This window comes from Streptomyces sp. NPDC052109 (genome assembly GCF_040680195.1).
Lineage (GTDB): Bacteria > Actinomycetota > Actinomycetes > Streptomycetales > Streptomycetaceae > Streptomyces.
On sequence record NZ_JBFAWF010000016.1, the window covers coordinates 1 to 203,821 of the forward strand.

General features: G+C 69.8%; 164 protein-coding genes and 29 pseudogenes. 114 read left to right on the forward strand and 79 right to left on the reverse strand.

Annotation, left to right across the window (positions count from 1 at the left end):
- Positions 1–221, reverse strand: a 221-nt coding sequence (locus tag AB0L59_RS27835; RefSeq protein ID WP_365588825.1) for a ricin-type beta-trefoil lectin domain protein, incomplete at its 3' end; no start/stop codon positions are given.
- 594 nt (positions 222–815) lie between these two features.
- Here AB0L59_RS27835 and AB0L59_RS27840 point away from each other — a divergent pair.
- Positions 816–2,426 carry a metallophosphoesterase family protein gene (locus tag AB0L59_RS27840; protein WP_365588828.1) on the forward strand — a complete coding sequence of 537 codons (1,611 nt, stop codon included), beginning with the start codon at positions 816–818 and terminating at the stop codon, positions 2,424–2,426.
- 302 nt (positions 2,427–2,728) lie between these two features.
- Here the strand turns inward: AB0L59_RS27840 and paaK are convergent, their stop codons facing one another.
- A complete protein-coding gene (gene paaK / locus AB0L59_RS27845; protein WP_365588830.1) occupies positions 2,729–4,075 on the reverse strand; it encodes a phenylacetate--CoA ligase PaaK in 1,347 nt (448 codons plus the stop codon).
- Positions 4,072–4,503 carry a hydroxyphenylacetyl-CoA thioesterase PaaI gene (gene paaI, locus AB0L59_RS27850; RefSeq protein ID WP_365588832.1) on the reverse strand — a complete coding sequence of 144 codons (432 nt, stop codon included), beginning with the start codon at positions 4,501–4,503 and terminating at the stop codon, positions 4,072–4,074. Before paaI ends, paaK begins: the two co-directional genes overlap by 4 nt.
- A gap of 311 nt (positions 4,504–4,814) precedes the next feature.
- Here paaI and paaA point away from each other — a divergent pair, with 311 nt between their 5' ends.
- The 5 genes from paaA to paaE are packed head-to-tail and all read left to right on the forward strand — an operon-like array spanning position 4,815 to position 8,555.
- Entirely contained in the window at positions 4,815–5,801 is a 987-nt protein-coding gene (paaA, locus tag AB0L59_RS27855; protein WP_365588835.1) for a 1,2-phenylacetyl-CoA epoxidase subunit PaaA, read from the forward strand.
- Positions 5,798–6,091 carry a 1,2-phenylacetyl-CoA epoxidase subunit PaaB gene (gene paaB, locus AB0L59_RS27860; protein ID WP_365588838.1) on the forward strand — a complete coding sequence of 98 codons (294 nt, stop codon included), beginning with the start codon at positions 5,798–5,800 and terminating at the stop codon, positions 6,089–6,091. The genes paaA and paaB overlap by 4 nt, the downstream gene beginning before the upstream one ends.
- A gap of 9 nt (positions 6,092–6,100) precedes the next feature.
- On the forward strand, positions 6,101–6,931 hold the full coding sequence (gene paaC / locus AB0L59_RS27865; protein WP_365588841.1) for a 1,2-phenylacetyl-CoA epoxidase subunit PaaC: 831 nt from the start codon (positions 6,101–6,103) through the stop codon (positions 6,929–6,931).
- Positions 6,925–7,440 (forward strand): 1,2-phenylacetyl-CoA epoxidase subunit PaaD, encoded by a 516-nt coding sequence (paaD, locus tag AB0L59_RS27870; RefSeq protein ID WP_365588843.1) that lies wholly within the window; start codon positions 6,925–6,927, stop codon positions 7,438–7,440. The genes paaC and paaD overlap by 7 nt, the downstream gene beginning before the upstream one ends.
- Entirely contained in the window at positions 7,440–8,555 is a 1,116-nt protein-coding gene (gene paaE / locus AB0L59_RS27875; RefSeq protein ID WP_365588846.1) for a 1,2-phenylacetyl-CoA epoxidase subunit PaaE, read from the forward strand. The genes paaD and paaE overlap by 1 nt, the downstream gene beginning before the upstream one ends.
- Positions 8,556–8,797: 242 nt before the next feature.
- Here paaE and AB0L59_RS27880 read toward each other — a convergent pair whose 3' ends face one another.
- The 3 genes from AB0L59_RS27880 to AB0L59_RS27890 all read right to left on the reverse strand — a co-directional run bounded on the left by AB0L59_RS27880 (position 8,798) and on the right by AB0L59_RS27890 (position 11,824).
- Entirely contained in the window at positions 8,798–9,250 is a 453-nt protein-coding gene (locus tag AB0L59_RS27880; RefSeq protein WP_365588849.1) for an SRPBCC family protein, read from the reverse strand.
- 129 nt (positions 9,251–9,379) lie between these two features.
- Positions 9,380–10,360, reverse strand: coding sequence for an urea transporter (locus AB0L59_RS27885; protein WP_365588852.1), 981 nt, complete (start codon positions 10,358–10,360; stop codon positions 9,380–9,382).
- Between the two features lie 246 nt (positions 10,361–10,606).
- On the reverse strand, positions 10,607–11,824 hold the full coding sequence (locus tag AB0L59_RS27890; protein ID WP_365589204.1) for a PP2C family protein-serine/threonine phosphatase: 1,218 nt from the start codon (positions 11,822–11,824) through the stop codon (positions 10,607–10,609).
- 575 nt (positions 11,825–12,399) lie between these two features.
- Between AB0L59_RS27890 and AB0L59_RS27895 the strand changes: the two genes are divergently transcribed.
- A complete protein-coding gene (locus AB0L59_RS27895) occupies positions 12,400–13,644 on the forward strand; it encodes a ThuA domain-containing protein (protein WP_365588854.1) in 1,245 nt (414 codons plus the stop codon).
- Between the two features lie 124 nt (positions 13,645–13,768).
- On the opposite strand, the gene AB0L59_RS27900 is transcribed toward AB0L59_RS27895, so the two are convergent.
- On the reverse strand, positions 13,769–14,695 hold the full coding sequence (locus tag AB0L59_RS27900) for an NAD-dependent protein deacetylase (RefSeq protein ID WP_365588856.1): 927 nt from the start codon (positions 14,693–14,695) through the stop codon (positions 13,769–13,771).
- A gap of 170 nt (positions 14,696–14,865) precedes the next feature.
- Between AB0L59_RS27900 and AB0L59_RS27905 the strand changes: the two genes are divergently transcribed.
- The 7 genes from AB0L59_RS27905 to AB0L59_RS27935 all read left to right on the forward strand — a co-directional run bounded on the left by AB0L59_RS27905 (position 14,866) and on the right by AB0L59_RS27935 (position 26,664).
- Positions 14,866–15,498 carry a glyoxalase gene (locus AB0L59_RS27905; RefSeq protein WP_365588857.1) on the forward strand — a complete coding sequence of 211 codons (633 nt, stop codon included), beginning with the start codon at positions 14,866–14,868 and terminating at the stop codon, positions 15,496–15,498.
- Positions 15,499–16,220: 722 nt separating this feature from the next.
- Positions 16,221–16,586, forward strand: coding sequence for a hypothetical protein (locus tag AB0L59_RS27910; protein WP_365588859.1), 366 nt, complete (start codon positions 16,221–16,223; stop codon positions 16,584–16,586).
- Between the two features lie 562 nt (positions 16,587–17,148).
- The gene (locus AB0L59_RS27915) at positions 17,149–17,757 is read left to right on the forward strand and encodes a carbonic anhydrase (RefSeq protein ID WP_365588860.1); all 609 of its coding nucleotides are present in this window, start codon (positions 17,149–17,151) and stop codon (positions 17,755–17,757) included.
- A gap of 677 nt (positions 17,758–18,434) precedes the next feature.
- The gene (locus tag AB0L59_RS27920; RefSeq protein WP_365588863.1) at positions 18,435–18,923 is read left to right on the forward strand and encodes a carboxymuconolactone decarboxylase family protein; all 489 of its coding nucleotides are present in this window, start codon (positions 18,435–18,437) and stop codon (positions 18,921–18,923) included.
- Between the two features lie 1,194 nt (positions 18,924–20,117).
- Positions 20,118–23,483: a lectin gene (locus AB0L59_RS27925; protein WP_365588866.1), complete on the forward strand. Its 3,366-nt coding sequence runs from the start codon at positions 20,118–20,120 to the stop codon at positions 23,481–23,483.
- A gap of 361 nt (positions 23,484–23,844) precedes the next feature.
- On the forward strand, positions 23,845–26,097 hold the full coding sequence (locus AB0L59_RS27930; protein WP_365588868.1) for a helix-turn-helix domain-containing protein: 2,253 nt from the start codon (positions 23,845–23,847) through the stop codon (positions 26,095–26,097).
- 12 nt (positions 26,098–26,109) lie between these two features.
- Positions 26,110–26,664, forward strand: a complete 555-nt coding sequence (locus AB0L59_RS27935) for an XRE family transcriptional regulator (RefSeq protein ID WP_365588871.1) — start codon at positions 26,110–26,112, stop codon at positions 26,662–26,664.
- Positions 26,665–26,691: 27 nt separating this feature from the next.
- Here the strand turns inward: AB0L59_RS27935 and AB0L59_RS27940 are convergent, their stop codons facing one another.
- Positions 26,692–26,853 (reverse strand): hypothetical protein, encoded by a 162-nt coding sequence (locus AB0L59_RS27940; protein ID WP_365588874.1) that lies wholly within the window; start codon positions 26,851–26,853, stop codon positions 26,692–26,694.
- 349 nt (positions 26,854–27,202) lie between these two features.
- On the reverse strand, positions 27,203–28,102 hold the full coding sequence (locus AB0L59_RS27945) for a TetR/AcrR family transcriptional regulator C-terminal domain-containing protein (protein WP_365588876.1): 900 nt from the start codon (positions 28,100–28,102) through the stop codon (positions 27,203–27,205).
- Positions 28,103–28,366: 264 nt separating this feature from the next.
- On the opposite strand from AB0L59_RS27945, the gene AB0L59_RS27950 reads away from it, so the two are divergent.
- From AB0L59_RS27950 to AB0L59_RS27965, 4 genes and pseudogenes are all read left to right on the forward strand, one after another.
- The gene (locus AB0L59_RS27950) at positions 28,367–30,079 is read left to right on the forward strand and encodes an MFS transporter (RefSeq protein WP_365588878.1); all 1,713 of its coding nucleotides are present in this window, start codon (positions 28,367–28,369) and stop codon (positions 30,077–30,079) included.
- 712 nt (positions 30,080–30,791) lie between these two features.
- The gene (locus AB0L59_RS27955) at positions 30,792–30,992 is read left to right on the forward strand and encodes a DUF6229 family protein (RefSeq protein ID WP_365588881.1); all 201 of its coding nucleotides are present in this window, start codon (positions 30,792–30,794) and stop codon (positions 30,990–30,992) included.
- A gap of 141 nt (positions 30,993–31,133) precedes the next feature.
- Positions 31,134–33,968, forward strand: coding sequence for a type 2 lanthipeptide synthetase LanM family protein (locus AB0L59_RS27960; RefSeq protein ID WP_365588884.1), 2,835 nt, complete (start codon positions 31,134–31,136; stop codon positions 33,966–33,968).
- A 110-nt stretch (positions 33,969–34,078) separates the two neighbouring features.
- Positions 34,079–34,207 (forward strand): annotated as a pseudogene (locus AB0L59_RS27965) (IS5/IS1182 family transposase); the annotation flags it as partial.
- Positions 34,208–34,354: 147 nt separating this feature from the next.
- On the opposite strand, the pseudogene AB0L59_RS27970 reads toward AB0L59_RS27965, so the two are convergent.
- Positions 34,355–34,537: pseudogene (locus tag AB0L59_RS27970) on the reverse strand (DUF1772 domain-containing protein); the annotation flags it as partial.
- Between the two features lie 69 nt (positions 34,538–34,606).
- Positions 34,607–35,032: a DUF4267 domain-containing protein gene (locus AB0L59_RS27975; protein WP_365588886.1), complete on the reverse strand. Its 426-nt coding sequence runs from the start codon at positions 35,030–35,032 to the stop codon at positions 34,607–34,609.
- Between the two features lie 411 nt (positions 35,033–35,443).
- Between AB0L59_RS27975 and AB0L59_RS27980 the strand changes: the two genes are divergently transcribed.
- Complete coding sequence (locus tag AB0L59_RS27980; RefSeq protein WP_365588889.1) at positions 35,444–36,004, forward strand: transposase; 561 nt, start codon at positions 35,444–35,446, stop codon at positions 36,002–36,004.
- Here the strand turns inward: AB0L59_RS27980 and AB0L59_RS27985 are convergent.
- Both AB0L59_RS27985 and AB0L59_RS27990 read right to left on the reverse strand, forming a co-directional pair.
- The gene (locus AB0L59_RS27985; RefSeq protein WP_365588891.1) at positions 35,941–36,228 is read right to left on the reverse strand and encodes a VOC family protein; all 288 of its coding nucleotides are present in this window, start codon (positions 36,226–36,228) and stop codon (positions 35,941–35,943) included. The two genes, AB0L59_RS27980 and AB0L59_RS27985, sit on opposite strands and share 64 nt — an antisense overlap.
- 14 nt (positions 36,229–36,242) lie before the next feature.
- Entirely contained in the window at positions 36,243–36,371 is a 129-nt protein-coding gene (locus tag AB0L59_RS27990) for a hypothetical protein (RefSeq protein ID WP_365588894.1), read from the reverse strand.
- Positions 36,372–36,813: 442 nt separating this feature from the next.
- Between AB0L59_RS27990 and AB0L59_RS27995 the strand changes: the two are divergent.
- Positions 36,814–36,939: pseudogene (locus tag AB0L59_RS27995) on the forward strand (TetR family transcriptional regulator); the annotation flags it as partial.
- Positions 36,940–37,026: 87 nt separating this feature from the next.
- Positions 37,027–37,984, forward strand: a pseudogene (locus AB0L59_RS28000) (IS982 family transposase).
- On the opposite strand, the gene AB0L59_RS28005 reads toward AB0L59_RS28000, so the two are convergent.
- Entirely contained in the window at positions 37,953–38,351 is a 399-nt protein-coding gene (locus tag AB0L59_RS28005) for a VOC family protein (protein ID WP_365588897.1), read from the reverse strand. The pseudogene AB0L59_RS28000 and the gene AB0L59_RS28005 overlap by 32 nt on opposite strands.
- Positions 38,352–38,580: 229 nt before the next feature.
- On the opposite strand from AB0L59_RS28005, the gene AB0L59_RS28010 reads away from it, so the two are divergent.
- Both AB0L59_RS28010 and AB0L59_RS28015 read left to right on the forward strand, forming a co-directional pair.
- The gene (locus tag AB0L59_RS28010) at positions 38,581–39,078 is read left to right on the forward strand and encodes a hypothetical protein (protein WP_365588900.1); all 498 of its coding nucleotides are present in this window, start codon (positions 38,581–38,583) and stop codon (positions 39,076–39,078) included.
- 992 nt (positions 39,079–40,070) lie between these two features.
- Positions 40,071–41,150, forward strand: coding sequence for a MerR family transcriptional regulator (locus tag AB0L59_RS28015; protein ID WP_365588903.1), 1,080 nt, complete (start codon positions 40,071–40,073; stop codon positions 41,148–41,150).
- On the opposite strand, the gene AB0L59_RS28020 is transcribed toward AB0L59_RS28015, so the two are convergent.
- Positions 41,131–41,844, reverse strand: coding sequence for a DUF2127 domain-containing protein (locus AB0L59_RS28020; RefSeq protein WP_365589206.1), 714 nt, complete (start codon positions 41,842–41,844; stop codon positions 41,131–41,133). The genes AB0L59_RS28015 and AB0L59_RS28020 overlap by 20 nt on opposite strands.
- A gap of 485 nt (positions 41,845–42,329) precedes the next feature.
- On the opposite strand from AB0L59_RS28020, the gene AB0L59_RS28025 reads away from it, so the two are divergent.
- The 4 genes from AB0L59_RS28025 (at position 42,330) to AB0L59_RS28040 (ending at position 45,350) form a co-directional block, all read left to right on the forward strand.
- A complete protein-coding gene (locus AB0L59_RS28025; protein WP_365588906.1) occupies positions 42,330–43,229 on the forward strand; it encodes a YihY/virulence factor BrkB family protein in 900 nt (299 codons plus the stop codon).
- A 664-nt stretch (positions 43,230–43,893) separates the two neighbouring features.
- Positions 43,894–44,307, forward strand: coding sequence for a hypothetical protein (locus AB0L59_RS28030; protein WP_365588907.1), 414 nt, complete (start codon positions 43,894–43,896; stop codon positions 44,305–44,307).
- 251 nt (positions 44,308–44,558) lie between these two features.
- Positions 44,559–44,981, forward strand: coding sequence for an SsgA family sporulation/cell division regulator (locus AB0L59_RS28035; protein ID WP_365588909.1), 423 nt, complete (start codon positions 44,559–44,561; stop codon positions 44,979–44,981).
- 39 nt (positions 44,982–45,020) lie between these two features.
- Positions 45,021–45,350 carry an NIPSNAP family protein gene (locus AB0L59_RS28040; protein WP_365588912.1) on the forward strand — a complete coding sequence of 110 codons (330 nt, stop codon included), beginning with the start codon at positions 45,021–45,023 and terminating at the stop codon, positions 45,348–45,350.
- 785 nt (positions 45,351–46,135) lie between these two features.
- On the opposite strand, the gene AB0L59_RS28045 is transcribed toward AB0L59_RS28040, so the two are convergent.
- The 3 genes from AB0L59_RS28045 to AB0L59_RS28055 all read right to left on the reverse strand — a co-directional run bounded on the left by AB0L59_RS28045 (position 46,136) and on the right by AB0L59_RS28055 (position 48,239).
- On the reverse strand, positions 46,136–46,810 hold the full coding sequence (locus tag AB0L59_RS28045; protein ID WP_365588914.1) for a TetR/AcrR family transcriptional regulator: 675 nt from the start codon (positions 46,808–46,810) through the stop codon (positions 46,136–46,138).
- A gap of 81 nt (positions 46,811–46,891) precedes the next feature.
- A complete protein-coding gene (locus AB0L59_RS28050) occupies positions 46,892–47,479 on the reverse strand; it encodes a TetR/AcrR family transcriptional regulator (protein ID WP_365588917.1) in 588 nt (195 codons plus the stop codon).
- A gap of 100 nt (positions 47,480–47,579) precedes the next feature.
- Positions 47,580–48,239: a TetR/AcrR family transcriptional regulator gene (locus tag AB0L59_RS28055; protein ID WP_365588919.1), complete on the reverse strand. Its 660-nt coding sequence runs from the start codon at positions 48,237–48,239 to the stop codon at positions 47,580–47,582.
- Between the two features lie 100 nt (positions 48,240–48,339).
- On the opposite strand from AB0L59_RS28055, the gene AB0L59_RS28060 reads away from it, so the two are divergent.
- The 6 genes and pseudogenes from AB0L59_RS28060 to AB0L59_RS28085 all read left to right on the forward strand — a co-directional run bounded on the left by AB0L59_RS28060 (position 48,340) and on the right by AB0L59_RS28085 (position 54,964).
- Positions 48,340–51,561, forward strand: a complete 3,222-nt coding sequence (locus AB0L59_RS28060; protein WP_365588921.1) for a cytochrome P450 — start codon at positions 48,340–48,342, stop codon at positions 51,559–51,561.
- A 163-nt stretch (positions 51,562–51,724) separates the two neighbouring features.
- Positions 51,725–52,771: a zinc-binding dehydrogenase gene (locus tag AB0L59_RS28065; protein ID WP_365588923.1), complete on the forward strand. Its 1,047-nt coding sequence runs from the start codon at positions 51,725–51,727 to the stop codon at positions 52,769–52,771.
- 108 nt (positions 52,772–52,879) lie between these two features.
- Entirely contained in the window at positions 52,880–53,530 is a 651-nt protein-coding gene (locus AB0L59_RS28070; protein ID WP_365588925.1) for a TetR/AcrR family transcriptional regulator, read from the forward strand.
- Between the two features lie 69 nt (positions 53,531–53,599).
- Positions 53,600–53,843 (forward strand): annotated as a pseudogene (locus AB0L59_RS28075) (2,3-dihydroxybiphenyl 1,2-dioxygenase); the annotation flags it as partial.
- 10 nt (positions 53,844–53,853) lie between these two features.
- Positions 53,854–54,155, forward strand: a pseudogene (locus AB0L59_RS28080) (hypothetical protein); the annotation flags it as partial.
- A 110-nt stretch (positions 54,156–54,265) separates the two neighbouring features.
- A complete protein-coding gene (locus AB0L59_RS28085) occupies positions 54,266–54,964 on the forward strand; it encodes a hypothetical protein (protein WP_365588928.1) in 699 nt (232 codons plus the stop codon).
- 181 nt (positions 54,965–55,145) lie between these two features.
- On the opposite strand, the gene AB0L59_RS28090 is transcribed toward AB0L59_RS28085, so the two are convergent.
- Both AB0L59_RS28090 and AB0L59_RS28095 read right to left on the reverse strand, forming a co-directional pair.
- Positions 55,146–56,030 carry an amidohydrolase family protein gene (locus AB0L59_RS28090; protein ID WP_365588930.1) on the reverse strand — a complete coding sequence of 295 codons (885 nt, stop codon included), beginning with the start codon at positions 56,028–56,030 and terminating at the stop codon, positions 55,146–55,148.
- A gap of 9 nt (positions 56,031–56,039) precedes the next feature.
- Positions 56,040–57,044, reverse strand: coding sequence for an aldo/keto reductase (locus AB0L59_RS28095; RefSeq protein WP_365588933.1), 1,005 nt, complete (start codon positions 57,042–57,044; stop codon positions 56,040–56,042).
- 2,135 nt (positions 57,045–59,179) lie between these two features.
- Between AB0L59_RS28095 and AB0L59_RS28100 the strand changes: the two genes are divergently transcribed.
- The 5 genes from AB0L59_RS28100 to AB0L59_RS28120 all read left to right on the forward strand — a co-directional run bounded on the left by AB0L59_RS28100 (position 59,180) and on the right by AB0L59_RS28120 (position 65,118).
- Entirely contained in the window at positions 59,180–60,124 is a 945-nt protein-coding gene (locus AB0L59_RS28100) for a sugar ABC transporter permease (RefSeq protein ID WP_365588936.1), read from the forward strand.
- A 64-nt stretch (positions 60,125–60,188) separates the two neighbouring features.
- Entirely contained in the window at positions 60,189–61,082 is an 894-nt protein-coding gene (locus tag AB0L59_RS28105; protein WP_365588939.1) for a carbohydrate ABC transporter permease, read from the forward strand.
- A gap of 83 nt (positions 61,083–61,165) precedes the next feature.
- A complete protein-coding gene (locus tag AB0L59_RS28110; RefSeq protein ID WP_365588942.1) occupies positions 61,166–62,515 on the forward strand; it encodes a sugar ABC transporter substrate-binding protein in 1,350 nt (449 codons plus the stop codon).
- A gap of 41 nt (positions 62,516–62,556) precedes the next feature.
- Positions 62,557–64,728, forward strand: a complete 2,172-nt coding sequence (locus AB0L59_RS28115) for an alpha-galactosidase (protein ID WP_365588944.1) — start codon at positions 62,557–62,559, stop codon at positions 64,726–64,728.
- A gap of 189 nt (positions 64,729–64,917) precedes the next feature.
- On the forward strand, positions 64,918–65,118 hold the full coding sequence (locus tag AB0L59_RS28120; protein WP_365588947.1) for a hypothetical protein: 201 nt from the start codon (positions 64,918–64,920) through the stop codon (positions 65,116–65,118).
- 406 nt (positions 65,119–65,524) lie between these two features.
- Here the strand turns inward: AB0L59_RS28120 and AB0L59_RS28125 are convergent, their stop codons facing one another.
- Positions 65,525–67,615, reverse strand: coding sequence for a hypothetical protein (locus tag AB0L59_RS28125; protein WP_365588950.1), 2,091 nt, complete (start codon positions 67,613–67,615; stop codon positions 65,525–65,527).
- 392 nt (positions 67,616–68,007) lie between these two features.
- Between AB0L59_RS28125 and AB0L59_RS28130 the strand changes: the two genes are divergently transcribed.
- A complete protein-coding gene (locus AB0L59_RS28130) occupies positions 68,008–69,159 on the forward strand; it encodes an ROK family protein (protein WP_365588952.1) in 1,152 nt (383 codons plus the stop codon).
- An 88-nt stretch (positions 69,160–69,247) separates the two neighbouring features.
- Positions 69,248–71,578 (forward strand): glycoside hydrolase family 95 protein, encoded by a 2,331-nt coding sequence (locus AB0L59_RS28135; RefSeq protein ID WP_365588954.1) that lies wholly within the window; start codon positions 69,248–69,250, stop codon positions 71,576–71,578.
- A gap of 65 nt (positions 71,579–71,643) precedes the next feature.
- On the opposite strand, the gene AB0L59_RS28140 is transcribed toward AB0L59_RS28135, so the two are convergent.
- The gene (locus AB0L59_RS28140) at positions 71,644–72,318 is read right to left on the reverse strand and encodes an SDR family oxidoreductase (RefSeq protein ID WP_365588955.1); all 675 of its coding nucleotides are present in this window, start codon (positions 72,316–72,318) and stop codon (positions 71,644–71,646) included.
- A 99-nt stretch (positions 72,319–72,417) separates the two neighbouring features.
- Positions 72,418–73,620 (reverse strand): mandelate racemase/muconate lactonizing enzyme family protein, encoded by a 1,203-nt coding sequence (locus AB0L59_RS28145; RefSeq protein WP_365588958.1) that lies wholly within the window; start codon positions 73,618–73,620, stop codon positions 72,418–72,420.
- A 137-nt stretch (positions 73,621–73,757) separates the two neighbouring features.
- Here AB0L59_RS28145 and AB0L59_RS28150 point away from each other — a divergent pair, with 137 nt between their 5' ends.
- Positions 73,758–74,690 carry a LysR family transcriptional regulator gene (locus AB0L59_RS28150; protein WP_365588959.1) on the forward strand — a complete coding sequence of 311 codons (933 nt, stop codon included), beginning with the start codon at positions 73,758–73,760 and terminating at the stop codon, positions 74,688–74,690.
- A 187-nt stretch (positions 74,691–74,877) separates the two neighbouring features.
- On the opposite strand, the pseudogene AB0L59_RS28155 reads toward AB0L59_RS28150, so the two are convergent.
- Positions 74,878–75,091 (reverse strand): annotated as a pseudogene (locus AB0L59_RS28155) (IS1380 family transposase); the annotation flags it as partial.
- Positions 75,092–75,280: 189 nt separating this feature from the next.
- Between AB0L59_RS28155 and AB0L59_RS28160 the strand changes: the two are divergent.
- Positions 75,281–76,771: an altronate dehydratase family protein gene (locus tag AB0L59_RS28160; protein WP_365588962.1), complete on the forward strand. Its 1,491-nt coding sequence runs from the start codon at positions 75,281–75,283 to the stop codon at positions 76,769–76,771.
- Between the two features lie 214 nt (positions 76,772–76,985).
- Here AB0L59_RS28160 and AB0L59_RS28165 read toward each other — a convergent pair.
- A pseudogene (locus tag AB0L59_RS28165) lies at positions 76,986–77,150 on the reverse strand (peptide deformylase); the annotation flags it as partial.
- 90 nt (positions 77,151–77,240) lie between these two features.
- On the opposite strand from AB0L59_RS28165, the gene AB0L59_RS28170 reads away from it, so the two are divergent.
- On the forward strand, positions 77,241–79,070 hold the full coding sequence (locus AB0L59_RS28170) for an FAD-dependent oxidoreductase (RefSeq protein WP_365588965.1): 1,830 nt from the start codon (positions 77,241–77,243) through the stop codon (positions 79,068–79,070).
- A 660-nt stretch (positions 79,071–79,730) separates the two neighbouring features.
- On the opposite strand, the gene AB0L59_RS28175 is transcribed toward AB0L59_RS28170, so the two are convergent.
- Together AB0L59_RS28175 and AB0L59_RS28180 are read right to left on the reverse strand one after the other, a co-directional pair.
- Positions 79,731–80,363: a PASTA domain-containing protein gene (locus AB0L59_RS28175; protein WP_365588967.1), complete on the reverse strand. Its 633-nt coding sequence runs from the start codon at positions 80,361–80,363 to the stop codon at positions 79,731–79,733.
- Between the two features lie 784 nt (positions 80,364–81,147).
- Positions 81,148–81,828 (reverse strand): GntR family transcriptional regulator, encoded by a 681-nt coding sequence (locus AB0L59_RS28180; protein WP_365588970.1) that lies wholly within the window; start codon positions 81,826–81,828, stop codon positions 81,148–81,150.
- Between the two features lie 69 nt (positions 81,829–81,897).
- On the opposite strand from AB0L59_RS28180, the gene AB0L59_RS28185 reads away from it, so the two are divergent.
- The 3 genes and pseudogenes from AB0L59_RS28185 to AB0L59_RS28195 all read left to right on the forward strand — a co-directional run.
- Entirely contained in the window at positions 81,898–82,320 is a 423-nt protein-coding gene (locus AB0L59_RS28185; protein WP_365588972.1) for a VOC family protein, read from the forward strand.
- The gene (locus AB0L59_RS28190) at positions 82,317–83,078 is read left to right on the forward strand and encodes an SDR family oxidoreductase (protein ID WP_365588975.1); all 762 of its coding nucleotides are present in this window, start codon (positions 82,317–82,319) and stop codon (positions 83,076–83,078) included. The genes AB0L59_RS28185 and AB0L59_RS28190 overlap by 4 nt, the downstream gene beginning before the upstream one ends.
- Before the next feature lie 153 nt (positions 83,079–83,231).
- Positions 83,232–83,404 (forward strand): annotated as a pseudogene (locus tag AB0L59_RS28195) (TetR/AcrR family transcriptional regulator); the annotation flags it as partial.
- A gap of 867 nt (positions 83,405–84,271) precedes the next feature.
- Here the strand turns inward: AB0L59_RS28195 and AB0L59_RS28200 are convergent.
- Together AB0L59_RS28200 and AB0L59_RS28205 are read right to left on the reverse strand one after the other, a co-directional pair.
- Positions 84,272–85,384: a histidine kinase gene (locus AB0L59_RS28200; protein WP_365588978.1), complete on the reverse strand. Its 1,113-nt coding sequence runs from the start codon at positions 85,382–85,384 to the stop codon at positions 84,272–84,274.
- Positions 85,381–86,049 carry a response regulator transcription factor gene (locus tag AB0L59_RS28205; protein WP_365588981.1) on the reverse strand — a complete coding sequence of 223 codons (669 nt, stop codon included), beginning with the start codon at positions 86,047–86,049 and terminating at the stop codon, positions 85,381–85,383. Before AB0L59_RS28205 ends, AB0L59_RS28200 begins: the two co-directional genes overlap by 4 nt.
- A gap of 351 nt (positions 86,050–86,400) precedes the next feature.
- On the opposite strand from AB0L59_RS28205, the gene AB0L59_RS28210 reads away from it, so the two are divergent.
- A complete protein-coding gene (locus AB0L59_RS28210) occupies positions 86,401–87,561 on the forward strand; it encodes a DUF418 domain-containing protein (RefSeq protein WP_365589209.1) in 1,161 nt (386 codons plus the stop codon).
- A 25-nt stretch (positions 87,562–87,586) separates the two neighbouring features.
- Positions 87,587–87,883 (forward strand): hypothetical protein, encoded by a 297-nt coding sequence (locus tag AB0L59_RS28215; protein WP_365588983.1) that lies wholly within the window; start codon positions 87,587–87,589, stop codon positions 87,881–87,883.
- Between the two features lie 57 nt (positions 87,884–87,940).
- On the opposite strand, the gene AB0L59_RS28220 is transcribed toward AB0L59_RS28215, so the two are convergent.
- From AB0L59_RS28220 to AB0L59_RS28230, 3 genes and pseudogenes are all read right to left on the reverse strand, one after another.
- Complete coding sequence (locus tag AB0L59_RS28220) at positions 87,941–88,090, reverse strand: hypothetical protein (RefSeq protein ID WP_365588985.1); 150 nt, start codon at positions 88,088–88,090, stop codon at positions 87,941–87,943.
- A gap of 820 nt (positions 88,091–88,910) precedes the next feature.
- A pseudogene (locus AB0L59_RS28225) lies at positions 88,911–89,126 on the reverse strand (DUF1707 domain-containing protein); the annotation flags it as partial.
- Between the two features lie 129 nt (positions 89,127–89,255).
- Positions 89,256–89,432 (reverse strand): hypothetical protein, encoded by a 177-nt coding sequence (locus AB0L59_RS28230; RefSeq protein WP_365588988.1) that lies wholly within the window; start codon positions 89,430–89,432, stop codon positions 89,256–89,258.
- Between AB0L59_RS28230 and AB0L59_RS28235 the strand changes: the two are divergent.
- A pseudogene (locus tag AB0L59_RS28235) lies at positions 89,424–89,666 on the forward strand (ATP-binding protein); the annotation flags it as partial. The gene AB0L59_RS28230 and the pseudogene AB0L59_RS28235 overlap by 9 nt on opposite strands.
- A gap of 634 nt (positions 89,667–90,300) precedes the next feature.
- Here the strand turns inward: AB0L59_RS28235 and AB0L59_RS28240 are convergent.
- The 6 genes from AB0L59_RS28240 to AB0L59_RS28265 are packed head-to-tail and all read right to left on the reverse strand — an operon-like array spanning position 90,301 to position 96,915.
- Positions 90,301–90,879, reverse strand: coding sequence for a helix-turn-helix domain-containing protein (locus AB0L59_RS28240; protein ID WP_365588991.1), 579 nt, complete (start codon positions 90,877–90,879; stop codon positions 90,301–90,303).
- 56 nt (positions 90,880–90,935) lie between these two features.
- Complete coding sequence (locus AB0L59_RS28245) at positions 90,936–92,570, reverse strand: amidohydrolase (RefSeq protein ID WP_365588994.1); 1,635 nt, start codon at positions 92,568–92,570, stop codon at positions 90,936–90,938.
- A 44-nt stretch (positions 92,571–92,614) separates the two neighbouring features.
- Positions 92,615–93,970, reverse strand: coding sequence for an amidohydrolase family protein (locus tag AB0L59_RS28250; RefSeq protein WP_365588997.1), 1,356 nt, complete (start codon positions 93,968–93,970; stop codon positions 92,615–92,617).
- Positions 93,971–94,005: 35 nt separating this feature from the next.
- Entirely contained in the window at positions 94,006–94,977 is a 972-nt protein-coding gene (locus tag AB0L59_RS28255) for an MBL fold metallo-hydrolase (RefSeq protein ID WP_365589000.1), read from the reverse strand.
- A 32-nt stretch (positions 94,978–95,009) separates the two neighbouring features.
- Entirely contained in the window at positions 95,010–95,984 is a 975-nt protein-coding gene (locus AB0L59_RS28260) for a zinc-binding alcohol dehydrogenase family protein (protein ID WP_365589003.1), read from the reverse strand.
- Between the two features lie 55 nt (positions 95,985–96,039).
- A complete protein-coding gene (locus tag AB0L59_RS28265; protein WP_365589004.1) occupies positions 96,040–96,915 on the reverse strand; it encodes a dioxygenase in 876 nt (291 codons plus the stop codon).
- Between the two features lie 111 nt (positions 96,916–97,026).
- Between AB0L59_RS28265 and AB0L59_RS28270 the strand changes: the two genes are divergently transcribed.
- Entirely contained in the window at positions 97,027–97,911 is an 885-nt protein-coding gene (locus tag AB0L59_RS28270) for a LysR family transcriptional regulator (RefSeq protein ID WP_365589007.1), read from the forward strand.
- Between the two features lie 246 nt (positions 97,912–98,157).
- Here AB0L59_RS28270 and AB0L59_RS28275 read toward each other — a convergent pair whose 3' ends face one another.
- Together AB0L59_RS28275 and AB0L59_RS28280 are read right to left on the reverse strand one after the other, a co-directional pair.
- Entirely contained in the window at positions 98,158–98,517 is a 360-nt protein-coding gene (locus AB0L59_RS28275) for a hypothetical protein (protein WP_365589009.1), read from the reverse strand.
- Between the two features lie 46 nt (positions 98,518–98,563).
- The gene (locus AB0L59_RS28280) at positions 98,564–98,923 is read right to left on the reverse strand and encodes a zinc ribbon domain-containing protein (protein WP_365589012.1); all 360 of its coding nucleotides are present in this window, start codon (positions 98,921–98,923) and stop codon (positions 98,564–98,566) included.
- 25 nt (positions 98,924–98,948) lie between these two features.
- Here AB0L59_RS28280 and tnpA point away from each other — a divergent pair.
- The 7 genes and pseudogenes from tnpA to AB0L59_RS28315 all read left to right on the forward strand — a co-directional run.
- A pseudogene (gene tnpA, locus AB0L59_RS28285) lies at positions 98,949–99,167 on the forward strand (IS200/IS605 family transposase); the annotation flags it as partial.
- Positions 99,168–99,245: 78 nt separating this feature from the next.
- The gene (locus AB0L59_RS28290) at positions 99,246–99,674 is read left to right on the forward strand and encodes a beta-eliminating lyase-related protein (protein ID WP_365589212.1); all 429 of its coding nucleotides are present in this window, start codon (positions 99,246–99,248) and stop codon (positions 99,672–99,674) included.
- A gap of 216 nt (positions 99,675–99,890) precedes the next feature.
- On the forward strand, positions 99,891–100,748 hold the full coding sequence (locus AB0L59_RS28295; RefSeq protein ID WP_365589215.1) for an aldo/keto reductase: 858 nt from the start codon (positions 99,891–99,893) through the stop codon (positions 100,746–100,748).
- 285 nt (positions 100,749–101,033) lie between these two features.
- Entirely contained in the window at positions 101,034–102,137 is a 1,104-nt protein-coding gene (locus AB0L59_RS28300) for a Gfo/Idh/MocA family oxidoreductase (RefSeq protein ID WP_365589015.1), read from the forward strand.
- A gap of 460 nt (positions 102,138–102,597) precedes the next feature.
- Positions 102,598–103,860: an MFS transporter gene (locus AB0L59_RS28305; RefSeq protein WP_365589017.1), complete on the forward strand. Its 1,263-nt coding sequence runs from the start codon at positions 102,598–102,600 to the stop codon at positions 103,858–103,860.
- A 156-nt stretch (positions 103,861–104,016) separates the two neighbouring features.
- Positions 104,017–104,556, forward strand: a pseudogene (locus tag AB0L59_RS28310) (transposase); the annotation flags it as partial.
- An 89-nt stretch (positions 104,557–104,645) separates the two neighbouring features.
- The gene (locus AB0L59_RS28315; RefSeq protein ID WP_365589020.1) at positions 104,646–105,011 is read left to right on the forward strand and encodes a hypothetical protein; all 366 of its coding nucleotides are present in this window, start codon (positions 104,646–104,648) and stop codon (positions 105,009–105,011) included.
- Positions 105,012–105,049: 38 nt separating this feature from the next.
- On the opposite strand, the gene AB0L59_RS28320 is transcribed toward AB0L59_RS28315, so the two are convergent.
- Positions 105,050–106,213: an epoxide hydrolase family protein gene (locus AB0L59_RS28320; RefSeq protein ID WP_365589022.1), complete on the reverse strand. Its 1,164-nt coding sequence runs from the start codon at positions 106,211–106,213 to the stop codon at positions 105,050–105,052.
- Positions 106,214–106,315: 102 nt separating this feature from the next.
- On the opposite strand from AB0L59_RS28320, the gene AB0L59_RS28325 reads away from it, so the two are divergent.
- Positions 106,316–106,915, forward strand: coding sequence for a TetR/AcrR family transcriptional regulator (locus AB0L59_RS28325; RefSeq protein ID WP_365589024.1), 600 nt, complete (start codon positions 106,316–106,318; stop codon positions 106,913–106,915).
- Positions 106,916–106,976: 61 nt separating this feature from the next.
- Here the strand turns inward: AB0L59_RS28325 and AB0L59_RS28330 are convergent, their stop codons facing one another.
- The 6 genes and pseudogenes from AB0L59_RS28330 to AB0L59_RS28355 all read right to left on the reverse strand — a co-directional run bounded on the left by AB0L59_RS28330 (position 106,977) and on the right by AB0L59_RS28355 (position 111,015).
- Complete coding sequence (locus AB0L59_RS28330) at positions 106,977–109,025, reverse strand: spermidine synthase (RefSeq protein WP_365589027.1); 2,049 nt, start codon at positions 109,023–109,025, stop codon at positions 106,977–106,979.
- 70 nt (positions 109,026–109,095) lie between these two features.
- Complete coding sequence (locus AB0L59_RS28335) at positions 109,096–109,254, reverse strand: hypothetical protein (RefSeq protein WP_365589029.1); 159 nt, start codon at positions 109,252–109,254, stop codon at positions 109,096–109,098.
- 406 nt (positions 109,255–109,660) lie between these two features.
- A complete protein-coding gene (locus tag AB0L59_RS28340) occupies positions 109,661–109,894 on the reverse strand; it encodes a hypothetical protein (protein WP_365589238.1) in 234 nt (77 codons plus the stop codon).
- Positions 109,895–109,992: 98 nt separating this feature from the next.
- A pseudogene (locus AB0L59_RS28345) lies at positions 109,993–110,241 on the reverse strand (GNAT family N-acetyltransferase); the annotation flags it as partial.
- 120 nt (positions 110,242–110,361) lie between these two features.
- Positions 110,362–110,640, reverse strand: a pseudogene (locus AB0L59_RS28350) (transposase); the annotation flags it as partial.
- 18 nt (positions 110,641–110,658) lie between these two features.
- Entirely contained in the window at positions 110,659–111,015 is a 357-nt protein-coding gene (locus AB0L59_RS28355) for a hypothetical protein (RefSeq protein ID WP_365589031.1), read from the reverse strand.
- A 142-nt stretch (positions 111,016–111,157) separates the two neighbouring features.
- Here AB0L59_RS28355 and AB0L59_RS28360 point away from each other — a divergent pair, with 142 nt between their 5' ends.
- The 3 genes from AB0L59_RS28360 (at position 111,158) to AB0L59_RS28370 (ending at position 112,669) form a co-directional block, all read left to right on the forward strand.
- A complete protein-coding gene (locus AB0L59_RS28360; protein WP_365589034.1) occupies positions 111,158–111,721 on the forward strand; it encodes a dihydrofolate reductase family protein in 564 nt (187 codons plus the stop codon).
- A gap of 324 nt (positions 111,722–112,045) precedes the next feature.
- Positions 112,046–112,282, forward strand: coding sequence for a hypothetical protein (locus tag AB0L59_RS28365; RefSeq protein WP_365589037.1), 237 nt, complete (start codon positions 112,046–112,048; stop codon positions 112,280–112,282).
- Positions 112,283–112,309: 27 nt separating this feature from the next.
- Entirely contained in the window at positions 112,310–112,669 is a 360-nt protein-coding gene (locus tag AB0L59_RS28370; RefSeq protein WP_365589040.1) for a signal peptidase I, read from the forward strand.
- Here the strand turns inward: AB0L59_RS28370 and AB0L59_RS28375 are convergent.
- Positions 112,657–112,980, reverse strand: coding sequence for a hypothetical protein (locus tag AB0L59_RS28375; protein WP_365589042.1), 324 nt, complete (start codon positions 112,978–112,980; stop codon positions 112,657–112,659). The genes AB0L59_RS28370 and AB0L59_RS28375 overlap by 13 nt on opposite strands.
- Before the next feature lie 1,024 nt (positions 112,981–114,004).
- On the reverse strand, positions 114,005–114,676 hold the full coding sequence (locus AB0L59_RS28380; RefSeq protein ID WP_365589218.1) for a FadR/GntR family transcriptional regulator: 672 nt from the start codon (positions 114,674–114,676) through the stop codon (positions 114,005–114,007).
- A gap of 85 nt (positions 114,677–114,761) precedes the next feature.
- On the opposite strand from AB0L59_RS28380, the gene AB0L59_RS28385 reads away from it, so the two are divergent.
- The 9 genes and pseudogenes from AB0L59_RS28385 (at position 114,762) to AB0L59_RS28425 (ending at position 125,234) form a co-directional block, all read left to right on the forward strand.
- Positions 114,762–116,006 (forward strand): MFS transporter, encoded by a 1,245-nt coding sequence (locus AB0L59_RS28385; protein ID WP_365589045.1) that lies wholly within the window; start codon positions 114,762–114,764, stop codon positions 116,004–116,006.
- A gap of 312 nt (positions 116,007–116,318) precedes the next feature.
- Positions 116,319–120,458, forward strand: a complete 4,140-nt coding sequence (locus AB0L59_RS28390) for an amino acid adenylation domain-containing protein (RefSeq protein WP_365589048.1) — start codon at positions 116,319–116,321, stop codon at positions 120,456–120,458.
- Between the two features lie 31 nt (positions 120,459–120,489).
- On the forward strand, positions 120,490–121,443 hold the full coding sequence (locus AB0L59_RS28395) for a pseudouridine-5'-phosphate glycosidase (RefSeq protein WP_365589051.1): 954 nt from the start codon (positions 120,490–120,492) through the stop codon (positions 121,441–121,443).
- 35 nt (positions 121,444–121,478) lie between these two features.
- Positions 121,479–123,320 (forward strand): HAD-IA family hydrolase, encoded by a 1,842-nt coding sequence (locus AB0L59_RS28400; protein WP_365589053.1) that lies wholly within the window; start codon positions 121,479–121,481, stop codon positions 123,318–123,320.
- Between the two features lie 116 nt (positions 123,321–123,436).
- On the forward strand, positions 123,437–124,069 hold the full coding sequence (gene upp / locus AB0L59_RS28405) for a uracil phosphoribosyltransferase (RefSeq protein ID WP_365589221.1): 633 nt from the start codon (positions 123,437–123,439) through the stop codon (positions 124,067–124,069).
- 349 nt (positions 124,070–124,418) lie between these two features.
- Positions 124,419–124,463, forward strand: a pseudogene (locus tag AB0L59_RS28410) (hypothetical protein); the annotation flags it as partial.
- Positions 124,464–124,519: 56 nt separating this feature from the next.
- Complete coding sequence (locus AB0L59_RS28415) at positions 124,520–124,657, forward strand: hypothetical protein (RefSeq protein WP_365589241.1); 138 nt, start codon at positions 124,520–124,522, stop codon at positions 124,655–124,657.
- A pseudogene (locus tag AB0L59_RS28420) lies at positions 124,658–124,774 on the forward strand (4'-phosphopantetheinyl transferase); the annotation flags it as partial.
- A gap of 73 nt (positions 124,775–124,847) precedes the next feature.
- Complete coding sequence (locus AB0L59_RS28425; protein ID WP_365589224.1) at positions 124,848–125,234, forward strand: 4'-phosphopantetheinyl transferase superfamily protein; 387 nt, start codon at positions 124,848–124,850, stop codon at positions 125,232–125,234.
- Between the two features lie 21 nt (positions 125,235–125,255).
- Here the strand turns inward: AB0L59_RS28425 and AB0L59_RS28430 are convergent, their stop codons facing one another.
- Together AB0L59_RS28430 and AB0L59_RS28435 are read right to left on the reverse strand one after the other, a co-directional pair.
- Positions 125,256–126,041: a pentapeptide repeat-containing protein gene (locus AB0L59_RS28430; RefSeq protein ID WP_365589227.1), complete on the reverse strand. Its 786-nt coding sequence runs from the start codon at positions 126,039–126,041 to the stop codon at positions 125,256–125,258.
- An 807-nt stretch (positions 126,042–126,848) separates the two neighbouring features.
- On the reverse strand, positions 126,849–127,682 hold the full coding sequence (locus tag AB0L59_RS28435) for a PIG-L family deacetylase (protein ID WP_365589056.1): 834 nt from the start codon (positions 127,680–127,682) through the stop codon (positions 126,849–126,851).
- Between the two features lie 427 nt (positions 127,683–128,109).
- Between AB0L59_RS28435 and AB0L59_RS28440 the strand changes: the two are divergent.
- A pseudogene (locus AB0L59_RS28440) lies at positions 128,110–128,357 on the forward strand (transposase); the annotation flags it as partial.
- Positions 128,358–128,375: 18 nt separating this feature from the next.
- Here AB0L59_RS28440 and AB0L59_RS28445 read toward each other — a convergent pair.
- The 3 genes from AB0L59_RS28445 to AB0L59_RS28455 all read right to left on the reverse strand — a co-directional run bounded on the left by AB0L59_RS28445 (position 128,376) and on the right by AB0L59_RS28455 (position 130,930).
- A complete protein-coding gene (locus AB0L59_RS28445) occupies positions 128,376–128,867 on the reverse strand; it encodes a hypothetical protein (protein WP_365589059.1) in 492 nt (163 codons plus the stop codon).
- A 275-nt stretch (positions 128,868–129,142) separates the two neighbouring features.
- Positions 129,143–129,754, reverse strand: coding sequence for a site-specific integrase (locus AB0L59_RS28450; protein ID WP_365589062.1), 612 nt, complete (start codon positions 129,752–129,754; stop codon positions 129,143–129,145).
- A gap of 57 nt (positions 129,755–129,811) precedes the next feature.
- Positions 129,812–130,930 (reverse strand): NAD(P)/FAD-dependent oxidoreductase, encoded by a 1,119-nt coding sequence (locus AB0L59_RS28455; protein ID WP_365589065.1) that lies wholly within the window; start codon positions 130,928–130,930, stop codon positions 129,812–129,814.
- Positions 130,931–130,983: 53 nt separating this feature from the next.
- On the opposite strand from AB0L59_RS28455, the gene AB0L59_RS28460 reads away from it, so the two are divergent.
- Positions 130,984–131,676 (forward strand): TetR/AcrR family transcriptional regulator C-terminal domain-containing protein, encoded by a 693-nt coding sequence (locus AB0L59_RS28460; RefSeq protein ID WP_365589068.1) that lies wholly within the window; start codon positions 130,984–130,986, stop codon positions 131,674–131,676.
- Positions 131,677–131,814: 138 nt separating this feature from the next.
- Positions 131,815–131,940: pseudogene (locus tag AB0L59_RS28465) on the forward strand (arsenite S-adenosylmethyltransferase); the annotation flags it as partial.
- 282 nt (positions 131,941–132,222) lie between these two features.
- On the opposite strand, the gene AB0L59_RS28470 reads toward AB0L59_RS28465, so the two are convergent.
- Together AB0L59_RS28470 and AB0L59_RS28475 are read right to left on the reverse strand one after the other, a co-directional pair.
- Positions 132,223–132,600 carry a fic family toxin-antitoxin system, toxin component gene (locus AB0L59_RS28470; RefSeq protein WP_365589071.1) on the reverse strand — a complete coding sequence of 126 codons (378 nt, stop codon included), beginning with the start codon at positions 132,598–132,600 and terminating at the stop codon, positions 132,223–132,225.
- Positions 132,600–132,839: a hypothetical protein gene (locus tag AB0L59_RS28475; protein WP_365589074.1), complete on the reverse strand. Its 240-nt coding sequence runs from the start codon at positions 132,837–132,839 to the stop codon at positions 132,600–132,602. Before AB0L59_RS28475 ends, AB0L59_RS28470 begins: the two co-directional genes overlap by 1 nt.
- 145 nt (positions 132,840–132,984) lie before the next feature.
- On the opposite strand from AB0L59_RS28475, the gene AB0L59_RS28480 reads away from it, so the two are divergent.
- Both AB0L59_RS28480 and AB0L59_RS28485 read left to right on the forward strand, forming a co-directional pair.
- Positions 132,985–133,125 carry a hypothetical protein gene (locus tag AB0L59_RS28480; RefSeq protein WP_365589077.1) on the forward strand — a complete coding sequence of 47 codons (141 nt, stop codon included), beginning with the start codon at positions 132,985–132,987 and terminating at the stop codon, positions 133,123–133,125.
- A gap of 56 nt (positions 133,126–133,181) precedes the next feature.
- Complete coding sequence (locus AB0L59_RS28485) at positions 133,182–133,628, forward strand: cupin domain-containing protein (protein ID WP_365589080.1); 447 nt, start codon at positions 133,182–133,184, stop codon at positions 133,626–133,628.
- Between the two features lie 138 nt (positions 133,629–133,766).
- Here the strand turns inward: AB0L59_RS28485 and AB0L59_RS28490 are convergent, their stop codons facing one another.
- The gene (locus tag AB0L59_RS28490) at positions 133,767–134,414 is read right to left on the reverse strand and encodes an FUSC family protein (RefSeq protein WP_365589083.1); all 648 of its coding nucleotides are present in this window, start codon (positions 134,412–134,414) and stop codon (positions 133,767–133,769) included.
- A gap of 629 nt (positions 134,415–135,043) precedes the next feature.
- On the opposite strand from AB0L59_RS28490, the gene AB0L59_RS28495 reads away from it, so the two are divergent.
- Positions 135,044–136,303, forward strand: a complete 1,260-nt coding sequence (locus AB0L59_RS28495) for an MFS transporter (RefSeq protein ID WP_365589086.1) — start codon at positions 135,044–135,046, stop codon at positions 136,301–136,303.
- A 137-nt stretch (positions 136,304–136,440) separates the two neighbouring features.
- Here AB0L59_RS28495 and AB0L59_RS28500 read toward each other — a convergent pair.
- Positions 136,441–137,140, reverse strand: a pseudogene (locus tag AB0L59_RS28500) (transposase); the annotation flags it as partial.
- A gap of 646 nt (positions 137,141–137,786) precedes the next feature.
- Here AB0L59_RS28500 and AB0L59_RS28505 point away from each other — a divergent pair.
- From AB0L59_RS28505 to AB0L59_RS28540, 8 genes and pseudogenes are all read left to right on the forward strand, one after another.
- Positions 137,787–138,380: a hypothetical protein gene (locus AB0L59_RS28505; protein ID WP_365589088.1), complete on the forward strand. Its 594-nt coding sequence runs from the start codon at positions 137,787–137,789 to the stop codon at positions 138,378–138,380.
- A complete protein-coding gene (locus AB0L59_RS28510) occupies positions 138,380–139,030 on the forward strand; it encodes a hypothetical protein (protein WP_365589091.1) in 651 nt (216 codons plus the stop codon). The genes AB0L59_RS28505 and AB0L59_RS28510 overlap by 1 nt, the downstream gene beginning before the upstream one ends.
- The gene (locus AB0L59_RS28515; RefSeq protein ID WP_365589093.1) at positions 139,030–143,727 is read left to right on the forward strand and encodes a putative T7SS-secreted protein; all 4,698 of its coding nucleotides are present in this window, start codon (positions 139,030–139,032) and stop codon (positions 143,725–143,727) included. The genes AB0L59_RS28510 and AB0L59_RS28515 overlap by 1 nt, the downstream gene beginning before the upstream one ends.
- On the forward strand, positions 143,727–144,008 hold the full coding sequence (locus tag AB0L59_RS28520) for a hypothetical protein (protein ID WP_365589095.1): 282 nt from the start codon (positions 143,727–143,729) through the stop codon (positions 144,006–144,008). Before AB0L59_RS28515 ends, AB0L59_RS28520 begins: the two co-directional genes overlap by 1 nt.
- A 177-nt stretch (positions 144,009–144,185) precedes the next feature.
- Positions 144,186–144,686 (forward strand): GNAT family N-acetyltransferase, encoded by a 501-nt coding sequence (locus AB0L59_RS28525; RefSeq protein WP_365589098.1) that lies wholly within the window; start codon positions 144,186–144,188, stop codon positions 144,684–144,686.
- A gap of 322 nt (positions 144,687–145,008) precedes the next feature.
- A pseudogene (locus AB0L59_RS28530) lies at positions 145,009–145,209 on the forward strand (XRE family transcriptional regulator); the annotation flags it as partial.
- Between the two features lie 233 nt (positions 145,210–145,442).
- Positions 145,443–145,856 (forward strand): ribonuclease domain-containing protein, encoded by a 414-nt coding sequence (locus tag AB0L59_RS28535; RefSeq protein WP_365589101.1) that lies wholly within the window; start codon positions 145,443–145,445, stop codon positions 145,854–145,856.
- A gap of 333 nt (positions 145,857–146,189) precedes the next feature.
- Positions 146,190–146,726 (forward strand): tetratricopeptide repeat protein, encoded by a 537-nt coding sequence (locus AB0L59_RS28540; RefSeq protein WP_365589229.1) that lies wholly within the window; start codon positions 146,190–146,192, stop codon positions 146,724–146,726.
- 1 nt (position 146,727) lies between these two features.
- Here AB0L59_RS28540 and AB0L59_RS28545 read toward each other — a convergent pair.
- Both AB0L59_RS28545 and AB0L59_RS28550 read right to left on the reverse strand, forming a co-directional pair.
- Positions 146,728–147,296: pseudogene (locus AB0L59_RS28545) on the reverse strand (transposase); the annotation flags it as partial.
- 234 nt (positions 147,297–147,530) lie between these two features.
- Positions 147,531–147,701 carry a hypothetical protein gene (locus AB0L59_RS28550; protein ID WP_365589104.1) on the reverse strand — a complete coding sequence of 57 codons (171 nt, stop codon included), beginning with the start codon at positions 147,699–147,701 and terminating at the stop codon, positions 147,531–147,533.
- Between the two features lie 227 nt (positions 147,702–147,928).
- Between AB0L59_RS28550 and AB0L59_RS28555 the strand changes: the two genes are divergently transcribed.
- From AB0L59_RS28555 to AB0L59_RS28565, 3 genes are all read left to right on the forward strand, one after another.
- The gene (locus tag AB0L59_RS28555; protein ID WP_365589107.1) at positions 147,929–151,147 is read left to right on the forward strand and encodes a hypothetical protein; all 3,219 of its coding nucleotides are present in this window, start codon (positions 147,929–147,931) and stop codon (positions 151,145–151,147) included.
- Between the two features lie 1,083 nt (positions 151,148–152,230).
- Complete coding sequence (locus tag AB0L59_RS28560; protein WP_365589110.1) at positions 152,231–153,253, forward strand: hypothetical protein; 1,023 nt, start codon at positions 152,231–152,233, stop codon at positions 153,251–153,253.
- Positions 153,254–153,792: 539 nt separating this feature from the next.
- Positions 153,793–154,464 carry an SUMF1/EgtB/PvdO family nonheme iron enzyme gene (locus AB0L59_RS28565; RefSeq protein ID WP_365589113.1) on the forward strand — a complete coding sequence of 224 codons (672 nt, stop codon included), beginning with the start codon at positions 153,793–153,795 and terminating at the stop codon, positions 154,462–154,464.
- Between the two features lie 47 nt (positions 154,465–154,511).
- On the opposite strand, the pseudogene AB0L59_RS28570 reads toward AB0L59_RS28565, so the two are convergent.
- A pseudogene (locus AB0L59_RS28570) lies at positions 154,512–154,681 on the reverse strand (ISL3 family transposase); the annotation flags it as partial.
- A 607-nt stretch (positions 154,682–155,288) separates the two neighbouring features.
- On the opposite strand from AB0L59_RS28570, the gene AB0L59_RS28575 reads away from it, so the two are divergent.
- Entirely contained in the window at positions 155,289–155,828 is a 540-nt protein-coding gene (locus AB0L59_RS28575; RefSeq protein WP_365589115.1) for a winged helix-turn-helix domain-containing protein, read from the forward strand.
- Positions 155,825–157,120: an MFS transporter gene (locus AB0L59_RS28580; protein ID WP_365589118.1), complete on the forward strand. Its 1,296-nt coding sequence runs from the start codon at positions 155,825–155,827 to the stop codon at positions 157,118–157,120. Before AB0L59_RS28575 ends, AB0L59_RS28580 begins: the two co-directional genes overlap by 4 nt.
- Before the next feature lie 87 nt (positions 157,121–157,207).
- Here the strand turns inward: AB0L59_RS28580 and AB0L59_RS28585 are convergent.
- Positions 157,208–157,462 (reverse strand): annotated as a pseudogene (locus AB0L59_RS28585) (Tn3 family transposase); the annotation flags it as partial.
- Between the two features lie 169 nt (positions 157,463–157,631).
- Here AB0L59_RS28585 and AB0L59_RS28590 point away from each other — a divergent pair.
- Positions 157,632–158,237, forward strand: a complete 606-nt coding sequence (locus AB0L59_RS28590; RefSeq protein ID WP_365589121.1) for a hypothetical protein — start codon at positions 157,632–157,634, stop codon at positions 158,235–158,237.
- A gap of 655 nt (positions 158,238–158,892) precedes the next feature.
- Positions 158,893–159,446: pseudogene (locus AB0L59_RS28595) on the forward strand (MFS transporter); the annotation flags it as partial.
- Between the two features lie 17 nt (positions 159,447–159,463).
- Here AB0L59_RS28595 and AB0L59_RS28600 read toward each other — a convergent pair.
- The 3 genes and pseudogenes from AB0L59_RS28600 to AB0L59_RS28610 form a co-directional block, all read right to left on the reverse strand.
- Positions 159,464–160,429 carry a DUF1152 domain-containing protein gene (locus AB0L59_RS28600; RefSeq protein WP_365589124.1) on the reverse strand — a complete coding sequence of 322 codons (966 nt, stop codon included), beginning with the start codon at positions 160,427–160,429 and terminating at the stop codon, positions 159,464–159,466.
- An 810-nt stretch (positions 160,430–161,239) separates the two neighbouring features.
- Positions 161,240–161,643 (reverse strand): annotated as a pseudogene (locus AB0L59_RS28605) (transposase); the annotation flags it as partial.
- Positions 161,644–161,934: 291 nt separating this feature from the next.
- Complete coding sequence (locus AB0L59_RS28610; protein WP_365589126.1) at positions 161,935–162,108, reverse strand: CsbD family protein; 174 nt, start codon at positions 162,106–162,108, stop codon at positions 161,935–161,937.
- A gap of 243 nt (positions 162,109–162,351) precedes the next feature.
- Between AB0L59_RS28610 and AB0L59_RS28615 the strand changes: the two genes are divergently transcribed.
- Positions 162,352–162,522, forward strand: coding sequence for a hypothetical protein (locus AB0L59_RS28615; RefSeq protein WP_055705189.1), 171 nt, complete (start codon positions 162,352–162,354; stop codon positions 162,520–162,522).
- Between the two features lie 618 nt (positions 162,523–163,140).
- Positions 163,141–163,448: pseudogene (locus AB0L59_RS28620) on the forward strand (WhiB family transcriptional regulator).
- Between the two features lie 214 nt (positions 163,449–163,662).
- Here AB0L59_RS28620 and AB0L59_RS28625 read toward each other — a convergent pair.
- Positions 163,663–164,115, reverse strand: a complete 453-nt coding sequence (locus tag AB0L59_RS28625; RefSeq protein WP_365589128.1) for a hypothetical protein — start codon at positions 164,113–164,115, stop codon at positions 163,663–163,665.
- Positions 164,116–165,147: 1,032 nt separating this feature from the next.
- On the opposite strand from AB0L59_RS28625, the gene AB0L59_RS28630 reads away from it, so the two are divergent.
- From AB0L59_RS28630 to AB0L59_RS28640, 3 genes are all read left to right on the forward strand, one after another.
- Entirely contained in the window at positions 165,148–165,303 is a 156-nt protein-coding gene (locus AB0L59_RS28630) for a DUF6131 family protein (RefSeq protein WP_365589231.1), read from the forward strand.
- 712 nt (positions 165,304–166,015) lie between these two features.
- On the forward strand, positions 166,016–166,546 hold the full coding sequence (locus tag AB0L59_RS28635) for a methanogen output domain 1-containing protein (RefSeq protein ID WP_365589131.1): 531 nt from the start codon (positions 166,016–166,018) through the stop codon (positions 166,544–166,546).
- The gene (locus tag AB0L59_RS28640) at positions 166,543–168,132 is read left to right on the forward strand and encodes a SpoIIE family protein phosphatase (protein ID WP_365589134.1); all 1,590 of its coding nucleotides are present in this window, start codon (positions 166,543–166,545) and stop codon (positions 168,130–168,132) included. Before AB0L59_RS28635 ends, AB0L59_RS28640 begins: the two co-directional genes overlap by 4 nt.
- Positions 168,133–168,600: 468 nt before the next feature.
- Here the strand turns inward: AB0L59_RS28640 and AB0L59_RS28645 are convergent, their stop codons facing one another.
- A complete protein-coding gene (locus AB0L59_RS28645; RefSeq protein ID WP_365589137.1) occupies positions 168,601–168,888 on the reverse strand; it encodes a hypothetical protein in 288 nt (95 codons plus the stop codon).
- Positions 168,889–169,169: 281 nt separating this feature from the next.
- On the opposite strand from AB0L59_RS28645, the gene AB0L59_RS28650 reads away from it, so the two are divergent.
- Entirely contained in the window at positions 169,170–170,015 is an 846-nt protein-coding gene (locus tag AB0L59_RS28650; RefSeq protein ID WP_365589139.1) for an RNA polymerase sigma factor SigF, read from the forward strand.
- A gap of 151 nt (positions 170,016–170,166) precedes the next feature.
- On the opposite strand, the gene AB0L59_RS28655 is transcribed toward AB0L59_RS28650, so the two are convergent.
- Complete coding sequence (locus AB0L59_RS28655) at positions 170,167–170,544, reverse strand: STAS domain-containing protein (protein ID WP_365589141.1); 378 nt, start codon at positions 170,542–170,544, stop codon at positions 170,167–170,169.
- Between the two features lie 153 nt (positions 170,545–170,697).
- On the opposite strand from AB0L59_RS28655, the gene AB0L59_RS28660 reads away from it, so the two are divergent.
- The gene (locus AB0L59_RS28660) at positions 170,698–171,177 is read left to right on the forward strand and encodes an ATP-binding protein (RefSeq protein ID WP_365589144.1); all 480 of its coding nucleotides are present in this window, start codon (positions 170,698–170,700) and stop codon (positions 171,175–171,177) included.
- A gap of 611 nt (positions 171,178–171,788) precedes the next feature.
- Here the strand turns inward: AB0L59_RS28660 and AB0L59_RS28665 are convergent.
- Both AB0L59_RS28665 and AB0L59_RS28670 read right to left on the reverse strand, forming a co-directional pair.
- Complete coding sequence (locus AB0L59_RS28665) at positions 171,789–172,589, reverse strand: SAM-dependent methyltransferase (protein WP_365589146.1); 801 nt, start codon at positions 172,587–172,589, stop codon at positions 171,789–171,791.
- A 211-nt stretch (positions 172,590–172,800) separates the two neighbouring features.
- Positions 172,801–172,908, reverse strand: a pseudogene (locus AB0L59_RS28670) (hydroxylase); the annotation flags it as partial.
- 43 nt (positions 172,909–172,951) lie between these two features.
- Here AB0L59_RS28670 and AB0L59_RS28675 point away from each other — a divergent pair.
- Positions 172,952–173,131: a hypothetical protein gene (locus AB0L59_RS28675; RefSeq protein ID WP_365589243.1), complete on the forward strand. Its 180-nt coding sequence runs from the start codon at positions 172,952–172,954 to the stop codon at positions 173,129–173,131.
- A gap of 464 nt (positions 173,132–173,595) precedes the next feature.
- Here AB0L59_RS28675 and AB0L59_RS28680 read toward each other — a convergent pair whose 3' ends face one another.
- Positions 173,596–174,705 (reverse strand): 4Fe-4S binding protein, encoded by a 1,110-nt coding sequence (locus AB0L59_RS28680; RefSeq protein ID WP_365589149.1) that lies wholly within the window; start codon positions 174,703–174,705, stop codon positions 173,596–173,598.
- A gap of 164 nt (positions 174,706–174,869) precedes the next feature.
- On the opposite strand from AB0L59_RS28680, the gene AB0L59_RS28685 reads away from it, so the two are divergent.
- The gene (locus AB0L59_RS28685) at positions 174,870–175,574 is read left to right on the forward strand and encodes an SDR family oxidoreductase (protein WP_365589152.1); all 705 of its coding nucleotides are present in this window, start codon (positions 174,870–174,872) and stop codon (positions 175,572–175,574) included.
- 82 nt (positions 175,575–175,656) lie between these two features.
- A pseudogene (locus tag AB0L59_RS28690) lies at positions 175,657–176,640 on the forward strand (IS630 family transposase).
- 19 nt (positions 176,641–176,659) lie between these two features.
- Here AB0L59_RS28690 and AB0L59_RS28695 read toward each other — a convergent pair.
- Entirely contained in the window at positions 176,660–177,304 is a 645-nt protein-coding gene (locus tag AB0L59_RS28695) for a dihydrofolate reductase family protein (RefSeq protein ID WP_365589154.1), read from the reverse strand.
- 530 nt (positions 177,305–177,834) lie between these two features.
- On the opposite strand from AB0L59_RS28695, the gene AB0L59_RS28700 reads away from it, so the two are divergent.
- Together AB0L59_RS28700 and AB0L59_RS28705 are read left to right on the forward strand one after the other, a co-directional pair.
- A complete protein-coding gene (locus AB0L59_RS28700) occupies positions 177,835–179,715 on the forward strand; it encodes an ATP-binding cassette domain-containing protein (protein WP_365589233.1) in 1,881 nt (626 codons plus the stop codon).
- A gap of 243 nt (positions 179,716–179,958) precedes the next feature.
- Positions 179,959–180,927, forward strand: a complete 969-nt coding sequence (locus tag AB0L59_RS28705) for a threo-3-hydroxy-L-aspartate ammonia-lyase (RefSeq protein ID WP_365589157.1) — start codon at positions 179,959–179,961, stop codon at positions 180,925–180,927.
- A 242-nt stretch (positions 180,928–181,169) separates the two neighbouring features.
- Here AB0L59_RS28705 and AB0L59_RS28710 read toward each other — a convergent pair whose 3' ends face one another.
- On the reverse strand, positions 181,170–181,955 hold the full coding sequence (locus tag AB0L59_RS28710) for an SDR family NAD(P)-dependent oxidoreductase (RefSeq protein ID WP_365589160.1): 786 nt from the start codon (positions 181,953–181,955) through the stop codon (positions 181,170–181,172).
- A 160-nt stretch (positions 181,956–182,115) separates the two neighbouring features.
- Here AB0L59_RS28710 and AB0L59_RS28715 point away from each other — a divergent pair, with 160 nt between their 5' ends.
- Positions 182,116–182,751: a TetR family transcriptional regulator gene (locus tag AB0L59_RS28715; RefSeq protein WP_365589163.1), complete on the forward strand. Its 636-nt coding sequence runs from the start codon at positions 182,116–182,118 to the stop codon at positions 182,749–182,751.
- A 202-nt stretch (positions 182,752–182,953) separates the two neighbouring features.
- Positions 182,954–184,405, forward strand: coding sequence for a WGR domain-containing protein (locus tag AB0L59_RS28720; protein ID WP_365589166.1), 1,452 nt, complete (start codon positions 182,954–182,956; stop codon positions 184,403–184,405).
- An 18-nt stretch (positions 184,406–184,423) separates the two neighbouring features.
- Here AB0L59_RS28720 and AB0L59_RS28725 read toward each other — a convergent pair whose 3' ends face one another.
- Both AB0L59_RS28725 and AB0L59_RS28730 read right to left on the reverse strand, forming a co-directional pair.
- Entirely contained in the window at positions 184,424–186,019 is a 1,596-nt protein-coding gene (locus AB0L59_RS28725) for a glycerol-3-phosphate dehydrogenase/oxidase (protein WP_365589169.1), read from the reverse strand.
- Positions 186,016–186,615, reverse strand: coding sequence for a TetR/AcrR family transcriptional regulator (locus AB0L59_RS28730; protein ID WP_365589171.1), 600 nt, complete (start codon positions 186,613–186,615; stop codon positions 186,016–186,018). The genes AB0L59_RS28725 and AB0L59_RS28730 overlap by 4 nt, the downstream gene beginning before the upstream one ends.
- A gap of 121 nt (positions 186,616–186,736) precedes the next feature.
- Here AB0L59_RS28730 and AB0L59_RS28735 point away from each other — a divergent pair, with 121 nt between their 5' ends.
- The 3 genes from AB0L59_RS28735 (at position 186,737) to AB0L59_RS28745 (ending at position 189,728) form a co-directional block, all read left to right on the forward strand.
- Entirely contained in the window at positions 186,737–188,332 is a 1,596-nt protein-coding gene (locus tag AB0L59_RS28735) for an FAD-binding oxidoreductase (protein WP_365589174.1), read from the forward strand.
- A gap of 33 nt (positions 188,333–188,365) precedes the next feature.
- Positions 188,366–189,247 carry a YegS/Rv2252/BmrU family lipid kinase gene (locus AB0L59_RS28740; RefSeq protein ID WP_365589176.1) on the forward strand — a complete coding sequence of 294 codons (882 nt, stop codon included), beginning with the start codon at positions 188,366–188,368 and terminating at the stop codon, positions 189,245–189,247.
- A gap of 103 nt (positions 189,248–189,350) precedes the next feature.
- A complete protein-coding gene (locus tag AB0L59_RS28745; protein ID WP_365589178.1) occupies positions 189,351–189,728 on the forward strand; it encodes an NUDIX domain-containing protein in 378 nt (125 codons plus the stop codon).
- 556 nt (positions 189,729–190,284) lie between these two features.
- Here the strand turns inward: AB0L59_RS28745 and AB0L59_RS28750 are convergent.
- A complete protein-coding gene (locus tag AB0L59_RS28750) occupies positions 190,285–191,541 on the reverse strand; it encodes a molybdopterin molybdotransferase MoeA (RefSeq protein ID WP_365589181.1) in 1,257 nt (418 codons plus the stop codon).
- A gap of 212 nt (positions 191,542–191,753) precedes the next feature.
- On the opposite strand from AB0L59_RS28750, the gene AB0L59_RS28755 reads away from it, so the two are divergent.
- Complete coding sequence (locus AB0L59_RS28755) at positions 191,754–194,060, forward strand: FdhF/YdeP family oxidoreductase (RefSeq protein WP_365589184.1); 2,307 nt, start codon at positions 191,754–191,756, stop codon at positions 194,058–194,060.
- A gap of 43 nt (positions 194,061–194,103) precedes the next feature.
- Positions 194,104–194,940 (forward strand): formate dehydrogenase accessory sulfurtransferase FdhD, encoded by an 837-nt coding sequence (fdhD, locus tag AB0L59_RS28760; protein ID WP_365589187.1) that lies wholly within the window; start codon positions 194,104–194,106, stop codon positions 194,938–194,940.
- Between the two features lie 321 nt (positions 194,941–195,261).
- On the opposite strand, the gene AB0L59_RS28765 is transcribed toward fdhD, so the two are convergent.
- On the reverse strand, positions 195,262–196,188 hold the full coding sequence (locus AB0L59_RS28765; protein ID WP_365589189.1) for a LysR family transcriptional regulator: 927 nt from the start codon (positions 196,186–196,188) through the stop codon (positions 195,262–195,264).
- A gap of 168 nt (positions 196,189–196,356) precedes the next feature.
- On the opposite strand from AB0L59_RS28765, the gene AB0L59_RS28770 reads away from it, so the two are divergent.
- The 3 genes from AB0L59_RS28770 (at position 196,357) to AB0L59_RS28780 (ending at position 200,287) form a co-directional block, all read left to right on the forward strand.
- Complete coding sequence (locus AB0L59_RS28770; RefSeq protein ID WP_365589192.1) at positions 196,357–197,313, forward strand: Dyp-type peroxidase; 957 nt, start codon at positions 196,357–196,359, stop codon at positions 197,311–197,313.
- Between the two features lie 160 nt (positions 197,314–197,473).
- On the forward strand, positions 197,474–200,002 hold the full coding sequence (locus AB0L59_RS28775) for an ATP-dependent Clp protease ATP-binding subunit (protein WP_365589194.1): 2,529 nt from the start codon (positions 197,474–197,476) through the stop codon (positions 200,000–200,002).
- A gap of 72 nt (positions 200,003–200,074) precedes the next feature.
- The gene (locus AB0L59_RS28780) at positions 200,075–200,287 is read left to right on the forward strand and encodes a hypothetical protein (RefSeq protein WP_365589196.1); all 213 of its coding nucleotides are present in this window, start codon (positions 200,075–200,077) and stop codon (positions 200,285–200,287) included.
- A gap of 13 nt (positions 200,288–200,300) precedes the next feature.
- Here AB0L59_RS28780 and AB0L59_RS28785 read toward each other — a convergent pair whose 3' ends face one another.
- Positions 200,301–200,777 carry a GreA/GreB family elongation factor gene (locus AB0L59_RS28785; RefSeq protein ID WP_365589199.1) on the reverse strand — a complete coding sequence of 159 codons (477 nt, stop codon included), beginning with the start codon at positions 200,775–200,777 and terminating at the stop codon, positions 200,301–200,303.
- A gap of 119 nt (positions 200,778–200,896) precedes the next feature.
- Between AB0L59_RS28785 and AB0L59_RS28790 the strand changes: the two genes are divergently transcribed.
- The gene (locus AB0L59_RS28790) at positions 200,897–202,585 is read left to right on the forward strand and encodes an NAD(P)/FAD-dependent oxidoreductase (protein ID WP_365589236.1); all 1,689 of its coding nucleotides are present in this window, start codon (positions 200,897–200,899) and stop codon (positions 202,583–202,585) included.
- A gap of 401 nt (positions 202,586–202,986) precedes the next feature.
- Here the strand turns inward: AB0L59_RS28790 and AB0L59_RS28795 are convergent, their stop codons facing one another.
- The gene (locus tag AB0L59_RS28795) at positions 202,987–203,592 is read right to left on the reverse strand and encodes a YdeI/OmpD-associated family protein (RefSeq protein ID WP_365589202.1); all 606 of its coding nucleotides are present in this window, start codon (positions 203,590–203,592) and stop codon (positions 202,987–202,989) included.
- Positions 203,593–203,821 lie beyond the last annotated feature (229 nt).

A 203,821-nucleotide genomic window follows, 5' to 3' on the forward strand; every position in this document is an offset into this window, starting at 1 on the left:
GTCCACTGCTGGGCGTTCGTGCCGTTGCAGTCGTAGAGCTGGACGGGCGTGCCGTCGGCGGAGTTGGCCCCGGCGACGTCGAGGCACTTGCCGGCGAGCCCGGTGATCGCGCCGGTGTCCGCCTGGGCGGGGGAGGCGGTGAGCAGCGCCGCGGATACGGCGACGGCGGCGGCGACAGCGCCCTTGAACAGGCCCGCGCGTGTGGGGGGTTCTGCGGCCACGGGAGGATCACTGCCTTTCATGGTCGACGGATGAAGGCCGGAACCCGGAACGTAGAAGGTCTACACCAATCACGTCAAGTCGTGAACAAGCAAGGGTGCTTGGGGAGTTGAGCCGTACGTCCTTTGAAGAACGTCACGCGCGTGCGGTGACGCGAGGGAGGCGACCTCGGCCAGGGGCCGGCCGGGTCATGGCCCGGGGTGTCGGACGGCAGGGCGGCGATCGGGATCGAAGGCACGGCCGGACATGCCGCGTCAGCCGGTCGAGACCTCCACACCAGTCGGCCCGCGGAGCAGGAACCCTGACGCCGGGCGACCGGGCGGATGCCACACGGGTGTCACCTCCGTCCGGAGGCGGAGGAAGTGCCGAGCATCAGAGGGACGCTCCAGCAACCCGCTGGGCTGTCGGGCAGGCGTGACCGGGGCCGGAGGCTCGGCGGCCGCGGCCGTTCCGGCCGTATGGGACACCTCGAGGGGTCAGGACGCCACTGCCCGCCGCGCGATGGCCGTGTGGTCATGCGGTGTTCACTCGGGCGCCGTGGAGGGGCGCCAATGTGCGGTGATTGTCAGCTCAAACTTCTGGTCAGGGAGAGCACCATGACCGCACAGGCAGGCACATCGGGCGGGGCGTCGACGACTTCCGAGGGGGTCAGCCGCCGCCACGCGCTGGGCCTTCTCGGTACCGCGGGAGCCGGCGCGGCCGTCACCCCGTTGCTCGGCGCGGGCACGGCCCAGGCCGCCCCGCTCGACGCACCGGCGTTTCACCTCACCGCGGACTCGACCGGCGCGCCTCCGGTCCAGGGCCTGCACCTGACGTTCGGGGCGGACCCGCGCACCCAGATGACGGTCTCCTGGATCACCGACAGACCGGTGAACAGACCTGTGGTGCACTACGGAACGCTGGAGCACGGTTTCGGGTCCAGCGCGGCGGCACGGACGGTCAGTTACGTGGACGGCACGTCCAGCCGTACGGTCTACGTCCACCACGCCTCGCTGAACCGGCTCAGCCCCGGCACGGACTACGTCTACCTCGCCACCCACGAGGGAACGACGCCCGACAGCGGAACGTTCCGCACCGCCCCGCACGGGCGGATGCCGTTCACCTTCACCAGCTTCGGCGACCAGTCCGCTCCGCAGGTGACCTGGGCGGCCGACGGCACGGTGGCCCTCGACGCGAACTCCACGCCCGCGACGAAGGACATCGTCACCGGAATCGAGCAGGTCGCCCCGCTCTTCCATCTCCTCAACGGCGACCTGTGCTACGCCAACCTCGACGTCGACCGGGTGCGCACCTGGAACAACTTCTTCACCAACAACTCCCGTTCCGCGCGCTTCCGCCCCTGGATGCCGGCGGCCGGCAACCACGAGATCGAGAAGGCCAACGGCCCGCTCGGCCTCGGCGCCTACCAGACCTACTTCTCCCTCCCCTCCACCGAGACCGACGCCGAACTGTCCGGGCTGTGGTACGCGTTCACGGCCGGCTCGGTGCGAGTGATCGTGCTGCAGAACGACGACAACTGCCTCCAGGACGGCGGCGACGTCTACATCAGCGGCTACTCCGGCGGACGCCAGCTCGCCTTCCTGGAAAAGGAGCTGAAGGCGGCGCGTGCCTCCCGTGACATCGACTGGATCGTCGTCGCCATGCACCAGGTCATGATCAGTTCCTCCGATGCCAACGGCGCCGATCTGGGCCTGCGCCAGACGTACGGGCCCCTGTTCGACCGGTACGGCGTGGACCTGGTCGTGTGCGGTCACGAGCACAACTACGAGCGCTCGCTGGCCGTCCGCGGTGTGGTCTCGGGCAGCGAGACCCTCACGCCGCGTCCGGTCTCCCAGGCCACCGACTCCATCGACACCGGGCTGGGGACCGTGCACATGGTGCTCGGCGGCGGTGGCGTCTCGGGAACCACCAACCAGAAGTTCTTCACCGACGGCACCGCGAAGGTGATCACCGCGGTGTCCGCGACGGCCGGTTCGAACGGGAAGCGCACCTCCACCTACACCAGGGAGGAGGCGGCCTGGATGGGAGTCCGCGATGTCGAACACCCCTATGGCTTCGCCGCGTTCACCGTCGACCCCGGCCGGCACCCCGGTGACACCACGCGGATGCACGTGACGTACTACAACGTGAACAAGCCGCACGGAGAGCTGTCGGTCTTCGAGACCTTCACCCTCCACCGCAAGCGTTCCGACGGCCACGCCGGCTGATCGCACCGAGTTCCCCACCCCGCCGCACGGACGCGGGCCGGGCGGCTGCCGACCAGCCACCTGGCCCGCACCATGCGCCCCGCCGCGGGCCCGCAGCGGCGGGGTGACCTGGGCGGCTCCGGAGCCGCGGCACCTCCACGCTCCGGCGGACGACGTGCCACGGCCGCGCGGTCGCGGAGGCGTCCGGTTCCGGATCCTCGTCGAGCACGGCGACCAGCGCGTGCTCTTCGCCGGACGCGTGGTGGTGGAAGGCGGACGCGGTCAGGCCGCGGCGGTCGTGGTGCGCCGAGCGGCGTGCCGGATCACGCTTCGCGCTGGTCCTTGACCCTGCGGAGCTTGCCGAGGGAACGCTCCAATGTCTCCGGATCCACGATCACCACGTCCACGCTCACGCCGACGCCGTCCTTGACGCCCTTGGCGATGGCCCGGGCGGCCGACTCGCGCTGCTCGGGTCCCGCATCGGACTGTGCCTCCACACGGACGGTCATGTGGTCCATCCGGCCCCGGGTGCTGAGCTGGATCTGGAAGTGCGGGGCGACACCGGGGGTGCCCAGTACCACCTCCTCGATCTGGGTCGGGAAGACGTTCACCCCGCGCAGGATGATCATGTCGTCGCAGCGACCGGTGATCTTCTCGATGCGTCGGAAGCCGGGCCGGGCGGTGCCGGGCAGCAGGCGGGTCAGGTCCCGCGTCCGGTAGCGGACGACGGGCAGGGCCTCCTTGGTGAGCGAGGTGAAGACGAGCTCGCCGCTCTCACCGTCGGCGAGGACCTCGTCCGTGAGGGGGTCGACGACCTCGGGGAGGAAGTGGTCCTCCCACACGTGCAGGCCGTCCTTGGTCTCCACGCACTCCTGGGCGACGCCGGGCCCCATCACCTCGGACAGGCCGTAGATGTCGACCGCGTGGATGTCCATCCGCTCCTCGATCTCGCGGCGCATCGCCTCGGTCCACGGTTCCGCCCCGAAGATGCCCACCTTCAAAGAGGTGGAGCGCGGATCGACGCCCTGGCGCTCGAACTCGTCGAGCAGAGTGAGCATGTAGGACGGGGTGACCATGATGATGTCGGGCTCGAAGTCCTGGATGATCTGGACCTGACGCGCGGTCATGCCGCCGGAGGCGGGGATCACCGTGCAGCCGGCCCGCTCGGCGCCGTAGTGGGCCCCGAGTCCGCCGGTGAACAGGCCGTAGCCGTAGCTGATGTGGACCTTGTGGCCGGGGCGTCCGCCGGCGGCCCGGATCGAGCGGGCGATGAGGTCCGCCCAGGTCGACAGGTCCCGCTCGGTGTAGCCGACCACCGTCGGTCGTCCGGTCGTGCCGCTGGAGGCGTGGATGCGCCGTACGTCGGACATGGGGACGGCGAACATCCCGAAGGGATACGTCTCGCGCAGGTCCGCCTTGGTGGTGAAGGGGAACCGTGCCAGGTCCCGAAGCGACCGGCAGTCATCGGGCGTGACCCCTGCCGCGTCGAACTTCCTGCGATACAGCTCGACGTTGTCGTAGGCGTGCCGCAGCGTCTGCCGCAGGCGCTGGAGCTGGAGATCTCTCAGCTCCTCGCGCGGCATCCGCTCGGCGTCGTCCAGCAGGTCCGCAGGCAGGGGCTCACCGCTGCGCGCCGGGGCGTCCGCGGATGTCCTCAGGTCGCTGGTCATTGCGGCTCCTCCGATTGCGTGTCTCGAATGCTGCGGCTGCGGCCGCGGAACTCGGCGATCACCGTGGTCCCGCGTACGACCCTCACGTCGTAGATGCCGCTGCGACCGAAACGGGTGACCTCCCGGGCGGTGGCTGTCAGGACGTCGCCCTCATGGGCCGGCGTCACGAAGGTGACGTCCGCTCCTGAGGCGACGGTCACGGGTCCATGACTGTTGCAGGCGCAGGCGAAGGCGGTGTCGGCCAGCAGGAACACGTATCCGCCGTGGGCGATCCCGTGGCCGTTGACCATGGACGCCCTCACGGTCATCCGCAGTACGGCGGTCCCGTCGCCCTGTTCCAGCAATTCGATGCCGAGCCCCTGCGAGGCCTGGTCCGCGGCGAACATGCGCTCTGCGGGCGCCAGTGCCGATGGAGTGGCTTCCGTCATGGTGTGCACCACCTTGTGTACCGACCGAACATTCGGTTAGCGTGCGGCACGGTCAAGTAATCAAGCCACGCCGTCGCCTGTCAAGAGGTGCGCCCCATGCGGAACGCAGGTCCTGAGCCGCCCGACTCCTTCCAGCGTCGCCGCCCCCTGCCGGATCACGCGGTGCGCGCGCCCCGGGCCCCGTCCCTGCCGTCCTGATCGGCCCGGCATCTCCGACGCAGGGTACTGATATCGCTCCGGCACTTGCCGGACCCGGGGAATCTCGTCGTATCATAGACCGAACGAACGGTCGGTTGGGATTGGTGGTACGGATGACGGCACAGCAGGCCGGCGAGTCGGCCGCGCAGGATGCTCCGCCCGCACTGGAGGAACACTTCGGCGCGACGATCGCGCGGGACCAGCGGATCGAACCGCGCGACTGGATGCCCGACGGATACCGCAAGACGCTGATCCGGCAGGTGGCGCAGCACGCGCACTCCGAGATCATCGGCATGCAGCCGGAGGGCGAGTGGATCACCCGTGCCCCCTCGCTGCGCCGCAAGGCGATCCTGTTCGCCAAGGTCCAGGACGAGGCCGGCCACGGGCTCTACCTGTACTCGGCGGCAGAGACCCTCGGCGCCGACCGCGCGGACCTCACCGAGCGCCTGATCGAGGGCCGCCAGAAGTACTCGTCGATCTTCAACTACCCGACGCTGAGCTTCGCGGACGTCGGGGTGATCGGCTGGTTCGTCGACGGTGCCGCCATCTGCAACCAGGTGCCGCTGTGCCGCAGCTCGTACGGGCCGTACGCGCGGGCGATGGTCCGCATCTGCAAGGAGGAGTCCTTCCACCAGCGGCAGGGCTACGAACTGCTGATGACGATGATGCGTGGCACCCAGGCCCAGCGGGAGATGGTGCAGGACGCGGTGAACCGCTGGTGGTGGCCGTCCCTGATGATGTTCGGCCCGCCCGACGACGACTCGCCCAACTCCGCGCAGTCGATGGCCTGGAAGATCAAGCGGCACAGCAACGACGAACTCCGCCGGCGCTTCGTCGACATGACCGTCCCCCAGGCCGAGAAGCTCGGCGTCACCCTCCCCGACCCGGAACTGCGCTGGAACGAGGAGCGCGGGCACCACGACTTCGGCACGCCGGACTGGGACGAGCTCAAGCGCGTCATCAAGGGCGACGGGCCCTGCAACGCCGAACGGATCGAGCGGCGCCGGACCGCTCACGAAGAGGGCGCCTGGGTACGCGAAGCGGCCAGTGCCCACGCCGCCAAGCAGGCGGCACGCGCACAGAAGGGAACGGCGGCATGACCTCCGACAAGCACGGCTGGCCCCTGTACGAGGTGTTCGTGCGCGGCAAGCGCGGCCTCAACCACGTCCATGTCGGGTCGCTGCACGCCGCCGACGACGCGATGGCCCTCACCCACGCACGCGATCTGTACACCCGCCGCAACGAGGGCGTGAGCATCTGGGTGGTGCGTTCCGAGCACATCGCCGCCTCCACCCGTGACGAGAAGGACCCGTTCTTCGCCCCCAGCGCCGACAAGGTGTACCGGCACCCGACCTTCTACGACATCCCCGACGACGTCCCCCACATCTAGGAGCAGGGCATGAGCGACGATCACGTCTACATGACCCTCGCCGAGGGACACGAGGACGACACCCGGTGGGCCTACGGCACCGGTTTCGAAGACCCCCTGCACGGCGTGAGCACCGTCGTACCGGACGGCGTCGACCGGGCGCAGCTGGCCGGGCTCTGCCTGGATCTGGCCGACGACGCCCTGGTCAGCGCCCAGCGGCTGGCCGAGTGGACCACGCGGGCACCCGAACTGGAGGAGGAGGTGGCGCTGGCCAACCTCGGGCTCGACCTGCTCGGCCAGGCCCGCCTGCTCTACGCCCGCTGCGGTCAGGTCGACGGCACCGGACGCGGCGAGGACGCCTACGCCTACTTCCGGGACCCGGACGACTTCCGCAACGTCCGCCTGGTCGAACTGCCCAACGGCGACTTCGCGTTCACCATGGCGCGGCTGCTGCTGTTCGCCAGCTGGCGCCTGGCCCACTTCGAGCGGCTCGCCACCACGGCCGACCCGGTGCTCGCCGCCATCGCTGCCAAGGGCGTGAAGGAGCTGACCTACCACCGGCAGTACGCGGCGCAATGGGTCGTCCGGCTCGGCGACGGCACCGAGGAGTCCCACCGCAGGATGCGCGCCGGCCTCGAGCAGGTGGCCGCTCACCTGGGCGAGTTGTTCGAGGCGCACGACGCGCGGACCGAGGTCCTCGCCGTTCTGCGGCAGGTCACCGAGGCGGCTGGCCTGCCCCTGCCGGACATGACACGGCAGACGACCGGTTCCGGCCGCGAAGGCGACCACACCGAACACCTCGCCCCGCTGCTGGCCGAGCTGCAGGGCGTCGCCCGAGCCCACCCGGAGGCGACATGGTGACCGTGCTCACCGATGCCCGGCGGGCCCGCCGCATCGCCGAGCAGGTCCCCGACCCCGAGCTGCCCATGCTCACCCTCGCCGACCTCGGCGTGCTGCGGGACGTGACGGTGGCCCCGGACGGCACGGTCGTCGCCGACCTCACGCCGACCTACTCCGGCTGCCCGGCCATGTCCGAGATGCGGGCCGGCGTCGCGGCGCGGCTGAAGGACGCCGGCTACGAGCGCGTGGAGGTGCGTACGGTCCTCGACCCGCCGTGGACCACCGACTGGATCACCCCCGAGGGCCGCCGCAAGCTCGCCGAACACGGCATCGCACCCCCCGGCCCCGCACCGCGCCCGGCTTCAGGACCCGTACCGCTGAACCTGGCCGCCACCCGCCGAGCGGTGCCCTGCCCGCGCTGCGGTGCGACCGACACGGAGGAGACCTCCCGTTTCGGAGCCACCTCCTGCAAGGCCCTGTGGCGCTGCCGCGCCTGCCAGGAACCGTTCGAGTACGTCAAGGAGATCTGATGGAGGACCTGTTGGCCCCGGGTGCCGCCGCCTCCGCCCCGGTGCGGCGACCGCGCCGCCGCCCGGCCTTCCACGCCCTGAAGGTGGCGGCGGTCCAGCGCCTGTGCGACGACGCCGCCGCGGTGAGCTTCGACATCCCCGCCGAGTTGGCGGAGGAGTTCGCTTTCGCCCCCGGCCAGTCGCTCACCCTGCGACGCGAGGCCGACGGCCGCGACGAGCGGCGCTCGTACTCGATCTGCTCCCCGGCGGGCGCCCGCCCGCGCATCGGAGTGCGCGTCGTACCCGGTGGGCTGTTCTCCTCTTGGCTGGTGCACGAGGTGAGGCCGGGCGACACCGTCGAGGTGATGGCCCCGACCGGCGCCTTCACCCCCGACCTGGCGGTGCCCGGACACCACGTGCTCATCGCGGCCGGCTCGGGCATCACCCCGATGCTCTCCATCGCCGAGTCCGTCCTCGCCGCCGACGACCGGTCCCGCGTCACCCTCTTCTACGGCAACCGGCGCACCGACTCGGTGATGTTCGCCGACGAACTGGCCGACCTGAAGGACCTCTATCCGGCCCGGTTCCAGCTCGCGCACGTTCTGTCCCGGGAGCCGCGGGAGGCCGAACTGCTGACCGGCCGCCTCGACGCCGGCCGGCTGTCCGCGCTCATCGACGGCCTGGTGGACGTCTCCGAGGCGGATCACTGGTGGCTGTGTGGCCCCCACGGCATGGTCCTTGACGCGCAGAAGGTCCTTGCCGGTCTGGGGGTGCCGCACGACCGCGTCCATCAGGAACTCTTCTTCGCGGGCGAGGAGCCCGCCGCCGTACGCCATGAGGAACCACGCGCCGACGGTCCGGTCAGCGAGGTCACCGTCGTCCTGGACGGCCGCTCCACCACCTCCGCGCTCCCTCGCGGGGCCACCCTCCTCGACTCCGCCTCCCGGGTGCGTCCCGACCTGCCGTTCGCCTGCAAGGGCGGTGTCTGCGGCACCTGCCGGGCCCGGGTCACCGAGGGCGAGGCGGACATGCGCCGCAACTACGCGCTGGAGAGCGCCGAGGTCGACGCGGGCTATGTGCTGACCTGCCAGACCTATCCCGTCTCCGACAGCCTGACGGTCGACTTCGACAGCTGAGGAGCCGACAGCGCAGCCCCTCTCACGACGCCATCCAGGGCGTGGGCGGCGTGGGCGCCTTCCGCCAGGTCCGGCCGCCCCGTCCGGTCGGCCCGCCGCACCTCGCGCAACACGTGGTGCGCGCTCGGCCAACCCGGCGGGGCTGCTCAGGCTGCCGGCGCTCGTGCCGGCGCTCGTGTGGTGGAGGGAGCGCCGGCGGAGCAAGAGAGGAGAGTGTCCGGCTCGCCGGGCCGGCGGCGCGATCAGACTTCGCCGCGCCAGGCGCCGGTCTCGGTGCCGCCGCGGGACTCGATGAATCCCTTGAACCGCCTCAGATCGCCGGCGACCTGACGCTTGACGAAGCCCAGCTTGTCCCCGACGGTCTCGGCCAGCCCCTCGGGGGCGTAGTCGAGCTGCAGCATGACCTTGGTGGTCCGGTCGTCGATGTAGTGGAACGTGACGACGCCTGCCTGCCTGGCCTCGCCCGCGACCGTGGTCCAGGCGACCCGCTCGTCGGGGATCTGCTCGGTGATCTCCGCGTCGAACTCGCGCTCCACTCCGTCGATCTTCGTCGTCCAGTGCGTGAGGGTGTCGGTGCGCTGCTCGACGCGTTCGACGCCGTCCATGAACTGGGGGAAGTCCTCGAACTGCGTCCACTGGTTGTAGACGGCGCGGACGGGGACGCTGACCTCGATGGACTCTTCGACCTGCGACATACGCCTTCCTCGGTCTCGGTGGTGTGACGGGGACCGGGTTCCAGGCGAGGCCGTGTTCATGCCGGATGACTGCTCCGATTCGGAGAGCCGGAAGAAGTCGGCCGGGACGGAGCCGAGCCGTGCGCTCCGTCAGCGAGTTGCGGCCGTGCCGCGGTGGTGAGGGCCGGCAGCCCGGCCGGCGGGGCGGGCGTCGCTCGGGCCCGTGATGCGCGGGAAGGAGCGGGCGGCCAGCAGAAAGGCGAGTGTGGTCAGCACGAACGGCCATGTGAACGGGAGGCCGCCGGACGGTGCGAGCAGATGGCCGATGGCGGGGGTGAGGGCGGTCGCGGTCGCTGCGCCGAGCACCGCGTACAGCAGCGTCGTCCGGGTCGCGGCCAGGAACACCCCGCAGAGCGCCAGGGCGACGAGGACGGCGTTGTAGCCCATCGTGCCGTCGGCGATCCGGGCGGCCGGCGCTCCGAGGGCCCAGGCGGTGACGATGCCGGTCGCGCTGCCGCAACAGGCCACCCAGCCAGCCACCCGGCTCGCCAGGAAGAGGCCCGTGAGCAGTAGAGCTCCCGCAGACCACTGCTCCAGGAAGAAGATCTGGGAGAGGTTGCGGAAGAAGGCTCCGGCCACGTCGTCGGGCCGCAGGACGTCGACCCGGGAGGCGGCGCGAGGCAGCGCCGCCAGGCTCGCGGCATGCGGCCCCATCCGCCCGAAGGCCGGTGCGGCCAGGCTTGTCGCACCGGCCAGCAGGCAGTAGGGCAGGGTCAGCGTCGGCAGATCCCAGACGCGCAACAGCCGGGCGACGGCCGCCGTGACGACCGTCACGACGAGGCAGGCAGCGAAGGCGAACACCACCGTGGCCGGCCTGCCGGCATCGAGGAGCACGGCGCAACAGAGGGCGGTCAGACAGGAGTTGAAACCCTCGAGTCCCGCACCCACCCGGTCACGGGTCACGCCCAGCAGGCACGCGGCGGCGGTGCCCAGGGCGGCGCCGCCCAGTCCGTAGAGACCGTACCGCCACCCGGCCGTCCACAGCGCGACGCCGAAGACAGCGCCCGCCCAGGCGTTGTCGAGGAACACGACCTGCGCGAGGCCGCGCAGCACGGGGCCCCCGAACCGCACACCCCGTCTTGGAAGCCGACGGCGACGAACCGACGCTGGCTCGCCCCACACCTGCCCGGACGCGTCTCCACGACCGAACCCCCTCAGCCGCACGCGACGCCGCATAACCGCCCCCGCTCGAATTTCACGTAGCGGTATTATATTTCCACAATGCGGGAGCATGTCGAGTCAACGCAGTCCGCCCGCATACCGACCCGGCCGATGGCCGCCCGTGAGCACAGCGAGGCTCGGCGCGATACCGCGTCATCAGCACTGCGGGCGCCATTCGAACAGCAGGATGGTCGCGTCGTCCCGCAGTTCGTTTCGCTGGTGTTCGAGGATGGCGTGGATGAGCAGCCGCAGCACCTCGGCCGGGCGCTGGCCGGCGGCGGAGGACCGGATGATGAAGTCGGTGAACCGGTCCAGGCCGAACTCCGCGCCGTCCGCGTCGCGCGCCTCCACGACGCCGTCGGTGTAGAGCAGGACACAGTCTCCCGGCTCCAGTGTCGTCTCGTGGACCTGCCGGGTTGCCGGGGCCAGCGGGCCCGCCAGGCCGATCGGCGGCTGCGGAGGACTGTCCAGCACCCCGGCGAGCACCCGCTCGGCACGGATCAGCAGCGGTGGGGGATGGCCGCAATTGACCCAGCGCAGCACCCCGGTCTCGGCATCGAGCCGACACAGCACGCCGGTGCAGAACTGGTCGGGAAGCCACTGGGCGAGCGCCTGGTCGACGGAGCCGACGATGTCGGCCAGGCGACCACCGCCGCGGCGGGCGTTGCGCGCCGCCGCCATGGCGACCGACGTGGTCAGGCCGGCGGTCAGATCGTGCCCCATGGCGTCGAGGATCATGGTGTGCAGCATGTTCTTGACCACTGAGTGGTCGAAGGCGTCGCCGGCGATGTCATAGGCCGGTTCCAGGACGGCCGTGGAGACGCACCTGCTGCTGCCGATGGTGCGGGGCGGCAGGAAGGCCCGCAGCATCTCGGCGGGCAGAGCCATCATCGCGGTGCGGGTGCGGGCGGCGAGCCAGTCGCTGTAGGCGCGCTTGGAGGTGATCAGCATGGCGAACAGATGGGCCAGCATCCGGCTGCGGTGCATCCGCACCCCGTCGGCCGAGGCGGTCCGCACCGCCAGCACGCCCAGCCGCTCCGCACCGTCGACCAGAGGCATCCAGACGATCAGGCCGTCGTCGTCGGCCGCGTCCACCCGCGGGGAGACCGTGCGATACGCGCTGCCGGCCGACGAACGGTCCACTGGCAGGGGATCCAAGGCCTCGTCGAGCGGGATGAGCAGCCGTTGCTGCAGGTCGACGAGGTAGATCAGCGCGGTGTTCAGGCCCAGGGCCGAGGCGCACCGGTTCGCCAGGGCAGGCAAGTCGACCGGCAGTGCCGTCTGCGCCTCGGTGATCAGCTCGACCAGCAGACTCTCGTCGACGGCGGTGTCGGGACCGGAGGACGCGTACGGCGAATCCGGCAACGGGATCACCCCTTCCGTCGCCAGTCTCACACCGTTCTCGCCTCCTCTCACGTCAGGCCCGGCCCTCGGCGAGGGCGAAAGCGGCGGCCACGGCGGTCGTCCGGCCTTCCTGCGATGGCGTGCCTGCGGCGGTGTCCGCCCGGCTGCCGAGCACGGGCCTGGCCGGTCGGGCCTGGCCGGTCGGGCCTGGCCGGTCGGGCCTGGCTGGGCGGCCGTCGTCAGCCCGAGGCGGCTTCCGTCCCGGCCGAGGCGCCCCCTGTCCGAGGCCTGCCCGCGCCCGCATCTCCCGGCCGCCGGGCGTGGACATCTGCACAGTGCCCGTAGCCCCGCTCGCGGCGGTCACCGTGTGCCGCGGTGAGACAGCAGAGGACCTCCGGGCCGCGGGCCGAGCGGCATCGGCCCGGCGCGGTGCAGGGGTGGCGGTCGGGTCAGCCGCATCCGACCTTGCGCATGCGGCTTTGCCGCCGGATCATTCCGCAACTTGGTACGGACCATGTTTCATTGACGTGGACATGGTCCATGCTTCTGGTCGGAGTGCACAGGTAACGCCCCACACAACGATCGTGCACGAGGAAGGTCTTCGCATGCCCCGTTCCGGTACGGCCGGCCTTCGGCTGCCCATCCTGCTGAGACTGCTCGCCCTGCTCGCCCTGGTTCTCGGCGTCCAGGCCGGGCCGACGCTCGCCGCTCACGCGGCCACCCCCTTCAAAGTGCTCGCCTTCTACGACGGCACCTACGACGCGGCGCACATCAGCTTCGATCACGAGGCCAACTCCTGGTTCCCCGGGGCCGGTGCGCAGAACGGGTTCACCTACACCGCCACCACGGACTGGAGTCAGCTCAACACCGCGAACCTCGCCCAATACCAGGTGGTGATGTTCCTCGACGACTACCCCCACAGCGCAGCGCAGCAGTCCGCCTTCCAGGCGTACATGGCGGGCGGCGGTGGCTTCATCGGTTTCCACGTCTCCGCGTACAACGCCGACTCGACCGACTGGCCCTGGTACCACAACACGTTCTTGGGCACGGGCACGTTCAAGAGCAATTCCTGGGGGCCGACCTCGGAAACGCTGAAGATCGAGGACCGCGGCCACGCGGCGACCGCCGGCCTGCCGGCCACCATCACCAGCTCGGTGAGCGAATGGTACGGCTGGCAGTACGACCTGCGGCAGAACCCGGACATCGACATCCTGGCGTCGATGGACCCGTCCACCTTCCCGGTCGGCACCGACCCCAACCAGACCTGGTACAGCGGCTACTTCCCGATCGTGTGGTCCAACCGCAACTACAGGATGGTCTACAACAACTTCGGCCACAACGCGATGGACTACTCGACCAACACCGCGTTGTCGTCCACGTTCGCCAGCGCGCAGCAGAACCAGTTGCTGCTGCAGGAGATCAAGTGGGCTGCAGGGCAGGCGGGCCCGGTCACCCCGCCGTCGGCGGCCACCGGCCCGATCCACGGCTACGGCGGCAAGTGCGTCGACGTCGCCGGCGCCGACGCCACCAACGGCACCGCCGTGCAGCTCTACGACTGCAACGGCACAAGCGCCCAGAACTGGACGGTGGGCAGCACCGGCACGCTCACAGCCCTGGGGAAATGCATGGACGTGACCGCTGCCGGAACCGCCGATGGGACCAAGGTGCAGCTCTACGACTGCAACGGCACCGGCTCGCAGGTCTGGCAGCCCGGTGCGAACGGCTCCCTTGTCAATCCGCAGTCGGGCAAGTGCCTCGACGCCACCGGCCCCAGCTCGGCCAACGGAACCCGGCTGCAGATATGGTCGTGCTCCGGAGCCCCCAACCAGAGTTGGTCCTTGCCCTCCTGACGACGCGTCACATCACTTCGCCCCCCGTCACCGCTGGTGCACGACCAGCGGTGACGTGCGTACGCTGCGGAACACTTCCACGCAACCGTGACCGAAGCCGTCCACGAGCGTGTGGAGGAGGGGGTCACACGGACGCCTCGGCACACGGTGAGGGGGGTCGCGTCTCGCCGTCGACGGGGATGCCCAGCCGGCCGGCCACGGTCGTGAGGGCCGATCCCAGGGGGAGCGTGACCCGGGTTACGGCGTGCCGGTCGCCGCGCGTCTGGTCGCGGTTGATGATCAGTACCGGCTTTTCCGCCTTGGCCGCTTGGCGGACGAACCGGAGCCCGGACATCACCGTCAGCGACGAACCCAGGACCAGCAGTGAGGCTGCTTCGCCGACCAGTTCGCGGCAGTGTTCGACCCGCTGCTGCGGAACGGTTTCGCCGAAGAACACCACGTCCGGTTTGAGGATGCCGCCGCAGACCGTGCAGGGCAGCACACGGAAGTCCCCGACCTGTTCGTCGGTGAGGTCGGCGTCACCGTCCGGGTTGATTCCGGCGGCCACCGGCGCGAATCCCGGATTGGCCTCCTCCAGCCGCCGGGCGAGTGCACGGCGCGGGCTGTAGGCGCCGCAGGAGAGGCAGACGACCCGGTCGAGGCTTCCATGGAGCTCCACGACACCCTCACTCCCCGCGGCCTGGTGCAGGCCGTCGACGTTCTGGGTGATCACACCCGAGAGCAGGCCGTGCCGCCCGAACGCGGCCACGGCCCGGTGCCCGGCGTTGGGGCGGGCGCGGCCGAAAGCGCGCCAACCAAGGTGGCTGCGCGCCCAGTACCGGCGCCGGGCCTGCGCGCTTGCGGTGAAGTCCTGGTAGGTCATCGGGGTGTGCCGGCTGAGGCTCCCGCCCTCGCCCCGGTAGTCGGGGATCCCCGACTCCGTGGAGAGGCCCGCTCCGCTGAGCACCAGCACGCCGCCGGTGCTCAGCGCCTCGGCGACCGGCTCCAGATCCGTGGTGCCCGGCGGCAGGTCATCGGCAGGTGTCCAGCTCAGAGTGGGGCGCATCCGCATGCCGCCAGGGTACGGAAGAGGCTGCCGTCCGTCGTTCGCGCGGATCGGCAGGGCGCCGCGCACCGCGCTGATGCGGCTGGACGGCCCGCCGGGGCCCCGAAGATGTGCCGGCCAGAACCGGTCAGTTTTCGAGAAGCGCCGGTCACCCGGTGGTCCCTACCGTCATAGGCATGAACTCCATCGATGCCGTCATCCTGGAGGTGGCCGACCTCACGGCTGCCACCCGTTTCTACTCGACCGTCTTCGGGCCGGACTCCTCGCACGTGCGTCTACGCGCATCCGGGGAGCCTACGACCGGCTTCCGCGGGTTCACGCTGTCGCTGGTGGCGTCCCAGCCGGGCAACGTCGACGCCCTCCTCGACAGTGCCGTCGACGCCGGCGCCACCATCCTCAAGTCCCCCTCGAAGTCGCTGTGGGGCTACGGCGGGGTCGTCCAGGCTCCGGACGGCACGATTGTGAAGATCGCGACGTCGGCGAAGAAGGACACCGGCCCGGTCAGCCGGGCCTTCGACGAGCTGGTGCTGCTGCTGGGCGTCGAGGACGTGAAGGCCAGCAAGCAGTTCTACGCCGATCGGGGCCTGAGAGTGGGTAAGAGCTTCGGCGGCAAGTACGTCGAGTTCGCCACGGACGCGGGGCACGTCAAGCTCGCTCTCTACAAGCGCCGCGCTCTCGCCAAGGACGCGGGTGTCCCCGCCGACGGCACCGGATCGCACCGGCTCGTGCTCTCCGGCACTGCCGGCCCGTGCAGCGATCCGGACGATTTCGTCTGGGAGGCCGCTGTCCCGCTGACCGCCACGGCCTGAACGGATCGGCCGGCAAAGTCGCGCGGCCGGAGTGCACGGGGGTGCGCACGCCGTCAGGACGTGAGCGGCGACGCGGTGTGGTGTTCCCGGAGCCGGTGTGGCTGCGGTGGGGCGGCGATTGGGTCACGTGTCGGACGCGGACGGCGGTCGGTCCAGGCCCGGCGCGAGGCTGACCGGAACTCGCCCACAGGAGCGTGAGGCCGTCGGCCGGGTCCGCGCCGAGGCGGAGAGCACCGGGCTGGGCGCCGGTGAGGGGCGTCAGGGCCTCGGCGTCGCCCCCGCACTCGCGCCGGCCTTACGCTCCATGATCCGGGAGTGGCAGGAAACCCCGGTCCCGTTCCGGCGGGTGAGGGCGCCGCCCTCGCGCAGGCCGTCGTAGAGGAGATGGTCGGCGGCAGGAGCCTGCGTCTGGGGCGACGAGGGCGCCGTCGCCGCGGGCCCGCAGGCCCAGCACCGGCCGTGGTGTCCGCGGTCGGCGTGGTGCCGCTTCGGCGAACAGCGCCCCCACCAGGCCTCCTCTCGGCGGAGTGCGAAGCACCTCTGATGACATGCGAGTCCACGATCCGGTCCCCCCAGACGCCAGGATGTGTGAGCAAGCGTGGTTCTTGTATGACCGAGGTGGCATGTCGGCGCCACGGTGACCGGAGCCGTGGCAGGCCGGAGCGACCACCGCCGGGATCCATCTATGCTGACACGCAGTGGTTCGGGGGAAAGGACAGCTGGTGGACGCGTTCTGGTGGGTATTCATCGTCTTCGGCACAGGGGGCTTCGGGTGGGCGGCTGACAACGTCCGCACCGCGCTGCGCAATCGGCACGAGCGCAAGCTGGAGTTGCTGGAAGCCGCGAAACAGGAACGTTTGGCCGTCGAAGCAGCGAACAAGGCTCCTGAGCCAGTGTGCGGATGCACACACCATCTCGCCAAGCACGACAAGCAGGGCCGGTGCCACGAACGCGTCGAGGTGCCGACGGCCTGGGACGAGAACAAGAAGCCGCTGCGGTACGAGCCCGGCCAGTGCAACTGTCAGCAGTACGTGGGACCACAGCCGCTGTCACACGTCTTCGCGGAGGAACTGACGGACCGCGCCTGAGGCTCCCGCGCAGGAGATGTACTTCCTGGGCGGCTGCGAGTTCCGCTTGCGCCATCCGGCTCATCGTCAGGTCGGGGAAGGCGGTGAAACAGGCAGAGGTTCCCGTCGTCGCGGTGTGCTCCTCGGGCGGTGGACCGGCCGGTTGACGTCGCCATCTGCCCGGGAACGGCCATCCCGCCACATGGCGTCGCCACCACGGCCGGAGAGACCACCGCACAAGTCGAACCGGAAGCGACGTCCGGCAGCGGAAGCCCAGCGCGTCGGGCGGCCCTCGGCAGCCGCGCAGCCGACGCCCGAGCGCGCGCCTCTGTGGGCCGTCGGGGGCAAAGCGGTCCGCGCCCGCTTGTGTCTGCCGCCGGGCCACCCCACCCCCCTTGAACAATGGCCCTGGTCTGCAGGCAGGCACAGATTCGTACGGCGCAGAGGGGACCGACCAATGGGCACAGCAGGGCGTCTCGACCGTAGAGCCGTGCTTTTCGGCTCACTCGCGGGTGCCACGGTCGCCCTTGCCGGGTGTGCGTCGACGAGCGCCGCCACGTCCGCGAACAGTGCCTCGCCCAGCGTGACCCCCACCACGCCCGCCACCGCGTTCGCCAGACTGATGGAAGGCAACGGACGCTGGGTCAGCGGGAAGCTTCAGCACCCGGACCGGGATCCGGACCGGCGTCAGCTCGTGACCCAGCATCAGGAGCCCTTCGGAGCGGTTCTGTCGTGCATCGATTCCCGAGTGCCGCCCGAACTCCTCTTCGACACCGGACTCGGTGACCTCTACGTGATGCGCACGGGCGCGCAGACGGTCGATCCGGTGGTCACCGGGTCGGTCGAGTACGGTCCCATGACGAGTGGCACCCCGCTCATCGTCGTCCTCGGCCATCAACGCTGCGGCGCCGTCAAAGCCGCGTACCAGTCCCTGCGTGACGGCAAACCCCTGCCCGGCAATCTGCAGGCGATCGTCACATCCCTGCGGCCGGCGTACGAGCAGGCGGTGAGGGAAGGCGGCGCCGACCCGGTCGAGGCGATGGCCCGAGCCCAGGCAAAGTTGACCGCCACCGCACTGCGCTCCAACGCGGACCTCGCTCCACTGGTGCGCAAGGACTCCCTGGCGGTGGTCGGCGCGTACTACTCACTCGACACCGGCAAGGTGGAAGTCCTGGTCGGCGCGCCCTTCTGATCCGGTCGGAACGACGGACGGGTGGCCTGTCGTCTCGGGCCGCAACGCTTTCCCGCGACCGCGCGGTTCGCCGGGGTGAGGACTTTCCGGCACCGCGGCCCGGGCCGGGCAGGCCGGCAGCGCCGCGGCCGTGCTCGCGCGGGAGCCGCCTCCCGCCGTCCGGGACCAGCGCACGGAAGCAGCGGTCGTCCTCGATGCTCCCCGTGGCGAACCACCCGGGCACCCGGTACACCGCCATGACCCTGGTGTCGAATACGAGTGGCGTGCCAGGGGTCACCGGTTCGAGCACCTGCAGTCCCTGCGCCGGCACGCCGTCGCCGTGACCGAACCGGGCGGTCTGAGCGTTGCGCGCGGCCCTCCGAAGGTCCGGCTCGGTCAGCTGTGCGTGCTGCCGCTGGGCGTCGAGTCGCCGTGTGCAGAAGGCGGTCATGGCCGTGATCCGCCGGTCCTGGACGCCCGCATCGCACTGAAAGACAAGATCGGTTGGGCGCGCCACCCCGGCTCCTTGTCAGCTCAGGTTCGTGTCCGAAGGGAGACCGGACGGAGACGCGGAGACCGACGGTGCCCCCCGGCCGCGACACCGAGGCAAGAAATCCCCGGATGCCTGTCACATCTCGGTCAGTCGGTCCGTCAGCGCGGTGAAGTCATCGATCAGGCTGATGCGAAGGAGTGCAGTCGTGACGAACACCTCGATCTCCCGGATGCCGAACCCGGCGGAGTTCGTACCCGAGTTGAACGATGTCAGCGCCGCTCTGTTCAGGGCCACGGGCAACCGGTCGGTGCCGCGTACGACGATGAGTCTCGTCCACCTGCGTGCCGGGCAGATCGTCGGCAACACGTACCTGACGATCCTGAACACCGGCTTTTTGCGGAAGGCCGGGGAGTCCGAGGAGCGCATCACCGCCGTCTCCTCCTGGCAGGACGCCCCCTGCTTCAGCGACGCCGAACGTGCCGCCCTCGCCCTCCTGGAGGCCGCCCTCCAGCCCGCTCCGCACGGCAAGGAACGCGTTTCCGACGAACTGTACGCAGAGGTCGCCAAGCACTACGACCAAAAGGCACTGGCCACTCTCACCATCGCGATCGGCCAGATCGGCTTCTTCGTCGCCCTGGCCGTCATCGGCAAGCCGCAGCCGGTCGGCTCCCTCGCTGAGCAGCAGTGGGACTGACCTGATTCGTCGGCGGTGCAGGTGCTGCAACACCTCACCGAGTACCGTCGGGGCACTCTGCCCGGCGCACCGCGATCAGCGGTCGACGCCGGGCATGACCGGCCGGGAAGTCCCAGTCCCGCCTGCGGATGCGGCCGGCGGCCGCGCCCGTCAGCCGAGGCGACCCGCCACATGGTCCGCCGTGCGTTCGTCGGCCGGGGGGTTGAACACCTGGTCCGTGGTGCCGAGTTCGACGATTTCGCCGGGGAGCGCGCCGCCGGGCTGGCGGAGCCGGTCGAGGACCTCCTTCCACAGGCCCGCCCGGGTCAGGGACCCCTCGACGAGTTCGTCCTTCTCGCGCCGGGTGGTGCGGATGACGGTCGGTTTCAGATGGTCGACCGGTCTGTAGCGGCAGCCGGCACTGCGACGTCGGCCTTGCCTGCCGGCTGCGGTCGCTGCGGACGAGGAACTCGCCGGGTGTCGTTGCCCGTCGCTTTCGCGATGCCTGAGGTGGTGCCGATGGGCGAGCCGTCCTCGTGCTCGTCGGGAACTCGAGAGTCCCTGGACGGTGCCGGTGTGGTGGAGCGATCGCCCGTTCGGCGCCTCACTGGTGACCGCTGGCCCACGCGTTGACCCTGTCACCGGGGAGGGCCGGAGGCCGCAGCACCGTTCGTGCGCCGGCCCGGCGGCCGCCCGCCCATGACGCCCGGTGTGACGGGGGAGCGTGGCGCTGATGTGCGTTGTTGCCGGTCCTGCCCGCTCGTGGTGGTGGTGTGGACGGGGTCGCGTGCCGCGGGGAACGTAACTCGCCCCGGCCCGCCGCGGGTTCGGCGAAGGGACCGGCTGCTTGGCCCCGGCCGCAGGGGTCCGCGTGAAGTCCGGTCCGGGTCGGCAGCGGACGCGGCAGGGGCCCGGGGAAGCGTCGGCCGACCGCGGTGGTGCCGGGGGCCGAATCGCCGACTGTGAACTTCGCGTTCAGAAAGTGCTGTTGGCCTCGTTGACATCCCGTGAGCACACGCGTTTCACTCGACACTCGTGTATGGCAACGTTGTCAGGCTGTTCGAGGCGGCTTGACAACGTTGCCTGTCACTGACGTCCGCGTCCTCGGCACGTCAGCACTGTGCGAAGCACGAACCGCTGCGGAGGCAACCGATGGTCCGACCCCGACGTTCAGCTGCGCCACGTAACCGTAGAAGACTCCGCCAACGCCTGGCCGTGATCTGTGTCCTGGGCCTCGCGGCACTCCCGCTCCCGGCGATCGGGGAGGCCTACGCTGCGAGCGCCGCGGCACCGGCGTTGGTGAATGACCCCGCGTCTGTCGTCAATCCCCTGATCGGCACGTCCGGAGAGGTGGACACCTTCCCCGGCCCCGACATGCCGGCCGGCATGGTGCAGTGGGGTCCCGACACGACGCCCGACCGCCCATCCGGTGGCGGCTACGAGTACGACGACAACAAGATCTCCGGCTTCAGCCTCACCCACGTCTCCGGACCCGGCTGCGGCGTCGCGGGCGACCTGCCCGTACTCCCGGTGACCGGCACGCTGTCGGGCGACCTCGGCAACGCGTCCGTCGGCTTCAGCCACGACGACGAGCAGACCGGCATCGGGTACTACGAAGTCACCGACGCGGGAGGGGTCAAGACCCAGCTGACCGACACCACCCGGGCGGGTCTGGGCGCCTTCACCTTCCCCGCGGGCCGGCAGGCCAACCTGCTGTTCAAGCTCAGCGGCAGCGCCACACAGGTGGACGGCACCCGCGTCCAGGTGGTGAACAAGAAGGAGATCAGCGGCTCGATCGACAGTGGTCACTTCTGCGGCGCGAACAACCGCTACACCCTGCACTTCGACATCAAGTTCGACCAGCCGTTCACCGCCAGCGGCACCTGGGTCGGCAGCAGCATCAACCCCAGTGCGACGTCGCTGAAGGCGGGCCCGGTCCGGCAGAACCCGCAGTCACACCCGTCGAAGCCGCTGAAGGAAAAGCACTTCACCGTTCCCGCGGCCCCGTCCCCGACCGTGCACGGGAGCGCCGGCACGTCCTCCGGCGCGCCGTCCCCGTCCGCGAGCACCGGCGCGGCGCCCCGGACGTCAGCCGGGGGCACGACCGCCGCGAGCACGTCCGCCGAGCCCCCCACGACGGGCGCGAACGGCATGTACCTGACGTTCGACACCTCCTCCGACCCGACGGTGAAGGCAAAGGTCGGCATCTCCTACACCAGTGACGCCAACGCGGCGGACAACCTGGCCACCGAGATCAAGAACTGGAACTTCGACGCCGTCCAGCAGGCGAACCACGACGCCTGGAACACGGTACTGAACAAGATCCAGATCGGCGGCGGCTCCTCGGACCAGCAGACGCAGTTCTACACCGCGCTCTACCACGCCCTGCTGCACCCGAACGTGTTCTCGGACGACAACGGCCAGTACATGGGCATGGACAACCAGATCCACAAGCTGGCCAAGGGCCAGCAGGCCCAGTACGCCAACTACTCGGGCTGGGACACCTACCGCTCCCAGACCCAGCTGATGGCGATGGCTGAGCCCAAGGTCACCAGCGACGTCGTCACCTCGATGCTCAACGGCTACGACCAGACGGGCCTGCTGCCCAAGTGGGCCTCCAACAACGGCGAGAGCTACGTCATGGTCGGTGATCCGGCCGCCGGCATCATCGCCGACGCGTACGCCTTCGGCGCCCGCGGCTTCGACACGGACAAGGCGCTCGCCGCCCTGCAGCACGAGGCCACCGTCGCGAACAACGACCGCCCGGGTGAGTCGGTACGGGACACCAAGGGTTACCTCCCGCTGGACGAGAACGACTACGGCTGCTGCAACTTCTACGGCCCGGTCTCCACTCAACTGGAGTACGACTCCGCCGACTACGCCCTCGCCGCCTTCGCGAAGTCGCTTGGCAAGACGGACGTCTACACGAAGTTCGCCACTCGCGCCCAGGACTGGATGAACGTCTTCAACCCGCAGACCGGCTACATGCAGGCGAAGAACAAGGACGGCCAGTTCGCGGGCGGCTTCACCCCGGGCACCTCCAACGGCTTCGTGGAGGGCACCTCCGCCCAGTACACGCCGATGGTCCCGTTCAACCTGCGGCAGCTCATCCAGGCACGCGGCGGTGACAAGGCGTACTCGTCCTACCTGGACAGCCTGCTGGACGACATCACCGATCCCGGCAACACCGACGCCAACCTGAGCAACGAGCCCAGCGTGGAGATCCCCTGGGAGTACGACTACACGGGCCAGCCGTGGAAGACCCAGGAGGCCGTCCGCGAGGCCCAGCAGAAGCTGTACTTCAACGCTCCGGTCGGCTCGTTCGGCAACGACGACCTCGGCGCGATGAGCTCCTGGTACGTCTGGTCGGAGCTGGGGATGTACCCCGAGACCCCGGGCACGGACACCCTCGCGCTGGGCAGCCCGGCGTTCCCGGTGGCCAAGGTGACCTTCGCGGGCGGCAGGACGGTGCAGATCAACGCGCCGCAGGCGGCACCCGACGCCCCGTACGTGCAGTCCCTCGACGTCAAGGGCAAGGAGTGGAAGACCTCCTGGCTGACGTACCAGCAGTTCAAGGGCGCGGGCACGGTCGACTTCACGCTCGGCACCCAGCCCGACAAGACCTGGGCGTCCGACCCGTCGGCGGTGCCGCCGTCGGACACCACGGGCGGCGAGCGCGTCCTGGCCGCGACCGGCCCGTCCAGCGACGGACTGGTGCTCCAGCCGGGCGCGTCCGGTGACGCCACGCTCGACCTCACCAACCTCGGCAGCAAGGACGCCACCGTCGACTGGAAGGCGACGGCGCCCTCCGGCGTCACGCTCGACACCTCCTCCGGCTCGGTGACCGTTCCCGCCTCGGGCAGTGCCGAGGCGAAGGTCCACGTGACAGCGGGCACCAGCGAAGGAACGTTCCCGGTCACCTTCGCGCTGTCCGACCACGGCACCGGGGCGGCACTGAGCGGTGCGGCCCTCCGCGTGGCCGTGGCCAAGGCCGGCGAGCTGTGGCCGTACGACACCAACGAGGGCATCTACCCCGACGGCACGAGCTTCTCGGGCGGCTTCGACGGCGGCGGGTGGGCGTTCTCGCAGAACGCGCTGTCGGCGGCCGGCGTCACCAGCGGCTCCGCCGTCACGGTCGACGGCATCTCCTACATCTGGCCGACGGTGAAGTCCGGTCAGCTGGACAACCTGGAGATGGCCGGCCAGACCATCCCGATGCCGGCCGGTACGTCGGGTGCGTCGCTGGGCCTGCTGGGCACGGCGACCAACGCACCGACCGACGGCAGCGGGGTCTCGGGCACCGTCACCGTCACCTACACCGACGGCACCACCTCGAAGGCGACGGTCGGCTTCTCGGACTGGACCCTGAACGCCGGTTCGAGCAAGCCGGTCGCGGGTGACACCACGGCCGTCACGACGGGCTACCGCAACACCGGCAGCGGCGGCCGGGACGGCGTGAAGACCTACGTCTTCGCCACGAAGGTTCCGCTCGACGCGTCCAAGCAGGTGGCATCGATCACCCTGCCGGTGACGGGCTCGACAGGCTCGGACCACCTGTTCGCCTACGGCTTCGGCCAGTGAGACACGGCGGACACTGACGACGGCGGGCCGGTTCCCGTGGCGTGAGCCGCGGGGGCCGGCCCGCCCGCGTGCGGCCCGGCCACGGCGCCGTCGGCCTGATCGGCCGCCTCCGGCGGGCTCCGCGGCCGTGCCAGGGCCTCCCTCGCGGCCACGGCCTCCGCCGGATGCGCGCGGTGGCGGGGTCGGGTGGGGCCGGGGGAGCTAGGGTTCCGGCTCCGGCTGCCCCACGTCACGGCGTGGCTCATGAAGGTGGGTGTGCGGGGGTGCCAGCCGTTCACGGGCAGATGAGTGACGCCGCCGGTACGCGTTCGGTACGCGAAACGTGCGCTTCACGCTAGGGTTGCGGGGCAGGAGGTGCTGGATGTCCGAGCTGTTCGACGCGGTCGACGCGCTGGTCGCGTCCCGTTCCCCGCTGCCGCCGCCTGCGGAGCGCAAGCGGCTGCGTCAGGCGCACGGGCTGACGCTGGATGAGGTGGCATCCGCGCTGGCGGTGCGGCGGGCGACGGTCAGCGGCTGGGAAGCCGGTAAGACCGAGCCGCGGCCACCGGAGCGTGAGGCGTACGCCCGCATGCTGAGGCAGCTCGCCCGGTTCTACCCCGCCGACGCCGCGGAGCCCCTTGAGGAGACGGAAATCGCGGAGACGGTAGCCGCCCCTGCCGGAGCTGATGCGTCGGTGACCGAGGAGCCGGAAGCCCGCACGGGATCCGCAGGCCGGGCCCCGCAGGCTGCTTCCGGCAGCATCGCGGCCCGCCCCACCGGCCGTGTCGCCGAGTCGCGCCCGAGGGCCACGAGCGGGCTGCCGTCGTCCGCGTCGCGCCGCCCGGATGCGGCGAAGGCGGACGCGGCGCATCCCCCCGTGGCCGGCGCCGACATGTCGGGCGACGGGCGGTTCGCGAACGGTCCGCTGCTCGTCATCGACGCCGATGCCGGCCGTCGGGTGACCGGCTATGGCATCGGCGGCCTGATCCTGGACGTGCCCGCCAAGTCCCTCCCGTCGCTGGTGGAGTGGACGCTGAACGAGGCGCGGCTCGGGGCCCCGGCGCTGCACGGCTCGGGGAAGGACGCCGACCCGCTGCTGGTGCTCACGCCGGCCGCGGTGGAGCGGTACGGACTCCCGGTGGCGCTGTCGCAGTCCGAGCGGCTCGCCGGGCGCCTCCCGGACGGCCACAAGGTCCTCAGACAGCTCGACCGGGCCGACTGGCAGCTGACCAAGCGCGGCTTCGGGCCGTGGGCGCGGATCTACCGTCCCGCCCAGGGTCGTCAGCGGCAGTGCGTGCAGCTGTGCATCCCTTCCTGGAACGCGCTCGACCCGCGCACCTGGGGCGATGCCGCGCAGCTCGAGCCGGCCGGACTAGCCCGGGTGCTGGGCACGTACGCGCGGCGGGTGCTGACGCCACGGGGCGGGGCGGCCGTCACCGGCCTGGAACTGATGACCGCCCTCAACCCGCCCACCCGGGCGAGCGAGCCGGACGGGACGGGCAAGCGGCACAAGGAGCACCGGCCCGGGTCGCTGGGGGAGCAGCCGATCGACTGTGCGCCGTGCGAGGCCCCGGACGGGCACCCGCTGCTCGCCGACCTGCCCCGCTTTCACCAGCGGGGACCCGCGGAAATGCTGTTCGAAGAGGCGTACGACTGGGCGCGTGAACTCACGGATGCCGAGTGCCTGCGGCGCTATGTGGTCGGCATCGACGTCAACCTCGCCTTCGGTGCGGCCGCCAACGGCGCGGTCGTCGGCTTGGCGGCGCCGCCCGTGCACGTCAGCAAGCCGGTCTTCGACGCGGCGCTGCCCGGAGCGTGGCTGGTCGACCTCTCCCATGTCGACCTCTCCCGTGTGGTGGTCGGCAAGCAATGGCGGCAACTGGAAGGCGAGTTGCTGCCCAGCCCGTTCACGCCCACGGGCGAGCGCCCGACGGGTCCGGCCTGGTACGCGACGCCGACGGTGGCGTACGCGGTGGAACTCGGCTACGACGTCGCCCCGTTGCGGGCCTGGGTGCGGGAGGAGAGGGGCAGGTTCCTGGACGGTTGGTACAAGCGGCTGAGGGACGCCTACGTGGAGACGATGGCGGACCTGGGCGTGGGCGAGAAGCTGACCCCGCAGGAGTTCCTGGCCGCCATGGCGGGTCACAAGCAGCGTGACCCGGAAATCGCGATCGTTCTGGATGCCATCAAGTCCACGGTGAAGGGCGGGATCGGCAAGCTCAGGGAACGGGCGCACGGCGGCGGCTGGAAGCCGGGGCAGGCTTGGCCGGCCCTCGCGCGGCCGACGTGGCGGCCGGACATCCGCGCCGCCGTCATCTCCCGGGCGCGCATCAACATGCACCGCAAGATGCTCAGCCTCGCTGCGGCCACGGGCCGGTATCCGGTGGCGGTGCTGTCGGACTGCGCCGTGTACGCCGCCGACGGCCCCACGCCGCTGGACGTCCTGCCGTACGACGCCGACGGGCGGACGGTGCCCGGCAGCTTCCGGCTCGGGGTGTCGCCGGGGATGGTCAAGCACGAGGGCACCCAGACCACGCTGTGGGCCGAGGAAGTCCGCGAGAAGCACGGCCGGTTCCTCAACCTCGCCCGGTACGTCAAGACGGGCGAGGTCACCGCCAAGGACGACGGAGAGTAGGGGAGCGAGCCGATGGACAGGGTCGGCGACGGCCTCGACGCCGCGCTGCAGAAGGCGTTCACGCGCCCGGTGCCCAAGGGCGCGGGCGCGCAGATGCGCTACCTGGTCAAGCGGCTCAAGGGCACCAGGCCGGTGGCCGAACTGCTCGGCATCACCCAGCGCACCGTCGAACGGTACGTGAAGGATCAGATCAAGAGGCCCCGGCCCGACCTTGCGCGGCGCATGGAGCGTGAGGTCGGGAAGCGGTGGCAGCCCCGGATCCGGGCCAGGGCCAAGCGGGCGGCGGCCACGACCGGCGGCATCGTCATCGACACCCGTGCCCGGTTCGGCTACACCGCCGCTCCGGGCACCACCGACGACGCCCGGTTGCGTCACCTCACCGTGGCTCTGCCCCCGCGGTACGCCGCCCGCCTCTTCGAGGTCAGGGACGCCGGCGGCAGCGAGCAGCAACTGCGGGAGATCGCCGCCGAAGGCCTGCAGGAGATCTACTTCAAGGACCGCGGCCGCCGCGCCGAGGGCCTGCTGGTGGAGTTCACCGACCTGGACCACCTCGAGTTCGATCTCTGATCCCGCTGGGCGGGCGCCGACGCCGGATCACCGGGTGCGGTGGGCGCGGTAGTCCAGCCCCGGACGGGTGCCGAGTGACGCCGTGTGCTGTTCGGCGACGGCGCCGGCGGCAGACGTGGGGAGATCGGCCTGGCGCGCGTGGTGATGACGCAGCATCTGCCTGGGCAGGGCAGATGCGGCCGTGGTCATGATTTCCCAGAACCGCGACCGACTGACGACGGCAGTGCCTCTTCCAGAGGCCTGTCGCGGCTGCGGGGGGCCGGCGCGCAGGCGACCACTCGATGTGCCGGTCCATCGGATCAGACACCGCCGAACAACGACCTCCGGTGCGTACCAGCGGGCCTGGACCGAAGTGAAGGACGCGTACGGGCCGAGCAGCACGGCCCCTGAGCAGGACACCTCGTCGAAGATGCCCGACACCTGGCACTGAACCTTGGACAGCACGGTGGCGTACGCCCGCGCTGGGGACCAGCAGACTGCATTGCGCCCCGCTTGCCGGCGATCGAGGAGGGGGACACCGCGGGGGGACAGCCGCGGTTCAGGAGGTGCCGGTGGCGCCTGTCTCGGGGGCCGCCCCGGGCCCTGTGGGCGCTTCGGACTTCGCGGCTCGGTCGGCTTCCCGGGTCACGCCGGAGTCCGGAACTCCCTCGGTTTCCGGGGCCGGGCCGGACTCCGGGCCCGGCAGATAGCTCGCCAGGCCGCGCAGGATGATCTCCAGGCCGATGTCGAACCTGTCGTCCGAGGAGTCGGTCACCATGAGCCCGGACAGGGCCCGCAGGTGGGGGAAGTCCTGCGCCGGCAGGGACGCGAAGTAGTTCTGCATCTCGTCGGCCATCTCGTGCCAGTCGGGACGGGCCGGCGAGGCGGTGCCACCGCTCTGCTGAGCGGCCCGGTCCCGCCAGATGCCCTCCTCCAGGACGAACCCGTCGATGTAGGTGGAGATGAGGTCACCGGCCTCCGCCGCGATACGGTCGGGTAGCCCGGCGGTACGGAAGATGGCGAGCAACGCCTCGACATGCGGCAGCAGTTCGGCGGTGAAGGGGACGTGCCCCATGGAGATCCTGGCCATGTCCCGGTGGGACAGCAGCCGCCGGCGCCCGGCACGGGCGAAGTCCCGCAGCTGTTCCTGCCAGTGCTCCGGGTCGGGTGCGGGTAGCGCGTAGCCGTCGAAGAGCCGCGTGTACATGAGCTCCAGGAGGTCGTCCTTGGAGCTGACGTGGGCGTAGAGGGCGGAGACCGCGACCCCCAGCTCGGCCGCCACCTGACGCATCGAAAGGCCGTCGAGCCCGTGCCGGTCCAGCACGGTGAGGGCGGCCTCGACGACCCGCTCACGCGACAGCGGCGCGCGTGGGGGCGCGGTGTGGGCGCGAGCGGGGCGCTCGCGCTCCCACGGGGACGGCGGAGGGGGTGCGGGGGTGCCGGCGGCCGCGTCGCTCATGCGGACCAGTCTAGGGACCCGGAGAACAGTGTTCTGCCCAGGGCTCGGGGTCCCGCGATTCAGACGCGATATATCTTGTCCAAGCCGAGCGAAGGCGCTATATCTTAATGAACGCCGTTCTCTTGGTGAGCACTGTTCTGCTACGGTGAACACCGTTCTCCCAAGTGTCCGGTCGCCTGTCTTTCTGGGCCGTACCAGCAAGCCGGGCAGTTTTCGTCAGCCGTCCCACCGCGCCCGCGGCTCACCCAACGCGAGGAGTTTCCGATGTCCACCACCGGTGTCGCGTCCGCCGAGACGCCCACCGACTCGCCAGCGCCCTACCGGTGGCGCTGGGCTGCACTTTTCGTGATCCTCACGGCCGAGGTGATGGATCTCCTCGACGCCGTCGTCACGAACATCGCCGGTCCCTCCATGCGGGCCGACCTCGGCGGCGGCGCCTCCACCCTCCAGTGGCTCGCCGCCGCGTACACGCTCTCGATGGCCGTCGGGCTGGTCACCGGCGGCCGGCTCGGGGACATCCATGGGCGCCGCCGGATGTTCCTGGTGGGAGCCGCCGGCTTCACCCTGGGCTCGCTGCTGTGCGCGCTCTCCGTGTCGCCCGAGATGCTGATCGCCGCACGCGTCGTCCAGGGCCTGTTCGGCGCGGTGATGCTGCCGCAGGGCCTCGGCATGATCAAGGAGATGTTCCCGCCGAAGGAGTCGCAGAAGGCCTTCGGCATGTTCGGCCCGATCATGGGGCTGTCCGCGGTGTGCGGTCCGATCCTGGCGGGCTGGCTCGTGGACGCCGACTACTTCGGCACCGGATGGCGGATGATCTTCCTGATCAACCTGCCGCTGGGTGCCGCGGCCTTCCTCGGGGCCCTGCGCTACCTGCCCAGGGGTCGGTCCGGCGAGAGGCCGCGCCTCGACATACCCGGCATGGTCCTGGTCTCGCTGGCCGCGCTGCTCATCATCTTCCCACTGGTCCAGGGCCGTGAGTACGACTGGCCCGGCTGGACGTTCGCGATGATGGCCGCGTCGGTGGCCGTCTTCGTCGCCTTCGCCATCTACGAGTCGCGCCGCAGCAAGGCCGGCCGCGACCCGCTGGTCGTCCCCAGCCTCTTCCGCAAGCGCGGGTTCAGCGGAGGCATGGCGCTCGGGCTGGTCTTCTTCTCGACCATGCAGGGCTTCATGCTGGTCTTCAACCTCTACACCCAGATCGGCCTCGGCTACTCGCCGCTGAAGGCCGGTCTGGTGATGGTGCCGTGGTCGGGCGGCATGATCGTCGGATTCGGTGTCGCTCAGGCTGTGGCCCGGTTCGGCCGGGCCGTGCTGCAGGCGGGCACAGTGGTCATGGCGCTCGGCGTCTTCGGCGTGTGGCTGACCCTCGACACGGTGGGCAGCGGTGTCGGCCCCTGGCAGCTCGTGCCGGCCCTGCTCGTCACCGGCATCGGGATGGGCCTGCTCATGGCACCCTTCTTCGACATCGTGCTCGCCAGCGTCGAGCAGCACGAGACGGGCTCGGCGTCCGGAACGATGACCGCGATGCAGCAGCTCGGCGGCGCCTTCGGTGTGGCCCTCCTCGGCACCGTGTTCTTCGGCCTCCTGGGCGGCGGTATCGCCACCGCCGTCGACCACCACTCGGCCGGTCTGCGCGGTCAGCTCAGCGCCGCGCACGTGACGCCGGCAGCCCGGGACCGTGTCGTGGCGGACCTGCGGCGGTGCGCCTCGGACCGCGCCGTCGCCAAGGATCCTGCCGCCACCCCGGCATCCTGCGCCCGCCTGGAGAAGGACACCCGGTCCGCCGTGACGTCGCCGCAGGCCGGCGCCCAGATCCCCGGCGCGCTGGAGACCACCGCGAAGTCGGCCTTCCGCAGCGGTTTCGGCTCCGTGATGAGGACGGTGCTGTGGATCGTCGACGGCATGCTCGTCCTGACGTTCCTGCTCTCCTTCCTCCTGCCGCGCCACGCCCGCCCCGAGGGCTCCGCCGGTCACTGACGCCGGCAGCCTCGGCGCAACGAGCGGCCGTGCAGCCACCGCTGGGTGGCTGCCCGGCCGACCCGCGCCCCCGGCGCCCCGGCCGAGCAAGCCGCAGGAGGTCCGCGCGTCCGCGCCCCGGACGGCACCCCGTAACGCCGCCGGGACGCCCACACCCCATACGGCCACGGGCGGAAAAGCCACCGGCCAGAGGGAGTTGTGCCGGTGTGCGGCCGGCCGCACACCCTCGGCCCGTCGGTCCAGCAGCCGCACCCGTGCCCAGCGCCTCAGCCCGACCTGGGACGTCACCGGCTGGTGGCACGCGCACGCGGACACGGGTCGCCGCAAGGGCGAAACAGGGCAGGCCAGTTGGCGTGGCCCGCAGGAAGCCGGTTCCGGACGTGACGTCACCCGCTCCTGATTCCGGTCGACCCGCACCTGAGGTGTCCACGGAAGCCGTCGGCGCCGGGTGGCGTGGGGGGCATCGGCTCCCCGGGGAGCTGTCGAGCCCTTCCGCCGGCTCCCACCCGTCGGTCGATCCGGTCGGCCCGCCGAACGGCGCTCCCCGCCTCGGCCACCGCTGAACCCTGGTGTTGTCCCGCCGGTCCCGCGCGCCCCGGGCACCCCGTGCGGAACAGACGACTGTGTCCGGATTGACCGTCTCACGCACGCCCGCCCCCCAAGATACTCAGAGCCTGCACATCCCATCCCTTGTCACCTTCGGAGGTCGACCATGCCCCAGAGCAGTGTGCAGGCCCACGCGGTGCTCGACGCCTGGCTGACGGGCGCCGAGAGCGCGTTCGGCCAGGTGAACCCCGCCGGCCCGCTCTACGTCGGCGGCTCCGCCGCCGAGGCCGCGCTCACCGATCCCAGCGACTCGCTCTACGGCTTCTGTTCCAGCCCGAGCGGGTCCCACGGCAGCTGGTGCTGCTGATCGCCCTGACGGCCTGACCCCTGCGCCCCCCTGGGCGTGAGAGGCCGGCTCAAGGACCGGGGCGCGGGGAACGGGTCTGTGTTCCCCGCCCCCTGGGGCAGCGTGCAGCACGGCCGAGTGCGACGACGAGAGGAACCGAGGGTGAGCGGAACGGCACCGCACAAGCAGCAGGACAAGGACGAGTCGCTATGGTTCACCCAACCCGTGCGCCGCATCGCCCGCCCGTGGCGGGACGAACTGGCCCTGCGGCTGGCCGCCGTGGAGGGGCTGGACCGGGCAGAGCGGGACGTGGTGGTGGAGGCCGGACACGACGCCCTGCTGACGTCCCTGCACGCCAAGCTGTCCCGGCTCTTCCTCATAGAACTGCACGCGCTGCGCCTCACCGCAGGCGGCGGCGCCGCCGAGCCCGGGGCCGACACGGAGACCTGGGCGGCGTTCATCGAGGAGTCCGACCAGGACGGTTACCTCGACCGGCTGGCACACCGGTACCCGGGCCTCGGGCCCCGGATCGCGGCTGTCGCGCGGCTGTGGGTGACGGCCACGGCCGGATTCGCGGAACGGCTCGCGGCGGACCGCGCGCTGCTGCGGCCCCTGTTGGGAGGACCCGTGGGTGCCGTGCGCGCGCTCTCGTTCGGCGCGGGCGACAGCCATCGCGGCGGACTCACGGTCACCCGGGTCGACCTCGACGGCGGCACCGTCATGTACAAACCCCGGCCGTCCGAGACGGATGTGGCGCTCGGTGCACTGCTGGAGGAGTTGTTCGCGTCCCTCCCCGACGCCCCGGCGCCGCACGAGCGCATCCGGGTGCCGCGGACGCTCGCGTGTGCCGGCTACGGATGGGCCGAATTCGTCCGCCACCGCTACTGCGCCGACGACGCCGAACTCGCCACCTTCTACCGCAATGTCGGCCATTGGCTCGCCGTGCTGCGCTTCACCGGCGGAACCGACATGCACGCCGAGAACATGATTGCTGCCGGCCCGGCGCCGGTGATCGTGGACGCCGAGACGCTCTTCGACGCCCCCGCGCCCTTCCCGCCCAGCGGCCGCGGCGACGCGGTGGACGTGGCCGCGGCCGCCATCCGCCGCACGGTGCTGCGGACCGGGCTGCTCCCCGTGCGCGGCACCGGCTTCGCCCTCGGCGGGGTGGACATCTCCGGCGTAGGTTCGCTGCCCGGCCAACAGCCGCTCGTCCCCAACCCGGTGATCGCGGACGCCGGGACCGCGGCCGCCCGCTTCCAGGTCGACCTCGTGGCGATGCCCGTCGCGGGCAACCATCCCAGCCCGACCCCGGTGCTCAGCATGTACTGGGACCGCGTCCTCGACGGATTCCGCGAGATGACCGCACACCTGCGCCGGCCGGGAACGGATCCGTACGCGCTGCTGCGCCGCTTCCGAGGAGCCTGGGCACGCCGCATCCTGCGGCCCACGCAGGCGTACGTCGACATCGGCCGGATGCTGTGGCATCCGGCGTCCCTGCACGACGAGGCGGCGGCCGTCGAGCGCGCGAGGGACATCCTGCGGCGCAACGCCGAAGTCCTGCCGGGAGCACCGGCGGACCGAGCGGCCATCGACGGTGAGACAGCCGACCTGCTGGCCGGTGATGTGCCCATGTTCGGTTTCACCGTGGACGAGGCCGCGATCCGGAACACGGTCGAGGACTGGCGCACCGCTGACCTGGCACTGGAGGAGTCGGTCATCCAGGACGCGCTGGTGGGCGCCTACCTCAACGAGCGTACGCTGCCCGCGCGGGTGCAGGCCGCGGCCCGTGATCCGCATGCCCGCGACCGGGAGCGGCGCCGCCGTGCGCTGGCGGCCGAGATGGTACGGCGGCTGGCCGAGGGGGCGGTGCGTGGGGACGACGGTACGGTCACGTGGATCAGCCCGGTGTTCACCCCCGCCGGCTGGTCCATCCGCGTACTCCCCGCCGACCTCTACACCGGTCAGGGCGGCGTCGTGCTCGCTCTCGCCGAGTACCTGAGCGAGGAGCGGGCCGGACGCGCGGACGCGGTTCCCGGTGTCGCGGACCTCTTCGAAGGGGCGTTGCGGGTGCTCGTCGGCACCGAGGACCTGACCCCGACGCCGTCTTCCGGGGCGTTCAGCGGGGCGGCGTCGCAGGTGTGGACCTGGATGGCGCTGCACCGGGTGACGGGGCGGGAGTGGATGCTGGAACGGGCCGCGGAACGCGCCGCGCTGCTCGCACCGGGCGCCCGGCTCGTCGAGGACGACATCGAGGTGGATCTGCTGAACGGCGCGGCCGGTGCGGTCGTACCCCTGCTGAACCTCGCGGGCGCGACCGGACAGGACCGTTGGCTGGATGCCGCCGCGCACATCGGGCGCCGGCTCGCCGGGCAGGCCACACTGGACGGAAGCGGTGCACGCTGGACCACCCGCCTCAACCCCGAGGGCATCGGCGGTTTCGCCCATGGGGCCACCGGCATCGGCTGGGCGCTGGCCCGGCTCGCTCTCGGCGAGGCCGGATCCGCGGCCGAGCGGCGCGGCTGGGGCGACCTGGCTCGACGGGCTTTCGCCTATCAGGAGTCGCTCTACCAGCCGGAGGCGGGCAACTGGCTCGACGCCCGCGTCGGCGCCGAGGAGGACTTCTTCACCAGCTGGTGCCACGGCAGCGCGGGAATAGGCGTCGGCATGCTCGACCTCCACCGGCGGGCCGGCGACCCCGCCCACCTCGACATGGCACAGCGGGCCGCGCACGCCTGCACCGCGGAGGGGTTCGGCTGGAGCCACACCCTCTGCCACGGCGACCTCGGCCTCTGGCAGTTCCTGACCTCCCTGGGCTTCGGAACCCCTTCCGACCTGGACGGCGAGATCCTCACCGGTCTGGAACAACGCGGCCCGGTCGGCGGTCTGGCCCGCGAAGCGTTCTCCCCGAGCCTGATGTCGGGCCTCTCCGGAGTGCTGCACACCCTGCTGCGCATGCACCACGAGGCAGACCTGCCCGATCCCCTCGTCCTCGACTAGGACGCGTGTCGGGTCGTGATCAGTGGGCGGGTTCTCCCCTCGTGGTGATCTTCGATGCGGTAGATCGTCTTGCGTGACGCGTACGCAGCTGACTGATGTGGAGTGGGAGTTCAGGGCGGCCGCGTACCAGGGCGGCCGCGGTCGCCGGGGACAAGGCGTACTCGTCCCGCGGCAACCGCGCCCACCTGCGCAGGCGCGGCATCGAGGCCGCCATCCCGGACACACGGGACCAGGCCGCCGGGATCGCGGTTGTGGGCTCTGAGCGGCGGTTGCATCCCGGATCTCGGGATTTCGGTGGCCCCCTGCCGCCCGGTAGCAGGGGTTGTGCGCCCCCGCCGCGGTGTCGGCCCGCGGGTCAGCTGAGGGCGCGGCGACACAGCAGGGCGGGCGCCGATGATGACGGCGACGCGGACGCAGTGGAGGCGGTCCCAGCGGTTCATCTGCAGCTTCCAGTCGTCGGGCCGTAGGTCAGGCGCCCACGTCTTGCCCCGGTTGTTGATCGGGACGAGCAGCAGGATCGACATGATTACGCTGCGGATCAGCAGCGCGCCGGCGGTGGCGCCGAGGCCGGGATCAACTGGTCGCTGGAGCGCCCGTGAGGGGCCCGGCCGGGGCCGGGCCGCCTTGGACCGATGGCGTCAGGCGGGCTGCGGGGCGGCCGTCGCCGGAGCGGTCGCGACCTTGCGGGTCTCGCGCATCATCAGCAGGCCGTTGACCACCATCAGCGTCGCGGTCAAGCCGTGGACGCCGAGCGCGGTGGCCGCGGAGCCGTGGTGGGCCAGCACGGTGGTCATGTCGCCGTACGCGGCGAGGGCCTCCACCAGCAGCACCCAGCCCAGCGCCCGGCGGTGGCCTGTCACCAGCAGGATGCCCAGGACCAGGGCCAAGACGACGTCGCGGATTCCCTTGATGATCAGGAAGCCGCCGCCGTCGCCGGACGGCCAGCTCGGCAGGCCGAAGCCCGGCGCCGTCCTCTCCGGGCTCAGGATGAACTCCAGCCCGAACCAGAGGATGAAGAGGATGAAGGCGGCGGCCAGGAAGGTGTTGATCTTCTTCAGCGTCATGTTTTCGTCTCCTTGCGAGTCTTCGCGAGCTTGGTGGAGCTTGATGGAGCTCGGGGAGCCGTGTAGGGCCCTGACCAGGCCGCGCGTACGCGGCTGATGTGGCGGGCGTAGCGGGTGCGGCGGATGTGGCCGGCGTAGTGGGGGCGGCGCATGATGTGCCAGATGCCGCTACCGGAGCGGGAAGGGCGAACAGGGGCGTGACGCGCTCGATCGGGACGACTTCCACATCGACTTCGACCGGCAGGCGGTCACCTGCTCCCGGCGCCGGGTCAGCCGCGAATGGCGCGGCCCCCACCCGACCTCCTCGCCCCACCGCGGCACCCCTGATGGTGGTCCGGTTCACCAAGGATCGGTGCCGGCCCTGCCCGGACCGCCCCTGGTGCACCGGCTCCCGGCGAGAGAGCCCGGAACGTGGGGTTTCCCCCGCGCGAACGCGACCTGCAAGTCCCCTTCCGCATCGAGCAACTGACGCCCGAGTGGAAGGCCGGCCACGCGGTCCGCTCCCGAGTGGAGGGCACCATCGACGAGTTCGCCCGCGGACACGGCGCGCGTCGCTGCCGCTACCGCGGGCAGCCGATGGCCCCTCCGCAACGCGTGTTCACGGCCATCGCTGCGAACATCGAACGCTCAGCAACCTGCCACCGACCGAGGACATCCCCTCGCCTCGACCGCCGACCGCTGTCCAGACGGTCCTGGACCAGCAGGGAATCCCCCGGTCGAAGTCCTGGCGCGCCCTCGGCAGCCGACCTCGCCGTACAGCGTGCCGTGCCCCCGTCGGTTGTCCGGGCAGCAGTGTCAGGTCGACCGGTGACGTCACCGGAGCGTCCGCGCACAGCACCGCGGCGGCCGCGACCACGAACGCGATCCCGCCATCAGCGAAGCCTTGATCCGCTGGGCCGCCATCGGCCTCACGACCCGGCCCCGCCCGGGGTGAGGATTTCCATGAGATGTCCGTTGGGGTCGTGGAAGTAGGTGCCCCTGCGGCCTTCGGTGCGGTTGCCGTGATAGATCTGCCCGATCTCTTGGCATGCGGGATCGCCGTAGTGGGTGATTCCAATGTGCTGGATGCGGGCGAGGGCGGCGTCGAACTCCTGCTCGCTGACCATGAAGGCGTAGTGGTGCGGCTCAAAGTCGTCCACCTGGTCGTAGTCCAGGCTGACCTGGTTGGCCAGCGTGACCGGCGTGAAGTGCGCCACCGGCGGATCGACGCTCAGGCCGAGGATTTCGGCCAGGAAGTGCGCCGGACGACGAAGGTGTTCGCCAGGACGACGGGCCCGGTCTCCTCCTCGAACTGCGCGAACATCGGCGTGTGCGGATCGAGACTCTGCAGCTTGGCCATCTTCGGTACTTCCTCTCGCGATAAGTCACATGGTGATGTCGGCCTGGAGTGCGGGGGGCCTGCTTGACGATCTCGTGCGCGATGCCGCCCGTCGCACCCAAAACCGAGAGCTTCATGGCGCCCTCTCCAGGTGTCCCCGCGGGTGGGTGAGTACTCACTCACCCACATCACCCTTAGGGTGAGTGAACACTCACCCTCGCGTCAAGAGTGATGGGAGCCCGCATGGGAATCGCGACCACCGAGCAGATCGCGAAAGCGGCGGGCGGGCTGCTGGGAAGCAGCGCTCTGCGCGTACTTCACCGACGAGGTAGAGCTCTCCGTGACGGTGCTCAACGAGCGCCTCCCGAAGCTGGGTTCGCTTCCGGATCGCCTACTGAAGGAGCGCGTGGGGAACACCGATCGTACGGTCGAGGAGAACCTCACGGACATCGCCGAAGTGGCGCTGTTCACCGAGGTGTTCCGGGCGGTCCCGCACGGGCTGGCGACCCCGCCCCGGGCAGGACGGCTGCCGCCGGAGGACACCGAGCCGAGGTCGGAGCTGCTGCTGGACCGGCTCGCCATGGTCTGACACACCATCCGGCGGGCACGCAGCCCTAGATGATCGATTCCAGGGGATCGGCTGCGCGCATGAGGCGAGGGAGCCCAAAGTGCGGTTGTGACGCCAGACTTGGACTCCCTCGCCAGCGCACTGTACGTGAAAACCGATGACGTACTGAAGGCATCGCCGCATCTCGCGCCGTGGCGACCGGCTGTCGGGATCACCCCCAAACTCACCGACGCGGAGCTGGTCACCCTTGCGGTGATGCAGGCCATGCTCGGGTTCACCGCCGAGGCGAAGTGGCTCCGCCACGCCCGCGCTCACCTGCGGCATCTGTTCCCGTACCGGCCCCAGCAGCCCGGCTGCAACAAGCGCCTGCGCAAGGCCGTCGAGTTGCTCCGCCGGATCACTCGGCTGCTGGCCACGGACACATCCGTGTGGAGCGACGACGTATGGATCGTGGACTCCACGCCCGTGGAATGCGGCCGCTCCCGCGAGACCGTTAAACGCTCCGAGCTGGCCCGATGGGCCGAGTACGGCTACTGCGCCAGCCACAGCCGCTTCTTTGGGGGCCTGCGGCTGCACCTGGTGTGCACGCTCCGGGGACTGCCGTCGCCTTCGCCCTGACCGGAGCGAAGGCCGACGAGCGCGAGACGCTGCTGGACCTGCTCGACGCCGAACCGGAACTCCTCGTCACCCGGCCCGGACAGACCTTGATCGGCGACAAGAACTACTTCGGCCGCGACTTCGAGCACCAGCTGGCCGGGCACGGCATCCGGCTGCTGCGGCCAACCCGCAAGGGCGAACCGGAGCGGCCCGGAGCCGAGCTGTTCAAACCACTGCGGCAGGTCATCGAGTCGGCAACGAGACCTTCAAGGGCCAGCTCGATCTCGAACAGCACCAAGGCCGCACACCTGCCGGGGTCGTCGCCCGCGTCATGCAGCGCATCCTCACACTGACCACCGTCATCTGGCACAACGACCGCAGCGGACAGCCCGTCCTGCGCTCACTGACCGCCTACGACCACTCACCCTTGGGACCGATCATGAGTTGGACGGTGCCAGGGTGCGCATGACATCGAACTCGTTGCCCTCGGGATCGGCCATGACCACCCAGCTCCGGCCGGGGCCCTGGCCCACGTCCACCTTGCCTGCGCCGAGGCCGAGCAGCCTGGCCACCTCGTCGTCGGTACTGCCGTCGATCGGGCTGACGTCGAGGTGGAGCCGGTTCTTCACAGTCTTGCCCTCGGGCACCCGGATGAACACCAGAGTGGGCGGCATCTGGCGGGCCCGGACCTCCTCGACGGTCGGCTCCCAGGAGCCGATCTCGACCTTGCCCTCGCTCCGGTCGATCACCTTGAAACCCAGGACAGCGCTCCAGAAAGCCGCGAGCCGCTCCGGATCATGGCAGTCGACAACCAACTCAGTGAATCTACTGGTCATTATGCCCCCAGACAGTGCGGACGGGAGCTCAGCCTATGGGGCCGCGCCGCCCTCCGGTCCGGAATCGCTACGACCACCAACCCTTGGAATCGATCACCTAGACGAGTGGTTCCGAAGTGTCGAAAGATCGAGGTGGGTTGTCGTATCCGCCCGCTACGTTGAGCGCATGTCCTACATAGAGAGCAAGATGGAGCGCATCAGGCCGCAGCAGTTCCACTAGACCGTCGGTGTGGAGGACTGGCGAGTCGTGGGCGAGGGGGCCTGTGCGTGCTTCCGCACCGGGTCGTTCGCGGTCGGCGCCCAGTTCGTGCAGGTGATCAGTGAGGTAGCGGGAATTGAGGACGGTCACCTCGGCGTCGACGTGAGGCAGGAGGCCGTGATCGTACAGCTGATCACGGTCACGGACGACTGCTACGGGCTGACCGAACGGCACGTCGATATGGCCCGGCAGATCTCGGCGGCGGCCCGCACACTGGGCATACCGGCCGATCCGTCCGCCGTGCAGACCGTCCAGGTCACCATGGACGCCCTCGCAGGTCCCGACGTGGTGGCGTTCTGGCGTGCCCTGCTCGGCTATCAGGCCCGCGCGAACAGCAGCGAGGACCTGATAGATCCGCGCCGCCGCGGCGCACCTTTCTACTTTCAGCAGATGGACGCACCGCGTCCGCAGCGCAACCGGTCCACGTTGACGTGTGGGTGCCGTACGACCGGGCCGAGGCCCGGATAGCCGCAGCTCGCGGCTGGCGGACGCCTGGTGAACGACGCCGACACGTCGTCGAACTGGGTTCTGGCCGACCCCGAGAGGAACGAGGCGTGTGTCGGCGTGGCCGGCCCGCCCATGTCGGTCATCGACCAACCGTGAATTCCTTGCCTCCAGGTCGCCAGTCGAGCACGAGGCATGGTTCCGTAACGGTCAGTGGTCGAGTGCGGTCAGCGACCGTAGATCACGCGCGGATCACGGTCCGCAGCGGGCGTGATCCGTGAACTGCGCGGTAAGGACGTCTCGTTCGACGTCGACGGCACGTTGATCGACGCGGTGAGTAACCGGCGCCGGGTCTGGGGAACCTGGGCGCAGCGGTACGGCCTCGATCAAGCCGGCCCGCACGCAGGCATACCGAGGGCAGGCGTTTGGTCAAGCGGAAGACGGTGCTGCTCTGGTCACCGCAGCAGGCGGCTTGATCTGCCGAACTGGAGAATCGCCAGGCCGAGTCCTCTTGCTGCGGATGGCTCGCTCAGGAGAATCTTTGACGTATACAGATCCCCAAGCCCGCGCCAATGCCGAGGAAAGCGGCACTCCGCACGCTGCGGAGGAAGTCGTCGCCGAGTGGCACGCGTTGGCGGGGACGCTATGCCGAGAGCTGCAAATCGCGGGTCTTCCGGCCTACGTGGAGCACCCCAAAGCCCCGACCGACAGGAAGGCCGGCGCGTGCGTTTCCGCCGACACCATGGACGGTCCAGCGGCGTCTACGAAAGATGGAGCGCCGGTGAACCGCTGACCGAGGCTGCCCTCGGATTCATGGAGGCGAACCGGGCCCGATCTCCGGGACCCGGCGATCGAGCCCGACGAACCTTTCAACGCGCCAGTTCGGGGCAGATCACGTCGTCCACGTCCATAGGAGACGCCCGGGCAGGCCCGACGACCCTTGTTGACCTTCACCTTGGGTGAGGCCACAGCATCAGTGGGGCCGGGTGAAGCGCTCGGCATGAGGAGGAGCGAGCATGGGGTTACTGACCATCGGGGCGTTCGCGAAGGCGTCCCGGCTGTCGCCGAAGGCGCTGCGTCTCTATGACGAGCTCGGCCTGCTGACTCCGGCACGTGTAGACCCGGTGACCGGCTACCGCCTCTACGCGCCGGAGCAAGTGGACCAGGCACGACTGGTCGCCTGGCTCCGACGCTTGGGAATGCCGTTGGCCCGCATCCGGCAGGTCTGCGCGCTGGATGCAGGCGCGGCGGCCCAGGAGGTCCGGGCGTTCTGGGCCCAGGTCGAGGCCGACACCGCCGCACGGCGGGACCTGGCCACCTTCCTCATCGACCACCTGTCACGGAAGGACCCCGCCATGTCGCCGACCGCCAAGTCCCTGGGAATCCGTTACGCCGCTCTGTCCGACACAGGTCTCGTCCGCGAGAGCAACCAGGACACCGCCTACGCTGGATACCGGCTGTTGGCCGTCGCCGACGGCTGCGGCAGCCAAGGAGCGCTTGCCGGCGCAGCCGCCATCGAGGCGCTCAAGCACCTTGAAACCGGCAGCATCTCGGCCGGCAATCTCCTCAACCTCCTCGAAGACGCCATCGAAGAGGCCAAGCAGGCCGTGCACGACGTCGCCGGGAGCGGCTCGTCGCCCGAAGACACCGGCACGACACTCACCGCGCTGCTCTGGACCGGATCACAGCTGGCCCTCGTCCACATCGGCGACTCCCGCGTCTACCTCCTGCGTGACGGAGAACTGTTCCAGATCACCCACGACCACACCTTGGTCCAGTCGATGATCGACGAAGGACGTCTCAGCCCGGAAGAAGCTGCCTCCCATCCTCAGCGGTCGCTGCTGGTCCGGGCGCTGGGCCAAGGGGCCGACACCACTCCCGACATGCGCCTCCACGACGCCCAGGCGGAAGACCGGTACCTGCTCTGCTCCGACGGCCTGTCGACCGTCGTGCCGGCCCAAGACATCCACCAAGTGCTCTCCCACATCAGCGAACCCGAGCAGGCCGTCCGCGACCTCGTCGCCCTCGCCAACGGCTTCGGCGGCCCCGACAACGTCAGCTGTGTGGTCGCCGACGTCATAGAGCTCCAGCAGTAGGAGCGGGCGGCATGCACTTCGGCTTGCACGAGATCCGCTCGTAGGAACGCATCCGCGAAGTTGACGAGGACCGGCTCGCCGGACAAGTCACGAGAGCCAAGCCGGCCTCCCGGCGCAGGGCAGCCAGAACATCGCGCCCGGCCCTTCGGCGCCTGGCGGCCTGGCTCCGCGGGTCAACATCACGCTGACTGTGGTTGAACGGGGCGCCGCCCTCCAACCTGTCCCGCTCAACCTCAGACAGCTCGAAGATGGCGCTGATCGCCACGTTGATGGCCGCGGTGAGAGCCTCGGCCGGCTCACCGTTCTCTGGAACGAGCAGTACGGTCGTGGCCGCGCACGTCAGGTTTTCCGCCCAGCGCTTGACCAGCCACAGTCCGATCGCCTCGATGCCTTCGAGTACCGCGTAGGTGCCGAGGACGAGCCCGACCGCCCGCAAGGACGATGAGCGGGCGGCGAAAGCCTTGTCGAGGTCGCCCAGCGGTCCTCGCCCGGATCTTCCGGTGGGCCCGGCGACGCAGTCCCGGTCCCGGTGATCTGCCCGCCGTACCAGTAGCCAGGCGTCGCAGCGCCGACACCGGTGCAGGCGAGGTCCGTCCCCGAAGTCTCTGACCAGGACTCCGTCCTCGGGACGCACCCGGGCCGCGTTCGTGCCGTCGTATCGCCCTGCCGTCATGGGCGTCCGCGCAGCCCACATGGCCGTCACTCACCCTGCCTCTTGTCGGCAGCACGGCCCGCCGCTCAGCCTCGAGTGGGCGTGGCACATCACTCCATGCAGGGCGGGTAAACGGGCTTCGCGCGCGTCAATCACGCATCTGGAAGGACCAGCCCATGAGTATGTCGGACAAAGCCGCCAACACGGGCGACCAGATCATGGGCAAGGCGAAAGGGCGGGTCGGCAAGGCAGTCGGCAACGAGCGTCTCGAAACGGAGGGCGGGGCCTGACCGGATCTGAGGGGACGTCAAACTGGTCGGCGAAGAGACCAAGGACGCCGAACGGGGCATCCTCGACGAGGATTGAGTTCCCCGAGCGGCATCCGGACGACGGCGTACGGCAGGTAGCCGGACATCCGGCCGCCGCTCTGTGGACGCCGGCCTTCGACGCACCGCATCCGGCGGTGGACGCCGGATGCGACGGGAGCGCGGGTCGGTGTCGGCGACTGCTGGAGGAGGGCGTGGACAGTGGGTAGCGAGAGGATCCGCGCCATGCACGAGGCCGGCAACCGGATGGGCCGGTGGTGGGCTGCGCTGCGCCGGACACCCGTGGCGATCTGGAACGACGACGTAACCGACTGGGCCGCCGCTTTGACCTACTACGCGGTCCTGGCCCTGTTTCCCGTGATGCTGGTGCTTCTCTCGGTGCTGGGGCTCACCATGCCCACGGCGAAACCGGAAGTGATCGACCGGCTCACCCGCGTGGTGCCCGCCGCATCCCGAGGTTTGCTGCGCGGCGCCCTGCAGCAGATGGCCGGCCAGTCCTCGGCAGCCTGGCTGCTGGTCTTCTTCGGCGCGGCAGGGGCCCTGTGGTCGGGTTCCAGCTATCTGAGTGTCTTTCGCCGGGCCCTGCACGCCATGTACCACGTCAGCTCGCACCGGCCGGTGTGGCGGACGGCCCCACGCATCATCGTCACCGCCATCGTGCTGATCACCCTGCTCCTGACCACGACGCTCGCTCTGCTGCTGAGCGGCAGCCTGTTGCGACGACTGGGCCGAGCACTGGAGATGGGCAGCCTTCCCCAGGCCGCATGGGACACCTTGCGCTGGCCTGTTCTGGCAGTGGTGGCCATCGCCCTGGTCCTGGTGCTCTACCGCTCCGGTCCCGCACCGTCGCGTCCGCTGCGCAAGATGGCGCCGGGTGGCGGCCTGGCGATCGTGCTCCTGCTGTCGACCTCCCTCGGTTTCACCGTCTATGCCTCTCATGTGAGCACCTACCACCGCCTGTACGGCTCCCTGGCCGGGGTCGTGGTCTTCCTCATCTGGCTGTGGCTGTCCAACCTGGCACTCCTGGCAGGTGCCCAGTTCAACGTCGAGCTCGCGCGGCAGGCCGTCGACGCTCGTGCGCGCGGACCTCGACAACCCTGATGGCCGGCGCCGGCCGGCCTGAGGCGCGCGTGAGCCTGGGGCGGGGCGAGCGGGAGCGAAGATCGGTGTGTGACGCGGACCGGTCGGCCCTACGGCTCGGTTCGTCGAGGCGTGGCCCCGTTGTCCCTGGTGGGCGCCGCCTTCTGACGCCGTCGGATCGACTGAGCGAAGAGTGCGCCGTCGCCGGCCCTCAGGGCTGCTGCCAGCGCTGTCCGGAGGCGGACCAACCGGTCATAGGCGAAACCGCCCTTGGGGGACCACAACCGTATCGTCGTCGGTCGGCTCTCCCCTCCTAGGTGCCGTGCTCGCCGCGCGGCCCGGCGCCGGAGCCTCACGCTCCGTCCCGTCATCGAACGGCACACATCAGACCGGCAGAACCCTCCGCCGCGGTGTTCGCGGCCGCAGTGCCGGTCGGTGCCGTCTCAGGTCCCTCGTTTCCAGCACGGGCTGGGCACCACGCGCCCACATGTCGCGGCCGCGCACCGAAACCCTGGTCTGCGGGGGCGTGGCGACGCCACTTCGACATTTCCATACGACGTATGGTAATACTGGACGAGCGGTTCCATACAGCGTATGGAAGTACTCGTTCGAACCAGGTCAGGTGCCACACATCGCCTGACAGAACCGCCGTCGGCGCAGATCGCGCCCTCGGGAAGGAAAGATCATGAAGAAGCTCACGAAGCGCATCGCCCTCACTGTTTCCTCCGTCGCGGTCGCGGGTGTCGCCGTCCTCGGCGCCGGGGGCACGGCATCGGCGACGCCCCTTGCGTCCGCGCACGTCCAGCGGCTGACGGACAGGGTTGAGGCCGCTGACTACAGCTGGGACCACGGTGTCGGCTACCTGCTCGAGCGTGGCTACTCCTGCGACGAGATCCGCGGCTGGCACCCGGACCACCACGGCACCGATTCGACCCGTCACGACTGCGATGGCCTCTTCTACCGTGATGGTCACTTCTACCGCTGGGAGGGCGAGGGACACGGCTGGAGGTCCGACAGGTCTTACCGGCACGACGGCAGCCGCTGCGAGCACGTCAGCCGGGGCGTGGGCCACCGCGACCCGAGCCGCGACGACCGGTGAGACGAGTAGAGCGCGAGGCCGTGAGCCGCGGCCCGTTCCCCACGATCCGATCCGTGCCGACGGCAGGGACGCGCCGGGCGGTCGAGGGTCGGCGTCCCCGACCGCCGGCTGAGTGGGCGCAGCGCCACTCATCGTGCGGTGGGCCGGTGCCGTCCGGCACCCGCGCAGTGTTGTACCGCCTCCGGCCGTGCTGCCTCTTCGGTGCAGACCGGGCGTGAGGCGCCGCCGAGCCACACCTAGGAGCGGAGCCGATGAAGAAGTCCCTGAAGACTGTGGAGAGGCGGGTGGCCGTGCAGTTGGTCGTCTCGCACGCCTACTCACTGCCTCTTTGCGTACGTCTGCGGTACGAGCCCGCTGATCCCTATGTCGTCCATGCCGTCTTCTTCGTCGACTGTGACGAGCCGGTCGAATGGGTCCTGGGGCGGGATCTTCTGGCTGGTGGCCTGAAGGGTTCCGGGGGCTGCGCGGATGTCCGAATCTGGTCGGGCGCGGGGCGGGGCGATCCGTCGATGTACATCGCCCTCCGGTCTTCCGCAGGCACCGCCCTGCTCGAGGTCCCCGTGCGGGACATCACGTCCTTCCTGCAGGACACGGAGGGTCTGGTGCCACGGGGTACCGAGTCCCGACACATCGACTGGGATGCCGAACTGGCGCACCTCCTCTCCCATGGCTGATCGCCGCCATCCACGTTCAGAAGCGAAGGAACCAGTGTCATGTCCCAGTACCAGCTTCGTGTCTACACCCTGCGCAGCCCCGACGCGCTCTCCGCCTACGAGAAGATCTGGGCCCGGCACATTCCCGGCATGGCCAAACACCGGATCGTCACACACGGCATCTGGACGGTGCCCGCAGCGCCCGGAAGCGAGACTCCCCGGCTGTACGCCCTCGTTTCCTACGGGGACGCCGACGACGTGCGGGAGCGGCTGGAGGCGTACCTGTCGAGTCCTGAATTCCGCGCGGACATGGAGGGCTTCGACATCAGCCAGATCGTCGGCCTCGACGAGACCCTGCTCACGCCCACCGTGGACTCACCCTTGCGCTGACGGCCGACCTGCGAACGACTGAGGCGGCCGGCAGGGCCGGCATCCGGCGGCACTCGGGCTCGGCGACGGCGATGCGCTCTTCGGGAGCGGTATGGGGCAGCGTCGTCGTCCGGAGCGCGAGCGGGCCGCACGGCGGCGCCGGTAGCCCTGCCCGCCGCCGGACGCCGCGGCTCCTGGGATCGTCCGAGCCCCGTGGGCACGCATACCGCCCGGGCGAGCACACCGGCGGCAAGGGCCAGCCGGAAATGGCCGGGGATGCCGGCGAAACGCTGCGGAGGCGCAGCCCGCAGCGGCGAACCTGAAGACGGCATAGCCCGGAGGGCCGATCCAGGTGGCCTGTCACACGCGCTTGTGTGCGGCGGCGAGGAGCGCTGCCGTGGCGACCCGGACCACCGTACTGTCCGTGGCGGCGGGGGTCGCCAGCCCCCCGCTGCTCGCGGCCGTACCGAGCACGACAGAGGCCAGGGCTCGGGCGCGGGCAGCGTAGGGCAGGCTGCGTCCGTGGAGCGCGCACGTGGATCCGCCGACGGTGCACACCATCAGGTCGGCTCGGCCGGCGACCGGCAGGATCGGACCCGGCGCGACCGCCGTCAGCAGGACACTGAGCGCTGTCCTGGGCCACAGAGCGGCCGCCCGGCCCAGCCGCAACGCATCGCGCGCCGACGGTGGCGCATCGGGACGGTCTTTCCGAAGGGGACGGGGTGCTCCCTGTGCGTCACGACGCGTCCGGCCTGGACTCGCCCGGCCATGGACGTGCCCAAGCCGCAACACCTTGGGACACGGGCTCAGCGGTCTGCGCCCGGCCTGGTACGACCCGCGGCGAGCCGGCCCTCCAGGCCCGTGATGAGCGTGTCGATCACCAGCCGGAACATATGGTCCTGATCCGGGCCTGCACGGTCTGCGTCCGTGGCCTCGTCCACCCCGGCAGCCGCACCAGGGGGCTTGAGGCTCGCCCACTGCTGGAGCGAGCCGTTGAGCTCGGCGCTGAGAATACCGACGACCACGGCGACCATGAGGGCCGCGATCTCCGGGACCTCCGAATGCGACACCCCGGCAGCGGCCACGATCGCGGTGAGCCCGGTCCAGAACGGGTCGTCGGACTGGATGAAGTCCGGCTGGCTGAACGAGTAGGCCATCAGCATGGGGTGACGGTGTGCCAGGGTCCGGAAGTCCGTGGCGAGCAGGCGGATGCGCTCCTGCCAGGGAGCATCTTCCAGCGTCACGGTACGGAACTGGGCGCCGACCGTCCTCGCCACGCCGCGCAGCACCGCGTCCTTGTTCGGCACGTGGTGGTACAGCGACATCGGGTTGGCGTCGAGCGCGGTCGCCAGTTTGCGCATGGTGAGCGCCTCGACCCCGTCCTGGTCGATGAGCCGCAGGGCGGCGGCGTAGATCCCGACCTCGGTCAGAGGGACGTCTCTCTTTCTGGTCCCGCGCGGGGGGCGGCTCACGTTTTCCATACTTAGTATGGTATCAGTTCCGTACGTCGTATGGAAAGCAGTTCCCCGGGGCTACGGCAGGACTGTGCCGTGAACGCTCTTTCAGGACAAGCCCTTCAACGCGGCGTCGACAACGGCGCTGACGGCGTCACGGCCCAGGCGGTTTCCGGCGAGGAAGCGCTCGAAGAAGAGGGGCCCGGCGGTGGCCATGGCGAACGTCGCCGGGGTGACGCCGGACCGGAGCCGGCCGCGCTCGACGGCCGCGGTGACAGCGGGACGCAGGGCTTCGGCGATCTGGTCCACCAGCGCCTCCCGGAGGCGTCGGATACCTTCGTCGTGCCGTGAGCCGCCGAGGATCGTCGCAAGGACGGCGCCTGCCTGCTCGTCGTCCCACCGTTCGGCCAGTTCGCCGAGGCGGTAGACGAGTTCCGCTCGCGGATCGTCGCCGGAGGTGATCCGAAGGTGCTCAGGCATCGGTGGCAAGGGCGGCATGCCGGCTTCCAGCGCGGCCATTCGGAGGTCGTGCAGGCTGGTCCAGTGCCGATAGACGGTGGCTCGGCCGACACCCGCGCGGGTGGCGACCGTTTGATGCGTCACGGCCTCCAGCCCGCTTTCCGTGAGCAATGCGGTGGCCGCCGCCATGATGGCCTCACGACTGCGCAACAGGCGCGGATCGGTGCGAATTTCCAACCTCTTACACCTTTCTGTCGGACGGTCTCGGCGATCGGTGGGCCCCTGCCGTCGAGTGGGGGTGTGGCCATGCGGCGACAGCGGGTTCGCGGGGTGTGCCTCAGCTTTGCCATACCATGTATGGCTTCAATTCGTTCATATGTACGGACATGATGATCGCATTTAGTGCCATGTAGAACATTCGATCGTCTCCGGAGGTGGCGTCCGCAGGCTCGCCCTCTCCTGTCGCACCGGTGGCGGGCGGCAGGGTCGACCACCGGCGAAGCGCGCCGTTGATCTCGGCGATCAGCACGCCGAACACGGCGGCGCAGATGACCGCGGCGACCCGGGACACGTCCTGTTGCGGTACTCCGGCACTGGTCAGCACGTCGGCGAGGGCGAGCCAGAAGGGGTCCTCGGGCTGGACGAAGTCCGGCTGCCCGAAGGAATAGGTCATGAGCTTGGGGTGACGGTGCGCCAGGGCGCGGAAGTCCTCGGCGAGCTGGCGGATGCGCTCCTGCCAGGGGCGGTCCTCCTGTGTCACGGTGCGGAACTGGGCGCCGACCATGGCCGCGACGCCACGCAGCAGTGCCTCCTTGTTGGGCACGTGGTGATACAGCGACATCGGGTTCGCGTCCAGCGCGGCCGCGAGCTTGCGCATGGTGAGGGTCTCCACCCCGCCGGTGTCGATGAGGCGCAGCGCGGCGGCGTAGATCCCGGCCTCAGTCAGGGGTGTGTCTCTTTTCTTGGTCCCTCGAGGGGCGCGCTTCGCGGTTTCCATACTTAGTATGGTATCACTTCCATACGACGTATGGTTCTGTCGTGCACCGCGGCATCCCCGCGCCCTTGCCCTTCCCTCTCTCCACACAAAGGAGCAAGCCATGACCACACACTCCGCGAACGACCTTCGCCCCATCCGGTCCCCGCGCGGGATCCCCCTTCTCGGCAACACGCCGCAGATCCCCGACACCAATCCGGTGGAGTACTTCGGCGAGCTGTCCAAGCAGTTCCCCGAGGGCATCTACGGCATGGACATCGCCGGCATCGAGCAGGTCTTCGTCTACGACCCGGACCTGGTGGCCGAGGTCTGCGACGAGACGCGGTTCTTCAAGCAGATCGACAAGACGCCGCTGCAGCACGTCCGGGACTTCGCGGGCGCGGGCCTGTTCACCGCCCACCAGCACGAAGAGGAATGGGGCATGGCCCACCGTGTCCTGCTGCCGGCCTTCAGCCAGCGGGCCATGAAGGCCTACTTCGGACAGATGCTGGAGATCGCCCAGAACCTGGCGGGCAAGTGGGATCGCAGGGAGGGGCAGCCGGTCAACATCACCGACGACTACACCCGGCTGACGCTGGACACGATCGCTCTGTCGGGATTCGGTTACCGGTTCCAGTCCTTCGACAAGGAAGAGCTGCACCCCTTCCTCAACGCACTGCTGGGCGCGCTGGTGGAGTCGCTGCGGCGCTCCCAGGAGCTGCCGATGATGACCAAGCTGCGCAAGGCGGACGACCGGAAGTACCGCGACAACATCCGGCTGATGCAGGACCTGGTCGAGAGCGTGATCAAGGACCGGCGCGAGGGGAAGGGCACCGGTGAGGACGATCTGCTGGGCCTGATGATGGAGGCCGTCGATCCGGAGACCGGCAAGCTGCTGGCGGACGACAACGTCCGCGACCAGGTGCTGACGTTCCTGATCGCCGGTCACGAGACCACCAGCGGTCTGCTGTCCTTCGCCACGTACTCGCTGATGCGCAATCCGCACGTCCTGGCGCAGGCGTACGCCGAGGTGGACCGCCTGATGCCAGGCGACACGGTCCCGGACTACGACACGATCATGCAGCTGGACGTCATTCCGCGGATCCTGGACGAGACCCTGCGCCTGTGGGCTCCGATCCCGGCGTTCGGCAAGGCCCCGCTGGAGGACACCGTCATCGGTGGCCGCTACATGCTCAAGAAGGGCACACGGGTCAACATCCTCGAGGGGCCCCTGCACACCCACCCCAAGGCGTGGGACCGGCCGGACGAGTTCGACATCGACCGGTGGCTGCCGGAGAACCGTGCCCAGCAGCACCCGCACGCGTACAAGCCGTTCGGCAACGGCGTGCGTGCCTGCATCGGCCGCCAGTTCGCGCTCACCGAGGCCCGCCTGGCCCTGGCACTGGTGCTGCAGAAGTTCAAGCTCTCGGACACCGGCGACTACAAGATGGACGTGCGGGAGGCACTGACGCGCAAGCCCGGCAACTTCGAGCTGATCGTCCGTCGCCGTCAGGAGCACGAGCGGACCGTCTTCGGCGCCGCGGAGCTGCAGACCGGCGACACGCAGGCGCAGACGGCGGTCAGCGGTGTCGGGGTGAACCTGACCGTCGCCTACGGCTCCAGCCTCGGCTCCTGCGAGGACCTGGCGCGCACCATCGCCGACCGCGGCGAGCGCTCGGGGTTCGGCACCACGCTGGTGAGCCTGGACGAGCTGGGCGACAACCTGCCCACCGAGGGGCTGCTCGCCGTCGTCGCCGCCAGCTACAACGGCAAGGCCCCCGACAGCGCGCAGCGCTTCGACGACCTCCTCGCCGCCGGACTGCCGGAGGGCGCGCTGTCGAATGTGCGGTTCGCGCTGCTGGGCGCCGGCAACACCCAGTGGGTGGCCACCTACCAGGCATTCCCCAAGCGGATCGAGGAGGGCCTGCTGGCCGCCGGCGCCACGCCGGTCGTCGAGCGCGGCATCGCGGACGCCGCCGGAGACTTCGACGGCATGGCCTCCCGCTGGATGGACACCCTGTGGGCCACCCTGGCCGAGGAGTACGCCGCCGACACCTCCGAGGCGACCGGCCCGCGCTACCAGGTCCAGCTGCTCACCGAGTCCGACGTGCGCCCCGCCATCGTCTCCGAGCAGGCGTACCCGCTCACGGTCGTGGCCAACGAGGAGCTCGTGGCCGACGCGACCGGCCTGTGGGACTTCAGCATCGAGCCGCCGCGCCCGTCCGCGAAGTCCATCACCTTCGAGCTGCCCGACGGTGTCACCTACGACACCGGCAACCACCTGGCCGTGTTCGCCAAGAACGACCTCGCCCTGGTGGAGCGCGCACTGAGGCGGCTCGGTGTCGAGTACGGCCAGGTGCTCCGGCTCGACCAGCCCGGCGGCGGCCGCACCCACCTGCCGGTCGGCGTGCCCGTCACCGCCGGCATCCTGCTCACCGAGTTCCTGGAACTGCAGGACGTGGCCACACGCTCCCAGATCCAGACACTGGCCGAGTACACCCAGTGCCCCTGGACCCGGCCGCAGCTCCAGGCGTACACCGCCGAGACGGAGGAGGCCGAGGAGCGCTACCAGAAGGAGATCCTCGGCAAGCGGGTCTCGGTGCTGGGCCTGCTGGAGCGCTTCGAGGCGGTCGAGCTGCCGCTGGCGGTCTTCCTGGAGATGATGGGGCCGATCCGCCCCCGCTTCTACTCCATCTCCTCCGCCCCGTCGGCCAACCCGCGCCACGTACGCCTGACCGTCGGCCTGCTGGAGGGCCCGGCCCTGTCCGGCGACGGCCAGTACCGCGGCACCTGCTCCTCCTACATCGCGGGCCTCGAGCCCGGGGACGTCGTCTACGGCTACGTCCGCGTGCCCTCCCCGACGTTCGCCCCGCCCGCCGACCCCGCCACTCCGCTGATCCTGATCGGTCCGGGCACCGGCATCGCGCCGCTGCGCGGCTTCCTGGAGGAGCGTGCCTGGCAGCACGCCGACGGCACGCAGGTCGGCCTGTCCCAGGTCTTCGTCGGCTGCCGCCACCCGGAGCACGACTACTTCTACCGTCAGCAGATGCAGGACTGGGAGCAGGCCGGGATCGCGCAAATCCACACCGCCTTCTCCGCGGTGACCGGCCACCCGGCCCGGTTCGTGCAGAACGCCATCGCAGGCGCAGCCGACACGGTGTGGCAGGCCATCCAGGACGGCGCGTACATCTACGTCTGCGGGGACGGCCGCCGCATGGCACCCGCCGTCCGCGAGGCCCTCGCCGCCATCTACCGCCAGAAGACCGGCAGCGACGACGAGACGGCCCAGCAGTGGCTCGCCCGGCTCGAGGCCGACGAGCGCTACCAGCAGGACGTCTTCGCCTGACCGCCGCACGCCGTCACGGCGTGCGACCCCCAGCCGCCGGGAGGCGTGCGGCATCCCCCGCTGCCGGCCGTACGCCTCCCGGCCACCACAAGCCATTCGGACACCACATGACACCCATCGACCCGAAACCGTCGGGGGTGCCCTTCACAGAAAGCAGATCGTCATGGACACCATGCTCGCCGGACGCTTCCACCTGGACAGCAAGAAGTTCGCCGTGGAGGAGGTCCGCATCCCCGTGCCAGGCCCGGGCGAGGTCCTCATCGAGGTGAAGGCCGCAGGCGTCTGCCTGTCGGATGTCCACCTGATCGACGGCTCCCTCGTCCCGCTGTTCGCCACCTCCGACACGGTCACCGTCGGCCACGAGGTCGCCGGTGTGGTCCACACGCTCGGCCCCGACCTCAAGCGCGGCCTGGCGGTCGGCACCCGCGTCACCCTGGAGGCCGGCAAGACCTGCGGTAAGTGCGCCGGATGCGTGCGCCGCCGCCCCTGCACCCAGATGCTCACCGCCGGCATCGACTACGACGGCGGCTGGGCCGAGTACGTGATCGCCCGCGAGGACACCCTCATCCCCATCCCCGACAGCCTTCCCTTCGACCAGGCCGCGATCATCCCCGACGCGGTCTCCACCCCCTACGCCGCCGTCGTCACCACCGCGGGCGTACGTCCCGCCCAGTCCGTCGGCGTCTGGGGCGTGGGCGGAGTCGGCGCGCACAACGTACGTGTCGCCCGCCTGGTCGGCGCCGCTCCGATCATCGCCGTAGACCCGCTGCCCAGTGCCCGAGAGCGCGCCCTGGCCTTCGGCGCGGACCACGCCCTGGACCCGGCCGCCCCCGACTTCGCCGACCAGGTCCGCGCCGTCACCGACGGACGGGGCCTGGACTTCGCCTTCGACTGCGCCGGCGTCCCCGCCGTCCGCGAGCAGGCCGCCTCCGTGCTCGGACTGGGCGGCTCCCTGATCCTTGTGGGCATCACGCCGAGGCCGCTCACCATCACCGAGGGCCTGACCTTCAACTACATGTGCAAGCAGGTCCGCGGCCACTACGGCGGCAGCCCCGAGTCGGTTTCCGAGCTGGTGCGACTGAGCGCAGCCGGCCGCCTCGACCTGGCCCCCTCCATCACCGACCACATCTCGCTCGTGGACGCGGCCGACGCGGTCAGCCGTCTGGAGAACAAGATCGGCGACCCGATCCGCCTCATTCTCGTCCCCTGACACCTGTCAGCAGGACACCAGGCCACCTCGGGCAGGGGTGAGTGGGCGCCGGTGCTTGAGGGAGCACCGGCGCCCACGGCTTTCCGGCAATCGTGGAGAGACACAACCATGCAGACGACCGACGTCCTGGGCCGCGCTCCGCAGCGCAAGGACGCTCACTCCAACCGCAGACGCATCCTCGCGACCGCCCGGCAGAAACTGCGGGAGGACTCCGACGCGAGTCTCGACAGCATCGCTCAGGCGGCCGGCGTCGCCCGGCGCACCCTCTACGGACACTTCCCCAGCCGACATGCGCTGATCGCCGACCTGACGCAGGAAGCAGGCCATGAACTCCGGCAGGCGTTCGCCGCAGCCCGCGCTCCGGATGCCGACCCGATCGCGGCGATGACACGGATGGTGCTGGCAGCATGGGCGGTGGGCGACCACTACCGCATGCTCGTCGCCCTGGGGCGGAGCCGTCTGGGAGAGGACGCGATCCCTGCCCCCCTGGCACCGGCCCGTGACGAGGCCGTCGCGACCCTACGACGTGGTCAGCGCGAAGGCGTCTTCGCGGACCACCTTCCGGCACCGGTCCTCGCCCAAGCGCTGGAGGCACTGATGCTGGCCCTCGCCGAGGAGAACGCCGCGGGCAGGTGGGCGGACCCCACGGGCGAGGCCTCGGCGACCGCATTCCTCGTCGCCGCCGGCGTGGCGCCACAGGTGGCTGCGCTCCAGGTGCGGGACGTTGTCGAGCGCTGTCGGGCAGCGGGCGCCGGGTGACCTCATGCTCCAGTCCGAGAGCCCCGAGGGACAGCAGGCCCGCCCCGCGCGTCCTGCGCGACACCCCGGAAGCCCGATCCGGACCGGGCCGAGGCGTTCGCACGTGACGTCGGCTTCGCGCTCTCCGCCCGCACCCGGAACGAACGCTGGCTACGCGGCACGTTCGCGGGCTCTCCCTCCATGGTCGTCCGGCCCGGGCGCGTCCCCCGCTTCCCCGGGCCGGCGTTCCGCGCGGCCGAGCGGGCCGATGCGGACCGGCCGGCCGCCGCCGTCGCACACCGTCCGGGACATCGACGTACCGCGCGGCGGTCGGTCGCCCTACCCTGGACGACGCCCTGCGCGAGACGATCCGCGACGCCATCCGCATCGGAGCCTCACCCGCCACGTCCCCGACGAGCTCCTCGCCGTGCCGGCCATCCCGCACACCAAGACCGGCAAGGAACTCGAGGTCCCGGTCAAGCGCCCCCTCCAGGACCCCACCGAGCAGGACCTCAATCCCTCGGCGGTCGACACCCCACACCTCGCCCCCGCGGTCGTCTGCGCCGCACTGGACGCCTGGGCATCTCGTGCTTCTCGCCGGTGTCGGCTCGTACCGTTGGCCGGGAGCTGTGTCGACCACCTGTGATGCTCAGGACCGGCGTGCTCGCCGGCCGCTGCGCGCGGGCGGCGAAGGACCCTTGAGTCCTGTTAGCGAGCCCACGCTGGCGCTGGCACACTGAATATGTGGTTCCGCTGATGGCCGCGACCGACCTGGCCGCGTCCTCATCACTCACGGGCGCCGGCGTGGTGTCGGTCTGCGCATTGCTCTTCACCGTGGCGTCGTTCTGGTGGCTCAACGCCAGACAAGGGCGTCTGAAGACGTGGGAGCCTCATGCCTTCGCAGCGATCGTCCACTCTTCCACGGCCCGCCTGCGGCTCCCGCTCGTCCTTCACAACACCGGCCCCAAGCCGATAGTCGTACAGGACCTCATCCTGACCTTTCCTGACGAGCCCGCTTCTCACCTGCCGCTGCTGTGGGTGTCCTCACCATCTCGTCTCCAGCCGGCGCCGGACGAGGATGCGAAGCTGCCGGCCGGATTCGTCGTGTCCGGCAGAGAAGCGCAACAACTCTTCATCGAGTTCGAGGCACCCTTCTCCGGGTTCATGCCGGAAGCCCGTGACTACAAGGTCCAGCTGCAAGCCAGGGTCGGCCACCGCAAGGGGTGGCGCCGCCTGCTGACGTTCACCCTGCGGGCCGCCAACATCATCCATCCGGATCGCTACACCGTCTACAAGAACGCGCCGATCGAACTGACCAAGGAGGATCGGAAGAGAGCAGACGCTGCGCTGCTGGAGCTCTTGGACGAGCATGGGGAAGCCTCCGCTACCGGAGAGAGGAACCAGCGGGACTCACCGAACGATGATGGCGACACCGGCCCGGGACCGCACACCTAGACGCCGGCCCCACGCCGTCCTCATCACCGCAAAGACGCGGGGGACCGAAACAGCGGTGGTCGGTCCGTCCCCCGCCGAGGCGATGAAGCCGCTGCGGCTCGCAAACACGCCCGGGTTCGGAGTAGCTCAGGTGCCGCCGGCAGGACATCGCCGGTCGACGATCGCGCTCGAACCCAGGTGCTCAAACGCGGGCTGAATGCCCGCCGGCGTTGTGCAGCCGGTACACGCGCTGAGCGTTGCCCCCGAAGATCTGAGCGATCTCGTGAGGGCTGGTCGGCATCAGCGTGGCGGTCAAGCCCGCGATGACCTCCTCGTAGGTGCCGGCAAGCAGGCAGACCGGCCAGTCCGAGCCGAACATGAGGCGGTCCGGTCCGAACCAGTTCACGACGCGGTCGACGAACGGACGCAGGTCGTCAGGTGTCCAGGAGGCCCAGTTCGCCTCGGTGACCATGCCGGACAGCTTGACCGACACGTTCGGCTCTGCCGCGAGTGCCGGCATGCGCTGCGTCCATGGATCGTCCTGGCCCTCGGCAATGCGCGGTTTCGCGATGTGATCGAGTACGAACTGCAGCTCGGGGAATCGTCGGACCGTTTCGGTTGCCGCCGGGAGCTCTCGGGCCCGGACCAAGAGGTCGTAGGCGAGGCCGCGTCGCTGCACCGCGGCGAGGCCGCGCCGCACGTCGTCGCGACCGAGCCAGCACGGGTCCGGTTCGTCGTGCACCTGGTGCCGTATGCCAACCAGCCAGCGACCGAACGGTCCCTCCACCAGCGCGTCGAGATCGTCGCCGACGGTCGGCGACGTCAGGTCGACCCAACCCACGACGCCGTGGACGAAATCGGTCGCCGCCGCCAGTTCCAGGAACTCGCGTGTCTCGCGGACGCTGGAGAGCGTCTGTACGAGGACCGTCCCGCCGATGCCGGCCCCGCGTACGGGCGGCAGCAGGTCATGCGGCTTGAATGCCCGGCGCACCGGATCCATGAGGTCGCCGGCCATCCACGGATACGAATACCGTGCAGGATCCCAGAAGTGCTGATGGGCATCGATACGTACCGTCGTGCTGTTCACGATGTCTCCTCACTGCGGGGTCGGGACGTCGTCGCTGAGCAGTCCGTCGCGCCGAAGATCTACCCAGAGTCGCGGCGGAATCTCGACATCGAACAGCGCCAGGTCCGTGTGGAGTTCGTCGACGGTACGGGGCCCGATCAGTACCGTGCTCACGCTCGGGTGCGCGAGCGGGAACTGTACCGCCGCCGCGGCGAGTGGCACGCCGTGCCTGCTGCAGACCGCCTGGATCGCTGACGCCTTGGCGAGGACCTCCTCGTCGGCGGGAACGTAGTTGAAGTGCGCACCGGGCGTCGGGTTGACCAGGACGCCACTGTTGAAGACACCGCCGACCACAACCGAGACGCCACGCTCCGCACAGAGCGGCATCAGGTCGCTCATCGATGTCTGGTCCAGCAGGGTGTACCGACCAGCGAGGAGCACCACGTCCAAGTCGCAGGCACGAACCAGATCGGCGAGTCGTCGGGAGCTGTTCATCCCCGCCCCGATCGCCTGCACCGTGCCCTCGGCCCGAAGATCCCGCAGCGCGCGGTAACCGGTGGTGCGGGCCTCAGCGAGGTGATTGTCCGGGTCATGCAGATGGAGGATGTCGAATCGGTCGACACCAGCGCGCTGCAGGCTCTCCTCCACCGATCGACGGACACCGTCGTAGCTGAAGTCCCAGACCGGGCCGGCAGATGGCACATCCCGGTAGAACGGAACGCCGTCGTGGAACTGGCTGTCGTCCGGCGGGGCGCCTTCGCGCAGCAGCCGCCCGACCTTCGTGGAAATGATCAGTTCGTGCCGCGGCACCTCGGGGACGGCTTGCCCGACCCGCTGTTCGGCGAGTCCGTGCCCATACAGCGGCGCGGTGTCGAGGTAGCGGATGCCGCCGGCGAGCGCCTGGCCGATCACGGCGACGGCGTCCTCGTCGCTGATCGCTTGTTGGAAGTTGCCGAGGGCGGCGGTCCCCAGTCCGAGTCGGGGAGCGAACAGGTCGGTTCGACCGATCCTGACTGGTGGGGCTGCGGTGATCATGGATGTCTACTCCGGTGGTTGCTCGCCGGCGTGACGCCCAGCTCTGGTGCTGTGGTCGCGCCGGCGCCTTCGATCTGCCATTTCCCCCGCGCTGAACGCATCCTGAGCCGACGGAATGAATTCCGCCAGTGGCTGGGTTTCGCTGGGGACCGTGCCGACGAGATGCTGATGCATCTGCGATCGTGTCGCTGGCGTGGGGACGATGCGGAGGCCGTCGGCCGCGGCCGGCGACGATGTCGAACGTGCTCGTCGCCCGCAGGTGTGGGTGCGCCTGGAGGCCGTCGGCGTGAACCGACTCCTCGAGCCAGTCCGTTTCGACTTCGGCGAGCACCGGCGGCATCCGGTTGGCGTTGCTGAAGTCCAGCGCTGGTTCGCATCGCCCATCAGCACGACGTCGGTGTCGACGCCCTGGCGCACTGCGCGTACCCGAGGGGCGTCTGCCCCACCGGCAGGACCTGCCGCCCTTGACCTTGACCCGGCGCCAACCGCGGCCGACGCGTGAACGGAGGTCGCGCACGACCTCCGCCACGCCGAAGTGGAGCCACCCGCCGTCGGTGTTTCCGTCGATCCAGTGCGTCGGCGGCGAGCAAAGTCGCTCCCACGCGCCGAGAATGTCCTCGGACGATGCCCCTCCGAGGGCCGATGCGCAGTAGCGGTCGCTCACGTGGCAGAGCGGTTCCAGCCCCGATAGGAGGCCGGACACATTGTCTGGCATCTCAAGTCCCACTCGGCGCCCCTTGTCCTGCGCGTGGATCGCACCACGGGTTCGGCAGGGATATTCAGGCACGGGGGATTCCGGTTGGCAATGCCGTATCGCGAATACCTGCGTTCCGTACTACGAATACAGCTACCGGCGGCCCCAGATGAGAGCCCGGAGCGCCATGAGTGTGTGGCACGCCAGGGCGACCCGGCGCCGGCCAGGGCGCCCTCCTCGGCTGCCGGGCAAGTCTCAAGGGCGTTCAGGTGTCAGCAGGCTGCGGTCCGCCGAGGACGATGCGGCGTATCGGGCTTGGTACGTGGAGATGGCGCGTCTGACGATGCGGGGACTGATGCGCGGGCGTCGTGAAGGCTGCTGGTGGCGTCCGCTATGGTGGTCCGCGGGAGTTGATGGACCACCAGCAGGGCGTGGATCTCCTGGTCGGTGTCCTCCGGGTGCGGGCTCATGAGGACCGGGCGCCCAGAATGCAGCCGGATCGAGCCCGGGGCGGGCATCGTCTCGCGCCAGCCGACCACGCAGGCCGCGAGGGTCCGGGGCGGACACGGTGTCGGCCTGCTGAACAGCCTGGCGGGCGCAACGGTCCGCACTGCGAGCTTGAGGCCAGGGAGCCCACCAACCGGCGCCTCTGTACCGGTGGACTGAAGTCCTCGCGTCTTCGCGACGCCTGCCGGGACGTCGGGCGGGCTGAACCGACGGGGGACCGCGCCGGGGAGGACGACGCCGGCCAGGTACGGCGGTCGAGCAGGAACGCGGTGGGCACAGCCGACCGGATCGGCACACTTCACCACCGCTGTCGCCACCGGTAGGCGACGGAATCGTCACCAGACGATGCCGCCACGCCCGCCGGACTATGCCGGTCGACGGGTGCGAGCACACCGGCCACCACGCGGAATTGGCCATCGATCGCCCTTATTCGCGGGGCGAATCAAGCACATTCGCGATGCGGCGTTGCAACGGACGGCCGAGCATGCCTGAATGTCAGCAACATTACGGCCAGATCACCACCATGGGCCACAGTATTAACAGTCGCGATCCCGTACACGTCGACGCGCGCATATCTGTGTGCGACCGGCGGCTGCTGTCGAGTGCCGGGTGACGGAAATGCGGTGAACAGGTGAAGCATGGATAGCTCAAAAGCGCAGAAAGACCCGACCGTGGGCCGGGGCGACCCTCAGTCCATTCGGCGGCCGACCGCGATACGAGGGGCACGTCGACACGGGAACACCGGGATTGACCCGGACCGCCGCGGCCCCCGACCCACGTGTGCTCACGGCCCCTGCACCGGACGGTTCGATCATCCACTTCCGGCGCCGCACGCCGCGCTCTGCTCGACGATCCCCGGAGTTCGCCACACCCCTCCGTACCGCCATATCCCGCCCCTGCGGGCGCCTGCGCCATCGAAGGAGAGCTGACTGTGGTGTCCACTTCCGCGGGAACCAGCGTCTCGCCGGTTCGTCGTGACCGCCGTACGGTGAAGGTGAACAGGAGCCCCTCGCGCCGCAACGACGGGCGCCTCGCCCTCCTCCTCATCCTCCCGGCCACCGTCGGATTCGTGGTCTTCGCCGCCTATCCGACATTGCGCGGAATCTATCTCAGCTTCACGGACTTCCGGATCCTGACGCCCCCGACGTGGAGCGGGCTCGCGAATTATCGGCAACTGCTCTCGGACAGCGTTTTCTGGGAATCGCTGCGAACGACGCTGTACTTCGTGGCACTTACCGTCGTCGTCGGACTCGCCGTGTCACTGGCCACCGCGGTCATTCTGCACCGGCTGACCAAGTCGACGGTCGTTCGCGGTCTTGTGCTCCTGCCGTTCCTGATATCCGGTGTCGTCGCCGCCTTGGTGTGGCAGTGGATGCTGGATCCCGGGCTCGGCATCGTCAACGTCGTCGTCAAGGCACTGTTCGGCCACAACATCCTCTTCCTCGGCTCGGAGGGATGGGTCATCCCGTCGCTTTCCGTGATTGCCGTCTGGAAGGCGATGGGATACAACGCGATCCTGATCTTCGCCGGCCTCCAGACCATTCCCGGCGAGATCTACGAGGCCGGACGGATGGACGGCGCCGGCGAAGTCCGAATGTTCACGAAGCTCACGCTGCCCTTGCTCCGCCCGATCATGGCAATGGTCATCATCCTGACCGTGATCAGTTCGTTCCAGGTCTTCGACCTTGTCGCCGTCACCACAAAGGGAGAGCCGGCCAACGCTTCGAACGTGCTGCCGCTCTACATCTACAAGACGGGGTTCAGCGAATTCAACTTCGGCTACGCACTCACGATGTCCATGGCCCTGTTCGTGATGCTGCTAGCGATCACATTCGTCCAGATGCGTCTGCTTCGCGCGAACGACTCGGACACGAACTGAAGGCGTAACGATGACAACGAACCTCATCGACGAAACGCGCGTAGCGACCGGAACGCCGTCAACCGTGAACCGCGCACGACGACGCCGCGTACCGGTGGGCAGGACGCTCGCCTGGACGTACCTCGTGCTGTTCCTCCTCGTCACGGTCTTTCCCTTCTACTGGATCCTCCGGACGGCTCTCTCCAACAACTACGCGCTCACCCGCGACCCCTCCTCGCTGGTGCCCGTCGATTTCACGCTCGGCCCGTTCAAGCGGGTGCTCGGGCTGGCCACGCGTGCGGAAGCGATCGCCGAGGGGGGCTCGGGCGCCTCCATCGAACTCGGGTCCTTCATCCGGAACTCCGTCATCTACGCGACCACGCTCACGGCCCTCGTGGTCCTCTGCTCGCTCCTCGCGGCGTACGCCTTCTCCCGCCTGCAGTGGCGAGGCAGGAACGTGGTCTTCTCCATCTTCCTGAGCGGTCTCATGATTCCCGGAATCATGACGCTGCTGCCCAACTTCGTCCTGATACACGACCTCGGCCTCACCAACACGTTCGCCGGCCTCATCCTGCCGGGTGCGCTGTTCTCGGCGTTCAACATCTTCTTCCTGAGGCAGTTCATGCTGGGACTGCCCAGTGACATCGAGGACGCCGCGCTCATCGACGGCGTCGGTCGGTTCAGGTTGCTCTTCCGCATCACCGTCCCCATGACGGCCGGTCCGTTGACGACCCTGTCACTGCTCACGTTCATCACGGCGTGGAACGACTACTTCTGGCCGCTGATGGTGGCGAATGACCCGAGCGTGCGGCCGCTGACGGTGGCCCTGGGCATCTTCCAGCAGGCGTCGCCCCAGAGTCAGCCCGACTACGCCGGGCTCATGGCGGCCGCGCTTGTCGCCGCCTTCCCCATGCTCGTGCTCTTCACGATCTTCGGAAAGCGCATCGTCGACTCGATCGGTTTTACCGGAATCAAGTAGAGCCCGTCCCGAGCCGCCCGGACGCCGCGGTGAGCGGCGACATCTCGACAAACGAAGTGCTCGAACCCGGAAAGAGGGATGGTATGAGAATCAAGCGGATCACCTCCGTTGCCGCGTGTGCCGCCGTGCTGGGGACGTTGGCAGGGTGTGGCGCGGGCTCCTCCGAAAGCTCGGGGGCGGTCACGGTCAACTGGTGGACCTGGTCCCCGGAGCAGGCCGCCGCCTACGAGCAGTGCCTCCCGGGGTTCGAGAAGGCCAACCCCAACATCAAGGTCAAGATCTCGCAGTACCAGGTCGACGCCTACTTCACCAAGCTGACCTCCGGATTCGTCGCCGGGGACGCGCCCGACGCCTTCATGAACAGCGTGACGTACCTGGACTCGTACGCGAGCCAGGGACAGCTCATGCCGCTGGACAAGTTCATCAAGGGCGAGAAATTCGACATGAACCAGTACTCCATCGGTGCGAGCGCCTGGAAGTACAAGGACGGCAAGCAGTACGCCCTCCCGATGGACTGGGCGACCGGAGTGCTGTACTACGACGAGAAAGTCCTCTCCAAGGCCGGGTACAGCAAGAAGGATGTCGACAACCTGACCTGGACCGCGAAGGACGGCGGCACCCTCTGGAAAATGATCAAGCATTTGACGGTCGACGAAAACGGCGTCCGGGGCGACGAACCCGGTTTCAACGCGGCCAAGGTGAAGACGTACGGGATCAACAACCTCGAGGCCACCGGAGATCCGTTCGGCCAGAACTACTGGGGATGGCTGCTCCCCAGCGACGGGATCAACATTCCGAACACCAACCAGTGGCCGACCGTCTTCAACTACGCGGACCCGAAGGTCGTCCAGTCCCTGAAACTCATACGGGGGCTGACCAATGACGGCTTCTCGCCGAAGTTCAAGCAGTTCACCACCGCCGGCACGCAGCAGCTCGGCTCCGGCAACGTGGCCCTGTACGAGGGCGGCACCTGGGACGCGGCCGCGCTCGCGGCACTGCCGGGCATGAAGGTCGGCGTGGCGCCGCTCCCCGCCGGGGCGGGCGGCAAGCGGGCGCTGATGTCGAACTCCAACGGCAACAACATCTGGGTGGGGAGCAAGCACCCGGAGGAGACCTGGAAGTGGATCTCATACCAGGAGAGCGAGGCCTGCCAGACGAAGGCCGCCGTGTACAACGGGTCGTTCCTTCCCTCCATCGCCGCGTCGATGGAGGCCCTGGGCAAGGAGCAGTCCGCCAAGGGAATCGACTTCTCGGTCTTCACGGACTACGTGAAGAACAACGAACTCTTCCCCTCCCCGGTGTACAACAACGGCAATGCGCTGACCAACGCGATGGTGCCGCAGTTCGAGGCCTACTTCACGAACAAGGCCGACGAGAGCATCTTCCGGAAGATGCAGGAGCAGAGCAAGGCGCTCCTGGCCGGCAAGCAGTAGGTTGTTGAGCCGATCCTCATCACAAGCGTGGACAGGGAGACATGCACACAGTGACGCCGCCCGCCGAGATCGTCGCGCTCCACGGCCGGAACGCATCCTTGCTGGTCGAGCTATCGCACCCGGTACCGCGGATCCTGCACTGGGGTCTGAACCCGGGCGCGCTGGACCGCGACGACCTCACGGCGCTCCACCGCACCTCGATCCCGTCGTCCACGCACAACTCAACCGACAGTCCTCGGCACTTCACGGTACTGGCCACCGAGGGCGACGCCTGGTCGGGGACACCCGCCATCGAGGGGCATCTGCGGGACGGTTCACCGTTCACCAGATTCGTGTTGAGCGGTCACTTCTTCGATCCCGCGAAGATGTCGTTGCGGCTCACACTCTCCGACCAGGCGTCCGGCCTCACCGCGGTACTGACGTACCGGCTCGACGAGTACGACATCCTCACCGTGGACATGTCCATCTCCGCGGACGCCGGCGCCGCGACCCCGTACCACCTGGACGCGCTCACCGCGCTCCTGCCGCTTCCCGAGCGCGCCGTCGAATGCGTCGACTTCACCGGGAAGTGGGCGAGGGAGCGGAGCCCGCAGCGCAGCCCCATCGTGCCTGGCACACGGCTGCGGGAAAGTCGACGGGGGAGGCCGTCGCTCGACTCCCCGTACCTGTTGATGGCCGGCACCGCGTCCTTCGGCTTCGCGCACGGCGAGATCTGGGCGGTGCACCTGGGGTGGAGTGGCAACCAGCGTTACCTGCTCGAACAGTTGCCGGAAGGGGCCGGGGTACACCGCTCGGTCGTCGGTGCGGGCGAACTCCTCCTGCCCGGTGAGGTCGTCCTGAACCCGGGCGAGACCTACCGCAGCCCGACGGTGTACTTCGCATGGTCGAACGCGGGCATGGACGGCATCTCCGACGCCTTCCACGCGAGGCTGCGAAGCCGGGTCCGCCGCACGACGCCACGACCGCTGACTCTGAACACCTGGGAAGCCGTCTACTTCGACCACGACATCGACACGCTGCGCGAGCTGGTCGACCGGGCCGCGCGCGTCGGCGCCGAACGCATCGTGCTGGACGACGGCTGGTTCGCCGGACGCCGCGACGACACGGCGGGCCTGGGTGACTGGTACGTCGACAAGGACGTGTGGCCGGACGGGCTCTGGCCGCTGGTCGACGCGGTCCGCGGCAAGGGAATGCAGTTCGGTCTCTGGTTCGAGCCGGAGATGGTGAATCTCCGCTCCCGCCTCGCGGCCGAACACCCCGAGTGGCTTCTGGCTCCCGTCGGAGGCGAGGGGCCGGCCGTACGGCACCAGTACGTGCTGAACCTCGCCGACGACGATGCCTGGCATCACGTACTGGAGCGCATCGACTCGATCGTGACCGAGTACCAGCTCGACTACATCAAATGGGATCACAACCGAGAGCTCCACGAGGCGGCGCTCAGACGCGCCCATGGACGTGCCGGCGTCCGGGCACAAACACTCGCGCTCTACCGCATGATCGACACCCTCAGGAGCCGGCACCCGGGACTGGAGATCGAGTCGTGCGCGAGCGGCGGGGGGCGCATCGACCTCGGCATCCTCCAGCGCACCGACCGAGTATGGGCCTCGGACTGCAATGACCCGGTCGAACGGCAGAACATCCAGCGCTGGACCGCCCAACTCATCCCGCTGGAGTTCATCGGTTCACATGTCGGCGCGTCGCGGGCCCACACGACGGGCCGGGTGACACCCCTGTCCTTCCGCTTGGCCACCGCGCTCTTCGGCCACGCTGGGATCGAAACCGACCTGACGGCGTGCTCGGACGACGAACTCGACACCATCGCCGCGTGGGCCGAGCTCTACAAGGAGCTTCGTGAACTTCTCCACTCCGGGCGGCTCGTCAGGGCCGACCTCGCCGACGAGGCGACGCTCCTCACCGGGGTGGTGGCGCAGGACGGGTCGGAGGCCCTGTACACCTGGGCGCGGCTGACCACGTCGAATCCTGTGCAGCCGGGTCGGATCCGCCTGCCCGGCCTCGACCCGACGCGACGGTACCGCTTCCGCGTCCGCAGTGAGGTCGGCCCGGCGTCCCTGCACGAGAACGCTCCGGCGTGGCTCGACTCCGCCCAGCGCGACGGCTTCGTCGTTTCCGGCGCCATCGCCACGGGGATCGGCCTACCCATGCCGACACTCGATCCGCAGCAGGCCGTGCTGCTGCACGCGGTCGGCGGGTAGGACGAGGGATGCCCGTGCTCACCATTCCACGCGCGGCGACGCGGACCTCCAGCTCCGAACCAGCAGGCACGCTGTCGTAGCACCGGCCCGCGGAACGCCCACAACGGCAGGCATTGCTGCATCGAGACTGCCGGCTCACATCCGCACGGTGTCGTCGCTCTGCGCATCACGGCAGATCGGCCGGGCGCTGTGAACCTCGCCGGCAGCCTCGACGAGGTCGTAGTGTCCGGCCAGACGACAGGAACGGGCACAGACATCGCCCCTGCGTTCGAGGTAGCCGAGGCGGATTCGGCGCTCATCCTCATCGGCGTTGGCACCGACTGGGCGGTCGTGGACCCGGCCAACCCGGTGGATCCCCTGGTTGCCGTGGCCTTCGTCTCACGCCGGTGACGAGATCGCGTGGCCGGCGGGCCGGTCCGCTTCTCCGTGTCCCGGGCCGGTCCTTGTTCCGCAGGGGTGTTCCTCTCGACTTGGCCACGCACTGTTCCCGACCCAGCGGTACCGGTCCCACCCGCTCATCAACTTCTACGTCCGTTTCCCGGGCGACCTCCACGGACGGGCCCGCTCTCAGGCGACTGCCGACCGGCGGGCCGTCAACTCGGAGATCCGGGTCGGGCTCGCCGAAGTCGGGGTGGACGACGCTCGCCCGCCGGAGACTCGGCTGTCCCTCCCTCCGCCCCTGCCCCGGGTACGCGGGAAGCCGGATTCCTTCCCGGTCTTCGGGCCGGGAAGGAATCCGGTTGTCAGGTGACCGCCACAGCAGGGCGTTTCCGACTGGTGGAGCGACGGGCGCGGGTCAGAGGGTGATCTTGTCGATGTCGGGCGCGTAGTCGGTGGGGTTGCCGAAACTGAGAGTGTTGTCGCCCGCCTTCAGTGGCACGGGGACGGTGAGCGACTGCGGGGCGCCCCAGCTGTTGTCGTTGGTACCGGGCACCGGAATCTGGAGGGTGGTGTCGCCCACGGTGAGCTCGATGACCCGACTCGAGTCGCCGTCCACGTAGTCCAGCTTCATCAGGTACGTGCCGTCCTTCGGGGCACTCACGTGGGTGATGGCCACAGCGCCTCCACCGAGGTTGCCGACCTTCTGCCCACCGGAGCAACCGTCGCAGCCGGCGACGCCGGCGTTGCCGGTGAGGGTGTTGCCGGGTGCCTCGGCCTCGTAGGCGGTGGGACCGCCGGACGCGGGCGTGGTGATCGGGACGGCCTTGCTCGGATGCGAAGCCCGCCCCTTGGCATCGTGGGCGACGACGGTGAAGGAGTGGGCGTCGGCGGCGCTCAGGCCGTGGACGGTGGCCGAGGTGCCGGTGGTGGTGGTCATCGGCCGGCCGTCGGCGAAGACAGTGTAGTCGGCGACAGGTGACGCACCGGTGTTCACCTTGTTCCACGCGAGCGAGACACTCGTCGGCGTGGCGGCGGTGCCGTGCACGCCCAGCGGAGTGCCGGGCTTGTCGCCCTGCCGGGTCGGGGTGAAGGTGAACAGCCGCGAGCCGTGCGGCGGCAGGTTCTGCGTCAGCTGCCCGGAGAAGCGGCCGAGGTTCTTGTGCTTCCACAGGTCACGGACCGCTGTCGTGCCGTTGATGCCCAGGTCGGAGAAGTCCGCGGTGACGTCGCTGTAGCCGGACCCCAGGTTGAACAACGCGACGGTGTAGCTGCCGTCGGCATTGCGGGCGTACCAGGTCTGCCGGTTCGTGGTCTGGCTGACCGGACGCGCGGGGTTGCCGGACTGGTCGACTGCGATCACCTCGTCGTTGGTGAGCAGCCTCAGCCCGTACGGGTCGAGCTTGGTGAGGTCGTCACCCGAGTACAGCGGAGCCGACTCGATGGCCCACAGAGTCATGTAGCTCTGCCGCTCGGCCTCGGTGAGGCCGTCCATGGGGCCGACTCCCACGTTCAGGGAGTCGAGGTTGTTCCAGTGTCCCGGCCCGGCGTCGTCGATCCACTGCACGACGTCGTTCCAGCGCCCCTTCACGGAGTTGTTCCACGTCACGAGCGTGTTGCAGTAGCACTCGACGTCGGTGTCGACCCGCCAGCCGTTGGAGTTGGCCTTCCAGGTCCCGGCCTGCGTGTGACTGATCGACCAGGACAGCGTCAGCTGGATCGGTCGGCCGGCCTGCTGGAGTGCGGTGTGCCACGCCTTGATGTCCGAGGTGTTGTCGTGGTCCGCGTCTCCCTGCCACGAGCCCGGTCCCACCCCGTCGACCTTCAGGAAGTCCACGCCCCAGCCGGCCAGTTCGTCGGCGACGGAGTCGATGTACTTCTGCGCACAGGGGTTGGCGAAGTCCATCTTGTACGCGGAGTTCCACCCGTTGGTCTTGCGCAGGTCGGGGTAGACGATGTCCGAGGTGGTGCAGCCGGGCGCACCGTGGATCGCGGTCTTCCCGTCGTTGTACGCGGCGGGATCGAGTCCCACGCCCAGGTACATTCCGAACTTGAGGCCCTTGGCGTGGAGGTAGTCACCCAGGGACTTCATGCCGTGCGGGAACGTCGTGGGGTTCGGGGCCGGCCGGCCGTACTCGTCGACGCCGTTCGACCACCCCGCGTCCACGTTGATGTAGTCGTAGCCATGCGACTTGAGCTTCGCGGCCATCACGTCGGCCTGCTGCTTGACGTGTGCCTCGGTGAGGAAGTCGATCCCGCCGTAGCCGGGGAAACCGGTGGCTTCCAGACTCCAGCTGCTCCAGCCCATGTACGGCTTGGCGGCCAGGAGCGACTGCTGGTGGCCCGCGTTCGACAGCGGTGTGGAAGAGGCGGCCGCGGATGCGGCGGTCGGTACGGCGAACGACGCCACGAGAGCGGTGGCGGCCAGGACGGGCAGCCCGAACCGCCGCACGCCGTCGGTGCGAAGTCTGTGACGTGCGGAGGGTGCGGGTCCTGCTGGACGAGCCATGGTTACTCCATCTCGGCGCGAATGGACACGGCGGGGCTCTTGGAAGCCCGGGAAGTGCCCATGCGCGATCAGCGGCATGGGTAATTGGTTGAGCGGGCGTTTGGATCCGCCCTTGTGGCCAGGGCAATTTCGTTCCGGAGCGCGGCCCAGCGAGACTTGCCCGTCGGTTGTGGAGGAAACGGGGGCCACCTGGGCCGGTGGACGTTCCACCCCCCTGACGAGGTGCGGCGAATGTAGTCGCGCTTTTCTTCCAGCGTCAACATATGTGCTGCTCGAATCATCGACATTCGCGGAAAGAATGGAAGAGGATTCGGGTGATGAGGGGGGCGGCGGGTGAATCCCGGGGGGAAACTCATCTTTCTTCTTTTCCAATGGAAATGTATGGTCGCCACATGACGCTCGCCGACCGACCACCCGCGGCCGCTCTGCTGTTCCAGACCCTGCTCGCGCACGGCCCGCTCACGCGTGCTGATGTCGGGCGACGCACCGGCCTGTCGGCCGGCGCGATCACGAAGGTCGCCACACCCCTGCTGACCGACGGCTGGATCGTCGAGCTGGGTCGCTCGGCCGAGCGCACCACTGGGCGGCCGGCCACCTTGATCGCGGTGCGTGCCGACCGCGCCCGCTTCGTGGGTGTGAAGATCACCGGTGACGAACTCATCGGTGTGCGGGCCGACCTCACCGCACAGACCCGGGCCACCGCCCGGGCCGGACTCGGTTCCCGCGACGTCGGTTCGGTCGTACTGGCCATCGCCCGGCTCGTTGACCGGCTGAGCGCGGAGGCAGCGCTGCGAGAACCAGGTGCCGTCCAGGGCATCGGCGTCACGATCTCCGGCGACGTCGACGGCCACACCGGCACGGTCCAGTACTCCCCCTTCCTGAACTGGCGCCGCGTTCCCCTCGCCGACCTGGTCAGGGCGGCCACCGGGATACCGACCGTCATCGAGAACGACGTACGTGCCCTGACCGTCGCGGAACAGTGGTTCGGTGCGGGGGTCGGACTGTCGTCCTTCGCCGTGGTCACCGTCGGCGCGGGCATAGGCTGCGGCATCTCCATCGGCGGCCGGGTGGTTTCCGGCGCCCACGGAGTCGCGGGAGAAGCGGGCCACCTTCCCGTGGGCGGTACCGACCGCGTGTGCACCTGCGGCAACACCGGCTGCGTCGAAGCCGTCGCCTCCACACAAGCCATCACGGAGCAGGCGCGCCAGGCCGTGGGCGATCCGGCGCTGACGATGGATGAGGCGGTCCGCCTCGCCCATGCCGGGCACTGCGGCGTGCGCGCCGTCTTCTCACGGGCCGGCCGTGCCATGGGTCTGGCACTGGCCTCCGTGGCCAACCTCATCGGGCCCGAACGCATCATCATCTCAGGCGAAGGCCTGGCCACCTACGATCTGTACGAGGACGAGATTCGTTCCGCCTTCGCCGCCCGTGCCTCCGGCGCCGCGGCCGACTGCGACCTCGTCGTCAGGCCCTTGCCCTTCGAGGAATGGGCCCGCGGCGGTGCCGCCGTCGCTGTGCAGCGCGTCTTCGCCCCTGCCAAGTAACCCGCGAGAACCTCTCGTCCGCGGCATAGGCCACTCCTGTTCCCCGCCCGAGCCGTCCCTCCATCCCACCGTCTCGAAGGTGCACGCCATGCTGAAAGCTCTCTCTCACCAGGACTTCCGCGGTGTCGGTGGCCCGCCCGGAATGCTCTGGTACGACCGCCCCGCCACTCGTTGGTTCGAAGCGCTTCCGATCGGCAACGGCCGCCTGGCAGGCATGGTCTACGGCGGTGCCGACCGGGAGCGGGTCCAACTCTCCGAGTCGACCGCGTGGTCGGGCGGTCCGTCGGCAACGGACGTAAGCCCGACCGCTCGGCAGCAGCTTCCGCGCATCCGCGAACTCCTCTTCGCGGGAGACCACGCCGAAGCCCAGCGGCTCACCGCCGAGCACCTGCTGGGCAGACCGCGGTCGTTCGGGACCAACCTGCCCCTGCCCGAGGTGCAACTGGCCTTCCCCGACGGGGCTCCGGCACGGGACTACCGGCGGACTCTGGACCTGGACACCGGCCTGGTCTCGGTCACGTACGGGCAGGACGGCATCCGCGTCACCCGCGAGGTGTTCGCCACCAACCCGCACGGTCTGATCGCGATCCGCCTCACTTCGGACCGGCCCGGATCGCTCGGCTTCGCCCTCTCGATCCGGGACGGCGTGATCCCCGGGCACACGACCACCACGGACTCGTGCGTCGTGTTCAGCGGCCACGCGTACGAGAGCCTGCACAGCGACGGTCGTCAGGGCGTCGCGCTGGAGATCCGCGCCCACCTCGAAGCCGAAGGCGGCACCGTACACCGCGCGGGGGACGTGCTTCGTCTGGAAGGCGCCGATCGCGCGGTCGTCTATGTCGCCGTCGGGACCAGCTGGGGAGGCGAGGACCCGCGGGCACGGGCGGAATCGTTGCTGTCCGCGGGGCTGGAGGCCGGATACTCCGCGGTCCGGGCGGCGCACGTCGCAGACCACCAGGCCTTGATGCGGCGGGTTTCCCTGGATCTCGGATCGGCACCGGCCGATGTCGCCGCCCTGCCCACGGACGCACGCCGCGAGCGGCTCGCCTCCGGGAAGGCCGACGACGCTCTCATAGCGCTCTTCTTCCAGTACGGCCGGTATTTGACGATGGCCGGCTCCCGCCGGAACTCCCCGCTGCCACTGGCGTTGCAGGGGCTGTGGAACGACGGCCTGGCCAGCAGCGCGTCATGGACGAACGACTTCCACCTGGACATGAACACCCAGCAGAACTACTGGGCCGCCGAGCCGGCCAATCTGGCCGAGTGCCAGGAACCGCTGTTCGGTCTCCTCGAGGGCCTGGCGGCCCATGGCCGGGCGACCGCCGAGCAGATGTACGGCGCACCGGGCTGGGTCGCGCACACGGTGACCAACGCCTGGGGCTACACGGCACCCGGATCCGGCATGGGATGGGGAATGAACGTGACCGGCGGGGCCTGGCTCGCCCTCCAGTTGTGGGAGCACTACGAGTACGGCCTCGACGAGGCGTTCCTGCGGGAGCGTGCGTACCCGGTCATTCGCGGGGCCGCCGAGTTCTTCCTCGCCTACGCGGTCGGTGAACCGGAGCATGGCTGGCTCGTCACCGGGCCGTCGGATTCGCCGGAGAACTGGTACCTCGCACCCGACGGCAGCCGATGCTCGGTGTCCATGGGAGCCACCGTGGACCGGGTCTTCATGGAGGCCGTGCTGCGCATCTGCGCGCAGAGTGCCGAACTGCTCGGAGTCGACGCAGACCTCAGGACCAGGATCGCTGCCGCGCGCCGCCGGCTTCCCCCCTTCCGCATCGGGCGTCACGGGCAGCTGCAGGAGTGGCTGCACGACTACGAGGAGGCCGAGCCGAGCCACCGGCACACGTCCCATCTCGGTGCCCTGTTTCCGGAGCGCCAGATCACTCCACGCGACACACCGGACCTCGCACGCGCGGCGGAGGTCACGATCGAACGCAGGCAACAGGCACCCGGCTGGGAGCAGACGGAGTGGGTCGAGGCCAACTTCACGGTCTACTTCGCACGTCTGCTCAACGGCGACCTGGCCCTCACACACCTCACCAGCCTGATCGCGGACGCCGGCGAGGCGAACCTGATGACGTTCTCCGCGGGCGGGGTGGCCGGCGCCGCTCAGAACATCTACTCCTTCGACGGCAACGCCGGAGGCACCGCGGGAGTCGCCGAGATGCTGCTGCAGTCCGACGGCCGGGAGGTCGAACTGCTTCCCGCACTGCCCGGCGCCTGGCCCGACGGGAGCGTGTCCGGCCTGCGCGCCCGCGGAGGCCTCACCGTGGACGTCCGGTGGCACGCCGGACGGCTGGCCGCCGCGCGGATCCGGGCCTCACGAGCCGTGGACATCCGGCTGCGGTACGGCGCCGACCTCCTCGAAGTACGGCTCGCCGACGGAGAGACGCTTGCCCTCGGCCTCGGCTGAGGGCAAGCGCCGGCGCCACCGTCACTGCGCGATCTGACCGCCGTCGACGAGTAGGGTCCGCCCGGTCACAGCGGTCCCGTCGAGCGCCCCGAAGGCCACGGCTGCCGCGAGCTCCTCGGCCTACAGAAGCCGACGCTTCGGGATCTGGCCGTGCCGAGGAGGGGAGTGCGGGGCCTTCCCGGCGCGACGGAGTTGCCCCCGGACCCCGTACCGGCCCACTCGACCGCGAGTGACCGCGCCATCCGGGCCACCCCGGCCTTCGCCACGTCGTACGCGACGGGATACGCGGGATTGGAGCCGATGAAAGCGGCGATGAAGGACATGTTCACGGGCGATCCGGACCGCCGGCGCACGAAGTGCCGGCCGAACTCGCGGCAGGCCACGAAGGTGCCGGTCAGGTCGAGGCCGAGAACGTGGTTCCACACCTCGTCCGACACATCGAGGGCCGCGTCCTCGGGGGCGACACCCGCGTGGTGGACCAGGACGTCGACGCGGTCGAAGCGCCGCACGCCCTCGTCCGCCGCCGACGCGACGGCCCGGGGACCAGCCACGCCCAGGGGCGGGAACTCACCGCCCGGCTCCTGGGCCACGGCGGTGCCGGTCTCCGTGGTCCGGTCGGTGACGACGACCCGTACGCCACGCGCTGCGAGAGCCGCGGCGACGGCCCGCCCGATTCCCTGGCCCGCGCCGGCGACGACGGCCGCTCTCCCGTCGGTGTGCCCCGGGTGCGACTCGGACATCTCGTCCCTCCCGTCTGTGGATCCGTGGGCGGACTTCGCGGGCCGCCGGCCACTTCTGATGTCGTGCGTGCCGGGCAAGGGCACCGGGTGCGCCGGCGGTCACAGGGTCCTGACGGACCCCACTTTGGGAATCTGCCAGCGAACACGCGCAGCCGGATCGATCGCGGTGGAGGCTCCCGGACCGTGCGGACGCTCCATGAACCCCTCGCGTACGACACTGCGCTCGACGAAGGCCTCTTGTGTCCACGGAATGAACTCGACGAGTGGCGGCGCCTCGGACAGGACAGTGCCCACCAGGTGCTGGTGCACCTGCATCATGTCGCCGGCGTGCGGCGCCAGGCGCACCCCCCGTGCCGCCGCGTGCCCCGCGATCTGCAGCCACTCGGTCACACCACCGACGCGGGTGACGTCGACCTGCACGACCCGGATGGCGTCGGCCGCCATGAAGGAGGCGAACTGGTGGTAGGAGTAGATGCTTTCACCGGCCGCCACGTCCAGCCTCGTCGACGACTGGAGGCGGACGTGGGCCTGAAGGTCGTCGGCGTGGAACGGCTCTTCGACCCAGTCCATCGCCGCGTCCTCCAGGGCCGGCATGATCTGGTTCGCCGTCGACAGGTCCCAGCGCTGGTTGGCGTCGCACATCAGGGTCACCTCATCGCCGAGCGCCCGGCGGACGGCGCGCACTCGTCGGGAGTCCTCCCGCCAGTCGGGCCGCCCCACCTTGATCTTCACCCGGGACCAGCCGTGGTCGACCAGCGAGGTGAGGTCCCGTACCAGTTCAGTGTCGGAGAGGTTGAGCCAGCCTCCGTCGGTGTTGTACGCCTCGACGCTCTCCTGCGTGCCGCCCAGAAGCCGCCACAGAGGCATGCCGGCCCGCTGCGCGGCGAGGTCCCACAGAGCGATGTCGACCATGGCCAGAGCCATGTGGACCACGCCGGCACGGCCCATCCAGTGGGTGGGCAGCCAATACAGGCGTTTCCACGTGCCCAGGATGTCCTCCGACGAGGTGTCCAGCAGGGCGTCGGCATAGTAGGAGAGGATCACGTCGGAGAGGAGTTCAGGAGCGCAGTGAACGCCGGAGATCCCCGTCCCGATGCGGCCGTCGGCGGTGCGGATCTCGACCACGGGCACCGTCCAATGCGCCATGGAGGCGGTGGCGTCGGCGATGGGCCGTTTCAGGGGCACGGCGAGGGCGTAGGTCTCGACGGAGGTGATCACCGCACCGTCGTCGCCGCGGAGAAGGTCCGCTCCGTGCGCGGACAGCAGCCCGCGGGCGGTGCCGAAGGGAGTTTGATCGGTCATTGTTCCAGTCGGCCATGGCCGTCGGAACTCGTCAACGGCGAAATGCGGATACGGATGATCTGTCGCGCAGATGGCAAGCCACCCGAAGGAATCCTGCACCGGCGGTGGTCCGGCTGTGGGGCGAGGAGGTTCGGTCAATGACGCTCGAACTGGCCTGGTTGCGTACCTGGATCGAGGTCGTGGATGCCGGCGGCTTTACCAGAGCGGCCGAAAAGATGCATTTGTCGCAACCGCGCGTTTCGGCGCACATCGCGAATCTGGAACGCGAACTCGGCTGCCTGCTGATCGAACGTCGTATAAGACCACTCACCCTCACCGACGACGGGCGAGCTCTGCTGGCCCGGGCGCGGGCGGTTCTCGCGGCTGCCGACGAATTGGTCACCGCACGCCAGACAGACCTGGGCAACATCACGGGAACCGTCACGGTCGCGAGTTTCGCCAGCGGGAGTTCGGAATTTCTCCCGGCGGTCATCACGGCACTGAAGAAGGCGCACCCGGAGATCCGGGTAGCGGTCCTGGACGGAGACGTGGGGTTCATCGAGGCGGCCCTGTCCGAGCGTCGGGTCTCGGTGGCACTGCGTCCGATCCGGCCCGAGCCTCACGATCACGCATTCACCATGCGTCCGTTGTGGCGTGAACCCTTCGTCATGCTCGCGCCGACCGGACATCCTCTGCTCGAGAAGAGCGAGGTCGATCTGGGGGACTTCGCGGACCAGCGCGTCATCACGATCGGCAATCCGCTCGCCAATACGGTCGTCGGTTACGAGGCCGAGGTCGAGTTGAGCATCAAGGACCTGGTCGCGCCCTACGGCACCGTGTCCCATCAGCCGACGACACTCGGCGCCATGGTGCGAGCCGGGCACGGCATCGGAATCATCAACTACCTGGGTGCGGTGATGATACAGCGCGAGGGAATGGAGATGCGGCCCATCCGCGACCTCAACCGGTATCGGGACGTCGGAATTTGGTGGCACTCGGAGCGGCCGCTCGGGGCGGCTGCACGAGCGTTCATTCGTGCGGTGGTACAGGCGCCGAGACCTGAGGGTACGACCGCTGTCCCACCGGTCTGATGGGCTCGGAGTCATTCCCGGAACGAATGCCCCTTCCGTGAACCACCATTGACGGTCACGGGTGACCGCGGTGAGGTGGGCCCGAAGTCTCCCGGGCCCACCGACGTGGTCCGCGCCCCGCTCCTCATCGTGTGGTACCTCAGCCGGTTCCTCCGTCTGCCCCCACGCTCGGGTACTTCGGCGCGGGGCTGCGGATCGCGGCCTGGGCGCGCTTGCCGTCCGCGGCGAGTGCGTCGCTGAGCCGGGGGAGAGGGCCGGATCGGAGGCCACGCACCGAACAGTTCAGGTTCGGCCCGCAACATGCCCGCATCGGCCGGACAGTACCCGCCGGGTGCGACCGCGGGCCCGACATCCAGCAGGACCTCGCCCGGATCGTGCACGGCCCGCGACGTGCGCCATGGTGTCGGCGCCGGCCATATGTGGAAAGCGCGACCCGGCTCCGAGACCGCACCGGGCATTCGTATTCCGGATGACTCCCCGTCGATAATCGTGTTTCCCCTCGACGGCGTCGGCGGCATACGGTCGATGACGTGAACAGTGATCGCCGTGATGCAGCGAGGCCGGGAACAGCGGCAGCCGTCCGGCCGCTCGTGCCACGTCCCGGCCTGGACGACATAGGGTTGCTCCTCGGCGGCATATCACGGGGAACGCCCATCGAGGTCGCCGACGGCGTGGTAGCTGCCGTCGAGGACATCACCGCCGGCCACAAGGTCGCGTTGCGGGACATTCCCAAGGGCGCTCCCGTGCGCAAGTACGGCGAAATCATCGGCGTGGCGCTGGCCGACATCCCCGCGGGCGGGCACGTCCACGTGCACAACTTGGGAATCGGCCGGTGGGAGGTGCCTCGAGCGAGCGCATCGACGGCTCGGACGCAGCCGACCGTCGCGGCTCCCACCCGGGACCATTTCCTCGGATACCGCCGTGCGGACGGCCGTGCGGCGACCCGGAACTACATCGTCGTCGTCCCCACCGTGAACTGCTCCGCCACAGTGGCCCGGTTGATCGCGGGGCGGGCCGATGACCTGTACAGGGGGACGCCCGGCCTCGACGGAGTCATCGCGCTCCCGCACGACCTCGGCTGTGGAATGGGCGAGGGCACTGCGGGGGACGACATCCTGCGGCGTACTCTGCGCGGTTACGTGCGACATGCCAACGTCGCAGCGGCCCTCGTGATCAGTCTCGGCTGCGAGGTGAACCAGCCGGAGAATGTCCTGGGGGACGGCACGGGGGTCGAGACGCTCACGATTCAGGAGGTGGGTGGCACCGCGGCGACGGTGAGCGCGGCGCTCCACCACATCTCGAATCTGGTCGCGCAGGTGGCGGAGTCGCGTCGAGTGCGGATCCCGCTCGCGGAGCTGACCCTGGGGCTGCAGTGCGGCGGCAGCGACGCCTATTCGGGACTCACCGCCAATCCCACGCTCGGTGTGGCGGCAGATCTGCTCGTCGCGGGCGGTGGGAAGGTCATTCTCGGCGAGACCCCGGAGATCTACGGCGCCCATCATATGATGCGCGACAGGGCGTCGAACCCTGCGGCGGCTGCCCGTATCGACGAACTCATCGCCTGGTGGCAGGAGTACACCGACGACAACGGCGTGAGTCTCGACGGCAATCCGTCCCCGGGAAATCGGGCCGGTGGGATCACGACCATCTGGGAGAAGTCCCTGGGCGCCGTGCTCAAGTCCGGCACCAGCCCGCTGAACGCCGTCGTCGGATACGGTGAACCGGTCACTGCGCCGGGCCTCACGTTCATGGACACCCCTGGATACGATCCGGTATCGGCCACCGGGATGGTCGCCGGAGGCGCCAACCTGCTCGCCTTCACGACCGGACGGGGCTCGCTGTTCGGCTCTCGCCCCGTCCCCTGCCTGAAGATCAGCTCCACTACCGGGCTGTACGAGCGGATGAGCGGCGACATCGACTTCGACGCCGGACCGGCCATGAGTCACTCGGATCAACTCACTTACGGCACCTGCTTGTTCGAGGCCCTGGTGGACACGGCCTCCGGCGCCGAGAGCAAGTCGGAGGCGCTCGGGTTCGGGGCGGAGGAGATAGTCCCCTGGCGCATGGGAGCGGTGCTCTGACAGGAGCTGACCGTTCCCGGCCGCGACGGAGCGCGCATTCACCCATGGCGGCCACACCAAGGTGACGTTGCGTCCCTCGAGCCCGTTCGTCGTGAATCCCCTCCCTCGCCGAACCCGGGATCTGTGAACGGCGCTTCGCCGGGCCCCCTGAGACGGGGTCGGGCGATGTGGGGCCCGCAGGGCGGATGGACCGTCCCATGCTTGCGGTACTGCCGATGGGCGCGGCGAGGTCGGGGCCGGACGCGGTGACGACCCGGCAGCGGCTGTGCATGATCTCCTCGCCGACCTCGGCGGCACGGCGCACCGAGCCGCGCCGGGCTTCCGGCGCGAGCGCGGGGTGGGACGCGAGGGGCCGGCCTTGGACGGACACGCTGGGCATGAGGGTGTCTGCTTGTGATTGTGAGGATGCTGTGGGTGGCGGGAGAACGGGGTTCCGGCTTCCGGAGCCCCTCCCTAGGCTCCGGTTCACATGACAACAGAACACGCGCAGCAGTCCCAGGAGAACGCCGGGCAGTCCCGCAGACGCTTCCTGGCCGCCGCCGGGGCGACGGTCGCCGGGGGAGCGGTCGCGGCCACCGCCTTATGGCCCGCCGGCAGCGCCGCGGCCGCTCTGTCCGGAAAGCGCGTCGCCGTCCTCGGCGGCGGCGTGTCCGGCCTCAGCGCCGCCCATGAACTGGCCGAACGCGGCTATGCCGTCACCGTCTACGAGTACTACGACGCCCTCGGCGGCAAGGCCCGCTCCATGGACGTCCCAGGCACGGCCGCAGGCGGTCGCGCACCGCTTCCCGCGGAGCACGGCTTCCGCTTCTTCCCCGGCTTCTACCGGAACCTGCCGGACACCATGCGCCGCATCCCCTTCCCCGGCAACGCCGGCGGCGTCCACGACAACCTCCGCAGCGGTACCGAGGCGCTGTTCGCGCGCGGCTCCGGCCGCCCGGACATGCACTTTCCCCTGCGCCGGGTCACCACCCCGCCCGCACCCGGTGACATCACCCCGGCCTGGCTGCGCGACCAGATCCTGTCCGTCCTCGACCTGGGCACCCGGCTGCCCGCTCATGAGGCCGCCTACTTCGCCGACCGCCTGCTGGTCCACCTCACCAGCTGCGACGCCCGCCGTGAGGACCAGTGGGAGAAGACCCCGTGGTGGGACTTCATCCGGGCAGGCGAGATGAGCGCCGAGTACCAGGTGCTCCTCGGCATCGGCCAGACTCGCAATCTGGTCGCCACCCGCGCCGAGATCGCCTCCACGCGAACGGTCGGCCGCGTCATCATCGAGGCCCTGATCCTGTGGGGCCTGCTCGGCCGGGGCATGGACGGCGACGCCGACGTCGACCGCGTTCTCAACGCTCCGACGAGCGAGGCCTGGATCGACCCCTGGGAGCGGTGGCTGCGCTCGCTCGGCGTCGAGTTCGTGCTCGGGACGGAGGTTCGGGAGGTGCTGTACGAGGGCGGCCGTGTGACCGGCGTCCGTGTCGCGCCCCGCGACGGCGGTCCGGAGCGCACGGTCACCGCCGACCACTACGTCTCGGCGATGCCCGTGGAACACGCCCGCGCCACCTGGGGCCGGGCCCTGCGCGCGGCCGACCCGCAGCTCGGCCGGTGCGACGCGCTGAAGACGGACTGGATGACCGGCGTGATGTTCTATCTGCGCACGCCCACCCCCGTCGTGCACGGGCACATCAACTGCCTCGACTCACCCTGGGCGGTGACCGGCATCGGACAGTCCCAGTTCTGGGACGTACGGAACTTCTCGCGCGACTACGGGGACGGACAGGCCCACGAATGCCTGTCCACGATCATCTCCGAGTGGGACAAACCCGGCATCCTGTACGGCAAGACCGCCCGCGAGTGCACCAAGGACGAGATCGTCGCCGAACTCTGGGCCCAGCTGAAGGACGGGCTGAATGACTCGGGGAAGACGACCCTGAGCGACGAGGACCGGCTCGGCTGGTTCATGGATCCGGCCGTGACGGGTCTCGGCGGCCCTGACCCGCGCAACCGCGAACAGCTCCTCATCCACCCCACGGGCACCCTCTACAACCGGCCCTCGGCCCGCACCAGGGTGCCGAACTTCTTCCTCGCCGGCGACTACGTCCGTACGGACGTGGACCTGGCGACGATGGAGGGCGCCAACGAGTCCGCGCGGCGAGCCGTCAACGCGCTGCTCGACGCGGACAGTTCGAGCATGGAGCGGTGTCGCGTCTGGGAGCTGTTCCGTCCGCCGGAGCTGGAGCCCCTGAAGCGGGTCGACGAGGTGAGGCATCGGCTGGGGCTGCCCAACACGTTCGACCTGGGATGAGCCGGAGGGGCCGCCGCCCCCGAGTCGGCTGCGGCCCTTCGCGTGTGTGGTTGCGTCGTGCTGTGCCGCGCCCCTTGCGCACCCGCACCGTGGGGCGCCTGGCACGCGGGCAAGTACGGCGTCGAGGCGCTCGGCGACGCCCTGCGCATGGAGACCCAGCCGCAGCGACCCCGAACGGAACGGCGACCCCCTGCCGTGGGAGACCCTCGCGGTCGACGACCCGGACTTCGACCCCGAGTACGACGAAGCCCCCTCCAACGCGGGCACCAGGGGTGCCCGGTGCACCTGCGGGTACCTCTCGGTCGACCCAGTCGGCCCGGACATCGAGGTGCGCGGGCACGGCCGGCTGGCCCTCACCGCACCAGGCGTCGGCCATGGCGCGTTCCCCGGGACGCTCCGCATCCGGGGCTCGCTGCCGGCGGCCCCGGCCCCGGCGCCAGCTCGCCCGCGGGGCGACCCCGAACCTCGATGCGCGGCCTCCCGCCCAACTTCCATCCCAGCCCGGCCGACACTGGGCCGAGCGGCGCAGGGCACAAGGACGGTGGACGGCCGGCGGCAACCATGACGGCGATGTGACTGTTCTGGGATGAAGTGTTCGAACTTTCACAGAACGAAAAGCCGGCCCCGGTGCGCTGTCGTCCACCGGGGCCGCAACTGTGCCTATGGGCAGTGTTCGCCGAACTTCACCGCGTCCAGCGTGACCGGCTGCCCCGCCAGCTTCGTCCCCGCAGCCGGTTTCTGCGTGCACACCTGCCAGTTCGACTCGACCAGCACCCACCGGCTCGCTCCGGTCGCATCGTTCACGGTGATCGAGGTGCTGGAGTCGAGCGCGTCCCGGGCGGCCTTCACGCTCCTGCCGTGGAAGTCGGGCATCGTCCCGCCCGCCGCCGAAGGTCCGGCCTGGTCGTGACCCGGGCAGGTCTCGGTCAGTTTGACGGCTCCGAAATCCAGCTCGGTGTTCGCGGAGGCGACGGTGCCGGCCTTGACGTTCTGGGAGCAGACCTTCCAGTCGCGGTCGAGGATCTGGTGTCGGGCGCGGCCGAGGGAGTCGTGCGACTTGAGGCTGTGGAAGCCGGCCTCCTGGGCGGTGTCCTGGGCGGATTGGAGGCCCATACCGACGAAGGACGGGACGGACTTCTTGGTGACGGTACCGGTCCTGCCGCTGCTCGTGCCGGACGTGGCCGTCGCGGCGGAGGTGCTGCCGCCACTGCCGGTCGTGTCGGTCCTGCAGGCGGTGGCAGTGCCGAGAAGGGCGACGACGGCGGCTGTGCAGGCGAGTGTTCTGCGGTTCATGGATCCCCCATGTGCAGGTGGTGCGTTGAGGGGCGAGCGTAGAGCGGCCGCGGTGGGCGTGTCGGTCGTGTAGCGAGGCTGTGACCGGATCGGGTGGTTTCGGGCAGGGTGAAGGCCCGGCCCGGGTAAGGGATCGGGGCCCGGGGCGTGGGATGGGCCAGAGGCCGGCTCTCCCCGCCGCGGGCGACATCCGGCCAACGGCATGGCACGGGCGCCAGCGGCTGCCGGTCGGCGGAAGGCCGCGTGCCGCTCGCGTCGGCGGTGCCACCGCACATGGCGTCGTAGGTCGCATCGGCGTGACGACGGCCTCGCCCGGATGTTCCGAAGCGGGGCCGCGCACGCCGCGACCACGGTGGCACCCCGGGCACGGGCCGAGCCCTGGCCCAACTGGACCAGCCCTGTCCATTCTTCCCGTTCAGACTACGAACGCCGGCGCGCGGCTCGGTCCGACGACCGGCTTCCTCAGGCGTGTCAGCCAGCGTGTCCCACCTGGCTGGGGGACTGGCTCAACATCCTGGATGCCCGGCCAGACACCGTCGGTCGCGCCGCAGGACGATCGTCCACGTCAGCGGTAGGCCAGGGGGGAGATGGATCGCGGGGGCATCTCGCAGCACTCGGCGTGACCACTCCGCAGAAGTCGGGTCAGAACCCTCTCTCACGAACAACGCCGGTTCGCCCGCCCAGGCAGGAGGCCGAGCACCTGTGACGAGCGCCGTGAACACCTCGCGCGTCCTCGGCCCCCGCAGCCATGAGCATGCACCGGCCGCTCCGATGACCTCCGGCGTCACCTTGTGGGGTGCAGGCGGTCGAGCAAGCTGCGTCGAGCGGAGTCGACGTGTTCTTCGGCGTACCGGGCGAGCGTTTCGCGGTCGTCCGACCGCAGGAGCGTCACCAGCTCGCGGTGCTCGTCCACAACGCGAGCACGGTAGTGCTCGTAACCGAGGGTGATACGGCGGAGCTGGAAGAGGTAGACCTGCGAGCGCACCGCGCACCACGCGTCGAGGAGCCTGCGGTTGTTCGCGGCGTCGTAGATCCGGTCGTGGAAGGCGATGTCCAGTGAGAGCAACTTCGCCCCGGACGCCTCGCCGCTGATCTCTTCCGACATCTGACCGACGAGGGTGTCAAGTCCGGTCAGCTGGTCGGCGGTCACCCTCCTGTGCGCGCTGGTCGCCGCGAGCCGGTCCAGCGCGGCGCGCAAGGTGTAGACCTCCTCGATGTCCTGAGCCGTGACGTCGATGACGGTGGTGCCGCGGTGCCAGGCGCTGCGGACGAGGCCCTCGCGTTCGAGGTGCGCCAGTCCTTCGCGCACCGATCCGCGACTGACTCCCAGGGAGGCGGCGAGTTCGACTTCCCGCAGCTGTGATCCGGGTGGGAAGTGGCCGGCGAAGATCGCCTCACGTATGAGATCGGCAGCCTCTTGCGCCAGGCCACGGCGACTGGCTTTGGGGAGCGGAGCGACAGACATGTCCGAATGTTGACATTCGACATTCGGCTGTTGCAAGGTCGGGGCGGAGCGAGCCGAAGGAGTGTTCACATGCCCGTGCGCCCCGCCTTCCATCTGGCCATACCGGTCGACGACCTTGACACCGCACGCCAGTTCTACGGGGAGGTCCTCGGGCTGGGCGAGGGACGGTCCACCGGCCACTGGATCGACTGGAACCTGCATGGCCACCAGCTGGTGACCCATCTGGTCCCCGGTCGCCCTGTGCCCGCCGGGAACAGTGAGGTCGATGGGCATGCGGTGCCCGTCCCGCACTTCGGGGTGTTGCTGTCGACCGAGGACTTCCACGCGCTCGCCGAGCGACTCCGCGCCGCGGGTACCGAGTTCGTCATGGAGCCCTGCCGCCGCTTCCCCGGCGAGCCGGCGGAGCAGTGGACGATGTTCCTCCACGATCCGGCCGGCAACGCGCTGGAGTTCAAGGCGTTCCGCGACGAGTCCCAGGTCTTCACGCGATGAGGCGGGTGCTGGTCACCGGGGCGTCGCGCGGGATCGGCCGGGCGGTTTCCCTGGCGTTCGCCGAGCGCGGAGACAGCGTGGGAGTGCACTGCGCGGCCAACCGCGCGGACGCCGAGGAAACGCTGCGGCGACTGCCCGGTTCCGGTCACGCCCTACTCGTGGGCGATCTTGGCGATCCGCAAGCGGCGCGAGGGATCGTCGACGGTGCCGTGGAGCATCTGGGCGGGGTGGACGTGCTGGTCAACAACGCCGCCGCCGCACCGTCCGACAGCACCTTGCACCCCGTGGCCGACGTGTCCTATGAGGAATGGCAGCGTGTCTGGCACCGCATGGTCGACGTCAATCTGCTCGGCGCGGCGAATGTGACCTACTGCGTCGCCCGGCACCTCATCGACCGCGCCGGTGCAGGCAGCATCGTCAACATCGGTTCCCGTGGTGCTTTCCGGGGCGAGCCCGACTTTCCCGCGTACGGCGCGAGCAAGGCTGCACTACACGCCTTCGGGCAGTCGATGGCCATCGCGCTCGCACCGCACGGCATCGCGGTGACGTCCGTGGCCCCGGGCTTCGTCGCGACCGAACGGCAGGCCCCGAAGGTGGCGGGCCGAGGCGGCGAGGCCTTGCGCGGCCAGAGCCCGTTCGGACGGGTCGGGACGCCCGAGGAGGTCGCGGCCGCGGTGCTCTACCTGGCCTCGCCGGAAGCCGCCTGGGCGTCCGGGACGGTACTCGACCTCAACGGCGCCTCCTACCTTCGCACCTGAGGACTCTCGGACGGCGTCAGCCGGGTCAGTGACCCCGTAGCGCGCAGGATCGGCCTTGGGAACACCGGTACCGCGGCCGTCGGGGAGAACGGTCATGGCCGGCTGGTCGAGTCCCGACCGCGGGCCGGCCGTGCTGGGGGAGTTCCTGGCGGGTACGAGGAGTCGATGTGGCTGCGCCATGCAGAGTCGCCGCAACGGTCATCGCTGCCGATTCCGACCTGTCACAGACCACAGCGGCCCGCCGGAGGATCGCGAGGTTCGTGATCGACGCCCATTCGCCGGCCCGTGCGGCGGCCGATCCGGAGGCCGCGGTGAACGAGATCTTCCTTCGCAAGGCCACCCGGTCGAGCTGCCTTGCGGAGTCGGGCTGGACGCCTCCGGGGTGGTGGACGAGGTCGGCGAGGGCAAGAAAGGCGGTGCCGATGGCATCGGTAGCGTGCCGAGGCCGGGTGAAGAACCGCGAGGACCTTGGCCGACCCACCGGTCCTCTCGTTCACCGTCGTGATGATGCCGTTCGGTCCAGCCACAGCCGTCTCGGTCGGGCGAGCGGAGGGCCGAGGGCGACAGCCGGTCAGCTTGGGCGCCCGGTGTGAAGCCCTTTCTCGTGGGCCCACGCCCAGTCGCCTCTGCCCATGGAAGACTGCACAATGTGTTCTTGTGGTGAGGAGTGACGAGCGGCCGCGGGCGCACGAGTACGACCGGCGGAGCCACGAGGACGACGGGCGCGGTCACCGACGGCGCGGCCCGGTACTGTTCACGGTCCTTGCCGTCCCCGCCGTCGGAGCCGCGGGGGCTCATGCGAGTTCACTGCTGCGGGTAGCGGAGCACGCCAACGGCGCCATCCACATCGCCCTGGTCGTCGCTGCGGTCCTCATCCTTCTCGTAGCTCTGTCACTCGGGATCGTTTGGGCGATCAACCTGGTCGCCTCCCTGATCGATACGGCTCGTTGTCGGCGCAGGATGCACTACGGCGATGCTCAGGAACTCGTACGCGTGGCAGAAGCTCCCGAGGCCACCCCACAGACGCCCCTCAACGATCGAGGGAAGCGGGTACTGCCGTCTCGGATCATCAGCAGGGCCCGTACGGGGTGGGCGTCCCGTTCGCGTCGCGCCCCCGAGGACAGATGAGACGCTCCGCACCGTTGCCGTGGCAGGGCCGGGACGGTGGGGCGTCCGGTGCTGGTCGGCATTGGTCAGCGGTGGCGCTCGACGGGCAGCTCCAGGTGGAGCTCGTAGCCGCCCTGGGCGGTGGGACCGGACGTGACGGTGCCGCCGAGGAGCTCGGCCCGCTGGGCCAGGCCGACCAGGCCGTGGTGGGCGCTCGGCAGGGCCAACGCATGCCGGGTGGGGGCGGTATTGGTGACAGTGGTGCAGAGGGAACCGCCACGGTGAGTGACGCGGACGGTCGCCGTGGCGCCGGGGGCGTGCTTGCGGACGTTGGTCAGCGCCTCCTGCACGGTGCGGTAGACGGCGCGCTGCACCGTGGGCGGGATGCCGTCGGACAGGTCGCTCTCCAGTTTCGCCTCGATACCGCTGGCATCGACCAAGCGCTCCAGGTCGGCGAGGGAAGGCTGGGGGGTGAGCTCGGTCGGGCTGCTGCCGGAAGCACGCAGGACGCTGACCATGTGCCGCAGCTCCTCCAGGGTCTGCACGCTCAGGCGTCGGATAGTGGCCGCGGCCTGTCTCGTCTCGGCGTCCTGGCTGCCCACCTGGAGCGCTCCGGCCTGCACGGCGATGAGGCTGACCTGGTGGGAGACCACATCGTGCATCTCCCGCGCGAGCTGGGCGCGTTCCTTGGCGAGGACGCTTTGGGCGGTCAGCAGCCGTTCGTGCTCGCGGGCCTCGATGATGTCGGCGAGACGCAGGGAGAGTTCGCGCCGGGCCTGGACGAGCTGGCCCAGGAAGACGGGCGCGGCGGCGGTGGCAAGGGTGTAGCTGAGGTGGAAGAGGTTGTTCCGCTGGGACAGTTCGGTGGCGTCCAGGGACGACCACGGCCAGGGCATGTAGTCGATGACCGCGTAGGTGAGGGCACAGCCGGCCAGCAGGACGCGGCGGCGGTTCAGCGAGGAGAGCGTGTACAGCGCGGCCATGGGGGCAAAGATCGCGTCGGTGACCAGGGCGGTGGGGAGCGTGAGGGCGAAGGTCGTCAAGGGCAGCCGGCGGCGCACGGCGAGGGCGAGAGCGCCGAGCAGCGCGCAGGCGGCGGCCGGCTGGTCCGCGACGCCGACGCGGGCCCACGCGTCGACCAGCGCGAACCCGACGATGACGACGTCGAGCTGCAGATCCGACGTCCGTCGGAGGCTCACCGGGCGCCCTTGCCCTGCTCTGGGGAGAGCAGGCCCGCGCGCTCGGCGATCAGGGCTGCCTGGACCCGGCTGCTGACCCGCAGTTTGCCGAGCACGTTGGTCACATGGCCTTTGACGGTGCCCGTGCTCAGGTGCAGCCTCTCGCCGATGTCGGTGTTGGCGAGTCCCTCGGCCATGAGGGCGAGAACCGCGCGCTCGCGCTCGGTCAGCCGGCCGGTGAGGCGGATCGCTGCGGGCTCGCGCACGCCGTGGTCGAGATAGCCGTCTACCACCCGGCGGGTGACCTGGGGCGACAGTACGGTCCCTCCTTCGGCCAGCGTGCGCACCAGGCGGGGAAGCTCCTCGGGGTCGGTGTCTTTGAGCAGGAACCCGGCCGCGCCCGAGCGTAGGGCCGTCGTCACGTATTCGTCCGCGTCGAACGTGGTGAGCATGGCGACCACGGGGGGCTGCGGCATGCGGCGCAGGTCGGCCAGAATGGTGAGTCCGTCCACGTCCGGCATCCGGATGTCGAGCAGCACGACGTCGGGCTCCAGCTCCCGCACCATGCGCACGGCCTGGCCACCGGGCACCGCCCCGACGACCTCGATGTCGTCCGCCGCGTCGAGAATGTGCGTGAGCCCCGTGCGGATCAACGCCTCGTCATCGACCACCAGTACCCGGACCACGTGTGCTCCGCTCGTCGCATGCCTCCGTGCGATGCCTACCCCCTCAGGAGTCCTCTCGGGGTGACCGGCACGCGATTTCCGCCGGTTGGCGGCATGGCGTCAGCCGGTTGGCCGAGGCGCCCCGGGCGGGTGGCAGGGACGCTTCCAGCCGAGTGGCGGGGGTGGGTCCGACCGGGTGGCGGGGGGCCTCAGGAAGGCTGCCGGGGTGGTTCGGGCGGGGTTGCGGTGAACCTATTGAGCATGACTCGCAACGCACTCTCGGTCCAGCCGGCCCACGTGGTGCCGTCGCCTGGGCGCGCCCGCCTCCCAGCCCCTGCCTCTGCCCCTGCCGGGAAGGCCTCGACGGGGCGGCTGGTCGGTGTCGACTTGGCTCGCGGACTCGCGGTCTTCGGCATGTTCTCGGTCCACGTCGGGCCCGATGTGACAGGCGGCGGCCCGGTGGGATTCCTGATGGAGACGGCGAGAGGGCGCTCCTCCGCCCTTTTCGCCCTGCTCGCCGGGTTCTCACTGGTCATCGTCACCGGCCGCCCACAGCCGCGTACCGGGCGGGCAGGCCGTCAGGCCGTGGCCAGGATCGTGATCCGAGCTCTCGTCCTGCTGGTCCTCGGCTATGCGCTGACCGCCCTGGACACCGAGGTCGACGTGATCCTCAGCTTCTACGGGGTGCTGTTCCTGGTCGTTCTCCCGCTGTACCGGTTGCGGGCCCGGACGCTCGCCCTCATCGCCGCTACGGGCGCGCTGGTGCTTCCCCAGGTCCTGTATATGACCAGAGCGGCCATCGAGGACGGCAGCTGGGCGGACGCCGTCACCGCCCATGACCCCGTGGCCCTGGTCACCGGCACGGACGGTGTCATCGAGCTGTTGTTCACCGGCGCGTATCCGGTCCTCACCTGGGTCCCGTTCCTGGTCGCGGGCATGGCGGTGGCCCGGCTGGACCTTGCCCGCCCCGGCGTCAGATCCCTGCTCGCGCGTATCGGCGGGGCGCTCGCCCTGCTGGGCTACGGCGGCTCCTGGCTCGCCCTGCACCTGGTCCCGCACGCCCTGTCCGCCGTCGCCTCCGCCACGCACGGCCCGGCATCGTCCGCGTGGTGGTCGGACACCGTGGGCGAGCCGTCAGGGCGCCCCCCGCTCGCCTGGTTGCTGGTGGCCGTACCGCACAGCGAGACCACGCTCTCCATCGTCGGCAACACCGGCGTCGCCGTGGCCGTGGTCGCCGCGTGCCTGACCGTCGCCGAGCGGATGCCGCGCCTGACCCGCCTGGCCACACCCGTCACCGCTGTCGGCATGACGGCGCTGACCGCGTACGTCCTGCACATCCTCGCGCTGTGGTTCTTCAACGACGTCTGGTACGTGGCCGCCGTCGACAGCGACGCCCGGTCCGGTCTGGCGGTGCTGCTCAGCTTCATCGCGGCCGCCACCCTTCTGGCGATGGTGTGGACCCGGCTGTTCGCGCGCGGTCCCCTGGAGCAGCTCCTGCACATCGCCGCCCAGCCGGCAAGGAACATCAGATGACGGTCCGCGCCCTGACGCCGGGCTGATGCGCGATCTCGGTCCCCACAGAGCCCGCCGGGGCAAGAAGGTCCGCACCACCCTCCGGGACGACGGTCATGAGCGGGCCGCTGACCTGCTCAGGCGCGACTTCACCGCGTCCCGTCCCAATGGGCGCTCGGTGGCCGAATTCTCCGACGTGGCCACCTGGTCCGGGACCGTCCACGTCGCGTTCGTCGTGGACGTCTCCCGGGCGATCGTCGGCTGGTCCGCCGCCACCAGCAGACGGGCCCAGCTTGTCCGCGACGCTCTCGACACGGCGTTGTGGCGCCGGGACCGTACCTGAACTCCGGCCGGTCCGGGGCTGGTTCATCATTCGGAGGCGGGCAGCCAGTACACGTCTCTAGCGTTCTCCGGGCATCTCCTCGTGGCCGGCATCGACGCACCGCCCTTGGCCCTCGCCCTCGGCTACGCCGTCCGTCTCCGCTCCGCGTTCGTGCAGCCGGTCGCCATCGCCGCTGCCGGTGTCCTTGCCACGATCGTGGTTCGGCATCGTCCAAGCCGTGGCCTCGTGACCTCCCGCGGTGGGAGAGATGCGTGCTGATCAACTCCAGCACCGGCGGTGCGCCCGATGTTGTGACGGACCTCGACGAAGCTGCTGCCGCTGCGAGTTCTCGCTCTCCTGCCTGCGACCGGCCCGGCTGCAGTCGGGCCATCTTCAGGCTCAACTCCTCCCGACCCAGGTGATCTGGCAGCCGGGGGAGACGGCAGGGCAGGCAGAGCCTGACGTGGGGGCTTGCGGCGCACCGTGATGCGGGACGCATCGAAGCGGGGAGGAACGCGACGTCGAACGCCGTACGGGCCCGGGTACGGCAGTTTCAGGTGTGGTGGCGCCGACGGTGACCGCCACTCAGGTAGGCCAGAGCGGCCTGCCGGTGGGGCTGGCCCGGCTCATCCACGTCGACTATGAGTGACCTCAGCTCACACCGGGCGGCGCCGCCCTACCACGGTCACTGTCCGGCTCCGCAACCGTCGGGCGAACCGTTTCGTCCACTGCCCGTCGAGGCGGCTTCTTCCCCACGGCCATCGCAGCAGCCGCACGAGCCAACTGCGCTTGCACCTGCTCGAAAGCTCGCGATCCGGACCGCTTCCGTTTGTGACTTCCGCTCATAGACGTTTCAACGCCCCACCGAGCTGTCCGTCACAGCAATACCTCCGAATGGAGCACACAACTCCGGCTCCGGCAATGTCGTCCGACGACCACCGAGGGACGAACCCACTCGGCATCGGGGCCGAACCTTTGACGATCCGGTGATGCCGGAATACTCCTGGCCCAGCCTGGCCCGACGTCGCCCACGCCGTCGCCTTTGAAGCGGCAGGTCGGCGGTGAGCGCAGCCAGTTCGCTCACCGTCCGCGCCGACAGGGCAGCCTCCAGGCGCTCGTCCAGCTCGTCCGCGGTCAGCAGGCCGTCCCCCGCCGCGATACGCAGTACGTCCACCACCCGGTGCCGGTCGGCATGAGAGGCCCGCAGCTCGGCAGACGAACCGGGGCCGGAGCCCTTCCCGGGGGGCGAGATCTCTCCCGACATGTCTCCCTCCAGATCCTGTCGAACGTCTCCGCGTGACGCCGGCAGCGGCGCGAGTAGAAGGCTGACGCTGTCAAGAAGCTCGCCAAGTCCGGGCCACGTGGAAGCCCGCGAAGGATCCCGACTATGCGGTCATGAAGGCCCCGCATCGGGCACCTCTACGCCGTCGCCGACGGCGAAGTCCTGCCCCGAGCCGGGCGAACCCGAGCTCGTGTTCTGCCCGGACGATTCGGACCGCTCAACCGCCAGACGCATCCGGGCCGCCTGTGGGTCGAACGCAGCGGTGAGGGCAAGGACTTCGATCTCCAACCCGACCTGCTCGAGCGCTTCCCCCGCGCCGACCCGAGCCGATCACGCTCGGCCGGCGGCACCGGCCTCGGACTCGCGATCGTTGCCGCTGTGGTGAAAGCCCACCGCGGCCGGGTCGAGGTGACCAGCAGCCGCCCCGGCAACACGGCCTTCCACGTCCGCTTGCCAGAGGCGGAACTGAGTAGCTGTTGTCCTTCCGGGCTTGAGGGCTGCGTTTCCGCTGGTCAGGCATAGGAGCGGTGATCTCGTGGAGGCTGCGGGTGCCGGAAACCCCATCCATGCTCTGTGACCTGCAGATTGTCGCGAAAGGCCAGTGATGGCCGGATGGGCGTGTCAGGTTGGTTGGTGGATCGTGCTGTTGCGACTGCCCTACCTCGCCGTGTCGAGCGTGTTCGCCTTCATCCGGCTGCTGTCGATGAGGGATGTGGACAAAGACATCGAGATCTTGACACTACGCCACCAATTGGGTGGCCTGCAGCGGCAGATCGACAGGCCGCGTCACCGGGCGGACCGCGTTTTCCTGGCCGGGCTCCTCCACCGGCTCCCCAAACCGAAGCTGCGGCAGCTGCACCTGATCGTCTCGCCGGAGACGGTTCGGGCTTCCAGGCGGGCCTTCTCCGCCTCGAGGCTCTCGATCTCCTTGTCCCTCGGGTTCGCGTTCGGCCTCCTGGCCGGGGCGGCGAGCGCGTCCAGGGCACCCCTGTCCCGCTGCCGCCGCCACGTCGTGATCAGCGACGAGTACGGGCCCTCTTGTCGCCGGGTCCGGCGGCGGGCTGACGGGCTTGGCCTGTGCGCCGGCCGTTCGGCGGGGAGACCTGCGCTCGTGGGCGTGGCTGGTGCCGTGGGAAGCCCCGCCGAACTGCGGTGCTCAGGCCCGCTGGTCCGTCGCGCAGCCGTTGAGAATGAGGTCGAGGAGGCGTTGGGCCTGCTGGCGTTGTTCGGGCTTTCCCGAGGCCAGGGCGACGCCCGTGAGGGCGAGGAACATGTCGGCCGCGCCGATGTCCGACCGGATGGTGCCGGCGGCGGACCCGGCGTTCAGGAGTGAGGTGAGGGCGGTCATCATCAACTTGCGGCTGTGGCCGCGGGCGTTGAAGCCACAGTCGACGACGGTTCGCAAGGTGTCGGCCATCCCCAGTCTGGCGCTGGCATAGTCGATGAAGCGGCCCATCCAGACGCGGAGTGCCTCGTGCGGAGGCAGGGTCGCCAGGAGTTCGGGGACGGAGTCGCACAGCTGGCTCAGTTCGCTGCGGTAGGCGGCCTCGATGAGGACTTCGCGGGTCGGGAAGTTCCGGTAGAGAGTGCCGGTTCCCACGCCCGCTTCCTCGGCGATGCGATGGAGGCGCGCGTCCAGTCCCTGTTCTGCGAAGACGCGTATCGCGGTGGAGAGGATCTTCTCTCGATTGCGCCGTGCGTCGGCCCGAAGGGGGCGTCCGGTGTCTGAGGTCATGGGATGGCTCTTTCGTCGTGCACGTGTGCGAATGCCGGACGCCCTGATCGCGGCCGTCAGGCGAGGGTTCCTGTGGTATGGACGATCTCCCCTCCCACCACGGTGAGCTCGGAGTAGAGCCCGGGGATACGGTCCTCCGGCACGGCGAAGCAGTCCTCGCTGAGAACCGCGAAGTCGGCATGCGTGCCGGGTCTCAGACGCCCGCGTGTGTTTTCCTCGTGGCTGAGCCAGGCGCTGCCCGTGGTGTAACACTCCAGGGCGCGCTCCCGGGACATCCGGTGGCGAGCGGCGCGTCGCGGTATGCCGTCCGCGGAGTTTCCCGTGATCAGCCACCACAACGACAACCAGGGGTTGTGGGAGGAGGCGCGGGTGGCGTCGGTCCCGGCCGCCAGGGGAATTCCGGCGGCGATCATGTCCGCGATGGGCGGTGTTGCGGTCATCGAACCGTCGCCCCAGGCCGCCTCCGAAAAGCCGGCCTTGAAGACCTGGTGGTCGTCCAGCACCACACCCGCACCCAACGCGCCGAGCCGGCGCAGGTTGCCCGCGCTGATGCGGTCGGCGTGGGACAGCGAGAACCGCAGCCCTCGCAGCGGGATGCGCTCGTTCACCGCTTCCCAGCAGGTCAGGATCCTGTCGATGGACTCGTCGAGCACCGCGTGGATGTTCATCGGCCAGCCCTGTTCGGCGGCGCGGTAGGAGATCCGCTGGAGCTCCTCGGCGGCGGCGTCCGAGATCGAGAACTCCTCGAGCCCTTCGAAGTCGTGGCAGCCGTAGTGCACCACCTCACCGATGCCCGCGAAGCGCAGCATCGGGTCGCCGAACCGGGGCGGGGTGTGCCGCATCCACTCCTCGAGTTGCTTGTATTCCTGCCCGGGGTCCGCCGCGGACAGGAACAGCCGCATCCGCATCGACAGACCGCCGTCGCGCCAGAGCGCGAACAGCGGCTCGTACCGCTGCGGCGGCATGCCGAACCCGCCGGCGTCGACGATTCCGGTCAGCCCGAGGGCGTGCAGGTCGGCCAGCATCGCCGCGGTGGAGCGTCGTTCCCTCTCCGGCGTGACGGGTGGAATGGCGCCCAGGACGCGGTTGAACGCGCCCATGCCGAACACCCTGCCGGTGAGCTCGCCGGTCACCGGGTCGCGCTCGAGGTGACCGCCGTCGGGATCGGGGGTGGCCGCGTGGATGCCGGCCGCGTGGAGCGCCGCCGAGTTGAGCACTGCCACCTCGTACAGCGCCTGCACGTACACCGGGTGGTCCGGAGCGAGTGCGTCCAACTCGGCGCGCGTGGGCTCGCGCAATTCGGCGAACTGGCAGGGGTGCCACCCGCCGACGACCCGGACCCATTCCCCGGGACGCGCCGTCTCGACTGCGGCGCGAAGCCTGGCGAGCGCCGTCGGCAGGTCGGGTACGTCCGTCCAGCGCAGTTCGCTCGCCCAGGTCGCGCCGCCGCGCACGGCGTGCATGTGGCCGTCGATCAGGCCGGGAATCACGCGGCGGCCACGCAGGTCGACCGTGGCCGACCGGCTGCCGGACAAGGCGCGGATCTCCGCGTCGCTGCCGTACGCCACCACCCTGCCGTTGCGCACGGCCAGTGCGGTCGGTTCGGGTCCCTCCTGTCGGACACCGCCCGGCCAGACCAGCCCGTTGAGGAAGATCTGATCGGCGGGAGCGGTGTCGGGTGATGTGTCCATGAAAACACCTCGTCATTGTCGATCGCGCGTCGCCCGGGTACGGGTCAGGCGCGAGGCCGGGCCGCCGATGCGGCCGTGGAGCGGGGGCCGGACCAGGACTCCAGAAGGCGGTCCCGGGAACTGCGGGCGCGTCCTCGTACAGCCCGCAGGTCGTGCCCGGATATCCGTCCGCCCTGCTTGACCACCCGGCCTGCGATCAGCACGCTGTCGACGTTCTCGTTGTCGGCGAGGGTGATGGCCGCGGAGACGCTGTTCACGGGCGACAGGTTCGGCCGGTCGGTGTCGAGCAGGATGATGTCGGCCTGCTTGCCGGGGGTCAGCGACCCGATCCTGCTTTCCAGCCCGAGGGTGCGCGCGCCTTCGATCGTGGCCATCCGGACCACGTCCCGGGTGCTGATCGTCAGCTCCGGCAGCGTCTCGTCGCGGGAGAGCGCGGCATGGTGCTGCCAGCCGCGCTCGGCTTCGAGCGTGCCGCGCATTTCGGCGAAGAGGCTGCCCCCCACTCCGGAGACCACGTCGATGCTCAGGCTCGGCACCACCCCCGCCGCGCACAGCCGCCCGGTCGCCGGATAACCGTGCCCCATCTGCATCTCCACACGTGGCGAGATCGAGGCATGTCCCCCGGTGTCGGCGATCAGCCGCAGTTCGGCGTCGGTGCAGGTGTTGCAGTGGACGTAAATCAGATCGGGGCCCAGCAGACCGCGTCGGTGCAGTTCCGTGATCGACCGCTGCTTGCCCAGCGCGCCGACGCCCACGTGCATCGAGGCGCGGATGCCCAGTTCACGGGCCAGTGCGAGATCGGACAGCGTGTCCTCGACCGGCCCGAACTCCGGACCCATGCTGGCCAGCGCGAACGTGACCAGTCCGCCGCCGGAGGAGAAGTAGCGCTCCGCCACCCTTGTCACGTCACGGGCGTACCAGTCGGCGGGCGGCCCTCCGGGGTTGCCGTAACCGAACACCGCCCGGATGCCGGAGTCGACGAGTCCGCGTACGGCCTCGTCGGCGTGATCCGGGCTGCGCATGATGTGGGCCCAGTCCATGACGGTGGTGACACCGGCATCGATGGCCTCCATCGCACCGAGCAGTGCGGCCACGTACACGTCGTCCGGGGAGAACCTCGGCCCCAGTTCCAGCAGCATGTGGTCGATGTACTGGCCGAGGGTCCAGTCCGCCGCGAGCTGCCGCAGCGCGGCCTGCCACAGATGCCGGTGGGTGTCGATCAGCCCCGGCAGGACGATCCGGTCGGTGGCGTCGATGATGTGCGCATCCGTCGCCGGGATGTGCTCGGCCACGGCCACGATCGTGTCGTCTTCCACCAGCACGTCACCGCGGGGCAGTTCCCCGATGTCGGGATCGACGCTGTAGATCGTGCCACCCTTGATGAGCGTTCTATGAGTCATCGTTGACCTTTTTCGTTACTCGGACGGCCGTGTCGTCAGCGCCAGATACGGGTGTCGGACGGCACGTCACCGATGGTGAGCACCGTGCCGGCGGTGGCGATTTCGAAGGCGTCCGGGACGAGGTCGGCGACGGCCTTCTTGAGCGGGAATCCGCTGCAGTGCATGGGAGCGACCAGCCGCGGCTCGTAGGCGGCGAGCGCCTTGGCGGTGTTGTCGATCCGGTTGGCGCTGATGCCGGGGTGTCCGGTGTGGAATCCGCCGAGGACGCCGTAGAGCGTGTCGGTGCCGGTGAGGTCCCGCATGTGTTCGATCGAGCTGACGACCCCGCGGTGTCCGCACGGGTCGATGACGATCAGCCCGTGACCCTCGACGTCGATGCCGAGGACCTGGTGGTCGTTGATGTTGTCCGCCTCGACGCGGCCGTCGGCGTGGACGCACAGCCGTCCGGCGGGGGCTTCGAACTCGAAGTCCGCGGTGGTCCGCATCTCGCCCGAGGTGAGCAGGCCAGGGCCGAGCGGGATGGAGTTCCGTGCCTCCATCAGGTGGCCGCCCGATGCCCGGATTCCCTCCCGCGTCAGCCCGATGTTGATCATCGGCAGGGTGGTGTGCGGCTTGACGATCATCCGCGGGTCGAACGCGTCGGGATGTGCGATCACCGGGGTCGGATGGCCGATCGCCTCGAGTACTCCGTTGATGCCGCCGAAGTGGTCGGGATGGCCGTGGCTGAGCACCACCGCCTCCACCTCGTGCAGGTCCACGCCGAGGTGGTGCGCGTTGTGCAGCACGACGTCGGCGGTCAGCCCGGCGTCGAAGAGGATCGTCGTCGAGCTGCCCTCGGTGAACGTCTCCACGAGGAAGCACAACCCGTTCTCGGCGAGCAGTTCGCCGTACCGCGAATTGAAGTGCTGATCCATGTTGTAGCGGCGTACGCGGGGGGTCGACGGCAGAAGGATGTCGATGAAGTTCTCGTCGAGAACGGTGATACGGGCGCCGGCGCAGCGCGTCATGGTGTCGCCTTTCTCAGTGGTCGTGGACGGCCTCAGGGAACGATGACGACGCGGCCGGAAACCTGTTCCGCCACCGCCGTGTAGGCCTTGTGTCCCTCATCGAGGCCGAACTGGTGCGCGACCGGCAGTGGCCGGAACTCGCCGCGCTCGAAGTAGGGGGTGAGAACGGCCAGACGCTCGGCCGACTCCGTGACGTCGAGCTTGCGGCTGTCCGCACCCAGCATCCGGACCTCGCGGTGGTAGAAGTCCGGCAGGTTGATCTCCACCGTGGGTGTGCCGACCGCGCTGATGACCACCAGCCTGCCCTGCTGGGCCAGCGAGGCGAGGGCCGCGGCGGTGGTGACGCCGCCGACTGCGTCGTAGACGGCCTCGGCTCCCCGGCCGCCGGTGTGCGCGAGCAGGGCATCGGCCACGGCGTCCGCGTCGGGGGTGAAGGGAACGAACGCGTCGATGATCTCCGCTGCCGGGGTGCCGTCGGCCGGGGGAACCCGGTCGACGCCGAGCACCCGGGCCCCGCGTGCCCGCGCGATCTGGGCGACGGCGCCGCCCACCCCGCCGGAAATGCCGAAGACGACGACGGTCTCACCCCGGCTCAGGTGCGCGATCTCGACGGCACCGAGCCAGCCGATCACGAAGTTGACGCCGACCGCCGAGGCCTCCTCGAAGCTCAGTGCTGCCGGCTTGCGGGCGAGTGCGGTGACCGGCACACGGATGTACTCCGCGTGCGAGCCGTCCAGGGTGAAGCCGACGTCGCCGCCGGTGCCCCACACCTCCACGCCGCGCCACTGCGGTGGGCCGTCGACGACGATGCCGGCGAAGTCGCGGCCGGGCACGCGGGGCAGCACCGTGCCCTCCATGATGCCGGCGACGTTCTTCAGGTCGGAGGGGTTGACCGAGGCTGCCCGGACGGCGACCACGGCCGTGCCGTCGGTGGCCAGGGGATCGGGCAGTTCGGCGACCCGCAGGACGTCGGGGCCTCCGAACCGGTCGAAGCGTAGTGCGCGCACGCAGGTGTCCTTTCTGGGCTGATGGTCAGCGGGTGGTACGTCCGGTGCGGTGTGGTCACCCCCGAGCCGGGGCGAGGGTGAAGGTCCACTCGACGGTCTGGAAGGGCTCGGACATCACGGTGCCGTGCGGCGCGGTCTCGCCGGCCTCGTGCTGGACGAAGTCGGCGACCAGCGAGCGCTTGGCGCCGAAGACGGCGTCCCGCTCCAGGTACGGATCGTCGCCGCGGAACAGCATGGTGACCAGCGGTTCGTAGCCTTCGGCGTGGAGCCGGAAGTGGATGTGTTCCGGCCGCATCGGCGAGCGCCCGGCGGCGCGGAGGATCTCGCCGCAGGGTCCGTCGGTCGGGACCGGGTAGTACCGCGGCACGATCGAGCGGTACCAGAACCGTCCGTCGTCGTCCGTGTCCAGTAGCGCCCGCATGGCGGGCTCGCCGTGCAGCTTGTCCGCCTGCTGCACGTCGTAGAAACCCTCACTGTCGCTGTGCCAGGTGTCCACGTCCGCGCCGACCACCGGCCGCCCGTCCGGGTCCACCACCGCCCCGCTGAAGAACAGCGGCATGCCTGCGACACCGCCGGAGATGTCGGCGCCGTTCTCCGCGCGTGGCCGGCCTTCCACATAGAACGGGCCGAGCAGGGTGGAGTCGGTGGCAGAGCCGTTGCCGTGGTTGATCTGGTCGACCAGGACACTGAGCCCCAGAATGTCCGAGAGCAGCACGAACTCCTGCCGGTTCGGACTGGAGATGCGCCCGACCCGCTCCAGGAAGTCGACCGCGGTGAACCATTCCTCACCGGTGAGTCGGACCTCGCGAGCGAAGTCGTGCAGATGCTGGACGAGCGTCACGAAGACCTCGCGCATGCGCTCGTTCGTGCACTCCTCAAAGGTCTGCTGAACGGCCGCTGTGATCGTTTCTTCGGTCAGATCGATGGACATCGCTCGACTCCCTTCTGTCCTCGTCCTTGCCGGAAAGCATCAGACGAGAGGCTTCATCTCGTCTAGCGAAAGCTTTAGATGGTCAACATCTCGATGTGAGATACTCGGAGGATGGAGCTACGTCAGCTGGAGTACTTTGTCGCTGTCGCCGAGGAACGCAGCTTCTCTCGGGGCGCCGAGCGGGCCCATGTCGTGCAGTCGGCAGTGTCGACGGCCATCGCCAAGCTCGAACGCGAGCTCGATATGCAGCTTCTCGACCGGGCCGGGCGCCGGATCACGCTGACCCCCGCCGGTGCCGCATTCCTCACCGAGGCCCGCAGCACCCTGGCCGCAGCCCGGCGCGCGAGGAATTCGGTGGCCCAGTACCGGGAGCAGCTCGGCGGCAGCGTCGACCTCGGCATCCTGATGTCCTCCGGGCCGCTCGACCTGCCCGCTGCGCTGGGCCGCTTCCACACCCGCTATCCTCTGGTGTCGATTCGGCTGCACCAGGGCGTCACCGGCACAGCCGCGCACCTCGCCGCCGTCGTGGACGGTTCTCTCGACCTCGCCCTGGTCGCGGCCACCACGGCATCGAGGCAGGTCACCCTTCGACCGGTCGCCCGCGACCCCATGGTCCTGCTCTGCCGACCGGACCACCGGCTCGGCGACCGCAGCCAGATCCACGTGGCGGACCTTGCCGAGGAAACGGTCGTGCGCTTCGCCGCAGGCTGGGGTATCCGCCTCGAGACCGACGAGGCCTTCGCCGCCGCAGGCATCGCCCCGGACGCCCCCTACGAGGTGGCCGACTACGACACCGCCGCCGGTCTCGTCCGCAATGGGCTCGGCATCAGCCTGATGCCCGCCACGCCGGCCAGTCACTACACGGACCTCCGCGCCGTTCCCATCAGTCCCACCATCACGTGGACGCTGTCGCTGGCCACCACGGCGGAACTCCCCATGTCTCCCGCGGCGGTGGCGATGGCCGACACCCTGCTCGAGGCGTGCCCGCCTTCCTGATGGCCGAGGGGCCGTTCCGTGAGGGTGTCGCCGCCACCGGCATGCGGGGGTGAGGCCTCGCGGCGCTGCGAGTCCGGCGGCCGGCGAGGTCGGGGCGGGAATTCGTCGGCGACCGGTGACCGGTGCCGTCGCTCATCGCCCGGCGCGGCCTGGATCTCGCCGAGCGCGGTCCCACCGCGTTCGGCGGCGCCGGCACCAAAAGCGTCCCCCTGGCCCCGTCGGCTCATCGCCGCTCGCCCCGGCCGACTACCCCTCCTGACCGGCACTTTCCTCGGCCGGTCCCTGTGCGGTGGTGGGCGCCTCGCGGAACAGCAGCCGAACCGGGATCGCCGGCAGCCGGCAGCACTTGGCGAGGGTCGGCGAGAAGCACGCCACCGGGAGCGAGCCGGCGAAAACCAGGGCCATCAGGAGGCTGCGGCGGACCGCCTCCCTCAGCCGCGCGGGCGCAGCATGCGACGCCGCCAGCGCGGGCCTGGCCAGGAGGCGCAGATACATCCCGCAGAGGAGGGCGATGCTCAGGACAATCGCCGCCGCATGGAAGGCGGTTGCCGTCGCCGTGCCGCCGTACTCGCTGATCAGCCGCGTCAGGAACGGGAGCGCGGCCACGACCGCGAGGAGGGCGAATTGAAGTTCTCCCCCTCCCTTCGCAAGCTCAGGAAGGGGATTCCCGTCTTGAGGTGCTCCCTGGCCTGAAGAGTCCAGGGATTCCGGCCTGGGTCGTCTGACCCTTCCGGGGGCTTCCTGCTTCAATGCGCTGTGCCAGGACCTTCACCCTGGTCTGACCGGCGCTCCACGAGGCGTTTAGCGTCTCCGCCCGTCCGGCGGTGACGATACGGCGTCCTTCGAGGAGGACGTTGCGTGCTGCGTTGTGGTCGCGGTCGTGCGAGGTGCCGCACTCGCCGCACGTCCACTCCCTGACGTGCAGAGGCTTGGGTCCGTCCCGGAATCCGCAGGCCGAGCAGACCTGCTGGGAGGCGTCCGGGTAGGCCCGGAAGGTGTAGCGGAGCTGCACAACGAGCCTGCCTACGACGGGCCTTATGGATGGGCAGAACGACTACAGGCATGGTAGGCACGTTGTTTCGGCGATGCATGTGCACTTGGTCTTCGTGACGAAATACCAGCGCGGAGTCTTCAACGACGAGATGCTGACACTCTGCGAAGAGATCATGCGCAAGGTCTGCGAGGACTTCGGGGCGGAGCTGAAGGAGTTCGACGGCGAACGCGATCACGTCCACCTGTTGGTGCACTATCCGCCGCACGGTGATCGAGCCCGAGTATCTGGAGGCGGCCACGGCCGTGGCCCACAAGCACGCTTGGGAGCACCGGTGGGCTCGGTGCTGCTCGGTTCGCGGGAATTCGTCGGCGAGGCCCGGCGGTGGAGGAACGTTCTGGGCGGCGGCTTGCGGCAGGCGGGAGTGCTGGCTGCGGCCGCGTCGTACGCGCTGGACCACCACGTCGAGCGGTTGGCCGAGGGCCACGCGAACGCCGGCCTGTTCGCCGAGGCCCTCGACGGCGTGCCGGGGCCGGAGATCGCCGCGGCACGCACCAACATGGTGTTCGCACGGGCCATGGCGGGCGTCACGCCGCAGGACCTGGTGGGGCGGCTGGCGGCAGGGTGTGCTGTGCACGGGCGGACCGCAGTTCCGGTTCGTGTTCCACCTCGACGTCTCGCGGGAGGATGCGGAGCGCGCGGCGATCAGCGGGGCAGCCATGCGCGCGGCTGCATTGCCGCGAGATTGCTGGAGTCGGGTCGCGCCCAGTGACGTACCGTTGCGCGCGGTCCGGCTCGTGCTGCAATCGGTGAGCATTGTGAAGGTCGCCGCATTGAGAGAATTCGCTGCTGAATGCGTTCGCTTTCTTCTATTGGACCCCTGGCTGCTGCTCAACGACGCTGGGTTGTGCCGACGTCGTCGCAGGCCCGTAGCTCAGGTGTCGGCCGGCATCAGTTCCGCCTGAAAGTCGAAAGAGGTCTCGAGCACATGCACACTCGCCGAATCGGTGACACCGAGGTCAGCGCGATCGGCCTGGGCGGCATGCCCATGTCGATCGAGGGCCGCCCGGATGAGGCACGCTCCCTCGCCACTGTTCACGCCGCGCTCGACGCCGGTGTGACGCTGATCGACACCGCCGATGCCTACCACCGGGACGCCGGTGAAGTCGGTCACAACGAAACCCTGATCGCCAAGGCTCTCGCCCGCCACGCGCTGGGTGCGCAGGTCCTCGTCGCCACGAAGGGCGGCCACCTGCGCCCCGGAGACGGCAGCTGGACGCTGGACGGCTCCCCCAAGCACATCAAGGAGGCCTGTGAAGCCTCCCTGCGCCGCCTTGGTGTGGAGGCTATCGGGCTCTACCAGTTCCACCGTCCGGACCCCAAGATTCCCTACGCGGAGTCGGTCGGTGCGGTGCGGGAGCTCCTCGACGAGGGCAAGATCCGCATGGCCGGTATCTCCAACGCCAACCCGGAGCAAATCCGGCAGGCCGACGAGATCCTCGGCGGCCGCCTGGTCTCCGTCCAGAACCAGTTCTCGCCTGCCTTCCGTTCCAGCGAGCCGGAGCTTCGGCTGTGTGACGAACTCGGCATCGCGTTCTTGCCGTGGAGTCCTCTGGGCGGCATTTCCCGTGCGCGCGAACTCGGTTCGGCTTACGCACCGTTCGCGCGGGTCGCCGAGGCTCACCGGGTCAGCCCACAGCAGGTCTGTCTGGCCTGGATGCTCGCCAAGTCGCCGGTCGTCGTTCCGATCCCCGGCGCGAGTCGACCGGAGACCATCCGCGACTCGGCAGCGTCTGCGGACCTGAAGCTGACGGACGAGGAAATCGCCGAGCTGGACAGCGTGTGACACGGTGCAGCTTGCGCTTGACGCCGGCCACCGAGTCGGCGTCGCACGAGGGCTCCAGGGATTGCGCACGTACCCGTCGGGATGACGACGCGGAGTGGGCCATGGCGGCCCGCGGGGGCCACTGCCTCGGCCGCATGGTCGTTGCCGCGCGCCATCTCGTCGGCAGCACGACGCCCCTGGCGCAAGCGGAGCTGATCGCCGAGTTCCACGGGGCGGCGGAGCCGACAGCGGCGATCATCTTGCGCGCAGATGGACTCCCGGCCCTATGCATGAAGGAGCGCACACGTGAGCGCAGCACCCGTACGTTTTGGCATCGTGGGCAGTGGCTGGCGCGCTGCGTTCCTCGCACGGCTGGCCCGGGCGCTGCCGGAACGGCTGACAGTGGCCGGCGTGGTAACGCGCTCGGCCGCACGGGCCGCGCAGGTTGAGGCCGCGTGGGGGGTACCCGCCTTCCGCGCGGTCGGCGAACTGTGCAGCAGGGGGCCGGAGTTCGTGGTCACGTCGGTGCCGTGGGACGTCACGCCCGAGGTCGTACGAGAACTCGTGGAGCGCGAGGTACCGGTCCTCGCCGAAACGCCGCCGGCACCCGACGTCGTCGGGCTGCGGGAGTTGTGGGGCGCCGTCGGGGGCGCGACACGCGTCGGCGGCGGTGCACTCGTCCAAGTCGCTGAGCAGTACCCGCTCATGCCGGGCCACGCCGCTCGTATCGCACTCGTGAGGCAGGGCCTGATCGGCGAGGTCACGTCGGTCCAGGTGTCCTCGACACACATGTACCACGCGATCTCGCTGATCCGGCACACGCTGGACGTCGGTTCCGGGCCCGCGACGGTGACGGCCCGGGCCTTCACCGCCCCGCTCGCCGACCCGCTGTCCCCCCGCGGCTGGTCGGACGACCTGACGCCCAAGGACGCCGTCACCACCCTCGCCTTCCTCGACTTCGGCGCGGCCCGCACAGGCCTGTACGACTTCACGGACAACCAGTGGTGGAATCCACTGCGAGCCCGCCGCGTCGTGGTGCGCGGCTCACTCGGCGAGATCGTGGACGACACCGTGGTGCGGATGGCCGATCCACGTAGCCCCATGGAGTCCCCTCTGATGCGGCGCCGCACCGGCACGGATCTCAACCTGGAAGGCGCCGAGGTGCACCACATCTCCTTCGACGGACGGGTGGTGTGGCGCAACGACTATCTGGGCGCGAGCCTGTCCGAGGACGATCTCGCGGTAGTGGACCTGCTGTGCCGTACGGGCACATGGGTGCGCGACGCCGGCCCGGAACCGTATCCGCTGGCCGAGGGCTGCCAGGACCATCTGCTGGCGATGTCGATCCAGGAATCGGCTCGGACGGGGGCGCCGGTGACGACGGCGGTGGAAGCATGGGCGGCCCGCTGACACCGCCGGCCCGCTGAGCGCGCCCGACGCTGAGCGGCCGACAAGCTGATCCCTGCTAGGGCCCGCCCCGGCCCTCGCCGCAGGCTCCCTCGACGGCCTCGACACACACCGCCGGACTCACCGGCCTCCACCCGCCGTACACATGCGCGCCACCACCGGCTCCACCTGCTCCCCAACGAGCCGCCACCGCCCGATGTCACACGTCCCATCGCTGCCGCCACTGCACCGGTGCGCGTTCAGACATACCTCCTCGTGCCCCCTCACCTGCAAAGACGGCGTGACAGAGGTCACCGACATGTGCTGATCAATCTTGGAATGCGAGGCCTTGTCCCGCTGCTGCCCTCAGGGGGCTTGCCTCGTTCTGGGGTTGCGCAGGGCCGGCCACGGGTCCGGAGAGGACCCCGGGCACGCCTTCCTCCATCCGTCCCCGGACCGCTGTCTCGAAAGGTTCCCCTACGCCATGCCATTGGCTCTGCTGGCCCTGGCTGTCGTCGCGTTCGGCGTCGGCACGACCGAGTTCGCCACGATGGGGCTGCTGCCCCAGATCGCTGACGGGATCGGCGTGTCCGTGCCGCACGCCGGCAACCTCGTCTCGGCTTACGCGCTCGGCGTCGTCGTCGGCGCCCCCGTGCTGACGGGCATCGGTGCGCGCGTATCCCACAAGCGGCTGCTGCTGCTCCTGTCCGGGCTGTTCGTGGTCGGCAACACCGCGTCCGCGCTCGCCCCCGACTTCGGCCTGCTCTTTGCCGCTCGCTTCCTGGCAGGTTTGCCGCACGGAGCACTGTTCGGCGTAGGCGCCGTCGTCGCCTCCCGGCTGGTTGCCCCCGAACGGGCGGCACGTGCCGTCTCGAGGATGTTCCTCGGACTCACCATTGCGAACATCGTCGGTGTACCGGCCGGCACGGCCCTCGGCCAGCAGCTGGGCTGGCGGTCCGCCTACTACGCGGTCGCCGTCATCGGCCTCGTCGCCCTTGCCTCGCTGGCCTTCTTCATTCCTCACCAGCCTCGCGGCCGGCAGTCCGGCATCCGGCACGAGCTGCGGGCGATGGGCAACAAGCAGGTGGCGATCGGCCTGGCCACGGCCGTTGTCGGGTTCGGTGGCTTCTTCGCCGTCTACAGCTACCTCGTGCCAATGCTGACGCACCTGACGGGCATCTCCGACTCCTCGACCACCCTGGTCCTCGCGCTCTACGGCGTCGGCATGACCCTCGGCACTCTGATGGCGGGGCCACTCACGGACCGCGCTCTGCGGCCGACGCTGTACGCGGGTCTTGCTCTGCTCGCCGCAGCGCTGGTGACGTTCTACTTCACCGTCCGCAGCACCGTGCCCGCGCTAGTGACGATCACCTTCATCGGCGCGCTGGGTGCCCTCATCACCACGCCCGTCCAGATGCTGCTCATGGCCAAGGCGCGGAACGCTCCGACGATGGCGGCGGCCTCCAACCACTCCGCCTTCAATCTTGCCAACGCGGGCGGCGCCTGGCTCGGCGGCCTGGTCATCTCGGCGGGCTGGGGCTGGGCCTCGCCCAACCTGATCGGCGCGGCTCTCGCCATGGCCGGTCTCGGCCTCGCCTTCACGGGCGGCCTCATGGACCGGGGCAGTCGTCGCTCCGAGGTGGTCGCTTCGTCCGGCGCGGAAGCCGGACACGTCACCGCAGCCCAACGCATGGGCGCACCTGCTCCCTCCCCCCAGCCTCCGGCGGCCCTCGGGGATCGGGGGTAGCGCCCGGACCCCGATGGCCTGCTGGGGCCGGCCCTACCTGAGAGGGCAGTAAGCGAGTCTTCTACCGTTTTGGTTTAGGAAGTTCGTGTGGGGTTGGTGGGTTTCGGCTCGTCAGCGGGCTTGGCCGTGGTGCGCTGGAGCGGTGGGTGGATGATGGTGCGCGAGAAGGCCGGACGCGCCGCGGACCCCAGTTTGGTGGTGCTCGACTCGCAGTCGGTGCGCGCAGCGGCCGGGGTGCCCAAGGCGACGACGGGCCTGGATGCGGCCAAGAAGACCCCGGGCAGGCGGCGGGGCCTGGCCGTGGACGTCATGGGGCTGATCATCGCGGTCGTGGTCGTCGCGGCATCGGTACACGACAACGCGATCGGCACCGCGCTGCTGAACAAGGTCGCTCCTGCGGGCACGGTCCGCACGGCGCTGGTCGACCAGGGCTTCAATGCCGGCGTGGTCGAGCACGGGCGAACGCTCGGCATCGACATTCAGATCGTGGCGCGCGACCCGGTTGCCACCGGGTTCGTCCCCGAGCCCATTCGCTGGCGCGTCGAGCAGACCAACGGCCTGAACATGCAGGAACGACGGCTGGCCCGCGACTATGAGCATGCTCCGTCCTGCGCGGAATCCAGGATCTACTGGGCCTCTGCCGGGCGGATACTGCGCCGCCTGGCCGGACCGCGCGCCCGCTGGCGGGAGGTGTGATGACCCACGCCGTCATCCGGCAACTTCTGGACGGAATCGAACTGCGCTAACGTCAACTTGCCGAGCAGATCGGCGAACTCGCCGCCCGCTTGCGCGAGGCGCAGGCTGAACGCGAGGCCCTGGCGACCACGGCCAAGACCGTCCGCGCGATGGCCGCCGACCTCGACCTCGAGCGGCCGCCGACCCCGGCGCTGCCGGACGGCGCGGCCTACCAGCAGATCATGGACGTATTCGAGCACGAACGCCGACCGCTACGCGCCCGCGACCTATGCCTCGCGCTGGACCTGCCCTTGATGCCCAAGCACGTCGAAGGCATCCGCGCGAAACTCAAGCGCCTGGTCAGCCTCGGATTCCTCGACGAGACCGAACCCGGGCTGTTCGCACAGCCCGGCCCTCAGGCCCCGACAGCCCCCGCCGACCAGCGACCTGATCCAGCCCAACGGGCAAAACGTTAGGAGACTCGCTTATTGCCCGCTGAGCTCGCGCGTTGGTGTCAGGAACGAAGGGTGCGCAGGCCGGTGCGGATTTCGCTGACCAGGATCTCGGGCTGTTCCAAGGCCGCGAAGTGCCCGCCCTTGTCGGCCTCGCCGTAGTGGATCAGATTGCTGTAGGTGTCTTCGATCCAGCTGCGTGGCACGCGTGGGATGTCCCTCGGGAAGACGGTCACCGCGACCGGAAGCGTCACCTTCGGGCCGGCGAAAGTGAGCGATTTGTTCTCCCAGTAGATGCGGGCGGACGACGCTGCGCTGTTGGTGAACCAGTAGAGGGATATCGCGTCGAGCATGTCGTCGATGCTGAGAGCGTCCTCGGCGAGCCCGTGGTTGTCGGTCTTGGACTGGAACTTCTCGTAGATCCAGGCTGCCTGGCCGGCGGGAGAGTCCGCCAGGGCGAATCCGACAGTCTCCGGCTTCGTGCCCTGAAGGTGGTTCGACCCACCGAGATCGCCGGTGTAGAGGGCTAGGGTCTCCACGGCGTAGCGCTGTTCGGGCGACAAGGTGTCGGGTATCTGTGCGGGAAAGGCGTACTGGGTGTTCAGGTGAATTCCGAGAAGCCCCTCAGGCTGCATGGCTCCGAGGGCGGTGGTGACGACGGCACCCCAATCGCCGCCTTGCGCGGCCCATCTCGTGTAGCCGAGTCGCTTCATCAGCTCCACCCACGCGCTGGCGATGCGCGAGACGGTCCACCCGGTCTCCGTGGGCTTCTGGGAGAACCCGAACCCGGGGAGCGACGGGACGACGACGTCGAATGAATCGGCGGCGTCTCCTCCGAACGCAACCGGATCGGTCAGCGGGCCGATCAGCTTCAGGAACTCGACGATCGAGCCCGGCCATCCATGCGTGAGTATCAGCGGCATCGCGTGGGGATTCTTGGACCTGACGTGGATGAAGTGGATGTCCAGTCCATCGATCTCGGTCAGGAATTGGGGGAAGCGATTGAGCTCGGACTCGAAGCGACGCCAGTCGTAGCCGCGCTCCCAGTAGTCGACCAGAGACCTGGCGTTCTCTACCCGGACCCCTTGCGACCAGTCGCCCACCGTTTCCCGATCCGGCCACCGAGTTCTGGCCAGTCGCTGCTTGACGTCGTCGATCTCCGCATCCGAGATCGAGACGGTGAAGGGGCGGACGAGGGCCGAGGCAGGCGGCGTCGGTGCGGTCATAGCCTTCTTCTCTTCTCCTGAGCTTCGAAGCGCAGCGCAACTCTCCACTGCACACTGGTGTACAGTCCATCTCACTGTACACCGGTGTGCAATACTGGTGCCGTGTCCACCGAGTCCTCCCGTGTGCGCTCGATGAGCGAGACACGTGATCGCATCCTCGACGTCGCCCTCGATGTGCTGGGAGAGAACCCCGACGCCGGAATGGGAGACATCGCCTCCGCTGCTGGCGTCGTCCGTCGCACGGTCTATGACCATTTCCCCTCGCGCCTCGACCTGGTTCGCACACTCACGGAACGGGCCGTCACCGAGGTGACGGCCGTGCTCACCGAAGTCAACGCCTCCGGCGCGGAAGCGGACGCGACGTGGGTCGAATTCATCGCCCGCGTCTGGCCGGTGACGCACCGGTACCGAGTGCTGTTGGCGCTGCGCCGTGGCGAGTACGGCGAGGCGATCCACGGCCTGCTCGGGCCAGTCGATGAGCTCCTCGCCGACCTCGTGAAACGGGGCCAGGACGGCGACGTGTTCGCACAGCACCTGCCGGCGGCCATTCTGAGCCAGGTTGCCTACGGCGTCGTGTTCGCCATCGCGGACAGCGACCTGCCGAACGGGACCCTTGGCGCCCGAGCAGCGACGATCACGAGCCTGCTGATGCTGGGAGTTCCCGAGACGCGCGCAATTGCTCTCGTGGGCGACCAGCCCTGACCCGCAGCACTCGAGCGGAGCCGCGGATCGCCCTGCTCCGGACACGACATCGTTACCGACTCTACGGGCGGTTGAGGGCCACCGTCTCGTCCGGTACCGGCGGTGCCTGCGCACCCGGCCCGCGCCCGGCAACCCGCATGGCGACGCACGCCCCCAGGTACAGCAGGGCGACGACCAGCAGCAGCGCCTGATAGCCCGTCACCAGCGCCAGATACTCCAGTGCGCCACCGGTCAGCGCGCCCAGCAGATTCGCGCCGAACGCGGATGTCGGGTCCGCGGCGAGTGCGAGGCGGTCCGAGAAGATGAGGTTGGCGCAGAAGATGGGGGCGAAGGCCAGGGCGATGGCGGCGGCGAGCCGCCCGGTGAAGGGCAGCGAGAGCACGGTGTGCGCCGGGACGAGCCAGGCTACCGCCAGGGTGCCGAAGAGCAGGAGCTGCAGCAGCAGCTGGTTGACCCGCCGTAGCCGGCGCCGGACCTCGACCGCCGCGAGGACGGCGAGCAGGACACCGATGAAGACCAGGGCGTTGACCAGCCAGGTCGTACCGAAGTAGAGCGCGAAGCCGATCACGTTTTTCGTTTCGAGCAACATGAAGGCCGCGCCCATCAGGAACATGTCGGTGTAGTGGACCGTGCTTCGGAACCGGACCCCGGTCAGGCGGGTCGCCAGGAGCGTCACCAGCAGGATCGCGCCGAGCGCGCCCAGGTAGAGCGTGGGAATGTCCCGGTGGAGCAGATACGGGAAAGGGTGGTCATCGCTCGCAGCCTCTGGGACCGCGCCGCTGGGCTGCCAGATCTGCCGGCACGACTGGTCGGCGGTCGTCATCCCGGCCACCAGCACGGCCGCGTTCTTGCCGAACGTCGTCATGCAGAGGGCATGGCCGTAGATGTCATCGAGGGAGCCGGCTAGGCGGTCGACCAGCCAGCTCGTCCGGTAGTAGTTGTACATGGCGAACGCGCCGTGGGGCGCCAGGTGATCGCGGGCGGCCTCGAACGCCTGCTGGGTGAACAGGTAGCTCTCCAGGCGCAGATTGCTCGCCCCGGCCACCAGCGTCAGCGAGTCCGGCAGCGCCAGGACGACGAGGTCGTACCTGGCGTTCGTCCGCTCCAGGAAAGCCCGTCCATCGGTGATGTGGACGTGCACCCGGGAATCGTCGTACGGCTTCGCGGGGTGCAGCTGAGCGCCGATCTGCTGCAGCCTGGGATCGATCTCGACGGCGTCCACGCGCTGCGCTCCGTGCGCCAGCGCGACCGCGACGTCATTGCCGTTGCCGGCCCCGATGACCAGCACGCGCTTGTGCGGATTGCCGGGCGTCCGGTCGTACGGCTGCCGATAGGGCGAGTTCTTCCGCATCAGTTCCCGGAGTGGTGCGATGCTCTGGTGCGGGACACCGTTGGCGGAGATGCGGTACCCCCCGGCGACGGACGTCACGGGCGTGAGCTGGATCTTGTAGTAGGGCGACCAGGAGACACCGGCCGTCGTCGTCTCCACGAACAGGGCAGCGACCATCGCCGTCAGGGGGACGCCGTACCGCAGGGTGTTGCGCCGTCCGCCGAGGATCAGCAGGCCCGCGGCGGCGAGCACGCCCCACACGACCGACGGAGCGCGGAGCCAGGACACCACGGCGAAGCACACCGACCCGGTGATGCTGCCGAGCAGGTCGTAGCGGTAGGCATCGAGCGAGGGAAGCCGGCGGAAGAGATCGGCGGTGATCTTACCGATCGCGGCCATGATCACCGCGGTGAGCAGGAAGATGGCCGGCAGCGTCACCCACTCGGGGAAGCCGGTGGTCTTCACGGCGGTGAAGTAGATGACCTGGCCGCTGCTCTGACGCACCTGCACCGGAAACTCTCGTACGAAGATGACGAGAAGCGCGAGCGGGACCGGTGCCCAGCGTGTGAGCCACTGCCCGCGCGCGGCGGGGATCAGGAACCCGATGCCGATGCCGAGGAACGACCCCAGCAGGATGAAGTTCGAAAAGTAGCTGAGGTGGACGACGTTGGCGCCCGCCCATCTGATCAGCGCCAGCTCGACGAAGAGCATGGTGGCGCTGGCCAGCAGCAGCCTCCAGCGCACGGAGTAGTCGGCCTGTCTGGTTCCGATCCGTTTCACACGCATTTAAGATGCCATCTTCGGCACGGTGGGCCGAGAATGACTTGCCGATTTTATGACGATATCGCCCTCACGGACTCCAGTCGTCCGGACGCGACCGCGTCAGCCGCTCGTCGTGTCGGATGGTGAAGACGTTGACCGCCAGTGAAGCGAGGGTGGCCAGGGCCCGGGTCTGGGCGTAACGGCGTGGTTCTGCCGGGTTGCGGACGTCGGCGTAGAAGCTGAGCACGATGCATGTGAGGACGGGTGCGGCCCAGTCGTTGGCGTAGAACCCTGGCAGGCCGTCCCACTTCAGCGATGTCGGGGAAGCCGCCAGACTGCGACGGCGAGCGCGAGGACGCCGGTGACAGCGACGGGCAGCGCGATGTGAACGGAGCTTAGGGTTTCGGACGACGAGGCGGTGGCGAGGACCTTGGCCTTTCCCGAATGACTCGTGCGCATGGCTGAGCGGGACGGGGAAACGGCGGGCCGACCGCGAATATCGCCCCCACGCACCACGCGTAAGGAGAGGGAGTCGTATGGGGAGGCGGTGCACGCCGGGTCGCATCAAGCCGACTACACGGGTGGCCCCGGGAACGGCGGGGAACGCGATCCACACGAGCGCTCCGCAGTCGGGACTGTTGGCGGCGCCGTACTCACCACCGCTCGAACGGGCGATAGCGGCGGTGATGGCCGACCCGAGACCGGCCGCGGGCGAGTTGCCCGAGACGCTGCGGAGATGCCTGGCGGGAGGTCATATCGGTGATCGTGTGGACGGTCTGCCGGGTGGTCTTCCCGCTCTTGGCGTCGGTACGATGGCGGTGGATCTTCACGGCCTGCGCGACGTGCGGGAAGTCCAGGCCGAGGCCGGTCACGGTCGGCACGCGCACCGAGCGGGTCTCGCGTCGGCCGTGCCCACGCTCGCGGTCGTGGCGTACCGCGGTGCGTTGCCTCCACGGCAGGGCGCGCAACACGGCATGCGGGCGGTGAGCGTGATCTGGCCGATCATCGCACCGCCGAGTTCGACTGTGAAGAGGCCGGGGCGCCGACTGGGTGGCCCGGGCATCGCACGCTCGAGCTCGTCACGCGGTTGAGGGCCACCGAGGTAGGTGCCTACCTCTGGCGAGGTCAGCAACTCGATGACCGCGGCACGGTCCCGGGCCTCCGGCTCGCGGAGCACGAGCCTCTCGGTGTTGATCGGGGCAGGCGGCCAGGCGACGGGTCCGAGCTCGGTCATGCCGGTCAGCTAATCAGCAAGCTCGGCAGCGATCAAGATTGGCATGAGGAGCGCCGGTTTCATGACCCACAAGCCCGACCATCCAGCGGCCGACTTGATTTCTTAGCCCCCTGAGATGTCTTCGAGGGCCCTGCCGTGGGAGCCGTCGACCGGACGGTCGCCCATCGCCGACAGTCCCGTCTTGCGTAGGTCGGTAGGAGTGCCGCCTGCAGCCGGGGCCAGGCACCGGCTTCGGTCCAGTCCCGCAGGCGGCGCCAGGCGGTACGCGCCCGAGCAGCCCACCACCGGTGCGGATACGTCCGGACAGGCCACACCCTCGCGCACCAGCTAGACGATGCCCGCCAGTGCAGCCCGGTCAGGCACCCGAAGCCGGCCTGGATGCCGGTGCCTCCGCTCGGGCCGCCTGGCTGCCAGTCCCTACAGGTCCGCGAACACGTGGTCGGGCACGTACGGCGAAGCACCCGTCACCAGCCAATACTGGAGGTCCCGCAGCCTCGTGAGAGCTGCCTCGTAATACGTCGGGGGCTCTGGCCGGGGAAACCGCGGATGGGCTGTGTGATCGGGAAGCCAGTCAACACACAGCCAGAACCCTTCCACCAGCCACCGCGGCAGATCCTGCCGACCACTCTCCTCGAACGTTGCACACACACCACGCATGGCCCGCTCCAGACGAGAGAAAGCCTCCTCGTCCCACCTGTGATCACGGATCACGATCGAAAGAAACGCGTCCTCGCACTCCGAGAACTCCTGCCGCAGCACAGCGAGATCATCCATCAGGCCATCATCGCGGTGCCCACTGAGGGTTTCTCAACGAAGTGATCCCGTGAAGTGACTCGGCCCGGGATCTGCGAGCCGCGATGAGTCCTGTGGCGTCCTGCGGTCGTACTGTCGACCCCGCTACCGAGGAGGGCTTCTGATGCGCAGCGTGACCTATTCGATGAACGTTTCACTTGACGGGTACATCGTCGGGCCGGACGGCGACTTCGACTGGACCGCGCCCGACGAGGAGGTGTTTCGCTCCTGGATCGACGAGATCCGAGAGGTCGGCGTCCACCTGTTGGGACGACGGCTGTACGAGACGATGCTGTACTGGGAGACCGCCGATCAGGATCCATCGCTCGACGGCGCAATGCTCGAGTGGGCCGCGCTCTGGAAGCCGCTCCCCAAGGTGGTGTTCTCCACCACGCTGTCGGCGGTGCAGGGCCATGCCCGCCTGGCTTCCGGAGGTCTGGCGGAGGAGATCGAGCGGTTGCGAGCCGAGCCGGGGAAGGGCGACATCGCGATCGGCGGCGCCACCCTCGCCGCCGAGGCTGCCGCATTGGGCCTGATCGACGAGTACCGGGCCAGGGTCTACCCGGTGCTGGTCGGCGGCGGCATTCCGTTCTTCCCCCAGCACGAGCGCCGGGTGGATCTCGAACTCGTCGAGACCCGCACCTTCAACTCAAGAGTCGTCTACCTCCGCCACCGCGTGGCGCGCTAGCTGGATCCTTCCGGTGTTGGAGCACTGCGGCCGCAGCGCGCGTCGGCCGCGGCACTCCGCCTCGCCGAGGAACGGTCGGCGCAATCACTCGTGTGCGGTGCACAGCCGGGCCGCTGCGGGACCGATGGCTGTTACTCACCTTCGGGTGGCCGTCTTCGTCGTGGACGGGTGGCGCAAGCCGGCGGCGCCTTCCGGGGTCCGCTCTCCAGGACGAACCCCCTGGAATGCCCGCGGCGCTCATCTTTCCGGCCACTTCGGAATGCATCTGGTGAAGAGGCCTCTGTGTTCGGCCCGGCCTGGCCGATGTATGCCGACGTTTCGCCCATGGAACAGGGACCGGGTCTGGGCCCACAGACCGCAACGGGTGCCCCTGTCGCTGGGCATCTCCGGCGCCGGCACCCGGACGCCATCAAGGCATCTCAGGACGCCGCCACCGAGGCCACGGCGGCCGGCAAGCCCGCCGCCGAGGCCGCACAGCACGCCAAGGACGCCGAGGCCCGGGCCGGCGCCGCCAACACCGAGGCCGGCAAGGCCGGGAGCGCCGGCCCGTGCCCCCGCTGACGCGGCCTGCTGCTAGCGTCCGGGCGCGTGAGCGACAACGTGTACGTGGGGAACGCCGGCCAGGACGCGGCACTCGACCGGGGCTGGCTCCTCGGGCACTTCAAGGACGCCGGGGACCCTCGCCACAGTACGGACGTGGAGATCAAATGGGGCGTCCACCCGGTCGGCGACAAGCGGGCGGAGTGGGTGAACGGCGAGGAGCGGACAGCTCTCCTGATCCTCGTCAGCGGCCGCTTCCGCGTCGAATTCCCCGGTCGCAGCGTCCTCTTGGCACGACAGGGTGACTATGTGGTGTGGGGGCGCGGAGTCGACCACTCCTGGTTCGCCGAGGTGGAGTCGGTGGTGCTGACGGTCCGCTGGCCGTCCGTGCCTGGCTATGCGGCCTGACGCACACCTCCGTATTCCGTCAGCGGGCCGGTGCCGGCCCGCCGGCCGGAGACGACCTGCGTGGCCGTCCCGGAGCCGGGCTGACCGGTCACGGTGACGAACGCGCGGAGTCCCGGGCCCTGTGCCCCGAGGCCCTGGCCGGTGCCGACTCCCGGGATGCCGCCCAGAGGTGAGCCAGTCGAAGTCGGTGCCGAGGCGGGTGCGGGCGAAGGTGTGGCCCTGTCGTGCGCAGTGGTGTTGAAGATCCGCAACAGGGGAGTGAGGCCGACGGCCCCCTCGGCGGTACCGTCGTGTCCTTGCGTGTACGCCATGTCCGAACGGTGGGTCCAACGGCTCTGCCGCCAGGGGCGACTGAGCATGTGTCAGGCGACCGCCCAGCCGTCGTCTACCGGCATCCAGCGATCGTCCGACCAGCGGGCCGCTTCTAGGCCCCGTCCTCGAACTCCCGCCTGCCCCGCGACGCCATGCACACACTCTCGTCGCACCGGGCCCGGGCTCAAGTCCATCCTGTACTAGGGCCAGGGCCCGCCACGCCGAGAGCCCGCATCTGCAGTCGCGAGGCCCGTCCTCCGGGCGGACGAGGGGAGTTTGACGACAGGCCCTACGCCACCCGTCCGCCGCGCGTACGGCATCGGCGCACAGGTCTCAGCACCCGCCGGATCCGGTGTGCGTCATCCGCGCCCGGGAATTACGCAGCGGTGGCGGAGGTCTTGCACCCTCGCCTCCCCGTCGTCACGACTCCTGTGCCGATGATCGACCACCGAGGTACTCAGCAAGTCCTCGCGCGTACGCATCGATCGTCCGGGGCGCCCGCCCCAGATCCGTCCAACCCGTCCATCCCCGTACCCACTCGGCTGCCCGCTCGTGCCGGCCCAGGACCGGCCACTTCTCCTCCAGCACCACCGCGCCGCCCAAGAGATCTCCTCATTACATGGGGACGCCGCAGGATACGAGCTGCATCCTGCGGCGCGTGATTCCACGTAACTCCGAGGAGTCGTGTGGCAGATACCGCCCCTGCTCCGACAACGCCCTGGGGATACCGCCGGTCAGGGGGCGTGGGCCCAGGCGCGCACCGCAAGCGGCGGAAGTACGGGCCACACGACGGGCGTCCTGGGATGAGGCAGGCGCAAGCCGCACCCCGTCCCGGCCGTCAGCCGATGACGTGCATCCGCCACCTCCGCTGCACCAAGCCTGCCGGGATGATGACATCCGACCGAAAAGCCTTGGACAAGACGCACTTCACAGGGAAGACACGGTGGTTCGGTTGACTACTCCCTGACCGTCGCCGGCTTGACAGGCCAGATGCCGCCGGACGCGGCGTCGTCCCGGAACCGGTCAGTCATCCCCCTGGGTGGGAGCACAGCCCATGTAGGAACCGGATTCGTAGGCCGCCTTGTCGCTGTCCCGGTCACGGATGGCCTCGACGAGGCGTGCGTGGTCCTGGAACTGCTCGGGGCGTAGTTCCTCACCGAAGTGGTCCAGGAGCGAGGCCCTGATCACCTCGCCCAGGTCCGCATGCAACTGGGCCAGGACTGTGTTGTGGGACGCGGCGACGACGGCCAGGTGAAAGGCCACGTCCGAGTTCACGAAAGCGACCCGGTCCCCCGACGACCAGGCCTTGTCCCGTTGGGCCAGCAGGGCGTCCAGCCGCTCCAGGTCCTCCGGCGTACGGCGTAGGCAGGCCAGGCGGGCCGCGCGGACCTCCAGGGCTCCGCGCACTTCGGCGACGTCGTCCGTGTGCGCCGTCTCGAAGCGGATCCGCATCATTCCGGCCAGTTCACTGGTCGCCCGGACATAGGACCCGGAGCCGTGGCGGATGTCCAGCAGGCCGGTGTGGGCCAGGGCCCGCACGGCCTCGCGCACCGTATTGCGTGCCACACCAAGCTGTTCGACGAGCTCCGTCTCGGCGGGGATGCGTGAGCCGACGGGCCAGGTGCCGGAGGTGATCTGCCGCCGCAGGCGCGCAATCACCTGGTTTGACAGTGGTTCGCGGCGAACGGGATCCATAGTCATCCCATCATCATATGACGCTGTGTAAAAGTCATACTCATCTCTAGACCTAGAGTCATGGGATGAGTCTATGATCGGTGGTGTGACGAAGGAAGAGCTCGACAACACCCTCTTACGCACCGCCCGCGCGGCGCCCTCCGACCGCTCACCGCGGCTGCGCAGACTGACGCTCGTGGCGCTGGTGATCGCGGCCCTGAACCTGCGCCCGGGCGTCACCAGCCTCGGGCCCGTCCTCGAAGAGGTCCGCGACGGCCTCGACATGAGCGGCACGGTCGCCGGACTGCTGACGTCCATCCCGGCCGTGTGCTTCGCCCTGGTCGGTTCCACGGCTCCCGCCCTCGCCCGTCGGTACGGCGCGAGTGGTGCGATCGCGGCCGGTGCCGCGTTGCTGACGACGGGGCTAGCGGCACGTCCGTTCGCCACCGACGCCGCCCTGTTCGTCGCGCTGACCGCCCTGTCGCTGGCCGGCATCGCCATCGCGAACGTGCTGCTCCCGGCCGTCGTCAAGCTTCGCTTCCCCGACCGGGTGGGCGCGGTGACGGGGCTGTACTCCATGGCGCTGAACGTCGGAGCCTCGACCGCTGCCGCCGTCACGGTGCCCCTCACCGAGGCGTTCGGCGGCGACTGGCGGTACGGCCTGGGCATCTGGGCCATCCTGGCCGCGATCGCCGTTCCGCCCTGGCTCACCGCCGCCCGCCACCAGGGGCGGGGGACGGCCGCGGTGGACGACGGAGGCGAACCGCAGACACACCCGCGAAGCCGGATCTCCCGCGACCCCACCGCCTGGGCGCTCACCGCCTACTTCGGGCTGCAGGCGAGTTCCGCCTACGTCATCATCGGCTGGCTGCCACAGATGTTCCGCGATGCCGGACTGTCCGCGGAAAGTGCCGGCCTGTTGTTCTCCGGCACCTCGCTCCTCGGCGTACCGCTGTCCTTCGCCCTGTCGGCCGCGGCCGGAAAGCTGCGCAACCAGAGCGGGATCGCGGCCGGAATCGGCCTGTGCGGCCTGGCGGGATTCGCGGGGCTGTGGGCCTCCCCCTCCACCACGCCCTGGCTGTGGGCGTTCCTGCTCGGCGTGGCGAACTGTTCCTTCCCGCTGGCCCTGACGATGATCAGCATGCGCGGCCGCGACAGCGCCACCGTCGTCCGGCTCTCCGGGTTCGTGCAGAGCTTCGGCTACCTGCTCTCGATCCCCGGCCCCCTCGTCGTCGGCGTGCTCTACGGCCACACGGGCGGCTGGCGTGCCCCCCTGGCCTTCATCCTGGTGATGACCCTGGCGCAGATCGGAGCCGGCCTGCTCGCGGGCCGCAACCGCCAGATCGGCTGAACAACTCCAGTCAACCCGGCGATTTCCACACCGGCTCGCTCCCCGTATCAAAGGCGCCCGGCATCATCGCCCTCTTGTTCACTTCCCGGCCCCGCCGTGCAGCGGCCGCGAATCGACTTCGCCATGCCCGGAATTACCGGCCGCGCCGACAAGTGAACTCCCGAAGAAGTCGGGATCAACTTCCGTGAATGCACACGGAATTGGTTGACCCGCCCGGAAAGTCTCTCCTAGCCTTCCACTGGTGATTAGCTCAGGGCACCACGAGTGCATGAATTCCTGGGAAATGCCGCTACTGCGGAAAAGAGAGGTCCATTGATCCCCCACGCGATTGCCCACAGCCCACGTGGTAACTCCTGCCTGACGACGCTGCTCGCCGAACAGGCGAGTGCCACACCACACCGGACCGCCGTGGTCCACGAGGACCAGAGCCTGACGTTCGGCCAACTGCTCGACCAAGGCCGGCTTCTGGGAGCCCGCCTCAGGCGTGCCGGAGTGGCCAGAGGCAGCCGCGTCGGCGTGTTCATGGAGCCCTCGCTGGAGCTGATGACGAACATCTGGGGAATCCTCTGGGCCGGGGGTTCGTACGTCCCGCTCTCCCCGGAGTACCCCGAGGAGCGGATCGCGTACATGATGGCGGACGCTGGGGTGGAGGTCGTCCTTACTCAGGAATTATTGCGTTCCCGCATCCAGGAAATATCGCCGACCGGTGTTCGGGTCGTCACTTCGGATGTTCTCCGTTCGGCGGAGAATATCGGCGAGGAGTTATCCGCGGCAGGGCTGGATTCTCGCGAAGCTGCCCGTCCGGAAGATCTCGCGTACGTCATCTACACGTCCGGCAGCACCGGGAAACCGAAGGGCGTGATGATCGAGCACCGCAGCATCGTCAACCAGATGCGCTGGCTGTCCGAAGCGTGCGGAATCGACGGAGGAAAAACGATCCTCCAGAAGACCCCCTTGAGTTTCGACGCCGCCCAGTGGGAGATCCTCGCTCCCGCCTGCGGCAGCACCGTGGTGATGGGCGCCCCCGGAATCTACCGGGACCCCGAGGCGATCGTGGCCACCGTCCAGCGCCACGGTGTGACCACCCTCCAGTGCGTCCCCACGCTCCTGCAGGCACTCCTCGACACCGAGACCCTCGCCGAGTGCGGCTCCCTGCGCCAGGTGTTCAGCGGCGGCGAGGCGCTGTCCCGCAGCCTCGCCGCCCAGTTCCTCGACTCCGTGCCGGACTGCTCGCTCGTCAACCTCTACGGGCCGACCGAGTGCACCATCAACGCCTCCGCCTTCGTCGTGGACCGTACCGCGGTGCAGGACGGCCCCCGGGTCATGCCCATCGGAACGCCGGTCAGCGGCACCACCTTCCACGTCCTGGACGCGGCCGGCCGTCAGGCGGCGGTCGGCGAGGTCGGCGAACTGCACATAGGCGGCATCCAGGTGGCCCGCGGCTACCTCGGCCGCCCCGACCTCACGGCCGAGAGGTTCGTGCGGGACACCTTCTCAGCCGACCCCGGCGCCCGCCTGTACCGGACCGGCGACCTCGCCCACCTCAACGCCGACGGGACGATGCAGTTCGTCGGGCGGACGGACAACCAGGTCAAGCTGCGCGGATACCGGGTCGAGCTGGACGAGATACGCCAGACGATCGAGACGCACGACTGGGTGCGCGGCTCGGCCGTCCTGCTCAGGGACGACGAGGCCACCGGCTTCCAGAACCTGGTCGCCTTCGTGGAGCTGAACCCCAAGGAAGCCGCCCTGATGGACCAGGGCAACCACGGCGCCCACCATCAGTCCAAGCGCAGCAGGCTCCAGGTCAGGGCCCAGCTGTCACACGCGGGCTGCCGCGACGCCGCGGACCTGGCCGGCCGCACGGTGACCGACCTCCCCGGCGCCGAGGCCACGCCGGAGCAGCGGTCCCTGGCCTTCTCCCGCAAGACGTACCGCTGCTACGAGGGCGGACAGGTGAACCGGGACGACATCCTGCGCCTGCTGGCCCCGGCCGCCCGGCCGGGCGTCGCCCCGCGCACCCCGGAGAGCCTGAGCCGGGCCGAACTCGGCGGTATCCTCCGCAACTTCGGCCAGTACCTCAGCGACCAGCGCCTGCTGCCCAAGTACGCCTACGCCTCGCCCGGTTCCCTCTACGCCGCCCAGCTGTACCTCGAACTCCACGGCATCGCGGGCATCGACCCGGGCCTGTACTACTACCACCCGCTCCACCACCACCTGGTGCTGATCCGCCCCGGCGCGCGACGGTCCGTCCCGCGTGCGAGGATCCACTTCCTCGGCAAGCACAGCGCGATCGAGCCGGTCTACCGCAACAACATCCGCGAGGTCCTGGAGATCGAGGCCGGGCACATGGTCGGCCTGTTCGAGGAGGTGCTCCCCGCCTACGGCCTCGGCATCGCCGCCGCCGCGTACCGGCCCGCGGTCCTGCAGCGACTCGACTGCGCCGAGGAGGACCACTATCTGGGCACGTTCGATCTCGTACCGTACGACGCGAACGCGAGCGCCGGAGCGTTGGACATCTACGTCCAGGCGCACGCGGGCCGGGTCGACGGACTGCGGGCCGGGCAGTACCGGTACGCCGACGGCTCCCTGGTCCGCATCTCGGACGACCTGGTGCTCAAGAAGCACGTCATCGCCATCAACCAGCGGGTCTACGAACGGGCGGGCCTCGGCATCAGCCTGGTCGCCACCGGCCCGGACTCCTGGCGGCACTACCTCGACCTGGGCAGCAAGCTGCAGCGCCTGCAGATGAACGGCCTGAACCTCGGCTTCATGTCCTCCGGCTACAGCTCCAGGACCGGCAACGACCTGCCCGCGGCCAAACGGCTGAACAGGATCCTGACCGACTGCGGACTGCCCACGGGACCGTCGTACTTCTTCGTCGGCGGGCGTGTCAGCGACGAGCAGCTGCGCGGCGAGGACATGAAGGAGGACGTGGTCCACATGCAGGGACCGGCCGAGCTGATCAAGGAGGACCTCGCCGGACTGCTGCCCCGCTACATGCTGCCCAACCGGATCATCGTCCTGGACAGGCTGCCCCTGACCGCCAACGGGAAGATCGACAGCAAGGCCCTGGAGGCCTCACAGCAGGCCGAACTCTCCCTCTCCGCAAGGACGTTCCTCGCGCCTCGCACCCGTTCCGAACGCCGCCTGCGCGATCTGTGGCAGACCGTCCTCAAGCAGGAGCAGATCTCCGTCACGGACGACTTCTTCGAGCTGGGCGGCAACTCCCTGCTCGCCGTGACGCTCGTCAACCGGATGAACAAGACGTTCGAAGGAACGCTTCCTCTCCAGGTGCTGTTCGACGCGCCCACCGTCGAGAAGCTCGCCGCCCGGCTGGACGCCGAGTCGTCAGAGCCCCTGACCCGGCTCGTCCCGCTCCAGCCGGAGGGCACCGGCACCCCGATCCACTGCTGGCCCGGTCTCGGTGGCTACCCCATGAATCTGCGCCCGCTGGCCGCCGCCCTGGGCAAGGACCGGCCCGTCCACGGCATCCAGGCGCACGGCATCAACCCCGGCGAGTCGCCCTGCGCCACGGCCCGCGAGATGGCGACGGCGGACGTCGAGGCCATCCGCAGCGTCCAGCCCGAAGGCCCCTACATCCTGTGCGGCTATTCGTTCGGCGCCCGGGTCGCCTTCGAGGCGGCCCGACAGCTGGAGCAGGCCGGCCAGCGGGTGGAACACCTCTTCCTCATCGCGCCGGGCATGCCGCGCCTGCGCGAGGAGGACACGGCCGGCTCCACGGGCCGGGCGGACTTCACCGACCGGGCCTTCGTCGCCGTCCTCCACTCCGTCTTCGCCGGCACCCTCAGCGGCCCGCAACTGGACGACTGCCTGCGCACCGTCACCGACGAGGACGGCTTCGTCGACTTCGTCACCGGCCGGTTGCCCGGCCTGGGCACGGAACTGGTCCAGGCCGTCACCGGCATGGTCAAGCGCACCTACTCCCCGACGTACGAGTTCCACGAGCTGGCCGGGCGACGCCTGAGCGCCCCCGTGACGCTCGTCAAGGCCAACGACGACGACTACTCCTTCGTCGAGCGCCAGGACGCCTTCTCCGTCCGGCCGCCCGCTGTGCACCACCTTGCCTCCGGCCACTACGAACTGCTGCGCGAGCCACACGTCACCGAACTCGCCGCGCTCGTCGACGAGCGGCTGCGCACCGCTGCCGGATTCCCGCTTCCGGGCCAGGTCGCCCTGTCCCGCGTCATCTCCCAGGAGGCCGGAGTGCCCCACATCAACATCAAGCACTTCCCCGTCGCCCTCAGCCAGGCGCAGGAGGAGGAACTCCTCGCCGCACTCACCTCGGCGGTGAGCAACGCATTCGGCTGCAAGGAGGACGTCGTCTCCATCGCCATCGAACCGGTCGAGCAGGAGGCCTGGCACGAGCAGGTCTACGAGCCCGAGATCGTCCGCCGTCAGGACCTGCTCCGCAAGACGCCCAACTACTGACCGCCGCACCCCGGTTCCTGGAAGGAAACCCATGACGACACGCACACCCGTCCCGCATTCCGTCCCGCTGGTCCTCACCGAGGAGGTGGCCGCGGCCCTCGCCGACGGCGACCCGGTGGTGGCCCTGGAATCGAACGTCATCACCCACGGTCTCGCCTACCCGGACAACGCGGCCACCGCCCGCAAGGTGGAGGAAGCCGTGCGAGCCGGCGGTGCGGTGCCCGCCACCATCGGCATCGACGGCGGCCGGATCCTGATCGGGATGACCGGCACGGACATCGAGCGCTTCGCCTCCACCCCCGGCATCCCCAAGGTCAGCAGCAGGGACCTGCCGGCCGTGCTGGCTTCCGGCGGCATGGGCGCCAGCACGGTGGCCTCCTCGCTGGTGGCGGCGGAACTCGCCGGCATCACCTTCTTCTCCTCCGCGGGCATCGGCGGGGTCCACCGCGGCGCCGAGACCACCATGGACATCTCCTCGGACCTGATCCAGTTCACCCGCTCCAAGGTGGCGGTGGTCTGCGCCGGCGCGAAGAAGATCCTCGACCTCCGCCTGACCATGGAGTTCCTGGAGACCCACTGCGTCCCCGTCATCTCCTACGGCTCCGACGACTTCCCGGCCTTCTACTGCCGTTCGAGCGGGCTGCGCGCGCCGCACCGGCTGGACGACGAGACGCAGATCGCCAGGGCCGTTGACCTCCACTGGGCCCTGGGCAGCCCCGGCGGTGTCCTCATCACCAGCCCCACCCGGGAGGAGGACGCGATCGACGGGGACGACCTCGAGGAGGCCATCGCCACGGCGCTGCACGGCGCCGAGGCCGACGGGGTGCGGGGCGGTGCCGTGACGAAGTACGTCATGCGCGCCGTGGACCGCGCCACCGAGGGCCGCTCCGCCACGGCCAACATGGCCGTCCTCATCAACACCGCCGAGGTCGGCGGCCGGCTCGCCGCCGCCCACGCCCGGCTCCGACGCGAGGAGACGCAGTGAGCACCGCCAGGGAAACGGAAGGACATGAGGAAGCCGTGACACACGTGGCGATGTTCGACCTGGACGGGACGCTCGTCGACTCCCCGCGGGCGATCGTCGAGACCTTCGCCGCCGCCTTCGAGGCCCTCGGTGAGAGCCCGCGGGACGAGGCGGACGTCCGGGCCACCATCGGTCTCCCACTGGAGCAGGCGTTCGCCAAGCTGCTGGGCGTCCCGCAGGACGACCCCCGCGTCGCCGACGGCGTCGCGCGCTACCAGGAGGCGTTCCGCACCGTCATCCTGCCCCGCGCCCGCTCACTGGTCTTCTCCGGCGTCGCCGAGGGACTCGCCGAACTGCGCAGCCACGGCGTGACGTTGGCGGTGGCCACGAGCAAGTTCCACACCAGCGCCGAGGCCCTGCTCACCGCCGCCGGACTGCGTGAGCACTTCGCCGTGCTGATCGGCGCGGACGACGTCTCCCACCCCAAGCCGCACCCCGAGTCGGGGCTGCGCATCCTCGAACAGCTCCGCGCCCGCCCCGAGCACGCCGTGATGGTCGGCGACACCACCCACGACCTGAAGATGGCGCACGCGGCCGGGACCGGGGCGATCGCGGTCACCTATGGAGTGCACGGGCGGGCGGAACTCGCGTCGGCCCGGCCCTCCCACGTGGCCGAGACGTTCCCCGAGGTCGTGGCGTACATCCTGGGCACACTGCGCGACACCGGCGTGGTCGACGGGCTGCTGGACGACCGTACGTACCACATCGAGTTCAACGGTCACCTGACCAACCACGTCAAACACGCCGTGGTCGCGCTCGCCGGCCTCGGCGTCGCGCCGGAGCGGATCAAGGACTACCACGACAACTACATCAGGATGACGCCGTACGGCTGCGCGGTCGAACCGGCCAGGCCGCCCGGGCGGACCGTCGACGACGACAACTGGCTCGAACTCGTCGGCAAGCGCCAGGACTGGGCCGCCTACTGCGAGTTCTTCGACCGGCGCGAGCGGGAACTCGGGATGCCCGAACTGCTGCGCCGCTACCTGCCGCACCTGCTCCCCGGCTGGGCCGGAGCGCTCCAGCACGCGACCATCCACCTGGGCTGGGCCCTGGCCACGGGCCACCGCTGGATGGCCATCGAGGGCATCTCCTACCTGGCCTTCTCCTATGTGAGCTGCCATCCCGAGCGCTCAGTCACCTCGGACGCACACAGCGCGGAGGGGCCGAAGGACTCGCTGCTGCGCATCGCCGGCCACTGGGAGACGAACCGGCCGCAGCTCGCCGCATGGGTGGAGGACCTGGTCGCGGAGACCTCGGCCGGCATCCACCCGGAGCTGCTCAGGTCCGGGCTCCAGTACCGGATCGCCCGGATGCTCGGCGAGGGCCACCCGCTGATCCACGACACCCCCGGCTGGATCGAGGGGCAAGACCCCGCTGCCAGTTGGGACCAGCTCGCCTACCTGGTCACCCTGCTGTACCTGGCGGAACCGGGGGACTTCCTGCTCCTGCACCTCATCACCGCACTGCACGCGATGCGGGCCATCTCCGACGCCCTCCCTGCCGGACAGCGCCCCGACGTGGTCAAGGCCTACTGGACCGGCATCCTCGGCGTGCTGTTCTCCCGCGGCCACTTCTCCCGTCCCGGAAAGCTGACCGCGCTCGACGACCTCTTCGACACCGCGACGGACGACCTCGGCGACCCCCGCTGGACCCGCGAATGGGACTGGCACATCGCCAGGGCCGTCGAGGAGGAGGAAGAGCACAACCCCAAACTCGTCCACGTGATGCGCGAGCTGTGGCATCGCACGGGCGGCAGGTCGATCTACCGGGTCGCCGCGGGCCAGTTCACCGCGACCCCCGAGCTTCCGCCCACCTTCGAACAGCCGCCGGCCGCCTGACCACCCTCCTCACGCAAGGACCAGAGATGACCACCGCACTCCAGCAGACCACCGACGTGACCGCGTGGACCGGCCCCGCACCCGTCGCATCCATCGAGCAGTACCTCGGCCGCAACATCCACGTGCTGCCCCAGACCAACCAGCTGCGCGCCCTGCACACCGTCATCCGCGACCGGGAAGCCAGCCGTCAGGACTTCGTCTTCCACGCCGGCCGGATCATCCGCCTCCTGACCGAGGCCGCCCTCGACCTCCTGCCCTTCGAGCCGTACGACGTCCAGACTCCCGTCGGCAGCACGTACCACGGGCTGCGCTTTGCCGACAGGCTGCTCGCCGTGCCCATCGTGCGTGCCGGGGAGAGCATGGAGAGCGAGCTGCGCGCGGTGGTCCCGGGGATCAGGATCGGCAAGATCCTCATTCAGCGGAACAAGGCGACCAAGCGACCGCACCTGTACTACCAGGCGCTCCCCGACGACGTCGCCGACCGGCACGTCCTCCTGCTCGACCCGATGCTGGCGACTGGCGGCACGGCGGTGGCCGCCATCGAGCTGCTGCTCGAAGTGGGCGTGCCCGAGGAACACATAGTCTTCGTCAACTTCATCACCGTGCCGGAAGGCATCACGGCGGTGTGCGAGCGCTTCCCCGGGGTGCGGATCGTGACCTCCGCGATCGAGGAGAGGCTGAACGAGAACGCCTACATGGTGCCCGGCATCGGCGACTTCGGAGACCGCTACTTCGGAACGGAGCGATAGCCGACGGACGAGCATGTCGTCGCGCCGCTGGACGGCACCGGACAGCGGCTCGAACGGCAGCCGGTCCTGCTCCCACACCACCGGCCCGCCGTCCAGCCCGGTGCCCGCCGGAAGCCGCGTGACGGCTGCCGCCCGGACCTCGGGGAACGACACGGACCTCGGTGGCGTCAGCCTCCAGGCTGTGGCAGACCGGTTCTTCCCCGGCACCAGCCATCTACCAACGGCCCAGTAGAGCAAGAGCATCGGTCATATCAAGAGCATCGCTCATATATGGACCGGGACGCGAAGGAGATGATCGCCCGGGGGGGGGCCGGCCCTTGCCGGCGACGGCGACACGCCCACCGGCAGCGTGCACATCGTCGACCTGCCCGATCCCGTCGCCACCCGCGCGTTCGCCTTCGACGAGCCGAACTACCAGAGCGGCGTCTACCGGGACGTGCTGCCGCGACGGTGGCGCGACGCGCCGGGGCGCACCAGGCGGGACTCCCCGGCGGCAACCGGTACCTGGTGCCGGGCGAGTTGCTGGAGGGGCTGCTGCCCGAGGGCGTTGCCGTGGCCGAGCCGTCCTGCTCCGTCGACGGGGTCTAGCTGTTCCCTCGGGAGGCCAAGGCCGTCGCCGGTGCGGTGGAGAAGCGGCGGCGGGAGTTCGGCACGGTCCGGCTGTGTGCGCGCCGGGCGCCGGCGAGGCTCGGTCTGGCGCCCCGGCCGCTCACGCCCATCGGGAGCGGCCCGGGGTGGGCCCGCCGGGCACCTCGCCGGCCCGAGCGTCGTCGGCAGCATGACCCACTGCGCGAGCTACCACGCGGCCGCCGTCGCGTCCGGCTCCTCCACCGCGGCCCTCGGCGTGGACGGAGAGCCCAGCGAACCCGTTCCCGAGGGCGTGCGCGAGCTGATCACGTTGCCCGAGGAGCGGCCCGTACTCGACCGGCTCGGCACCGCCCACCCGGGTGGGCACTGGGACCGCCTGCTGTTCAGCGCCAAGGAGAGCGTCTACAAGGCGTGGTTCCCGCTGACCGGGCGCCGGCTGGACCTCGACCAGTGCGCGATCACGCCCGACCCGGAGCCCGGTACACCGCGGTCCTGCGGGTGCCCGGCCCGGCGGTGGGCGGGGTGCGCGTGGACCGCCCCCACGGACGGTGGCGGGTCGGGCACGGGCTGGTGGTGACCGCCGTGGCGATCCCCTTGCCTACCAGTGAGCGGGCCGGCTGAGCTCCGGGGACAGCACGGTGGCCGCATCGCCCTTGGCCGCGTTCAGCTGCGCCTGGGTGAGGAACAGCGCGCCGGTGAGGTCCGCGCCGCTCAGGTCGGCGTCCCGCAGGTCGGCCCCGATCAGGTCGGCGTCGCGCAGATCGGCCTCGCTGAGGTCGGCCGCGACGAGGAGGGCGCCGCGCAGGCTCGCCCCTCTGAGGTCGGCGCCGGACAGTCTCGCGCCGATCAGGTCGGCTCCGCGGTGGTTCTTCTTACGGCCCGGGACCTGGGCTCGGGCCAGCTCGCTGGCCCGCAGCAGCAGTGTGTTGACCTCGCCGCGCAGCGCGTTCACGTCCAGCTGGGTGATCGACTCGGCGCTGCCGCGGGTCAGGCCGTCGATGTGGGCCAGCGCCTTCCGCAGTTCCTTGTGGACGGGGCGGGCCGGTGCGAGGTCGAGGGCCTCGGTGACGTACCAGAGCAGCTCGTGCAGCTGCCGCATGACGGGGAAGACCTGGAACATGGAGCGCGCCGTCTTCGGCGCCTGACGCCAGTCGGTGCCGCCGAAGGTGATCTGGGACACCTTCTGCCCGGCCCCGAAGCAGTCGAAGACCGTGCAGCCCGGGTAGCCCTTGTCGCGCAGCTGCGCGTGGATGCCGCAACGGAAGTCCTGCTGGAGGTTCGAGCACGGCTGGCCGGCGGGCTTGTTGACGGCGAAGTCGGCTGAGCGGGCGAAGGGCAGGGCCACGCAGCACAGGCCGAAGCAGTTGGCGCAGTCGGCCTGCAGTTCCTTGCGGTCCTCGGCGGTCTTGCGGCTTTGGGGCGCCCGGCGGTCGTCCCGGCGTGGCCTGCGGTCCTGGTTCTCGGAGCCAGGCCGGTGCTTGCCGGTGGGCCGGCCGTTCCCGGCCTGCCGGCTGGTGCGGTCCTGGCCCGCAGCGCCGCGCTCCCGATCCTTGCTCGGGGTACCGCCGTCGAGGCCCTGGCCTGCGGACGCACGCCTGCGCTCACCCGCCTGGGACGGGCGTCCCCGACCACCGGCGGTGGACGACCGCCGACGTCCCCCGGCGGAGGAGGGCTGCTTGCGCCCCCCGGAGGAAGAAGGGGCTCCGTGCTGTGGCGACACCGTGCGTGCTCCTGTTGGGCGACGAGCACCGCATACCGTGGCGCTCCGAGAACGGCTTTCATTCTCGCAGACGGCGCGCGGTGCCCGACCGAGCGGTGCCGGGGCCGGGGTCGTCCGGGTCCAGGCGGCAGGTGCCGTGTATCCGAGCGGTCGGCGGCGCCGTGCCGAGGTCTCGGTCGGGATGCTGCATGAGACCGCTCAATCCGTATGCTGCAAAGCCGCACCGCCGGCCCGAGGGCCAGCAGACGCGGCAACCACGCTTCGTGTCGCTTCCTCGGCGGTCTGCCTCGGTCGGAGCAGACCGCCGGGCTTGTGACTGGGCTGTCGCGCACCTTCCGAGTCAGCAGCCCAGGCCTCCCGCCTGTGCGGTTGCCAGGTGTCTCGGGGACGAGCGCGGTGTCGGGTCGGAAGCGCGGGCACGCGTCGACGCCGCCGGCGAGGGCCTGGACGCGGGCTGCCCGGGCGGGCGGATCAGCGCAGTCCGGCGAAGAGATCGTTCTCGGGTATGGCCGCGCCGGTGGCGTCCTGGACGCGTACGAAGGTCTCCATGCCCATCAAGTCGCCGAACCTCTCCTTGCCCATCTTGAGGAAGAAGATGTTCTCGCCCTGACTGGCGTGCGCGGCCAACGCGTCGAACTTCTGGCCGCTGAACGCGATGGTGTCCACCCACGTGGTGATCTCATCGTCGGGGAGTCCGATCTCGGCCAGCGCGGCGGCCTCGGCAGGATCCGGCTCCGGCATGTCCTCATGAAACTCGCGCATGATTTCACCGAACCGCTGCATCATCGAGCGAGGCATCGTGGTCCAGTACACCTTCGGTGTCAGCGCGGTCATCTCCAGCGCCGCCATCGTGATGCGGTGGGCCTGGATGTGGTCGGGGTGGCCGTAGAAGCCGTTCTCGTCGTAGGTGACGACCACATCAGGTCGGTAGTGCCGCATGAGTTCCGCGAGTCGGGCCGCGCCCTCCTGCACGGGGGTCTGCCAGAAGGATCCGGGGGCGTCGTTGCTCGGCCAGCCCGTCATCCCGGAGTCGGCGTAGTCCAGCATCTCCAGATCGCTGACCTTCAGCACGTCACAGCTCGCCTCGAGTTCCTGACGGCGCATCGAAGCGACCGCTGCCGGATCGTGCCCGGGATCGCCCGGCTTGACACCCCCCGGTCCGTCACCGCAACGACCGTCGGTACACGTCACGAGAACCGTGCGGATGCCTTCCGCCGCGTACCGCGCGAGGACCCCGCCGGTTCCGGTGGCCTCGTCGTCGGGGTGGGCGTGTACTGCCATGAGCGTCAAGGGCCGGTCAGTCATGAAACAGTCCTCCTGCAGAAATACGTCTTGGTCCGATAGCGCGGCGGGTGTACCGCGATCCCGGGGCCCGGATCCTGGTCGGGCGGACGGACCTTGTGGTCTCCGTGTTCCCCGCCCGTGCGGCGCCGGTCCCTCGGTCCATGTAACCGTGCCGGCCGGACCGGCTGTTCCCGGCGCGGCCGCCTGGCCTTCCAGGCGCCGGCGTTCCGACGCGAACGAGCTACAGGCGCGACCTGTATGTCTCAGCGCCACGTCGGAACGACTTCCCGACCCCACAGCTCTGGTGTAGGGTCACTGAACGTTTTGTCCCTGAAGTAGTGTTTGGTGGCTTTGGTGGGTCCGGTTGGCCTGAAATTGCTCGGGCAGAAGTCCTCGCTGAGGCAACCTGTCTGATCCCAAGGCGTCCCCGATTGACGCCTCTTGCGCCTTGGGGAACGAGTCTGCAGGACGGTACCACCGAAACACGGGACGACAACGGCCGTATCCCAGCGACCTGTCCGACGCGCGTTGGCGCCTACTGGAAGCCGCATTCACAGCCTGGCGGAGCGAAGAGGCAGGGGCCTGGACATCGGACGGCCGCCCGAACGTGACCTGCGCCGCATCATGGACGCCGTCCTCTATGTCGACCGGAACGGGATTCCATGGCGCTGTCTGCCGCACGACTTCCCACCGTTTTCTGTGGAATCAGCGGTGTCAAGCGGTGTGCTTGTGCATGACGTCGAGGTAGTGCCGGTCGCGGTGTAGGACGTGGTCGTCCCGGCCTGGGAGGCTGAAGACCGCGCAGACGTCGGCGGGCTGGGTGAGGATGCTCGACTGCCGACCGAAGGTGAGGACGCTGTTGACCTCATGCAGGCAGCCTGCGATGTCGAGGGCTGTGATGAGTTCTTCGCGCTGAATCGTTGCCGCGTAGGTCCCGGACTCGGGCAGGACGAGACGTGGGAGCTTCGCGGTCGAGCCGGGCGAGAGGTTGACCCAGAGGCCGCTGACCCGCCGCTGGGTGACGACCAGCCTCAGTCCGTCCCAGGAGTAGGGGTAGCCGTCAATGTCGGGCCCTTTCATGAGGATGGCCGGGTGCGGACGTCCCGGGCCGAGAAGATCTTCGGCGTCGGCCAAGGGCATCCCGCAGCGAAGCGGTCCGATCCGGCCGGTGCGGGCGAAGTCGACGAGCACGTCCATCAAGGTCACGACAGTGACTGTGGCACTTTCGGGAACCTCTTCGCACTCCGATATCAGCGCCGCGTTGAACCCGGCCCGCTTTGGCGGACTTCAACGAGCGGCAGGAAGCGAGCTGTCGTCGGTGCGTCGAGTTCGCGTGCTGTAGGACGTGCGGGCGTCGGCTTCTCGGCCAGTTCCCGGCCGGAGAGGTGGGATGTGGGTCACCGCCGACCAGGCGCTGCGGTGGCCGGCGAAGGTGGCGATGGCGTGCAGTTCCCCGCCCATCCGGGCCGGATCGGTCAGGCTCAGATGCCGCGTGGTGTGCGTTGAGAATTGGGGCAGATCAGCAGCCAGCGCGGGGCGCCGGACCACCTTCGACAGGTCCAAAGAGCCGTCGGCCGGCCGTAGTCGCGGCGTGACTCCGACAGGAACAGCGGGCCGCGGGCCCGGCTGATCGTGACCCTGTGCGCGAGGTAGCCGGACAGCAGCACCCCGCTGGCCGCTGAGTACGGGACCACGCGCTCGCGCCTGGTCTTCGTGGTCTCGGCGCGGATCCGCAGCGTCCGATGCGCTGGGTCGAGGTCGTCCGTCCGCAGCGAGCACAGCTCCTCGCGCCGCGGGGCGGTGTCGTAGGCGAGGGCGAGCATCACCCGGTTGCACACCGTCTCGTCACGCACGAGGTCCAGCAGGCCGAGCCACTGCTGTTCGCGCCGAACTCCCGGCCGGGCGCGTAACGGCCGCGGCCGACCGGGTTCGGCTCGCGCAGTCCCTCCTCGATGAGGTGGTCGTAGAACAGCCGCACCGGCACCAGCCGTTGTGAGCGTCGCGGTCACCAGGCCGACCCCGGAGTCCGGCGCGACGACGTCGGGGCCGCGACGGCTCGGCCGTGAGCTCAGGTCCTCCACAAACGCGGCCACGTGCAGTCGGTTCGCGGTAACCGGGTCGACGCCATCGCGCTCGCAGACCAGCAAGTATCAGGATGGCTGGACTTGGTCGAAGAGAGCGAGGGCTTCGGCGGGGTCCGGGCTCACGAGGCGTTCCAGACCGGCCGTCGTGATCTTCGCCCACCTGCCGGCCCGTGCCCACATCTGTTCCTCGAAGGCGCGGACGGTTTCGTCCAGATCTCCGGGGCCGGTGGCGATGGACTCGGCGAGTTCGGCGCCTTCCAGCATCGCGAGGTTCGCGCCCGCCCCCAATGGGGGCATCAGATGGGCGGCGTCGCCCAGGAGCGTCACCCCGGGGACGTGGGTCCAGGTGTGGGACACGGGTAGGACGTAGAGGGGGCGGTGGACGAAAGCGGTGCCGTGGCGGAGGAGGCCGAGGACGGGAGCGGCCCAACCGTCGAACAGGGCCAGCAGGCTCGATCGCACGGCCTCGTCGTCGGCCACGTCCAGGTTCATGTGCCAGTCCAGCGGCGCGCGGAACTTGGCGTGCACCTTGACGTGGCCGCCGCTGTTGCGCTGGGCGACGAGGGAGCGGTTGACGCCGTACGCAGCCACGGAACCGTCGCCGATCAACCCGGCGAGGTCGGGGTGGCGGGTGTCGACGTCGTCGAGGGAGGCCTCGACCGAGGTGACGCCGGTGTAGTGCGGCGTCACCGACGAGACTGCCGGGCGGATCCGGGACCAGGCGCCGTCCGCGCCGACCACGAGGTCGAACGTCTCCTGTCGCCCGTCCGCGAAATGGACCCGTGCGCCATCCCGGGTCCCCGGCACCACCTGCGTCACGCTCCGGCCCCACTGGACGTCGAGAGGGCCGAGCAGCAGGTCACGAAGTTGCCCGCGGTCGATCTCGGGATTGGCCCGCTCATCTGGACGGGGTCGCCAGTCGCGCAGGACGGTCCCGTCCGGGTCCAGGATGCGCATGGCCTGCCCCTCGGGGCGGGACAGCGCCTGGAACTCCGCCAGCAGCCCGGCCTTGTCCAGCGCGAGCTGGCCCAGCCCTTCGTGCAGGTCCAGCGTGCCGCCCGGGGGGCGGGCGTCGGGGGCGGGATCGCGCTCGAGGACGGCGACGGAGTGGCCATGGCGGTGCAGGACGCGTGCGAAGGTAAGGCCGCCGGGACCGCCCCCGACCACAGCGATGCGTTGTCTCATGTCGATACACTGTATTGGGCCGTTACGATGCATCGCAACAGTACAATGGCACCATGACTGTGTGGGACCGGCCGGAGCCGCCGCCTCGCCCCGTGCCGCTCGACCGGGAGCGGATCGTCGCCGCCGCCATCGCGCTGGCCGACGAGGGCGGGCTGGAGGCGGTGTCGTTGCGCAAGGTCGCCGCCCGGCTGAACGCCGGCCCGATGCGGCTGTACGGATACATCTCCACCAAGGAGGAGCTGTTCGACCTCATGGTGGACGAGGTCCAGGCCGAGATTCTCCCCGAGGAGCAGCCCGGTGACTGGCGGGAGGCGCTGCGCATCCTCGCCCACCGCACCAGGCAGGCCGCCCTCCGGCACGAATGGCTGGCCGACCTGCTCGGCGGCCGCCCGACCCTGGGCCCGAACGGCCTCGCCGTGACCGAGGCCACGCTGGCCGCCCTCGACGGCCTCGCCGACGTCGACACCGTCATGCGCGCTGTGGAGACTGTCAGCGCCTACTTCACTGGCGCGATCAGGCGCGAGATCGCGAACCTGCGGGCCGAGCGCGCCACGGGCTTGTCCAAGCGCGACTGGCAGCGCGCCTCCGGCCCGCATGTGACGAGGATGTTGGCCACGGGCCGCTTCCCGGCGCTGGCCAAGGCCGTGTACGACGGCACGGACGTGGACGCCGAGACATCCTTCGCGACCGGCCTGGACTGGGTCCTCGACGCCGTGGCCGCCAAACTCACCCAGCCGCCGGCGTGACGCTCAGCTCTTGCCGAGTGTGAGCGAGGTCGGGGTCGGTGTCCACGGGCCGTGCGGGCTTGCGCCGCCACCACTTCATCACCTTGGTGCCGCCGTCGGGGCGCGGGGAGCGTTCCGTCGCCGAGGCGGCACCCCCGTTGCGACCCCGAGGCCATCGAGATCGACGATGACCTCGGCTCCACCCTCTGCGCCGCCGACGAGCGCGACACCGTGCCCGCCGAGGCGGTCGCCGCCTTGCTGGGCTGCGGCAACCCCACCTTGCTGCAACGGCATCTGCTGGCAGGCCGGTTCGATGCACCACTCCGAGAGGTGGCATCGGGCAACCCAGCGGCGCGGCACGTACGCTCCTCGAACTGGTGGTCAGCCCAGACGTAGCTTTCGGGCAGCAAGTCGCGGTGACCGAGATGGCCAGAGGCTCACGGGTGGGACAACGTCGGCCGCGGGCCGATACCGGACCAGGCCAGCGCCTGCCTACACGCGGGGTACTGCCGCCGGGCAGTGCGTCAGCACGGTGGCGCCCCGGGAGCGGGTGCCGGGCCTGCCGGCTCAAGTGGTGGTGGGCCAGGTCCGCAGCAACGTCTTGATCTTCTCGGCGGTGCAGGCAGGATCAAGGAGCAGGTCCTTGAGGGCGACTGCATCCGAGCGGGCGGGCTTGACGGGGATCCCGGCGGCTTCGAGGTACATGACGCCGGTTGCCGCGGCGACTGCCATGTTGGAGCGCTCGAGCCAGCGGCATCGGCCCAGCGTGTGCACCAAGGCGGCGGCTTTGGCGTAGGGGCCGCTGTAGATGGGCTCCTCGAACAACTCGCCCCGGTGACGGGCGACTGCTGAGAGGGGGACACCGTAGTCCTCGGGGGCCGGATCGTTCGCCCCGGCTGCCTCGGCGACCTGCAGGATCCAGGCAACGTCGACGTGCAGGTCCATCAGGCCGCGCGACCTCCCCTGGGTGCCTGCTGGGCTTCCTCAGCCTCATCGAACACCGCCTGGTGCTCGGCCAGGAATCGGGTGGCCGCATCGACCGCCCGGGCCCGGAGGCCACTGGCATCGTCCTGCACGAGCCGGGCGAGATAGTCGCCGATGCTCAGCCCCAGGTCGGCGGCGCGTTTCTTCGCGAGATCCGCGACGTCCTGGTCCACGCGAGCGCCGAGTTGTGTCTTGGCCATGCCCGCATGGTAACGGCTGTTACCATACGTGGTCGAGCCCGAGAAGGACATCGCCCGGAGGCCGGCATGGCGCAGCGGACGAAGGCGTCGCAGAGGGTTCGTGCCTCGGCCGGTGCGGCTGCCTGCGAGCGGGTACTTGGCCCGTATGAGGCGGTCCTCGCCCCCGGCATCGGTCCTCGCCCCCGGCATCGCGGGCGACGCGTTCGGCATGGCGGGCGACGCGTTCGGCTTCGTGGACCTGGCCATCGTCTGCCTCCTCCTCTTCGCCGTCGGAGGCCACTCCTGACCGCCGGCCGGACCCCACCGAAGAAGACCACCCCCTGACATCGGAGAGACAATCTCATGGGCGCCACCCACTCCACCCCCCAGGTCCGGGTCGTGCACAGCGACCAGTACGACAGCGACACCCCCCAGACCCCGGGGCTGTTCCGGGAGGTCGCCTTTGACGGGCGCAACCCCGACGCGGCCCACCTGTCGGCCTTCCGCAGCACCGTCAAGCCAGGCGCCGCCACCGGCCCCCACCACCACGGCGACCAGGAGACGGTCCTGTACATCGTCAGCGGCACGGCCCGCTTCCGATGGGGCGACAAACTGGAGAACGCCGCGGAGGCCGGACCCGGCGACTTCGTGTTCGTCCCCGCGCACATCGTCCACCAGGAGATCAACGCCTCCACGGAATCCGAGACGGTCTGGGCCGTGATCCGCTCCGGCGTCGACCCCATCGTCGTGAACCTGCCCGAACTCGACGAGTACGCCGAGCCCGCGGCGGTCGACTACACCCACCCGTGACAGATGCGTCGTCCGGCCCGCACGGGCGGCCCTGACAGGCCCCGGTAGGGAGTTCCGAGATAATCGAACGATTCGGGCACGAGGCAGCCGTCCGGAGCCGTAACGGTCAGCCTGGGGAACCGCGAAAATGAGGACTCGTTACCAGTCTGCGAGGCGGCAGACAGCGAGGGCGAGTGCGGCTCCTGCCACTGTCAGGCTCATACGGACGCCGGCCAGTCGCCAGTCGTCGGTACCGTGCTCCTTGGTGAAGAACAAGGCGACAATGGTCAGACACAGCGTCCACCAACCGTAATGGGCGGCCCCGGCCAGCTGCATGGCACAGACCGTCAGCGCGATGACAACCGCCCGTTCCGCCAACGTCAGCGGTGGTGTCAGCAGCAGTGCGGCGGTCATGCCCCCGCCGATCGTCCCTACCACGCGTGACAGCGCCCGGCGGCGCAGTGTCGCGGTGTCAGGCTTGGCTACGCGCAGTGCTGATGTCGCCAGCCATACGGCATGGGGGACTGGCAAGATCCAGGCCGTGGCGACGCCGAGGACGCCAGTCGCCGCAAGCGTGCTCGCATAGCGTGCCCCCTCGCGCCAGCGAACTCGCAGATCTGTCAAACAGGCCCTAAGCGAAGGCCCCGACGCCGGGGCCGTGCCGGCGATGACGACGCCCTGCCACAAAGCGCCTGCGGCGAAACCGGCCGCGTACTCCCACCACTGGATCGCCGCGGCGAGATTGATCCCGGCCAGCAGGAAGGCCAACGCCGACATCGCAGCAGCCATCCGCAGCGGGCCGTCCACGACTTCCCACAGACCTTGTGCCACAGCCAAAACCGCGGTACCCGCCAGCAAGGCCGGAAGAACCCGAACTGCCAGGAGACCCGCCGCCGAACTGGCGCTGAGCCCCACTGCTCCGGCAAGAAGAAGCGCGCCACGCGGCCTGCTGGACAGCCGGGAAAACGAGGCCACTATCAAGTACGCCCCAAACGAGCCGGCGACCCCCAGGATCACCCGACCTGCCCAGGCTGCGGCCACGAGTGGTGCCACAAGCGCCGCTGCCCTTGCTCCCGCAACCGCACCCACTGCGAGTTTCCCGGGGCAACTAATCCGAGTGATCACGAGCTGTCCACCGCGATCAGCAAGACCTTCCCGTCGACATTTCCCGCTGGATGGGTGTGCTTTCCGTCGAAGATAGTGCCCCGGCTTTCGGAGTGCCGCTCTCCGCGCTTCAGGAATCGGTGAAATAGTCGCAGATCTGTGGATCAACTGCTCCGCTGGACGGGAGTGGGCGACGGGTCTCGCCTTGCGAGTGCAGTTCCAGTCCCCAGGAATAGGCTGCCATTTGCGCGGCCACTGCCAGTCCACGCCGCGGCACTCCGGCGACTCACTGTACGTCGTCGCCCGCCGGCCAACTCGGCAGGAGCCTGCGTATGTCCTCGAATCCCACACCGGCCGACGCCCCTAGGAAGCGTGGACGGCAGGCGAAGATGTTTGCGGCCCTCTCGGTTCCGAACTTCCGCCGTTACGTCGCCGGTCAAAGCCTCAGCCTGGTCGGCACATGGGTCGAGACCGTTGCCCAGGCACTTCTCGTACTACGGCTAACACATTCCGGCACCCTTCTCGGCTTGACAACCGCGGCACGGTACGCGCCGCTCCTGCTGCTTTCCCCGTATGCGGGACTCCTGGTCGACCGCTTCCACAAGCGACGTGTGCTGCTCGCCACACAGGCCGGCCTCGGGCTGGTCTCCGCGCTCCTCGGTACCAGCGTGCTGACGGGTTCGGTCAGGTTGTGGCAGGTGATCGTCCTGGCCGTGGTGTTCGGAATGTTCAGCGCAGTGGACAATCCAGCACGGCAGGCCTTCGTCCAGGAGTTGGTCGGACACGACCTCGTCCGAAACGCCGTCACGCTCAACAGCACCTCCGTCAACGTAGCCCGGGTCATTGGTCCAACCATTGCGGCAATGCTGGTGAGCACCGTCGGCATCGGCTGGTGCTTCGTGGCCAATGCGGCCAGTTTCGGTTTCGTCATTGCCTCCCTTCTCAGCCTCGACGTCCACGCCTTGCATCCGAGCGCACCCGTCCAGCGCGCCCGCGGCCAGTTCCGCGCGGGCCTGCACTACGCTGCCTCGAAAACGGCTATCATCCGCCCGCTGCTCATGATGGCCCTCGTGGGAGCCTTTACCTTCGAATTCGAAGTCAGCCTGCCGCTCCTTGCCGAGCACACCTTCCGCGGAAGCGAAACCACGTACAGCTGGCTGCTTGCCGCGCTGGGGGCCGGAGCGGTGGGCGGAGGGCTTTACGCCGCGTATTCAGCCCGCACCGGAGTGAAGCGTTTGACCAAGGCGTCCATCGCCTTCGGAATCGCGGTCGGCCTGGTCGCCGCCGCTCCCAACGTCGCCACTGCCGTCGCAGCATGCGTGCTGGCCGGTGCGGCCAGCATCATCTTCCTGACGACAGGAAACTCCACCATCCAGCTCGCATCCGAGCCTGACTACCGTGGCCGGGTAACGGCCCTGTGGTCCACGGCGCTCGTCGGGAGCACCCCGATCGGCTCGCCGATCATCGGCGCGCTCTCCGACGCGGCCGGCACTCGCTACGCGCTCCTGCTCGGCACCGCCGCGTGCCTCTGCGCCGCGGTCATCGGCAGCTGGCCCTCCAAGCCCCTGTGTGATTGCGGGGTTCGCAGTTGATGCGTTGGGTGGGGTGTGAGCTGGGGTGTTGAGGCTTGCCTGAGAAGGTCGTGGGTGCGTTCTGGGTGCCTGCGGCAGTGGTAGTCGGCCGTGTGGACTGGGGCTGCTCGGAGTTGGCTGACAACGGTGTGGTGTTTGAGGAAGTGCTCGGCTTTGTGCTCGTAGCGGTGGTGTGGGCGGCGGCAGCCGGCGAGCCGGGTCATGGTGCGTTCGATGGTCCGCCGGTGGCGGCCCAGCCGCTGCGAGGACTCGATTCCCCTGCGGGCGATGCGGTGGGTGATCCCACGCTGCCGTAACCATCGCCGCAGGTGGTCGTAGTCGTACCCCCTGTCGGCGTGGAGCCTGCCCGGCTTACGCCGTCGTGGGCCGCGGCGAGAGCGGATCGGCGGTATACCTTTCACCAGCAGGATCGGGGCCTGACTGTCGTGCAGGTTCGCCCCCGGGATCCCGACGGACAAGGGCAGACCGGTCCGCCCGGTGACCAAGTGGATCTTCGAGCCCCCGCATGTTCACCGAGCCGATCGAACAGCGGGACCAGTCGAGCTCGTCGCGGGAGCCGAGCTCGTCCAGGACCAGGCGACGGAGCTTGGCCCACACCCTGGCCTTCGCCCACTCGGCGAAGCGTCGATGAGCCGTGGCGCCCGACGGCCCGAACGACGCCGCCGGCAACTGCTGCCACGTGCAGCCAGACGTGGCCACGAACACGATCGCGGCCAGCACCTCCCGGTCACCATGCCGCCGACGTCCACCACCCTGAGGCCGCACCGGCGCCTCCGGCACCACTCGCTGGAACAGGTCCCACAACTCGTCCGGCACCAGCCGCTCAACGATCACCACTACGGCCGACAGCCCACCCGGGCAGCCAAGTGAGATGCCGTCACCGACGGAACACCCCGCGTCGGCGAGGTGGACTGCGCCGCGATGCTGGACAAGGTGTCTCCGTGTGGAACACCCGCGTCGGCGGGGGAGGACGAAGTGTTGGGGATCGCGGCGGTGTTGTCCGCCGGGACACCCCCGCTTCGGCGAGGGGATGCTGCCCGGCTCCAAGGAGGCCGGAACACCCACGGCTACACGTGGGCGCTGATCACGCCGACTCTTTCCGTTGTGCCGCCCGCCAGAACTGGGACAAGAAAGCCCCTGCCCGGCGACCGGCCGGGGCGTCGCTCCGGCGCCGACAGGCCTTCGCCGGTGGTGTGTCCGTTCGGTCTGGGTGCGCCGCTGAGCAAGCTCTTCGATCTTGATCGTTCCTTTAACCACGCTTGGCGGCCAAGTGGTTGAAACGGTTGATCACGCCTTGCGATCATGCTGAAGTTTGATCGCTGAACGGGGTTGTAAGAGTGCCCCGCGACAGGACTTGATGGTGGACTCAGGACAATCGCCGGGTACGAGCGGCGGCACGGGGGCTGTGTGGCGGGCCGAGCGGCATGGCGGTCCCGATGAGGCGGTGGCAAGCGGTGGTGTGCCGGCGCCGCCACGATCGCGCTTGGCCGATATCGCCGATCAAACGGTGATCCGTACCGGTGGCGAGGAATCGAACGGCGATGTCACCGCCACCTCGGGTGACACCGCCGCGGTGAACGCCGCGCCGGTGGACGCCGGCGCTCCTGCCGACCGGGGGCCCGCCCTGCCTCACGTCGAACCGGTCGCCGAGGAGGAGGCGGCACGTGTGCAGGCGCGTCAGTCTCGGTTTCTTGCCGAGCTGGGCGAGTTCCGGCGGTCACGGGTGCTGGTGCCGGTGGGGACGTTGCCCGGCCCGAGCGCCGAGGAAGCCCCTTTGACGGTGGATATGGGCGCAGTGCGCTGGATCCTGGCCTTCACCGGTGAGGCGGCGCTGGCGCGGTATGCGGTGGCCCGAGGCGATGACGGACGGGCATGGCGCTACCGGAGCGTGTGGGGTGCCGCTCTCCTCGACGCGGTCGTACCGGCGGTGGCCGGGTCGGGGGTACCGTGCGGCGTGCTGGTGGACGCGGCGGACGGTGCACGCGGACTTGTGCTGGCGCCGGTGGCCGGAGTGGTGCCGGAGGCGGTGGCGGTGAACGGGCCGGAACATCGTGCAGCCGGGGAGGAAGGACGGTAATGGAGGCGGTTGCCGGTGGTGGCGGCGGGGCGAGTGCGGGTGGGTCTCCCGATCTGCGGGTCGTCGGGCTGGCGCTGATCGCCGACGGGATCGACAAGGCCCTCGGCGAGTTGGGGAAGCTGGGGCTGGTCAACGACGCGGGCCGGTCGGGCACGGGACGTGGTTTCGACGACCTCGAGATGGACGGTATGACCATCGGCGACGAAAGCGTCGGCGCCGTCTTCCACTCGTTCTGCGAGCGCTGGCAATGGGGCGTGAGGGCCCTGATCGACGAGGGGAACGCGTTCGCGGCGGGGGTCGGCCTGGCGGCGGGGACGATGTATCAGACGGACCAGACCGTGAAGAACTCGCTCAAGGTCGGCCTGAACTCCCTGGAGGGCAACCCGTACGCCTCCGAGCAGCAGATCGACCAGGAGAGCTGGGGCCGGTTGGCCACGCCCGGCTGGCTGCATCCGGACTACAGCGAGAAGTCGTTTCGAGACGGTCTCACGGCCTCGGAACAGACCCTCAAGGGAATGGGACGTGACCTGGCGACAGCGGAGACCGTGCCGGGCGTGGAGCTGGCGCCGACTCTCACCGGGATGGACCAGGACGACTACAACGCCGCGGTGAACGCATCGCTCGGCCTGAAGCAGGAGGGTCAGGGCTGATGTCGAGCTGGGGCAAGCTCGGGGGTGAGCTCCTGAGCGGGGGCAAGAGCCTCTACGACCACGCCAAGCGTGACACCGGGCGTCTGATCGACGACGGAGCCGACCTCACCGGCGACGCACTCGACAAGGTCGGTGCGCACGGCATGGCGCAGAAGGTGCGGCACGGCGGGGACCGGGTCGCCTCCTATCTCGGTGCGCACGTTGCCGAACGGCAGCTGGGGCCCGATGTCGAACCGGCCGATCTGATCCACGGCAAGCCGTCGACGATTCGTGAGAAGGCCAAGCACCTGCTGGTGTTCGCCATGGCCTTCGAGGAGGTCGGCGTGGGCATGAAGGCAGTCGACTCGGACGGCTGGAAGGGCGAGGCCGCGGACACCTTCCGTGAGAGGTTCGCTCTGCACCCCACCAAGTGGCTGCAGGCTGCGGCAGCCTGCCAGGAGGCGGCCACGGCGCTGAACGGCCTGGCCGACACCGTCGAATGGGCCCAGGGGCAGGCGCGGGAAGCGATCCGCCTGTACAAGCAGGGCAAGTCCGCCTCCGATGCGTACGGCGAGCAGGTCGACTCGTACAACCACAAGGTGGAACAGGGCAGCGACGACCCCGGGCCACGCCCTTCGGAGACGGATCCCGGCGAGCACGCGATGCAGGAGGCGCAGGACGTCCTCGACGCGGCCCGCAGGCAGCGGAACAAGGTCGCCGGTGAGACGGAGACCAAGCTGAGGGCTGCGCTGCAGCACGCGCCGAAGGAGCCTTCGGCCGTCCAGCAGTTGAAGCTGGACGGCGTGGATCTCCTGGCATCCGACTCCATCGACGCGGCGCACGTCTTCGGCGGCGTCGTCAAGGGGACGGCGGGCATCGTCAACTTCTTCCGCAGCCTCGACCCCATGGACCCCTACAACCTGACGCATCCGGCCGCCTTCCTGCAGAACAAGGTGCAGCTGCTCGGCGGCGTGGTCAGCATGGCCACGCATCCCGAACGCGCCCTGCAGTCGGCCTGGAAGTCGTTCTCGTCGGACCCGGGCAACTTCCTCGGGGAACTCGCCCCCCAAGCCGTCCTGGCCGTGGCGACGGACGGGGCGGGAGCGGCCGCGGACGAGGGAGTGCTCGCCGCCGACGGAGCGGAGGCGGCCGGCGCAGAGGGCGAAGTCGCACCTGGGGCGGCCGAGAGCCAGACTCCGGGCGACGTGGAGTCCGGGGGCACGGACCCGATCAACCTGGCCACCGGCAAGATGTACCTGACCCAGACCGACGTGACGCTCCCCGGTGCGCTGGAGTTCGCCTTCAAGCGCCGGGTGGAGTCGGGCTACACGTACGGCCGTCGATTCGGGCCGTCCTGGGCGAGCACGGTCGATCAGCGACTGGACATCACCTCCGCCGGTATCAGCTTCCTCCACGAGGACGGGATGCGGCTCTTCTACCCGCACCCGGCGCCCGGGCTGCCCGTCCTGCCCACACACGGCCCGCGCTGGCCCCTGAGCCGGGAAGTGGACGGCTACACCGTCACCGACCCGCAGACGCGGCAGGTATGGCACTTCACCGAGCGGAACGAAGAACTCGCCGAGCTGGTGCAGATCGACGACAGCAACGGCAACTGGATCACCTTCGAGTACGACGAGGCGGGAGTTCCCTCGGCCGTCGCCCACAGCGGTGGATACCGCCTGCGGATCGACACCACCGACGGGCTGGTCACCGGCGTACACCTGGTCGGCGGGGCCAACGACGGATCCGATCTCCAGCTGATCCGGTACCGGTACACGCAAGGCAATCTCACCGAGGTCAGGAACTCGTCCGGGCTGCCTCTCAGGTTCGGTTACGACGAGGCGCGCCGGGTGACCTCGTGGACGGACACCAAGGGACACGCCTACGCGTACGCGTACGACGACAGGGACCGGTGCATCGCGCAGGGCGGTACCGAAGGGCACATGAGCCTCCGGCTGTCCTACGGCGAAAGGGATCCGGAAACCGGGCTGCGCACCACGACGGCGGTCAACGGAGAGGGCGCGGTACGCCAGTACTTCGTCAACGACCTGCACCAGGTCGTCGCCATCGTCGATCCCGCGGGGAACACCAGACGCTTCACCCGCGACCGGTTCAACCGTCTGCTGTCCGAGACCGACGCCATCGGCCGTACGACGTCCTACCGGTACGACGACATGGGCAACCCGACGGAGATCATCCGCCCGGACGGCCGGCGAACGACCTTCTCCTACGATGATCGTGGACTGCTCACCCGAATGGTGCGCCCTGACGGGAGCACGGTCCGCCAGGAGTTCGACGACCGTGGGAACCGGACATCGGTTGCCGATTCAGCGGGCGGTGGCACCTCTTTCACCTACGACGCGTCCGGGCATCTTTGCGCGCTGCGCGACCAGCACGGCCGGGTGACCGAAATACGCTGCGACGCGGCCGGCCTGCCCGTCGAGATACGTGACCACACGGGCGGCGTCATGCGATACGAGCGAGATGCCCTCGGTCGCGTCATATCCATCACGGACCCCACGGGCGCGACCGGCGAGATGGAATGGTCCATCGAGGGTAGGATCACCCGCCGACGGAATCCGGACGGGACCGAGGAAGCGTGGACGTACGACGGTGAGGGCAACTGCCTCACGCACACGGACACGATCGGCGGAGTGACCCGTTTCGAGTACTCGCAGTTCGATCTGATGACGACACGCATCGAGCCCGACGGTTCTCGCTACGAGTTCGAGTACGACAAGGAACTCCGCCTGACCCGAGTGACCAATCCGCATGGGCTGACCTGGACCTATGAATACGACGCGGTTGGCCGACTGGCCGTTGAAACCGACTTCGGCGGCCGAGTCAATCGTTACTCCTACAACGCCGCCGGTGAGCTCATCTCGCGCACGAATGCACTCGGGCAGGTCGTTTCCTTCGAGCACAACGAACTCGGGCAGGTCGTACGCAAGAACGTCGACGGGGAGGTGATGGCGTACACCTACGACTTCACCGATCAGATCGCTCAGGCCAAGAATTCTCATACGGACCTGAGCCTGCTGCGCGACCGACACGGCCGCCTGATCTCCGAGCGGATCAACGGGCGGGAAGTGGCGTATCAGTACGACGAGTTCGGGAAACTGAGTCGACGCACGACGCCGTCGGGCGCCGAGACGGTCTGGCGGTTCGACGCGGCGGGACAGCTCAGCCGGCTCCTGGCGGACGGGCGTACCGTCACGCTGGAGCACGACCAGGTCGGGCGGGAAATCAGCCGGCGGTTCGACGAGTCCCTGACCATTTCCCGCTCGTTCGACGCAATTGGCCGACTGGCATCCCAGGCGGTGGACTGCTCTGCGGGGCGTGTCCAGGCCCGCGCCTACGAGTACCGCGCCGACGGCAGCTTGATCAAGGTCGATGATCAACTGAATGGCGTTCAACGGTTCGAGCTGGACCTGGCGGGCAGGACCACACGGGTCAGTGGACAGGGATGGGCGGAGGCCTACGCCTACGACGCGCTCGGTAACCAGGTGTCGGCGGACTGGCCCGCGCGCCAATTCGGAGACGACGGTTGCGGCGAGCGCGAATACCAAGGTGCCGATCTCCTGCGCGCCGGCCGGATCCGCTACGAGCACGACGCCGCCGGACGCGTGGTGCTCCGCCAGAAGACCCGGATCTCCCGCAAACCGGACACCTGGCGGTACAGCTGGGACGCGGAAGACCGGCTCACCCGGGTCATCACTCCGGACGGCACGGTATGGCGGTACCAGTACGACGCCCTGGGCCGACGCGTCAGCAAGCGGCGCATCGCCGAGAACGGCGTCGACGTACTCGAGCAGGTGGACTTCAGCTGGGACGGCGTCTCGCTGTGCGAACAGACGACGAGCTGGGGCCCCTCGGCCGACTCGGTGACCCTGACGTGGCATCTCAACGGAGCCGAAGCGGTTGCTCAGAGCGAACGCAGAACCATGGCCACCGCCTCGCAGGAAGAGGTGGATGCCCGGTTCTTCGCGATCGTGACCGACCTCTCGGGATCTCCCTGTGAACTGATCGACGAGTCCGGAGAGATCGCCTGGCGGTCGCGGGCCACGAACTGGGGAAAACGGTCGTGGTCGGTGCGGAGCAATGCCTATACACCGTTGCGTTTTCCGGGGCAGTACTTTGACCCGGAGACGGACCTGCACTACAACTATCTGAGGTATTACGACCCTGAAGTGGGCCGGTACGTCAGCCTGGACCCACTGGGGCTGGCTCCGGCGGCCAATCCCGCCACCTACGTGGATCGGCCGTCGGTCACCTGCGATCCCCTCGGTCTCGCACCGCAGAAGACCCTGCTCCCACCCAAGCCGTACGAGACGCCCAATCTTTCCCACTTGGCAAAGTATTTCAACCCCGAAGGGGGGATGAGTAACTGCACCTATGTGGGCGAGGCGTTCGACCGGTACCTGGCCGGTGAGGGCATCAAGCCCGTACCCGGTAACATTGGGTTCCAATCCCTGGACAGGCTCGAGAGTGTGTATGGACGAGACTTCAAGGACACCGGATTCTGGGATATGGTCGACCACATCCGATCTTCTGGCCACGGGGCTCGGGGTCTGGTGGCCGGAATGCCCGAAGACGGCCTGTACGGCCATGTGTTCAATGTCGTGAACCACCAGGGGCATGTGCTGTTTTGCGATGTGCAGACCGGGTTCGTCGACCCGATGCTTTACAAGACATTTAAGCTGATGAGGACCAACTGATGTACACGATGGACCAGGCGGAGCGGCTGGCGGCGGAGGCTCTGCGTCAGAAGTTTGCCGAGTGGAGCGATCAGTTCGCGCTTTTTGGCAACGGCGAATTCGCCACAAAAAAAGGTGAGTTCTTCTATTTTGGCTTCCAGTCCGTGAAGTACATCGAAACCCGGGACGACAAGTACTTCAACTACGGACCCAACTGTATTTCGGTGCACTGTGAGACGGGCGAATGCCGATTCCTCAACATTCATGAGGTTCTGGCGTTGAAGCCCTTCAAAGCGGGCTGACGGCAGCGCCTCGCAACGTATTCCGGGACGATGACGCGACGTCGGCTCTGAACCGGTAGGGCTTGCCCATGGGTACGAATCCAGCCGTAGATCGTCATGTGCCCGGGCTCTTGGGGGCTGTCTGGCGCCGGCGGAAACTCAGGTGGCCTCAACGCATCATCCAGGTAGACTCGGGCGGTGCCCGAGCTGAAGCTGTTGCATGCCGGCCATGCCCCGGCGGTCCTGGCCTTCGAGGTGGCGAACCGCGCCTACTTCGCTGCCTCGATATCCGACCGCGGTGATGAGTTCTTCGACCAGTTCGCCGACCGGTACAGCGCGTTGCTGGCTGAGCAAATGGCCGGCATCGGAGCCTTCTACGTGCTCGTGGCCGAGGACGGCTCGGTTCTGGGCCGGTTCAACCTGTACGACTTCGAGGACGGCGCTGCTGTGCTCGGTTACCGGGTCGCGCAGCACGTCGCCGGCCGCGGCGTGGCGACCGCGGCCGTTCGGGAGCTGTGCCGGCTGGCGGTGGCGCGGCACGGGCTGGGCACACTGCGGGCGGCCACCTCCCGTAACAATGGCGCGTCCCAGAGGGTGCTGATCAAGGCGGGGTTCGTCCCGGTTGGCCCGGCAGACCCGGCCGACCTCGGGGGCAAGCCTGGCACCTGGTACCAGCGCGACCTGGTGCTCCAGCCGTAGACCGGATCTTGTGGGTGGACCGGCTGTGGGAAGGCTGCGGCCACCCGCTGGTCATCGGTGTGTGGAGACTGAAGACCATGCGGTGGCCGCGGGTCACAGCGTGGATCCTGCCCGCTGGCAGAGGCGTTCGAGATTCTCATGGGCCGGACAGCGGTCCGGTTCTCACGGGTCGAACCTCGGCCTCGGGTGCGGGACTTGGCGCTGGGGCTGCTGTCGGATCTGCCGGGCAAGGACTGCTGGAGCATCGTGCGTGGGGACGCCGAGCGACCGTCCCAAGGAGAGCGTCCTCTGTCCGATGGATTCCCACGTGCGTGGGGACGACCACCTGACCTTCGCCCCGCCGCCAATCTACGCCGCCCGCCTCTTCGAGGCCCAGGAGGCCGGCGCCAGCGACGCCCCACTTCAGGAGATCGCGGCCGAAGCGCTCAAGGAGGTGTACTTCCAGGACGGCGGCCGCCGCGCCGGAAGCCTGGAAGAGGTCCGGTTCACGGACATCGAGCACCTCGAGTTCGACCTGTGGTAGCCGCTCCCCACCAGCCCGCGAGCCCCGGATGTGACCGTGCATCCGAGAGGGCGTATGCGCCCTTGATGTGGCGGATTGCGCACGGGCGTGATTGGCGAAGTCAGGGTGGCGCTGGACTGTGGCGACGGGGTCGTCCACTCGGCCGGCGAACGGCTCGGGGCCGCCTGTGCTCAGCAGCACCCGGCCGATGAGAAATGCCAGTACCCAGGCGGGCACGGGCTCGTTTACCGGTCATGATCAAGAAGATGACGGCTATCGCTGCGGTTTCTGCCGCCGCTGTGGTCCTGTTCACGCCTTCCGCCTCGGCGATCACCCGCCCCGGTACCACGGCCGCCCCTGCCGACCACGTCGTCAGTTCCGTGGGCACTGCCGTGCCAGATCATGCTCAGCGCACACTCAGCCTGATCGACGCTGGTCAGTGGCCGCCCCACGACAACTCAGGCACCCGTGGTGGTGAGGCGTGGCCGAACCGGGACGGCGTCCTGCCCGGGGTGGACGCCGACGGCAACCCGATTCACTACCTGCAGTGGGACGTCAACCGCAAGCAGCCGGGCCACCCTCGGGATTCGGAGCGAATCGTCACGGGCACCGATGGATCCGCCTGGTACACCGGTGATCGCTTGTTGACGTTCACCCGAATGCGCTGAGCCTCAGCCGCGACTGTCCGGACCCCCCTCAAGACTCGGGTGGAGGGGGAGAGACAGCCGTCGGATGCTCGGATGCGTGCCGACCGAGCGGTTCACTTGGCGGTTCCCACCAGTTGAACCGCTCAGACCGGACCAACGTGGTCCGGGGCCAAGGGAGCGGCCGGCCCTGCCGAACGACGCCAACTGCGATAGGCGGTGGTCCGGCCACTCAACCTTCGCTGAGAATGCTCAACCTTCGCTGCGACAGATCAGCGAGCACCAAGCCTTAGAACTCGCGCGGAATGGTCCAGCTGGTGAGCGTGCGACTGCGTGTGGTGTGACACCGTGGGCGACATGAGCAATTGTCGCGAGGAGGAAACGGCACTGGCGCGAGCGGTGCAGCTGCGGGAACAGGGCCAAGCCGGGCAGGCCCGGGAACAGTTGGTGGAGCTGGCCGACCGGTATCCGGACGATGCCGAAGTCGCCTATCAGACGGCCTGGGTGCACGATGTCCTCGGTCTGGAGGCTGAGGCTGTCCCGTTCTACGAGCGGGCCCTGGGCGGCGCGGGACTGTCGCGGGAGGATCGGCACGGGGCCTTCCTTGGGCTGGGGAGCACTCACCGGGTGCTGGGCCGGTATGGGGCGGCTGTGCAGACCCTGCGCCGCGGGCTGGAGGAGTTCCCGGACGATCCGGCCCTGCATGCTTTCCTGGCCATGGCGTTGTACAACATTGGTGAGGGCCGCGAGGCGGTGCGGCTGCTGTTGAAGACGCTGGCCGCCACCAGTGGCGACCGCCGGGTGCAGGACTACCAGCGGGCGATCGAGCACTATGCCGACGATCTGGACGGTGTGCGAGAGACGACCGAGGAGCCGCAGGGGGAGAAGAGTTGAGTCATCGGCGGCGCGGTGGGCGGCCGTCCCAGCGGTGAGTGGTCCAGGCTCGTCGGATCAGGCCGCGGACGGTGATGACGGTATCGGCGAGGTCGAAGAAGGCGTTGATCACAATGGTGCAGCGTTCGTAGCAGAGGGCCGGGCGGTGGAAGGCGTTCTGCCAGGTATGGGTGCGCTCGACGTGCCGGCGTCGGCTCGCCTGGGTCGGCCCTTTCTCGCCCTTGAGCGATCTGTCCGTGCAGTCCGCGCCGGTCGAGTTCGGTGCGGGTGCCGGCGGAGTCGGAGCCGGCATCGAGGTGCACGGTGATGTCGTCCGGCAGTGGTCCAAGCCCGCCCAGCAGGCCGAGAGTCGGGGTCAGGAGCGTGGAGTCGTGACGATTCGCTCCGGCCAGGACGCGGCCGAGTGGGATGCCGTAGCCGTCGGTCATCCCCGACCGCTTCATGCCCTGCTTGCCCCGGTCGACGGGAGAACGCCCGGTCGCCTCGCCCCTGTCCGGGGGCCTTGGTGATGGCGCCGTCCACCGCGATCCGGTCGAGGACCAGGCCGACGATGCGGTCGTAGGCCTCCATAAGGTCCACCGCGGGCCCTCCGCGGAGGGCCCGCAGCGGTGCACAGACGGTCCGAGCACCGCTGCCGCGTGGACCCGTTGGGGCCCGGCCGCTCATCACGCGGGCCGGTGGTCGGGCTGCGCGGTGTCCGCAGTGCCGCGGACACCGCCGCCCACGTGCTGCTCGTGCGTCCGGACCGACGGCGACCACACCGGCAGCCTCGTCGAGCACCCAGCACAGCGTCCTCCCCCTTTGTCACGGCCGGCCCCGCAAGGCTCGGACGATCTCCGCGACGGCGCTGAGGACCATGGCCCGGTGCTGCGACTGTGTACCCCTTACCGCAAACCGGACCACCAGCACCACCGTGACCGCCATGATGGCTGCGACGGTCACGGTGACGACAGAACCGGCCACCTCTGCCTGCATCGGCGTCTCCTTCCCTCGATCCCTCTCAGGCCCGAGGAAAGCGTGCGGACGCCAAGGGGGACACGGTTGTCGGACGCGCCGGACACCGGAGGGGAACGGTGCCCTGGTGGCCGGCGGTGTCCGGGTGATCGCACCGGACACAGTCAGGCGGGGCAGATCCGACGGGCAGCAAGGCGGGGGCGATGACAACACGAGGCAGCGGTAGCCGAATTGCGCTGGCCAGAGCGATGCAGGAACTGGAGACGGCGGCGGGCTGCACGCCGCGCTCGGTCACCCGCCCACGCAGCAGGGCGATTCGCCAGGCCAATGAGCTCTGCCGGAGCCGCGGGCTTCCGTTTCTGGTCGGCAAGACGGTCAGCGACTGGATCCGGCTGGGCCGGGCCGCAGAAGACTTCGAGCAGCTTTGGTGCCTGGTTGCCACCCTGCTGACCTGGTCGCGCGACTCCGACGGTGCCGGCTTTCCGGCGGAGCGGTCCACCCGCCGCTACTGGAAGCAGCTGTGGGAGGACGCCCGATCCGCGTCAACGCCAGCCGGCGAACAGGGTGTCGCGAGGCTCGGCAGCCCTGTGGGATGTCTCGACCCGGTGCGGGCGCTGGAGGTGCACCCGGCCATCGAGATCAACGGCAGCCACTCGGAGAGTCCGCTGCCGTTGTACATCCCGCGAGAGCACGACAGGCGCCTGTGCGAGGAGACCAGCCATGCCCTGCGCGGCAGCCGTTCGGTGATCCTCGTTGCGGACTCCTCGACGGGCAAGACTCGCGCGCTGTGGGAAGCGGTTCGGCAGTTGCCCGACGGATGGTTGGTGTGGCGGCCTCCCGACCGCCCGGCGCTGCTGGACGGGCTCGCCGATGGCCGGCCGCTCAGGCGGACCGTGGTGTGGCTCAACGAGACCCAGCGCTACCTGTACAGCCCCCACTCTCCGGCCGAAGGCGAGAAGACCGCAGCCGCCCTGACCGGTCTGCTGCTCGACCCGGAGCGCGGTCCGGTACTGGTCGTCGGGACGCTGTGGCGCGATGGTCACGCCCTCCTCAGCACCCGGCCGACTTCCCAGCAGGCGTTGGATCCGCATGCCCACGCCCGCTCCGTGCTCGCCGCGGCCACGGTCATCGAGGTGCCCGAGCAGTTCGACTCCGCCGCCCTCGCCGATGTTCGTCGTCGCGCCGGTGAAGACCCGCGGCTAGCCGACGCGTTGCGCTACGGCGGTGTCAGAGTCACTCAGTACCTTGCCGGTGCCCGGGAACTCCTCAACCGATACGACCACGCCCCGCCCGAGGCCCGCGCCCTGCTCGACGCAGCTGCCGACGCCCGGCGCCTCGGGCACAGCGAGGCCCTGCCCCGCTCGTTCATTGAGCCGGCTGCGGCTGCCTACCTGGATCCGGACCATTGGCGAACGCAGTCCGATGACTGGCGGGCGACATGGTTCAGGCGCGCTGTCGCTTACACAGGCCAGCCGTGCCGCGGTGTTCCCGGCCCGCTCCAGGCACACGTGCCACTGCCTGGTCAGGCCAACGATGCGGGGGACACCTACCGGCTGGCCGACTATCTCCGGTCGCACACCGCACGGACACGGCGGTTCATCGTGCCTCCCGCCGGCTTCTGGCAGGCGGCAGCCGAGCATCTGCATCGCCCGGAGGACCTCGCCGCCCTGGCAAAGGCTGCCCAGCACCGCCACCGCCTGCACATCGCGGACAGCCTGTACCGGGCGGCTGTGAACGCCGGAGACATCTCCTCGCTGAAGCAACTGACGTTGATGCGCCACTACAGCCCGGACCGAGAAGGCAGTCGGCGCATTGCGCTGCAGGCCGCGCGTGACGGCCACTTCGAGCCGCTGTCGTACCTGGCCGGCAACCTGGCAGTGCAGGGCGCGCCGGAAGAGGCCATGAAGCTGTACCGGACAGCCGTCGAGATGGGTCACAGCGTCTCTCTGTTGCCTCTGGCTCCGCTGGTGGAAACATCCGGTCAGCTTGAAGAGGCCGAGGAGCTGTACCGGGCGGCTGTCGAGGCCGGATACACCGACTCGCTCTTGGACCTGGCCCGCCTCCGTGAGGCGGCGGGAGACATCGCAGAGGCTGATGGATTACGCAGTGCCGCCGTCAAGGCCGGAAACATGGACGTGATGGACCTCGCCGGGATGTGGGAGAGGCGCGGGCAGCCTCACCGCGCCGAATGGCTGTACCTCGAGGCCGTTGAGGCCGGGTACTCCCGATACCTTCTCGATGCGGCACGGTTGCGCAAAGACGCCGGCGACCAGGAAGGTGCGGAGCGCTTCTACCGTTCGGCCGCCGACGCCGGATACTTCGTAGCCCTGACGCACATCGCGAAGATGCGGCAGGAAGCCGGGGATGAGGCAGGAGCGGCACGCCTGGCTGGCCAGGCCGCTCAGGCCGAACGCCGGTACCGTCAGGATCTGGCCGAGGGACGCCACTCCACTCCCGTGACCCATGGCCAGCACTTGGACACCTTGATCGGTCTGGCACAGCTGAGGGAGCAGGCCGGCGATCTGGAAGGTGCCGGACAGTTCCTTGTGCAGACGGCGGTCACCGGGTTTTTCGAACCCCTGATGGACTTCGCGCGACGCCTGGAACAGTCGGGCGATGGCGAGCGGGCCGAAGCCTTGTACCAGGCGGCCGCCGACGCCGGACGCCCTGATCTCCTGGCCTGTGCGGCGGTGCAGCGGGAGCGCGCTGGTGATGAGCCGACTGCCGAGCGGCTCGCCCTCCAGTGCGCCAAGACCGGAGGCACCAACGGACTCTGCCAAGTGGGCAGAGACCGCAGGGAGCGCGGAAACCGTGCCGGGGCCGAGTGGGCATTCCGCGCGGCAGCCAATGCAGGCAACGTTCCCGCTCTGATGGACCTGGCACAGCTCCGCAAGGAAGCCGGAGATCCAGAGGGCGCCGAGCAACTGCATCACGAGGCCGCCGCAGCCGGCTACGTGCCGGCCTTGATGCTCTTGGCAGCCCAGCGCGAGGGGGAGGGGAACGACAATGAGGCCGAACGGTACTACCGCGAGGCTGCTGCGCTCCGTGCGACCGCAGGGCCGGGCACGGGCTCCAATGACGCCCTCAGACCCCTCGCTCATCTGCGGGAAAGAACAGGCGACCAGGAGGGTGCCGAGCAGGCCGCCGAACAAGCCGACCACGCGGCCCGAACCGAACTGTTCCTCGGCCTGGCGAAGGCACGCATGGACCGAGGAGACACGGACGGTGTCAACAGGATCCTCGCCCGTGCCCTCGACTCCCCAGGGACAGCCCTTCTCCTCGCGCTTGCACAGCTGCATCAGGACAGCGGAGACCAGGACGGCGCCGAACGCATCGCCATGCGGGTGCTCGACGCCGGGCACAGCGAATTCCTGCGCTTCCGGCGGCCAGTAGAGACCGAGCGGTGGGCGCACATACGCCGATACGGGTTGAACGCAGAGGGAGGACCGGCCGACCCGTGGTTCTGACCGCCGTTGGTGCGCGCCGGGTGAAGAACGCCTCGTGCCTCTGCCCGGCCGGGACCCGCTGCCGGCCGTCTCCCGCCTGACACGCCACATCCGGGTGGCGCGGCGGCGGTACCGGGCGTGCCACCGGATCGGAGCACTGCGGCGCGTGCCGCCGGACGAGGGCCTGCAGCAGCGGGTGCGCACAGCGCATTTCGCCCGACCGGTAAGGCGATCCGAGAGCAGGTCGGCCCGCGGGTGGACACCGCGCTCGCCGCTGTCGACATCGCCGCGATCGTCTTCACCGTGCGGCGCACCTTCGCCCGCCGTCACGTCCTGGCCGAAGGCCGCCGGCACCTCATGGAAACCCTGCGCGGCCGCGCGTTCCAGCCCGGCCCGGACGGCTACATCGCCGGCAAGGCCCTCGCCCCCCACTCCCGCCGGCTCACTGTTCCCCGGCCCGATCGCCGGACCCCGGCACCGGCCCAGCTCACCTTCACCGCTGACTTCGCCTGGCACCGGTGGTGGATCGCTGGCACCGACGGCAAACCGCCCCGCGAGTCGAGCGGATACGAGCGTGCTCGGGTCGCCAGCCTCGCCGTGCGGAACGCGATTCGCGACGCACGCACCGCACCCGCTCCTCGCGGAACGGAGCCCACGCCGCCACGACTTGGGCCGCCACGCACGCCGACCACGACCAGACTTCGGCCACGCCGCACGCGGTCGACCACCCAGGCCGGAATGCCGCTCTCGCTCCGGCGCAGCAGGCAGCCGCCGCGGGAACGCGGGATCGTTGCAGCAGGGTGTTCTCCGCCGTGGCCGGGACATGGACCGGATCTTGGAGTTGCACAGCAGGACGCCGCACCATGCCAGGCGCTTCCCGACACCGCTGAAGCCGCGGCTGGCGGTCGAGCGTCCGCCCGCCTGTTACGTGGCAGTGACTATTCCAGCACAGACCAGCACAAGATGGCAGGCGAGGATGATCACATCGCGCCTGACCAGTGTTGCGGCGACCGAGGGACATCGTGACCGGATGGCCCGCTCCGGCGCCGAAGGCACAGCGCGAGGGGATGAACCACCGACCGTTACCCATTCCCAGGGGGAATCATGTCCTTGACCCGTCCGACCGCTCGGCGCCTCGGCCTGCTGTGCGCCGCCACGGTCGCCGCCCTCGTCCCGGTCGTGGGCGCCGTGCCTGCCGCCATGGCCGCACCCACAGCGGTCGCCGCCGCGCACCAGAGTGTCGTGGCCGGGCAGAACCCGGGCGGCACCATGGTCCGTACGGAGCAGCTCGCCTCCGGTGGCGGATTCGTGGAGATCTACCGTGCCTCGGCCTCCCACTACTGGGGCCGGATCGTCACCTACTACGGCACCAGCGTGATCGACGCGAACGGTGAGACCGCGGTGCTCCAGGACAACGGCGAGTACACGTTCCTCACCCCGCAGGGGCACTTCGGGGACTGGATCGCCGTCTCGGGCAAGAACCAGTTCCGCGGGCCCGGCACGTTCACGATCGCCCGCGGCTACACCGCGATCGTCGAGCAGACCGGCAAGAACCAGTGGCGGGCGAAACTGAAGCGGCCTGCGGGCGGTGCGTTCCTGACCCTTCAGACGCACGCGGTCGACGACGGACACGGCGGGCTGTCCCACGTCTACGCCGGGGAGGAGATCGTCGACCCGGGCGGCAGGGCGATCTACGTCGTCCTGAGCGCGGACGGCATCATCACCTCCTTCGACCCGCAAGCCGCCACGGGCGGTGAGCCCCCGACCGACAAGTGCACCGCGACCCGCGTGCAGTCCATCGGGGCGGGCACCCTGGCGCACATGAGCAACCGCCCCAGCGGACCCCGGGTCTCCTTCACGTCGGTCTACGACGACGGCAAGGAGCGGCCGGTGCTGATGCCGCTGGACAAAAGCCACCCCTCGCTGCCCGCTGACGCCGGCATCCAGGCGCGGATGACGGGTGCTGACACCGCGGTACCCGAGCTGGTCACCCGGGTCGAGGGCGGCAAGGGTACGCCGGAGACGGTCACAGCGTTCCCGGCGGTCCCGAAGGGCTGCCGCGGCACGGGCACCGGTACCCCCACCGTCTCGGGCACGGCTGGACTTCCGGTACGCACGGCACGCTGAACGAGACCGGCCATCGCCGTGCGGTGTCGTTGTCCGCCGCACGTGGGCTGAGCCTCGCCAACCCCTGTGCGCCTGCTGGTTGTGTCGCGCCCGCGGTTCACGGCCGGGGTGGTCTCCTTGCGAACGACCCATGCGGCAATCCGCAACGCGTACGACGGCCCGCAGGCGCACACTCCGGGGCGGATTCCTCGGCGGGGGAGGCCCTTTCAGCATCCTTGCGTTGTATCTCGACAGGAGTTCGTCAGCCCCCCGGGGCGAGACCGCCAGCCCGTCCCGTACAGCGCCACTGCACAGCGGCGTACCTCGGGACGCCGGATGTTCGTTGAAGACAGCGTCGCGCGACGAACATCCGGTCCCCGCCGATTGTTGCGGGTCAGGAGGTTGATGACGCTTTCGGCAGGGCAGACCATGGCAGCCGCGGAGCCAGGGCTTGTCGCACCGTTGCCGGTGCAGTGCACACGCCGCGGTTGCCCTGATGGCGACCCTTGAACACGGCTCTGTCCGCAGTCTCGTGAAAGCGCCGGTAAGATCGTCTGCTCATGGATGCCAGTACAGGGCCCGAGATGATCCCGGTTCAGGCCGGGCAGGTCACACTGTCGGACCGGCGGACACGGCGGAGTTGGGCGGTCGAGCTGGACCCCTACCAGCTTGCGACGTACCCCATCACCCAGGAGCTGTACGCGCACGTGACCGGCGAGCGTCCAAGCACCGCCCGTGGGGACCGGCTGCCCGTCGAAGGTGTCTCCTGGTGGGACGCGATCCAATTCTGCAACGCCTTGTCGCAACGCAAGGGGTTCACGCCCGCCTACCGGCAGGTCGGCGGCGAGGGCATTGAATGGGACGTATCGGCCGACGGATACCGGCTGCCGACCGAAGCGGAGTGGGAGCACGCCTGCCGGGCCGGTACGGCGGGACCGCGTTATGGCTCCCTCGACGAGATCGCCTGGCATCGCGGCAATTCGGTAGAGACCATCCACGAGGTGGGAGTCAAGCGCCCCAATCTCTGGGGCTTTCACGACATGCTCGGCAACGTGTGGGAGTGGTGCTGGGACATCTACGACGCCGAGGTCTACGGCGCCTACCGAGTTCTGCGAGGCGGCGGCTGGTTCGACGAGCACTGGAGCTGCCGGGCCTCCGTAAGGCGGCGCAGTCACCCCACGTTTCGGGTCGACGACGTCGGATTCCGCATCGCACGTTCCGTGGTGCGCTGATCCACGATGCCACCTGGCAACCGGTCGAGATCCACGGTCGCGCGACATCACAGCTGGGTGAGGATGCGAGTCCGCAGGAGGTCGAACGAGGCCCGGCCGTACGTTGATGTGTTGAGTGTTTTCACCCGGTTCACGTGGCTTCGACCACCCCGGAGCTCCACGGCGGTGTCAGTCCGGCGGTGACGGCGTCAAGGTCCTGACGGAGGAAGTCGGCAAAGACCTTCATGGGCTTCGGCGCGTCCTGCTGGGCCTGTCGGATCCACTCCAGCAGCAGGTATCCGCGCTGGTGGCGCACCAGGTCGGCGAAGGTCCGGGCGAGGTCACAGGCCAGGGTGATGCCGGGCAGGCGAGCCGCACGTGAAGCAGCCGCTCGCCCGGACTCTCAGTGTCTCGCGGGGCCGCATGATCCACGAGGTGATCTCGCGGCGGCTGCGGATGTCGGCCCGGACCGGTTCGGCGGTGCCCGCCCGCAGGGCGGCGAGGTGTGTGCGGACGACCTGGCGGCTGCCCCGGTAGCCGCGCGCGTGGACCTCCAGGAACAGCCGGGTGCCGTTGACCTTGGCCTTGCGCCTCGGTGAAGCGGGCGTTCAAGGACGCCTTGAACGGCTCCAGGACGCCGTTGGGGCGGCGTTCGCGGGCGGAGGCGAGCAGTTGGTCCAGGTCGGTGTCGCGGAAGCGGCGGACGGTTCGGGCACCGGCCCGGGCGGGCCCCGGATCGGCAGCGGGTAGGGGACCAGAAGGTCTCGCGCGCCGGACGGCAGATTCTGGAGGTCCGCGCGAAAATCCCCTTGCTCAATGGTCAAGAATCGTTGACCATTTTTCGCATGCCAACCGATGATCTTCGCGAGACGTTTCACGTCACCACGGACGAGCAGTTGCGCGCCGTCTCCAATCTCACGCGCCACCGGATCATGGCCGTGCTCCGCTTCGAGCCGGCGACGATTACGCAGATCGCCGAGCGGGTGGGCCTTGCGAAGGGGAGTTCCAGCTATCACGTGCGGCTGCTGGAGCGGGCCGGCCTGGTGAAGGTGGTACGGACGCGGAAGGTGCGGGGTGTCACCGAGCGGTACTACGCGATGGCCGCGCGGTCGATCGTGCTGCCGGATCCGGGCGAGGGAGGGCCGGATGTGCTGATGCGGCATGCGGTGGCGGACCTGGAGGCGTCGCCGGCGGATGGCGAGCGGCACGTGCGGATGGCGCATCTGCGGCTCACCGAGGAGCAGTTCGCGCAGCTGGGGGCGCGGCTGCAGGCACTGGCGGACGAGTACCGGGAGCTGTCCGATCCGTCGCTGCCGGACGCGTCACTCGTCTTCGCACTGTTCCACCCGGCATCGCGCGAGCAGGCCGAGGAGGGCGCCAAGTGACCTCAGGCGTTCGGGAGTTGCCGACCGGGTTCGGACGCTTGTGGACTGCGCAGACGGTGTCCTCGCTCGGTGACGGGGTGTCGCAGGCCGCGCTGCCGCTGCTCGCGTTGACGTTGACGCGGGATCCGATGGCGCTCGCCGTCGTCACGGCCGCCGGGACGCTGCCGTGGCTGCTCTTCGGGGTGCTCGGCGGTGCGCTGGTGGACCGCTGGGACCGTCGGCGCACGATGTGGGGCATGGACGCGGCGCGTGCGGTGCTGCTCGCGATACCGGCGGCAGCGGCCGCGCTCGACGTGCTGAGCATTCCGCTGCTCGCGGCCGTCGCCTTCCTGCTCGGCCTCGGTGGACTCTTCTTCGACACGGCCGCCACGGCCTATCTGCCGGATCTGCTCGGCCGCGACCCCGCACTCCTGGAGCGGGCCAACTCTCGCTTGCGCGGGGCCCAGACCGCCATGTCCGGCTTCGCGGGGCCGCCTGCGGGCAGTGTGCTGCTCGCGCTCGGGCGGGCGGTTCCGCTGCTCGCCGACGCGGTGTCGTTCATGCTCTCCGCACTGCTCGTACGGTCGCTTCCCGCCATGCCCCGGCCCGTGCCGGAGGTTCGCGAGTCGCTGCTGCGGCAGGCGCGGGCCGGGGCCTCGTACGTCTTCCGGGACCGGTTGCTGCTCGGGCTCGCGCTCCGGCCGGCGGTCGGAAACGTCGCCTTCCTCGCTGTGGAGACCGTCCTCGCCCTCTTCGCGCACGACCACCTAGGCATCGACACCTACGGCTTCGGCCTGCTCCTCACGGCGGAGGCCACCGGCGGTCTACTCGGTGCGGGCATCGCCTCCTACCTTGGCCGACGACTCGGCACCGGCACCGCGCTGACCTGCACGGCCGCCGTCGAAGGGCTTGCCATCCTGGGCCTTGCCGCTGCCCCGAACCCGTACGTGGCCGGGCTGGCGCTCGCCGTCTGCGGGGCCGGCATGGGCGCCACGATGGTGCTCGGGCCCACCCTCCGGCAGGCGATCGTCCCCGCTCACCTGATGGGCCGGGTCGCCTCCACCTCCCGCATGCTGGCCATGTGCGCCGCCCCCGGCGGGGCCTTCCTCGGCGGCTGGCTGGCCGCCACGTACGACATCCGCACCCCGCTCTACGCCGCCGCCGTCCTCCTTCTTGCGATGACGGCCGTCACGGCATCCATGACCAACAACCGCCGTGTCGAAGCGGCGCTGCGTGCCACCGCCCCGGCCGGCGGCCCGGATCACCTGGCATCCAAGGATCCCGCCCAGGAAAGTGCACCCGACCTGTTGTGACGCCTGCCGCGAAGGGGGCACACAAGTCGGGTGCCAGGCCCCCCGCGGGGCGCGACGAGTGGCCGGTTCGGTCGGGTGTGCTGGCCGTCAGTCCTCGTCGCCCTCGGGGGCGTCCGGGTCCCGGAAGGGGCGCAGGCCCTGGCCGGGGCCGCCGGCTTCGATGTTGAACAGGCAGCGGCCCAGGAAGTTGATGTGCCGGTCCTTGAGCGGGGAGAGGCGGGCGACGTCTTCGTCCTTGATGTCGTGGCCCTCGGCACGGAGCCGGGCGACGGCGGCGTCCAGGTATCGGGTGTTCCACAGGACCACGGCGTCGAGGACCGGGCCGAGAGCGGCGAGCTGGTCTTATCCGAACTTGGCATGCTGACCGCCTGGGGCCGTCTGTCCGCCGATAGGTCGCTGAGAGTAGCGGCCGAATTTCTTGCGGATCAGCAGCCTCCCGGGCGTGTCGCCGAGCCAGTTCTCGCGAGGGTGCCCGACGAGGACGTCACCGGGGCCTTGGAAAATGCTCCTCATGGACGATGCCTTCACGCTCCTTCGGCGAGCGACTGATCTACTCCCCGAGGGCGCTCGGGCCGAAAACGGTGTGACGGTTGACGACGTGCGCGACTGTCAACGGCACCAGGAGTGGGAGCTCGTCCTCGACCTCCTGATGGAGATCGCGGACGAGCAGCCGGTTTCCTTGCGATTCTGGTCGCTACTCGAGGACGCAGCCCGCCAGATGATGCTGGAGCACAGCGCCGACTGGTGCGAGTGGCGGGCCTGGGAGACGCAGCACGGCACCCTCCGGGCCAGGCTGAGCCTGCTGAGCACGGAGGAAGGCGGACGTCAGACCGCCTTTTCCGGGCAGGGGCAGCTGCGGCCGCTCTGGGACATCAGCAACCGGGCGCCCGATGGCGGACAGTCAGTTAACGTTGCGCGACTGTGGGTGGAGGGTGCGCCCGGCCTGGCACCGGGAGAAAACGCGACGGTCCGTTTGGCGCCACTCAGCCCCGAACAGTGGCGCCATGTGCAGCCTGGCGATGTGATCACCATGCACGAGGGCCGGCCGGTTGTCGGCAGGGCCGTGATCATCGAGGTCACACCGCCTTCCGTCCCTGGGCGCGAGGGAGATCTGTAGGCGCGATCTGCAGGGTATCCGAGGCGCTCGGGGGTTGCGGGTCAGTCCGGGCTGGTCGCGTAGCGACCGCAGATGGGAAGATGTCCGGCATGACGATCAACAGAAAGGCCCATGCCGCGTAGGCGGCCTGGGCGCCTCCGGGCCGAGTTGCCGCGCCGGCGCCGGAAGCATGCCGACATCACGGCCATCCGTGGCCTCTCCTCAGCCGCACTCGCCGAGGTTCGACGGATCGAACGTCAGAAGAAGTACCTGTGGCCGGGCTCGATCGGGTCGGCGATGGTGCGCTGGCGGAGCTTTGTCCACCAGCCGAATCGACGGTTGTGGGAGTACAAGAGCGGTGGCTGCACGGAGTGGGCCTGTTGCGGTGATCCGTGGCAGGCCCGCGAGTTCCTCGAAGCGGTGATGCTGGCGATGTCCCGCCGCCGGTCGCGCGAACTCCGCAGCCTCGTTGAGGCTTTGGACCGACGGTACTGATGCGAGGCGGCACCGCTTTCACTGCTCGGCATCAAGACGTCCGGCACTGCTGCGGAAGTCGGGTATGCCGAGGTGAACGGTGGTGTGCTTGGCCGCGAGGCCGCGCATGGCAGTGAGTTTCTGCTCGGTGGCGGCGAGGCTGGCCTCGATCGCGGCGACCTCGCCGAGCCACCCCTGTTCCTTGGCCTCCTGGAGCCGGTCGAGCAGGTTCGCATGGATTTCCTCCAGGCGATGGCCCCTCTTGCCCTGGCCTACGCTGTCATTGAGCAGGGTGGTGGAGCGGGGTCTCTCGGTGTGCTCCTTGCCACGAACACCGTCCCCACGATCGTGTTCCTGCTGGCGGGCGGCTTGTTCGCGGACCGCCTGTCCCGCAGCCGGCTCCTCTTCATGGGGAATCTGCTGGCGGCCGGCGCGCAGGGTGCGCTGGCCGCCGCCGTGGCCACCGGACATGCGACGACAGTGTCGATCGCGGCATGCGGTTTCGTCTCGGGAACGGCGTCGTCGTTCATCGTGCCTGCTGCGCAGGGCGCCGTTGCGCAGATCGTTCCGAAGCAGCATCTGCAGCAGGCCAACGCGTTGCTCAGGCTGCCGAGCAACGCGGTCAAGGTGCTGGGTCCGGTCGTCGGCGGTGTCGTCGTCGCTGCCAGCGGCGCGGCATGGGCACTGGCTTGGGATGCGTTCACGTTCGCCGCCGCGGCCGTCCTGCTTCTCGGCCTGCGTCTGGATGCCCCGCTCGTTTCGTGCTGCTGGGCTCAGTGCGGAAATGCCCGGGGTGGCCGCTGCCTGGGCAGTTCCTCGCGGAAGGCGGCGATGGCGGAGCTGATCTGGCGCATCAGAACGGTGTCCTCCAGCCGATCGAGATAGAGGTTTGCGCCTGCGAGGACGGGCAGGTCGGCGCAGAAGTACAGTGCCATGAGCGGGTTGACGAACAGTTCGCTGCCGCGGGTGCGCTCGGTGAACCGTACATCGCCGAACTCTCCCCGCACCGCGGCGGCGACGGAGCCGTGCACGATACTCGGATGACTCGTGTGGCACCGCTGGGCATGAGCCACCGCGTCGAGGTAGGCGGCCCCCTCAGGGCTTTCGCGGGGGAGTGAGAACGCACCCAAGTAGCCTCCGGCGCGGTCCAGGGCGGCCAGGTTCTCCAGCACCAGAGAGTGGTTGACACCGTGGTAGGCGTCCACACCGAAGCCCACGCAGACCACGAGCCGGTGCGGGACCTCGTCGAGCCCGGCGACGGCCGCCAGGCTGGCCATGTCCTCCTCCGGAGTGCCGAGGCCGTGCTCGTCCCCGCGCATCAGGATGTCGGTCCCGCCGTCCACCAGTACAACCGCGTCCACGCCGCCCAAGTGCTCCAGGAGGGCCCGGTAGGCGGCGCGCAGCGGTTGGACACCCGTGCGGGGGAAGGCGTACACGGTGTCGGGCAGTTGCTCCGAACGGAGCCACTGGGCGAGGGAGCGCTCGGGGAAGTAGTCGCCACGCAGTGGGGTGTCCGGGCGGACGGCGGCGACGTCTTCCGCGACCCAGGACCCCAGGTCCAGGCCGTACAGGTCGGAAAAGGAGAGGCTGGCCAGGTGGACCTGGGCGCCGGCCGACCGCAGTGCGCGGGCCAGGGGCAGTCCGGCGTAGACGTCGAAGCCCCCGCCCGCACCGGCGACGAGGACCCGGTGCGCCTCGCGCAGGCGGGTAAAGAAGAGGGGCTCACGGAGGGAGATCACCACCAGACCCTAGCAACGCCCTAACTGCCCACAGGCTCGGGCCGTTTCCTGTGCGGTGAGGCGGGCGAGGCGCTCGTAGTCTTGCCTGGCGCGGGATCTCAGAGGCCCAACGGAAGATTCCCCCAGGTTGCGGGAATGGCGCGTTCGGTTGCCAGATCTTGAGGGAAGTCGCTGCTCAGCGGACGGGTGCGAGGGTGACCTCGTGGCCGGGGCCTTGAGTTGGTGGACCAGGTCGCGGAATCGGCGGATCGGGTCGATGAGGTGCTGCACGGTGGTGAGGTTGTCCCAGCCGAGGCGGACCGAGCGCGCCCGGCGCCCGAGGTCCTCGCCTTGGTGCACGACTGCGCTTCCGGCGACATAGGTGGCTCGCCGCCGGCTTCCAGGTGCTTCCGGCCGAGGTGGAAGGCGCGCTGCCATTCCACCGGCCAGGTGGGGCAGCAGGCAAGGTCGATGTCCTCCAGCTGCTCGTGCCGTTCCTCTGACAGCGCGCCGGCCGACGGCCCCACCGACAATCCCTCGGCACGTCTCTGCCGATCTCGGCGGCCTTGCGGGCGGCGGCGAGTCCTTCCTCCCAGGCGAGGTCGAAGTGGGAGCAGACCATGCCCAGCTTTTCCAGCTGTGCGATGCGGTGGGCGTCGATGTTCCCGGCTGCGTAGAAGCGGCGGGCGTCGGCGGTCCACACGCTCGGCCTCGCCGTGTGGATGGCCGCCTGCACCTTCCTGAAGCCGTGACGCCGTGCCGTGGGGATGTACGGCTGTCATTTGGGACTGAGTGGAGTGTGCTTCGCGACTCCGCTCAAAGCACCGCGCGTCAGACGTCGCTTCGTCCGCTGAGGCGGCGGTGGGCGATGAGGGTGGCGGCTATCGCCACGAAGCCGAGGAAGTGCTCGGGCCGGCGTTCGTAGCGGCGATGCAGTCGTCGGCAGCAGCCGGCCAGGACACGGTTCTCTCGACCACCCAGCCACGTCGACCCAACCGTTGTGAGGACTCGACGCCCCTGCGGGCAATGCGATGGCGGATGCCACGCCCGCGGAGCCATCGGCGCAGATGGTCGTAGTCGTAGCCCTTGTCTGCGTGCAGTTTCGCCGGCCGTCTGCGTCGCGGCCCGCGGCGCGATCGGATGGGCGGGATACCGCGCACGAGTGGCTCCCGACCCTGGCTGCCGTGCATGTTCGCCCCGGAGATGCCCAGGGACAGCGGCAGCCCGTTCCGGTCGGTGTCTGAAGTCGACGATCTGCCGTAAGGGCGGCTGCACCTCCGGTGTGCGTCCCTCACCTACGTCACCGGCGGGGGGAAGCGGCTGAATGCCACCTCCTACGGCTACACCGGCCGCATGCGGGATGCCGAGACCCTGCACCGGCGACCGCAGAGCGGTGCCGCCCGGCTGGGTTGTGCCCGGCGAAGGCCGCCCCGCGCCAGCCCAGCTTGGCCTTTGGCGGAGCGGAGAGAGGAGGGGCGAGCCCGATACCGGGCCGCCCCTCACGCGCGGGGTGCTGTGCAGAGCGGTCAGAGCCGGCCGGCGTCCTTGAGGGACTCCTTGGCCTCGCGGGACTTGCCCGCAGCCTGGGCCGCGCGGCCCTTGGCGATCAGCTTCTCGTTGCCCGTGACACGTCCCACTGCCTGAGCGGCCTTGCCGACGGCCTGCTCGGTCTTCGCGCGGGCCTTCTCACTGGCGGCCATGCTGTTCACCCTCCTCGGTTTCCGGTATGAGGTGCTGTGCGCATGACCCCTCACAGCGCCGGCAAAGCCAAGGCCACAGCAATGCATTGAGTGATCATTGCTGCACAGCTGCGGTGCATCACCTGCCGGAGAGAGGGAATCATGCATGGCGCGCACATGCCCTTCAACCCGCGGAAGAAACTCCTCTTTTGTGTGCATGTAGGGGCGGGATAAGGGCATTCGGTGGCCAGGAGGTTGATAACGATGGTTCCCCTGCTTCTGGTTCTTCTGCTGGCTCTGATCCTCTTCGGCGCGGGCTTCGCGCTGAAGGCACTGTGGTGGATCGCAGTGATCGTGCTCATCGTGTGGCTGCTGGGCTTCGTCGTCCGTTCCGCGGACAGCGGCGGCCGCAGGGGCCGCTGGTACCGCTGGTAGACGAAAGAAGGCCAGCGAGAGCAGCGCGCCCCGCGCTACCAATAAGTGGGCCCGGCCGCCACGGCCGGGCCCACTTGCGTGAAAAGGCGCGCCCTTGCAGTCAGTTGAGGCGGATCGGGCGTATCGGACTTACCGCAGGGTACGTGAGTCATGCACCGGCCCCGCAGACTCAGCAGTGGAACCCTGCTCCTCCTGTCTGCGGGGCCGGCCGCTGCGATCGGGCTTGCGCCTTGTATCAGCCGGCTCAGCATCGGCGCCAGCTCCGGTGCACATTCGCACAGTTTGCACAGCCGCCCCCACCGATGACCCGCAAGGTACGTCCTTGGGAGATACAAGGCTTGGAAGGCTCATGAGGATCTCGGTGAGGGCTGCCCGGGCCGTAGCTCGGGCAGCCCCTGTGTGGCCGTCGGCGGCCGCGCCGATCTCGGAGAGGCTTGCGGGGATGTTGAACCACGGGTTCTGGTCGTCGTTGGTGTACCGACAGATGCCATGTGCGGAGTTGACGCCCCAGGCGTTGGCCCGGGACCCCGCCGAGATCGCCGATAAGCCGCCGCGCCCCCTCGAAAGGCAGGGACGGCGGGCCGGCACGGCGAGAAGACGGCATACAGGTGATCGCGGATGAGGAACGCTTACGCGACATGCCGCAGCACCGACCCGGACGAACGGTTCGTCGAAGGCGCAGCCCAAACCAGGTGAAGACCGTCTGCAACGACTTCCCTGTACGCACCGAATGCCTCGCCTTCGCCCTCGACCGCCGCATCGAGCACGGCATCTGGGGAGGCACGACCGAGCGAGAACGCCGTGCCCTGCTGCGCCGACGGCCCACCGTGACGTCCTGGCGCAGCCTGCTCGAAGCTGCCCGCGCCGAGCACGCACACCGGCGCATGCGCGGCCGCCAGCGCCTGAGCCCGGCTGCGCCTCCTTGACGGACGGACGGCACGCCCCGATGTGGGCGGCACGACGCCGAGGGCGAGCGGGCGTCGTCGCATCCAGCAACTGGATGGATCAGCACCGGTACAGCTCCCTGCCGCCCAAGTCGCCGGGTGCGGGTCATGGCATCATCCCCGATTCGGCATCCGGCTGGCCGCCCGCGTCTTCCGCGAACGGCCGGCCAGGTCGTTGACCTGTGTCAGCTCACCCTCAGCTGATCTTCACGGTGACCGGCGTGGAGTGGAACGTGCCGGTCCTGGTGGCCACGCGGATCTGCTCGGTGCCCTTGGTGGTGAACGTCCGCTTGATCGTGTAGGTGCCGTTCTTGTTGACGGCCGCCGTGGTCCTCAGGGTGGTCCACTTGCCGTTGTGCAGGTGCTGGAGTACCAGCGTGGAGCCGGCCTTGATGCCCTTGACCCGGCCGGTGAACACCACGGTGTTGCCCACCTTGACGGCCTTGCGGTCGGCCGAGACGGTGATCGAGCCCATCGCGGGCGCCGTCCGCGGCGGTTTCATGCGCGGCATGCCGGTGCGGGTCATGGAGGGCTTGGGGGCCGGCGTGCCGGTTGCGGCGACGGCTCCTGCGGTGCCGGTCGACAGCATGGCGGCGGACAGGGCACCGGCGGCGAGCGCACGGGTACGGCGGCTTCGGGTGAAGCTCATGGTGGATCTTCCTTTCGTCGAAGTCCCCCGTGCGGGCCAGCCGGCCACTCACACGGCGGATCTCGCATCCAGGCTGACCCGACCACCGCTGAGGAGCATGCCGACGCGAGGGCGCCAGTCGTTGAGACCCGTACGTTTCGGGGAAGAGACGCAGGTCAACCGCACTTCCCCTCCCAGACGGACTGCTTACATGTTCTTACTTTCAGTCACCGGATCGGAGTAATCCCTGCGCGTAGTGATCGCGTTGGCAGTGCCTGCAGAGCGGTGGCTGTGACGGTCCGATCGGCACCGTCGAGGGCCCGCCCATCCGCCTGTTCGAGCTCCGCGAGCGGCACGCGAAGGCGAGCGCGATCGAACTGTTGGAGATCCACGCGAGCGGATCGGCTCACCGGCCTGGTGGGATAGCCGACCACCCCGGGCTGCCCCGCTCCAAGATCTTGCGGCGGGCGACGCCGCACAGGGTGTCTTCGAGGATTGGTCCTGTCCTTGGGGCCTGGGACCTGAATGCGGGAGTCGGTCAAGGGAGTTCGCGGTACGGCATGGCAGCGATGGTCACGAGTGGTGGCGGGCGGGACCGGGTTTTGGGCATGGCGTACGAATGGGACTGCCGGCGGTCTCGCAGCGCCACCACGGAACGAATCGCGCCTCTGGCGGTGCTCGGTCCCCGTTGACTCGAACGACGACAAGCACATCGTTACGCAACTGATCTTCATCGAGTTGGTCCTCGGGCTCATCGCCCAGGCACAATGAAGCTGTTGAGCGGCCTGCCGTCCCCCCGTCGGCAGGCCGCTCACCGCATGTGGCAAGGATCTGGCATGCGCTGTCGCCTCCCTGGGCCTTGTCGCCCCGAGATCCGGGCCGCCGGCTGGAGAGGTATCTTCCGGCGTCGTTTCGGATATGCCACGTCACGGACGCTCACCGGGTGCCTGCGTGCGCGTGGTCCAAGCCAGGCCGCTCGTGGCCTCACGCGTTGCTGCCAGATCCCTTTGGGGCGAAGGTGGCAAGTAGCACCCCTCGGCAATGGAGGTCACCGTGATAGCCCTCGGCGTGATCCTTCTCATCGTCGGATTCCTACTGAAGATCGCAATCCTCTGGACCATCGGCATCATCCTGCTGGTCATCGGGGCGGTCCTGTGGATCCTGGGCTCCGTCGGGCATGCGGTGGGAGGCCGACGCCACTACTGGTAGAGCAGCCTGCCGGCGTTCAGCCTCGCGGCGTTCCCTGTCAGCGATCCAGCCGTCGAGCTGGGCGAGGGCTGCCGTCGCCTGCTGTACCACCATCCGACGACCAAGCGAAGCAACTGAAGCTACGACGGCTCACCGGTCTTGCGTTCGGTGGCTCAGGCCTGCACGCACGTCGCCGGACAGGCCCGGCCGGCCCATGCTGGGAGGCGGTGAGCCGTGCGCCGATCGTGATGGACCCGCCCCCGGCCTCAGGCGGCCGGAAGGTGACCGTGTGGCTTTGTTCGCGACCTGCGGTTCTGGCTCAACTTCTGTGAAGCGGTTCCGGCTCAACTTCTGTGAAGAGGCCGCAGAGTCGCGAGCCCGGGTCAGGATGAACCCTGATCCGCTGGGTCCGGATGTCCGCAGAAGTATGAGACCGAGCACCGGGTGGCCACCACGGAAGTTGTGCCAGAAACCGCTGTCGCGGACGGAGCCGACCGTGCGCTCCCGCGGTCACGACGAGATCCCCGGCACCGCCTACGACAATCACGAGCCGGTGGTGTGCCTGAAGGGTGCGGGCGTCCAGGATCCCGACAGCGTCCGGGACGATTCGCGGTGGCGAGTTGCAAGTTGTGTGGTCCCTGGCGCGCAACGGTTGCTTACTCTGTGCGGGTACGGTGGGCCTTTCTCCGCCGCCGTGACGTGTCTGCGCGGCGCGAGGGGTGAAGGAGTGGGCATGGAGCACGTTTCGGACGTGAAGATCGGGCTGGACCGGGATGTGTTCCTGCGGACGCTGGTGCGTGAGCTGGCGACCTCGCTGGAATCCGTGATCGGTCTGGAGGAGGCGTCCGGCTACATCAGTGTGGTCGGTCAGGCAGTCGGTACGCAGATCGACGAGATGTACCTCAACGCACTGGGCGTCGAGCGGCTGAGCCGAGAACAGGTCGCTGAGGCGTTGGTGGACCTCAAGCGCCGCATCAACGGCGACTTCTACGTCATCGAGGCCGACGAGACGAAGATCGTGCTGGGCAACCGGGCGTGCCCGTTCGCGGAGAAGGTGGTGGGCCGGGAGTCGATGTGCATGATGACGTCCAACGTCTTCGGCACCATCGCCGCCCGCAACACCGGCTACGCACGCGTGGAGCTTCAGGAGACCATCGCCCGCGGAAACTCCGGCTGCCGGGTCGTGGTCCACCTCGTGACCGATACCGACCCGGAGACGGTCACGGGCCGCGAGTACTTCGGCGACCCGGCAGTCATGCCATGACCCTGGGCCTGTTTCGGGCCATCACCAAGCTGCTGCCCAACCCGGTACTGCTGTGCGGGGCCGACGGCCGCATCCTGGCCGCCAATCCCGCGGCCGGCCGCTGCGACAGCCGGCTCGTCCCGGGTGCCAGCCTGCTGGAGGTGGCGACCGACGACGCGTCGCTGCGCAGCCACCTGGCCACCTGGCTGCGCAGCGGCAACCCGGTGCCCGGCGCCGTCACCGTCAAGGACGCCGACGGGCGAATCCGCCGTTTCCGCTGCCACGGTGCGCGCGCCCAGTGGTTCGACGGCCCCCTGCCGGCCGCCCAGCTGCACCTGGTGCAGACGGACGGGGCCGATCAGTTCGTCGCCCTCAGCCAGCAGGTCGCCGCACTGAACCGGGAAGTGGCCTTCCGCCGCTCCCTGGAGGGTGAGCGAACCCGGCTGCTGGCCGCCGAACAGGCCACCCGCACCCAATTGCAGCGCCTGTACGCCCTGACCGCCGCGCTGGCGAGCGCGGTCTCCCTCACCGAGGTCGCGCGGGCCGTGACGGGCGCCGCGCCCGCTGCCCTGGGTGCCACCGCCGTCGGACTCCGCTTGCACTCCACCCGTCTGGTACCGCCCCTGCAGCCCGGCGAACACCTCCCGAGGGCAGTCGACTTCACGGACCTCGACCACCCGACAGCCTCCGTCGCACACTGGCCGTCCCCGGACCCAGAACCGCGGTCAGATCCGGATCCTGCGGCGTTCACCCTGCCGCTCGAGGCGGACGGCACCCGCCTGGGTCTGCTGGCCGTCTACGGCACCGATCCGGCCACCTCTGGCGATCATGCCACTGCGGTGGCGCAGCAGATCGCCCAGGCCCTCCGCCGGGCAGGACTGCACGAACACGAACACCGCGTCGCCGAACGCCTCCAGCGCAGCCTCCTGCCCCCGCAGCCGCACGTTGCCGGCCTCGATGCGGCCACCGCCTATGCTCCCGGCAGCGATCTGCTGTCCGTGGGCGGTGACTGGTACGACGTCTACGACATCGACGCCGAGCACATCGGCCTGAGCATCGGGGATGTCGCCGGGCACGGACTGCGTGAGGCCACCCTCATGGCACAGATCACCGCCGCTCTGCGCAACATCGTCCCCCGCTGCGGCACCCACCCCACCACCGTCCTGGAGGAACTCAACACCTTCCTCGGCCGCTATCACCCCGGGCACATGGTCACCGCCTGCTACCTCGTCTTCCACCGCCCGACCCGCACCCTGACCTATGCCGCCGCCGGCCACCCGCCGCCGCTCCTCGTCCACGCCGACGGCTCCAGCACCTACCTCGACCAGGCCACCAGACCGCCCCTCGGCCCCATCCACGGCATCCCCTACCGCCACGCCGCCGTCACTCTCGCCAAGGACGACACCCTCCTGCTCTACACCGACGGACTGATCGAACGGCGCCGCGAAGAGATCACCATCGGCCTGCAACGGCTGACCGCGTGCGCCCGCACCACCACCGGCCTGAACCTCGCCGAACTGTGCGACCGCTTCCTGCACCACCACCCCGACGCCGCCTTCCCCGACGACCGGGCCCTGCTCGCCGCCCGCTTCCCCACAACCGACTGACCTCACAGAATGACAGGAAGCAGTACGCCGGCATCGGCTGCGGCTTGCATCCGGGTCACTCCGGCAGGTCACTGCCTTCTTGGAGCCGCTGCCAGCTGTGACGGACGTGCTCTTCCGCCCCTCGTACCGCAAGAGCGGCCACGTCCTCTCGCATGGCAGGACTGGCCTCGCCGGCCGTAGACGGTGCGGCCCCCTCGGTGCGAGGTGCGATGGGAGCGCGTGACGGACGGGGAGTACCGCTGCCCTGTCCTCGGTTGCCCTGCTGCAGCACCGCTGCCCGGGTGACCAGGACCACGGCGGTAACTGCGGCCGCTGTCAGGGCGGTGGCCGCGTGCTGCCGCCGGAGGTACGGCGACCGTCGACCCCGGCGCCACCGCACTCCACCGCCTCGCCGCCATCTGGTCTCTGGCTGACGCGGATGGCCCACTGACCACAGGAGGAGACGATCTCTTGGGCAACCCCTCCCACTCACCTGCTGGGATGCCACAGGGCCAGCTGGTCCTTGACCCAGGGATCGAACACCGCCAGCTGGTGGGCGGCGGAGGGGTAGAACGTCGCCAGCTGGCCGGCGATCCACGGATCCGTGGGCTGTCCGGCAGTGCCGCGGCCCTCAATACCGGCCGTGGCACTGGGGGCCCGGTGAAGCTCGGCCGCCGCAGGAGTAGCCGCCATCGCCGAGCTGCCGCCGACCATGACAAGGCCTCCGGCGATCGCGGCACACGCGCTTGCGCTCACGATCCGTCGCGTCAACTTCATACTCATCTCCTCCTTGTTCGCCCTGCTCCGCGCGATCACCGTGCGTAACGGGCCGCCCAGCGATCCGGAAGTATCTATTCCGGTTGGCGCGCCTACCCCCTCGCGTTTCTCGCACACCCTGTTGCTGACGTGAGCGCTGCTGTGACCGGGCTGGTCACGATCGTCGGACAGGCGACGCGTAGGCTCTCCCTTGTGCGCATGGCCTGCGGATGCCGGGGTAGGCGCCCGGTCGTCGGCCCGAGGCAGGCCGGCGGCATGCAGCGATAGGGGAGGGAACCATCATGGCGACAGTGACTGCGGCGAAGACGGACCTGGACGTGGCCGGTCTGCCGGAGGTCGCCGATCCCTCCCAGGTGGCGCCGAAGGACGCCCGGCAGCTGACGCGTCTGTTCTTCGACCAGCTGGCAGTGCTGGAGGAGGGCACGCCCGAGTACCAGTACGCGCGCAACACGCTGATCGAGATGAACATGTCCCTGGTCCGCTTCGCGGCCGGCCGCTTCCGCAGCCGCGGGCCGGAGGAGATGGAGGACATCGTCCAGGTCGGCATGATCGGACTGATCAAGGCCATCGACCGGTTCGAACTGTCCCGGGAGGTCGAGTTCACCTCCTTCGCCATCCCCTACATCGTCGGTGAGATCAAGCGGTTCTTCCGCGACACCACCTGGGCCGTCCACGTCCCGCGCCGCCTGCAGGAGGCCCGCGTCCAGCTCGCCCGCGCCACCGAGGAACTGCGCAGCCGACTGGGCCGCACGCCGACGGTGAAGGAACTGGCGGAGCTGATGAGCCTGCCCGAGGACGAAGTCATCGAGGCCCGCCTGGCCTCCAACGGCTACAACTCCTCCTCCCTGGACGCCGCGATCAGCAGCAGCGAGGACGGCGAAAGCGCCCTGCAGGACTTCATCGGCACCGAGGACACGGCGCTGGAACTCGTGGAGGACTTCCATGCCTTGGCCCCGTTGATCGCCGACCTCGATGAGCGGGACCGGCAGATCATCCACATGCGGTTCGTGGAGGAACTCACCCAGGCCCAGATCGGTGAGCGTCTCGGAGTCTCCCAGATGCACGTCTCCCGGCTGCTCTCGCGCTGCCTGGCCCGCCTGCGCGAAGGCATGCTCGCCACCCGCTGACAGCCCCACCCGCCTGGGCCCCGCCGCGCAGTGGCAGCACCTCATAGGCCCGACCACGGACCCAGCCGCGGATCCCGGGCGCCCCGGCCGTACGGCTGAGTGCCAAGTCCGTGCCTCGTCAGTTCGTGATCACCTGGCAGCGTACGCGCCTTCAGATGCTGAGGGCGTCCCGGAGGGTCTCGCGGCAGTCGATGACGGCGTCGACGCCGACGATCTGCAAGGTGCGCAGCACGGAATCGGTGGGTGCGGCCAGGCGCAGCCACCCGCCGGTTTCGCTCAGGCGGATGTGGGCGGCGATGAGGATGTTGATGCCGCTGGAGTCCATGAAGGTGACCTGCCGCATGTCCACCACAATGCGTGGCCGGGCGATGTCGGAGAGGTCGAGGGCTTGGCGGAGCTTGTCGCCGGTGTGGTGGTCGATCTCCCCGGCGCAGGTGACGACGTGGATGCCGTCGGCGGTGGTGGACGCGACCGACAGCCCACGGGACTGCGCGGCTGTTTCGGCGTCCGTCGTTTCTCCCTCTGCCATGTGGGTGATACTGGCACACCAGGCCTCCGCCGTGGAGCGCTGTCCCGCATGGTACTGGTGACGCTTTTTGTGACGGAGCCGACACAGGGGGCGGGAGTCACCTGCGCGTGCGCGGCACGCACGGGGGTGTGAAGGGGAGCGAAGGTGACGGTGGTGAACTTAGTGCCCGCAGGGGAGGACGGCCGTGCAGCGCAGGAGGACGCGCTGCAGACCACGGTGGCGCTGGACGGGGACGGAACCTGCATCGCCCAGGCCCGCCACCTCTCCGCCGCGTTCCTCACCCGCGTTCGGGCCGAGCACGGCCTGGACGTCTCCGCCCGGGCCATGGACCTCACCCAGCTGGTGGTGAGCGAGCTGGTCACCAATGCCCGCAAGTACGCGCCCGGCCCGGTGCTGATGACCCTGCGCATCGACGGCGATGCGGTGGAGGTCGACGTGTGGGATTCCGACCCGGTGCTGCCGGTGGCCCGGGCCGCGGATGCCGGACGGGTGGGGCAGCACGGCCTGGAGATCGTCATGGCCGTCACCCAGAGTTTCGAGGCCTACCGGGAGCCGGTCGGCAAACGCATCACCGCCCGCATCGCCCTCCACGACGACCCGGCCGACGTCCTGCCGGGGCGTCCGCCCCGGTAGGACGCTCGGCTCTCCCGGTCCCGTCAGTGGTCCGGGGGTGCGCCCACCGTGTGGCGGCCGAGGGCTGCGTGCACTTGCCTGAGCCAGGACATCGGACAGCGCGGGCCATCGGCGGCAAGAGGCTACTGCTACCGCCCCGGTGGGCGGGGCCGGCATTGCGCCGGTGCGGAGTTCCGAGGCAATCGACGAGGACCGTGCCTCGGTGCGACAGGCCGGGCAGGCGTTCGGCAGACATGCGCACGGCCTGCACCGGGCGCATTCCGATGCTGTCCTGGCAAGGCCTCTGGTGGCTTCAAAACCCCTGAGCATCATCCCGACCGCGGATCTGGGCGCCTCCCAGACCCGTCAGACCCGTGAAGAACCGACGTCACAACCCCCCGTGGTGGGGGGCGACCACAGGCCCCGACCACGCCCGGGGCGACCCCGCCCACGACGGCCGGTCGGGGCGTTTCCGAAGTGACACCGAATTCGAACGCGCGATCCAATGCTGGTATGGACATGACCGACTACCCAGATGAACTGGTGCAGACGCAAGCTACCGCGCGTCCGGCCCGGAGGCGGGGGCGCGATGGTGCGGACGGCGCGGGACGCCCGTGCCCGCGATCCCGCCGTCAGGCGTTCTTGCGGGCCACGCCTCCGTAGAAGCCGATCTCGGCGGAGCCGGGCGGGGGCGTGCCGTCCGGGTGCCAGAACGGAACCTGGACCAGGCCGGGCTCGACCAGTTCGAAACCGTCGAAGAACCGCGCGACCCGGTCCCGGGACCGCAGGTTCATGGTGGCCGTCGCGCTGGTGTAGACGGCCTCGGCCTCGCTGCGGTCGTCGGCGAAGTCGCCCGTCGCGTGCGAGAGCACCAGGAAGCTGCCGGCCGGGAGCGCGTCGCGCAGGACGGCCACGATCCGCTCCGGCTCGTCGGCGTCGCGGATGAAGTGGAGGACGGCGACGAGGAACAGGGCGACCGGCCGGCCGAAATCGATGATCCGGCGGACCTCGGGATGGTCGAGGACGGACTGCGGATCGCGCAGGTCGGCGAGCACGACACTGGTCGTGCCGGTCCGGCTGAGCAGGGCGTCGGCGTGCGTCTTCACGATCGGATCGTTGTCGACATAGGCGACGCGCACGTCCGGAGCCGTCTCCTGGGCGACCTCGTGCACGTTCGGCGAGGTGGGCAGCCCGGTGCCGACGTCGAGGATCTGGCGGACGCCGCTGCCCACGACGTACCGGACCGCACGGTGCAGGAAGGCGCGGTTGGCCCGCACCGAGATCCACACCTCGGGCGCCGCCGCGGCCAGCTGGTCGCCCGCCACCCGGTCCACCTCGTAGTTGTCCTTGCCGCCCAGGAGGTAGTCGTAGATCCGTGCGGGATGCGGCTTGCTGGTGTCGATACGCACGGCCTGGCCGCCGTCCTGAGTCACGCTGGGCTCCTCTCCCCGACCGTCACGGTCTCGGTCCCGCAGACGGTTGGCCAAAGCTTCCCATATCAACTACCGAGCGAGCGTGGAGAGTTCCGGGGCTCAGGCCGGTGCTGTGCGGCGGGCGGTGGCGGCGCCGGACCGGGCCCCGCCACCAGGGTGTGGGACACCCGGCCGACGCCGTCCACCCTGAGCGCCACCGTGTCACCGGGCCGTCGCGGGCCTGTTCGGGAGTGAGGTCCCGGCCGGCACGTCCGATCATGGCGGCGGCCTCCAGCTCGAAGTCCGGCACCCGCGCCGGCCGAACGGGAATGTCGTCGTGCGGGGCCGTACCCGCGTGGGGCAGCCGGGCGAGCTGGTCGAGGGTGAGCGCGTCGCCGACGCCGGGACGGTCGTCGGCCCCCTTCGAGGCCGTGTCGGTGCAGGAGGCGGTGTGGTGGCATCCCGTGCACGCCCAGGGCGCCGCACGCATCTGGCTGCGCCGGAAGGCGGCGGAGGTGGGCGCGACGTCGACGGGCGCCGTGCGAGGCTGGGCGGTTGCCTAGAGGGCCGCCGGGCGACAGCCGAAGGGCCGCCGGGAACCGACCCCTGCCGGGCAGGCGTCCTGCGCCTGCCTCCGCCGTGTGCCGCCCGCTGTCCCGCGATCGCGGTCGGCCGCTGCCGTCTGCCGCCCCCCGGGCGCTGTCGGCGGGGCCCTGCGAGGGGAGGCGGCACCCACCCGTCCGCACCACGCGCCAGGCCCGCGTCACCCACCCGGCCCGGCTCCGCTGGCCCGTGCGTCCCCGGCGGCGGAGGGTCTGAACGAGATCGGTGAGTCGAAGTTTCGTCCGACCGGTCGTCGAGTCGTCCCTCCGTGTCCGTGACGAGGCGGGCCGACGCACCGGGGGCGGGGAACGGTTGAATCCATGCGCTCGGGTCGTTCCCCGCCCCTACCGCCCGGGCCCGACCGGATGCGCCCCCGCCCCGGCTCCGGGCGCAGGGGCGGCAGAGGCGGAGCGGTCACCGTCGCTCAGCGCGCCCCGGGCGTGTCCGTGTTCCGTTTCGCCGGAGGCCGCCAGCCGCCGGAGACCTCCTTGGTCGGCTTGTGCGGGAAGCGGCGTTCGGCGTAGCGCTGTGCCTGGGAGCCCGGCAGGACGTAGAGGGTCTCGGTCTTGTCCTGGAGGGGCCGCAGCACGGTGTCCAGGTAGGCCCTGCGGTCGTCGAGGTAAGGGCCGAGCACGTCCTCGCCTGCGGGACAGACGGCCAGGCAGTAACCGGACTTGTAGCTGGGCTTGAACGCGAGACTCTGCCACATGGACGCGTTCTCCGGGTCGCTGACCCTGGAGCGGAAGTCGGCGGCGTCCTCGCTGTCGGCCACGGTCTGCACCCAGTCGGTGAACCCGCTCATGAACTCCCGGTAGTTGTGGGTCGTACAGGCGAGGGCGTCGAACGAGCCGTCCTTCCCGATCGCCCCCACCGGACAGGCGGCCACACACAACTTGCAGTCCACGCAGGGGCTGTAGTCCAGCTCCTGCCCGTGCGTGCTGACCGGGGCGTCCACGAGCACGGTGGCCAGCAGCACGAAGTTGCCGAACCTGGGGTGGATGACGTTGCGGTGCAGCCCCATCACACCCAGGCCGGCGGCCACGGCGACCGTCTTGTGGGCCACGACCCAGATACGGCCCGGCAAGCGCTCCATCTCCTGGGGAAACCCGGCGGACGGGTTCAGCGCGCGGTAGCCGGCGTCCTCCAGCGCCCGGGCCACCGCACGGGCGGCGGCGTTGACCTGTTCGTCGGTCTGGTGGAACTCCTGGTTGGCCACGCTGCGTGCGGGTGAGCGCATGCTGTCGCGGTTCATCCGGACCATCAGCGAGACCAGCGAGCGCGTTCCCGGCAGCGCGGCCAGGACGTGCTCGCGCTCCCCGGCGAGGTCGGGATGGTCGAGGCTCACCGCCGCCGCGTCGTCCGCGCCGGCCTCCAGGCACAGCGCGCGCAACCAGTCCCCGTCGATCACCGGAGGTGGCGCCGTGCGGTCACCGGCCGCCCGAGCGGCCAGTACGGCCCGCACGGAGGGGTGGGCGGCGAGTCCGGACGGCAGCTTCCGGCCTCCCGCTTCCTCGGCGGTGTTCTGCGCGCTCATCCTGCCCCTTCCAGCGAAGTTTGAATTTCAAACTCACTATGCCGGTCAGTCGGGCGTCCAGGCAAGGGCCGGCCTCTGGGAGGCCCGGCCCGTGCGCTTGCGGTTTGAAACCGATCGGTTTACGGTGCTGGAAAACCGATCGGTTTCCGAGCTTGGAGATGGGCATGACTTCGATCAAGGACTCTGTCGCACTGGTCACCGGCGGCAGTCGAGGGCTGGGCAAGGCGCTCGTGGAAGACCTGTACGCGCGCGGCGCCGCCAAGGTGTACGCCACGGCCCGCGACCCGCACACCGTGACCCACCCCGACGCCGTGCCCCTCGCCCTGGAGGTCACCGACCCCGCATCGGTCGAGGCCGCGGCGGCGCAGGCCGGGGACGTCACGATTCTGGTCAACAACGCCGGCGTCTCGCTCGGTGCGGCGTCCTTCCTCGACGCCCCCGTCGACGACATCCGCCGCGAATTCGACATCAACTTCTTCGGGCCGCTCCTGGTCACCCGCGCCTTCGCCCCGGTCATCGAACGCAACGGCGGTGGCCACCTCCTCAACGTCCACTCCGTGCTGTCCTGGCTCGGTGTGGCCGGCTCCTACAGCGCCACCAAGGCCGCACTGTGGTCCCAGACCAACTCCCTGCGTCTGGAACTGCGTTCCCGTGGCATCGGAGTCACGGGTCTGCACGTCGGCTACATCGACACCGACATGACCTCGACCATCGACGCGCCGAAGTCCGCTCCGGCCGACATCGCCGCCCTGGCGCTGGACGGCATCGAGACCGGGGCGTACGAGGTCCTGGCGGACGACGTCAGCCGGAACGTCAAGGCGGGGCTCTCCGGGGACCTGGCGGCGCTCTATCCCCAGCTGGCCGACTAGTGCTGTGACCGGGTGGGTTCGCCGGGTCGGCGGTCGTGGCGGTTGGATGCGCGGTGACGTCCATCCGACCGCCGGAGGTGCGGTGACTGAGCCTGTCCGTGTGCGCAGGCAAACCGACCAGGAAGGGCGGAAGCTGCAGCGGACCGTGCGGCGGGCAGCACGAGTTCAGTGCGTCACCGGCGCGCGATGACGCTGCCGGCCTCGGCGGGCGGCAACCGGGTGCCGGCGATCGCCCAGCTGGGCCAGACGGCCATCACCCGCCCCGCCGAGCCCGTCCAGCGCTTCACCGCTGGTCGATCCGCACTCGCCGCCTACCTGCGCAAAGTACACGGACGCACCGCATCGGCCGCGAGACCTCACGCTGCCTGCTGCCGCGCCGCGGCATCGCCTTCCAGCGCACCAGGACCTGGAAGGAGTCGCCCGACCCGGATCGCGATGCCAAGCTCGACCGCATCGAGCATTTGCTGGACCGCTTTCCGGACCGCGTCTTCGCCTTCGGCGACTTCGGCTCGTTGGGGTTCCGACCCACCGCGGGCTCTTGCCGGGCGAGGCAGGGCAAGCACGACCGTCTGCCGGCGACCTGCCGCCGTACCCACGGCGTCACCTGCTTCCCTGGCTGCCACTGCGTCGGTGACGCCCGTCTGTGGGGCGGCAACCGCCGCCGTAAGGGCACCGCCAACACCCTGGCCGCACTGAAGTCGATCCGCGTCGCCCGCCCCGACGGCGCCCCGATCTGCATCATTCCGGACGACCTGTCCGCCCACACCGGCGCCGGCATCCGCCGCTGCGCGAAGCAGAACAAGCCCGAGCTGTGCTTCACCCGACCTACGCCTCCCGGGCCAATCCCATCGAGGCCCGCTTCGGCCCGCTGCCCCAGTTCACCCTGGCCAACTCCGACCACGACAGTCATCCTGCCCAGACCCAGGTCCTGCACCGCCACCTGCGCCGGCGCAACGCCAACGCCCGCCACCCCGACGTAGTCGCCGCCCAGCGCAAGGAACGCGCCCGCATCCGCGGTGAGAAGGGCCTCCGCCGGGGCGGAGGCCCCCTCGCAGTCGCAGCCTGAACTCCAGCGGGCCCTCGCGTCACCTTCGCCAGAACAGGTGGTGCGTCACACCGCTCGGGCTGGGCACGACCTCCAGGTGGAACCGGTCGAGCAGCTCATCGGGGGACTCCCAGAGCCGTAGCCCGGACCCGAGCTTTACCGGCGAGACCGCCACGTGCATGGTGTCGACGAGGTCGGCATCAAGGAACTGCCGGATGGTACTGACCCCGCCGCCGAGTCGGACGTCCTTGCCCTGCGCCGCCTCCCGCGCCCGCTCAAGGACCGTGGCCGGGTCGCCGTCGACGAAGTGGAACGTCGTGTCGGAGAGCGTGAACGACGGACGCTTGTGGTGGGTCAGGACGAACACCGGCGTGTGGAACGGGGGCTCCTGCCCCCACCAGCCGCACCACTCGCCGTCCTGCCAGGGCCCACGCTGGGGTCCGAACTTGTTGCGGCCCATGATCTCGGCACCGATGTTGCGTGCGAAGTCCCGCGTGAAGTAGTCGTCGAGGCCCAGGCTCCCCCCGGGATCCGTGCGCATGGGCCAGCTCGCTGTGGCTCCGGCCCAGGCGAACAGCCTCTCGGGATGGTCGTAGCCGAACGGCCGCTCCAGACTCTGGTGCTCACCGGCACCGATTCCGTCACTCGAGACGTTGAAGTTCATGACTCTCAGCAGTTGATCCACTTGTTCCCTCGTCAGGTCCTGTCACGTGATCGTGGGGCGATGCGCCGCACATCATGACGTCGAACGGGACGTGGCCGGATCGACAGCGGCCTACAACTTTTTTTCCGAGGCCCGTCAGGAGGCAGCCCTCCTGGCGGTGTGGCCGTGGCGGACACGGACGGCATCGGGGCGGGCGTCGTGATCGTTCACACGTGCCGCAACGGACGCCGCCGCACATCCGAGCGCTCCAACCGCCAACCTGGCGAACCTTCCCGGTCACTGGCCGTACGCGCTGACCGGCCCGGCGGACCGCGGCTCACCGGCCGGCCAAACCTCACCCGTCACAGCCGTCACAGGCACCGGCGTTTCGGTCACGCACCACCGCCACGGAACCCTTGCGCCACTGCGACCGCGCGTTCGACGGCCCCGGATTTGCGGGGCCGCCGTTCGTCCGGAAACGCGTGCGTTCGAGTCGCCTGCACCCTCGTTGAGTTGGGCACCGCCGGACCACCCGGGTGCGGCGTCGACCCGAAGGAGGGACGAAGGTGACCGTGACCGACGCCTCGACAGAAGACTTCCCCCCGCCTCCTCCACCGCCCGCCACGATCGGCTACGCGGGCAAGCTCGGCAAGAACCCCCTGGAAGAAGCCGGTTTCCGGCGGATGTGCGGGCGTCTGCCGTCCGTGCTGCGCCGCACCGCGAGCATGGCGTGGTCCGTCGACCGGTCCGGGGTCGTCCTGCTCCTCGCCTGCCAGCTGCTCACCGGCATCTCGGCCGCCGTGGTCCTCGGCTGCACCGCGCGGGCCATGACCCACATCCTCGGTGCGGGGCCGGTGTCCGAACGTCTGCACGGGGCCCTGCCCACCCTCGCGGCCGTCACCACGGCCGCGGCGGTTGGCCGAATCAGCAGGGCCCTGGCCTCCTACGCCGACGGGCGGATCACCCCGCGACTGGTGACCGAGGCCGACGTGGCGCTCGTGTCCGCCGTGTGCCGGGTGGAAGCCTCCGCCCAGGGCGAGGACGGGTTCGCCGACCGGCAGGAGGCCGCCGAAGTCGGAGTCACCCGCACCACGACGATGGTGCGGGACGCGCAGCAGTTCCTGGCCTCGCTCATCCGCATGATCGCCGCCGGCGGGGTCATCACCGCACTGCACTGGCTGATGCTCCCACTGTTGCTGCTGGCGGTGCTGCCGGCGGGCCTGGGTGCCGTGCTGTCCGCCCGCGTCGACTACGAGACGCACTACGCCAACGTGGGCGACCGCAACGTACGCGGGATGATGCGCTGGTGGGCCACCTTTTCGCGGCACGGCGACGAGGTCCGCGCGAACGGGATGACCGACTACCTCGTCTACTGGTACCGCGCGTTGTCCGAGCGCATCGACCGGCGCACCCTGACCGCCGCGCCCCGCATGCTGCGGATCGTCCTCGCGACCTCCGCGCTCGGCGGTGCGTTCCTGCTGCTGACCTGGGCCGCCCTCGCCTGGCTCGCCATGACCGGGCGGGTCGCGCTGCCCGTCGCCGCGACGGCGGTGGTCGCCGTGCAGACCACGCTCGCCGCGCTGTCCCAGTTCGTGCAGTACGGCGCCGCGATGTTCCACACCTCCCTCTACCTCGCCGACATGCGCTCCTTCCTGGACATGGCCGCCGAACGCGCACCGAAGCGCGGCGAGTTGACGATCCCCGACCAGGTCGAGGAGATCCGGCTGGAGCAGGTCGTCCACCAGTACCCCGGCAAGGACGAGCCCGCCGTGGACGGGGTCTCGCTCACGCTGCGGCGCGGGGAGATCCTTGCGATCGTCGGCGAGAACGGCTCCGGCAAGTCCACGCTGACCAAGCTCATCACCGGCATCCTCCTCGCGGACAAGGGACGTGTCCTCTGGGACGGCGTCGACCTCGCCCGCGCCCGACCCGACTCCGTCTGGCGCCGGACCGCACTCGTCCCGCAGAACTTCGCCTGCTGGCCCCTGCGCGCAAGGGAGAACATCACGCTCGGTCAGCCGCGCACCCACGACGACGGTCCGGTGTGGGACGCCATCGACGCGGTCGGCATGCGGGAGGCGGTCGGACGCCTTCCCCGCGGGATCGACACTCTGCTCGCCCGCGAGATCTACGGCGGCGCCGAGCTGTCCGGCGGTCAGTGGCAGCGCCTGGCCTGCGGCCGAGCCCTGTACCGCCGTTCCCCCCTGCTCATCCTGGACGAGCCGACGTCGCAGATGGACGCGCGCGGCGAGCACCAGATCTTCCTGGAGATCAAACGCATCGCCGCGCGGCGCATCACGATCGTGGTCACCCACCAACTGGAGAACACCCGCCTCGCGGACCGGATCGTCGTCCTGCGCAGCGGCCGCGTCATCGAGCAGGGCAGCTACGACGACCTCGTGCACGCCGGCGGCCTCTTCGCCGAGCTCGTCGCGCTGGCCAAGGAACGGTGACGCAAGGGGAGCCGGCAACGGAAACGGGCGGCACCGGGCTCCTGGTGCGACCATGACCGTGCCGACGGACAGGCCCCGCCGGCGGCCCGGAACGCGCAGCGACCCCCCGCCCCGTCTTCGACGACGCCCGTTCGGCCTCTTCTGGACAGACGGGCGTCGGACTGCCTAGAGTCCATGTCCAAGAATAGAAAATGATTCCAAGCAGGATCCACGCGGAACGAAGGAAGGGAAGGGGAGACCGCCATGGCCGCCGCTTCGCCCGTAACGTTCGACGACGTCCGTGCGGCCGCCGTGCGCCTCGACGGCATCGCCCACCGCACCCCCGTTCTCACCTCGCGCACCCTGAACGCCCTCGTCGGCGCAGAGGTGTTCATCAAGTGCGAGAACTTCCAGCGCGTCGGTGCCTTCAAGTTCCGCGGCGCCTACAACGCGGCCGCCCAGCTCTCCCCGGACCGGCTGGCCAAGGGCATCGCCGCCTACTCCTCCGGCAACCACGCCCAGGCGACCGCCCTGGCCGCCCGGGAACTCGGTACCAGCGCCGTCATCCTGATGCCGCAGGACGCCCCGCGCCTCAAGCGGGAGGCGACCGCCGGGTACGGTGCCGAGATCGTCACCTACGACCGCTACACCGAGGACCGCTCCGCGCTCGGTGAGGCGCTGGCCGAGGACCGTGGCCTGGCCCTCATCCCGCCTTACGATCACCCTCACGTCATCGCCGGACAGGGCACCGCGACGCTCGAACTCCTCGAGGAGACCGGCCCGCTCGACGCCCTGGTCGTACCCGTCGGTGGCGGCGGGCTCATCGCCGGCAGCGCCACCGCCGCCAAGGCACTGCACCCCGGCATCCGGGTCATCGGCGTGGAGCCGGAGGAAGGGGACGACACCAAGCGCTCGCTGGACAGCGGCACCCGTGTCACCCTGCCTGTGCCCCGGACCATCGCCGACGGGCAGGCCCTGCCCACGCCCGGCGAGATCACCTTCGAGATCAACCGGCGCCTGGTCGACGCGATCGCCCTGGTCAGCGACGCCGAGATCGTCACCGCCATGCGCTTCGCCTTCGAACGCCTGAAGATCGTCCTCGAGCCCAGCGGCGCCACCGGACTGGCGGCCCTCCTGGCCGGCCGTCTCGACGGCCTTCCGTGCCGCATCGGCATCATCGCCTCCGGAGGCAACATCGACACGGCGCGGTTCGCTGAACTCGTCGGCGGATAACGGCGGTTACGGTGCGCGCAGGCCACGCTGCCCGAGTGACGCCGGCCATGCTGCCCGTCCGGTGCGAGCCGGGCTCTCCGCTCGACGGGAGCCGAACCGCCCGCGCCGCGAGAGTCAAGTCGCCTGCCGCTGCGCGTGGTTGTCGGCGGCGCGGCATGCCGCCGGTCGGACCTGGCCGCCGCGCAGGTGCAGGCCCTGACCCGAGGATTCCCTCGTGTTGCCCATGACTGGCGTGTGCCCGCTCAGAAGTGGGTCCCACCATCGACGCGGATCTCCGTGCCGGTGATGAACCTCCCGTCCCTCGAGGCGAGCATGGCGACCACCGACGCCACCGTCTCGGGGCCGGCGAAGCCCTGCCCGACCGCCGGGGACAGCTTGGCGAACAGGGACATGTCGGCGTCCTCGGGCAGCCCCGGCCCACTGCTCTGCCGGCTCGCTCCGCTGCCGTCGGTCATCCCGGAGGAGATGGATCCGGGCTGGACGGCGGTGAAGCGGATGCCCTGCCGGGCGTACTCGGCGGCGAGGGCGTGCGTCATCGACTGGACACCGCCCTTGCTCGCCGCGTACGCGGCCATGTACGGGTGCGCGAACTGGGCCGAGGTGGAGCTGAAGTTGACGACGGCCGCGTCCCGTCCGGCGAGCAGCGCCGGTATGGACTCGCGGATGACGAGGAAGGTGCCGACCAGGTTGACCTGCAGGACGCGGGTGAACTCCTGGAGGCTCGTCTCGTGGGTGTGCGAGGAGCGCAGGATCCCGGCCGCGTTGACCAGCACGTCCAGACCGCCGAGCACGGCGACGGCGGCGGAGACCCCCTCGCGGACCGAGGTCTCGTCGGCGATGTCGACGACGGCCGTGCTGAGTCGGTGCGCCTGTGCCCCGGCCTTCTCCGCGGTGTCCTTCAGGCCCCGCTCGCTCACGTCCGCGGCCACGACGGTGCCGCCCTCGGCGAGGAGGCGCAGCACGGTGGCCTGGCCGATGCCCGAGCCGCCGCCGGTGATCAGCGCGCGCCGGCCTTCGTAGCGGTTCATGTCTTCTCCTGCCCGCCCTGCCGGTCTCCGGCGGGGCCTCCACGGCACCGGCTCCCTTGCCTGCCGGCGTCCTCACTTACTTCACGTTACGCCTGTGTGGCACACTTTGCCACCTAGGCATCTTGTGTCTCATCGGGGTTCCGGGCCGTACCCTTCTGGGGTGAGCACCAAGCCGCCCTCCTCCTTGACCGAGCGCCGCAAGGCCGCCACCCAGCTCGAGATCGCGCACGCGGCGGCCGAGCTGTTCGCCACGCAGGGACCGCACGCGACCACGGCCGAGGAGATCGCCCGGGACGCGGGTGTCGCGCTGCGGACCTTCTACCGATACTTCCGCTCCAAGCAGGACGCGGTGAGCCCGCTGCTCGCCGCCGGGGCCGACCGGTGGCGGGCCCTGCTGGAGGCGGCGGAGCCGGGCACCGACCTGTCCCGGGCGCTGGAGACGGCGGTGGAGCGGTCCCTGGCGGCACCGGAGGAGACGGCCGCCCAGGCGCTGCAGCGGACCCGGGGGCTGCTGCGGGCCGCGGCGGGCGATCCGGCGCTGCGGGCGGTCTGGTACCGCGTCAACCAGGAGTCGGAGGAACGGCTCGTCCCGGTCGTCGCCCGCCTCGCGGACGGCCGCCTGGAGCCGGTCCAGGTGCGACTGGTGGCGGCAGCGGCCACGGACGCGATCCGGATCGCGCTGGAGACCTGGGCCGACACGGAAGCCGGCGTCGCCGGCGAGGACTCGCCGGCCGCGCTGGCGACCGACTGTCTGCGCCAACTGCTCGGCGGGATGGGCGTGTTGAGGTCCGACTGATCGCGACATGCGGCCAGTGCACGAGGGTGACGCGCCACGGCCGGACGCCGGTCGTGGAAGTTGACCGGGCGCGCCCTCCCCGTGCGCCGCGTATGCCCTCGTGGCCGCGCGCCACGGCCCGTTGTCAGTGGTCGCCCTTACGGTTTGATCAGTGAGGGCCCGCCGGAACGGCCGCGGGTCCGTCCTGGGGGAGGGGTCTGCCATGGCCACGGCGTCCGCGGTGTCGACGACGTATCTGGAGCTGTCGCAGGAGGGCGGCGGCGCCCACAAGTTCTACGAGGTGACCGTCGACGGCCAGGTCGTGACGGTGCGATACGGCAGGATCGGCGCCGCCGGACAGATCCAGACGACGACCTTCCCGACCACGGAGAAGGCGAGGGCGGCCGCCGCGAAGAAGGTGGGGGAGAAGGTCCGCAAGGGCTACGCCCACGCCGTCCAGGGGCAGCGCGCGCCGCGCCCGGTGACCCGGCGTCAGGTCAGTTCGGCCCCCTCCACCGCGCGGTCGGTGGCGCCCGTGCTGTGGCGGTTCCGCACCGGCTCGGCGGCGTTCGGCATCCATGTCGACGACGAGCACTGCTGGGTCGGCAATCAGGCGGGCGATGTCTACACCCTCGCTCACGACGGCTCCGTCCTCGCCCGGTTCAGCCTGCCCGACGGCGTGAAGTGCCTGGTCGCCGACGACTTCTGGATCTACGCGGGCTGCGACGACGGCAGGGTCTACGACCTCTCCTCCAAGCTGCCGTTCGCCGCGTACGACATAGCCGCCGACGTCGACATCTTCTGGCTGGACATCCACGAGGGCATCCTGAACGTCTCGGACCGGGAGGGCCGCCTCACCGTCATCGACCACGAGGACGAGCACCAGTGGTCCCGCCGCAGCCAGGGCGCGCACGCCTGGATGGTCCGCGCCGACGACCGGGCCGTCTACCACGGCCACCACCGCGGCGTCACCGCCTACGCGCCCGACGGCGGCGGCGAGTTGTGGCACACGGCCACCAGGGGCAGTGTGCTCTTCGGCTGGCAGGAGGACGACGCCGTCTACGCGGGCACCGGGCACCGCGTGGTCCAGCGGCTGTCGAAGGCGACCGGCGCGATCGAGGCGACCTACGTCTGCGACAGCGCCGTCTACTCGTGCGCCACCTCGCCGGGCGGTCGTTTCGTCTTCGCCGGTGACGCCGCCTCGTCCGTCTACTGCTTCGACCAGCACGGCACGCGCCTGTGGAAGCTCGGCACGGGCGGCGGCTCGGCGCTGTCGATGCAGTACCACGACGAACGGCTGTATCTGGTGACCACCGACGGCTCGCTGGTGTGTGTCGACGCGAGCGAGACGGCCGTCGCCGCGGCCCAGCAGGGCACGGTCCCGGTGGCACGGGACGTCAAGCTCGCCGCCGCACTGCCGACCTACGCCCCCGCCATGGCCGCGACCGCGGTGGCCACGGTGGAGCAGGCTCCGGCCGGAGCCGTCGTGGTCGAGTGCGTGCAGGAGAGCGGCCGGGTCAGGGTGCACGTGGTGTCCGCGGGCTACGACACCTCCTGGAACGTCCAGTTCCCGCGCGCGATACGCGAGCCGGGCGCCCGCTATGTCGTGGACGCCCTGCACCCTGCGGCGGGCGGCTTCTACCGTGTCCGCGGAGACATCCGGCGCCTGCTGTGACCAGCACGGCCCAGGGTGTCACCCGCCGGTTCGGGACCTCGCGGCCTCCGCCTGCGCCAGCACCTCCAGTGCGACGCCGACCACCGCGGCGCGGTCCTCCGGTACCAGGCCGATGCGGGTGCGGCGGTCCAGGAGGTCCGACTCGTCCAGGGCGCCCTCGTGCCGCACCGCCCACAGCAGTTCGGCGCGGGTGACCGGATGGCCGGGCAGCACCGGCTCCGCGAGGGCCGGATCCTGTGCCGCGAGAGCGTGGACGGCCTCGGCCTCGGTGCCGTAGCGGCGTACCAGACGCGAGGGCGCGGACAGGGTCCGCAGCCGGCCCGGTCCCGCGGCGCCGACCAGCGGCAGTGCGGCGGTGGGGGAGGGGCCGGCGGGAAGTCCCCGGGCGGCGGTCGCGGCGTCCACGGCGTCCTGCGCCATCCGCCGGTAGGTGGTGAGCTTGCCGCCGACGATCGTCGTGATGCCGTCGGGGGACGTCAGCACCGCGTGCCGGCGGGAGATGTCGGAGGTGCGGGGCGAAGCGCCGTCGGGGCCGTCGGGTGCGGAGGTGTCCAGGAGGGGGCGCAGCCCGGCGAAGGCGCCGACGACATCCTCCCGGGCCACCGGCGCGTCCAGGGCCGAGCCGAGCACGTCCAGCAGGAAGCCGATGTCGGTCTCGGGCACCTCCGGTACGTCCGGGATCCCGCCTTCGACCGGCTCGTCGGTGAGGCCGACGTAGACGCGGCCGTCGCCCTGGGGGAGGACCAGGACGAAGCGGTTGGTCTCGCCGGGGATCGGGATGTGCAGTCCGGCCGGCAGGGTGCCGAGCCGCTCCGAGCGCAGGACCAGGTGGGTGCCGCGGGAGGGCCGGATCCGGATGCCCTCGACGAGGCCGCCCGCCCACACCCCGGCCGCGTTGACGACCGCGCGGGCCCTGATCACGCCCTCCTCGCCGGTCAGTTCGTCGCGGACCCGGGCGCCCGTGCCGGTGAGCTCCAGCACCCTGACCCGGGTCAGCACCCGTGCCCCGTGCGCGGCGGCCGTCCTGGCCAGGGCCGTGACCAGGCGGGCGTCGTCGGTCACCTTGCCGTCCCAGGACAGCAGTCCGCCGCGCAGCCCGGCCGAGCGCACCGAGGGTGCCAGGTGGCGGGCCTCCGTGGCGGACAGCCGGCGCGGGGCGGGCAGGACCTGCCGGGGGGTCCGGGCGGCCAGCCGCAGCATGTCCCCGGCCCGGAAGCCGGCCCACGCCAGCGAGGCCTGGGCCCTGGACACCAGCGGGGTGAGCGGCAGGACGAACGGCTGGGCGGCCACCAGGTGCGGGGCGGTGCGGGTCATCAGCACCCCGCGCTCGACCGCGCTCTCGTGCGCGACGTCGAACTGGGCGGAGGCCAGGTAGCGCAGGCCGCCGTGGATGAGCTTCGAGCTCCAGCGGGAGGTACCGAAGGCCAGGTCGTGCGCGTCCACCGCGACGACGTCCAGCCCCCGGGCCGCGGCGTCCAGCGCGGCGCCGGCCCCGGTGGCGCCGAGGCCGACGACCAGGACGTCGGCGACCCTGCCGTCCGCGGCCTCGGCCAGTTCCCGGCTACGGCGGTGTGCGCTGAGGGACGAGCCGGCGTCGGCCCTGGTGTGGCTCATGGCGTGAGGGTCCTCTCCAGGAGGGTGCGCAGTTCGCCGAGGAAGGCGGCGGAGTCGAGTTCCGGATCGTCCTCGTCGGTCATGGTGCGCAGGGACAGGGTGAAGGACTGCACGGTCAACAGCAGGGCACGGGACTGCCGTTCGACGTGGCCGGTGCGTACCGACCCGTCCGTGTGGCCCGCGCGCAGTGCGTCGGCGAGCAGGGCCAGCAGCGCCTCCTGGCTCGCTCCGCGCCGGTCGAGCACATAGGGCAGCAGCAGCTCCGGATCGACGTCGACGATCTTTCGGAAGAGCGGGTGCGCCCGGAACGCCTCGACCCCCGTCACCAGTCCGTCCACGATCCGGGTGCGGGTGTCCGTGCCGTCGGCGGGCTCGGGGATCGCCCGGGTGGCCACGTCGATCCACTCACGGGTCATCAGATCGCCCACGAGGGTGCGCAGATCCGGCCAGCGCCGGTACAGCGTCATCCGCGAGACGCCGGCGCGGCGGGCCACGTCGGCGAGAGTGGTGCGGCGGACTCCGACCGCGAGCACACAGTCGCGCACCGCATCGAGGACATGATCGTTGTCCGAACCGTTGTGACGAATAGGCGTCATGTGTCACAGTGTAACGCCCCGGGGGCCGGGCGGAGCAGACACCGCCGCCCGGGGCACGGCCACCGGACGCCGCGCGAACCGAGCACACCGAGCACACCGACCTGTGAGGACGACCCGTTCAATGGACATGCTGTGGAACGGCTGGGGCGACCCGGCCAAGGCGGCACCGCTGCCCGAATCGGTCACCGGACTGCTGCGCGACCTGCTCGGCGTCAAGCCCCGTACCACCCCCGCCCTTCGCCTGGACGACATCGACCTGCCGGCCACCACGGCCGGCCCCGCCGCCTTCAAGGCGCTCGCCGAGGCCGTCGGCGGCGACGACGACCGCGTCCGCACCGACAACGAGAGCCGCATCCGCCACACCCGCGGCAAGTCCACCCCCGACCTGCTGCGCATCCGCGCCGGGGACTTCTCGGACGTCCCGCAGGCCGTGGTCCTGCCCGCCTCCCACGACGAGGTCCTCGCCGTGCTGCGAGCCTGCTCCGCGCACGGCCTCGCCGTCGTCCCGTTCGGCGGCGGCACCTCGGTCGTCGGCGGACTCGCCCCCCGGCGCACCGCGTTCGTCGCCCTGGACCTGCGCCGCATGAACGGCCTGATCGACCTGGACCCTGTCTCGCGCACCGCCGTCCTCCAGCCCGGTCTGCGCGCCCCCGAGGCCGAGGCCCTGCTCGCCGAACACGGTTTCACGCTGGGCCACTTCCCCCAGTCCTTCGAGTGGGCCACCATCGGCGGCTTCGCCGCCGCCCGGTCCAGCGGCCAGGCCTCCGCCGGCTACGGCCGCTTCGACGAGATGGTCCTCGGCCTGTCCCTCGCGACTCCCGAGGGCACCATCGAGACTGGCCGCGCGCCGCGCTCCGCCGCCGGTCCCGACCTGCGCCAGCTGATCCTCGGCTCGGAGGGTGCCTTCGGCGTCATCACGTCGGTCACCGTGCGGGTGCGCCCGCTGCCGCAGGCGCGCGTCTACGAGGGCTGGCGGTTCGCCTCGTTCGAGGGGGGTGCCGCAGCGCTGCGCAAGCTCGCCCAGGACGGACCCCGGCCGACGGTGCTGCGCCTGTCCGACGAGACCGAGACCCTGATCGGCCTGGCCCAACCGGACGCCATCGGCGGCGACCTGTCCCAGAGCGCGGCCGGCTGCCTGGCCATCACCGGCTACGAGGGCACGGCCGCGGACACCGCGCAGCGCCGGGAACAGGCGGCCGCCGTCCTCACCGCCTGCGGCGGCACCCTCGTGGGCGCCGAACCGGGCGAACGCTGGGCCCAGGGGCGTTTCTCGGCGCCGTACCTGCGCGACGCCCTGCTGGATGTCGGCGCCTTCGCCGAAACGCTGGAGACCGCGGCCTTCTGGTCCCGCATCCCCGATCTCTACACGGCCGTGCGCACCGCACTCACCGACACCCTCACCGAGGCCGGCACCCCGCCCCTGGTGATGTGCCACATCTCGCACGTGTACGAGAACGGCGCCTCCCTGTACTTCACGGTCGTCAGCGCCCAGGGCGAGGACCCGGTGGCCCACTGGACGCCCGCCAAGCACGCGGCCAACGAGGCCGTCCTGGCGGCCGGCGGCACCATCTCCCACCACCACGGGGTCGGCACCGACCACCGTGACTGGTATGTACGCGAGGCCGGACCGCTCGGCATCTCGGCCCTGCGCGCGGTCAAGCGCCGCCTGGACCCCGAGGGGCTGCTCAACCCCGGCGTCCTGCTCCCCACCGACTGACCCACTCGATCCGCCTGCTTCGGAGGCACACCGATGCGACAGTTCACCGCCGTCGTCAACCCCACCGCGGGCGGCTCCACCGGAGCGGCGACACTGCTGCACCTGGCCCGGCTGCTGCGCGAGGCCGGAGCCGAGCTGGAGACGGAGTACAGTCACAGCCTCGCGCACGCCCAGGACATCGCCCGGCGCGCCGGCGAGCGCGGCCGGGTCGTCCTGGCCGTCGGTGGCGACGGCATCGCCGGGGGCATCGGCGGCGCGCTGAGCGGCACCGGAACCGTTCTCGGCCTGGTGCCCGCGGGCCGCGGCAACGACTTCGCCCGTGCCCTGAAGCTGCCGGCCGACCCCGCCGCACTCGCCGGCATCCTGCTGCGTGCCGAGCCCCGGCCGGTCGACACGATCGAGGTGGAATCGGCCGTCCACCCGCGCACCGTGGTCCTGGGCAGCGTCTACGCGGGCGTGGACGCCGTGGCCAACCGGTACGCCAACCACGCCCGGCTGCTGCGCGGCTCCGCCTCCTACTACGCGGGCGGTCTGCGCGCCGTCACCACCTGGCGGGCGGCCGACTACCGCGTCACCGTCGACGGCGAGGAACACACCCACCGCGGTTACACCGTCGTCGCCGCCAACTCCCCTTACTACGGCTCCGGTCGGCTCATCGCCCCCGACGCGCGCGTCGACGACGGCCTGCTGGACGTGGTGATGATCCGCGAGGCGCCGCGCAGACTCTTCTTCACCCTCATGAACGAACTGAAGACCGGCGGCCATGTGCACCGCCCCGAGGTACGCGTCCTGCGCGGCCGAGAACTGCGCATCGAGGCCGACCGGCCCGTCCCCTACGGCGCGGACGGCGAGGTCGACGCCGCCCTCCCGGTCACCGTGCGGATCCGCCCCCGAGACCTGCCGATGCTGTACTGAGGGGCACGCACCGCAAAGTGACGCGGCTTCGGTGCATGACCGGCCGGCCCTGGGTAGGGGAGGAACACCTGGCCGAGCGCGCCGGGGGAGGGGTTGGTCGGTCATGTCGCTGGAGCCCGCCGAGGGCGTGGTGCAGGCGGTCGTCCTGTACGACGGACGGCTGCTGCTCGTGCGGGACGGCGCGGTCTGGGCGCTGCCGTCGGGGACTCCGGAACCGGCCGAACCGGCCGAGGCCACCGCGGCACGCGTCGTCTACGAACTCACCGGTTTCCTCGTCGACGGCACCGAGCCCCTGGACCCGCACGAGGGGGCACGGGCGGACGGGGCGTCGGCGGTGGTGTGCCAGCTGCTGAGCGAGTCCCCGTCGGACGGGGCCCGCCTCGCGCCGGAGCAGGTGCGCTGGGCGCCGATAGCCGAGGCCGTCGACGCCGCGCTCCCGGCAGTCGTACGCGATTACCTCCAGGGACACCGGCCCGTGTAGGACGGCCGTGCCCCGCCGCCAGCGGTCCGCCGCCGGATCCGGCGTGCGGGTCCAGGCACTCCGTGCCGGTCGGCGATCGCCCGGTCGATCTCGCCCGACGCGACCAACCGCCCCGAGCCGTCGGCGGCCCGCACGGCGCAGGTGAACCGCCCGCCCGTGGCTCCGGCGGCGGGATCGGCACCCACCTCCCCCTGCCGCCGACCGGCGTGGCCCACACGGTGGCCGCCTCCCTCCACGCGATCAGCCGTGGGGTGGCGAGCACGGGCACGTCATCGGCGCCCACCGACACCGCGGTGTCGGTCACGTCGTGGCGCACGCCTTCGCGCCGGCGCCGACGGCCCGGGCCCCGTACGACGCTGCCGCCGGCCGGGGCCCGTCGCGCAGCGGCCGTACCAGCAGGGGACCGGCGTACTGTTCCGTCGCGTCCGCACGGGCAGCGCAGGGACGAAGGGGGAGTGAAGCGCCATGGAGAGGGCGCCGGTACCAGGACCGTACGACAGCACCCGCCCCCGCGTCCCGTCCCCACGTCTGTGGCGGCCGCTGCACGAGGCCCGTGTCACCGGTCCGGCAGCTCTCTCACGCCCACCGTGGCACCGGCCGGCACACCGCCCGGCGGGACCACCGCGACACCGTCCGCCAGGGCCAGTCCGCGCAGCATCGCCGGACCGTCGAACGGCAGCGGCGTCACCTCCCGCCCCGCGGTGAACACCGGCAGCAGCCGGGTGTCGTGCGGATGCCCCGGCAGAGCGGAGCCGGCGACCAGCTGGACCGGCTCGGCGTCGCGGTGCCCCCCGAGACGGCGCAGCAGTGGCTCGGCCAGGGTGATCACGCCCGCCACCGCGGCCAGCGGATTGCCGGGCAGTCCCACCAGCCGGCGCGCCCTGCCGTCGGTGGTCGCCGGCAACTCGGCGAGCAGCATCGGGTGACCGGGCCGTACGGCCACGGAGTCGACGAGCAGGCGGGCACCCGCCGCCCGGAGCGTCTCGTGCAGGAAGTCCACGGGGCCGGCGGCCGTGCTGCCCGTGGTGACCACGACGTCGGCGGGCGAGCGGCACACGGCCTCGCGGAGCGTCGCGAGGTCGTCGGCGATCAGGTGATGGCCGATCAGCTCGGCGCCGCAGGCGTGCAGCCACGGCGGCAGCAGCGGTCCGAGCGCGTCACGGACCCGCCCGCCGTGCGGCACGCCATCCTGGAGCAACTCGTCGCCGACTACCAGCAGTTCCACACTCGGGCGGCGGTGCACCGGCAGCCGGTCGTACCCGGCGGCGGCCGCCAGCCCCAGCACCCGCTCGGTCACGGTGGTGCGGGAGGGCAGCAGCGGCTCGCCGGAGCGGCACTCCTGGCCGCGCGGCCGGATGTCGCGGCCCTCCGGCAGCGGCACGGGGGAGCGGTCGTAGAGCATGTCCCGCTCGGCGTCCGCCTCGCCGTGCTCGCGCCGCAGTACGGCCGTCGCGCCGGCCGGCACCGGGGCGCCGGTGGCGATGGTCACGGCCGAGTCCGGCGCGAGGGGCCCGGGCTCCCGGCCGGCCAGGACGCCGTCGCCGCCGAGTTTCCACGGGCCCTGTCCGGCCACGGCCCAGCCGTCCATCGCCGCGGTGGCGAACGGCGGCAGGTCGGTGAGCGCCACGAGCGGCTCGGCCAGGGCGTGGCCCAGCGCGTCGCTGAGGGCGCGGGGCACCGCAGGCAGCGGCTGCCCGGCACTGGACCGGGCGAGGGCGCGAGCCCGTTCCCAGGACCGTGCGGGCCGGAGCGGGCCCGGCCCGCTACGAGGGCCGTGCGCCGCCGTGTCATCGGCCGCCCGGGAAGCCGTCATGCGGCTCATCGTCGAGCAGCCGTCCGGGGATGTCAAAGAGGCCCCGGTTGTCCACCGATAGGCGGCACTTATCTGATAGCCCGCGCTTATCAAGTGATCGAGAACACCTCTTTGACTTGCTCACGGAAAGGGACGGATGCTGCCCCGCAGTGCGCGTCACAGAACGCGGGAAAGCACGTCACGCGCCACAACGGAAAGAGGCGGAACCGACCATGAGCGGTATCGAGGACCCAGAGGACGATCTGTCGGTCACCCCGCCCAGGACCTGGGCGACCGGCGTGCCGGCGGTGGCGCACGCGCTGGAGTACTCGCTGGGTCAGACGACCGTACGACGCACCGCCCTGACCCTGCTGAACATCAACCAGGTCAAGGGATTCGACTGCCCGGGATGCGCCTGGCCCGAGCCCGCACCGGGCGAGCGGCACCGCAACGAATACTGCGAGAACGGCGCCAAGCACATCAGTGACGAAGCCACCTCGCGGCGGGTCACCACCGAATTCTTCCGCCGGTACTCGATCGCCGAACTGGGCGCCAGGTCGGACTACTGGCTCAACCAGCAGGGCCGGCTGACCGAGCCCGTGATCAAGCGGCCCGGCGCCGAGCACTACGAACCGATCGGCTGGGACGAGGCGCTCGACGTGCTCGCCGCCGAACTCCGCCGGCTGGACTCCCCGGACGAGGCCCTCTTCTACACCTCCGGCCGGCTGAACAACGAGGCCGCCTTCCTGCTCCAGCTCTTCGCCCGCGCCTACGGCACCAACAACCTGCCGGACTGCTCCAACATGTGCCACGAGTCGAGCGGTTCCGCGCTGCAGGAGACTCTGGGCATCGGCAAGGGCAGCGTCTCCCTGGACGACATCCACAGCGCCGACCTCGTCTTCGTCGTCGGCCAGAATCCGGGCACCAACCATCCGCGGATGCTGACCGCGCTGGAGGAGACCAAGCGCAACGGCGGAAAGGTCGTCGCGGTCAACCCGCTGCCGGAGGCCGGGCTCATCCGCTTCAAGCACCCGCAGAAGGCGCGCGGCGTGCTCGGCCGGGGCACCGCGATAGCCGACCAGTTCCTGCAGATCCGGCCCGGCGGCGACCTCGCCCTGTTCCAGGCGCTCAACCGGCTGCTGCTGGAGGCCGAGGACGAGCGCCCGGGCACCGTACTCGACCACGCCTTCATCAGCGCCCACACCACCGGCTTCGCCGACTTCGTCGACCACGCCCGGAAGGTCCCGTGGGAGGACATCCTCAGCGCCACCGGGCTCACCCGTGCGGAGATCGCACGCGTCCACGACCGGGTGCTGGGCAGCAGGAAGATCATTGTGTGCTGGGCGATGGGGCTCACCCAGCACAAGCACGGCGTCCCCACCATCCGTGAGGTGGTCAACTTCCTGCTGCTGCGCGGAAACATCGGCAGGCCCGGCGCCGGCGTGTGCCCGGTGCGCGGTCACAGCAACGTCCAGGGCGACCGCACCATGGGCATCTGGGAGCGGATGCCCCAGACCTTCCTCGACGCCCTCGGCCACGAGTTCGGCTTCACCCCGCCCGTGCGGCACGGCCTGGACTCGGTCAACGGCATCCGGGCCATGCGCGACGGCAGGGCGAAGGTCTTCCTCGGCGTCGCCGGCAACTTCGTCCGGGCCACGCCCGACAGCCAGGTCACCGAGGAGGCGATGCGCCGGTGCCGGCTCACCGCGCACATCTCCACCAAGCTCAACCGCTCCCACACGGTCTGCGGCGACACCGCCCTGATCCTCCCCACCCTGGGCCGCAGCGACCGCGACATCCAGGCGAACGGCGAGCAGTTCGTCACCGTCGAGGACTCCATGAGCGAGGTGCACGCCTCCCGCGGACGCCTGGCGCCCGCCTCCCCGCACCTGCTCAGCGAGGTCGCGATCATCGGCCGGCTGGCCCGCAGGACCCTCGGCGACACACCCGCCATCCCGTGGGAGGAGTTCGAGGCGGACTACGGCACCGTCCGCGACCGCATCGCCCGCGTCGTGCCCGGCTTCGAGGACTTCGACGCCCGGGTGACCAGGCCCGGCGGCTTCCGGCTGCCCAACCCGGTCAACCAGCGCGTCTTCCGCACCCCGAGCGGCAAGGCCGTCTTCACCGTCAACGAGTTCACCATGCCGGACATCCCCGAGGGCCATCTGCTGTTGCAGACACTGCGTTCCCACGACCAGTGGAACACCGTGCCGTACGCGATGAACGACCGCTACCGCGGCATCCACGACGCCCGCCGGGTGGTGCTCGTGAACCCCGCCGACCTGGCGGCCCTGGGGTTCGCCGACCGCGACCTGGTGGACCTGGTCGCCGTCTGGCACGACGGGGTGGAACGCCGGGCACAGGACTTCCGGGTCGTCGCCTACCCGGCCAGCCGCGGTTCCGCGGCCTCCTACTACCCCGAGACCAACGTCCTGGTGCCGCTGGACAGCGTCGCCGACATCAGCAACACCCCCACGTCCAAAGGCGTGTTGATCCGCCTGGAGCACGCGTGCGCCGGCGCGGGGGCCGACGCCGGCTGAAGGGCCGTCGGAGCATCGCTCCGGGCGGGAGAGGAGCAGGACCATGGGACGAGTGACGGTACGCCGGAGGGTGCTCCGCATCCGCGACGGAGTGCCCTCCGGCAGGCCGGACACCCTGGCCGCCGAGGAACCGCTGGAGATACGGGTCGGCGGGCGCCCCCTCACCGTGACCATGCGCACGCCCGGCGACGACTTCGACCTCGCGGCCGGTTTCCTCGTCGGCGAGGGCGTCGTGCACGCCGCCGGGGACGTGACCGCGATCCGCTACTGCGCCGGCGCCACGGCGGACGGCGGTAACACCTACAACGTGCTGGACGTCGCCCTGGCCCCCGGAGTGGCCCTGCCCGACACGTCCCTGGAACGGAACTTCTACACCACCTCCTCGTGCGGCCTGTGCGGCAAGGCCGGCCTGGAAGCGGTACGCATGGCGAGCCGGTGGTCCGTGGCCGAGGACCCGCTGACCGTCGGCCCGGAGCTGCTGGCCTCGCTGCCCGGAAGACTCCGCACGGCGCAGAAGGTCTTCGACAGCACCGGGGGCCTGCACGCGGCCGGCTTGTTCACGGCCGACGGCGAGCTGCTCTGTCTGCGGGAGGACGTGGGTCGGCACAACGCCGTGGACAAGGTCGTCGGACACGCCTTGCGCTCGGGCCTGCTGCCACTGCGCGGGAACGTGCTGATGGTGAGCGGCCGTACCTCCTTCGAACTCGTGCAGAAGGCCGTGCTCGCCGGGATCCCGATGCTGGCGGCCGTCTCGGCCCCGTCCTCGCTGGCCGTGGATCTGGCAGCCGAGAGCGGGCTGACCCTGGTCGGCTTCCTGCGCGGTACGTCGATGAACGTCTACACCGGTGCGGAGCGCCTGCAGGCGCAGCCGGTGGGCTGACGGCGCGGCCGGTATCCGGGCGGATGGAACGGCTGGTGGCGGCCCCGGTACCGGGGGAGTGGCCGGCGTCGGCGCTGGAACCGGTCGCGCGCTGGGTGGCGCGCTCGGAGCGGCTGGACGGCCTACGGCGCGGCCGGAGCGGGGAGGGGTGGCCGGGGGAGCGGCCGGCGGTGCTGCCGGGGCGGGGTGGAGTGGCCGGCGGTGCTGCCGTAGCGGGACGACGCGGCCCACGGCTCCGTGCGGCTCCCGCAGCGGGCACCGGCCCGTCCGGGGGCGATGGCCGCACACCGGCGAGCAGTCTGCGCGCCCGCCGGCCGTCCATTACGGCAGCGGATCGCCGGGCACGCGCTCCAGGGCCGCGGCCACGTCGGTGGTGCGGGCGATGTCCGTCAGCGCCCTGGCCATCACCGAACCCGGCTCCCGGGCGGCGATCACCAGCCCCACGGGCACGGCCGCGGCCGGTTCCACGAGCGGCACGGCACGCATGCCGTGCGGGACACCGAACACATGGAGCCAGGCGTGCGGCACGACGCTGGCCCACCGTCCGGTGCGCACATGGGCGAACAGCGCCGCCACGGAGTCGGTCTCCAGCCGCGGTGAGGGCTGCGTGCCGGCCTGCGCGAACAGCTCGTCCAGCACCCTCCGGCCCTGCATCGACCCGGTCAGCAGGCACAGCGGCAGCCGCGACGCCTCCGCCCACGTCGCCGTCGTACGCCTCGCCAGACCGTCGGCGGCCGTGAGCAGCAGGACGTACCGCTCCTGATAGAGCGGAACCGTGTGGAACTGGTCCGAGATGTCCTCACGCAGATAGGTGACCCCGGCGTCGAGCTCGAAGTTCTGCAGCTGCCGCAGGATGTCCACCGACTGCATGTCCGCCGTCACCTCGACGGTGACCAGTGGATGCGCCGCGCAGAACGGGCCGGTCAGCTCGGCGACCGCACCGGAGGCGGTCGGGACCGAACCGATCCGCATCCGGCCGCTCAACCCGCTGCGCAGAGCGTCGACCTCGTCCTTCAGGGCGTCGCGGTCGGCGAGGATCCGCTGCGCCCATACGACGATGCGCTCCCCCTCCGGGGTGAGGCCTTCGTACTTCCGACCGCGCCGCACCAGCGACACGTCGAATTCCTCCTCCAGCTTGCGCAGCGCCTCCGACAGAGCGGGCTGGGAGACATGGCAGGCCTGGGCGGCACGGGCGAAATGCCGCTCCCGGGAGAGGGCGACGAGATATTCCAGCTGACGAAAGAGCACGCCACGGGTCTACCCGACCGTTCCCCGTCCTGCCAATCCCGTACGCGGTTCGCCCCCGCCACCGGCCCCGCACCCGACCTGCCGAGCCGCGAGGACGGCGCCATGCTGGAACGACTGGGTTTCCCAGGACCGCACGCTTCCGAGGACCTGATGAGGAGGCTGACTCCCATGGTTGAACCGCAGCCCGTCGTCGTCACGCCGGCCAGGGCGGCCGTCTTCCTCGTCGTCACCATCGCGCCGGGCGGGGAGGACACGGTCCGCGACCTGCTCGAGGACGTCTCGGGCCTGCGCCGCTCGGTGGCCTTCCGCGCACCCTCCGAGGCCCTCAGCTGTGTCGTCGGCATCGGGTCGGACGCCTGGGACCGGCTGTTCAGCGGTCCGCGCCCACGGCAGCTGCATCCCTTCGTGGACCTGGTCGGTCCGCGCCATCGGGCCCCCGGCACCCCCGGCGACCTCCTCTTCCACGTCCGCTCCCGCCGCATGGACCTGTGCTTCGAACTGGCCCGGCTGCTGGCCGAGCGGCTGGAGGGGGCGGCCACCGTGGTCGACGAAGTGCACGGCTTCAAGTTCTTCGACGAACGCGACCTGCTCGGCTTCGTCGACGGCAGCGAGAACCCGGAGGGAAAGGTCGCGGACGACGCGGTTTTCGTCGGGGACGAGGATCCGGACTTCGCAGGGAGCAGTTATGTGATCGTCCAGAAGTACCTGCACGACATGGCGGCCTGGAACGCGCTCTCGGCGGAGGAGCAGGACAGGGTCATCGGGCGCACCAAGCTGGCCAACGTGGAACTCCCGGACGAGGTGAAGCCCGCCGATTCGCACGTCGCCCTCAACACCATCACCGACGAGAACGGCGACGAACGCAAGATCGTGCGGGAGAACATGCCTTTCGGCAGCATCGGCAAAGGCGAGTTCGGTACGTACTTCATCGGTTACGCGCGCACCCCCGACGTGACGGAGGAAATGCTGAGGAACATGTTCCTCGGCCGGGCCGAGGGGCGGCACGACCGGATTCTCGACTATTCGGTGGCGATCACGGGCTGCCTTTTCCACGTACCCACCGTCACCTTCCTCGACGACCTGCCCGCCCGTCCGGGCGCCGCCGCGACGACCGGCGGGCCCTGAACATCGGCAGCCCGGGAGCAGCCCCGCTGTGACTCAGCGTTACCGGGAACGGCGATGCACGCCTTCCGTTTGCGGTGCCGTGCGCAGCGGGGTTCAGTGATTAAGGACCCCCACGAACAACGACCCCCGCGAATCACACGCCCCGCGCCCAGGAGCTGTCATGTCGATGTCGTTCGGTGCACCGTTCGGTTCGTCGGATGCGTTCAGCGAGCTGTTCAATCGTTTCTTCGGGATGTCGCCGGCGTCATCGCCTCCTGCTGTGCAGCGGGTGCCCATCGGGCGGCTGCTGACGGAGTCGTCGCAGGAACTGCTCAACCTGGCCGCGCAGCGGGCGGTCGAGGACCGTGCCTCCGATCTGGACACGGAACACCTGCTCTGGGCGGCGACCAGGGTCGAGCCGTCCCGGAGGCTGCTGTCACAGGTGGGCCTCGATCCCGACGCGCTGGCGGCCGAGCTCGCCAAGATCCTTCCCCGGGAGTCCGGCGAGCCGTCCTCGCAACCGGGCCTCACCCCCGCGGCGAAGCGCACGCTCGGTGCCGCCTATGCCCAGTCGCAGGCGGCCGGGTCGTCCTACATAGGCCCGGAGCACATCCTCAGCGCCCTGCTCGGTGACAGCGACACCGCCGCTGCCAAGCTGTTGCGCGCCGAGGGCATGGACACGAAGAAACTGACGGGCCTCACCGAACAGGCCGCCCGCAGCGAGGGCCTCCCCACCGAGCGGAAGTCGCCGGCCACGACGCTGGACGAGTTCGGCCGGGACCTGACCGAGGAGGCGAAGGCGGGCAAGCTGGATCCGGTGGTGGGCCGAGCGGAGGAGATCGAGCAGACGATCGAGATCCTCTCGCGGCGGTCGAAGAACAACCCGGTGCTGATCGGTGAGCCGGGCGTGGGGAAGACGGCGATCGTGGAGGGCCTCGCGCAGCGGATCGTGGCGGGAGAGGTTCCCGAGACGCTCAAGGACAAGAGGGTCGTCGTACTGGACCTGTCGGGGATGGTGGCAGGGGCACAGTACAGGGGCCAGTTCGAGGAGCGGCTGAAGAAGGTCATCGAGGACGTCCAGAAGGCCAAGGGCGAGATCATCCTGTTCATCGATGAACTCCACACCGTGGTAGGCGCCGGAGCGACGGGCGAGGGCTCGATGGATGCGGGCAACATGCTCAAGCCCGCCCTCGCACGCGGTGAACTCCACGTCGTGGGGGCCACGACGATCGACGAGTACCGCAAGTACGTGGAGAAGGACGCGGCGTTGGAGCGCCGGTTCCAGCCGGTGATGGTGCCGGAGCCGACCGTGGAGGAGACGGTGCAGATCCTGGAGGGGCTGCGCGACTCCTACGAGGCGCATCACCAGGTCAGGTTCGACGACGCGGCCTTGGCCGCGGCGGCGGAGCTGTCCGACCGGTACATCACCGACCGCTTCCTGCCGGACAAGGCCATCGACGTGATGGACCAGGCCGGCGCGCGGGTACGGCTGCGCAGCGCGGGCCGCTCCACGGAGGTGGTCAGCCGGGAGGACCGCATCGCCAAGCTCCGCCGCGAGCTCGAACAGGCGGTCTCCGTCGAGGACTTCGAGAAGGCGTCGGACCTGAAGCGGCAGATCGCCGAGGTGGAGGGCGAACTCGCGGGCGTCGAGGAGCGCCGGGAAGGCGTGGTGTCGGTGACGGCCGCGGACATCGCCGATGTCGTCTCGCGTCGTACGGGGATCCCGGTGTCGCAGCTGACGGCGAGTGAGAAGGAGAAGCTGCTCAAGCTGGAGGAGGAGATGCACGCCCGGATCGTCGGCCAGGACGAGGCCGTCACGGCCGTGTCCCAGGCGGTGCGCCGCAACCGCGCCGGAATGGGCGATCCGAACCGGCCCGTGGGCTCGTTCCTCTTCCTCGGACCCACGGGCGTCGGCAAGACGGAACTGGCCAAGACCCTCGCGGCGTTGCTGTTCGGGGACGAGGACCGGATGATCCGGTTCGACATGAGCGAGTTCCAGGAGAAGCACACCGTCGCCCGGCTCGTGGGTGCCCCTCCCGGATACGTCGGGTACGAGGAAGCGGGTCAGCTGACGGAGAAGGTGCGCCGCCGGCCGTACAGCGTGGTGCTGTTCGACGAGGTGGAGAAGGCGCACCCGGACGTCTTCAACACGCTGCTGCAGATCCTGGACGACGGCCGGCTGACGGACGCCCAGGGCCGTACGGTCGACTTCCGGCACTCCGTGATCATCATGACGTCCAACATCGGCGCGCACCGGATCCTCGATCACAAGGGCGATGTCTCGGAGCTGAAGGACGAGTTGATGGAGGATCTGCGGGTCAGGTTCCTGCCGGAGTTCCTCAACCGGATCGACGACATCATCATCTTCCACGGGCTGACCGAGGACGACCTCGGGGAGATCGTGGAGCATCTGCTGGACCATAGCAAGCGGCGCGTCCACGCCCAGGGCATGAAGCTGGAGGTCACCGAGGCGGCGAAGAAGCTGCTCATCGCGCACGGACACCAGCCGGAGTTCGGTGCCCGTCCACTGCGCCGCACCATCCAGGCGGAACTGGACAACCGCATCGCCACCCTGCTGCTCGGCGGCGAGGCAGAACCCGGAGACACCATCGTCGCCGACGTGGAACACGACACCCTGCACTGCGTGGTGCGCAGGACGAGCCGCTCCGGCGAGCCTGCAGAGGGCGGCGCCGCGGCGCCGGATCAGTGACGGCCGAAGGAGCCGACCCGCGTCTCCACACCCGGGCGTGACGTGCGCCCGGGTTCAACTCAGGAGGACCCCATGACGCCCCGTCACCACAAGTCCGACGAGCAGGTCGAGGGGGCCCCGGACAGCGGACACGGCCGCGGTGTGCCGCGCCGGCCCGACGCGGCACGGCTCGACGAGCGCAGCCGGGAGGACCGACGGGAGGCGGGGCTGCCGGTCGGGAAGTGGGAGGACACCGAGACGCCGTACGAGGACGAACGGGCCGAGGTCGACCGGGAGGAGGACTGACTCTCCGCCCCGTTCATCCCTGCCTGCTCTGCTTCCCGATGGACACCACGACCGCGCTCGACGGGCCGTCCGGTGTGTCGAAGTGGACCGAATCCCCGGGACGGCGTCCGAGCAGCGCACGGCCGAGCGGACTGTCGGCGGTGACCAGGTTCTGGTCCAAGGCTTCGGCGAGCTCGCCGATCTGCAGCGACTCCACCGAGCCGTCGGGGAAACGGACGGTGACCGTGCTGCCCACACCGACCACGTCCGTGGAGGCAGGCCCGGCCAGGTTCGCCCGGCGCAGCCGCTCGGTGATGTCCTCGATGCGGTGGTCCAGGCGGTCGAGCTGATCGGCCCGCCGCAACTGGTCGGCCTGGTCGGCCTGGTCGCCCACATCCGTGCGGTCCCGCAGCGTTCCCGCGACGAGTTGGCGCTCGTCGCGCAGGTCGGACAGTTCCTGCTCCAGCGCGCGGCGGGCCGCGGCACTGATCGGCTCGGGGTCACCGGTCATTCCGGCTCCTCTGATCCATGGAGAATATTTACAAGTCGGACATTATTCGCATCGTATCAACGGGAACGCGGGGCCGTACTGCTCCCGGCCTGCGGTGAGCACTGGAGCCTCCGGTGGAGGTGCGACGAGTCCGGATATACCGTGTTTGCGGGTGTTCACCCGTACCGGTTCCCCTCTTCACCAGGAGGTTTCCATGTCGTCGAAGCGACGCCGGAAGAAGAAGTCGCGGCGCAACCACCCCTCCAACCACGGCAAACGACCCCAGTCCTGAAGACCGGACGGGCAGACAGGGACTGCCGTCACACTCGACCCATGACACCGACGACGACGCCACCTCGCACCTTCTCCGACGCGGACACGGCGAGGTGCACCCGTTGACGTCCGCCGTCGTCGTCGGTGGCGGACCGAACGGGCTCGTCGCCGCGGCCCTCCTCGCCAAGGCGGGACTGCGTGTCACCGTCCTGGAAGCGGCGGACGAGGTCGGCGGCGGCACCCGCAGCCATGAGGCGATCCTGCCCGGACTCGTGCACGACCACTGCTCGGCCGTCCATCCCACAGCCGCCGGCTCCCCGGTCCTGCGGGAACTCGGCCTCGAACAGCACGGACTGCGCTGGCTGTCGGCGGACATCGACTGCGTCCACCCGCTGGACGACGGCAGCGCCGGCGTACTGCTGCGTTCCGTGGCGGACACCGCACACATGCTCGGGCCCGACGGCGACCGGTACCGCGCACTCGTCGCATCCCCGGTACGCCACTGGGACGCCCTGGCGCCCGAGGTGCTGGGCCCCCTGCTGCGCGTCCCCGCCCACCCCTTGCTGATGGCCCGCTTCGGCCTGCCGACCACCCTTCCGGCGACCCTCCTGGCCCGGCTCTTCACCACCGCGCAGGCGCGCGCCCTGTGGGCGGGGGTCGCGGCACACGCCTTTCGCCCGCTGTCGCGCCCGTTCACCTCGGCGGTCGGGCTCGGCATCCTCACCGCGGGACACGCCGCCGGCTGGGCCGTGGCCGAAGGCGGCTCCCAGGCCATCGCGCGCAGCATGGACCGCGTCCTGCGCACCCATGGAGGCACCGTCCACACCGGCGTCCGTGTCACCGACCACCGGCAGCTCCCGCCCGCCGACGTGACCCTGCTGGATCTCGACCCCGGCCAGGCCGCCGCGCTCTACGGCGACCGCCTCCCGCCCCGGGTGCGCCGCGCATACCAGCGGTTCCGGCGCGCACCCGCCGTCTTCAAGCTGGACCTGGCCGTGGAAGGCGGCGTGCCCTGGACGAACGAGTACGCACACCGGGCCGGCACGGTGCACCTCGGTGGCCCGCTCACCGAGGTGGTCCGCGCGGAGCGGGAGGTGGTGGCAGGACGCATGCCCGAGCGCCCCTTCGTCCTGGTCGGCCAGCAGTACCTGGCCGACCCCTCCCGTTCGGTGGGCGACGTCCATCCCGTGTACACCTACGCCCACGTCCCGTACGGCTACGACGGGGACGCGACCGAAGCGATACTCCGTCAGCTGGAGCGGTTCGCCCCCGGCGTCCGCGACCGCGTCGTGGGCCGCCGGGCCACCCCGCCCGCCGCCTTCGCCGCCGCCAACCCCAACTTCGCGGGCGGCGACATCATCACCGGAGCGAAGACGACCCCCCAGCTCCTCCTGGGCCCCCGCCCGACCGCCGAGCCGTACTCGACCGGCCTGCCGGGCGTGTTCCTGTGTTCGGCGGCGACCCCGCCCGGCCCCGGCGCACACGGCATGTGCGGTGCCGGAGCCGCGGCGGCCGCGCTGCGTCACCTCGGCGTCGGTCCGGGTAGACGCGCCTGAGCTCCGACAGCAGGGCGCGGAGACGGGCCCCGGTCTTCTCGCGGGCCCCTCGATCCGATCGGACGTCGAGCTGTCCCGGAACCCGACCTGCGCGGCGATGAGGATCACCTGAGGGCCGCCTACCGAGCCGGGCGGCTCCAGGACGTCCTCGATGTGCCGCACGGCCGTCAACTCCCGGCACGGTGTCCCCTGCCGGCCCCGGCGACGAGCACCAGCCCGACGAGGACCGCCGCGTCCTCCAGACGACCGCTTTCACGGCGGAGTCGGGAGTGCGCAGGAGGTAACGCGGGACGGGCAGCCACGCGCGGCGCGCCCTGCCGCTGGCCGGTGCCCGGGGGACAGTCCCGCTCCGGCACCAATGAGGCCTCCAGACGCGTCGGGGATGGCCGCTGAGCGCGAGCTCAGGGGTAGATCTTCTGGTGCGCGGCGAGCATGCCGACGAACTTCTCGATGCGCGCCGCCCGGGTCTGCGGCCGCTTGGCGTCCTGGACCCGGTGGAGGATGGCGAACCGGTTGCGGCTGTCGAGGGTGGAGAAGAAGTCGCGGGCATCCGGGGCGGCATCCAGGGCCACCCGAAGGTCGTCGGGCACCGTGGCCGCGCTCTGACCTGCGTACGCCGCCTCCCAGCGGCCATTGGCCTTGGCCTTCTCGACCTCTCCCAGTCCGGCCGGCCGCATGCGGCCCTGCTCCGTGAGCTCGGTCACCTTCTGCCGGTTCACCTGAGACCACTTGCTGCCCTGCCGGCGCGGGGTGAAGCGCTGCAACCAGTGCTGTTCGTCCAGCTTCTTCTTCTGCCCGTCGATCCAGCCGAAGCAGAGCGCCGACTCCAGCGCTCGGGCGTAGTCGACGCCGTCGATGCCGGAGCCCTTCTTCGGGATCTTCAGCCAGACGCCCCGCACATCGGCGTGATGCTCGTTCAGCCATGCCTCCCACGCCTCCGGCGTGGCGAAGTCGAGGACCGGGTCGTCTCCGCTCCCTGCCCCGTCCGACCGTGCTCCACCCGACATGCGCCACATCAAAACCCACCCCCGTGGCGCGGTCAACAGGGACGAGCGTCCCAGGGCACGTACACCCCACAGCTGACGGACGGTCGGCCTTCAGGCGGCCGGTTCGGGCGCGCCGAACAGGGCGGCCAGCTCGACGGGAGCCGGCTGATGACCTCTCTCCAGTCCGGCGGCGCAACCCTCGCCGGACGGAGCGGCCGGGCCGCCGCCCGGTCTGCGCGTTTGCACGCGC

Excerpts from the sequence above, each read along its gene's own strand:
- AB0L59_RS28215 (WP_365588983.1), top strand. The coding sequence starts at position 87,587 with ATGCGCGATCTCGGTCCCCACAGAGCCCGCCGGGGCAAGAAGGTCCGC.
- AB0L59_RS28705 (WP_365589157.1), top strand. The coding sequence starts at position 179,959 with ATGGCCGCCGCTTCGCCCGTAACGTTCGACGACGTCCGTGCGGCCGCC.
- AB0L59_RS28360 (WP_365589034.1), top strand. The coding sequence starts at position 111,158 with ATGCGCAGCGTGACCTATTCGATGAACGTTTCACTTGACGGGTACATC.
- AB0L59_RS28265 (WP_365589004.1), bottom strand. The coding sequence starts at position 96,915 with ATGTCCATCGATCTGACCGAAGAAACGATCACAGCGGCCGTTCAGCAG.
- AB0L59_RS28610 (WP_365589126.1), bottom strand. The coding sequence starts at position 162,108 with ATGGCCGCCAGTGAGAAGGCCCGCGCGAAGACCGAGCAGGCCGTCGGC.
- AB0L59_RS28065 (WP_365588923.1), top strand. The coding sequence starts at position 51,725 with ATGGACACCATGCTCGCCGGACGCTTCCACCTGGACAGCAAGAAGTTC.
- AB0L59_RS28145 (WP_365588958.1), bottom strand. The coding sequence starts at position 73,620 with ATGACCGATCAAACTCCCTTCGGCACCGCCCGCGGGCTGCTGTCCGCG.
- AB0L59_RS28115 (WP_365588944.1), top strand. The coding sequence starts at position 62,557 with ATGCACACAGTGACGCCGCCCGCCGAGATCGTCGCGCTCCACGGCCGG.
- AB0L59_RS28180 (WP_365588970.1), bottom strand. The coding sequence starts at position 81,828 with ATGTCTGTCGCTCCGCTCCCCAAAGCCAGTCGCCGTGGCCTGGCGCAA.
- AB0L59_RS28740 (WP_365589176.1), top strand. The coding sequence starts at position 188,366 with ATGCGACAGTTCACCGCCGTCGTCAACCCCACCGCGGGCGGCTCCACC.
- AB0L59_RS28650 (WP_365589139.1), top strand. The coding sequence starts at position 169,170 with ATGGCGACAGTGACTGCGGCGAAGACGGACCTGGACGTGGCCGGTCTG.
- AB0L59_RS28750 (WP_365589181.1), bottom strand. The coding sequence starts at position 191,541 with ATGACGGCTTCCCGGGCGGCCGATGACACGGCGGCGCACGGCCCTCGT.
- AB0L59_RS27895 (WP_365588854.1), top strand. The coding sequence starts at position 12,400 with ATGCCCCGTTCCGGTACGGCCGGCCTTCGGCTGCCCATCCTGCTGAGA.
- AB0L59_RS27935 (WP_365588871.1), top strand. The coding sequence starts at position 26,110 with ATGGACAGGGTCGGCGACGGCCTCGACGCCGCGCTGCAGAAGGCGTTC.
- AB0L59_RS28095 (WP_365588933.1), bottom strand. The coding sequence starts at position 57,044 with ATGATCACCGCAGCCCCACCAGTCAGGATCGGTCGAACCGACCTGTTC.
- AB0L59_RS28640 (WP_365589134.1), top strand. The coding sequence starts at position 166,543 with ATGACCCTGGGCCTGTTTCGGGCCATCACCAAGCTGCTGCCCAACCCG.
- AB0L59_RS28175 (WP_365588967.1), bottom strand. The coding sequence starts at position 80,363 with ATGAACCGCAGAACACTCGCCTGCACAGCCGCCGTCGTCGCCCTTCTC.
- AB0L59_RS28070 (WP_365588925.1), top strand. The coding sequence starts at position 52,880 with ATGCAGACGACCGACGTCCTGGGCCGCGCTCCGCAGCGCAAGGACGCT.
- AB0L59_RS28560 (WP_365589110.1), top strand. The coding sequence starts at position 152,231 with ATGTCCTTGACCCGTCCGACCGCTCGGCGCCTCGGCCTGCTGTGCGCC.
- AB0L59_RS28495 (WP_365589086.1), top strand. The coding sequence starts at position 135,044 with ATGTCCTCGAATCCCACACCGGCCGACGCCCCTAGGAAGCGTGGACGG.
- AB0L59_RS28110 (WP_365588942.1), top strand. The coding sequence starts at position 61,166 with ATGAGAATCAAGCGGATCACCTCCGTTGCCGCGTGTGCCGCCGTGCTG.
- AB0L59_RS28135 (WP_365588954.1), top strand. The coding sequence starts at position 69,248 with ATGCTGAAAGCTCTCTCTCACCAGGACTTCCGCGGTGTCGGTGGCCCG.
- AB0L59_RS28710 (WP_365589160.1), bottom strand. The coding sequence starts at position 181,955 with ATGAACCGCTACGAAGGCCGGCGCGCGCTGATCACCGGCGGCGGCTCG.
- AB0L59_RS28480 (WP_365589077.1), top strand. The coding sequence starts at position 132,985 with ATGAGGCGGTCCTCGCCCCCGGCATCGGTCCTCGCCCCCGGCATCGCG.
- AB0L59_RS28590 (WP_365589121.1), top strand. The coding sequence starts at position 157,632 with ATGGACGATGCCTTCACGCTCCTTCGGCGAGCGACTGATCTACTCCCC.
- AB0L59_RS28305 (WP_365589017.1), top strand. The coding sequence starts at position 102,598 with ATGCCATTGGCTCTGCTGGCCCTGGCTGTCGTCGCGTTCGGCGTCGGC.
- AB0L59_RS28170 (WP_365588965.1), top strand. The coding sequence starts at position 77,241 with ATGACAACAGAACACGCGCAGCAGTCCCAGGAGAACGCCGGGCAGTCC.
- AB0L59_RS27900 (WP_365588856.1), bottom strand. The coding sequence starts at position 14,695 with ATGCGGATGCGCCCCACTCTGAGCTGGACACCTGCCGATGACCTGCCG.
- AB0L59_RS28015 (WP_365588903.1), top strand. The coding sequence starts at position 40,071 with ATGGGGTTACTGACCATCGGGGCGTTCGCGAAGGCGTCCCGGCTGTCG.
- AB0L59_RS28720 (WP_365589166.1), top strand. The coding sequence starts at position 182,954 with ATGGCCACGGCGTCCGCGGTGTCGACGACGTATCTGGAGCTGTCGCAG.
- AB0L59_RS28485 (WP_365589080.1), top strand. The coding sequence starts at position 133,182 with ATGGGCGCCACCCACTCCACCCCCCAGGTCCGGGTCGTGCACAGCGAC.
- AB0L59_RS28625 (WP_365589128.1), bottom strand. The coding sequence starts at position 164,115 with ATGAGCTTCACCCGAAGCCGCCGTACCCGTGCGCTCGCCGCCGGTGCC.
- AB0L59_RS28575 (WP_365589115.1), top strand. The coding sequence starts at position 155,289 with ATGCCAACCGATGATCTTCGCGAGACGTTTCACGTCACCACGGACGAG.
- AB0L59_RS28220 (WP_365588985.1), bottom strand. The coding sequence starts at position 88,090 with ATGCCGAACCACGATCGTGGCAAGGACACCGGCAGCGGCGATGGCGAC.
- AB0L59_RS28685 (WP_365589152.1), top strand. The coding sequence starts at position 174,870 with ATGACTTCGATCAAGGACTCTGTCGCACTGGTCACCGGCGGCAGTCGA.
- AB0L59_RS28780 (WP_365589196.1), top strand. The coding sequence starts at position 200,075 with ATGACGCCCCGTCACCACAAGTCCGACGAGCAGGTCGAGGGGGCCCCG.
- AB0L59_RS28125 (WP_365588950.1), bottom strand. The coding sequence starts at position 67,615 with ATGGCTCGTCCAGCAGGACCCGCACCCTCCGCACGTCACAGACTTCGC.
- AB0L59_RS28770 (WP_365589192.1), top strand. The coding sequence starts at position 196,357 with ATGGTTGAACCGCAGCCCGTCGTCGTCACGCCGGCCAGGGCGGCCGTC.
- AB0L59_RS28785 (WP_365589199.1), bottom strand. The coding sequence starts at position 200,777 with ATGACCGGTGACCCCGAGCCGATCAGTGCCGCGGCCCGCCGCGCGCTG.
- AB0L59_RS28045 (WP_365588914.1), bottom strand. The coding sequence starts at position 46,810 with ATGGAAAACGTGAGCCGCCCCCCGCGCGGGACCAGAAAGAGAGACGTC.
- AB0L59_RS28460 (WP_365589068.1), top strand. The coding sequence starts at position 130,984 with ATGACTGTGTGGGACCGGCCGGAGCCGCCGCCTCGCCCCGTGCCGCTC.
- AB0L59_RS28475 (WP_365589074.1), bottom strand. The coding sequence starts at position 132,839 with ATGGCCAAGACACAACTCGGCGCTCGCGTGGACCAGGACGTCGCGGAT.
- AB0L59_RS28645 (WP_365589137.1), bottom strand. The coding sequence starts at position 168,888 with ATGAAGTTGACGCGACGGATCGTGAGCGCAAGCGCGTGTGCCGCGATC.
- AB0L59_RS28055 (WP_365588919.1), bottom strand. The coding sequence starts at position 48,239 with ATGGAAACCGCGAAGCGCGCCCCTCGAGGGACCAAGAAAAGAGACACA.
- AB0L59_RS28425 (WP_365589224.1), top strand. The coding sequence starts at position 124,848 with ATGACCCACTGCGCGAGCTACCACGCGGCCGCCGTCGCGTCCGGCTCC.
- AB0L59_RS27990 (WP_365588894.1), bottom strand. The coding sequence starts at position 36,371 with ATGGCCAAGCTGCAGAGTCTCGATCCGCACACGCCGATGTTCGCGCAG.
- AB0L59_RS28320 (WP_365589022.1), bottom strand. The coding sequence starts at position 106,213 with ATGACCGCACCGACGCCGCCTGCCTCGGCCCTCGTCCGCCCCTTCACC.
- AB0L59_RS28035 (WP_365588909.1), top strand. The coding sequence starts at position 44,559 with ATGAAGAAGTCCCTGAAGACTGTGGAGAGGCGGGTGGCCGTGCAGTTG.
- AB0L59_RS27840 (WP_365588828.1), top strand. The coding sequence starts at position 816 with ATGACCGCACAGGCAGGCACATCGGGCGGGGCGTCGACGACTTCCGAG.
- paaI (WP_365588832.1), bottom strand. The coding sequence starts at position 4,503 with ATGACGGAAGCCACTCCATCGGCACTGGCGCCCGCAGAGCGCATGTTC.
- AB0L59_RS28085 (WP_365588928.1), top strand. The coding sequence starts at position 54,266 with ATGGCCGCGACCGACCTGGCCGCGTCCTCATCACTCACGGGCGCCGGC.
- AB0L59_RS28240 (WP_365588991.1), bottom strand. The coding sequence starts at position 90,879 with ATGACCTCAGACACCGGACGCCCCCTTCGGGCCGACGCACGGCGCAAT.
- AB0L59_RS28250 (WP_365588997.1), bottom strand. The coding sequence starts at position 93,970 with ATGACTCATAGAACGCTCATCAAGGGTGGCACGATCTACAGCGTCGAT.
- paaB (WP_365588838.1), top strand. The coding sequence starts at position 5,798 with ATGACCTCCGACAAGCACGGCTGGCCCCTGTACGAGGTGTTCGTGCGC.
- AB0L59_RS28745 (WP_365589178.1), top strand. The coding sequence starts at position 189,351 with ATGTCGCTGGAGCCCGCCGAGGGCGTGGTGCAGGCGGTCGTCCTGTAC.
- paaA (WP_365588835.1), top strand. The coding sequence starts at position 4,815 with ATGACGGCACAGCAGGCCGGCGAGTCGGCCGCGCAGGATGCTCCGCCC.
- AB0L59_RS28270 (WP_365589007.1), top strand. The coding sequence starts at position 97,027 with ATGGAGCTACGTCAGCTGGAGTACTTTGTCGCTGTCGCCGAGGAACGC.
- AB0L59_RS28190 (WP_365588975.1), top strand. The coding sequence starts at position 82,317 with ATGAGGCGGGTGCTGGTCACCGGGGCGTCGCGCGGGATCGGCCGGGCG.
- AB0L59_RS28435 (WP_365589056.1), bottom strand. The coding sequence starts at position 127,682 with ATGACTGACCGGCCCTTGACGCTCATGGCAGTACACGCCCACCCCGAC.
- AB0L59_RS28395 (WP_365589051.1), top strand. The coding sequence starts at position 120,490 with ATGACGACACGCACACCCGTCCCGCATTCCGTCCCGCTGGTCCTCACC.
- AB0L59_RS28470 (WP_365589071.1), bottom strand. The coding sequence starts at position 132,600 with ATGGACCTGCACGTCGACGTTGCCTGGATCCTGCAGGTCGCCGAGGCA.
- AB0L59_RS27880 (WP_365588849.1), bottom strand. The coding sequence starts at position 9,250 with ATGTCGCAGGTCGAAGAGTCCATCGAGGTCAGCGTCCCCGTCCGCGCC.
- AB0L59_RS28365 (WP_365589037.1), top strand. The coding sequence starts at position 112,046 with ATGGAACAGGGACCGGGTCTGGGCCCACAGACCGCAACGGGTGCCCCT.
- AB0L59_RS28775 (WP_365589194.1), top strand. The coding sequence starts at position 197,474 with ATGTCGATGTCGTTCGGTGCACCGTTCGGTTCGTCGGATGCGTTCAGC.
- AB0L59_RS28380 (WP_365589218.1), bottom strand. The coding sequence starts at position 114,676 with ATGGATCCCGTTCGCCGCGAACCACTGTCAAACCAGGTGATTGCGCGC.
- AB0L59_RS27905 (WP_365588857.1), top strand. The coding sequence starts at position 14,866 with ATGAACTCCATCGATGCCGTCATCCTGGAGGTGGCCGACCTCACGGCT.
- AB0L59_RS28245 (WP_365588994.1), bottom strand. The coding sequence starts at position 92,570 with ATGGACACATCACCCGACACCGCTCCCGCCGATCAGATCTTCCTCAAC.
- paaD (WP_365588843.1), top strand. The coding sequence starts at position 6,925 with ATGGTGACCGTGCTCACCGATGCCCGGCGGGCCCGCCGCATCGCCGAG.
- AB0L59_RS27945 (WP_365588876.1), bottom strand. The coding sequence starts at position 28,102 with ATGAGCGACGCGGCCGCCGGCACCCCCGCACCCCCTCCGCCGTCCCCG.
- AB0L59_RS28060 (WP_365588921.1), top strand. The coding sequence starts at position 48,340 with ATGACCACACACTCCGCGAACGACCTTCGCCCCATCCGGTCCCCGCGC.
- AB0L59_RS28755 (WP_365589184.1), top strand. The coding sequence starts at position 191,754 with ATGAGCGGTATCGAGGACCCAGAGGACGATCTGTCGGTCACCCCGCCC.
- AB0L59_RS28725 (WP_365589169.1), bottom strand. The coding sequence starts at position 186,019 with ATGAGCCACACCAGGGCCGACGCCGGCTCGTCCCTCAGCGCACACCGC.
- AB0L59_RS28130 (WP_365588952.1), top strand. The coding sequence starts at position 68,008 with ATGACGCTCGCCGACCGACCACCCGCGGCCGCTCTGCTGTTCCAGACC.
- AB0L59_RS28040 (WP_365588912.1), top strand. The coding sequence starts at position 45,021 with ATGTCCCAGTACCAGCTTCGTGTCTACACCCTGCGCAGCCCCGACGCG.
- AB0L59_RS28655 (WP_365589141.1), bottom strand. The coding sequence starts at position 170,544 with ATGGCAGAGGGAGAAACGACGGACGCCGAAACAGCCGCGCAGTCCCGT.
- AB0L59_RS28520 (WP_365589095.1), top strand. The coding sequence starts at position 143,727 with ATGTACACGATGGACCAGGCGGAGCGGCTGGCGGCGGAGGCTCTGCGT.
- AB0L59_RS28150 (WP_365588959.1), top strand. The coding sequence starts at position 73,758 with ATGACGCTCGAACTGGCCTGGTTGCGTACCTGGATCGAGGTCGTGGAT.
- AB0L59_RS28540 (WP_365589229.1), top strand. The coding sequence starts at position 146,190 with ATGAGCAATTGTCGCGAGGAGGAAACGGCACTGGCGCGAGCGGTGCAG.
- AB0L59_RS28140 (WP_365588955.1), bottom strand. The coding sequence starts at position 72,318 with ATGTCCGAGTCGCACCCGGGGCACACCGACGGGAGAGCGGCCGTCGTC.
- fdhD (WP_365589187.1), top strand. The coding sequence starts at position 194,104 with ATGGGACGAGTGACGGTACGCCGGAGGGTGCTCCGCATCCGCGACGGA.
- AB0L59_RS28030 (WP_365588907.1), top strand. The coding sequence starts at position 43,894 with ATGAAGAAGCTCACGAAGCGCATCGCCCTCACTGTTTCCTCCGTCGCG.
- paaK (WP_365588830.1), bottom strand. The coding sequence starts at position 4,075 with ATGACCAGCGACCTGAGGACATCCGCGGACGCCCCGGCGCGCAGCGGT.
- AB0L59_RS28615 (WP_055705189.1), top strand. The coding sequence starts at position 162,352 with ATGGTTCCCCTGCTTCTGGTTCTTCTGCTGGCTCTGATCCTCTTCGGC.
- AB0L59_RS27955 (WP_365588881.1), top strand. The coding sequence starts at position 30,792 with ATGCCCCAGAGCAGTGTGCAGGCCCACGCGGTGCTCGACGCCTGGCTG.
- AB0L59_RS28455 (WP_365589065.1), bottom strand. The coding sequence starts at position 130,930 with ATGAGACAACGCATCGCTGTGGTCGGGGGCGGTCCCGGCGGCCTTACC.
- AB0L59_RS28355 (WP_365589031.1), bottom strand. The coding sequence starts at position 111,015 with ATGGATGATCTCGCTGTGCTGCGGCAGGAGTTCTCGGAGTGCGAGGAC.
- AB0L59_RS28550 (WP_365589104.1), bottom strand. The coding sequence starts at position 147,701 with ATGCAGGCAGAGGTGGCCGGTTCTGTCGTCACCGTGACCGTCGCAGCC.
- AB0L59_RS27975 (WP_365588886.1), bottom strand. The coding sequence starts at position 35,032 with ATGACGCTGAAGAAGATCAACACCTTCCTGGCCGCCGCCTTCATCCTC.
- paaC (WP_365588841.1), top strand. The coding sequence starts at position 6,101 with ATGAGCGACGATCACGTCTACATGACCCTCGCCGAGGGACACGAGGAC.
- AB0L59_RS28375 (WP_365589042.1), bottom strand. The coding sequence starts at position 112,980 with ATGGCGTACACGCAAGGACACGACGGTACCGCCGAGGGGGCCGTCGGC.
- AB0L59_RS28535 (WP_365589101.1), top strand. The coding sequence starts at position 145,443 with ATGATCAAGAAGATGACGGCTATCGCTGCGGTTTCTGCCGCCGCTGTG.
- AB0L59_RS28795 (WP_365589202.1), bottom strand. The coding sequence starts at position 203,592 with ATGTCGGGTGGAGCACGGTCGGACGGGGCAGGGAGCGGAGACGACCCG.
- AB0L59_RS28295 (WP_365589215.1), top strand. The coding sequence starts at position 99,891 with ATGCACACTCGCCGAATCGGTGACACCGAGGTCAGCGCGATCGGCCTG.
- AB0L59_RS28020 (WP_365589206.1), bottom strand. The coding sequence starts at position 41,844 with ATGTGGGCTGCGCGGACGCCCATGACGGCAGGGCGATACGACGGCACG.
- AB0L59_RS27950 (WP_365588878.1), top strand. The coding sequence starts at position 28,367 with ATGTCCACCACCGGTGTCGCGTCCGCCGAGACGCCCACCGACTCGCCA.
- AB0L59_RS28510 (WP_365589091.1), top strand. The coding sequence starts at position 138,380 with ATGGAGGCGGTTGCCGGTGGTGGCGGCGGGGCGAGTGCGGGTGGGTCT.
- AB0L59_RS27930 (WP_365588868.1), top strand. The coding sequence starts at position 23,845 with ATGTCCGAGCTGTTCGACGCGGTCGACGCGCTGGTCGCGTCCCGTTCC.
- AB0L59_RS28565 (WP_365589113.1), top strand. The coding sequence starts at position 153,793 with ATGGATGCCAGTACAGGGCCCGAGATGATCCCGGTTCAGGCCGGGCAG.
- AB0L59_RS28005 (WP_365588897.1), bottom strand. The coding sequence starts at position 38,351 with ATGACCAGTAGATTCACTGAGTTGGTTGTCGACTGCCATGATCCGGAG.
- paaE (WP_365588846.1), top strand. The coding sequence starts at position 7,440 with ATGGAGGACCTGTTGGCCCCGGGTGCCGCCGCCTCCGCCCCGGTGCGG.
- AB0L59_RS27940 (WP_365588874.1), bottom strand. The coding sequence starts at position 26,853 with ATGACCACGGCCGCATCTGCCCTGCCCAGGCAGATGCTGCGTCATCAC.
- AB0L59_RS28255 (WP_365589000.1), bottom strand. The coding sequence starts at position 94,977 with ATGACGCGCTGCGCCGGCGCCCGTATCACCGTTCTCGACGAGAACTTC.
- AB0L59_RS28185 (WP_365588972.1), top strand. The coding sequence starts at position 81,898 with ATGCCCGTGCGCCCCGCCTTCCATCTGGCCATACCGGTCGACGACCTT.
- AB0L59_RS28680 (WP_365589149.1), bottom strand. The coding sequence starts at position 174,705 with ATGAGCGCGCAGAACACCGCCGAGGAAGCGGGAGGCCGGAAGCTGCCG.
- AB0L59_RS28555 (WP_365589107.1), top strand. The coding sequence starts at position 147,929 with ATGCAGGAACTGGAGACGGCGGCGGGCTGCACGCCGCGCTCGGTCACC.
- AB0L59_RS28515 (WP_365589093.1), top strand. The coding sequence starts at position 139,030 with ATGTCGAGCTGGGGCAAGCTCGGGGGTGAGCTCCTGAGCGGGGGCAAG.
- AB0L59_RS28735 (WP_365589174.1), top strand. The coding sequence starts at position 186,737 with ATGGACATGCTGTGGAACGGCTGGGGCGACCCGGCCAAGGCGGCACCG.
- AB0L59_RS28730 (WP_365589171.1), bottom strand. The coding sequence starts at position 186,615 with ATGACGCCTATTCGTCACAACGGTTCGGACAACGATCATGTCCTCGAT.
- AB0L59_RS28635 (WP_365589131.1), top strand. The coding sequence starts at position 166,016 with ATGGAGCACGTTTCGGACGTGAAGATCGGGCTGGACCGGGATGTGTTC.